General features: G+C 70.1%; 212 protein-coding genes, 4 pseudogenes and 1 riboswitch (2 of these 217 running past the window's edge). Of the genes and pseudogenes, 107 read left to right on the top strand and 109 right to left on the bottom strand.

Annotated elements, in window-relative coordinates; all coding sequences use genetic code 11:
• The 3 genes from ACWFRU_RS06210 to ACWFRU_RS06200 form a co-directional block, all read left to right on the top strand.
• Positions 1-1,741, top strand: the 3' portion of a protein-coding gene (locus ACWFRU_RS06210) for a xanthine dehydrogenase family protein molybdopterin-binding subunit (protein WP_453684922.1). It extends 395 nt beyond the left edge of the window; 1,741 of the gene's 2,136 nt are visible here — the last part of the coding sequence; its start codon lies off the left edge, out of view; it ends in the stop codon at positions 1,739-1,741.
• On the top strand, positions 1,734-2,891 hold the full coding sequence (locus ACWFRU_RS06205) for an XdhC family protein (RefSeq protein ID WP_453684921.1): 1,158 nt from the start codon (positions 1,734-1,736) through the stop codon (positions 2,889-2,891). Before ACWFRU_RS06210 ends, ACWFRU_RS06205 begins: the two co-directional genes overlap by 8 nt.
• A 211-nt stretch (positions 2,892-3,102) precedes the next feature.
• The gene (locus ACWFRU_RS06200) at positions 3,103-3,228 is read left to right on the top strand and encodes a hypothetical protein (protein WP_453684920.1); all 126 of its coding nucleotides are present in this window, start codon (positions 3,103-3,105) and stop codon (positions 3,226-3,228) included.
• A 49-nt stretch (positions 3,229-3,277) separates the two neighbouring features.
• Here ACWFRU_RS06200 and ACWFRU_RS06195 read toward each other — a convergent pair whose 3' ends face one another.
• The 3 genes from ACWFRU_RS06195 to ACWFRU_RS06185 all read right to left on the bottom strand — a co-directional run bounded on the left by ACWFRU_RS06195 (position 3,278) and on the right by ACWFRU_RS06185 (position 5,683).
• Positions 3,278-4,258, bottom strand: a complete 981-nt coding sequence (locus ACWFRU_RS06195) for an LLM class flavin-dependent oxidoreductase (RefSeq protein WP_453684919.1) — start codon at positions 4,256-4,258, stop codon at positions 3,278-3,280.
• Between the two features lie 133 nt (positions 4,259-4,391).
• Positions 4,392-5,156 carry a YqjF family protein gene (locus ACWFRU_RS06190; RefSeq protein ID WP_453684918.1) on the bottom strand — a complete coding sequence of 255 codons (765 nt, stop codon included), beginning with the start codon at positions 5,154-5,156 and terminating at the stop codon, positions 4,392-4,394.
• A gap of 128 nt (positions 5,157-5,284) precedes the next feature.
• The gene (locus ACWFRU_RS06185) at positions 5,285-5,683 is read right to left on the bottom strand and encodes a DUF5997 family protein (protein WP_453684917.1); all 399 of its coding nucleotides are present in this window, start codon (positions 5,681-5,683) and stop codon (positions 5,285-5,287) included.
• A 58-nt stretch (positions 5,684-5,741) separates the two neighbouring features.
• Between ACWFRU_RS06185 and ACWFRU_RS06180 the strand changes: the two genes are divergently transcribed.
• Positions 5,742-6,554, top strand: coding sequence for a LysR substrate-binding domain-containing protein (locus ACWFRU_RS06180; protein ID WP_453684916.1), 813 nt, complete (start codon positions 5,742-5,744; stop codon positions 6,552-6,554).
• Positions 6,555-6,579: 25 nt separating this feature from the next.
• Here the strand turns inward: ACWFRU_RS06180 and ACWFRU_RS06175 are convergent, their stop codons facing one another.
• The gene (locus ACWFRU_RS06175) at positions 6,580-7,599 is read right to left on the bottom strand and encodes a YdcF family protein (protein WP_453684915.1); all 1,020 of its coding nucleotides are present in this window, start codon (positions 7,597-7,599) and stop codon (positions 6,580-6,582) included.
• Positions 7,600-7,713: 114 nt separating this feature from the next.
• Between ACWFRU_RS06175 and ACWFRU_RS06170 the strand changes: the two genes are divergently transcribed.
• The 7 genes from ACWFRU_RS06170 to ACWFRU_RS06140 all read left to right on the top strand — a co-directional run bounded on the left by ACWFRU_RS06170 (position 7,714) and on the right by ACWFRU_RS06140 (position 15,682).
• Positions 7,714-7,938 (top strand): hypothetical protein, encoded by a 225-nt coding sequence (locus ACWFRU_RS06170; RefSeq protein ID WP_453684914.1) that lies wholly within the window; start codon positions 7,714-7,716, stop codon positions 7,936-7,938.
• Positions 7,939-8,041: 103 nt separating this feature from the next.
• Positions 8,042-8,350 carry a hypothetical protein gene (locus ACWFRU_RS06165; protein ID WP_453684913.1) on the top strand — a complete coding sequence of 103 codons (309 nt, stop codon included), beginning with the start codon at positions 8,042-8,044 and terminating at the stop codon, positions 8,348-8,350.
• Between the two features lie 485 nt (positions 8,351-8,835).
• Complete coding sequence (locus tag ACWFRU_RS06160) at positions 8,836-9,924, top strand: DUF1996 domain-containing protein (protein ID WP_453684912.1); 1,089 nt, start codon at positions 8,836-8,838, stop codon at positions 9,922-9,924.
• A 147-nt stretch (positions 9,925-10,071) separates the two neighbouring features.
• Complete coding sequence (locus ACWFRU_RS06155) at positions 10,072-11,826, top strand: discoidin domain-containing protein (RefSeq protein WP_453684911.1); 1,755 nt, start codon at positions 10,072-10,074, stop codon at positions 11,824-11,826.
• A gap of 12 nt (positions 11,827-11,838) precedes the next feature.
• Entirely contained in the window at positions 11,839-14,265 is a 2,427-nt protein-coding gene (locus ACWFRU_RS06150; protein WP_453684910.1) for a glycoside hydrolase family 3 C-terminal domain-containing protein, read from the top strand.
• Between the two features lie 75 nt (positions 14,266-14,340).
• Positions 14,341-15,381 (top strand): LacI family DNA-binding transcriptional regulator, encoded by a 1,041-nt coding sequence (locus ACWFRU_RS06145; RefSeq protein WP_453684909.1) that lies wholly within the window; start codon positions 14,341-14,343, stop codon positions 15,379-15,381.
• A gap of 112 nt (positions 15,382-15,493) precedes the next feature.
• On the top strand, positions 15,494-15,682 hold the full coding sequence (locus tag ACWFRU_RS06140) for an antitoxin (RefSeq protein WP_363205793.1): 189 nt from the start codon (positions 15,494-15,496) through the stop codon (positions 15,680-15,682).
• 138 nt (positions 15,683-15,820) lie between these two features.
• On the opposite strand, the gene ACWFRU_RS06135 is transcribed toward ACWFRU_RS06140, so the two are convergent.
• A complete protein-coding gene (locus ACWFRU_RS06135; protein ID WP_453684908.1) occupies positions 15,821-16,564 on the bottom strand; it encodes a metallophosphoesterase in 744 nt (247 codons plus the stop codon).
• 90 nt (positions 16,565-16,654) lie between these two features.
• Here ACWFRU_RS06135 and ACWFRU_RS06130 point away from each other — a divergent pair, with 90 nt between their 5' ends.
• Positions 16,655-17,296: a CGNR zinc finger domain-containing protein gene (locus ACWFRU_RS06130; RefSeq protein WP_453684907.1), complete on the top strand. Its 642-nt coding sequence runs from the start codon at positions 16,655-16,657 to the stop codon at positions 17,294-17,296.
• Here ACWFRU_RS06130 and thpR read toward each other — a convergent pair.
• The 3 genes from thpR to ACWFRU_RS06115 all read right to left on the bottom strand — a co-directional run bounded on the left by thpR (position 17,248) and on the right by ACWFRU_RS06115 (position 21,204).
• A complete protein-coding gene (gene thpR / locus ACWFRU_RS06125; RefSeq protein WP_453684906.1) occupies positions 17,248-17,838 on the bottom strand; it encodes an RNA 2',3'-cyclic phosphodiesterase in 591 nt (196 codons plus the stop codon). The genes ACWFRU_RS06130 and thpR overlap by 49 nt on opposite strands.
• A gap of 78 nt (positions 17,839-17,916) precedes the next feature.
• Complete coding sequence (locus tag ACWFRU_RS06120) at positions 17,917-20,082, bottom strand: hypothetical protein (RefSeq protein WP_453684905.1); 2,166 nt, start codon at positions 20,080-20,082, stop codon at positions 17,917-17,919.
• Between the two features lie 135 nt (positions 20,083-20,217).
• A complete protein-coding gene (locus ACWFRU_RS06115) occupies positions 20,218-21,204 on the bottom strand; it encodes a hypothetical protein (protein WP_453684904.1) in 987 nt (328 codons plus the stop codon).
• 342 nt (positions 21,205-21,546) lie between these two features.
• Between ACWFRU_RS06115 and ACWFRU_RS06110 the strand changes: the two genes are divergently transcribed.
• Positions 21,547-23,103 (top strand): hypothetical protein, encoded by a 1,557-nt coding sequence (locus tag ACWFRU_RS06110; RefSeq protein WP_453684903.1) that lies wholly within the window; start codon positions 21,547-21,549, stop codon positions 23,101-23,103.
• A 38-nt stretch (positions 23,104-23,141) separates the two neighbouring features.
• On the opposite strand, the gene ACWFRU_RS06105 is transcribed toward ACWFRU_RS06110, so the two are convergent.
• Positions 23,142-24,311 carry an acyltransferase family protein gene (locus ACWFRU_RS06105; RefSeq protein ID WP_453684902.1) on the bottom strand — a complete coding sequence of 390 codons (1,170 nt, stop codon included), beginning with the start codon at positions 24,309-24,311 and terminating at the stop codon, positions 23,142-23,144.
• A gap of 235 nt (positions 24,312-24,546) precedes the next feature.
• On the opposite strand from ACWFRU_RS06105, the gene ACWFRU_RS06100 reads away from it, so the two are divergent.
• Entirely contained in the window at positions 24,547-25,812 is a 1,266-nt protein-coding gene (locus ACWFRU_RS06100) for a glycosyltransferase family 4 protein (protein WP_453684901.1), read from the top strand.
• Between the two features lie 10 nt (positions 25,813-25,822).
• Here ACWFRU_RS06100 and ACWFRU_RS06095 read toward each other — a convergent pair whose 3' ends face one another.
• Positions 25,823-27,076 (bottom strand): MFS transporter, encoded by a 1,254-nt coding sequence (locus ACWFRU_RS06095; protein WP_453684900.1) that lies wholly within the window; start codon positions 27,074-27,076, stop codon positions 25,823-25,825.
• 123 nt (positions 27,077-27,199) lie between these two features.
• Here ACWFRU_RS06095 and ACWFRU_RS06090 point away from each other — a divergent pair, with 123 nt between their 5' ends.
• The gene (locus ACWFRU_RS06090; RefSeq protein ID WP_453684899.1) at positions 27,200-27,652 is read left to right on the top strand and encodes a winged helix-turn-helix transcriptional regulator; all 453 of its coding nucleotides are present in this window, start codon (positions 27,200-27,202) and stop codon (positions 27,650-27,652) included.
• Between the two features lie 27 nt (positions 27,653-27,679).
• Here ACWFRU_RS06090 and ACWFRU_RS06085 read toward each other — a convergent pair whose 3' ends face one another.
• The gene (locus ACWFRU_RS06085; RefSeq protein WP_453684898.1) at positions 27,680-28,333 is read right to left on the bottom strand and encodes a Type 1 glutamine amidotransferase-like domain-containing protein; all 654 of its coding nucleotides are present in this window, start codon (positions 28,331-28,333) and stop codon (positions 27,680-27,682) included.
• A gap of 125 nt (positions 28,334-28,458) precedes the next feature.
• Between ACWFRU_RS06085 and ACWFRU_RS06080 the strand changes: the two genes are divergently transcribed.
• Positions 28,459-29,010: a SigE family RNA polymerase sigma factor gene (locus ACWFRU_RS06080; RefSeq protein ID WP_453684897.1), complete on the top strand. Its 552-nt coding sequence runs from the start codon at positions 28,459-28,461 to the stop codon at positions 29,008-29,010.
• Positions 29,007-30,383 (top strand): outer membrane protein assembly factor BamB family protein, encoded by a 1,377-nt coding sequence (locus ACWFRU_RS06075; RefSeq protein WP_453684896.1) that lies wholly within the window; start codon positions 29,007-29,009, stop codon positions 30,381-30,383. Before ACWFRU_RS06080 ends, ACWFRU_RS06075 begins: the two co-directional genes overlap by 4 nt.
• Positions 30,384-30,471: 88 nt before the next feature.
• Here ACWFRU_RS06075 and ACWFRU_RS06070 read toward each other — a convergent pair whose 3' ends face one another.
• From ACWFRU_RS06070 to ACWFRU_RS06055, 4 genes are all read right to left on the bottom strand, one after another.
• On the bottom strand, positions 30,472-31,530 hold the full coding sequence (locus ACWFRU_RS06070; protein ID WP_453684895.1) for a VWA domain-containing protein: 1,059 nt from the start codon (positions 31,528-31,530) through the stop codon (positions 30,472-30,474).
• A gap of 97 nt (positions 31,531-31,627) precedes the next feature.
• Positions 31,628-32,818 (bottom strand): globin domain-containing protein, encoded by a 1,191-nt coding sequence (locus ACWFRU_RS06065; protein WP_453684894.1) that lies wholly within the window; start codon positions 32,816-32,818, stop codon positions 31,628-31,630.
• A gap of 102 nt (positions 32,819-32,920) precedes the next feature.
• Positions 32,921-33,364 carry an RrF2 family transcriptional regulator gene (locus tag ACWFRU_RS06060; protein WP_453684893.1) on the bottom strand — a complete coding sequence of 148 codons (444 nt, stop codon included), beginning with the start codon at positions 33,362-33,364 and terminating at the stop codon, positions 32,921-32,923.
• A gap of 87 nt (positions 33,365-33,451) precedes the next feature.
• Positions 33,452-34,315 carry an STAS domain-containing protein gene (locus ACWFRU_RS06055; protein WP_453684892.1) on the bottom strand — a complete coding sequence of 288 codons (864 nt, stop codon included), beginning with the start codon at positions 34,313-34,315 and terminating at the stop codon, positions 33,452-33,454.
• Positions 34,316-34,536: 221 nt separating this feature from the next.
• Here ACWFRU_RS06055 and ACWFRU_RS06050 point away from each other — a divergent pair, with 221 nt between their 5' ends.
• A complete protein-coding gene (locus ACWFRU_RS06050; RefSeq protein ID WP_453684891.1) occupies positions 34,537-35,070 on the top strand; it encodes a carboxymuconolactone decarboxylase family protein in 534 nt (177 codons plus the stop codon).
• Between the two features lie 30 nt (positions 35,071-35,100).
• Here the strand turns inward: ACWFRU_RS06050 and proP are convergent, their stop codons facing one another.
• Complete coding sequence (gene proP / locus ACWFRU_RS06045) at positions 35,101-36,645, bottom strand: glycine betaine/L-proline transporter ProP (protein ID WP_453684890.1); 1,545 nt, start codon at positions 36,643-36,645, stop codon at positions 35,101-35,103.
• 145 nt (positions 36,646-36,790) lie between these two features.
• The gene (locus ACWFRU_RS06040) at positions 36,791-38,644 is read right to left on the bottom strand and encodes a flavin-containing monooxygenase (protein WP_453684889.1); all 1,854 of its coding nucleotides are present in this window, start codon (positions 38,642-38,644) and stop codon (positions 36,791-36,793) included.
• Between the two features lie 177 nt (positions 38,645-38,821).
• Between ACWFRU_RS06040 and ACWFRU_RS06035 the strand changes: the two genes are divergently transcribed.
• Positions 38,822-39,889, top strand: a complete 1,068-nt coding sequence (locus ACWFRU_RS06035; RefSeq protein WP_453684888.1) for an SDR family NAD(P)-dependent oxidoreductase — start codon at positions 38,822-38,824, stop codon at positions 39,887-39,889.
• Between the two features lie 151 nt (positions 39,890-40,040).
• Positions 40,041-41,099: an SMP-30/gluconolactonase/LRE family protein gene (locus tag ACWFRU_RS06030; RefSeq protein ID WP_453684887.1), complete on the top strand. Its 1,059-nt coding sequence runs from the start codon at positions 40,041-40,043 to the stop codon at positions 41,097-41,099.
• Between the two features lie 3 nt (positions 41,100-41,102).
• Here the strand turns inward: ACWFRU_RS06030 and ACWFRU_RS06025 are convergent, their stop codons facing one another.
• Together ACWFRU_RS06025 and ACWFRU_RS06020 are read right to left on the bottom strand one after the other, a co-directional pair.
• Positions 41,103-41,729, bottom strand: coding sequence for a TetR/AcrR family transcriptional regulator (locus tag ACWFRU_RS06025; protein WP_453684886.1), 627 nt, complete (start codon positions 41,727-41,729; stop codon positions 41,103-41,105).
• Between the two features lie 83 nt (positions 41,730-41,812).
• On the bottom strand, positions 41,813-42,352 hold the full coding sequence (locus tag ACWFRU_RS06020) for a CGNR zinc finger domain-containing protein (protein WP_453684885.1): 540 nt from the start codon (positions 42,350-42,352) through the stop codon (positions 41,813-41,815).
• Positions 42,353-42,492: 140 nt separating this feature from the next.
• Between ACWFRU_RS06020 and ACWFRU_RS06015 the strand changes: the two genes are divergently transcribed.
• From ACWFRU_RS06015 to ACWFRU_RS06005, 3 genes and pseudogenes are all read left to right on the top strand, one after another.
• Positions 42,493-43,188, top strand: coding sequence for a haloacid dehalogenase type II (locus ACWFRU_RS06015; protein WP_453684884.1), 696 nt, complete (start codon positions 42,493-42,495; stop codon positions 43,186-43,188).
• A gap of 300 nt (positions 43,189-43,488) precedes the next feature.
• On the top strand, positions 43,489-44,607 hold the full coding sequence (locus ACWFRU_RS06010) for an ABC transporter substrate-binding protein (RefSeq protein ID WP_453684883.1): 1,119 nt from the start codon (positions 43,489-43,491) through the stop codon (positions 44,605-44,607).
• 66 nt (positions 44,608-44,673) lie between these two features.
• Positions 44,674-44,835: pseudogene (locus ACWFRU_RS06005) on the top strand (GNAT family N-acetyltransferase); the annotation flags it as partial.
• 25 nt (positions 44,836-44,860) lie between these two features.
• On the opposite strand, the gene ACWFRU_RS06000 reads toward ACWFRU_RS06005, so the two are convergent.
• On the bottom strand, positions 44,861-45,580 hold the full coding sequence (locus ACWFRU_RS06000) for an ABC transporter permease (RefSeq protein ID WP_453684882.1): 720 nt from the start codon (positions 45,578-45,580) through the stop codon (positions 44,861-44,863).
• Between the two features lie 61 nt (positions 45,581-45,641).
• Entirely contained in the window at positions 45,642-46,535 is an 894-nt protein-coding gene (locus ACWFRU_RS05995; RefSeq protein ID WP_453684881.1) for an ABC transporter ATP-binding protein, read from the bottom strand.
• A gap of 90 nt (positions 46,536-46,625) precedes the next feature.
• Here ACWFRU_RS05995 and ACWFRU_RS05990 point away from each other — a divergent pair, with 90 nt between their 5' ends.
• From ACWFRU_RS05990 to ACWFRU_RS05980, 3 genes are read left to right on the top strand one after another with little or no spacing between them, the layout of a single operon-like run.
• Positions 46,626-46,946: a hypothetical protein gene (locus tag ACWFRU_RS05990; RefSeq protein ID WP_453684880.1), complete on the top strand. Its 321-nt coding sequence runs from the start codon at positions 46,626-46,628 to the stop codon at positions 46,944-46,946.
• Positions 46,943-48,106, top strand: coding sequence for a sensor histidine kinase (locus tag ACWFRU_RS05985; RefSeq protein ID WP_453684879.1), 1,164 nt, complete (start codon positions 46,943-46,945; stop codon positions 48,104-48,106). The genes ACWFRU_RS05990 and ACWFRU_RS05985 overlap by 4 nt, the downstream gene beginning before the upstream one ends.
• Complete coding sequence (locus tag ACWFRU_RS05980; RefSeq protein ID WP_453684878.1) at positions 48,103-48,705, top strand: response regulator; 603 nt, start codon at positions 48,103-48,105, stop codon at positions 48,703-48,705. The genes ACWFRU_RS05985 and ACWFRU_RS05980 overlap by 4 nt, the downstream gene beginning before the upstream one ends.
• Before the next feature lie 30 nt (positions 48,706-48,735).
• Here ACWFRU_RS05980 and ACWFRU_RS05975 read toward each other — a convergent pair whose 3' ends face one another.
• Positions 48,736-50,424, bottom strand: a complete 1,689-nt coding sequence (locus ACWFRU_RS05975; protein WP_453684877.1) for an ABC-F family ATP-binding cassette domain-containing protein — start codon at positions 50,422-50,424, stop codon at positions 48,736-48,738.
• Positions 50,425-50,666: 242 nt separating this feature from the next.
• Between ACWFRU_RS05975 and ACWFRU_RS05970 the strand changes: the two genes are divergently transcribed.
• The gene (locus tag ACWFRU_RS05970) at positions 50,667-51,854 is read left to right on the top strand and encodes a hypothetical protein (RefSeq protein WP_453684876.1); all 1,188 of its coding nucleotides are present in this window, start codon (positions 50,667-50,669) and stop codon (positions 51,852-51,854) included.
• 14 nt (positions 51,855-51,868) lie between these two features.
• Here the strand turns inward: ACWFRU_RS05970 and ACWFRU_RS05965 are convergent, their stop codons facing one another.
• Positions 51,869-52,894, bottom strand: a complete 1,026-nt coding sequence (locus tag ACWFRU_RS05965; RefSeq protein ID WP_453684875.1) for a YncE family protein — start codon at positions 52,892-52,894, stop codon at positions 51,869-51,871.
• 105 nt (positions 52,895-52,999) lie between these two features.
• Between ACWFRU_RS05965 and ACWFRU_RS05960 the strand changes: the two genes are divergently transcribed.
• From ACWFRU_RS05960 to ACWFRU_RS05950, 3 genes are all read left to right on the top strand, one after another.
• Positions 53,000-54,247, top strand: coding sequence for a glycosyltransferase (locus ACWFRU_RS05960; RefSeq protein WP_453684874.1), 1,248 nt, complete (start codon positions 53,000-53,002; stop codon positions 54,245-54,247).
• A 69-nt stretch (positions 54,248-54,316) separates the two neighbouring features.
• Positions 54,317-54,712, top strand: coding sequence for a hypothetical protein (locus tag ACWFRU_RS05955; protein WP_453684873.1), 396 nt, complete (start codon positions 54,317-54,319; stop codon positions 54,710-54,712).
• Between the two features lie 30 nt (positions 54,713-54,742).
• Complete coding sequence (locus ACWFRU_RS05950; protein ID WP_453684872.1) at positions 54,743-54,880, top strand: hypothetical protein; 138 nt, start codon at positions 54,743-54,745, stop codon at positions 54,878-54,880.
• Between the two features lie 45 nt (positions 54,881-54,925).
• Here ACWFRU_RS05950 and ACWFRU_RS05945 read toward each other — a convergent pair whose 3' ends face one another.
• Positions 54,926-55,615 (bottom strand): DUF899 domain-containing protein, encoded by a 690-nt coding sequence (locus tag ACWFRU_RS05945; RefSeq protein ID WP_453684871.1) that lies wholly within the window; start codon positions 55,613-55,615, stop codon positions 54,926-54,928.
• Between the two features lie 183 nt (positions 55,616-55,798).
• On the opposite strand from ACWFRU_RS05945, the gene ACWFRU_RS05940 reads away from it, so the two are divergent.
• Genes ACWFRU_RS05940 through ACWFRU_RS05930 form a run of 3 tightly spaced genes read left to right on the top strand, consistent with a single transcriptional unit; the run spans position 55,799 to position 58,850 of the window.
• A complete protein-coding gene (locus tag ACWFRU_RS05940) occupies positions 55,799-57,052 on the top strand; it encodes an ABC transporter substrate-binding protein (RefSeq protein WP_453684870.1) in 1,254 nt (417 codons plus the stop codon).
• Positions 57,053-57,096: 44 nt separating this feature from the next.
• Entirely contained in the window at positions 57,097-58,002 is a 906-nt protein-coding gene (locus ACWFRU_RS05935; protein ID WP_453685275.1) for a carbohydrate ABC transporter permease, read from the top strand.
• Positions 57,999-58,850 carry a carbohydrate ABC transporter permease gene (locus ACWFRU_RS05930; RefSeq protein ID WP_453684869.1) on the top strand — a complete coding sequence of 284 codons (852 nt, stop codon included), beginning with the start codon at positions 57,999-58,001 and terminating at the stop codon, positions 58,848-58,850. Before ACWFRU_RS05935 ends, ACWFRU_RS05930 begins: the two co-directional genes overlap by 4 nt.
• A gap of 55 nt (positions 58,851-58,905) precedes the next feature.
• Here ACWFRU_RS05930 and ACWFRU_RS05925 read toward each other — a convergent pair whose 3' ends face one another.
• The 3 genes from ACWFRU_RS05925 to arsM form a co-directional block, all read right to left on the bottom strand.
• Positions 58,906-61,914 (bottom strand): family 16 glycoside hydrolase, encoded by a 3,009-nt coding sequence (locus tag ACWFRU_RS05925; protein WP_453685274.1) that lies wholly within the window; start codon positions 61,912-61,914, stop codon positions 58,906-58,908.
• A gap of 159 nt (positions 61,915-62,073) precedes the next feature.
• Positions 62,074-63,963 carry an ATP-binding cassette domain-containing protein gene (locus ACWFRU_RS05920; RefSeq protein WP_453684868.1) on the bottom strand — a complete coding sequence of 630 codons (1,890 nt, stop codon included), beginning with the start codon at positions 63,961-63,963 and terminating at the stop codon, positions 62,074-62,076.
• Positions 63,964-64,186: 223 nt separating this feature from the next.
• Positions 64,187-65,008, bottom strand: coding sequence for an arsenite methyltransferase (gene arsM, locus ACWFRU_RS05915; protein ID WP_453684867.1), 822 nt, complete (start codon positions 65,006-65,008; stop codon positions 64,187-64,189).
• A gap of 127 nt (positions 65,009-65,135) precedes the next feature.
• Between arsM and ACWFRU_RS05910 the strand changes: the two are divergent.
• Positions 65,136-65,375 (top strand): annotated as a pseudogene (locus tag ACWFRU_RS05910) (hypothetical protein); the annotation flags it as partial.
• Here the strand turns inward: ACWFRU_RS05910 and ACWFRU_RS05905 are convergent.
• A complete protein-coding gene (locus tag ACWFRU_RS05905; RefSeq protein ID WP_453684866.1) occupies positions 65,308-65,532 on the bottom strand; it encodes a hypothetical protein in 225 nt (74 codons plus the stop codon). The pseudogene ACWFRU_RS05910 and the gene ACWFRU_RS05905 overlap by 68 nt on opposite strands.
• A 39-nt stretch (positions 65,533-65,571) precedes the next feature.
• Positions 65,572-66,813, bottom strand: a complete 1,242-nt coding sequence (locus ACWFRU_RS05900; RefSeq protein WP_453684865.1) for a cytochrome P450 — start codon at positions 66,811-66,813, stop codon at positions 65,572-65,574.
• A gap of 426 nt (positions 66,814-67,239) precedes the next feature.
• Here ACWFRU_RS05900 and ACWFRU_RS05895 point away from each other — a divergent pair, with 426 nt between their 5' ends.
• The 3 genes from ACWFRU_RS05895 to ACWFRU_RS05885 all read left to right on the top strand — a co-directional run bounded on the left by ACWFRU_RS05895 (position 67,240) and on the right by ACWFRU_RS05885 (position 68,454).
• Positions 67,240-67,467: a DUF5133 domain-containing protein gene (locus ACWFRU_RS05895; protein ID WP_453684864.1), complete on the top strand. Its 228-nt coding sequence runs from the start codon at positions 67,240-67,242 to the stop codon at positions 67,465-67,467.
• Positions 67,468-67,584: 117 nt separating this feature from the next.
• The gene (locus tag ACWFRU_RS05890; RefSeq protein WP_451216907.1) at positions 67,585-67,911 is read left to right on the top strand and encodes a plasmid stabilization protein; all 327 of its coding nucleotides are present in this window, start codon (positions 67,585-67,587) and stop codon (positions 67,909-67,911) included.
• A 129-nt stretch (positions 67,912-68,040) separates the two neighbouring features.
• The gene (locus tag ACWFRU_RS05885) at positions 68,041-68,454 is read left to right on the top strand and encodes an SsgA family sporulation/cell division regulator (protein ID WP_453684863.1); all 414 of its coding nucleotides are present in this window, start codon (positions 68,041-68,043) and stop codon (positions 68,452-68,454) included.
• A gap of 24 nt (positions 68,455-68,478) precedes the next feature.
• On the opposite strand, the gene ACWFRU_RS05880 is transcribed toward ACWFRU_RS05885, so the two are convergent.
• Positions 68,479-68,706: a DUF5133 domain-containing protein gene (locus ACWFRU_RS05880; RefSeq protein WP_453684862.1), complete on the bottom strand. Its 228-nt coding sequence runs from the start codon at positions 68,704-68,706 to the stop codon at positions 68,479-68,481.
• A gap of 504 nt (positions 68,707-69,210) precedes the next feature.
• Between ACWFRU_RS05880 and ACWFRU_RS05875 the strand changes: the two genes are divergently transcribed.
• Positions 69,211-70,074 (top strand): SDR family oxidoreductase, encoded by an 864-nt coding sequence (locus tag ACWFRU_RS05875; RefSeq protein WP_453684861.1) that lies wholly within the window; start codon positions 69,211-69,213, stop codon positions 70,072-70,074.
• A gap of 32 nt (positions 70,075-70,106) precedes the next feature.
• On the opposite strand, the gene ACWFRU_RS05870 is transcribed toward ACWFRU_RS05875, so the two are convergent.
• Both ACWFRU_RS05870 and ACWFRU_RS05865 read right to left on the bottom strand, forming a co-directional pair.
• Complete coding sequence (locus ACWFRU_RS05870) at positions 70,107-71,684, bottom strand: phytoene desaturase family protein (protein WP_453684860.1); 1,578 nt, start codon at positions 71,682-71,684, stop codon at positions 70,107-70,109.
• A gap of 98 nt (positions 71,685-71,782) precedes the next feature.
• The gene (locus ACWFRU_RS05865) at positions 71,783-72,238 is read right to left on the bottom strand and encodes an SRPBCC family protein (RefSeq protein ID WP_453684859.1); all 456 of its coding nucleotides are present in this window, start codon (positions 72,236-72,238) and stop codon (positions 71,783-71,785) included.
• Positions 72,239-72,389: 151 nt separating this feature from the next.
• Between ACWFRU_RS05865 and ACWFRU_RS05860 the strand changes: the two genes are divergently transcribed.
• On the top strand, positions 72,390-73,715 hold the full coding sequence (locus ACWFRU_RS05860) for an APC family permease (protein WP_453684858.1): 1,326 nt from the start codon (positions 72,390-72,392) through the stop codon (positions 73,713-73,715).
• A 13-nt stretch (positions 73,716-73,728) separates the two neighbouring features.
• Here the strand turns inward: ACWFRU_RS05860 and ACWFRU_RS05855 are convergent, their stop codons facing one another.
• Positions 73,729-74,163, bottom strand: coding sequence for a DUF2267 domain-containing protein (locus ACWFRU_RS05855; RefSeq protein ID WP_453684857.1), 435 nt, complete (start codon positions 74,161-74,163; stop codon positions 73,729-73,731).
• Between the two features lie 163 nt (positions 74,164-74,326).
• On the bottom strand, positions 74,327-74,758 hold the full coding sequence (locus ACWFRU_RS05850) for an Hsp20/alpha crystallin family protein (protein WP_453684856.1): 432 nt from the start codon (positions 74,756-74,758) through the stop codon (positions 74,327-74,329).
• A 130-nt stretch (positions 74,759-74,888) separates the two neighbouring features.
• Between ACWFRU_RS05850 and ACWFRU_RS05845 the strand changes: the two genes are divergently transcribed.
• Both ACWFRU_RS05845 and ACWFRU_RS05840 read left to right on the top strand, forming a co-directional pair.
• Positions 74,889-75,542, top strand: coding sequence for a type III effector protein (locus ACWFRU_RS05845; RefSeq protein WP_453684855.1), 654 nt, complete (start codon positions 74,889-74,891; stop codon positions 75,540-75,542).
• 102 nt (positions 75,543-75,644) lie between these two features.
• A complete protein-coding gene (locus tag ACWFRU_RS05840) occupies positions 75,645-75,842 on the top strand; it encodes a hypothetical protein (protein WP_453684854.1) in 198 nt (65 codons plus the stop codon).
• Between the two features lie 119 nt (positions 75,843-75,961).
• Here the strand turns inward: ACWFRU_RS05840 and ACWFRU_RS05835 are convergent, their stop codons facing one another.
• Positions 75,962-76,246: a DUF4190 domain-containing protein gene (locus ACWFRU_RS05835; RefSeq protein WP_453684853.1), complete on the bottom strand. Its 285-nt coding sequence runs from the start codon at positions 76,244-76,246 to the stop codon at positions 75,962-75,964.
• A 263-nt stretch (positions 76,247-76,509) separates the two neighbouring features.
• Here ACWFRU_RS05835 and ACWFRU_RS05830 point away from each other — a divergent pair, with 263 nt between their 5' ends.
• The 3 genes from ACWFRU_RS05830 (at position 76,510) to ACWFRU_RS05820 (ending at position 79,473) form a co-directional block, all read left to right on the top strand.
• Positions 76,510-77,778, top strand: a complete 1,269-nt coding sequence (locus ACWFRU_RS05830; RefSeq protein ID WP_453684852.1) for a PAS domain-containing protein — start codon at positions 76,510-76,512, stop codon at positions 77,776-77,778.
• A gap of 198 nt (positions 77,779-77,976) precedes the next feature.
• Positions 77,977-78,636 carry an ANTAR domain-containing protein gene (locus ACWFRU_RS05825; RefSeq protein WP_453684851.1) on the top strand — a complete coding sequence of 220 codons (660 nt, stop codon included), beginning with the start codon at positions 77,977-77,979 and terminating at the stop codon, positions 78,634-78,636.
• Positions 78,637-78,714: 78 nt separating this feature from the next.
• Positions 78,715-79,473, top strand: coding sequence for an ANTAR domain-containing protein (locus ACWFRU_RS05820; RefSeq protein WP_453684850.1), 759 nt, complete (start codon positions 78,715-78,717; stop codon positions 79,471-79,473).
• Between the two features lie 202 nt (positions 79,474-79,675).
• Here the strand turns inward: ACWFRU_RS05820 and ACWFRU_RS05815 are convergent.
• The 5 genes and pseudogenes from ACWFRU_RS05815 to ACWFRU_RS05795 form a co-directional block, all read right to left on the bottom strand.
• Positions 79,676-80,176, bottom strand: a pseudogene (locus ACWFRU_RS05815) (GAF and ANTAR domain-containing protein); the annotation flags it as partial.
• A 76-nt stretch (positions 80,177-80,252) separates the two neighbouring features.
• Positions 80,253-80,486, bottom strand: a complete 234-nt coding sequence (locus ACWFRU_RS05810) for a hypothetical protein (protein ID WP_453684849.1) — start codon at positions 80,484-80,486, stop codon at positions 80,253-80,255.
• Between the two features lie 103 nt (positions 80,487-80,589).
• Positions 80,590-81,960 carry a mycothione reductase gene (locus ACWFRU_RS05805; RefSeq protein WP_453684848.1) on the bottom strand — a complete coding sequence of 457 codons (1,371 nt, stop codon included), beginning with the start codon at positions 81,958-81,960 and terminating at the stop codon, positions 80,590-80,592.
• A 78-nt stretch (positions 81,961-82,038) separates the two neighbouring features.
• On the bottom strand, positions 82,039-82,395 hold the full coding sequence (locus tag ACWFRU_RS05800; RefSeq protein ID WP_453684847.1) for a DUF3140 domain-containing protein: 357 nt from the start codon (positions 82,393-82,395) through the stop codon (positions 82,039-82,041).
• Complete coding sequence (locus ACWFRU_RS05795; RefSeq protein WP_453684846.1) at positions 82,392-82,619, bottom strand: DUF2945 domain-containing protein; 228 nt, start codon at positions 82,617-82,619, stop codon at positions 82,392-82,394. The genes ACWFRU_RS05800 and ACWFRU_RS05795 overlap by 4 nt, the downstream gene beginning before the upstream one ends.
• Before the next feature lie 99 nt (positions 82,620-82,718).
• Here ACWFRU_RS05795 and ACWFRU_RS05790 point away from each other — a divergent pair, with 99 nt between their 5' ends.
• Positions 82,719-84,020, top strand: coding sequence for an FAD-dependent oxidoreductase (locus ACWFRU_RS05790; protein WP_453684845.1), 1,302 nt, complete (start codon positions 82,719-82,721; stop codon positions 84,018-84,020).
• A 25-nt stretch (positions 84,021-84,045) separates the two neighbouring features.
• Here the strand turns inward: ACWFRU_RS05790 and ACWFRU_RS05785 are convergent, their stop codons facing one another.
• Entirely contained in the window at positions 84,046-85,596 is a 1,551-nt protein-coding gene (locus ACWFRU_RS05785; protein WP_453684844.1) for a cryptochrome/photolyase family protein, read from the bottom strand.
• A gap of 350 nt (positions 85,597-85,946) precedes the next feature.
• Between ACWFRU_RS05785 and ACWFRU_RS05780 the strand changes: the two genes are divergently transcribed.
• A complete protein-coding gene (locus ACWFRU_RS05780) occupies positions 85,947-88,943 on the top strand; it encodes a CARDB domain-containing protein (protein ID WP_453684843.1) in 2,997 nt (998 codons plus the stop codon).
• A gap of 53 nt (positions 88,944-88,996) precedes the next feature.
• Here the strand turns inward: ACWFRU_RS05780 and ACWFRU_RS05775 are convergent, their stop codons facing one another.
• Together ACWFRU_RS05775 and ACWFRU_RS05770 are read right to left on the bottom strand one after the other, a co-directional pair.
• Positions 88,997-89,890, bottom strand: coding sequence for a bifunctional helix-turn-helix transcriptional regulator/GNAT family N-acetyltransferase (locus ACWFRU_RS05775; RefSeq protein ID WP_453684842.1), 894 nt, complete (start codon positions 89,888-89,890; stop codon positions 88,997-88,999).
• A gap of 9 nt (positions 89,891-89,899) precedes the next feature.
• Positions 89,900-90,946 (bottom strand): sulfotransferase family protein, encoded by a 1,047-nt coding sequence (locus ACWFRU_RS05770; protein WP_453684841.1) that lies wholly within the window; start codon positions 90,944-90,946, stop codon positions 89,900-89,902.
• 200 nt (positions 90,947-91,146) lie between these two features.
• On the opposite strand from ACWFRU_RS05770, the gene ACWFRU_RS05765 reads away from it, so the two are divergent.
• Positions 91,147-91,944 (top strand): SAM-dependent methyltransferase, encoded by a 798-nt coding sequence (locus ACWFRU_RS05765; RefSeq protein WP_453684840.1) that lies wholly within the window; start codon positions 91,147-91,149, stop codon positions 91,942-91,944.
• 29 nt (positions 91,945-91,973) lie between these two features.
• Here the strand turns inward: ACWFRU_RS05765 and ACWFRU_RS05760 are convergent, their stop codons facing one another.
• Positions 91,974-92,504, bottom strand: a complete 531-nt coding sequence (locus tag ACWFRU_RS05760) for a transglycosylase SLT domain-containing protein (RefSeq protein ID WP_453684839.1) — start codon at positions 92,502-92,504, stop codon at positions 91,974-91,976.
• Positions 92,505-93,031: 527 nt separating this feature from the next.
• Here ACWFRU_RS05760 and ACWFRU_RS05755 point away from each other — a divergent pair.
• The 4 genes from ACWFRU_RS05755 (at position 93,032) to ACWFRU_RS05740 (ending at position 98,255) form a co-directional block, all read left to right on the top strand.
• Positions 93,032-94,861: a thiamine pyrophosphate-requiring protein gene (locus ACWFRU_RS05755; protein WP_453684838.1), complete on the top strand. Its 1,830-nt coding sequence runs from the start codon at positions 93,032-93,034 to the stop codon at positions 94,859-94,861.
• A 37-nt stretch (positions 94,862-94,898) separates the two neighbouring features.
• The gene (locus ACWFRU_RS05750; RefSeq protein WP_453684837.1) at positions 94,899-96,689 is read left to right on the top strand and encodes a glycoside hydrolase family 15 protein; all 1,791 of its coding nucleotides are present in this window, start codon (positions 94,899-94,901) and stop codon (positions 96,687-96,689) included.
• Positions 96,686-97,690: an SDR family oxidoreductase gene (locus tag ACWFRU_RS05745; RefSeq protein WP_453684836.1), complete on the top strand. Its 1,005-nt coding sequence runs from the start codon at positions 96,686-96,688 to the stop codon at positions 97,688-97,690. Before ACWFRU_RS05750 ends, ACWFRU_RS05745 begins: the two co-directional genes overlap by 4 nt.
• 112 nt (positions 97,691-97,802) lie before the next feature.
• Positions 97,803-98,255, top strand: coding sequence for an SRPBCC family protein (locus tag ACWFRU_RS05740; RefSeq protein WP_453684835.1), 453 nt, complete (start codon positions 97,803-97,805; stop codon positions 98,253-98,255).
• 85 nt (positions 98,256-98,340) lie between these two features.
• Here the strand turns inward: ACWFRU_RS05740 and ACWFRU_RS05735 are convergent, their stop codons facing one another.
• The 4 genes from ACWFRU_RS05735 to ACWFRU_RS05720 all read right to left on the bottom strand — a co-directional run bounded on the left by ACWFRU_RS05735 (position 98,341) and on the right by ACWFRU_RS05720 (position 101,044).
• Complete coding sequence (locus ACWFRU_RS05735) at positions 98,341-99,117, bottom strand: metallophosphoesterase family protein (protein WP_453684834.1); 777 nt, start codon at positions 99,115-99,117, stop codon at positions 98,341-98,343.
• Positions 99,114-99,368 carry a hypothetical protein gene (locus tag ACWFRU_RS05730; protein ID WP_453684833.1) on the bottom strand — a complete coding sequence of 85 codons (255 nt, stop codon included), beginning with the start codon at positions 99,366-99,368 and terminating at the stop codon, positions 99,114-99,116. Before ACWFRU_RS05730 ends, ACWFRU_RS05735 begins: the two co-directional genes overlap by 4 nt.
• Positions 99,365-100,030 carry a hypothetical protein gene (locus ACWFRU_RS05725; protein WP_453685273.1) on the bottom strand — a complete coding sequence of 222 codons (666 nt, stop codon included), beginning with the start codon at positions 100,028-100,030 and terminating at the stop codon, positions 99,365-99,367. The genes ACWFRU_RS05730 and ACWFRU_RS05725 overlap by 4 nt, the downstream gene beginning before the upstream one ends.
• A 204-nt stretch (positions 100,031-100,234) precedes the next feature.
• Positions 100,235-101,044 (bottom strand): SDR family oxidoreductase, encoded by an 810-nt coding sequence (locus tag ACWFRU_RS05720; protein ID WP_453684832.1) that lies wholly within the window; start codon positions 101,042-101,044, stop codon positions 100,235-100,237.
• 211 nt (positions 101,045-101,255) lie between these two features.
• On the opposite strand from ACWFRU_RS05720, the gene ACWFRU_RS05715 reads away from it, so the two are divergent.
• From ACWFRU_RS05715 to ACWFRU_RS05705, 3 genes are all read left to right on the top strand, one after another.
• The gene (locus ACWFRU_RS05715; protein WP_453684831.1) at positions 101,256-101,525 is read left to right on the top strand and encodes a DUF6480 family protein; all 270 of its coding nucleotides are present in this window, start codon (positions 101,256-101,258) and stop codon (positions 101,523-101,525) included.
• 16 nt (positions 101,526-101,541) lie between these two features.
• Positions 101,542-101,850 (top strand): hypothetical protein, encoded by a 309-nt coding sequence (locus ACWFRU_RS05710; protein ID WP_453684830.1) that lies wholly within the window; start codon positions 101,542-101,544, stop codon positions 101,848-101,850.
• A gap of 80 nt (positions 101,851-101,930) precedes the next feature.
• Positions 101,931-102,956, top strand: a complete 1,026-nt coding sequence (locus ACWFRU_RS05705; RefSeq protein WP_453684829.1) for a DNA topoisomerase IB — start codon at positions 101,931-101,933, stop codon at positions 102,954-102,956.
• A gap of 22 nt (positions 102,957-102,978) precedes the next feature.
• Here the strand turns inward: ACWFRU_RS05705 and ACWFRU_RS05700 are convergent, their stop codons facing one another.
• Both ACWFRU_RS05700 and ACWFRU_RS05695 read right to left on the bottom strand, forming a co-directional pair.
• The gene (locus tag ACWFRU_RS05700) at positions 102,979-103,167 is read right to left on the bottom strand and encodes a hypothetical protein (protein ID WP_453684828.1); all 189 of its coding nucleotides are present in this window, start codon (positions 103,165-103,167) and stop codon (positions 102,979-102,981) included.
• Between the two features lie 114 nt (positions 103,168-103,281).
• Complete coding sequence (locus ACWFRU_RS05695) at positions 103,282-103,740, bottom strand: hypothetical protein (protein ID WP_453684827.1); 459 nt, start codon at positions 103,738-103,740, stop codon at positions 103,282-103,284.
• 277 nt (positions 103,741-104,017) lie between these two features.
• Between ACWFRU_RS05695 and ACWFRU_RS05690 the strand changes: the two genes are divergently transcribed.
• Together ACWFRU_RS05690 and ACWFRU_RS05685 are read left to right on the top strand one after the other, a co-directional pair.
• Positions 104,018-105,094 carry an iron-containing redox enzyme family protein gene (locus ACWFRU_RS05690; RefSeq protein ID WP_453684826.1) on the top strand — a complete coding sequence of 359 codons (1,077 nt, stop codon included), beginning with the start codon at positions 104,018-104,020 and terminating at the stop codon, positions 105,092-105,094.
• Positions 105,095-105,098: 4 nt separating this feature from the next.
• A complete protein-coding gene (locus ACWFRU_RS05685) occupies positions 105,099-106,211 on the top strand; it encodes an FUSC family protein (protein WP_453685272.1) in 1,113 nt (370 codons plus the stop codon).
• A gap of 56 nt (positions 106,212-106,267) precedes the next feature.
• On the opposite strand, the gene ACWFRU_RS05680 is transcribed toward ACWFRU_RS05685, so the two are convergent.
• Positions 106,268-106,816, bottom strand: coding sequence for a DUF1062 domain-containing protein (locus ACWFRU_RS05680; protein WP_453684825.1), 549 nt, complete (start codon positions 106,814-106,816; stop codon positions 106,268-106,270).
• A gap of 273 nt (positions 106,817-107,089) precedes the next feature.
• On the opposite strand from ACWFRU_RS05680, the gene gvpO reads away from it, so the two are divergent.
• The 13 genes from gvpO (at position 107,090) to ACWFRU_RS05615 (ending at position 116,540) form a co-directional block, all read left to right on the top strand.
• Entirely contained in the window at positions 107,090-107,416 is a 327-nt protein-coding gene (gvpO, locus tag ACWFRU_RS05675) for a gas vesicle protein GvpO (RefSeq protein WP_453684824.1), read from the top strand.
• 39 nt (positions 107,417-107,455) lie between these two features.
• Complete coding sequence (gene gvpJ / locus ACWFRU_RS05670; RefSeq protein ID WP_453684823.1) at positions 107,456-107,959, top strand: gas vesicle protein GvpJ; 504 nt, start codon at positions 107,456-107,458, stop codon at positions 107,957-107,959.
• 2 nt (positions 107,960-107,961) lie between these two features.
• Positions 107,962-108,717 (top strand): GvpL/GvpF family gas vesicle protein, encoded by a 756-nt coding sequence (locus ACWFRU_RS05665; protein WP_453684822.1) that lies wholly within the window; start codon positions 107,962-107,964, stop codon positions 108,715-108,717.
• Between the two features lies 1 nt (position 108,718).
• The gene (locus ACWFRU_RS05660; protein WP_453684821.1) at positions 108,719-108,961 is read left to right on the top strand and encodes a gas vesicle protein GvpG; all 243 of its coding nucleotides are present in this window, start codon (positions 108,719-108,721) and stop codon (positions 108,959-108,961) included.
• A 43-nt stretch (positions 108,962-109,004) separates the two neighbouring features.
• Positions 109,005-110,135: a histone protein gene (locus ACWFRU_RS05655; protein ID WP_453684820.1), complete on the top strand. Its 1,131-nt coding sequence runs from the start codon at positions 109,005-109,007 to the stop codon at positions 110,133-110,135.
• Between the two features lie 6 nt (positions 110,136-110,141).
• Positions 110,142-111,194 (top strand): SRPBCC family protein, encoded by a 1,053-nt coding sequence (locus ACWFRU_RS05650; protein WP_453684819.1) that lies wholly within the window; start codon positions 110,142-110,144, stop codon positions 111,192-111,194.
• Positions 111,195-111,202: 8 nt separating this feature from the next.
• Positions 111,203-111,574, top strand: a complete 372-nt coding sequence (locus tag ACWFRU_RS05645; RefSeq protein WP_363205698.1) for a gas vesicle protein — start codon at positions 111,203-111,205, stop codon at positions 111,572-111,574.
• Positions 111,574-112,515, top strand: coding sequence for a GvpL/GvpF family gas vesicle protein (locus ACWFRU_RS05640; protein WP_453684818.1), 942 nt, complete (start codon positions 111,574-111,576; stop codon positions 112,513-112,515). The genes ACWFRU_RS05645 and ACWFRU_RS05640 overlap by 1 nt, the downstream gene beginning before the upstream one ends.
• Positions 112,512-112,766: a gas vesicle protein gene (locus tag ACWFRU_RS05635; RefSeq protein WP_453684817.1), complete on the top strand. Its 255-nt coding sequence runs from the start codon at positions 112,512-112,514 to the stop codon at positions 112,764-112,766. Before ACWFRU_RS05640 ends, ACWFRU_RS05635 begins: the two co-directional genes overlap by 4 nt.
• The gene (locus ACWFRU_RS05630; protein ID WP_451218405.1) at positions 112,763-113,044 is read left to right on the top strand and encodes a gas vesicle protein K; all 282 of its coding nucleotides are present in this window, start codon (positions 112,763-112,765) and stop codon (positions 113,042-113,044) included. The genes ACWFRU_RS05635 and ACWFRU_RS05630 overlap by 4 nt, the downstream gene beginning before the upstream one ends.
• 206 nt (positions 113,045-113,250) lie before the next feature.
• A complete protein-coding gene (locus tag ACWFRU_RS05625; RefSeq protein WP_453684816.1) occupies positions 113,251-114,435 on the top strand; it encodes an alcohol dehydrogenase catalytic domain-containing protein in 1,185 nt (394 codons plus the stop codon).
• Between the two features lie 58 nt (positions 114,436-114,493).
• On the top strand, positions 114,494-115,453 hold the full coding sequence (locus tag ACWFRU_RS05620) for a TIGR03557 family F420-dependent LLM class oxidoreductase (RefSeq protein ID WP_453684815.1): 960 nt from the start codon (positions 114,494-114,496) through the stop codon (positions 115,451-115,453).
• A gap of 175 nt (positions 115,454-115,628) precedes the next feature.
• On the top strand, positions 115,629-116,540 hold the full coding sequence (locus ACWFRU_RS05615) for an SDR family oxidoreductase (protein WP_453684814.1): 912 nt from the start codon (positions 115,629-115,631) through the stop codon (positions 116,538-116,540).
• 18 nt (positions 116,541-116,558) lie between these two features.
• Here the strand turns inward: ACWFRU_RS05615 and ACWFRU_RS05610 are convergent, their stop codons facing one another.
• Genes ACWFRU_RS05610 through ACWFRU_RS05600 form a run of 3 tightly spaced genes read right to left on the bottom strand, consistent with a single transcriptional unit; the run spans position 116,559 to position 118,146 of the window.
• On the bottom strand, positions 116,559-117,047 hold the full coding sequence (locus tag ACWFRU_RS05610; protein ID WP_453684813.1) for a hypothetical protein: 489 nt from the start codon (positions 117,045-117,047) through the stop codon (positions 116,559-116,561).
• A 55-nt stretch (positions 117,048-117,102) separates the two neighbouring features.
• Complete coding sequence (locus ACWFRU_RS05605) at positions 117,103-117,567, bottom strand: SRPBCC family protein (RefSeq protein WP_363205691.1); 465 nt, start codon at positions 117,565-117,567, stop codon at positions 117,103-117,105.
• Between the two features lie 57 nt (positions 117,568-117,624).
• Entirely contained in the window at positions 117,625-118,146 is a 522-nt protein-coding gene (locus ACWFRU_RS05600) for a L,D-transpeptidase family protein (protein WP_453684812.1), read from the bottom strand.
• A gap of 401 nt (positions 118,147-118,547) precedes the next feature.
• Here ACWFRU_RS05600 and ACWFRU_RS05595 point away from each other — a divergent pair, with 401 nt between their 5' ends.
• Positions 118,548-119,273 (top strand): class I SAM-dependent DNA methyltransferase, encoded by a 726-nt coding sequence (locus tag ACWFRU_RS05595; protein WP_453684811.1) that lies wholly within the window; start codon positions 118,548-118,550, stop codon positions 119,271-119,273.
• A 12-nt stretch (positions 119,274-119,285) separates the two neighbouring features.
• On the opposite strand, the gene ACWFRU_RS05590 is transcribed toward ACWFRU_RS05595, so the two are convergent.
• From ACWFRU_RS05590 to ACWFRU_RS05565, 6 genes are all read right to left on the bottom strand, one after another.
• Positions 119,286-119,834: a GNAT family N-acetyltransferase gene (locus ACWFRU_RS05590; protein WP_453684810.1), complete on the bottom strand. Its 549-nt coding sequence runs from the start codon at positions 119,832-119,834 to the stop codon at positions 119,286-119,288.
• Between the two features lie 76 nt (positions 119,835-119,910).
• Positions 119,911-121,020, bottom strand: coding sequence for a hypothetical protein (locus ACWFRU_RS05585; protein ID WP_453684809.1), 1,110 nt, complete (start codon positions 121,018-121,020; stop codon positions 119,911-119,913).
• Positions 121,021-121,022: 2 nt separating this feature from the next.
• The gene (locus ACWFRU_RS05580) at positions 121,023-122,183 is read right to left on the bottom strand and encodes a hypothetical protein (RefSeq protein WP_453684808.1); all 1,161 of its coding nucleotides are present in this window, start codon (positions 122,181-122,183) and stop codon (positions 121,023-121,025) included.
• A gap of 164 nt (positions 122,184-122,347) precedes the next feature.
• Positions 122,348-123,097 (bottom strand): LysM peptidoglycan-binding domain-containing protein, encoded by a 750-nt coding sequence (locus ACWFRU_RS05575; RefSeq protein WP_453684807.1) that lies wholly within the window; start codon positions 123,095-123,097, stop codon positions 122,348-122,350.
• 2 nt (positions 123,098-123,099) lie between these two features.
• Positions 123,100-123,256: riboswitch (cyclic di-AMP (ydaO/yuaA leader) on the bottom strand.
• Between the two features lie 377 nt (positions 123,257-123,633).
• On the bottom strand, positions 123,634-124,059 hold the full coding sequence (locus ACWFRU_RS05570) for a restriction endonuclease (RefSeq protein WP_453684806.1): 426 nt from the start codon (positions 124,057-124,059) through the stop codon (positions 123,634-123,636).
• Between the two features lie 453 nt (positions 124,060-124,512).
• The gene (locus tag ACWFRU_RS05565; RefSeq protein ID WP_453684805.1) at positions 124,513-125,808 is read right to left on the bottom strand and encodes a PAS domain S-box protein; all 1,296 of its coding nucleotides are present in this window, start codon (positions 125,806-125,808) and stop codon (positions 124,513-124,515) included.
• A 342-nt stretch (positions 125,809-126,150) separates the two neighbouring features.
• Between ACWFRU_RS05565 and ACWFRU_RS05560 the strand changes: the two genes are divergently transcribed.
• The 3 genes from ACWFRU_RS05560 to ACWFRU_RS05550 are packed head-to-tail and all read left to right on the top strand — an operon-like array spanning position 126,151 to position 130,885.
• Positions 126,151-127,506, top strand: a complete 1,356-nt coding sequence (locus ACWFRU_RS05560) for an ATP-grasp domain-containing protein (protein ID WP_453684804.1) — start codon at positions 126,151-126,153, stop codon at positions 127,504-127,506.
• The gene (locus ACWFRU_RS05555) at positions 127,503-129,527 is read left to right on the top strand and encodes a PEP/pyruvate-binding domain-containing protein (RefSeq protein WP_453684803.1); all 2,025 of its coding nucleotides are present in this window, start codon (positions 127,503-127,505) and stop codon (positions 129,525-129,527) included. The genes ACWFRU_RS05560 and ACWFRU_RS05555 overlap by 4 nt, the downstream gene beginning before the upstream one ends.
• A gap of 17 nt (positions 129,528-129,544) precedes the next feature.
• Positions 129,545-130,885, top strand: coding sequence for an MFS transporter (locus tag ACWFRU_RS05550; RefSeq protein WP_453684802.1), 1,341 nt, complete (start codon positions 129,545-129,547; stop codon positions 130,883-130,885).
• A 24-nt stretch (positions 130,886-130,909) separates the two neighbouring features.
• Here ACWFRU_RS05550 and ACWFRU_RS05545 read toward each other — a convergent pair whose 3' ends face one another.
• The 3 genes from ACWFRU_RS05545 to ACWFRU_RS05535 all read right to left on the bottom strand — a co-directional run bounded on the left by ACWFRU_RS05545 (position 130,910) and on the right by ACWFRU_RS05535 (position 133,536).
• A complete protein-coding gene (locus tag ACWFRU_RS05545) occupies positions 130,910-131,602 on the bottom strand; it encodes a hypothetical protein (protein WP_453684801.1) in 693 nt (230 codons plus the stop codon).
• 178 nt (positions 131,603-131,780) lie between these two features.
• The gene (locus ACWFRU_RS05540; protein WP_453684800.1) at positions 131,781-132,875 is read right to left on the bottom strand and encodes a sensor histidine kinase; all 1,095 of its coding nucleotides are present in this window, start codon (positions 132,873-132,875) and stop codon (positions 131,781-131,783) included.
• Positions 132,868-133,536: a response regulator transcription factor gene (locus ACWFRU_RS05535; RefSeq protein ID WP_453684799.1), complete on the bottom strand. Its 669-nt coding sequence runs from the start codon at positions 133,534-133,536 to the stop codon at positions 132,868-132,870. The genes ACWFRU_RS05540 and ACWFRU_RS05535 overlap by 8 nt, the downstream gene beginning before the upstream one ends.
• A 129-nt stretch (positions 133,537-133,665) precedes the next feature.
• Between ACWFRU_RS05535 and ACWFRU_RS05530 the strand changes: the two genes are divergently transcribed.
• The 3 genes from ACWFRU_RS05530 (at position 133,666) to ACWFRU_RS05520 (ending at position 136,734) form a co-directional block, all read left to right on the top strand.
• A complete protein-coding gene (locus ACWFRU_RS05530; RefSeq protein ID WP_453684798.1) occupies positions 133,666-134,301 on the top strand; it encodes a M15 family metallopeptidase in 636 nt (211 codons plus the stop codon).
• A 128-nt stretch (positions 134,302-134,429) separates the two neighbouring features.
• Positions 134,430-135,407 (top strand): endonuclease/exonuclease/phosphatase family protein, encoded by a 978-nt coding sequence (locus ACWFRU_RS05525; RefSeq protein WP_453685271.1) that lies wholly within the window; start codon positions 134,430-134,432, stop codon positions 135,405-135,407.
• Positions 135,408-135,942: 535 nt separating this feature from the next.
• Positions 135,943-136,734, top strand: a complete 792-nt coding sequence (locus ACWFRU_RS05520; RefSeq protein ID WP_453684797.1) for an ADP-ribosylation family protein — start codon at positions 135,943-135,945, stop codon at positions 136,732-136,734.
• A gap of 32 nt (positions 136,735-136,766) precedes the next feature.
• Here the strand turns inward: ACWFRU_RS05520 and ACWFRU_RS05515 are convergent, their stop codons facing one another.
• Positions 136,767-136,967 (bottom strand): hypothetical protein, encoded by a 201-nt coding sequence (locus ACWFRU_RS05515; RefSeq protein ID WP_453684796.1) that lies wholly within the window; start codon positions 136,965-136,967, stop codon positions 136,767-136,769.
• A 232-nt stretch (positions 136,968-137,199) separates the two neighbouring features.
• Between ACWFRU_RS05515 and ACWFRU_RS05510 the strand changes: the two genes are divergently transcribed.
• Both ACWFRU_RS05510 and ACWFRU_RS05505 read left to right on the top strand, forming a co-directional pair.
• Positions 137,200-138,069 (top strand): sigma-70 family RNA polymerase sigma factor, encoded by an 870-nt coding sequence (locus ACWFRU_RS05510; protein WP_453685270.1) that lies wholly within the window; start codon positions 137,200-137,202, stop codon positions 138,067-138,069.
• A gap of 108 nt (positions 138,070-138,177) precedes the next feature.
• Positions 138,178-139,071, top strand: a complete 894-nt coding sequence (locus tag ACWFRU_RS05505) for an NAD-dependent protein deacetylase (protein WP_453684795.1) — start codon at positions 138,178-138,180, stop codon at positions 139,069-139,071.
• 66 nt (positions 139,072-139,137) lie between these two features.
• On the opposite strand, the gene ACWFRU_RS05500 is transcribed toward ACWFRU_RS05505, so the two are convergent.
• Entirely contained in the window at positions 139,138-140,538 is a 1,401-nt protein-coding gene (locus ACWFRU_RS05500) for an ankyrin repeat domain-containing protein (RefSeq protein ID WP_453684794.1), read from the bottom strand.
• Between the two features lie 404 nt (positions 140,539-140,942).
• A complete protein-coding gene (locus ACWFRU_RS05495) occupies positions 140,943-141,581 on the bottom strand; it encodes an HAD family hydrolase (protein WP_453684793.1) in 639 nt (212 codons plus the stop codon).
• Between the two features lie 145 nt (positions 141,582-141,726).
• Here ACWFRU_RS05495 and ACWFRU_RS05490 point away from each other — a divergent pair, with 145 nt between their 5' ends.
• Positions 141,727-141,999, top strand: a complete 273-nt coding sequence (locus ACWFRU_RS05490) for a DUF3253 domain-containing protein (protein ID WP_453684792.1) — start codon at positions 141,727-141,729, stop codon at positions 141,997-141,999.
• Between the two features lie 83 nt (positions 142,000-142,082).
• Here the strand turns inward: ACWFRU_RS05490 and ACWFRU_RS05485 are convergent, their stop codons facing one another.
• Positions 142,083-142,919 (bottom strand): LysR family transcriptional regulator, encoded by an 837-nt coding sequence (locus ACWFRU_RS05485; protein WP_453684791.1) that lies wholly within the window; start codon positions 142,917-142,919, stop codon positions 142,083-142,085.
• A 78-nt stretch (positions 142,920-142,997) separates the two neighbouring features.
• Here ACWFRU_RS05485 and ACWFRU_RS05480 point away from each other — a divergent pair, with 78 nt between their 5' ends.
• Positions 142,998-144,269, top strand: coding sequence for an MFS transporter (locus ACWFRU_RS05480; RefSeq protein WP_453684790.1), 1,272 nt, complete (start codon positions 142,998-143,000; stop codon positions 144,267-144,269).
• Between the two features lie 77 nt (positions 144,270-144,346).
• Here ACWFRU_RS05480 and rph read toward each other — a convergent pair whose 3' ends face one another.
• On the bottom strand, positions 144,347-147,064 hold the full coding sequence (gene rph, locus ACWFRU_RS05475; RefSeq protein WP_453685269.1) for a rifamycin-inactivating phosphotransferase: 2,718 nt from the start codon (positions 147,062-147,064) through the stop codon (positions 144,347-144,349).
• Positions 147,065-147,478: 414 nt separating this feature from the next.
• Here rph and ACWFRU_RS05470 point away from each other — a divergent pair, with 414 nt between their 5' ends.
• The 6 genes from ACWFRU_RS05470 to ACWFRU_RS05445 all read left to right on the top strand — a co-directional run bounded on the left by ACWFRU_RS05470 (position 147,479) and on the right by ACWFRU_RS05445 (position 154,165).
• The gene (locus ACWFRU_RS05470) at positions 147,479-148,303 is read left to right on the top strand and encodes a PP2C family protein-serine/threonine phosphatase (protein WP_453684789.1); all 825 of its coding nucleotides are present in this window, start codon (positions 147,479-147,481) and stop codon (positions 148,301-148,303) included.
• A gap of 109 nt (positions 148,304-148,412) precedes the next feature.
• Positions 148,413-149,528 (top strand): MASE1 domain-containing protein, encoded by a 1,116-nt coding sequence (locus ACWFRU_RS05465; RefSeq protein ID WP_453684788.1) that lies wholly within the window; start codon positions 148,413-148,415, stop codon positions 149,526-149,528.
• Positions 149,529-149,573: 45 nt separating this feature from the next.
• Positions 149,574-150,131: a hypothetical protein gene (locus ACWFRU_RS05460; RefSeq protein WP_453684787.1), complete on the top strand. Its 558-nt coding sequence runs from the start codon at positions 149,574-149,576 to the stop codon at positions 150,129-150,131.
• 155 nt (positions 150,132-150,286) lie between these two features.
• On the top strand, positions 150,287-150,814 hold the full coding sequence (locus ACWFRU_RS05455; protein ID WP_453684786.1) for a hypothetical protein: 528 nt from the start codon (positions 150,287-150,289) through the stop codon (positions 150,812-150,814).
• A gap of 214 nt (positions 150,815-151,028) precedes the next feature.
• Complete coding sequence (locus ACWFRU_RS05450) at positions 151,029-153,593, top strand: DnaB-like helicase C-terminal domain-containing protein (RefSeq protein WP_453684785.1); 2,565 nt, start codon at positions 151,029-151,031, stop codon at positions 153,591-153,593.
• On the top strand, positions 153,593-154,165 hold the full coding sequence (locus tag ACWFRU_RS05445; protein WP_453684784.1) for a hypothetical protein: 573 nt from the start codon (positions 153,593-153,595) through the stop codon (positions 154,163-154,165). The genes ACWFRU_RS05450 and ACWFRU_RS05445 overlap by 1 nt, the downstream gene beginning before the upstream one ends.
• A 229-nt stretch (positions 154,166-154,394) precedes the next feature.
• Here ACWFRU_RS05445 and ACWFRU_RS05440 read toward each other — a convergent pair whose 3' ends face one another.
• Positions 154,395-154,664 carry a WhiB family transcriptional regulator gene (locus ACWFRU_RS05440; protein ID WP_453684783.1) on the bottom strand — a complete coding sequence of 90 codons (270 nt, stop codon included), beginning with the start codon at positions 154,662-154,664 and terminating at the stop codon, positions 154,395-154,397.
• Positions 154,665-154,894: 230 nt separating this feature from the next.
• Between ACWFRU_RS05440 and ACWFRU_RS05435 the strand changes: the two genes are divergently transcribed.
• Together ACWFRU_RS05435 and ACWFRU_RS05430 are read left to right on the top strand one after the other, a co-directional pair.
• Positions 154,895-155,881 carry an SDR family NAD(P)-dependent oxidoreductase gene (locus ACWFRU_RS05435; RefSeq protein ID WP_453684782.1) on the top strand — a complete coding sequence of 329 codons (987 nt, stop codon included), beginning with the start codon at positions 154,895-154,897 and terminating at the stop codon, positions 155,879-155,881.
• A 260-nt stretch (positions 155,882-156,141) separates the two neighbouring features.
• Positions 156,142-156,576, top strand: coding sequence for a peptidoglycan-binding domain-containing protein (locus ACWFRU_RS05430; protein ID WP_453684781.1), 435 nt, complete (start codon positions 156,142-156,144; stop codon positions 156,574-156,576).
• A gap of 78 nt (positions 156,577-156,654) precedes the next feature.
• On the opposite strand, the gene gdhA is transcribed toward ACWFRU_RS05430, so the two are convergent.
• The 3 genes from gdhA to ACWFRU_RS05415 all read right to left on the bottom strand — a co-directional run bounded on the left by gdhA (position 156,655) and on the right by ACWFRU_RS05415 (position 159,978).
• The gene (gene gdhA, locus ACWFRU_RS05425; protein ID WP_453684780.1) at positions 156,655-158,013 is read right to left on the bottom strand and encodes an NADP-specific glutamate dehydrogenase; all 1,359 of its coding nucleotides are present in this window, start codon (positions 158,011-158,013) and stop codon (positions 156,655-156,657) included.
• Positions 158,014-158,253: 240 nt separating this feature from the next.
• A complete protein-coding gene (locus ACWFRU_RS05420; protein WP_453684779.1) occupies positions 158,254-159,258 on the bottom strand; it encodes a MerR family transcriptional regulator in 1,005 nt (334 codons plus the stop codon).
• Between the two features lie 3 nt (positions 159,259-159,261).
• On the bottom strand, positions 159,262-159,978 hold the full coding sequence (locus tag ACWFRU_RS05415) for a HEAT repeat domain-containing protein (protein WP_453685268.1): 717 nt from the start codon (positions 159,976-159,978) through the stop codon (positions 159,262-159,264).
• A gap of 130 nt (positions 159,979-160,108) precedes the next feature.
• On the opposite strand from ACWFRU_RS05415, the gene ACWFRU_RS05410 reads away from it, so the two are divergent.
• Together ACWFRU_RS05410 and ACWFRU_RS05405 are read left to right on the top strand one after the other, a co-directional pair.
• Complete coding sequence (locus tag ACWFRU_RS05410) at positions 160,109-160,945, top strand: LLM class flavin-dependent oxidoreductase (RefSeq protein WP_453684778.1); 837 nt, start codon at positions 160,109-160,111, stop codon at positions 160,943-160,945.
• 158 nt (positions 160,946-161,103) lie between these two features.
• Complete coding sequence (locus tag ACWFRU_RS05405) at positions 161,104-161,583, top strand: nucleoside deaminase (protein ID WP_453685267.1); 480 nt, start codon at positions 161,104-161,106, stop codon at positions 161,581-161,583.
• Between the two features lie 114 nt (positions 161,584-161,697).
• On the opposite strand, the gene ACWFRU_RS05400 is transcribed toward ACWFRU_RS05405, so the two are convergent.
• The 8 genes and pseudogenes from ACWFRU_RS05400 to ACWFRU_RS05365 form a co-directional block, all read right to left on the bottom strand.
• Positions 161,698-162,150, bottom strand: a complete 453-nt coding sequence (locus tag ACWFRU_RS05400) for a cupin domain-containing protein (RefSeq protein WP_365825235.1) — start codon at positions 162,148-162,150, stop codon at positions 161,698-161,700.
• A gap of 81 nt (positions 162,151-162,231) precedes the next feature.
• A complete protein-coding gene (locus ACWFRU_RS05395) occupies positions 162,232-163,497 on the bottom strand; it encodes an MFS transporter (protein WP_453684777.1) in 1,266 nt (421 codons plus the stop codon).
• Positions 163,498-163,505: 8 nt separating this feature from the next.
• The gene (locus ACWFRU_RS05390) at positions 163,506-164,783 is read right to left on the bottom strand and encodes an ATP-grasp domain-containing protein (RefSeq protein ID WP_453684776.1); all 1,278 of its coding nucleotides are present in this window, start codon (positions 164,781-164,783) and stop codon (positions 163,506-163,508) included.
• Entirely contained in the window at positions 164,780-166,153 is a 1,374-nt protein-coding gene (locus ACWFRU_RS05385; RefSeq protein ID WP_453684775.1) for an ATP-grasp domain-containing protein, read from the bottom strand. The genes ACWFRU_RS05390 and ACWFRU_RS05385 overlap by 4 nt, the downstream gene beginning before the upstream one ends.
• Entirely contained in the window at positions 166,150-167,373 is a 1,224-nt protein-coding gene (locus tag ACWFRU_RS05380; RefSeq protein ID WP_453685266.1) for a pyridoxal-phosphate dependent enzyme, read from the bottom strand. The genes ACWFRU_RS05385 and ACWFRU_RS05380 overlap by 4 nt, the downstream gene beginning before the upstream one ends.
• A 114-nt stretch (positions 167,374-167,487) precedes the next feature.
• Positions 167,488-168,372, bottom strand: a pseudogene (locus tag ACWFRU_RS05375) (ATP-grasp domain-containing protein); the annotation flags it as partial.
• A 78-nt stretch (positions 168,373-168,450) separates the two neighbouring features.
• Positions 168,451-169,059 carry a serine O-acetyltransferase EpsC gene (gene epsC, locus ACWFRU_RS05370; RefSeq protein ID WP_453684774.1) on the bottom strand — a complete coding sequence of 203 codons (609 nt, stop codon included), beginning with the start codon at positions 169,057-169,059 and terminating at the stop codon, positions 168,451-168,453.
• Between the two features lie 14 nt (positions 169,060-169,073).
• Positions 169,074-173,153: an amino acid adenylation domain-containing protein gene (locus ACWFRU_RS05365; RefSeq protein ID WP_453684773.1), complete on the bottom strand. Its 4,080-nt coding sequence runs from the start codon at positions 173,151-173,153 to the stop codon at positions 169,074-169,076.
• Between the two features lie 990 nt (positions 173,154-174,143).
• On the opposite strand from ACWFRU_RS05365, the gene ACWFRU_RS05360 reads away from it, so the two are divergent.
• Positions 174,144-174,845, top strand: coding sequence for a phosphatase PAP2 family protein (locus ACWFRU_RS05360; RefSeq protein ID WP_453684772.1), 702 nt, complete (start codon positions 174,144-174,146; stop codon positions 174,843-174,845).
• Between the two features lie 27 nt (positions 174,846-174,872).
• On the opposite strand, the gene ACWFRU_RS05355 is transcribed toward ACWFRU_RS05360, so the two are convergent.
• The 22 genes from ACWFRU_RS05355 to ACWFRU_RS05250 form a co-directional block, all read right to left on the bottom strand.
• Positions 174,873-176,207 (bottom strand): glutamate-1-semialdehyde 2,1-aminomutase, encoded by a 1,335-nt coding sequence (locus ACWFRU_RS05355; RefSeq protein ID WP_453684771.1) that lies wholly within the window; start codon positions 176,205-176,207, stop codon positions 174,873-174,875.
• A 7-nt stretch (positions 176,208-176,214) separates the two neighbouring features.
• Positions 176,215-176,766 (bottom strand): dTDP-4-dehydrorhamnose 3,5-epimerase family protein, encoded by a 552-nt coding sequence (locus ACWFRU_RS05350; protein WP_453684770.1) that lies wholly within the window; start codon positions 176,764-176,766, stop codon positions 176,215-176,217.
• Entirely contained in the window at positions 176,763-177,989 is a 1,227-nt protein-coding gene (locus ACWFRU_RS05345; protein WP_453684769.1) for a polysaccharide pyruvyl transferase family protein, read from the bottom strand. Before ACWFRU_RS05345 ends, ACWFRU_RS05350 begins: the two co-directional genes overlap by 4 nt.
• Positions 177,986-178,933 carry a glycosyltransferase family 2 protein gene (locus tag ACWFRU_RS05340; protein WP_453684768.1) on the bottom strand — a complete coding sequence of 316 codons (948 nt, stop codon included), beginning with the start codon at positions 178,931-178,933 and terminating at the stop codon, positions 177,986-177,988. Before ACWFRU_RS05340 ends, ACWFRU_RS05345 begins: the two co-directional genes overlap by 4 nt.
• Positions 178,930-180,213: a hypothetical protein gene (locus ACWFRU_RS05335; protein WP_453684767.1), complete on the bottom strand. Its 1,284-nt coding sequence runs from the start codon at positions 180,211-180,213 to the stop codon at positions 178,930-178,932. Before ACWFRU_RS05335 ends, ACWFRU_RS05340 begins: the two co-directional genes overlap by 4 nt.
• 5 nt (positions 180,214-180,218) lie before the next feature.
• On the bottom strand, positions 180,219-181,496 hold the full coding sequence (locus ACWFRU_RS05330; protein WP_453684766.1) for a DUF4910 domain-containing protein: 1,278 nt from the start codon (positions 181,494-181,496) through the stop codon (positions 180,219-180,221).
• Positions 181,493-182,518, bottom strand: coding sequence for an NAD-dependent epimerase/dehydratase family protein (locus ACWFRU_RS05325; protein WP_453684765.1), 1,026 nt, complete (start codon positions 182,516-182,518; stop codon positions 181,493-181,495). Before ACWFRU_RS05325 ends, ACWFRU_RS05330 begins: the two co-directional genes overlap by 4 nt.
• 3 nt (positions 182,519-182,521) lie before the next feature.
• Positions 182,522-183,184, bottom strand: coding sequence for a PIG-L deacetylase family protein (locus ACWFRU_RS05320; protein WP_453684764.1), 663 nt, complete (start codon positions 183,182-183,184; stop codon positions 182,522-182,524).
• Positions 183,181-183,975, bottom strand: a complete 795-nt coding sequence (locus tag ACWFRU_RS05315; protein WP_453684763.1) for a glucose-1-phosphate cytidylyltransferase — start codon at positions 183,973-183,975, stop codon at positions 183,181-183,183. Before ACWFRU_RS05315 ends, ACWFRU_RS05320 begins: the two co-directional genes overlap by 4 nt.
• On the bottom strand, positions 183,972-185,228 hold the full coding sequence (locus tag ACWFRU_RS05310) for a class I SAM-dependent methyltransferase (protein ID WP_453684762.1): 1,257 nt from the start codon (positions 185,226-185,228) through the stop codon (positions 183,972-183,974). The genes ACWFRU_RS05315 and ACWFRU_RS05310 overlap by 4 nt, the downstream gene beginning before the upstream one ends.
• A complete protein-coding gene (locus tag ACWFRU_RS05305; RefSeq protein ID WP_453685265.1) occupies positions 185,229-186,464 on the bottom strand; it encodes a glycosyltransferase family 4 protein in 1,236 nt (411 codons plus the stop codon). It abuts the gene before it with no gap.
• Positions 186,465-186,466: 2 nt separating this feature from the next.
• A complete protein-coding gene (locus tag ACWFRU_RS05300) occupies positions 186,467-187,768 on the bottom strand; it encodes an O-antigen ligase domain-containing protein (RefSeq protein WP_453684761.1) in 1,302 nt (433 codons plus the stop codon).
• A 1-nt stretch (position 187,769) separates the two neighbouring features.
• The gene (locus ACWFRU_RS05295) at positions 187,770-189,296 is read right to left on the bottom strand and encodes a right-handed parallel beta-helix repeat-containing protein (RefSeq protein WP_453684760.1); all 1,527 of its coding nucleotides are present in this window, start codon (positions 189,294-189,296) and stop codon (positions 187,770-187,772) included.
• Between the two features lie 20 nt (positions 189,297-189,316).
• Positions 189,317-191,332 carry an alginate lyase family protein gene (locus ACWFRU_RS05290; RefSeq protein WP_453684759.1) on the bottom strand — a complete coding sequence of 672 codons (2,016 nt, stop codon included), beginning with the start codon at positions 191,330-191,332 and terminating at the stop codon, positions 189,317-189,319.
• Positions 191,332-193,536, bottom strand: coding sequence for a bi-domain-containing oxidoreductase (locus tag ACWFRU_RS05285; RefSeq protein WP_453684758.1), 2,205 nt, complete (start codon positions 193,534-193,536; stop codon positions 191,332-191,334). Before ACWFRU_RS05285 ends, ACWFRU_RS05290 begins: the two co-directional genes overlap by 1 nt.
• A gap of 32 nt (positions 193,537-193,568) precedes the next feature.
• Positions 193,569-195,497 (bottom strand): asparagine synthase (glutamine-hydrolyzing), encoded by a 1,929-nt coding sequence (gene asnB, locus ACWFRU_RS05280; protein ID WP_453684757.1) that lies wholly within the window; start codon positions 195,495-195,497, stop codon positions 193,569-193,571.
• A gap of 3 nt (positions 195,498-195,500) precedes the next feature.
• Positions 195,501-197,060: a Wzz/FepE/Etk N-terminal domain-containing protein gene (locus ACWFRU_RS05275; RefSeq protein ID WP_453684756.1), complete on the bottom strand. Its 1,560-nt coding sequence runs from the start codon at positions 197,058-197,060 to the stop codon at positions 195,501-195,503.
• A complete protein-coding gene (locus tag ACWFRU_RS05270; protein WP_453684755.1) occupies positions 197,057-198,430 on the bottom strand; it encodes a Wzz/FepE/Etk N-terminal domain-containing protein in 1,374 nt (457 codons plus the stop codon). Before ACWFRU_RS05270 ends, ACWFRU_RS05275 begins: the two co-directional genes overlap by 4 nt.
• On the bottom strand, positions 198,427-199,719 hold the full coding sequence (locus ACWFRU_RS05265) for a glycosyltransferase family 4 protein (protein ID WP_453684754.1): 1,293 nt from the start codon (positions 199,717-199,719) through the stop codon (positions 198,427-198,429). Before ACWFRU_RS05265 ends, ACWFRU_RS05270 begins: the two co-directional genes overlap by 4 nt.
• A complete protein-coding gene (locus ACWFRU_RS05260) occupies positions 199,709-201,025 on the bottom strand; it encodes a nucleotide sugar dehydrogenase (protein ID WP_453684753.1) in 1,317 nt (438 codons plus the stop codon). The genes ACWFRU_RS05265 and ACWFRU_RS05260 overlap by 11 nt, the downstream gene beginning before the upstream one ends.
• A 91-nt stretch (positions 201,026-201,116) precedes the next feature.
• The gene (locus ACWFRU_RS05255; protein ID WP_453685264.1) at positions 201,117-202,595 is read right to left on the bottom strand and encodes a sugar transferase; all 1,479 of its coding nucleotides are present in this window, start codon (positions 202,593-202,595) and stop codon (positions 201,117-201,119) included.
• 1,311 nt (positions 202,596-203,906) lie between these two features.
• Complete coding sequence (locus ACWFRU_RS05250; RefSeq protein WP_453684752.1) at positions 203,907-204,296, bottom strand: nucleotidyltransferase domain-containing protein; 390 nt, start codon at positions 204,294-204,296, stop codon at positions 203,907-203,909.
• Positions 204,297-204,430: 134 nt separating this feature from the next.
• On the opposite strand from ACWFRU_RS05250, the gene ACWFRU_RS05245 reads away from it, so the two are divergent.
• From ACWFRU_RS05245 to ACWFRU_RS05235, 3 genes are all read left to right on the top strand, one after another.
• Entirely contained in the window at positions 204,431-205,636 is a 1,206-nt protein-coding gene (locus ACWFRU_RS05245; protein WP_453684751.1) for a cytochrome P450 family protein, read from the top strand.
• A gap of 96 nt (positions 205,637-205,732) precedes the next feature.
• The gene (locus ACWFRU_RS05240; protein WP_453684750.1) at positions 205,733-205,936 is read left to right on the top strand and encodes a hypothetical protein; all 204 of its coding nucleotides are present in this window, start codon (positions 205,733-205,735) and stop codon (positions 205,934-205,936) included.
• 251 nt (positions 205,937-206,187) lie between these two features.
• On the top strand, positions 206,188-207,093 hold the full coding sequence (locus tag ACWFRU_RS05235) for a hypothetical protein (protein ID WP_453684749.1): 906 nt from the start codon (positions 206,188-206,190) through the stop codon (positions 207,091-207,093).
• A gap of 61 nt (positions 207,094-207,154) precedes the next feature.
• Here the strand turns inward: ACWFRU_RS05235 and ACWFRU_RS05230 are convergent, their stop codons facing one another.
• On the bottom strand, positions 207,155-207,781 hold the full coding sequence (locus tag ACWFRU_RS05230) for a GyrI-like domain-containing protein (protein WP_453684748.1): 627 nt from the start codon (positions 207,779-207,781) through the stop codon (positions 207,155-207,157).
• 104 nt (positions 207,782-207,885) lie between these two features.
• Positions 207,886-208,839, bottom strand: coding sequence for a YihY/virulence factor BrkB family protein (locus tag ACWFRU_RS05225; RefSeq protein WP_453684747.1), 954 nt, complete (start codon positions 208,837-208,839; stop codon positions 207,886-207,888).
• A 595-nt stretch (positions 208,840-209,434) separates the two neighbouring features.
• On the opposite strand from ACWFRU_RS05225, the gene ACWFRU_RS05220 reads away from it, so the two are divergent.
• The 3 genes from ACWFRU_RS05220 to ACWFRU_RS05210 all read left to right on the top strand — a co-directional run bounded on the left by ACWFRU_RS05220 (position 209,435) and on the right by ACWFRU_RS05210 (position 211,262).
• A complete protein-coding gene (locus ACWFRU_RS05220) occupies positions 209,435-209,827 on the top strand; it encodes a hypothetical protein (protein WP_453684746.1) in 393 nt (130 codons plus the stop codon).
• 304 nt (positions 209,828-210,131) lie between these two features.
• Positions 210,132-210,533, top strand: a complete 402-nt coding sequence (locus ACWFRU_RS05215) for a Fic family protein (RefSeq protein WP_453684745.1) — start codon at positions 210,132-210,134, stop codon at positions 210,531-210,533.
• A gap of 111 nt (positions 210,534-210,644) precedes the next feature.
• Positions 210,645-211,262, top strand: coding sequence for a class I SAM-dependent methyltransferase (locus tag ACWFRU_RS05210; RefSeq protein ID WP_453684744.1), 618 nt, complete (start codon positions 210,645-210,647; stop codon positions 211,260-211,262).
• Positions 211,263-211,296: 34 nt separating this feature from the next.
• Here ACWFRU_RS05210 and ACWFRU_RS05205 read toward each other — a convergent pair whose 3' ends face one another.
• Positions 211,297-211,647 carry an FxLYD domain-containing protein gene (locus ACWFRU_RS05205; protein ID WP_453684743.1) on the bottom strand — a complete coding sequence of 117 codons (351 nt, stop codon included), beginning with the start codon at positions 211,645-211,647 and terminating at the stop codon, positions 211,297-211,299.
• A gap of 221 nt (positions 211,648-211,868) precedes the next feature.
• Here ACWFRU_RS05205 and ACWFRU_RS05200 point away from each other — a divergent pair, with 221 nt between their 5' ends.
• Positions 211,869-212,291, top strand: coding sequence for a hypothetical protein (locus ACWFRU_RS05200; RefSeq protein ID WP_453684742.1), 423 nt, complete (start codon positions 211,869-211,871; stop codon positions 212,289-212,291).
• Here ACWFRU_RS05200 and ACWFRU_RS05195 read toward each other — a convergent pair.
• Positions 212,270-213,052, bottom strand: coding sequence for a helix-turn-helix domain-containing protein (locus ACWFRU_RS05195; RefSeq protein ID WP_453684741.1), 783 nt, complete (start codon positions 213,050-213,052; stop codon positions 212,270-212,272). The genes ACWFRU_RS05200 and ACWFRU_RS05195 overlap by 22 nt on opposite strands.
• 82 nt (positions 213,053-213,134) lie before the next feature.
• Here ACWFRU_RS05195 and ACWFRU_RS05190 point away from each other — a divergent pair, with 82 nt between their 5' ends.
• Positions 213,135-213,725 (top strand): SMI1/KNR4 family protein, encoded by a 591-nt coding sequence (locus ACWFRU_RS05190; protein ID WP_453684740.1) that lies wholly within the window; start codon positions 213,135-213,137, stop codon positions 213,723-213,725.
• A gap of 14 nt (positions 213,726-213,739) precedes the next feature.
• Here the strand turns inward: ACWFRU_RS05190 and ACWFRU_RS05185 are convergent, their stop codons facing one another.
• A complete protein-coding gene (locus tag ACWFRU_RS05185; RefSeq protein ID WP_453684739.1) occupies positions 213,740-214,684 on the bottom strand; it encodes a LysR family transcriptional regulator in 945 nt (314 codons plus the stop codon).
• A 114-nt stretch (positions 214,685-214,798) separates the two neighbouring features.
• Between ACWFRU_RS05185 and ACWFRU_RS05180 the strand changes: the two genes are divergently transcribed.
• The 4 genes from ACWFRU_RS05180 (at position 214,799) to ACWFRU_RS05165 (ending at position 219,157) form a co-directional block, all read left to right on the top strand.
• Positions 214,799-215,692: an NAD(P)H-binding protein gene (locus ACWFRU_RS05180; RefSeq protein WP_453684738.1), complete on the top strand. Its 894-nt coding sequence runs from the start codon at positions 214,799-214,801 to the stop codon at positions 215,690-215,692.
• 77 nt (positions 215,693-215,769) lie between these two features.
• Positions 215,770-216,135 carry a darcynin family protein gene (locus ACWFRU_RS05175; RefSeq protein WP_453684737.1) on the top strand — a complete coding sequence of 122 codons (366 nt, stop codon included), beginning with the start codon at positions 215,770-215,772 and terminating at the stop codon, positions 216,133-216,135.
• A gap of 139 nt (positions 216,136-216,274) precedes the next feature.
• Positions 216,275-217,750, top strand: coding sequence for an FG-GAP and VCBS repeat-containing protein (locus ACWFRU_RS05170; RefSeq protein WP_453684736.1), 1,476 nt, complete (start codon positions 216,275-216,277; stop codon positions 217,748-217,750).
• A 228-nt stretch (positions 217,751-217,978) separates the two neighbouring features.
• Positions 217,979-219,157: a serine hydrolase domain-containing protein gene (locus ACWFRU_RS05165; protein ID WP_453684735.1), complete on the top strand. Its 1,179-nt coding sequence runs from the start codon at positions 217,979-217,981 to the stop codon at positions 219,155-219,157.
• Between the two features lie 65 nt (positions 219,158-219,222).
• On the opposite strand, the gene ACWFRU_RS05160 is transcribed toward ACWFRU_RS05165, so the two are convergent.
• Entirely contained in the window at positions 219,223-220,191 is a 969-nt protein-coding gene (locus tag ACWFRU_RS05160; RefSeq protein WP_453684734.1) for a mechanosensitive ion channel family protein, read from the bottom strand.
• A gap of 197 nt (positions 220,192-220,388) precedes the next feature.
• Positions 220,389-221,201 carry a GntR family transcriptional regulator gene (locus ACWFRU_RS05155; RefSeq protein ID WP_453685263.1) on the bottom strand — a complete coding sequence of 271 codons (813 nt, stop codon included), beginning with the start codon at positions 221,199-221,201 and terminating at the stop codon, positions 220,389-220,391.
• 269 nt (positions 221,202-221,470) lie between these two features.
• Here ACWFRU_RS05155 and ACWFRU_RS05150 point away from each other — a divergent pair, with 269 nt between their 5' ends.
• The 4 genes from ACWFRU_RS05150 to ACWFRU_RS05135 form a co-directional block, all read left to right on the top strand.
• On the top strand, positions 221,471-222,739 hold the full coding sequence (locus tag ACWFRU_RS05150) for an extracellular solute-binding protein (protein WP_453684733.1): 1,269 nt from the start codon (positions 221,471-221,473) through the stop codon (positions 222,737-222,739).
• 151 nt (positions 222,740-222,890) lie between these two features.
• The gene (locus ACWFRU_RS05145; RefSeq protein ID WP_453685262.1) at positions 222,891-223,775 is read left to right on the top strand and encodes a carbohydrate ABC transporter permease; all 885 of its coding nucleotides are present in this window, start codon (positions 222,891-222,893) and stop codon (positions 223,773-223,775) included.
• Positions 223,772-224,608, top strand: a complete 837-nt coding sequence (locus tag ACWFRU_RS05140; RefSeq protein WP_453684732.1) for a carbohydrate ABC transporter permease — start codon at positions 223,772-223,774, stop codon at positions 224,606-224,608. Before ACWFRU_RS05145 ends, ACWFRU_RS05140 begins: the two co-directional genes overlap by 4 nt.
• Before the next feature lie 49 nt (positions 224,609-224,657).
• On the top strand, positions 224,658-226,183 hold the 5' portion of the coding sequence (locus tag ACWFRU_RS05135; protein WP_453684731.1) for a beta-N-acetylhexosaminidase. Its footprint extends 40 nt past the window's final position; 1,526 of the gene's 1,566 nt are visible here — the first part of the coding sequence; its start codon is at positions 224,658-224,660; the stop codon falls past the right edge of the window.

The following is a 226,183-nucleotide window of genomic DNA, read 5'->3' as shown; positions in this document are numbered from 1 at the left end:
GGCCTTGGTGGTGCGGTACGAGGAGGAGCCGCACGACGTCGCGTTCTCCGCCGAGCACCCCGGCACGTACACGCCCGACGGCGAGAACCACCTGGTGGAGAAGGGCGACCTGGAGGCCGAACTCGCCGCGTCCGCGCACGTCGTGGACGAGGAGTACACCACCCCCGAAGAGCACCACGGCTCGATGGAACCGCACGCGGCGATGGCGCGCTGGGACAACGGACGCCTCGAAGTCGTCGACTCCAACCAGGGCAGCACCTGGGTCGCGGACGAACTGGCCAAACTGTTCTCGCTCGACCCCGCATCGGTACGGGTACGGTCCGAGCACATCGGCGGCGCCTTCGGATCCAAGGGCGTACGCGTCCACCAGATCCTCGCCGTGATGGCGGCGACGCTGCTCGACCGCCCCGTCCGGGTCGTCCTCAGCCGTCGCCAGCTGTTCACGCTCACCGGCTACCGCAGCCCCACCGCCCAGCGCGTCCGGCTCGGCGCCGACGCCGACGGGCGGCTGCGCGCCGTCGACCACCAGGCGCACAGCCTCACGTCGACGGTCCACGAGTTCGTCGAGGGGAGCGCCGGGTTCGGGCGGCCGATGTACGCCGCCGACGCCCACCGCAGCGTCAACCGCGTGGTACGCCTCGACGTGCCCACGCCGACCTACATGCGCGCTCCCGGCGAGGCCCCGGGTTCGTTCGCCCTGGAGTCCGCGCTCGACGAACTCGCCGAGCGGTGCGGTGTGGACCCGATCGCGCTGCGCGCCCGCAACGAACCGGACGTGGGCCCCGTCTCCGGGCTGCCCTTCGCCAGCCGCAATCTGCTGTCCGCCTTCCAGGAGGGGGCCCGCAGGTTCGGCTGGGCCGACCGGGACCCGCGTCCCGGCGTCCGCCGCGAGGGGCGCTGGCTGCTCGGCACCGGCACCGCAGCCGCCACCTTCCCGGTAATCGTCGCGCCGTCCACCGCGGCCGCGACGGCGGAGGCCGACGGCACCTTCACGGTGCGGATCAACGCGGCGGACGTCGGGACGGGGGCGCGCACCGCGCTGACCCTGATCGCCGCGGAAGCCCTCGAAGTGCCCCAGGACCGCGTCCGGGTGCGCATCGGCGACAGCGACTTCGGTCCGGCGGCGATCTCCGGCGGCTCGATGGGCACCCGCTCCTGGGGCTGGGCCGTCAGGACAGCGGTGGCCGACCTGCGGGAGCAACTGGCCCTGGGCGGCGACATCCCGCCGCAGGGAATCACCGTCCGCTCCGACACCAGCGCGGCCGTCGGCGCCCTCGCGCAGAAGGAACGGCACTCCTTCGGCGCGCAGTTCGCGGAAGTCGCCGTCGACGTCACCACCGGTGAGGTACGGGTGCGGCGCATGCTCGGCATCTTCGCGGCGGGCCGGATCATCAACCCGCTGACCGCGCGCAGCCAGTTCGTCGGCGGCATGACCTGGGGCCTGTCCATGGCCCTGCACGAGGAGGCCCACCGCGACCAGGCGACGGGCGGCCACGTGGGCGCCGACTTCGCGGGCTACCACTTCGCCGCCAACGCCGACGTGCCGGTCATCGAGGCGGACTGGGTGGAGGACACGGACGCGGACGACCCGGTGGGCATCAAGGGCATCGGTGAGATCGGCATCGTGGGGGCCGCCGCGGCGATCGCCAACGCCGTCTGGCACGCGACCGGCGTACGCCACCGCCAACTGCCCATCCGCCCCGACCGCGTCCTGAACGCGGGAGGAGCCCCGGGTGCTTGACATCGCCGAAGCACTGAACCGCTGGGTCCAGGAGGGCCGGGACTTCGCCGTCGCCACCGTCGTGACGGTGGGCGGCAGCGCGCCGCGCCCGCCCGGCGCGGCCCTCGCCGTCGACAGCGAGGGCACGGTCATCGGTTCGGTCTCCGGCGGCTGTGTGGAGGGCGCGGTGTACGACCTGTGCGTGCAGGCCCTCCAGGACGGCGCGACCGTGCGCGAGCGGTTCGGCTACAGCGACGAGGACGCCTTCGCGGTCGGCCTCACCTGCGGCGGCGTGATCGAGGTCCTGGTCACGCCGCTCGACGCGGACGCGCCGGGCAGGCAGGTCTTCGCGGCGGCGCTCTCGGCCGCCGCCCGCGGCGACGCGGCGGCGCTCGCCCGTGTCGCCCGGGGTCCGGCCGGACTCCTCGGCAGGGTCGTGCTCGTCCACCCCGACGGCTCGTACGAAGGAGGCCTGGACGAACATCCCGACCTCGACCGTACGGTGGTGGGGGAGACCCGCGCGATGCTGGACGCGGGACGCACCGGCGAGTTCGACGTCTCGGAGAGCGGATCGCGCTGCGGGGAGCCGCTGACCCTGTTCGTCGAGTCGTGCGTGCCCCCGCCCCGCATGATCGTCTTCGGTGCGATCGACTTCGCCGCGGCCCTGGTGCGCACGGGCAAGTTCCTCGGCTACCACGTGACCGTGTGCGACGCGCGCCCAATCTTCGCCACGAAGGCCCGCTTCCCCGAGGCCGACGACATCGTCGTCGACTGGCCGCACCGCTACCTCCGGGACACCGCGACCGACGGCCGCACGGTCTTGTGCGTCCTCACCCATGACGCCAAGTTCGACATCCCGCTCCTCGAGGTGGCCCTGCGGCTTGAGGTCGCGTTCGTCGGCGCGATGGGCTCCCGCCGCACCCACGAGGACCGCAACACCCGGCTGCGCGAAGTCGGCGTCACCGAGGAGGAGTTGGCCCGCCTCCACTCGCCGATCGGCCTCGACCTCGGGGCCCGCACCCCGGAGGAGACCGCCCTGTCCATCGCCGCCGAGATCATCGCGGCGCGAAGGGGCGGGACGGGGGCTCCGCTGACCGGCTCGGCCACCCCGATCCACCACGACACGGACACCGAACGACGCAAGGAAGCCCCCGGCTTCCACGCCGCCTAGCAACCTCCCGGCAGTCGACCGGCAACCATCAAGCGCCGCAGCCGCGATCCGTCTGCGGCGCTTGGTCGTGCCCGCACTCGCGTGGTTCCTAACTCGCCGTGCCTGAGGGTACGTTGACGCTGTCTCTTCCTCGCGTTGGGGGGCGGGGCGCCAAGACCGACCGTTTCGAAGCGGTCGATCGGGTGCCCTGACCAAACCGAGAGGAGGAGATATGACCGAACGTCAGTCGTCCAAGCGGACAGAGGTGAGGCGGGAACTCGCCACACGCATCACGGCGGCCTTGATCGGCCGTGCCCTGTGGGCGGTGATCGTGGAGTTCTTCCGTCGCGATCTCTGAGGGCCTGAACAGCCCTGGACAGCGTTCAGCGGCGCCCCGTGGCAGCCCCCTATCCCCGGGGCGCCGTGCACAGTTCACGTACCAACGTGAACGACCGCACGCGATCGGTGAGGTCATAGACCGGCGTGACCAGCATCAGTTCGTCGGCGTCGGTGTTCTGCGCGATCCGCGCGAGCCGGGCGCCCACCGATGTCGGTGTGCCATGGGCTTGCTGCGCGGTGAACGCGGCCAGCGCGTCCTCTTCCCGGGAGCTGAAGCGGTGGGCAGCCGCGTCGGCCGGGCTGGGGAACGCCGTGTCGCTCTGCCCCTTGAGCAGACCTGCCTTCACGACCGACATGGGCCGGGCCAGCTCGTCGGCCCGCTCCTGGGTCTCGGCGCACACCACCTCGACGCACACCAGCACGCGCGGTGCCTCGCACCACGGGGAGGGACGGAACGCCTCGCGGTAGCGGCCGAGTGCCTCGACGGTGTGCTCGGGGCGGATGTGATGGGCGACCGCGATCGGCAGCCCCAGCTCGGCGGCCAGCGTCGCGCCCGCCCGGCTGGACGCGAGCAGCCAGGGTTCGGGCAGCTCCCCGAATCCGACCTCGGTGAGGAACTCCAGGATCGCCGCCACGTCCCTGGCGTACTCCTCGTCCGTGGCGGGCCCGGCGCCTCTGCGCAGGGCGCGGGCCGTCCCCTCGTGGAAGGTGCCGGGGCCGCGGCCGATGCCCAGGTCGATGCGGCCGGGATGCAGGGCCGCGAGCGTGGCGAACTGCTCGGCCACCATGAGCGGCGCGTGGTTGGGGGCGAGGACACCGCCCGAGCCGACCCGCAGTGCCGAGGTCGCAGCGGCGACCCGTGCCGTCATGATCGCCGGCGGGAACGTGCCGATGGCGGGGGAGTGGTGGTGCTCGGCGAACCACAGCCGGTGGTACCCGAGACGCTCGAGTTCCTTGGCCGCACCGTCGCAGGCGCGCAGGGCGTCCGAAGGCGAGGTGCCTGCCTCGACCATGGCGACATCCAACGCGGAGAGCGGCAAATCGATCATGCGCCCAGCATAGGACCGGGCGACATGCTCAGCCTCACCTTTTCGTTCCCCCGCCCTGACACTCCGTCACGGCGTCCATCAGTGAACTCGGTCTGAGGCAACGGAGGTTGTCGCCTCACCCCACATGCAGGCGTCAGGGAGTCGGAATGCCGCCGGGCCGCGCAGGCCGCCCGAAGCGGACCGGGACACCTGGGGAGTACAGCACGCTCACCGGGTCACCGACCGGCCGCGGCAGTCCCGCGGCCGCGATCAGGTCCTCGTCGCACTCGATCAGGTCGGCCCGGTGCAGCGGCCACCGGGGATGCACGTTCGGCAGGAACATCTGCCGCCCGAAGAACGTGTTGTGCATGCCCCAGCGGGCCGTCAGGAAGTGCTCGAAATCGGTGGGCTCCTCGACCCGCTCGCCCACCCGGACGGCGATACGGCTGTGCGCGCCCCGCGGCCCCGGCCAGCGCCGCGCACTGGTGTACGTGACGGTGTCGCCGCTGCGCCGGATGCTCATCCGCGACCACTGGTACGGCAGCCGGAAGGCGCCAATCGCGACCGCCACCGGAATCAGGCGGGAGGCGTCGAGAGAGCGGAAGACGACCCCGCGGCGGCCATGGGCGTCCACCGAGTAGAGGCGGACGTTGGTCTCGGGAAACGTGCCCAGGTACGGGATGCCCGGCAGCCGGAACCAGCCGACCCGGTGCATGCGGAACGCGACCAGACCCACGTAGGTCACCCCGTCGTGGAGATCGGGAACCGTACCGGCGGGCAGGAGCGGCGCCACATCCGCGGGGTCCACGGCCCAGTGCACGAAGGCAAGGTCCAGCCACGACTGCGTGAGCAGCGGGTTCTCGGCGGAGGCGGGCGGATCGGCGGTTATCGGTTCCGGCACTGCGGGTGTGAGGACCACGTCACCAGGATCGCAGGGGCCCCGGCGACGCCCGCCACGGGGTCGGGTACCGGGGCGGGGTGCCGCGAGCACGACGGAGCCCCCGGGCTGACCGCGTCAGTGTCCGGGGGCTCGGCGTCCGGGCGAGGTCAGGAACGCGACCTGCGCTCCTGCTCAGCGGCGTTCTTCTCCTTGATGCGTACCGTCTCCTTGCGGACCTCGGCCTGGGTGGCGCGCTCCTTCTGCAGCCACTCCGGGTTGTCGGTCTTGATCGCTTCGATCTGCTCCGTGGTGAGGGCCTCCGTGACCCCGCCACGCGCGAGACCGGCGATGGACACACCGAGCTTCGACGCGACGACCGGCCGGGGGTGCGGTCCGTTGCGCCGCAACTCCTGGAGCCACTCGGGCGGCTCGGTCTGCAGGGCGTTCAGCTCGGTGCGCGAGACGACACCCTCCTGGAACTCGGCGGGGGTGGCCTCGAGGTACACACCCAGCTTCTTCGCCGCGGTCGCGGGCTTCATGGTCTGGGTGGTCTGGTGCGACGTCATGCTCCCCAGGGTATCGAGCGTGTGAGCTACCGCCGACCACGACCGGTAACCTGGCGGAGTGACGGACTCGCAGGTGACCCCTTCTTTCAGGCTCGCGTACGTCCCGGGGGTGACACCCACCAAGTGGGTGCGGATCTGGAACGAGCGGCTGCCCGACGTGCCGCTGACCCTCGTGGCCGTGGACCCGGGCGAGGCTTTCGAGCTCCTGCGCGGCGGCGGCGCCGACGCCGGTTTCGTACGGCTCCCCGTCGACCGTACGGACCTCAGTGCGATCCCCCTCTACACCGAGACGACGGTCGTGGTGATCCCCAAGGACCACGTGATCGCGGTGGTCGATGAGGTGGCCCCCGAGGACCTGGCGGACGAGATCATTCTGCACCCCCTCGACGACACCCTCGCGTGGGAGAAGCTGCCCGGACAGCCGGCGAACGAGCGCCCCGCGACGACGGCGGACGCCATCGAGCTGGTGGCCGCGGGCATCGGCGTCCTCGTCGTCCCCCAGTCGCTCGCCCGTCTGCACCACCGCAAGGACCTCACCTACCGGCCGCTCACGGAAGCCCCCGAGTCGCGGGTCGCGCTGTCCTGGCCCGAGGACGCCACCACGGACCTGGTGGAGGACTTCATCGGGATCGTGCGAGGGCGCACCGTCAACAGCTCCCGCGGCCGCTCCCAGACCCCCGCGGCGGCGTCGGCATCGGACCAGTCGAAGCGCAAGAGCCCCGACAAGGGCACAGCCCGCCGGAAGCCGACGGCGGGCAAGCCCGCCGCCAAGTCGGGCAAGCCCACCGGAAAGTCGGGTAAGAACGCGCGCGGCGGCTCCGGCGGCGCGCCGAAGGCGGCCAAGCGGGGCAAGCCCCGCCGTCGCTCCTAGCCCCTGGCAAAAGGCGGCCGACGCGTCACCCGGCGCCGTTGCGATGGGCCCACCAGGCGAGCACCCCGCCGAGGACGAGCAGCAGGCAGATGGCCGCGTTGGTCCGCTTGTAGGCGACGAGGACGGCGGCGAACTCGCGGATCGTCGCGGTGGGCCAGAAGTACGCGGCCGTGGGTGAGCCCACCACCTGCCCGTTGATCCCGGTCCGCCGGGCGGTGAGGGCGGCACGGAAGGCGTGGTAGTTGTTCGTGACGATGACGCACCGGTAGTCCGGCTTCGCCTTCTCCATGATCGCCTTGCTGAACCGCAGATTCTCGTCGGTCGTGGTCGAGCGGTCCTCCCGCTCGATCAGGGCGGCGGGGAACCCGTGGGCGACGAGATCGTCGGCCATCGCGTGGGACTCCGGCAGATCCTCGTCCGGCCCCTGGCCCCCCGACGTGATGATCACCGGCGCATCGCCCCGCTCGGCCAGGCGCGCGTGCACCGACTGCGCCCGCCTGAGACGGCTGGCCAGCAGAGGCGGCACCGTGGACCCGCCGACCAGCCCCGAGCCGAGTACGACCACGAAGTCGGCCTTGCGGTGCACGCGCAGCCGCCCGTAGAGGAACGCGTAACAGACGAAGCAGAGGAACAGGAACGCGAGATAGGCGGCAAGGCCACCGGCCGCCGTTCCCACCCCGACCCACACCGGCGTCCGTACGACCACGGCCAGGACCACCAGCGCCACGACCGTCAGGATCGCCAACGCCGCCACCAGTGACAGCAGGTTGGTCGGACTCCTGCCTTCCTTGCGGACCATCTGCAGGCCGTTGGAGAACAAGAAGCACGTCAGCACGAGGATGCTCAGGGCGCCGAGCACCAGCAGCGCCCACGCCACGGCCTGACCCGACGCCGAGCCGGACCTGACCAGTTGGAACAGCCAGGCCGCGAGTGCGCAGAGCCCGGCGAGCCCCAGGATCACGGCATTGCTGAACTTCCTGCGCTCGCGCACCACGCGCACGCAGAAGACGAGGAAGAGGAGTGCCGCGGGGGCGTAGAGCAACATCCGCACAGCGTAGGCTCCGTCAACCTCCGTCCTGTACCGGAACCGGAGACGTCCGCTGTAGTGATCTCGGGGCCCAGGCCGTGCCCTTATGAGCGCGGGGGAGTTGACCCCGGTATGAAGAAGCGAAGCGTACTGGCCGTTGCCTCTCTCGCCGCCGGGGCTGTGATCGCCGCGATCAGCCCACCCCAGGGGGCGGACACCGCGGACGTGAGGGAGCCCGCCCGCGCCACGGGTGCCCTGGATGTGATCGACGGCCAGTGGGACGAGGAGGCCCCGCCGGTGCCCGGCGCCGGTTCCGGTGTGGTCGCCCCGGACATCTCCAGCACCCAGGGGCTCTGAAGCCCGACCGACGCGGGGCCGGGACGCAGGCGTCCCGGCCCCGCCGCTCATCACCTGCCCCGGACGCACGCAGGGGGCGCTCGCCCACCCTCGAAGGACCCACATGCCCCGTACTCGGCCCACCCACAAGAGCGTGGCGCGCCTCGCGACCGTGCTGGCACTGAGTTTGCTGACGCTCCCGATGCTCGGCGGCACGGCCACGGCCGGCGGCACTTGCTTCGCCACCCGCGCCGACGCCCCGATCTACGCCGGCGACAACCCGTGGACCGAGATCGTCGGCCACCTCGATCCCGGCACCCCGGTGAATGGAACCCGCCAGGGCGTGGACGCCCTGTGGCAGGTCTCGCGCACCGACAACGGCCAGAAGCTCGGCTACATGCGGCCCGCGGACCTCAGGTGCGACGGCGGCTGACGGCGACCGGCTGCGGCTGAGGGCTATTGGTGACGGGGTCCGACGCCGATCGTGGTAGCTGCGCGCCGTCGTAAGGAGAGCGCTCTCCCGAGCCGCATCCTCCTCCCCTCCGAAGGACGCGTCAACGCCTGCGCACGCACTCCTCGCCTTGCCGCCGGATGACGCTGTGTTGAGCCCGCAGCGGCTGCGGCTCGGTGTCGACGCGATCTCAACGCCCCCTGAACTGCGGGAAGTTATGCCGCCGAGTCGGATGCGACCGCGCGATGAGGCGCCTTCGTGCGGCAAATGCCCACCGCCGGACCGCTGTTGCGGGACTTCGATGACTTCTTCACTCTTGACACGTTCGCGTCACGGTGGGAACACTCCGGGAGAGCGCTCTCCCAGCCGGTACCGGTCAGGGCGCCAAGCCCGGCACCCGGGAGCGCACGGCCACGGCTCCCGGCAGGCCGGTCCCCACATCCCTCTCCACGTGGCAGGAGGTCTCCATGGCACGGAGATCGAGAACGATCTCAGGAGCGCTGATCGCGGGCGCCCTGATACTGAGCTCGCTCGGCATCGGCGGCATCGCGGTGAGCGCCGACCACGCGTCCGAGCCCCGGACGTCGAAGGCCGCGACAGCGCACGCGGGGCACCCCATGGCCGCGTCCACCCGCATGTCGGCGGAGGACGCCGACGAGGACGGGTACATCCCCGCGAAGCAGCCCGTGACCGGCGCCGAGCCCTCGGCGGCACAGCCGCCGCACCGCTACTTCCACGAGTTCCAGGCGCACTGTTCGGTGACGCACACCGCCCCCGACGACCCCATCGTCTATCCCGGGCAGCCCGGCAAGTCGCACGACCACACGTTCATGGGCAACACCACGACGAACGCGCACAGCACCACGGCGTCCCTGGACGCCGGTTCCACCAAGTGCCTCGCCCCCGGCGACAGGTCGGCGTACTGGATGCCCACCTTGTTCAACGGCGACCAAGAGGTGCGGCCCGTAGGGGACCAGACGATCTACTACAAGGCCGGGGTCACCGACTACACGAGTGTGCGGCCGTTCCCGAAGGGGCTGCGGTTCGTCGTCGGCAGTCCGATGCAGAGCGCGCAGGAATTCCGTGACCACCCTGGCTTCGTCGAGGGGTGGGAGTGCGGGGAGAGCTACTTCAACGTCGATTTCCCCAAGAACTGCCCCACGAGCCGTGACACGCAGCTCAACATCCGCTTCCAGGCGCCCAGTTGCTGGGACGGCAAGACGCTGGACGCCCCTGATCACCAGAGCCACATGTCCTACCCGGTGGTCAAGGCGGGCACCAACGACAACGTGTGCCCGACGAGCCACCCCGTCGCCCTGCCGATGATCGAGTTCAAGATGGCGTTCCCCGTCAACGGGGACATGTCGAAGGTCCGCCTGGCGAGCGGGACAGGCCACTCCTTCCACTACGACTTCTTCAACGCGTGGGACGACGCGACGCTGAAGGCGCTGGTGGACCACTGCATTGTCGGCGGTCTGCAGTGCGACCCGCGCGGCTACGACCAGACCCACCCCGAAGCGGGCGCGGCGCTCGACGAGAACTACGAGCTGCCGTGACCTCGGCCGGCGAAGGGCGGACTGGACCGTACTGGACCGACTCCCTTCCGCCCAGTCCGCCCTTCGCAGGCGCCGCCCCACTCCATACGCCATTTCGCACTCGAGTCCGCACCCTCCCCAGCCCCCCCCCTCGCCCAGGAGACCCCCATGCGTAGACCTGGTACCGCCCGCTCCCTCCGCGGCATCGTCGCGCCCGCCACCGCGGGCCTGCTCGTGACCGGCGCGCTCGCGCTTCCCGCCCAGACGGCGCACGCGGCCGGCAGCGTCGTGAAGGTGACCGGTTCGCAAGGCGACTGGCAGCTCACCGTCGACGGCTCGCCCTACCAGGTCAAGGGTTTGACCTGGGGGCCTTCCGTCGCTGACGCGGACAAGTACATGCCCGATCTGCGGTCCATGGGCGTCAACACCATCCGGACCTGGGGCACCGACGCCTCCAGCAAGCCGCTGTTCGACTCCGCTGCCGCCCATGGCCTCAAGGTCGTCGCGGGCTTCTGGCTGCAGCCCGGCGGGGGCCCGGGAAGCGGCGGCTGTGTCAACTACCTGACGGACACCGCGTACAAGAACCAGATGCTCGAGGAGTTCCCCAAGTGGGTGGGCACCTACAAGGACCACCCCGGCGTCCTGATGTGGAACGTGGGCAACGAGTCGGTGCTCGGCCTGCAGAACTGCTACGCCGGTGATGAGCTGGAGAAGCAGCGCAACGCGTACACCACCTTCGTCAACGACATCGCCAAGAAGATCCACGCGGTCGACCCCAATCACCCCGTCACGTCCACCGACGCCTGGACCGGGGCCTGGCCGTACTACAAGAAGAACGCCCCCGACCTCGACCTGTACGCCGTCAACGCCTACGACGCCACGTGTGACATCAAGTCGGACTGGGAGCAGGGCGGGTACGACAAGCCCTACATAGTCACCGAGTCGGGGCCCGCCGGTGAGTGGGAGGTCCCCGACGACGCCAACGGGGTCCCCGAGGAGCCCACCGACCGGGCGAAGGCCGCCGGTTACACCAAGGCCTGGGACTGCGTCACCGGCCACCGGGGCGTGGCACTCGGCGCCACCATGTTCCACTACGGCACGGAGTACGACTTCGGCGGCGTGTGGTTCAACCTGCTTCCCGCGGGCCAGAAGAGACTCTCGTACTACGCCGTGAAGAGGGCCTACAGGGGCAGCACGGCCGGTGACAACACCCCGCCGGTCATCACCGATCTGGCGGTCGACGGCGACGCGGGCAAGGTCGCGGCGGGCAGTCCGCTCACGCTCACGACAAAGGTCAGCGACCCCGACGGTGACGCGCTCTCTTACGAGGTGCTCGCCAACAGCATGTACGTGGACAAGAGCAAGGAACTCACCCCGCTGGCCGCCACGGACCAGGGGGCGGGCCGCCTGAAGGTGACCGCCCCGGACAAGCCCGGCGTGTGGAAGATCTACGTCAAGGTCAGCGACGGCAAGGGCAACGTCGGCATCGAGACACGGTCCGTGCGCGTGGTGGTGCCGCCGGTCGACGGCACGAACATCGCCCAGGGCAAGCCCGCGACCGCCTCGTCCTTCCAGCCGGGCAGCGGCGACTGCCCCTGCACCGCGGCCAACGCGGTCGACGGCAAGCAGAACACGCGGTGGGCCAGCGACTGGAGTGATCCGCAGTGGCTCCAGGTCGACCTGGGCTCCACCACCTCCTTCGAGCACATCCAGCTGAACTGGGAGACCTCGTACGCGAAGACGTACACGGTCCAGACCTCGGACGACGGGCAGAACTGGCGGACCGTGCACGAGGTGCGGGGCGGCAACGGCGGTGTCGACGACTTCGACGTGAACGGTTCGGGCCGCTACGTGCGGATCAACGGAACGGAGCGAGGCACCGGATACGGCTACTCGCTCTACGAGTTCGGCATCTACAAGTGAGGTGACGGCTCCATGACGCGCGACGAACTGCAGCGGCTCGTGGACAGGCTGGACCTGGAGCGCAAGGTGGGGCTGCTGACGGGAGCCACCGTGTGGCGCACCCGGGCCGAACCTGCCGTGGGGCTGCGGGAGATGGTCTTCTCGGACGGTCCGGCCGGGGTGCGGGGGGAGGAGTGGGACGAGCGCCGCCCGTCGCTGCTCCTGCCCTCCGCCTCCGCGCTGGGTGCGCTGTGGGACGAGCGGTTGGCCGGGGAACTCGGCGAACTGCTGGCCTTCGAGGCGCTGCGCAAGGGGGTGCACGCCGTCCTGGCGCCCACCTTGAACCTGCATCGCACACCGCTGGGCGGACGCCACTTCGAGTGCCTTTCCGAGGACCCGGAACTGGCCGCGCGGACCGGGGCCGCCCTGATCCGCGGCGTCCAGAGGCACGGGGTGGCCGCGACCGCCAAGCACTACGTGGCCAACGACTCGGAGACCGAGCGGCTCACCCTGGACGTACGGGTGGACGAGCGGACGTTGCGCGAGGTGTATCTGGTCCCGTTCGAAGCGGCCGTCCGAGCGGGTGTATGGCTCGTCATGAGCGCCTACAACGGTGTGAACGGCACGACGATGACCGCGAACGGGCTCTTGGCCGAACCGCTGAAAGGAGAGTGGGGATTCGACGGAGCCGTCGTCTCCGACTGGGGCGCCGTACGTCTGACGGAGCAGAGCGCGGTGGCGGGCCAGGACCTCGCGATGCCCGGTCCGGAAGGCCCGTGGGGCGCGGCACTGGTGGCGGCGGTCCGCAGCGGCAGCGTCCCTGAGCGGGCGATCGACGACAAGGTGTTGCGTCTGCTGATTCTGGCCGATCGCGTGGGCGCGCTCGGCGGCGGCCGCAGGCTTCCGCCGCGCGCCTGGCCCAGCGGCACCGCCCGCCGCCTGTTGCGCCGGGCCGTCGCGGCCGGCACCGTACTTCTGCGCAACGAGGACGTCCTGCCCTTGGACGCGTCCGCTCTGCGCAGTGTGGCGGTCGTCGGACGGCACGCCTGCGCACCGCGGCTCCAGGGTGAAGGCAGTGCCGGGGTCTTCCCGGCGGATGTCGTCACACCGCTGGACGGGATCCGGGCCCGGCTGCGGGGGCGGGCCCGGGTCCTGTACGCGCCCGGGCCTGACCTGGGCGGACAACCCAGGCCGCTGGACGCCGCGCGGTGCGAGAACCCCCGCACCGGGGAACCCGGCGTCCTGCTGCGGGTGCTGACCGCGGACGGGCGAGAGCTCTCCTCGGAACACCGCCTTTCCGGACGGCAGTTGGAGCCTCCACTGGCGCCGGAGGCTCACACCGTCGAGGTCAGCGCGCTGCTGCTCACGGGCGAGGAAGGCAAGTGGACGTTCGGCGTGGGCGGCTACGGGCGGATGAGTCTGATGGTGGACGGACAGGGCCTGGTGGAAGGGGAGTTCGCGCGGGACACCGAGGACCCCGCGGTCATTCATGTCGACCCTCCACGCCGACACGCCTCGGTATGGCTCCCCGCGGGCCATCGCGCGCATGTCGTGGCCCGCAGGCAACTGGCTCCCGACACCGGTCGCGCCCTCGTCGTGACGGCCGCGGAGCCCGAACCCGACCCCGAGCAGGCGCTGTCGGAAGCGGTGGACGCCGCGCGGACCGCGGATGTCGCCGTGGTCGTCGTCGGCACCACCGAGGGCAGCGAATCAGAGGGGCACGATCGCACCTCGCTCACCCTTCCCGGCCGTCAGGACGAACTGGTCGCGGCGATCGCCGCCGTGAATCCGCGCACCGTGGTCGTGGTCAACTCCGGCGGACCGGTGGAACTGCCCTGGCGGGAGCAGGCCGGGGCGGTGCTCCTGTCGTGGTTCCCCGGACAGGAAGCGGGGACCGGGCTCGCCGACGTCCTCTTCGGGCGGACCGAACCGGGCGGACGCCTGCCCACCACGTGGGGAGCCACGCTGGCGGACGCGCCGGTCCGCGAGACCTGGCCACGGGACGGCACCCTCGCCTATGCGGAAGGTCTGCACATCGGCTACCGGGCCTGGCTGCGGTCGGGCCGCGAACCTGCCTACTGGTTCGGCCACGGCCTGGGCTACACGACGTGGAGCTACGACCGCCTTCGGGCCGCGATCACGCACGAGGGGCCGGGAACAGCCCTGGCCGTCGAGGTGCGGTTGCGGAACACCGGCCAGTGTCCGGGCCGCGAAGTGGTGCAGGTCTACCTCGCGCGGCCGGACTCCGCCGTGGAACGCCCCGCGCGTTGGCTCGCGGGCTTCACGACGGTCCGGGCGGAGCCGGGGGAGACGGTGACGGCGTCCGTGGAGGTACCGGCCAGGATGCTGCGCCACTGGGACGTGGCAGAGCACCGGTGGCGGACCGAGCCGGGTGGCTGGCAAGTCCTCGCGGGCCGCAGCGCCGGAGATCTGCCCCTGACGGCGACGGTGCGCGGGTAGGGCTCCCGCTGTCGGGCGAGCGGGCAACGGGAGAGCGCTCTATGACGCCCGATGGCGGGGCGTTAGTGTTCCCGGATGGACAGACAGATGCCGACGCTGGAGGACGTGGCGCGCGAAGCGGGGGTCTCCCGCGCCACCGTCTCCCGGGTGGTCAACGGCGTGCGCAATGTGGCCCCCGCCATCCAGGACGTGGTCCGAGCGGCCATCGAGCGGACGGGCTACGCGCCCAACCGGGCCGCGCGCTCCCTGGTGACCCAGCGCGCGGGCACCATCGCCCTGGTCGTCTCGGGCGCCGGAGACCACACCGACACGGCGCAGAACGCGTTCGCCGCGCGGGTGTTCGCCGACCCCTTCTTCGGCCGTGCCGTCAGTGGGGTGGTGGGATTCCTGCGCCCGCGTGCCATGCATCCGGTGCTGATGTTCGCGGAGACGGAGGACTCCCGGCAGCAGGTTCTGACCTACTTGCGCCAGGGCAACGCGGACGGTGCCCTGGTCGTCTCGACGCATGCCCAGGACCCGCTGCCGGAGCTGCTCGCCGAAGCCGGGCTGCCCGCGGTGTTCTTCGCGCGCCCTTCGCTGCGGGCCCGCGTCACGTTCGTCGACTTCGCGCACCGGGACGGGGCGAGGCTGGCCGCCGAGCATCTGCTCCGTCGCGGCTGCCGACGGGTGGCGACGGTCTCGGGTCCGCTGGACATCCCGGCGGGCCGCGAGCGGCTCGCCGGGTTCCAGGACGGCATGGAGCGGGGCGGACAGCCCTACGTCCCCGTCGCCGAGGGTGGTTTCACCCTGGAGAGCGGGGCGGCGGCGATGCGTCGGCTGCTGGTCGAGCATCCGGACGTCGACGGGGTGTTCGCGGCGAACGACCTAATGGCGCAGGGTGTGTGCCAGGTCCTTAGGGAGCAGGGCAGGCAGGCGCCCACGGATGTGGCGGTGGTCGGCTTCGACGACTCCAGCGTGGCGGTCACCTGCACGCCCCCGCTGACCACGGTGCGCCAGCCGGTCGAGGAGATGGGCGCGGAGATGGGGCGGCTGCTGCAGGAACAGATCGAGGGCGTACGGACCGACCCCACCTCGGTGATCTTCGAGCCGGAACTCGTGGTGCGGGAGTCCGCCTAGCTCGTGGCGCGGCAGTCCGCCCAGCGGGGAGAGGCGCTGCGAGCCACCGGATGCGGATCATGCCGCGCGGTGTGAGCCTGGTTGTGGGGGCGACACAGAGAGGCGGCTGCCCATGTCAGTCATGGACAAGCTCAAGCAGATGCTCAAGGGGCACGAGGACCAGGCCGGGAAGGGCGTCGACAAGGCGGGTGATTTCGTCGACGACAAGACCCAGGGCAAGTACTCGAGCCAGGTCGACACGGCGCAGGAGAAGTTCCGGGACCAGCTCGGCAGGGACCAGGACCAGCCCCCGCAGTCGTAGGCGCCACGCGATTGTCAGTGCCCGCCGATAGCCTGGACTCTTCCATCCGCGCTGTGGCTGCAGCGCTGCCGCCCCGCCCCCGTGATGCAGGGGCGGGGCACTCGGCTTTCCGCATGCGTCGTCGGCGGCCTCGGCGGCTCACGGCAGCACGCGGTAGTGGGTGGTCAGGCGGCGGTCGTCGTCGAGGACGTGAAAGGCGAGGCCAGGGGGCTGTTCGCGGTCCGCGGGCTTGTCGCCTTCCCAGGGCAGGCGCAGCGTCCAGGTGATGGCGGGCCCGACGATCAGCGGGCGGGCGGCGAAGGTGCTCGCGGCCGCGGTGTGGGCGTGGCCGGTGAGGACGGCGACCACGTGGGGGTGGGCTTCGAGCAGTGCGGCCAGTTGTCCGGGCTGTCGCAGGCAGTGGGAGTCGGGCAGGGGGTGGTGGAGCGTGACCGGCGGTTGGTGGAAGGCGAGCAGCGCCGGGGTGCCGTTGGGGAGTGCGGCGAGGGTGGCGTCGATCCAGGCGAGCGTCTCCGCGTCGAGGAGCCCCTCGTCACGCCCGGGAATGGTGGAGTCGCACATCAGGATGGCTGTTCCGGCGATGTGATGGACCTGGTTGACAGGGCCGTCGTCGGGCGCCAGGCCGAGCAGCGCCTTGCGGTAGGCGGGGCGCGCGTCGTGATTGCCGGGGCAGGTGAGGACGGGGAAGGGGGCGGCCAGGATCTGGGCCGCTTCCTCGTACTCGGCCTCGTCACCGTGGTCGGCGATGTCGCCGGTGACCAGGAGGGCGTCGACGGGGTGGGGCAGGGCGCGCAGGTAGTCCATGACGTGCGTGGCGCGCCGGGTGGCCCGTTCGCTGCCGTCCAGGTGCAGGTCACTGATGTGGGCAAGCAACGCCGTCATCGCTCTGTCTCCTCATGCCTAACGGAAAATATGGATTAAGCGTTAGGGACAGTAGAGTGTTCCGGGCGATGTGATCAAGGGAGGCGACCTGTGGAACGCTGGCTGGCACTGGAGTTGGCGAGCACGATCCGTCATGACGGGGACGGCGGAGTCGCCGACGACCTGGCCACGGTCGACGGAGTCACCCGCTGGACGCGCGCTCAGGAGGGCCTCTTGCCCGCCCATGTGCGGGGCGGGGACCTGGCGGCGGACGAGGACATCAGGCAGGCGGTCACCGAACTTCGGCGTGCGGTACGGGCGTTGTTCGCGCGGGCGGTGAGCCCCGCGCCGCCCAGCCCGGCGGACGCCCACCATCTGATGCCCGCCGACAAGGCGCTGGCCCACCTGAACGCGGTCGCCGCCGGGCAGTTGGTCGCCCCCCAGCTGGAATGGCCCCACGAAGGAGCCCCCGCCGCCCGGCTGCTGACGGGGCAGAAGAACCCGCGCGTCGATCTGCCGGCAGCCCTGGCCCGCGCCGCCATCGACTTCCTGAGCGGCCCGCAGCGCGAGCAACTGCGTGCCTGTACGGCACCTCGGTGTGTGCGCTACTTCGTCAAGAGCCACGGCCGGCAGGAGTATTGCAAGGCCTCCTGCGGAAACCGGGCCCGCGCCGCCCGCCACTACCAGCGCCATCGCGCCGCGGATCAGGCGCGCGGGCCCTCGTCGAAGCTCCAGGCGCCGACATCCCGGTAGTGAATGGGACCGGGGCCGCGGCCGTAGTTGCTGGCGACCAGGTGCAGACGTTCGGCCTGCCAGAGGCGGCCGGTGAAATGGGCGAGCCCGGCGGCGGCCTCCGCCGCGCACGACGGCGTGTCCCGGCGGGCGCGGGCCAGGGTCAGATGGGGGCGGAAGGGCCGGCCCACATGAGGGACACCGATGTCGTCCACGACGGCCCGCGCCTCGTCGGCGAGCAGGTGCAGCTCTTCGAGATCTCCGTCGATCCCGCTCCACAGCACCCGCTCGTCGAAGTGCCCGCCACCGCGCAGTGCCAGGTTGAGGGGCTTGCGGGTGGCGGCGAGGCGCGCGAGCGGCGGACCCAGGAGCGGCACCATCGAGACGGGGACCTCGCCGAGGAACGCCAACGTGATGTGCCAGTCCTCGACGCGGTTCCACCGCATGCGCGGATGCGCCCGGTAGGCGGGGGCGAGGGCCCGTTCCAGTTCCTGCTTCGCGTCGTCGGGCGGTGCGAGAGCGATGAAGACACGGACGGTCGCGGGCGGGTTCTGTTCGTTCACGGAACCTTCGTACCGCATCCAGGCGGTCGGGCGACCGGCGCCCCCGCCCGCGACCCCAGTCCATGCCGCCGGGTCCGGTCAGGTGCCGGACTCCATGCTGATGCTCCGCCGCGTCTCCTCGGCCTGGCGGCGCACGGTGTCGACGACGTGTGGCCGGAACTTCGATTCGGCGTGGCTCACCAGATGGTCGAGCACACCGTTGGCCTGCTCGGTGTTGCCCTCCTTGGCGTGGGCCCGGGCCAGGCGGCGCATCACCATGTTCAGGGTGATGTTGTCGACGCCGTTGCCGTGCAGGGACGCCTCGACGACGGGTGACAGCAGACCGACGGCCTGCTCCGGGGCGGCGGGGCGCACCTTCAGGGCGCTCTTGTCCGGCGCCAGGTACTTGAAGTCCCTTTCCGCGTTGAGCCCTTCGACCATGCGGGCGTAGACGGCGAGCGGGTGCTTGTCGTAGTGCTGCACGACCTCCTGGAGGGCGTCGTTCCCGGCCTGGAGCGACGGCGAGTCGGATCCGCGAAGGGCGAGGAGCGTGCCCTGTTCCTCGCCCAGCATCAGCTCGCCGACCTGCTCGTCGGTCTCGTTGTAGGGGCTGCGGACGGTGGTGCGCAGCACCGGCGAGACGATGCGGGACCCGTCCGAGGCGATGTAGGCGGCGCGCAGCAGGTAGGTGCCCGGCTGCTCGAAGTAGTGCCCGTCCTGGCCGTACCCCACGTAGGCGCTCGCGTAGAGGGGCGCGCCGTCCGCGGTGAGGTGGGTCGTGGCGTCCGCCTCGACGCACCGGCGCATCAGCGGCCGGTAGAGCAGCGTGCGGCCCGAGGGCTGCCGGATCGCGATGTTGACCATGTCGTAGTCCGGGTGCAGGAATTCATGCGTGTCCCGTCCGCGCAGGTCGGTCGTGTCCAGCTTGAGCTCCACGACGACCGGTTCACCGAACCCGAAGTGCTTCTTGCCGCGCAGTTCGAGCCGGAGTCCGGAGTCGTCCACCACGGGCTGGTCGAACAGGTCCGGGTCGATGTCGGCCGCGCCCCTGCCGAAGGCGTTGGCGCCCATGATCACGTCACGGTAGTAGCCGTGCCGCAGATGCGTGATCTCGTTGGCGGTGAACTGGAAGGGGAAGGCCCGCCAGTACGCCTCCGTGCCGGTCGGAGCGCCGTTGCCGGGGTTGAAGTTCTGGGGGTAGTTCATCCACGACAGGTCCCCGAAGCCGTTGTTCGGACCGAGCGGCGCCGGGGGTGTGGCCAGGCCCTTCTGCCATGAGTGCAGCAGGTTGAAGGCATGGCCGAGCTCATGCACGTACGTACGCAACTGGGCGCGCACGGACTCGGGATCGGTGCCCTTGATGATGTCGTAGAAGACGGCGCAGCCCTGCCGCTGGAAGGTGTCGGCCGCGTCGAACATGATGCCGCGCACACCCGCGTTGCCCTCGTAACGACTGGCGACCAGCAGCCATACACGCCACTGCGGGATGTTCCGCCAGAGGCTGAAGTTGGTCTGCATCGCGGCGTGCAGCTCGGCGTTGTTCCAGCCGGCCGCGCTGTCGCCGAGGATGTTGGCCGCGCTGGAGACCAGCACGTCGATGCCCGCCTCGGCGTAGGCGCGCGGCACGGTGAGCTTCCTTGCCGGGCTGCCGGGCGGCCCGGGCAGTGAGCCGGTGTCGTAGGACACGAAGGGCACCTTGCCCGCGACGGAGTCCTGCTCCCACTGGACGGTGCGGAAGTACGGTGACCTGAACGCGCAGGTGTAGGCCGCGCCCACCTGCCCGGACGTCCGCAGGAACTGCACGGTGGCGGGGGCCTGCTGCTGGCCGACCCGTCGGCGCGCGATGGTCACCCGTACGACCGGGAAGCTGGTCGTCCCGGTGAACCGGCCCTGGCCGGTGATCACCACCCGGGTGGCCGTCCAGGTGACGGCCGGGGCGTGCACGACGAAGGAGCCCGCGTAACTGGTGGTGCTGCCACCGGAGTTGAAGAAGTCCCCGCTGACCTTGCGCAGCGTACGGGGGCCGTCGACGTCGACCCGCAGCTCCAGGATGCGGGTGCCGACGCTGCGGTAGCTGCCCCGGACGAGGAGGTACGCGGGTGTGGCGGCCTCGGAGGTGGCCTCGGGGCCGGCCTCAGAGATGGAGTCACCGGCGATGTCCTCCGACGGTTCGTCGACCCCGATGTCGGAGAGGTCGACGTCGTACAGTTCGGGCGTCACGGCTTCCGTTGTCTCGGCTGTGGGATCGCCAAAGGGTGTGGACATGGCGCTCACTCCTCCGACCTCTCGGGTGAGCTTTTGACGGACGGTTGAGGACGGTCCGGCCCATTCGGCCGGACCGTTCACGGGGGAGGACTTCAGCCCTCCGCGGATGCCCCGCTGAATTCCCCGCGAGCAGGGTCAGCGAATGACGAGCGCGTTGTGCGTCTGGAACAGACCGCACCATTCGTTGTAGGGCCGCCGGTCGCACGTGTACGGATTGGTGATGAGGCGACCGGAGTTGTCGGTGTTGCGGGCCGCGGTACCGCCCGGCTTATGGGCCCAGAGACCGCCGGGGTGCAGTCGGTACCAGTGGTAGTCCCGGATGTTGCCGGGGAAGGTGCCGGTGACGAGCGCCACCACATAGCGCAGCGATCCCGGAGGCTGGCAGTTGCCCCAGATCCGCAGACCGTCGCGCTGCGCCCCGGTGGAGACCTCGCCGCAGCGCACCGTGCGCGGAATGGTGTAGCCGTGCGCGCGGCCGGGCTGGGCGAAGGTGTTGGTGCGCCGGTTGACCGCGAAGTTGTAGCAGTTGTTGTAGGGCTGGGTGTCGGGGCGGTTCCAGAAGGCCGGGTTGAAGGGGGTCACGTCGTACGCGCAGGCCAGCGCGGCCCGGTGCACGAGGGTCTGTAACTGCTTCTCGACCTCCGCGGCGTCCGCCTCGGAGATGCCGCCCGACTCGGTGGGCTCGATGGTGGTGGCGCCGCCCGCGCCCTCCCGCGCGGTGCGCCGGATCTCCGCGCGGACCGACTCGCGGAAGTCCTCGGGGTAGCTCTCCTCGAGCGCTTCCGTGTCGCCTTCGCCCTCGGCCGGGCGCTGGTCGGTGCTCTCGCCGATCGGCATGGTCTCAAGCAGGCGCTCGGCGACATCGGCTCCGGTGTACGGGTCGCGGTCCCCGCCTCCCGCGATCTTGAACACGGCGGGCAGGCCCCCGGTGTCCAGGTCGTCGGTGATCTCCACCCGGATTCCACGGAACCCGAGTCCGGAGAACCCGTCGGAAACGTCGGCCACCGCCTCCTGATGGTGTGCCATGAGCTGGATCAGCTCGAGCACCTGTTCCTGGTCCTGGATTTCCCACGACGGATTGGCGCGCCCCGAGAAAATGTCCACAGTGATGCGCAGACCCATGATGTCCCCCCTTCGTTCCGGGCTCGACCGCACGGAACGCCCAGCCGCCCCTGTCGAAGATGTGCCGGGCCGTCCGGTGAATTGCCGCGGCCGCCGTGGGAAAGGGGCGCTGGGACATGGATGTCGTAGGGGACTTGTACTGCGGCGCTTTCGACCAGTCAATGGCGGTGGTGGCCGGTCCGCATGACCGGCGGGAGACCCTGCGCCGACGCGGTGTGACCGTGCACCGGGTTCCGCGTATTTCTCGTCGGGAGCGGTGCCGCCCGGGCCCGGCTCTGCTACGCAGGAAGAGGCCTCGCGCGGGGGCGCAGCCGGTGCGCCGCGGTGTGCCAAGGGGGAATCATGGCCGACTCCGTACGTCATCGGGAACCGCGGGTGCCCGTGTTCGACCCCAAGCTGAAGGTCGACGTCAGTGAGCAGTGGACGGGCACACCCCGGCACCGCCTGGTCGCCATAGGGGATTCGCTGACGCAGGGATTCCAGAGCGCGGCGGTCTTCAACACGTCCCTGTCGTATCCGGCGATCGTGGCCTACGAGCTGGGCTGCTTCCCCGACTTCCGCTTCCCCCAGTACGGGGGCTTCGGCGGACTGCCGTTCAACCTCGAGCTCTTCCTGCGTGATCTGGAGTCCCGCTTCGGACGGAACGTGGACTGGTGGGAGGCGCCGCTCGCACTGTTCCGGGCGCGCAACGTGATGGACCGGGTCGAGGACTACTGGGAGCGGGGCCCTGGACGGACCGTGCCTTCCACCTCGGCGATCATGCACAATCTCGCCGTGTTCGGGTGGGACCTGCGCGACGCCCTGTCCAAGTCGGCGGACGAGTGCCGCAAGCGGATCGGCACCCCGAAGGACGATCTGGTGAGCCAGATCGTGCAGAACGCCGGCGAGCGCGCCGCCCTGCGCGTGCTGCCCACCCAGCCCCGGGCGGCAGGGGCCCTGACCCAGCTGGGTGCGGCGGCCGAACTGGGCAAGGACACCGACGGCACGGGGGCGAAGCACGGCATCGAGACCCTGGTCGTCTTCCTGGGCGCGAACAACGCCCTGCGGGCGGTGACCGACCTGCGGGTGAAGTGGAGCGAGGACGCCGGCTTCGACGACCTGGACGACAAGCGGCGCTTCACGGTCTGGCAGCCGAAACACTTCAGGTCGGAACTGCACAAGGTGGCGATGGAAGTCTTGGACATCAAGGCGCGTCACGTCATCTGGTGCACGGTTCCGCACGTCACGATCGCGCCGATGGCGCGCGGTGTGGCGGGCAAGACCCAGCCGGGCTCGCGCTACTTCCCCTACTACACCCGCCCGTGGATCAAGGACCGGGACTTCGACGCGGGCAAGGACCCCAGCATCACCGGGGAAGAGGCGCATCAGGTCGACGACGCGATCGACTACTACAACGACGCGATCACCGCGATGGTCCGGGCTGCCCGGAAGAAGGGCAGGGACTGGTATCTCCTTGAGACCTGCGGCCTGCTGGACCGCCTCGCGTCGCGCCGGTTCGCCGAGGACCCGCAGGCCCGCCCGCCGTGGTGGCAGCCGTATCCTCTGCCGTCGGCGCTGCAGGCACTGTCGCCGCCGCCGAACTCCCACTTCCTTGCCGTCGAGGGTGATCGGCGCACGGACGGCGGCCTGTTCTCGCTCGACGGCGTGCACCCGACGACGGTCGGGTACGGGATTCTCGCCCAGGAGGTGATCAACGTGATGCGGCTGGCAGGGGTCCAGTTCTACCGGCCCGTCGGGGGCGCGAGCCGCCCGGACCCGGTGCTCGTCGACTTCGACCGGCTGATCCGCCACGACACACTGGTCAACCGCCCGCCGGCGAACCTGGGTTCGGCGCTGGGCGTCATGGGCTGGGCCGATGAGGCCCTGGATCTGTTCCGGCGGGTGTTCTCCCCGCTCTGACGACCGGCCGGCGCGGTCGCCAGCAGTCCTTGCGGTCGCTATCTGGGTGACACGACGGCCGGCTTGGGGGCAGGAGGGAGCGCGGCGGGCTTGGGCGGGTCCTCGCTGAGGTAGGCGCGACGCCAGCGGAGGAAGGGCCGTTCGATGCCGTTGAAGGTGACCACGGCCGCGGCCAGGGTGATGGGCAGGACCACCGCCGTCGCGGTGAGGAACGCGTCCACCACCGGGCGACCCGTCAGCTCGAACCACCAGCGGCGCGAGATGATCGCGGTGACGACCATGTAGTGGAGCAGGTAGACGGAGAAGCTCATCTCACCGACCTTGGCGATGCCTCGCGACACGAGCCCCGTCGAGGAGATGGTGGCCACATAGGTCAGCACCACCAGGGCCCACAGAACGCCTTCCACGTCGACCCAGAGCAGACGTGTGGCGTGCCGTTCGTGGAAGGCGTGGGTCTGGTTGAAGGCCCAGATGGCGCCCATGACCAGCGTCGTCGCGATCCCGACCTTCGGCAGCCCCTGGAAGCGCTTTTGGTGGTGCACGAAAAACCAGGCCGCGACCATGCCAAGCAGGAACTGGTCGATCCTGCCGGCGAGGCTGTAGTAGAGCATCGAGTTCACGCTGATGGCGCCGGTGGCCGAGGCCCACACCAGGCCGCGGATCACGGCGACGGCGGCCAGGAGTTTGAGCAGAGCCGCGGGACCGCGCTTGGTGAGGAGTCTGCTGAACAGGGGGAACAGCAGATAGAACTGCAACTCGACCGCGATGGCCCACCACATGCTCGACACGGCCCCCAGGCTGAGGGACCCGGGCAGATTGCCCAGACCGACCAGGGACTGGACCACGGCGAGCAGACTCGCACCCTGTTTGTGTGCACCGATGCCCAGAACGATCAACGCGATATAGAGCGGGAAGATCCGCAGCACCCGATTGCCCAGGAACCGGCCGTAGTGGACGTCCTTGCCGAGGGTGCCGATGGTGAAGATGAACCCGGAGAGCACCATGAAAAGGGCCACCCCGGAATGGCCTTCGAGCACCAGAGTCGCCAGCGGGTTCTCCGAATAGAGCCAGCCGTGCGCGTCTCCGTTCGGGGTCCCCCTGAGAAAGGGAGAGATCATGTGCGTGCCGTGGCAGAGGAGCACCAGCACGGCAGCGTAGGCACGCAAGTGATCCACGGACACGAGGTACTGCCGGTTGCTGCTGCGCATGAAGGGACGACATCAGCACCCGAGCGGCCGATTCGGTACATGCGCACGAGTCCCTCCATATTGCCCGATAATTTCACTCATCCGAGGGGGCCGCGGCGCTCTGCGCGCCTTTCGTGTCTCGCAACCTTCCATCGGCCCTGTCGTTGGGATGACGAGTGGCCCCGTCTGTGCGATTTCCGTTGTGCCGGGGCCTTGGCGACTCCTTCTGGAGTGCGGCTACGGGAGCCACGGCACCTTGCACATCTCATTCCTCATCCACAATTCCTTCGGTTTCGGCGGCACGATCCGCACCACCATCAATCTCGCCAACGCGCTGGTCGAGCAGCATGACGTGGAGATCGTGTCGGTCTACCGGCACAGGGACGCTCCCGTGTTCCCCGTACACCCCCGCATCCTGCTCCGGCACCTGGTGGACCTGAGGAAAGGGACACCGGGATACGAGGGCGATCTGCCCGAGGCCCAGAGATCCGCTGCCGTCTTTCCCCGCAGCGAGACGCAGTTTCCGTACTACAGCGCACTGACCGATCAGCGGATCGCCCGTCACCTGGGAACACTGACGAGCGATGTCGTCGTGGGAACGCGGCCGGGACTGAACGCACACATCTGTCTGCAGGCCAAACGGGGGCCGTTGCGTGTGGGCCAGGAACACCTGACCTTCAGCAACCACCCGCGGGCCCTGCGCATGACGTTGCGTCGGCTGTATCCGCGGCTGGACATGCTGACGACCACGACCATGGCGGACGCGGACATCTACCGGAAGAAGATGACGCTGCCGGGCGTGCGCGTCGAAGCATTCCCCAATCCCGTCCCGGCCCCGTCCGGAAACCCGCCGAACAGCAGGGACAAGGCAATTGTCGCTGCGGGCAGACTCGTTCCGCCCAAACGATACGACCTCCTCATCCGGGCATTCGACCAAGTCCGTACCGAACGCCCCGACTGGGTTCTGCGCATCTTCGGGCCAGGAATCGCGGGAGGTCACGGGACGCAACTCCAACGCCTCATCGAGGAATTGGACCTGGAGAAGCATGTTTCCCTCAGGGGTGCGGTCTCGCCCCTCGATCCCGAGTGGCTCAAGGCGGGCCTTGCCGCAAGCGCCTCGGACCACGAGTCGTTCGGCATGACCATCGTCGAGGCGATGCGGTGCGGTGTGCCCGTCGTCTCGACCGACTGTCCTCTGGGGCCGAGAGAGATCATCTCCGATGGGGTGGACGGGCGTCTCGTGGCCATGGGGGATGAGAAGGCCCTTGCGCGCAACCTCCTGGAACTCATCAACGACGATGAGCTCCGGCAGCGTATGGCCGAGGCGGCACAAGCCTCCTCGGCGCGATACGAGCCCGCGCTCATCGCGGACCGCTTCGCCGACACCTGCGCGCAACTGACGGGCCGTGGCTCCGCGAGCGGGCCGTTCAGAGCCGTCGTGCACCAGACCCGAGGGTCGGTGATCGGCGTGGCCTACGGCCTCAAGGACGCGGTGAAGCAGGGGCTGCAGAGGTTCCGCTGAGCCACACCGGTCAGCCGTTTGCGGGTTCGTGTCGCGTCAACGCCCACAGCGCGAGCCCGAGACAGCTGAACGCGGCGCCCAGCGCGCAGACGGCACCCCAGCCGGCCACCGTGTAGAGGGACGTCGCGGCGATGGCGCCGGTGGCGCTGCCGATCGAGTAGAAGACCATGTACCCGCCGATCAACCGGCTGCCCGCGTCCGGACGCAGCGCGTAGATCACGGTCTGGTTGGTGACATGCACCGCCTGCACGGCGAGGTCGAGAAGGACCACCCCGACGACCAGGGCCCAGAGTGAGTCACGGGTGAACGCCAGGGGCACCCACGAGACGGTGAGCAGCGCCAGGGCGATGCCGGTGGTCCGCCGGGAGAGTCCGCGGTCGTTCAGACGGCCCGCCGCGGTCGCGGCCACCGCGCCGACGGCACCGATGAGCCCCAGCGCCCCGATCGCACTGTGGGACAGGGAGTACGGGACCTCGCTGAGGGGGAGCGCGACGCTGCTCCACAGCGTGCTGAAGGCAGCGAAGATCAGCAGGCCGAACAGGGCCCGGAGCCGCAGCAGTCGTTCCCGTGCGAACAGGGTGATGGTCGAGCGCAGGAGCTCTCCGTAGCGCAGGGGTGGGGTGGACGGAGTGTCGCCGTCACGGGGCTGTACCCGGCCATGGGGCAGTACTTGGTACAGGATCAGGGCGAGCAGTGCGGTGAGCGTCGCTGACGCGAGGTAGACGGAGCGCCAGCCCGCGAGGTCGGCCATGAGCCCGGACGCGGTGCGGGCGAGCAGGATGCCGATGACGACGCCGCTGGTGACCAGGCCGACCACGCGTCCGCGCTCGGCGGGTGGGGCCAGTGATGCCGCGAAGGCGACCGACGTCTGTGTGACGACCGCGAGCAAACCCGTCGCGGCCATGCCCGCGAGCAGGATCGCCGCTGTGGGGGCGGTGGCCACCACCACCAACGCCACCACGAGGACGAGGAGTTGGGTGACGATGAGCCGTCTGCGGTCGGCGATGTCGCCCAGCGGCACGAGGAAGAAGAGTCCGAGGCCGTATCCGACGTGCGTGAGGGTGACGACGCTGCCGACGAGGGCCGGGCTCATGGCGAGATCGTGGCCCATGGTCACCAGGAGCGGCTGGGAGAAGTAGACGTTGGCCACCGAGGCCCCGCAGGCGACGGCGAAGAGGGTGACGACGCCACGGGTCAGGATGAACGTGGAACCGCCTTCCCTGCTTCGGGACCTGGGCCTGGTGCTGGACCTGCGGCCGGACATGGGTGCCCCCTTCGCGTACTGGTTGCATCTTGCTACCACTGGCGACGGCGAACGTAGCGCCTTTTGGTAGCATGTTGCAACCGCCGTGAATGTCGGCGAGAGTCAGTGAGGGGCGAGGGCGCCATGGTGACCAGGACGCGTTTCGACGACAGTGATTGCCCGGTCGCCCGGTCGGTGGACGCGATCGGCGACTGGTGGTCCCTGCTGATCGTGCGGGACGCCTTCGACGGAAGCCGGCGGTTCGGGGAGTTCCAGCGCAGCCTCGGAGTGGCGAAGAACATCCTCACCGCGCGTCTGCGGAGCCTGGTCGCGGGCGGCGTCCTGGAGTCCGTTCCCGCCTCGGACGGCAGTGCCTATCGCGAGTACGTGCTGACGCCGAAGGGCGAGGCACTCTTCCCCGTCATCGTGGCACTGCGGCAATGGGGCGAGCAGAACTTCTTCGACCCCGGTGAACCCCACTCACAGTTGGTCGACCGTCGGCAGGGGCGCGGCCTGCGCCCGCTGGAGGTCCTGTCCGCGGACGGACGACGGCTGAAGCCCGACGACACGATCGTCCACAAGGTCTCCGACCAGTAGCGCGTGACGGTTGTTCCGCCAGGCGTGTCAGATCACGCGTACGTCCACGCCGTCGATGACCAGGGCCTGGCCGTCGCGCAGCGTCCGATGGGCGACCCCGGCCGCCCGGTAGTTGGCCGCCACGACGCCACAGGCCTCCGTCTCGGGATGGCCCGGCGAGTCGACGTGGGGCACGACCGCGTGGTCAAGGAGCCCGAGACCGTCCCAGACCGCCGGGTCGCCGTACGTTCCGGGCACCACGTCCGGGTCGTCGCAGGCATCGAGTCCGCTCAGGCTGGGGGCGAGGACGCACGCGCCCGCGCTGTATCCGGCGTAGACCAAGGCGTCGCGTTCCAGGAGGGCGGTCACCGCGGCGTCCGCACCGCTGCGGGCCAGCGCGTAACGCAGCATGAACGAGTTGCCGCCCCGTACCCAGAGCGCCGGGAAGCGGCTCAGGGCGGCCTCGGCCTCGGCTTCGGGACGGTCGAAGAGATCCCGCAGGTCCAGTTCGCTCGGCCGTAGTCCCAACGATTCCAGCGCGGCGATCTCCCGCTCCACGCCGGCCTTGCGCGCATCCTCGGGCTGCCCGTCCACGGCGTTCGCGATCACGGCGATCTCAGGTCGCGCCCCGGCTCCCTCCAGAAGTCCGAGGAGCTGCTCAGGGTGGTCGCCCAGACGGAACGAGGAAAGGTACATGCGCATGACAGGACCCTAATCGGCGCTCCCCGGCCCGCACCAAGATTTTTGTGCACACATAATCTCGTCCGCCGAGGGATAGCGGGGGGCGGGCCATCGCGTCGTGATGGTTGCGAAGAAGGGGAGGGTCGATGGAGGCCTCAAGTCACGACGAGTTCCGGGAGTTCGTAGCGATGCGCTCCACCGCGCTGCTGCGGCTCGCGGTGCTGCTCACCGGTGGGGACCGGCATGCGGCGGAGGACCTGCTGCAGATTGCGCTGATGAAGGCCTACGGACGCTGGGCGCACATCGAGCAGCCCGAGGCGTATGTCCGCCAAGTCCTGTACCGCCAGCAGGTCAGCCGCTGGCGGCTGCGCAGACATCGCGCCGAGACGACGGTGCCCGTACTGCCCGAGTCCGGCGCTGAAGCCGGCCCCGAGTCGGACACCGAGCTGCGGATCGCGCTGTGGGCGGCACTGCGTCGGCTGACCAAGCGGCAGCGGGCCGTGGTCGTGCTGCGCTACTTCGAGGATCTGCCGGAGGGCGAGGTCGCGGCGCTGCTGAAATGCCCGGTCGGCACGGTGCGCAGTACCGCGCACCGCTCGCTCGCCAAACTCCGCGCGCTCGTCCCGGAGCTCGGGCCCGAAAGGCCCGTGGAACAGGCGCAGTCGCTCAGCTACACGCCGAAGGAGATGCAGGGATGACGACGGAGCGGGTGGAGGAGAAAGTCCGGGAGACGCTGCACGCGGTCGCCCTGGATCAGGTGCGCGCGCCCGGCGACCTGGTCGAGAAGGTGGAGCGACGGCGCAGTCGGCGCCGTTTCTCGCAGGTCGCGGGAGCGGCGGTGGCTGTCGCCGCGATCACCGTGGGGGCATTGTTCGGCTTCGGCGGCGCGGATGGCACCAACGACGAGCGTCCCGCACGGCCCGCGGTGTCACCGGAGGGCTGGAAGCCGTGGCACAAGGACGTGGCGGATGCCGCCGGGCGGGGCTGCCTGGTGGACGGTTCGGCGCTGTACTGCGCCGGGTTCAAGTACGACGCCGCCAAGTTCGACGCGAACACCGGCGAGCGGCAGTGGGCGGTCAAGGTCAAGCGTGAAGGCGACGGGATCGACCATCCGTTCGCCGTGCGCGACGGCGTGGTCTACGCCTACCGCAATCACACCACGAAGAACGAGCCGAGCGGCGACTACGCCGGTGGTACCGACCTGATGGCGGTGGACGCCGACAACGGCGACGTGCTGTGGACGGTCAAGATGCCGCAGGACGACCGCACCGACCAGGCCGCGATGCTCATCGACGGCGCGGTCCTCGCCAACACGCCGAATCTTCGTACGATGTCGGCCCTCGATCCGCGGACCGGCAAGGAGAAGTGGCGCCACACCTGGGACAAGGGTGTCGCTTGCCAACGTGCGGTGCTGGGCGGCGTACCCCACCTGGCGTGCGTGCCGGACGTCGAGAAGCCGGACGCGACCGACATCCTGCGACTCGATCCCGCCACCGGAGACGCCAAGAAGGTCGCCACGCTCCCCGGCGGGCAGCAGCTCATCGGCACCACCGGGGACCGCATGGTCCTGACCAAGGCGATCGACCCGTCAGCCGGCTTGGACTTCCCCGCCCACCGGGACCTGCGGCTGACCAGCATCAGCGGCTCCGGCCAGCAGATCTCGCACTCCTATCGGGTCAAGGGGCAGTTGGCCGCCCTGGACGTCGTCGGTGGCCGCCTGGTCACCATGGACTGGAAGGGCGAGGCCTCGGCCTATTCGCTGACCACGGGCAAGACTCTGTGGACGGCTCCGGGCGGCATCAAGCTGCCCGACAAGGACACCATGCGTGAGGTCGCCTCTCCCGTGGTGTCGATGGCACAGGGGGTCGTGTACTTCCTCGGCGAGGGCGGGGGTCTGTCCGGCCTCGATCTGAGCACGGGCGAGCAGGTCTGGCGTGGGAACGTGGACTTCGGCGAGCCGAAGCCGGGGCGCGACTTCTGGGGGTCGTCGCAACTCCTGCTCTACAAGGACGTGTTGGTCGCACGCAAGGCCGGCGAGATCGTCTCGCTGCTGCCGGGAGTCGGCCACTGACGTTCACCGAGGGCCGGGCCCGGGGCGTACTTCTCGCCCCGGGCCCGGCCCTCTTCGCTTTCGGATTTCAGCCTTCAGCTCTCGTCTTTCAGAGCATGATGAGCAGACGCGTCTTCGGCTTGAGTTTCCTGTTCACCGAACGGCTCTGTACGTAGACCTCCAGCTTGGGATTGTTCCCCGCCTTCACCGAGACCGTCCCCTGAATACCGGACCCGAAGAGAAGGCTGCGCGCCGCGTCTCCCGTATAGGCGCGATCGGTGTCCTTCTCGACCACGATGACTTCCTTGTTTGGCTGGACCTGAGCGCGGGCACCCAACTGGTAGTAGCAGGAGCCGCGTTCATAGGACACGCCCGGATGTGAGTCGACGAAGGGCCGGATCTCGACTTCCTTGTCGACCTTCAGCAGCCGGTACTTGTCGGCCGGAATGGGTTCGAGATTCGCCCGTACTTCGTCGATCGATATGTCCTGGCCGACGGCGAAGAGATTCTTCGTGCCGCGCACGCCCTTCTCGCGGGCCCGGAGGAAGCTGGTGGCTGCGGCGCGCACGGTGCCGATGGCCTCCTCGACGCCCTCCTGGGAGTCCGCGTCCCAGATGGCTATGTTCCCGGCCGGGAAGCCGTAGTTCTGCGCCGTCCGCTTGGCCAGCGAGTTCGGCACCAGGATGGCGGAGGTCCAGTGGCCCGGCAGTCCGCCCATCTTCGCCGCGATCTTGTCGAGCCAGGGACCGAGGATCTTCATGTCACCGTCGTGCCGCCTGTCGCCGCCGGAGGCGTTCTCCTCGCCGTCCGTCACCACGATCTGGAGGAAGCTGTGCTCGCCGTATTCCTCCCAGATGTGTCCCAGGTCGTCCAGAGATTTCAGCGAGGCCTCGATAAGTGCCGTAGCCCCATTGTTGACTTGGTAGAGACCCCGCATGGACGGGAGATGCTTCACATCCATGTCCCAGACGAGATTCTCCACCCGGTGGTCGAAGGAGTAGAGACTGATTCGGGTCTCGTGTCCGAGGCTGTCCGATTCGGCCTTCAAACCCGCCACGAACTCGTCCACCACGCGAATGAGTTGACTCTGATGAGGACGCATGGAACCCGAACAGTCCACTACCAGCGCGACGTGATTCACCTTGTGCTGAATCCTGTTGGCGGACATGTTTCTGCTCCTTCTCCGAGGGCTGCTTCCCGAGTGATTCCACTCTATGGGGAGGCACTGACAACGCCCCTTGAGGAACCGTCACCGGCCGTCGCCGCTAAGGCTTGGCGAGCCACAGATCGGGGCCGAACACCTCGTAGTGGATGTCGGCGGCGGCCACGCCCTTGTCGAGGAGCTGTCCCCGTACCGCGCGCATGAACGGCAGCGGGCCGCAGAGGTAGGCGCGGGTGCCGGGTTCCAGCGGTACGCCGGTGAGGTCGACGCGGCCGGTGTGATGGGCGGAGCCGGGCTCCTCGTACCAGAAGTGGCGTGTGGCGGAGGGGAGTTTGGCCGCCAGGGCCTCGTGGTCGGCGCGCAGTGCGTGGCTGTCGGGGGAGCGGTCGGCGTGCACGACCGTCACGGGGCCCGGGTGCCGCGAGGCCGCGAGTTCTTCCAGCATGGCCAGCATGGGCGTGCAGCCGATGCCCGCGGAGGCGAGCAGCAGGGGCGCGTCCCCCGGTTCCACGACGAGGTCGCCGTAGGGTGGCGAGACGTGCAGCAGGTCGCCAGGCCGGACGTGCGTGTGCAGGTGGTGGGAGACCTCACCGTCGGGGTCGCCGCCCTCGCCCGTGACCCGCTTGACCGCGATCGCGCGGGTCGTGGCGGAGGGCGCGCCGATGAGGCTGTACTGGCGTATCTGCCGTGCTCCGTCTGCCAGTCCTACCTGGACCGATACGTATTGCCCGGCACGGAAGGCGGGCGCCGAGCCGCCGTCGGCCGGACGCAGCAGGAACGAGGCGACGTCGGACGACTCCTCGGTGCGGTCCACCACCTCCCACGGCCGCCACACGTCCGCGTCGACCACGCCCCGCTCCGCGTACAGCCGGCGCTCGATCGCGATCAGCGCGTTGGCCATCAGCCAGTACACCTCGTCCCAGGCGGCGGCGACCTCGGGCGTCACCGCGTCGCCGAGCACCTCGGCGATGGCCTCGAACAGGTGCTGGTGCACGACCGGGTACTGGTCGGCGCGCACGCCCAGCGACGCGTGCTTGTGCGCGATCCGGCGCAGCATCACGTCGGGCCGGTCGTCCGGGTGCTCGACCAGGTAGGTGGCGAAGGCAGCGATGGAGCCCGCGAGCGCCTGGCGCTGTGTGCCGGCCGCCTGGTTGGCGCGGTTGAACAGGTCGCGCAGCAACTCGGGGTGGGCCGCGAACAGTTTCCCGTAGAAGCGCTCGGTGATGTCCTCGATGGCGGCGCCGACAACGGGGAGCGTGGCGCGAACGACGGTGGCCGAAGGCTTGGTGAGCATCGACGACTCCTTAATGTGCATATGAGATTCGTATTTCGAGGTGTGAAGAGGGTGCGGACGCCTGGCCGTTGTGCGGACGTCCGGCCTTCCGCGGTGCTGCGTTCAGTCGGCTCGGGGAGTGGGGGAGAGGGAGATCAGTAGCGGGCCGGTGGGTGCCTGGGTGAGGTCGCTGAGGGACAGGGGATCGAGCGAGGCGAAGAAGGCCTCCTGCGCCTGGCGCAGCGCGCCGCGCAGGCGGCACGCGGAACGCAACGGGCATGGCGTCGCCCCGTCGCAGTCCACGACATCCCCCGGCCCTTCGAGTTCCCGCACGAGCCCTCCGACGGAGGCCTCACGCCCCGCAGTGGTGAGGACGAGCCCGCCGCCCCGCCCGCGACGCGCTTCGACCAGCCCCATGTGCTGCAGCTTGGCGACGACCTTCGCGGTGTGCGTGTACGGCACGTCCATGGCGGCCGCGACCTCGCGCGTGGTGGGCAGTTCCCCCTCCTCGACGGCGAGGCGCATCAGCACGCGCAGGGCCAGATCCGTGAACCGTGTCAGCCGCATGACCGCACGCTATAAATGTTGCATCTGAAAGGCAAATTAAGAGAGCCGCTCAGCGCAGGAGGAGCCGCTCAGCATGCGGGGAACCACTCAGCACAGGAGGTGGGTGGCGCGGGCGAGGCCCTCCAGGGCGCGGTGCTGCTCGTCCGTCCACCGCGTCGGCCGCTCGTGGTGGGTGGACACCACCCCGATCAGCGTGCCGTCCCCGGAAGTGATCGGAACAGAAACGCACGCGCCGACGGATGCCTCCTCCAGCACCTCCAGTGCCGGGGTGCCGATGAAGAACGGGCAGGTGGCCACCTCGTCGACGACGACCGGTCTGCGGTCCTGCGCGGCCAGTCCGCACGCGGTCTCGCGGTCCGCCACCGTCTCGAAGTAGGACAGGAACGGGTGCTCGAAGCCCCGTTGGGCCACGATCCGCAGCAGGCCGCTCTCCGCCTCGTACAGCTGGGCGTTGCCCATCGGCGCGCCGGTGATCTCGAACGCCGCCGACAGCGCCGCGGACACCACGGACACCCGCAGGTTCCGTTCCCCTTCCGACAGGGGCGCGGTCGCCAGTTCCCGGACGATCCGCAGGCCTTCCGCGTCCCCGCTCAACTGCAGCGGGCGCAGGACGGCGCTGTGGGCGCGCTCCACCACCAGGCTGCCGCCCGCCGCGGTGGCCCGCAGCCGGGCGTCAAGCAGCAGGGCCACTCCGTCCGTCCCGCAGAACGTCACCCGGCTCAGGTCCAGCAGGACGCGGTCGGCGGGCTGTTCCATGGCGCGCCGCAGCTCACGGTCCAGGACCGGCACGGATGCCACGTCCAGCTCGCCGGCCACGCGGAGGGTGATCCGGCCGTCCGCCCTGGCGACGCCCACCCGTAGGTTCCGCGACGGCGGTGACCACTCCGTCCGCGTCTCACGCCCGAACCCGCTCTGTGTGCCCATGCCCGCGAAGCCGTTCCCCGTGCCCATGCCCGCCCACGTTAGGGCCGGGGCCGGACGGGCCGGGGGGACTTCGCCAGGCCGGTCTTCTATGGTGCCGATCCGGCCAGAAACGGGCAGCCTCGCCAATCCCTCACAGCACGGTTGTCACCTCAGGGTGAAGCCGCGTGCCGCGTCGGTCCCCTACGCTCCGGCGTGCGCGCGAGCTCGACGCCAGACGCGGCGCCTCGCCCTTCTCGAACGGAGCCGACATGGAGTATCCGGATCTCTCCGCACTGCCCGTCGAACTGCAGGAGGTCGTGACCTCGTACGGATCGCTCAACGTCTTCCGGATGCTGATGCACTCACCGTCACTCGCACCGGGCGTGCTGACGCTCGGTGACGCGGTCCTGCAACGCAACTCGCTGCCCGACACCTTGCGCGAACTCGCCGTCGTGCGGGTCGGCCGGGTCTGCGGAGCGGCCTACGAGGTGCACCACCACGAGAACATCTCGCGTCTCGTCGGCCTGGGGGAGGAGGCGATCAGCGCCGCCGAGACCGGTGCGACCGGGAAGCTCTCCGGCCCCGAGGCCGCGGTCCTGAACGCCACGGACCGGCTGCTCGCCCGGCACACCCTCGACGAGGCCACACGGGAGGAGCTGCTGAGCTTCCTGACGGTGAACCAGCTCGCGGACCTCGTCCTCACCGTGGGCTTCTACCAACTCATCTGCGGCTTCCTCAACACTTTCGAGGTCACGACCGAGGGCGAGCCCTCAGCGCCCTACGGCGAGGCGCCCCCGCGGTAGGGAGAGCGGAAAGCCGCCGCGCGCCCCACGTCAGTCCCCGCGCTTGCGGCCCTTCGGGGAGTCGCCACGGCCCCCGCGGGGGTGCCACAGCCGCAGCCATACGTCCCGTGCGTGACGCCCTGCCTCCGTACGGCTGCGCGCGACCATCTCGCGGGCCTCGTCGTGCGTCTCGACCATGGGTCCCGAGCCACGCAGCGGCCGGCCCGCTGTCTCGTGCAGGAAGAACGTCGCGACCAGACCGATCGCCCCCGCCACCATCAAGTAGAAGGCGGGTACGAGGGTGTTGCCCGTCTTCTCGACCAGGAAGGAGGCGAGCAGCGGGGTGGTGCCTCCGAAGAGGGACACGGAGATGTTGTAGGCGATCGACAGGGCTCCGTACCGCAGACGCGTGGGGAACAGGGCGGGCAGGGTCGCGGCGGCGGTGCCGGCGAAACAGACCAGGAGCAGGCCGAGGATGGCGCAGCCGAACGCGGGCAGGAGGATGCCGCCTTCCCGGATCAGCAGGAAGGCCGGAACGGCGAGCGCGATCAGGGCGATGCTGCCGCCCATGAACATCGGGCGTCTGCCCCACCGGTCGGAACTGCGTCCCACGGTGGTGATGGCGAGCGCCACGAGCAGCATGGTCCCGAGCACCAGCAACTGGGCCGTCGTGTCGCTCTCGCCCAGCGTCACCGTCATGAACGTGGGCAGATACGACGTCACCATGTAGTTCGTGACGTTGTAGAGCAGCACGAGGCCCATGCAGATCAGCACCGCCTGCCAGTGGCGGGTGAAGATCTCCTTGAGGCGTCCCTTGCCGGACTGGCGTGCCTGCTCGACGGGATCGTCCTCGCTCCCCTTGGGGCCCGCCTCGCGCTCGGCCGCGGCGCCGGCCGCCTCCTGCTGGAAGGCGGGCGTCTCCTCCAGCTTCAGCCGCATGTAGAAGCCGATGAGGCCGAGCGGCCCGGCGATGAAGAAGGGGATGCGCCAGCCCCAGCTCTCCAGGCCGTCCGTCCCGAGGGTCAGCGTGAGGACGGTGACCAGGCCCGAGCCCAGGGAGTAGCCCACGAAGGTGCCGAAGTCGAGCCAGCTGCCGAGGAAGCCGCGGCGCTGATCGGGCGCGTACTCGGCGATGTAGGTGGTGGCACCCGCGTACTCGCCGCCCGTGGAGAAGCCCTGCACCAGGCGGCACAGGAGCAGCAGCAGCGGGGCGGCGAATCCGATGGAGGCGTACGAGGGCAGCAGACCGACCGCGAAGGTGCTCGCGGCCATCATGATCATGGTTGCCGCGAGCACCTTCTGCCGGCCGATGCGGTCACCCAGCGGCCCGAACACGAGACCGCCCAAGGGGCGGACGAGGAAGGCCGCGGCGAAGGTGGCGAACGTGGCGACGACCTGCGCCCCGGGCGAACTGGAAGGAAAGAAGACTTTGCCGATCGTGCCCGCCAAATAGGCGTAGACGCCGAAGTCGAACCACTCCATGGTGTTGCCGAGCGCGGCCGCCGTCACCGCGCGCCGCACCTTGGGGCGGTCCGAGACCATCACGTCCTCGGCGCTGAGCGTCTTCTTCCTGCGGCGCAGCAGCGTGCGCGCCATGCGGTCGGTCTCCGACCGTGAGGTACGCGTCGATTCCGTGTCCGGTCCCCGGGGCCGCCGGGATTTTCGGTGCGGCAGGCCTTTCGCCATGAAGCTTTTCTCCTCTTGCCTGAGAAAAAGCCGTGTCGCCGCAAAATTAGGCTGATCAAGAGGGACCGGCAAATTGTCGGACCGAGGTGGCCGCCCTGGCCCGGAGCGCCTCGCCCATGTTCTCCTCGCGCCAGCGGCGCAGCAGTTCATGGAAGGCGACGGCGCCGTGCGGGTAGGCCGTGGGGCCGTTCGGGCGCCCGCGGCCCTCGCCGTTGTAGTAGCCGGGGGTGCACTCGGCGTGGAACCACGCGTGGTCGGGGGCGCCCTGCCCGCAGACGTCGACCCAGGCGTCCTCGACCTCGGGGGTGGGCTCAATGAGGGCGCCCTTCTCCTCCGCGGCGGCCACCAGGGCTGCGGCGTGCACGGCCTGCTCGTCCAGGATGTGCGTGAAGTTCACGCTGCTGGCGTTCTGCAGTGAGCCCATCCGGATCAAGTTCGGGAAGCCGTTGCTGGTGAAACCGTGCAACGTGCGCGGGCCCCGCTGCTTCCACGTGTCCATGAGCCGTACGCCGTCGCGGCCGGTCACCGGCAGCTTTCCCGAGGTGATGCCGGAGAGGCCCACGGAGAACCCGGTGGCGAACACCAGGCAGTCGACCTCGTACTCCACGCCGCCCACGACGACCCCGCGCTCGGTCATGCGCTCGATGCCGTGGGTGTCGGCGGTGTCCACCAGGGTGACGTTGGCGCGGTTGAACGCGGGAAGGTACTTGTCGGAGAAAGTGGGGCGCTTGCACGCGTACCGGTACCAGGGCGTGAGGGCCGCGGCGGTGGCGGCGTCGGTGACCTCGGCGGCCACGCGGGCCCGGATCTGGTTCATCGTGGCGTGGTCGGCGAGCTCGTAGGCGGCCTCGAAGTCCGGCTCACCGTGGCGGCGGAAGCTGGGCAGGAGCTTTTCGAGCAGCCCGGCCGACGCCGTCCAGCGGTCGGCGACCAGGTCCTGTTCGGCCTCCTCGCCGGAGCAGATCCGCAGGAAGTTCTCGCGGCGCTCCTCGGCCCAGCCGGGCCGGTCCGCGCCGACCTCTTGCGGTGTCATGCGCCGCTGGCCGCGTACGTCGACGGCGGAGGGGGTGCGCTGGAAGACGTACAGGTGTCCGGCGTCCTCGGCCAGCATCGGGATGACCTGCACGCCCGTGGCGCCGGTGCCGACGACGCCGACCCTCTTGCCCGCCAGGCCGTGCAGGCCGCCCTCGGGAGTGCCGCCGGTGTACCCGTAATCCCAGCGCGAGGTGTGGAAGGTGTGGCCCCGGTAGTCCTCGATGCCGGGGATGCCCGGCAGTTTGGGCTCCGAGAGCGTGCCGGTAGAGGTGATGACGTAGGTGGCCCGGAACGCGTCGCCCCGGTCGGTGCCGACCACCCACTGCTCGGCTTCCTGATCCCACGTCAGGTCGGTGACTGCGGTGGAGAACAGCGCGTGGTCGTACAGGTCGAACTGCTCGGCGACACGCACCGCGTGACGGCGGATCTCCTCGCCGGGGGCGTACTTGAACTCGGGCACGTACCCGGTCTCGTCGAGGAGTGGCAGGTACACGTGGGACTCGATGTCGCAGTGGATTCCGGGGTAGCGGTTCCAGTACCAGGTGCCGCCGAAGTCGCCGCCCTTCTCGATGACACGCACCTTCGCCACGCCCTGCCGACGCAGTCGCGCGCCCGCCAGGATGCCGCCGAACCCGCCACCGACGATCGCCACGTCCACCGTGTCGCGCAGGGGCTCGCGCTGCTTGACGCCGTCGGTGTACGGGTCGGCGGCGAAGTAGCCGAACTCCGCCTCCGTGGAACGGTATTGGCCCGTTCCTTCGGGGCGTACGCGGCGTTCCCGCTCGGCGCGGTAGCGCTCGCGCAGGGCGGCGATCTCCTGCGGGGTGGGCTCCTGCGGGGTGGGCTGCTGGGGGGTGTGCAGTGGCAGGGGCATGGTGCCAGGTCCTCTCGTGGGGGGAGGTGCGTCGGGCGCCGTGGGGGCGAAATCAGTGCCCTCGCCGGGGCGCCCCGAGCGGTCACAGGTACCGTAACCCAGGAACCGGACAGTGTTGTCCGGTTGGGGTCGATCCCGCCACGGCCGGCCCGTGCGCCACGACATGAAAGGCCTGCGATGCACAAGCCCACCCCCGCCTCCCCGCTCCGCGACTGGCTGGCGGAACCCACCGCCGGACAGATCCTGCGCGGCTTCCTGGCCTCCCAGGGACAGAGCGAGGAAGCCCTCGCACCCGCCCTCGCCCTGCCGTTGGAGCAGCTCGTGCGGATGTCCGCGGGCAAGTTCCCCGCGGAACTCGTGGACACGCTGGTCACCGCCGCCGAGACCGGACGGATTCCCGACGGCGTACCGACCGCTCCGGCGGCCGACGCCCCCGAGAACACGGTCACGGAACCTGCCCCGGGCGTCGAGATCGGCGCCCCCGAGTCATGGACCGAGCAGGTCACGCCCGGACGCTTCGCAGGCCAGCACGTCATCGTCACCGGAGCCGCCTCCGGCATCGGCCGTGCCGTCGCCTCCCGCATCGTGCGCGAGGGCGGCCGCGTGATCGCCGTCGACATCTCCGCCGACGGCCTGGCGGCCCTGGCCGCCGACTTGGGCGAGGCGCTCGTGCCCGTCACGGCGGACATCACCGAAGCCGCGTCCGCCGAGACGCTCGTGGCCGCCGCGGACGGCCGCGTGGACGCCCTGGCGAACGTGGCGGGCGTGATGGACGACGACGCCGCCGTGCACGAGGTCGACGACACCACCTGGGAACGCGTGATGCGCATCAACGTCGAGGGCCCGATGCGCCTGATGCGCGCCGTCGTGCCCGGCATGCTCGCCGTGGGCGGCGGCCGGATCGTCAACGTCGTCTCCGAGGCGGCCCTGCGCGGCTCGGCGGCCGGCGCCGCGTACACGACCTCGAAGCACGCGCTGGTCGGTCTGACGAGGTCGTCGGCCTACCAGTACGCGGGAACGGGCGTACAGATCAACGCGGTTGCCCCCGGCGCGGTGGCCACCGGCATCGCGATGCCCGCCCCCGCCCCGTTCGGCTCGGCCCGTACGGCGAAGATGCGCGTCGCCATCCCGCGCCTGGCCATGGCCGACGAGCTGGCCGCCTCGATCACGTTCCTGCTCAGCAAGGACGCGGTGAACATCAACGGCGCCATCCTGCCCTCGGATGGCGGCTGGTCGGCCGCTTGAGCACCGGCCGCGCAGCGCCTGCCGCACCTGCCGAAGCCCGGCCCCACGTACCGGCACCACGGCAGGTCCCTGGCCTCACGGCTGTCAGCACGTCTCCTGCACATCATCACGTCCGGCCCACCCGGACGACGAGAAGGAGCACCCCCACCGCATGACCACCCACCCCACACCCCGCCACCGCCCCCGCGCCGCCTTGGCTGCTCTGGCCGCCGGCGGCCTGCTCGTCCTGGCCGGATGCGGCACCCAGACCTCCGGCACCCAGACCTCCGGCACCCCGGCCTCGCGCCCCGCCTCGTCCGGCGAGGGCAGGACCATCCGCGCCACCCAGGTCGCGCACGTGACCGACCCTCACCAGGCCACCGGCAGGACCCTCCTGGAGGGCCCGCTCCTGCGGGAGAACGGCGACCTGTACGTCGTGGACGTCACCGCGCCCGCAGGTGCACCCAAGGTCATCTCCGTCGACCTGGCCACCGGAAAGCACCAGGGCGTCTACACCGACAAGAGAGGCGCCTACACCTCCGCGCAGATCAGCCCGTACGACGGCCGCCTCTATCTCACCGACTACACCGGGTCCGTGGTCAGCACCGAGCCGGACGGCTCGGACCCGCGCACGTTCTTCTCCGGTGAGGTCGACGGCTCGGCCATGAACCTCGACGACATCGCCTTCGACGACGAGGGCAACCTGTACGTCAGCGACCTGCACGGCATGAAGCCGGGCAAGGCCGAAGGACGCATCGTGCGCATCGACCGCGACGGCGAGAAGGCCGCCGTCCTGGCCGACGGCCTCGCCCACCCCAACGGGGTGATGTTCGACCCCGGGCTGCGCGGCCTGTGGATCAGCGAACTCGCCGAGAACACCATCTCCTACCTGCTGCTCGACGCCGACAAGACCACCGTGACCTCGCAGCACGAGGCCGTGCACGTTGACGGCGGTGTGGCCCAGACCGACTCCATAGCCGTGGACGCCGAGGGCAACCTCTACCAGGCGCTGCACGGTCGGCCTGCCATGGCCGTCTTCAGTCCGGACGGCGAACGGCTGGCCACCGTCGAAGTCCCGGCCAAGGCTGCCGAGGGGCTGGAGTCGGCGACCAACGTCGCCATCACACCGGGCGGCAGGAAGGCCTACATGACCGTGAGCGGGCCCGACGGCGGATACGTCTACCGGTTCACCGCGCTCGCCGACGGCATCCGCCAGTCCAACGGCGGCTGACGCTCACCTCTCCGCGTCGGTCTCCACGGACCGCAGCGGCCCCACGTCGACGCCGAGCAGGCGCCAGGCAGCAAGCGCGCGGCGCTCCCGCTCGGCCGGGGTGGGGCCGGTCACGGCCCCGGAGACCATCGCGACGGCGAGCATGGCGTCGTCGGCGGACAGCCGGTGCCCGGCGGGCAGGCACCGGGACAGGACGCCGTGGACGCGCCCCGCAAGCGCCTGTGCCTGCTCGCCGTCGCCCCGGGCGCCGCGGATGCGCAGCAGGTCCACGAACGCCGTCGAGCGGGTCAGGTGCCAGGTGACCACCCCCAGGACGCTCGCCGGGCTCGCGTCGGGCTCGTCCGCGGCCTGCTCGATCTGCCGGACGTTCTCGTCCAGGACGGCCGAGGCCAGCGCGCCCCGGTCGGCGAAATGCCGGTAGAGGCTGCCCTGTCCCACTCCGGCGCGGCGCGCGACGGCGGACAGCGGCGCGTCGAGGCCTTGCTCGGCGAACACCTCGCGGGCGGCGACGATCAGGGCGGCGCGATTGCGTGCCGCCACCCGCCGCCCCTGGTTGGCCGGACGGCTCGCGCCGGCCGCGCTGTCGCGGGCGGCCGTCCGCGCGCCGTGGGGTGGGGAGGGGTTCGTCACGCTGGAAGGGTAGTACGACCCCTCTGTCCGGCTTCGCAGCTCAGGCCCTCTGCGGCCAGCCGTGAGCCCGTGGTGGTCGTGCTTCACGGGGCGCTGTGCTTGCGGGCCCGGTAGGCGGCGGCCTTGACGCGATTGCCGCAGGCCTGCATGCCGCACCACGTACGACGCGTGCCGCGGGAGCGGTCGAGATACAGGCGGGTGCAGCTCGGGCGACCGCACTCCTTGAGGCAGGTGTGGGGATCGGCGAGCAGGGTGATGGCGCGCCGGGCGACGTGGGCGAGGGCGGAGGCGACATCTCCCGTCCGGCGGATACCCGCGTCGCCGAGGCGGAGAGCCGGGGGCGGTGCGGCGGCGACGTCGTTGAGGATGTCCAGACCGGCCGGCTCGTAACGGCGGCCGTGCATGCGGTCGAGGGCGAGCCGATGCACGGCCTCGCGGAGTCGCAGGGCGCTGGTGAGGTCCGTGGCGTCGGCGTTGACCTGATCCGGGAGCTCGTCGCAGGCGCATACCCACTGTTGGAGGTCCTCGGGCGTGGTCAGGAGGTCGCGGGGCTCGTCGCGGCGGGACTCCACGGTGGCGACCAGGTCCAGGGCGGGATTGCCGCTCACGAAGGCGAAATGCACGTCACCATCTTGACCGGTGACGCGGGGCGAGGCAAGACTCGTCACCTGTTAAGCCGGTGACGCCGGGGCGGGGTCCGCAGGGTTCTCGCCGCGCCCAACTGCTGTGAAGACACGCCCAACTGCTGTGAACAGGAGAGCGGATGCCAGGAGCCGACGATGTCGAGGTGATCGTCTTCGACGTGCTGGGGACGATGGTGGACGAGCCCGGAGGGCTGCGGAGGGCCCTGCACGAGGCGCTGCCCGCCTCCGCCGAGGGGGCGTCCGTGGAACGTCTGCTCGCGATCTGGCAGGAGCACGTCGAGCGTGAGCAGCGGCGCATCGGGGAGGGGGCGCGGTCGTACGCGAACAGTGAGGTCATCGACCGGGAAGCGGCCGAGCGCGTGGCCGAGTACGCCGGGCTGAGCGACCCGGTGGCCATCGGACGGCTGGCCGGGGCATCGCGACGGCTGAAGCCGTGGCCGGATGCCGTGGCCGGGCTCGCGCGGCTCGCGGGGCGGTTTCCGGTGCTGGGCCTGTCGCATGCCAGTCGGGGAACGCTGCTGCGATTGAACGCGTACGCGGGGCTGCGCTGGCATCAGGCGCTGTCCGGCGAGGAGGTGCGGGCCTACAAGCCCGCACCGGAGGTCTACCGGCTCGCGATCGAGGCGGCGGGGTGTCCTGCCGAGCGGGTGCTGATGGTCGCCGCGCATGCGTGGGATCTGCGAGGGGCCCAGGCGGCGGGGATGCGGACGGCCTATGTGCGGCGGCCGGTGGGCGACCCGCCGCGAAGCTCCGACAGTTTCGACCGGCAGGTGGAGAGCCTGGAGGAGCTGGCGGCCGCGCTGAAGGTGACGTAGTGGGGGAGGGGGAGGACAGCAGAAAGCCCCGGACTTCGTGCTGAAGTCCGGGGCTTCGTCTTGAGCGCTGGGCAGGCCTTGCACCTGCATTTCCCCGCAGGAAGCGGGGCGTCTTTCCTTGGACGACCAACGCCGGGCCCGCTGCCGGGAGTTCTCCGGCCGCAGGCTCAAGATCAACCATAACGTATGAGAGGGGGAGACGAAAATCGGTTGCCCGTCGACGAGGCCGGCGGATGCACTGTCCGGCATGATCACCGAGCCCCGGTCGAATCGGTCGAGCCACACAGGAGGCGCCCGCGCATGAGTACGTCACCATCACCGGTCGAAGTGGACCCGGCTGACGGACCGTCCGTTCGGATCGGCGCTCTCGTCCCGCTGAGCCGGCCCGGCTGGGCCGAGGCGGGCCGACACCTGCTCGCCGGACTTGAGCTGGCCGTCCGAGAGGTCAATGACGCGGGCGGAATCCTCGGAAAGCCGCTCGACCTGCTGGTCAGGGACACCGCTGCCGATCCGCTCAAAGCCGCGGCGGCCGTGGACGAACTGGCCGCCCTGGGCGTGACCGCCGTGGTGGGGGAGTACCACAGCGTCGTGGCTCGCGCCGCTGCCGTCCGGGCCGACACGCTCGGCCTGCCGTACCTCTGCTCGTCGGCGGTTCTCGACGCGCTCACCGATGAGCCGACGCGATGGGTCGCGCGCCTGTCGCCACCGCAGTCCCGGGGGTGGCGCGTCTACGCGGACTTCCTGCTCGGCGCGGGCCACAGCCGCATCGCCGTGGCGACCCAGCCGAGTGTCTACTGGGCGTCGGGGACACGCATCCTGCGTGATCACCTGGCTCCACGCGGCGGCACCGTCATCGAACTCGACATGGGCGCGCTCACCCCCGAGGCCGTGTGCGAGGCGCTCGTCGACCAGGAAGCGACCGCGCTCCTTCTGCTGGTCGGCCACCCGGAGCCGGCCGTACCGATCGTCAAGGCCGTCCGCCGCGACCACCGTCTCGCGGACCTTCAACTCGGTGCCCCGGCCGGGCAGCCGGAGTTCGCCGCATGGGCGGAACTGCTGGGCGACGACGGTGCGGCGATCCCGTTCCTTCGCTACCTACCTGAGCGCCTCAGCCCGCTCGGCGCACGAGTCGAGACGGCCCTTCGTGAGCGGCTGGACGAAGCACCCTCCTTCGTCGCCTACGAGGGATACGACACTGTCGCCGTGCTGGCCGAAGTCCTGCGCTCCCAGGGCGCGGACCGGGCCCGCGTCGCCGAATCCTGGCCGCGCGTCGCGGTCGAGGGAACCCGCGGGCAGATCCAGTTCTCCCGTACGCCGGGCATCAGTGTCTGGCAGTGGACCCGGACGCCGATCCAGGTGGTCGCCCGCGACCCGGCGGAACCGGGCCGCTTTCGGATTCTGCACGCCGACACAGCGTGACACGTTCATCGCGCCCGTCGGTCGAAATCGAGGTGCTGGCAGTTGGCCCGGTGATGCGTCATCGGCGGCACGGCGATCTGCGTCGCCGGGGCCGCCGCACTCCAGGAGATGGGCTCGTCCAGTGCGCTGGTCTGCACGCCGAGCTCGAACGTCGGAGCCGTCGCCACCTACCGGGCAGCCAAGTTCCAGCAACTGGCCGAAATGCGGGACCGGTTGCGCGAGGCTTAGCCGCGGCGGTGACTCCCAGGGTCGGTCACCGGCGCGGTTCCCAGCGGAAGAGTCGGGAGGCCAGGGCGGCGGAGACGATGACCCAGCTGAGGGTGGGAAGGAGCAGCGGCAGGGACTCGGCCAAGGGCACGCCGCCGTTCCAGGCGTTGAGGACGAGTTCGGTGGCCGAGCCGCCGGGGAGCAGCCGCTTGAGCAGGGTCAGCTCCTCGGTCCCGGTGATGGCCACCCAGTTGGCGACGGCGATGGCGCCCAGGCTGATGGGCAGCGTCGTCACCTGGGCATGCTCGGGGGAGTTGGTCAGGCCCGCGGTGGCCAGCCCCAGGGCGAGCATCATGAGCACGGTCGAGAGCACCGCGACCGCGAGGAGGAGCGCGTTGTCCGGCGCGCCGGCGACAGCGGCCAGCACGGCGAGGATCGCGCCCACCTGGATCAGCGCGAGGACGGTGACCGGAAGCACCAGTCCCGTGAGAATGCCGGCGTCGCTCGCGGGGGTGGAGCGCAGCCGCTTGAGAAAGAGGGTCTGCCGGCGCGAGGCGAGCGTGGTCACCGTGGAGGCGTAGAGGCCGAAGGCGGAGACGGTGAACATCACCACCGCCGCGATGTATCCGAGGCTGCGCAGGTCCGCGAAGGTCTCGTGTTTGTAGACGAAGAACACGCAGACGGCCACGGGGATGAGGAAGCTGTTGAGCAGGACCAACCGGTTCCGGAAGATCTGGGTGAGCTCGCTCAGAGCGATGGAAAGCATCGTGAGGGTCCTCTTCTGGGGAGGTTCCGGGGTGGTTTCAGTGGAGGGGGAACGGGGCGGACTACCGGCTCTGTGGCGTGCCGATGGCGCGGAAGACGTCGTCGAGCCGCGTCGGCCCGGCCTGAAGTTCGCGCAGCTCCACCGCGTTGGCGTGCGCCCAGCCCAGCAGGATGTGCAGATCCTTCTGCAGGCCGAAGGTCTCGACGAGCACCTTCCCGTCGCTCTCGCGCGTGGCCCGCAAAGGCAGTGCCGGTGCGGTGGGCGGAAGGAAGAAGCTGATGGCGGCGGGCAGCGTCCGCGTCAGCTCGGCGACGGTCCCTTCCTGGTGGAAGGCGCCCTGGTGCATGAGTCCGATGCGGTCGGCGCGCTGCTGGGCCTCCTCCAGGTAGTGCGTGGTGAGCACGATGGTGGATCCGTCCTCGCGCAGCTTGTCCACGGCGTCCCACAGGGCGTCACGGGACTGGATGTCCAGTCCGGTGGTCGGCTCGTCCAGGAAGATCAGCTCAGGGCTTCCGTACACGGCGGTCGCGAAGTCGAGACGCCGCTTCTCGCCCCCGGAGAGCTGGGAGACCTTGGTGCCGGCCTTGTGTGTCAGGTCGACGATGCTCAGGACGCGCTCGACCCGGTCCTCGCGCTGCGAGAGGCTGCCGATCAGCCGGATCGATTCCTGCACCGTCAGATCCGGGGTGAAGCCGCTGTCCTGCAGCATGATGCCCATCCTGGGCCGCACGGAGCGCCGGTCGAGCGGACTCTGTCCGAACACGCGTACCGAGCCCGAGGTCGCCGTACGGTGGCCTTCGATGGTCTCCAGGGTCGAGGTCTTGCCGGCTCCGTTGGTGCCGAGCAGCGCGTAGAGCTCCCCCTTGTTCACCTGGAAGGACAGGTCCTTCACGGCGTGGAAGTCGCCGTAGCTGAGGTTGAGACGGTCAACGTCGATCACTGGTGTCGAGGTCATGCATCCATCTCAGCCCGCCGTACGCGGGCCCGGCAGGGGCGTGGTGTCACCACCGAGCCATGACATTTCTCGGGGCACACCCATGACGCGGTGTCACTGGTGCCGCTCGCGGGGCGGGACGAATACTGCGGGCGGACGCTGCTGATCGACCCCGGAGACCCGCCCATGGAAACCAGGCCCCCGCACCCCGCGCTGACGGCCCTCACGACCGTCTTCCCCCTGGTCAGCGCGACGCTCGCCCTCTCCTGCCCCGGCGTGAGCCCCTATCCTGACGCCATGCAGCCGTGGTCCCGGAACAGTCAGTGGCCGATGCGGACGGCCACGGCCGCCATGTCGCCGCTCGCCGTGGCGAGCGTCCTGGTGGCCCGCGGGCACAGCCTGCCTACCCCGCTCGTGGGCCACGGCCGGTGAGGCCAGCCCTCCGGGCCGCACGGACGGAGCCCGAGCACGCCCGAACCACGCAGGGACGGCTGCGCAACGTCAACCTCACGATGTTCATCCCGCCGCTCGCCGTCGTGGGCGCGGTCCTGGTGGCGGTCGATGCCCGGTCCTGGGGGGAGGCCGTCGTCCTGAGTCTGGGGGTGGTGGCGGGCCTGCTGGTCGTGGAGCGGTGGACGGCGGGCGACACCTCCCGCGTCGTGCTCCCCTGCCTGATCGTCACCGCTGCCGTGTGGGTGCTCGGGGTGCTGGTGACCGACAGCCGCACGGCTTGCTACGGCATCACGATCGTGGCCCCCTACTTCATCTCTCAACTGCCCCGCCATCGAGGCGGGGCGACGCTGGGTCTTGCCGCGTTCATCGCGGGGGTGGGCGCGACGAGGCTCCTCGAAGCGCCGGTCGACGTCTCCCGCGTACTGATCCTCTTCGTCCTCCTGCCCACGGGCATCACGGTGGCGGCGACCGCCCTCATGTTCGTCAACCAGCGCTTCTACCGGGTCATCGAGCAGTCCCGGGAACGCGACGCGGAGCTGGCCGTCATCCGGGAACGCGTCCGGTTCGCCAGCGATCTGCACGACATCCAGGGCCACACCCTGCATGTGGTGAAACTGAAGATCACGCTGGCCGAGAAGCTGCTGCACAGCGACATCGCGCGCGTGCAGGAAGAACTGCGCGAGGTGCACGCCCTGGTCAGCGACACCATCACCCAGACCAAGGAACTCGCCTACGCGCAACGGCGGCTCAACCTGTCCGTGGAGCTGGAGAACGCGAAGAACCTCTTCGAGGCCGCGGGCATCCGCGTGCGCGTCAACCGTGAGGGGGACGTGGACGAGAGAGTCAACGGGCTGCTCGGCCAGGTGCTCCGCGAGACGACAACCAACATCCTGCGCCACGCGGACGCCACACGGGTGCGGATCACTCTCTCCGCGTCGGGTATCACCATCGTCAACGACGGGGCACCACAAGGCCCCCTCCCGAAGCTTGGCGGACTGGCCACCCTCAAGGAACGAGTGGGCGACAACGGAGGCGAACTGACGGTGGAACAGAAGGACGGGCGCTTCGTCACCGCTGCCGCGTTCCCCCGCCCCGGATCAGCGACACCGCCCTTCGCGGCGCGGGAGGACGAACGATGACCACCGTGGTGCTCGCCGACGACGAGGCCCTGCTCCGCAAGGCGCTCGCGGCACTGCTGCCGCTCGAGGGCGACATCACCGTGCTCGCCGAGGCGCACGACGGCACGTCGGCGATCGAGGCCACTCTGCGCCACCGGCCCGACGTGCTCGTCGTCGACCTGGAGATGCCCGGCGTGGACGGCCTCGGCGCCGTCGCCGAGATCCGCCGCGCACAGCCGGACCAGGTGATCCTCATGCTGACCCGCCATGCCAGGCCCGGGGTGCTGCGCAAGGCGCTGAAACTGGGCGTCCAGGGCTTCGTCAGCAAGTCGGCGGAGCCCGCGCACATCACCTCGGTCATCGCCACCCTGCACGAGGGCAAACGCTGGATCGACCCGGACGTCTCCGCGCTCGCCGTCGTCGACGACTGCCCCCTCACCGACCGGGAGATCGATGTACTGCGGGTGACCGGTGAGGGGTACTCCGTCGCTGACATCGCCGTCCGCCTCAGCCTCGCGCAAGGCACCGTACGCAATTACCTCTCGAACGCCATGCAGAAGACCCAGACACGAACCCGGCACGAAGCGGCGCGTTACGCGCGGGAACACGACTGGCTCTAGCGGCGCACGGAGGGGCCGGGCCCGGCCGCGTCAGACTTCGGCGCCCGGCGGTTTGCCCACCTCCAGACGCGGCCAGTGCGCGAGGTCCCGCAGCAGCTGCCGGTCGTGCGTCGCGACGACCACGGTGGCACTCGTGGCGCGCAGCGCGTCGGTCAACTCGTCGACCAGCGTCGCCGACAGGTGGTTGGTCGGCTCGTCGAGCAGAATCAGCCCGGGGCGGCCGGCCAGCGCGAGCGCCAGGTCGAGGCGCCGTTGCTGGCCCTGAGACATGCGCCCGACCGGCGTGCGCAGCGCGTCGGCGTCCAGCAGCCCGAGCGCCCGGAGCGGGACGGCGTCGGCGTCGCGGAGTGCCCCACCGGCCACCAGCCGTCCTATGTGACGGGCGTGCACCTCGTGAGCGGTGAGTCCGGGGTCCTGCTGGGCCGTCTCCTGGGTGACCCGGACGATCCGGGCGCCCTTGGCCGTCCGCAGGTGACCGCGCGTGGGCGCGAGGGAACCGGAGAGCACCGCGAGCAGCGTGGACTTCCCGGCGCCGTTGGGCCCGGTGACAAGGAGCCGGTCGCCGCCGTCGAGAGTCAGGTCGACCGGCTCGTCAAGGCGCCCCGCGACCGCGACGCCGTGCGCCCGCAGCTGCGGGGCGCCCGGCCGGACACCCAGGTCCGGCCACCGCAGCGTCGGCGGGGGTTGCGGCACATCGATCCGGTGCGCCTCCAAGGCGTCCTGCTGCCGCTTGAGGGCCTGTACGACGCCGGGGGCGCGGGACTGGCGCTGGTGCTTGCCGGTCCCCTTGTCGGGCCGCCAGCCCGTGGAGAGCCGGTCGCGGGCCGCCGAGACGGCGTCGTGCAGCCGCCGGTGTTCGGCCTGCTGCTCCTCGTGGTCCTGCTCCCAGCGCTCACGGTCGCGGCACCGGGCGTGCTGCCAGGCCTCGTAGCCGCCGGCGTAGAGGCGGGGCTTGCCGTCACGGGACGGGTCGAGGTCCAGGAAGCGGTTCGCGACATCGCGGAGCAGCGCCCGGTCGTGGCTGACGACAGCGAGGCCGCCGTCGTGCTCGCGCAGTCTGCGGGTCAGGAAGTCCAGGCCGCCCGCGTCGAGGTGGTTGGTGGGCTCGTCGAGCAGCAGGATGTCGTGCCGCGCGCCGAGCAGGCACGCGAGACGGACCCGGTAACGCTGCCCGACCGACAGCGTCGACAGGAGACGGTCGCGGTCGGCGCAGGCGTTCAGCGCCTCCAGGGCGACGTCGACACGGCGTTCGGCGTCCCATGCGTCGAGCCGGGTGGCGGCGTCGAGCGCGGCGGCATAGCGGTCGTCGGCGGAGGCGTCGCCCTCGGTCATGGCGAGCGTCGCCTCGTCCAGTGCGGCAAGGGCCGCGAGCGAGGCGGCCAGCGCCTGGGTGGTCAGGGTGCCGACGGTCTCCTCGTCGCCCACGGACAGCTCCTGGCGGGCCAGGCCGATCGTCCCGGCCCGGTGCACGGTGCCCTCATCGGGCGCGATCAGACCGGCGAGGACGTGCAGCAGCGTCGTCTTGCCCCGGCCGTTCTCGCCCACGACGGCGATACGCGAGCGCGCGGAGAGCGTGACCGAGACGTCGTCCAGGACACGCCGCGATCCACGGGTGACGGTGAGGCCCTGGGCGCGGACGTGCGCACTGCCGCCCGCTTCGACGGGCTGGGACACGGCTTCGGGGAAGTGGGGGGTACGGGGGAAAGGGGAGAGGTTCAACAGATGCTCCGCAGCTCGCAGTGGAGCCGGGCAGCAAGAAGCGGCCGCCCGGCGGGAACCGGAACGGCGGCGAACTCAAGAGGGAGAAGGCGCCGCCGTCAGCGGGCGGAGCGGACCTTCTGCGACCAGATACCTCGTGCCATAACGATCAGATTAGCAGCACCGCCGATCCGGCCGCCGGGCGTGCGGACGCGGCCACCCGGCGTGCACCATGCCGAAGTACGCTGCGCCGGGGGAGGGACATGAACGTCAACGCGCGCATGATCAAGGTCAACATCACGCTGATCGCGCTGCTGCTCCTCTTCGTGGCCGTGGTCGCGATACGCGCGGCGAGCGACTCCGATACGCGGTGGACGTACGACAAGGTCTTCGACGCCGCGGGCGCAGGACATCTCTCCGATGTGACGGCGACGGCCGGTGACGACATCTGGGTGGCGGGCAACGCCACCCGCGGCGTCAGCGTCTCCGGCGACGACGCGGCGGACGACGGTTTCCTCCTGCACTACGACGGCGAGAACTGGCAGCGCCGCCCGATGCCGTCGGCGTTCGGTGACAGCGTCTACGAGGCACGCTTCGACGCGGTGGACTCCGGCGGATTCCTCCTGACGGCGAGCCTGAAGAACCTGAACGCGCCGAGGACGGCCCACTGGAACGGCACCCGCTGGACTGCCCTGCCCGAACTCCCCGACGGCCGCCGGGCCACCGACGTGAGGGCGTTCGCCGCGGACGACATCTGGATCCTGGGCGGCGAAGGCACGGCACATCACTGGAACGGCACGCGCTGGACGGTCACGCCCCTCCCCGTCACCGCCGTCGCGCTGGACGGAGTCGCGCCCGACGACCTGTGGGCGGTCGGCCATCAGAACGTCGACGAAACCAGCACGAGAGGCCCTGAACTCACGCAGCCCGCCGCCGCACACTGGGACGGCCGAGCCTGGAAGCCCGTACGCATGCCGGACTACCACTTCCCGGCTCCTTCACCACCCGAGGCGCAGGCCCTGCTCACCGACGTCGTCGCGCGAGCCGGGGACGACGTCCGCGTCTACGGCGAGCACACCTTCAACCACGGCGAGCAGCATCCCGAGCCCGCCGACGCGGACATCCGCCTCCGCTGGGACGGAATCCGCTGGCGCAAACTGCCCGACGCCGAGGGGCCGTGCGCCGACCGGGGCCGCGCGATCCGTGACGGCGCGCGCGGCAAGGTGTTCGGTGCCGGCCACTACCTCACCGCCGACGGCGACTGCACCGGGATCGCCCGGGCAGATCTGCCGAGCACGGACGGAATCAGGTCCAATTCCGAGCAGTCACTACGACTCGACGCCATCACGGCGGTCCCCGGCACCGACAAGATCCTCGGCATCGGCTCAGTCGCTGTCTCCCAGGGCTCCGACTCCCTGAGCAGGTCAGTGATCGTCAGTCTGAAACGCTGAAGCCGGTGGTCGGTTCAGGAAGAGGCAGGCAGCAGCGCTGAGGCGTCCGGTTCCAAGCGGGTGGCGAAACCGTTCACGACGGCGAACCGGTCCAGGTCGACGACGGCGATCCGGTTGGTGCCCAAGAGGGACACGTACGCGAGCGGTTTGCTCGGGTGGAGTGTCACCGCCGACGGGGTCCCGTCGAGGTCGAGGGAGCGGATCCGCCGCAGGTCGGTGCTCCAGACGGTGAGGGTGTTGGCGACGATGTCCGTCACCAACAGCCGTTCGTCGTCGAGCGTGTAGACCCGCAAGGGGTCGCCGCCCGTCTTCCTGGTCCGTCGCACCTTCATGGTGCGGGCGTCTATCGCGACCAGTGAGGAGCTCTTGCGGGCTCCGACGAACAGCGTCTTCTCGTCCCGGCTCAGACAGCTGCTCTCGGGCAGTTGGCCGGGTGTGACCAGGACGGGCGGGACGGAGGCGTCGTGCGGGCGCACGAGGGTCACCGTGTGGGACAACAGCCCGGTGACGTAAGCGCGTTCGCCGTCACGGCTGAGTGAGAACAAGTGGGTCTTCACCCCGTGGGTGGGCACCGCCCTGGTGGGCGCGAGGTCGGTGGACGGCTCGTCGAAGCCGAGCAGGACCGCCTTCTCCTCGCTCAGTGCGTACAGCCGGTCATGACGGTCGATGCCCATGCCGTGGATACGACGGAAGGGGCGGGTGTCGATCGTCCGCGCCAGGGACCTCTCGGCCAGATCGATGACGAAGACGGCGGCACCGCCCTCGCCGACGGTGGACGCCATGCGCACTCCGTAGTGCCCGACGTAGGCGAAGCGTCCGCGCGAGTCGACGACCATCTCGTGCGGGTAGTCGGGCAGTCCGACGGTCTCCTGACGCTGCCCGGAGTCGGCATCGTAGAAACTGACCGCGTGGCCGCTTTTCTCCACCACCATCAGTACGTCGGCTCTCGCCGCACGGGAGGCGCCCGAGGCGGGCGTGGAGAGCCCGCTCGCCAACGTCCCGGCCCCCATCGCCTTGATCACTGTCCGACGCGTCGTCACAGTCCCACACTCCGATCTCTCGACACTCAGCCGATCTCGACAGTCAGCCGATCGTGCACGTCTGTCGCGCCCGGCGTGATGCCTCCGGTCTGACATCCTGACGCGGTGCGCGTACTGATCGTGACCGCGGGAAGCTGGGGCGATGTCGCCCCCTACACCGGACTTGGCGTGCGGCTGCGCACGGCGGGCCACGAGGTGGTCCTGGCCACCCACGAGCGCTTCGAACAGGCGGTGACCGCCCACGGACTCGGCTATCGGCCGCTGCCCGTCGACCCACGGCAGGAACTGGCGTCGCAGGTGGGCCAGGGCCTGGCCAGAGCGGTCAGCCCACCCGTGGCCATGGCGCGGTTGATGCGTATGGCACGGGCGTTCATGCCCCGGCTGACGGCCGGTGTCGCGGACGCCGTGCGCGAGGGCACCGACGTGGTGCTGAGTTCCACGGTCACGGACCCCATGTGCGCGGCGCTCGGCGAGGCGCTGCGCCTGCCGAGCATGGGGGTCTACCTTCAGCCGGTCCACCCCACGGGCGCCTTCCCGCCGCTCATCACCGGAGCCCGTTCCTTCGGGCCGCGCGGCAACCGGCTGGCCTCCCAGGCACTGTGGCTCGGCAGCGACCCGATCTTCGCCCCCGCGGTCAGCGCCCTGCGCCGCGAACTGGGCCTGCCGCGCCGGAGGTTCAGTGGTCCGCTGAGTCTGCCCCGCGGGCGTACCGTCCTGCACGGCTTCAGTCCACGGATCGTCCCCCGCCCCACGGACTGGCCGTCGGGCCACGAGGTGGGCGGCTACTGGTGGCCGCAGACCCCGCCCGGCTGGGAGCCGGAGCCGCGACTGCTTGACTTCCTCGACGCGGGCCCACCGCCGGTGTTCGCGGGCTTCGGCAGCTTCGTCACCGCCGATGCCGAGCGGCTGAGCTCCTTGCTGGCCGACGCCCTGCGCCGTGCGAAGGTACGCGGCATCATCCAGGCAGGCTGGAGCGGTCTGCACGCCGAGAACGACGACCTGATCACCGTGCGGGAGGTCCCGCACGCGTGGCTGTTTCCCCGGACGGCCGCGGTCATCCATCACGCCGGCGCGGGCACCACCGCGGCCGGCCTGCGCGCCGGGGTTCCTTCCGTCCCCGTCCCCGTCCAGTTGGATCAGCACTTCTGGGCCACCCGCCTGCACACACTGGGCCTCGCGCCGCGTCCGCTGCGCTTCCAGCGCCTGACCGCGGAACGTCTCACGCAGGCGATCACCACGGCCGTCCACAGCCCCGCCCTGCGCGCCCGCGCCCGTGAAACGGCCACGGCCATCGCCCGCGAGGACGGCACCCGCCAGGTCCTGGAGGCCATCGAGCGAGTCTCTCGGCGGTGAGGCGCTGAAGCCGTCGCGGATACGGAATCGGCTACTCCCGTGTGGCGGGGGCAACCGGGGTCCATGACTATGGCGCGATCTCTTCCCGACAGCGCGACCGAGTGGTGGATTCTCCTCGGCGCTTTGGCCCTCTACGCCCTGGGGCGGTGGTTCTTCGCGTGGCGTCAGGCCCAGTTGGAGGGGCGAAGACGTCCCGCGCGGGCCGCGCTGGACGAGCTGGGCGAGGACGATGACGACAAGATGACCCCCATGAGGGCCGCGGCCGGGGGCTACGACTCCTGGCGGCAGTTCATTGGATTCATGGTGGCCGGGGTGGTGATCGCCATGATCGCCGGTCTTACGGAAGGTGCCCTGCGCGTCGCGCTGCTCTGGTTCGTTTCCCCGCTGCTGGTGATCGCCCTCGCCTACATGGACTTCCGGCAAGCCCGAAAGGCACGCGCGAAGAAGACCCCCTCCCGTGCCTGACACCGTATGGCTCGGGGGTACGCTCATCGCATGATCATCCCGTTCATTCTCGGCATCACCGTCCTCGCCACCGTCGGCGCCGTGGGCATCTGGGTGTGCCTGGAGTTCTGCAAGGCGTGCCGCGAGCGCAGGAGCGTGCCCGCCGGGGCTGCCGCCGACGGGCAGTAGCCCCGGCTGCGGACCGGGTGCCACGCGGGACGGGGCGCGAGGCCGCTACGACGCCCCCGTGCCGTAGCGCGCCGCGATGTCCTCGGAGCCGGCCCACCGGCTGTAGGTGGGGGACTGGGGCCAGCCGTCCGGCGAGTCCTGCCACTCCTCCTGCCGCCCGTACGGCAGCAGGTCGATCAGCGCGAACGTGTGGCTGAGCTGCTCCGTGCCCCGGCCGCTGGTGTGCCAGGTGCGGTAGACGGTCTCGCCGTCACGCAGGAAGACGTTGACCGCGAAGCCCCCGCCGGGCGGCGCGCCCACGTCGGTGCCGAACGGGCTGTTCGCGGTGGAGTACCAGGTCATCTTGTTGCCGACCCGCCGCTTGTAGGCCAGGGCCTCGTCGATCGGGCCCTGCGTGACGACGACGAACCTGGCGTCGTGTTCCTCCAGGAACTCCAGCCGGGTGAACTGCGAGGTGAACCCCGTGCAGCCGGGGCACTGCCACTTCTCGCCCGGGAACCACATGTGGTTGTAGACGATCAGCTGAGCCTTGCCGTCGAAGAGGTCGGCCAGCCGGACCGGCCCCTCCTCGCCGTCAAGGGTGTAGTCGGGCAGCTCGACCATCGGCATCCGGCGACGCTGTGCGGCGATCGCGTCCAGCTCCCGGGTCGCGGCCTTCTCCCGTACGCGCAGATCGTCGAGGTGCCGCTGCCAGGTCTCGGCATCGACGACGGGCGGCAGTGCTTTGCGGGTCATGAGTGCCTCCGGAACGCGAACGCGGTGTGCCTGTATAGACCGCGCGCGGGCACGGAACTCATCGCTTCCGGCGATGCTGTCCGATCATCCCGTCCTGGCGGGGAGGCCCCCTGTCGTAATCCGCCCGCATGGTTGATCGTTGGGCCTTTGGAATCAGCCGCACGCCGGACAGGGGGAAATTTCATGACCATCAGCCGCAGGGGACTGCTCGGGGCGGGCGCGGCGGTCGGGCTGCTGAGCGCATGTGGCTCCAACACCGGCCGCGATGACGGTGGTTCGGGTGACGGGCCGAAGCTGTCGCAGTGGTATCACCAGTACGGCGAACAGGGCACCGAGCAGGCCGTCAAGAAGTACGCCACTGACTACAAGAAGGCGAACGTCACCGTCCAGTGGCGGCCCGGCAACTACGACGAACAGACCGCGGCCGCACTCCTCACGGACTCCGGACCCGACGTCTTCGAGGTCAACGGGCCCTCCCTCGACCAGATCCAGGGCAAGCAGGTCGCCGATCTCACCGAGTTGTTCGACGGTGTCAAGGACGACTTCAATCCGGCCGTTCTCGCCCCGAAGACGTACGACGGCAAGATCTGGGGCATCCCCCAGGTCATCGACATGCAGATGCTCTACTACCGCAAGAGCCTGCTCGCCGACGCCGGGGTCCGCCCGCCGACGACCCTCGACGAACTCGTGGACGCCGCGAAGAAGCTCACCTCGAAGAAGACGAAGGGGCTCTTCCTGGGCAACGACGGAGGCGCCGGCGTCCTGGGCGGCACGCCCCTGTACGCGGCCGGCCTCGAACTCGTCACCGCCGACGGCGAGGTCGGCTTCGACGACCCGGCCGCCGCCCGCGCCCTCGGCAAGATCCACCGGCTGTACGCCGACGAGTCACTGCTCCTGGGCGCGCCCGCCGACTGGTCCGACCCCTCGGCGTTCGTCCAGGGACTGACCGCCATGCAGTGGTCGGGTCTGTGGGCGCTGCCCGCGGTGCAGAAGGAACTCGGCGACGACGTCGGCGTCCTGCCGTTCCCGAAGGACGGAGCCGGGGGCAGGCCCGCGGTGCCGGTCGGCGCGTACGCCGCCGCGGTCAGCACCCGCAGCAAGCACCAGAAGGCCGGCAAGGACTTCCTCAAGTGGCTGTGGATCGACAGCACCGACCGTCAGGAGGACTTCGCCCTCTCGTACGGGTTCCACATCCCGGCCCGTATGTCCCTCGCGAAGAAGGCCGAGAAGCTCAGCAAGGGCGCGGCGGCCGACGCCGTCCGCTTCACCACGGACCACGGCCATGCCGAACCCCTCCTGTGGACCCCGGCCGCCAGGAGCGCCTACCAGGACGCCCTCAGCCGCATCATCAAGGACGGCGCGAACCCGGAGAACGAACTCAAGAAGGTCGTACGGAAGGTGTCCGCCGAGCTCGACCGGGTGAAGGCGAAGTCGTGACCACGACAGCCCCGCGCGCACAACAGGCGACCGGGCGACGGAAGGTGTGGGGCCACCAGAACCGCACCCTCTGGTTCTGGGTCTTCGTCGGGCCCTTCCTGCTCGGCCTCGGCGTCTTCACGTACATCCCGCTCGGCTGGAGCGTCTACCTCAGCTTCTTCGACGCCCACAACACCGTCACCCCGAGCGACTTCGTCGGCCTCGGCAACTACACGGAGATGCTGCGCAACGAGGCGTTCACCGACAGCCTGTGGACCTTCCTCGTCTTCTCGCTCTTCATCGTGCCCGCGACGTACGCGCTCTCCCTCGCCCTGGCCCTCATGGTCCACCGCCAGCGCCGCGCCCAGGCATTCTTCCGCTCGGTCTTCTTCCTGCCCGCGGCCTGCTCCTACGTCGTGGCCGCGCTCATCTGGAAGATGTCGATCTTCAACGGGGTCCGGTTCGGTCTTGCCAACACCGTCCTCGGCTGGTTCGGCGTCGACCAGATCGCCTGGCTCTCGACCACCGACCCGCCCTGGTACTGGGCCGTCATCGTCACCGTGCGGCTCTGGCTCCAGGCGGGTTTCTACATGGTGCTCTTCCTCGCGGGCCTGCAGCGGATCAGCCCCACCCTCTACGAGGCTGCGGCCGTGGACGGGGCGCGGCCCGGCTGGCAGGTCTTCCGGCACATCACGTTCCCGCAGCTGCGCGCCACGTCCGTGGCCGTCGTGCTGCTGCTCGTCATCAACGCCTTCCAGGCGTTCGACGAGTTCTACAACCTGCTCTCGGACTCCCGCGGCTACCCGCCCTACGCCAGACCCCCGCTCGTCTACCTCTACTACACGGCCCTCGGGCAGGGGCAGAACCTCGGCCTCGGCAGCGCGGGCGCCGTCCTGCTCGCCCTGATCATCGCAGTGGTGACGGTGGGGCAGGCGAAGTGGTTCGGGCTCGGCAGAAAGGAGGCGGAATGAGAGACCACCTGAGAGATGACGCGCGGGTCAGGGCGGGCCGCGCGCTGCGGCTCTCACTCCTGATCGCCCTCGCGCTCCTGTTCCTGATCCCCTTCTACCTCCTCGTGCGCAACGGGCTCTCGTCCGAGAGCGACATCACTTCGCCCGAGTGGACCTTCTTCCCCTCCACCCTGCGCTGGGGGAACGTCAAGGAGCTCTTCGACGACACCTCGGTGCCGTTCGCGCGCTCCCTGCTCAACTCCTCGCTCATCGCCGTCGCGACGACCGCCGGCACGCTGCTGCTCGCCTCGCTGGCCGGTTACGGCCTGGCCCGCATCCCCTACCGCCACGCGAACAAGGTGTTCTACGCGATCCTGGGCACCCTGATGGTCCCGGCGTCCGTGACCTTCGTGCCGAGCTTCGTCCTGGTCTCGACGCTCGGCTGGGTCTCGACGCTGCGCGGCCTGATCATCCCGACGCTGTTCTCGGCATTCGCCTGCTTCATCTTCCGGCAGTACTTCCTGGGATTCCCCAGGGAGTTGGAGGATGCGGCGCGAGTCGATGGGCTCGGCTACTGGCGCACCTACTGGAGGGTGGTCGTGCCCAACTCGCGGCCCGTCTTCGCCGCCGTGGGCACCATCGTCTTCATCGGTGCCTGGAACTCTTTTTTGTGGCCGCTGGTCATCGGCCAGGACCGCGACGCGTGGACGGTGCAGGTGGCCCTGTCGTCGTTCACCACGTCACAGGTGGTCCGGCTGCACGAGCTGTTCGTCGCGGCGGCCGTGTCGATCGTGCCGCTCCTCGTGGTCTTCCTGTTCTTCCAGCGGTGGATCGTGGCGGGAGTCGAGCGGTCGGGCATCGACGAGTGAGTGAGCCCTGCCGGCAGCCAGGGGGCCGCCGGCAGGGCTCGGTCAGCACATCCGGTCAGGACAGGGGCTCCACCCACACGTCGCGGAAGCGGACCTTGTTGCCGTGGTCCTGGAGGCGTATCGCACCCGCCGCCGCCGACTCCGGGTCACCCGCGCCCGTCGGGCCGTCGATCGCCACGTCGTCGTGGACCTTCTTGCCGTTCCACACCACCGTGACCCGGGCGTCCGACGTCTTCTTGCCGTCCGCGTCGAAACGGGCGGCACGGAAGGTGATGTCGTACGTCTGCCAGGTCTCCGGTGCCTTCGAGGCGTTGAGGTCGGCGGCCTTCTTCTGGTAGATCGCCGCCGCCTCGTTGTTCGCGAGCTTCTCCACGCCGTACGAGTCCAGGATCTGCACCTCGTACCGTTCCTGGAGGTACACCCCGCTGTTGCCGCGGTCCTGCCCGGTGACGTCGTCCGGCAGTTTCGGCACACGGAACTCGACATGCAGCTTGAAGTCGCCGAAGTGCTGCTTGGTGCGCAGATCCCCGCAGCAGACCTCCATGGACTTCTCGGCGGTGTGCGGCCACTCGGCGCTGCGCCCGTCGGTGTGCTGCCAGGCCGACGAGATGCTGCCGCCCGAGAAGAGGTCGATCCGGGCCCCGGGACGGCGCACGTCCAGCGCGTCGAGATTGACGTGCCCGGTGTCCCCGGCCCCCACCGAATACGTGATGGTGTTGCGGCCCTTGCGGAGTTCGAGCTTCTCCGTCTTGGTGGACCAGCGGTTCCACTGGCCCGTCGACGGCAGGCTCGTCTGCTTGGCCGCGCCGTCGTTGACGCCGACACTGATCGTCTTGGTGCCGGTGAAGGGGTGCGGGCCGTTGGCGTACCGCAGCCCGACGTCGTAGCTGCCCTTCTTGTCCACGTGTACGTCGAAGCTGGCCTTGGCGCCCTGCTCGCCGAAACCGTCGACGAAGCCCGCGCCGGTGAAGCCGCTGTGCTCGGTGTCGGTGCCCGCGCCGCCGGACAGGCGCGCCGATTCGGCGTCGTACGTGGTGACCGGTTCGGCCGGGCCCGGCTTGGCGTTGAGGGTGTACCAGGCCTCGGTGGACCAGAGCTGCTCGCCCGAGGACGAGGAGAACGGGCGCGGGGAGCGCACGTGGACGACACGGTCGGCCTTGAGCCCCGGGATGGTGAGCTTGACCTTGCGCCGGTCGTCGGAGAGCTTCGCCGACGTGACCGGCAGCGACTCCTCGTCGACCTTGGGGCCGCCGTAGGCCGGGGTCGGGGCGTAACGCCACTGCTCGACGGAGTACGCGCCCTTGGTCAGCTTGGCCGCGGTCTCTTCCGACAGGGGCTTGGTGTAGGTGAGTTCGAAGCCGTCGGGCGTGGCGCGCATGGTCTTCATGTCGAAGGCCGTCTTGCCGTTCGGCGTCAGCTTCTGCAGGCCGAAGCGGAGCTTGCCCGCCTGGCCCCAGTTCCCGTCGGCGCCCAGGCCGCCGGTGTAGAGGGCACCGTCGGGCCCTTCGCTGATCCGGGTGATGCCGGACTCCAGGCCTTGGGTGTGGCGGAACACGGCGCCCTGGTACTCGCCCTTGACCTTCTCCAGGTCGGCGCGCTGCAGTCCGCCGTAGGTCACGTCGCCGAAGACCATCTGTCCGGCGAAGGGGCCCTTCTTCAACTGCATGGGCGTGCTGGGGGAGTTGGCGATCTCGTTCTGCGGCAGCCACAGCGCCGGCTTGGTGACCGGCTGGTCGTCGAAGGGGCCTTCCGGGTTCATGTAGTGGTTGAAGAAGCGGTCCTGTTTGACGTGCACCAGTTTGGACGCCGGGAGCCAGCCGCCTTGGTTGTCGGCGACGAAGAGGTCTCCGGAGGGTCCGCGTCCGATGCCGTTCGGGGTGCGCAGACCTCCGGCGATGTAACTGACCGTGCCCGTCTTCTTGTTGACCTTGATGGTCGTGCCGCGGTTCTTGGCGGGCTGCGGGTCGGTGGTCGCGCCGCCGTAGTCGATGGCGACGGAAAGATTCAGATAGAAGTCGCCCTTGTCGTAGAGCAGGCCGAAGGCGAACTCGTGGAAGTTCCCGCCGTAGGGCCATTCGGCGATCTTCTTCTTGTCGTCGGCGACGTCGTCGCCGTCGGTGTCGTTCAACTCGGTCAGCTGGTGCTTCTCCGACACGTACAGCTTGCCGTCGACGTACTTGATGCCCATCGGCTCCTTGAGCCCGTCGGCGACCTTCTTGTACGTGACCTTGTCGGGCCCGGTGTCACCGGTGACGTTGTCGAGCAGGTACACCTCGCCCTTCGTTTCGGTGCTGCCGCCCCACGTGGAGATCGCGAGCCGCCCGTCGGGCAGCCAGTCCATGGCCGACACCTGCGGCTCGAAGCCCTTGGGGCGCAGGTCCGTCAGCTTGTACCCGGGGTTGACCTCGGTGAGCGGAAGGCCGTCGCCGGGGGTGTCGAGCGCTCCCTCACACTCTTTGCGGCCGGGCGCGGTGACGCGGACGACGTCGGCGTCCGTGCTGAGCACCGAGTTCGGCACGACCTTGAACTCGTCGGCCCCCGGCGGCTTCCACTGCAGGGTGACCTGCTGTTCGCCGTCCGCGTCGAAGTGGTCGATGCGCAGCGGCTGATGGCCGGCGTTCAGCGTGATCTCGCCGTCCTTGGGCTCGGCGCCGTGCTTTCCGTCGTGGTCGATGACCTGCTGGTCGCCGAGGAAGAGGCGCGAGCCGTCGTCACTGATCAACCGGAAGCTGTACGCGCCCGCCTCGGGCACGTTGAGGTTGCCGATGATCTGCGAGACGAAGTTGTTGCTGAACCCGAAGCCCTCGGTGGACGTCCAGTCGGCCGTCGGGATCAGCTTGTCGACGTTCGGGGTCTGGGCGGGCTTGAGGTCGCACAGCTTGTTGAGCGGCGACTGGATGTCGAACACCCGCAGGGTGACGCCGGGTTCCTGCGGCGGCAGGTCGGCGAACGGCCGCGGATCGTCCTCGGCGCCCGCGGCGGGCGCCACCAGCCCGCCGCAGAGCATCGCCGTGAGCAGCAGACCGGTGGATCTTCGAGCCCGGCGGCGGGTGGTGCCGGACATCGGCTCGGGGTGTGGCTTCACTCTTCCTCCTGCGTGGTTCCTACGGGGGGTACGCAGATCTGTGCGGCAAAGCGACGCTCAGCGTAGAGACGGTGCCGGAGCGCGTCCATACTTTGTCCACAGAAAGGAAAAACTGGGGGCGGGAAGACGGCACCCTCGTCAGCGGTCCTTGGCCAGTGCGACGAGATCCGCGAACAGGCCACCGGCGCCCACGAGTTCGTCGTACGTGCCCTGTTCGATCACCCGGCCCTCGTCCATCACGAGGACGCGGTCGGCGAGCCGGGTGTTCTCGAGCTGATGGGTGACGACGATCGTCATGCGCTCCGCCGCGATCTGCTTGATCTCCGTGAAGACTGCGTGCTCGCCTCGCGCGTCCATCTGTGAGGTCGGCTCGTCCAGGATCAACAGCGGTGTCCGCCGGTAGAGCGCGCGGCCGCACACGAGCCGCTGCCACTGGCCGCCGGAGAGTTCGGCGCCGCCCCACAACTCCTTGGCGAGCAAGGTGTCGAGCTGCCGCGGCAGCGCCTCGATCGCCTCGCGCATCCCCACGGCGTCGACGACGTCCCACACCGGCCCGTCGTCGTACGTCCTCGGCTGGCCGAGGGTGATGTTCTCGCGGGCGCGCAGGGGCCAGCAGGCGAAATTCTGCGGGACGAGCGCGGTGCGCTGCCACACGGAGTCGGGATCGGCCCGGGCGAGGTCGACGCCGTCCCACAGGACGCGGCCCTTGTCGGCGAGGAGGATGCCGGTGAAGAGCTTGGCCAGGGTCGACTTGCCCGAGCCGTTCTCCCCGACGACGGCCAGGATCTCGCCGCGCCGCAGCGTGAGCGACACGCCCGCGACGGCCGGTTCCTCCTTGCCGGGGTAGCGGTACACGACCTCGTCGAGGCGGATCTCGTCCACGCGCTCGGGGAGGGTCAACTCCCCGCGTTTGGGGGCCCGTTCCCCCGCCATGTCGAGGAATGCCCGCATGTCGGCCAGGTAGAGCGACGTGTGGAACATCGCGGCGCCGTGGATGACGGACTGGGAGAGCGCGGCGAGGGTGGTCTGGACGGCGACCACCGCCGTCGCCGCCACGGGCAGCGCGACCCGGCCGGTGGTGGCCAGCCAGGCGAGAGTGGCCCACGTGCCCAGCAGGAAGAGCCCGCCGAGCGCGCTGGTGACCAGGACGATGCGCAGCATCCGCGGGGCCGCGGTCAGGGTGCGCCGGTCGATCCGGTCGGACAGGGCGCGGTACCAGTAGATGAGGTAGCCGGTCATGCCGTTGGCGCGGACCTCGTCGCCGTGGCGGGAGTACGTCGCCCACCAGCGCATCATCGAGCGGACGTTCCTGTCACCGACGTTGAGGTAGTGGGTCTCGTAGGTGACGCGCGCCGACAGCACGGCCCCGGCGCCGGCGGGGAGCACGGCCAGCAGGAGCAGGGGCAGCATCAGGGGATGCAATGCCGTGATCACTCCGCTCGCGGCGATCATCCGGATCAGGGCCGACATGAACCGCTGGGCGTCCTGCACCATCATCCGGGTCCGGGTGACCCCGACCTCGGCGGCCTCCTGCCGGTCGGCGAATCCGTCCTCGCCGTAGGCGGACGACTCCACGCGGCACACGGCGGCCACGAGGGCGACATCCGCTTCGGTCATCAGCAGGGGCGTGATCCGCCCGTCCGCGTACGAGGAGAGGGCGCTGCTGACGCGGCCGACCGCGGCGGCCGTCGTGACGACGATCAGGGCGGGCAGTGCCGCGTGCAGGCGTTCGGACACGGTGCCCGTGCCGAGGAGGTGGGTCATGGCTTGCGCGGTGCAGGCGAGGACGACGGCGGCCGCCACGCCGGTGAGGAGCTGGCAGGCGAGGAGCAGTACGACGCCGAGCCTGTCCACGGACCACGCCATCCGCGCGGTGTGCCCGAGCACGGAGGGAAGCCGCCTGCACATGGCGGCGAACGTAGCCTCGGCCAGCGGGTTCTTGCCGTGCTTCCCTCCGAAGGTGAGCGTGGCGGGTGGGGGAGGGGGAGGCGTCTTGGCGTATTCGGTCGAGGTGTCGTTCACAGTCACCTGCGTCCCTCCATGGGATGCGTGCCGCACCTGGATGGCTCGGCGGTGCTGGGACTAACGACAGGGTGACGGAATCGAACGCGCTCGATTCAGGACGGGTTGGAGCCCGTCCGTGGCAAGGGGTCGCGCCCATGGAGGGCGTGCTGGTGCGGTCGCGGGGCGGCGCCGGTTGGCCGAATCGCCGATGTCCGGCCGCGGGCGCTCAAGTCTGCCCGTGCGCCGGTCAGTTGCAGCAGCCCGCCGCCTCGGTGCCGTGGCCGGGATCGTCGCCGACCGCACGCTCGGTGGCGGGCGCGGTGGCGGGCTTTGTCGCACGGACGACGGCGGAGTGCATCCCGTCGGCGACGGCGTGGGTGGGGGTGATCTCGACGGCGGTGAATCCGGCGGCCTCGAGGCCGCGGCGGTATTCGGTGAAGGAAAGCGCGCCGGCGATGCAGCCGACGTAGTCGCCGCGTTCGGCGCGCTGGGTGGGGGTGAGGGTGTCGTCGGCGACGACGTCGGAGATGCCGATGCGGCCGCCGGGGGCCAGGACGCGGAAGGCCTCGGCGAACACGGCGGGTTTGTCGGTGGACAGGTTGACCACGCAGTTGGAGATCACGACGTCGATGGTGTGCGCGGGCAGCGGGATGGCCTCGATGCTGCCCTTGAGGAACTCGACGTTGGTGGCCCCTGCCTTCTTCTGGTTCTCGAGCGCGAGGGCGAGCATCTCCTCGGTCATGTCCAGGCCGTAGGCCCGTCCGGTGGGGCCGACGCGCCGGGCGGAGAGCAGGACGTCGATGCCGCCGCCCGACCCGAGGTCGAGGACGCGCTCGCCGGCGCGGAGATCGGCGACGGCGGTGGGGTTTCCGCAGCCGAGCGAGGCGGCGACGGCCTCGGCGGGAAGCCCCTCGCGCTCGCCCTCGGCGTAGAGGCCGGAGCCGAAGGTGGCGTCGACCTCGATCGCCGAAGGCCCGCAACAGGCCGTACCCCCCGCGGTGACCTGGACGGCGGCCGCGGCATAGCGGCGACGGACGGTTTCGCGCAGGTCGGTGGCGTCCTCGCTCATGGTGGCTCCTCGATCAGGGGGCCCGGTGAGCCCCGGAGCGGGTTGCATTGATGTTTCTCAATGCAACAGTGTGCCGTGAATCGAAGACTGTCAACATAGAAGGATGTCGAAACACGGGCAGGTCGCTCAAGTAGCTGAGCAGGCCGGTCTCATCGCCTCGGAGCGCCCTGGGACATGGGTGTACTACCGGCTGCTGCCCGCGGCGACGGAGCGGCTCGTCCAAGCACGGACACGTCCGTCCTCCTGCCTCTCATGGGGCAGGAGGACGGACGTGGTGATCAGGGCGCTCGTCCGCTGCCTCAGCGGTCGTGCTTCCCGCGGCCGTCACCGCGCTGGACGTCATCCTGCGCGGAGGGGTTGGGGGTGAGCGCGTCCGCCGCCTCGCCGTCCTTCTTGCGGTCACGTTCCTCACCGGGGACACGGGTCTCCGCGTCCCCGGCCTCGTCGAAGACTTCCTCGGCGGCCGTCTCCGCGTGCTGCGGCTTCTGGTCCTTGTCGTGCTCGTTGCCGTGCTTGTGGTTCATGCCGGGCCTCCGTCCAGCTCGTTCGGGGCAGTGCGCGGGTCAGCGCGCCGCGGTGAGGACGAAGCCGCTGCGGGGCTTCGTCGGCATCCGGTTCAGCGGGATGCGCAGGTCCTGATCGGGCACGTCGTACTCAAGTCGCGCGAGACGGGGGAGCAGGGTGCTCAGCACCGCCAAGGTGATGTCCTCGCCCGGGCAGCGGTGCCCCTCCGCGGCATCCCCGCCGCCCTGCGGGACGAGCTCGTCGCGACCGGGCTCACGGCCCACGAAGCGGTCGGGATCGAACATGTAGGGGTCGTGCCACAGCTCCGGATCGTGGTTCTGTCCGTAGAGGTCGAGGAGGACGAGGGAGCCCTCCGGGATCGGCTCGCCGTGCCACTCCAGGTCGTGGGGGGCCAGTCCCGCGACGAACGGCGCGAACGGATAGAAGCGCCGCAGTTCGTGGGCGAACGCGCGGGCATACCCCTCACGGTCCTGGGCCAGCCGCTCGCGCAGCGCCGGATTCCGGTGCAGCGCGTGGGCGCCGAACACGGTGTACCAGGTGACGGCGACGGTGGGACGGATGACGTTGAGGATCTCGACGGCGGCGGTCCGCGGATCGAGCAGTTCGCCGTCCGCGTCGCGGTGCGTGGCGACCGACCGCACCACGGACTCCGACCGCGCGTCGTCCGCCGCCGAGCCGCCCTCTTGCGCCCGCATCTCCTCGACCAGCTCGGCCAGCCGCTCCTCCTGGCGGTTCCGCGCGCGCCGGGCCCGCCAGTGCCGGGGGCCGGCGGTCGCGAAACCGTCGACCATGGCCACCAGATCCTGCGCGGTGCGGCGTGCCTCGTCCTCCGGATAGTCCGCCAGAGGCACGCCCGCCCACCGGCACACGGCACGCGTGATCAGGACACTCACCTCGTCGAACAGCGTCACCCGCGGTCGGTGTGTCCACTCCTTGCTCGCCCGCTCCCACTCCTCGGCGACCTGTTCCGCCAGACGGGCTACTCCCGAGGCGTCCTTGAGGAGCGAGACGAAAAGTCCCTTGCGTGTGCGGTGCTCCGTCCCGTCCAGGGTGTGCACCGCGCCTTTGCCGAACAGGGTGCTCAGGACCGGTTCGGGCAGGGCGGTCCGCCGCCGTACGTGATTCTCGTCGTAGAAGAACGTGACGGCGGCCGGCCCCCGCAGCGCGATGGCGGGTTTGCCCAGCAGGCGGGTGCGGACGGGCCCGGGCCCCTTGCGGCGGCTCAGATCGGGAAGCCATGCGTACCCCTGCGAGAGGAGTGGCAGGGTGCTGTCCGGCATCAGATTCCTCCTGGATGACTTTCCGCTCGGCGTGGCCCGGCTTCAGCCAGCCTCTGCCGCTCAGGGCGCGCACACCACCGGAGCGACGCCGAACGCTGCGCGATCACGGAGGCGGGTGCCCTGGCGGACCACGTTCATGCGTTCCACACGTCACTCCGGCGCGGGCCTTTGGTCCTGATAGACGATGCGATTTCGGGGCACAGGAGTAGAGCTCGGCCAGGGAGGCCGTACCGACCGGAGGGGGTCAACTCGTGCGAACGATCAGGCGGATGAGGCGCGTGCTGTACGGGGCCGTGTGCCTGCCCAGGGGAATGGGGCGGAGTTCCGAAGGTCTGTGAATACCGGCCGTCCGCGCGGGCACCATGTGTCGGCCGACGGCAATGCAGCGCATTTACCGAGAACCGCATTCATCGAAAGGAGCACCCCGTGCTCAGGCCCCACCCCACGTTCCTGCAGTCCCTGCTCGAAACGTACGCCTCGCTCCGGCATCTGCAGGCCAGGGAGGACTCGGCCGAGGTCCGGCGGCAGCTGGACGACGTCTCGTACACCTTGTGCGTCTCCACCGGAACGCGGACCCCCGAGACGGCCGTCGCCGCGGCACGCGCCCAACTCGCGGGAGTGCATTCGCAGGACGACGCCCGCTTGTCCGCCTGAGTCGCACATGATTGACCGGGCGCGGCGTGGATACCGGTGTGAGACTGGGAAATGCCCGAAAGGCGGCCACAGCGAGCACACGCAGTGACCGGGGCCATCAAGAAAGGCGAGGTCAGCATGCCGGCTGGATCCAGCAACAAGCGCGAGCGCCAGTACGAACACATCAAGGAGAGCGCCGAGGACCGCGGCGCCTCCAAGGGCAGGGCCAAGGAGATCGCGGCCCGCACGGTCAACAAGGAGCGAGCCCGCTCCGGCGAGTCGAAGACCGCCAGCAAGACGTCGACGAAGGACCCCAAGTCGGCGTCCCAGCGCGGCGGGGAACGTTCGCACAGCGGATCGCAGGGCCCCACCAAAGACCAGCTCTACGAAGAGGCCAAGAAGAAGAACGTCGACGGCCGCTCGTCGATGAACAAGCAGCAGCTGAAGAAGGCCCTCGGACGTTGAGTGACCACGCGCCCACGGCGGTCTCCACCGCCGTGGGCGCCGCCCGTCCGCCGTCAGCTTTCGACGAATGTGTCACCCGGACAGCTGTCGCCGTGCATGCATGAGCGAGTGCCGGGAACCCCGTGTTCCATGGAATCCAGCCTCACCTGCCCCATCCGGTCTCATCTGTGCGTCGATGCCCTTGACTTCGTGCTCGAAGCCGAGCTGGTCCTCACGTACACCACGAAGGACCCGCTGGCCGTGACCCTCGCCTTCCCGCCGCCCGCGGCCGGGCAGGCACCGACGACCTGGGTGTTCTCCAGGAACCTGCTGGCGATGGGGCTGCACGCCCCGGCGGGCGAGGGCGACGTCGTGGTCCGGCCCACGGGGCGTCACCGGGTGCTCGTGACCCTGACGTCCCCGAGCGGGCGAGTCCGTGGCGAACTGGAGCGGGCGCCGGTCGAGGCGTTCATCCACGAGTCGTACGCCCTGCTGCCCGCCCCCGAGGAGAGCGCCGCACTGGACCTGGACGAGCTGGTCACAGCTCTCCTCGCGACATCCTGAGCGAGCGCACTGCCCCGTTGGCCCTCACACGGGCTGCGGGGCGTCCGGTTCGCCCTCGGCCATGGCCATCTGCGAGCGGGCGGCCGCGAGTGCCGACGCCACCTCACGGGTGCCGGTGGACACACAGAGGGTGTACGCGATGTCCTCCAGCCTCCTGCGGGCTTCGGAGGCTCCGTTGCGCGCATGCAGCGCGCTCAGCGCGTCGTACTGCTTCACCAGGTCGCGCAGTACTCTCGGGTCGGCCTTCAGCACGGCAGGTCTCCTTCGCTCTCAGCGGTCTTCATGCCCTCGACAGGCAGTGACGCGGGGGTACTTGGCCGCCCTTCACACACGCGTGCGCGCACCACGGCGGGCGGAGAGTGGGCGAGGTGGCCACCGGCGCACACCTGTCCACAACCACGGTGCGCGAGCCGGGACAGGCCGACGGACGCCGGAGTTTCTGCCCGGGCTCGATTTCATCGCCGAGGTCGACGAAATCCCCGCCGAGGCGGGGTTCGTGTGGATGGCGGCTGAGGAAGAACAAAACCTGCTCCGTGGAAGCAGGGCTTTTGGGCGCGGCTGCTTCCTGACCTCAAGGTCAGTGTGCCCACGAGAAAGCGCCGGACGCCACCCGGAGCTGTGACGTGGGCCGCACGCGCCCGGGGTTTGCGCCCGCCGACGCCTGGTATGCGGCCCTCGGCGCCGCCTGCCACCATGACCGTGTGCGTCCTGGCGGGTGGAGCACCCGTCGCTGCCGTCCCACCCGGAGGAGTTCTCGTGACCGACCGGAAGCACGTCCTGCGCGGTCGCACAGCTGTCGTGACCGGCGCCGCGCGCGGTGTGGGAGAAGCCGTGGCCAGAGAGCTCGCCGCCAGGGGAGCCACGCTGGCCCTGCTCGGCCTGGAGGAGGAGTCACTCGCCCGAGTGGCCCAGCAACTGCCCACGCCGTCGCGGCACTGGCACGTGGATGTCACCGACGACGCGGCGATGGCGCGCGTGGCCGGCGAGGTACGCGCGCTTCAGGGCCCCGCATCGGTGGTCGTCGCCAACGCGGGAGTCGCCGAGGGCGGGCCGTTCGTGGACTCCGACCCCGCCAGTTGGCGACGCGTCATCGACGTCAATCTCGTGGGCAGCGCGAACACCGCCCGGGCCTTCCTGCCCCAACTGCTCGACAGCCGCGGCTACTTCCTGCAGGTCGCCTCGCTCGCCTCCATCGGCGCGTCGCCGCTGATGAGCGCCTACTGCGCCTCCAAGGCGGGCGTGGAGTCGCTCAGCCAGTCGCTGCGCGCGGAACTCGCCCCGCGGGGCGTCGGGGTGGGGGCCGCCTATCTTGGCTGGACCGACACGGACATGATCCGTGACGCCGACCAGCACGCCGTGCTGCGTGAACTGCGAGCGCACATGCCGCCGCCGGCCCGCAAGATCTATGCCCGGGGGCATGTGGCCCGGTGTCTGGCGGATGCCGTCGAACGCCGGTCGGCCACCGTGTACGTGCCGGGCTGGCTCCGGGCAGTGCAGGCGGTGCGGGCGGGCCTGCCGCCCCTCGTCGCCCGGTACTCGCGCCAGGAGTTGATGCGCTCGGAGTTCTCCTCCACGGGCTTGCTCGGGCCCGGCGGGCGTGCGGCGGAGACCGCCGACTGAGCAGGGCCCGGCGGCCCTTACTTGAACCGGGGTCAGCTCCGGCGGAAGCGGCGGTCGATCCGGCCCCGCAGCGCGGCGCGGGCGGCGTTGGCGCCGGGGGCTCCGTGGACGCCGCCGCCGGGGTGGGCGGCGGCCGAGGCGAGGTAGAGGCCCTTGACCGGAGTCTCCGGGCGGCCCGTGCCCGGCGTGGGCCGGAACACCAGCTGCTGGTGGGCGGATGCCGTGCCGCCGTTGATCGCGCCCCCGTGCAGATTGGCGTCCATGGCCTGGAGGGTGGTCGGGGCCAGGAGACGCCGGGACCTGATGCGGGAGCGGAAGCCCGGCGCCCAGCGCTCCACCTCGTTCTCCATGCGGTCCGCCATCGCCTCCTGTTCCCGCCGGTCCCAGGAGCCGGTCAGGCCGTCCTCGCCCGCGTCGCCCTTGATCCGCTGCGGGACGTGGGTGTAGGCCCAGGCCGACTCGGTGCCGGCCGGTGAGCGCGTGGCGTCGGCGGTGGTCATCTGGCCGAACAGGATGAAGGGCCGGTCGGGCACCTGCCCCATGGCGATCTGCGCGGCGAACCGGGTCAGCCCGTCGACACCGTCGGCCAGGTGCACCGTTCCCGCCGTCGCCGCCTCCGGTGCCGTCCAGGGCACCGGGCCGTTCAGTGCCCAGTCGACCTTGTAGGTCGCGAAGTCCCACTGGAAGCGGCGCAGGTCCCCGAGCAGCCGCCCCGGCAGATGGCGTTCGTCGACCAGTTCGCCGAAGAGCGCCGGAGCGGACACGTCGGCGAGAACCGCGCGGGACGCCGGCACGTTCTCGCCTCCGGCGGTGCGCACACCGACGGCGCGACCGCCCCGTACGACAACCTCCCGTACGCGCTCCCCGCACCGGACCACGCCTCCGAACCGCTCAAGGCGCCGCACCAGGGCCCCGGTGAGCGCGCCCGCCCCGCCGACCGGAACGGGAAAACCGTAGGTCTGGCCGAGCATGGACATCAGCCAGCCGAAGCCTCCGCTGCCGGCCGCCTCCGGGCCCAGGTCCGCGTGCAGCGCGTTGCCCGCGAGCAGCAGCCGGCCGCCCTCACCGCGGAACTCCTCCTCGCCCAGGCGCCGTACCGGCAGCACCATCGTCCGGGCCATCCGCAGGCCCCCGGCGCCCCGCAGCTTCGCGGCGAGCCGGACCCCGTGCCGTACGGGCGGAAACGGGGTGAACAGAGCCCCGAGGACGTCGGGACCCACGCGGTTCCAGGTGGCGCAGAGGTTGAGCCAGGAGGCCCCGTCGCCCGGCGCGAACGCGTCGAGGCCGGCCGCTGTCTCCGCGGCACCGCGCGCGAGGACGGCGCACCGGCCGTCGGGCAGGGGGTGTGCCAGGACGCGGGGGGCGTGGCTCCACGAGAGGCCCTCCTGCTGGAGCTGCAGGTCGGCGAGGATCGGGGAGGCCGCGGCCAGCGGATAAAAGGCGCTGAAGAGGTCGTTCACGTAGTCGGGATGGACACCGCGGTCACTGCGGACGGCGCCGCCCGGCTCGTCCTGTTCCTCGAGGACCTCCACGCTCCATCCGGCGTCGGCGAGCAGATTCGCCGCGACGAGACCGTTGGGCCCCGCGCCGATGATCACCGCGTCCGGCATGCCTGACTCCTGACGTCCGCCCGGGCCCGTCGGACCCGGCGGGTCGATCGATCGTGAGTGGGGCCGCGAGCCCCTCGGCCAACCTGCTCGACCGGCTCTCAGGCCGATGCGTACGCGCGCTTCGAGAATTTCTCCACGACGTCCGCCAGTCGGGCGAGCATGGCGCGGTGCCGCAGTTGGATCAGCGCGTCCACGGCCACGTTGTGGAGCATCCCGCCGGGTCCGGTCAGCGGGTGCTCGTCGACGATGACCAGGGCGTACTCACCCCAGGGGCGTACGTCGACGGCGATGCGCGCGGCGCCGAGCCATCCGCTGTCGGCCTCCAGCTCAAGGATGCGGGGCTCTTCGCACCGCCGGACGGTCGTGGTTCCCGACAGCGTCCGCCAGCCCACCTTCACGGTGTACGTGATGCTGGAGCCCACCTCGGGCCAGTGGCCCTCCTTGGGCTCCGAGCGGGCCGTGCCCACCACCCACTCGCCGTAACGTGACCCGTCCGCGAGCACCGCCCAGACGTCTGCCACGGACCGCTTGATCAATCGGTGTCGTACGGCCATTCGGCTCTCCAGCCCTCGTCGGATGCGGCAGCCTGCGTCGGATGCGGCGGCATCCCGGTACCCGGCCCGTCCGTTGTCATTCCTTTTCACCCTCGCAGGCGTTCGAGGGGTTCGCCGCCTGCCGGACGCCGAACCGGGTACATGTGTGCGCGTGAAATCTCCCCGCACCATTCCGGCGGCGTCCGACACGACGACTCCGCTCAAGAAAGCACTGACCACCCCCCTGCTCTACTTCTTCATCCTTGGAGACGTCCTCGGCGCGGGCGTGTACGTCCTGGTGGGTCAGGTCGCGGCCGACGCGGGCGGCGCCGTGTGGGTGCCCCTCGTCGTGGCGCTGTGTCTGGCGCTCCTGACGGCCGCCTCGTACGCCGAACTCGCCACGAAATACCCCCGGGCGGGCGGCGCCTCGCACTACGCGACCCTTGCCTATGGACCCTTCGCCGGATTCCTCGCCGGTTTTTGCATGCTGGCCGCCGGGATCGTGTCGGTCGGTGCGCTGGCCCGCGGTTTCGCCGGTGACTACCTGGCGGAGTTCGTCACCCTTCCGGTGGCGCTCGTCGCGGTCGTGTTCCTGGCCGCGCTCGCCCTGCTGAACGCGCGGGGGATCAGCGAGTCGACGCGGGCCAACGTCGTGGCCACCGTCATCGAGGTCAGCGGGCTGCTGCTCGTGATCGGGCTCGGCGTGTGGATCGTGCTGCGCGGTGACGGTGACGTCGGGCGCCTCACCGACCTGGGGACACCGGAACACGGGCCGGTGGCGGCGGTCCTGAGCGGGGCGGTGCTTGCCTACTACTCGTTCGTCGGCTTCGAGACCTCCGTCAACGTGGCAGAGGAGACCCGTGATCCGCGCCGCTCCTATCCGCGGGCCCTCTTCGGCGCGCTGATCACCGCGGGCGCGGTCTACGCCCTGGTCGGTGCCGCCGCGGCGGCCGCCGTGCCGACCACGACGCTCGTCGAGTCCAGCGGGCCGCTCCTCGAAGTCGTGCGGGAGGCCGGCGGCGTCCCCACGGAGCTGTTCAGCGCCATCGCCCTGGTCGCCGTCGCCAACGGCGCCCTGCTCACCGGCATCATGTCCTCGCGCCTCGCCTACGGCATGGCACGTGACCGGCTGCTGCCGGGCTTTCTCACCAAGGTGCTGCCCGGCAGGCGTACGCCGTGGGCGGCGATCGCAGCGACCACCGCCCTCTCGCTCCTGCTCGCGCTGACCGGAGACGTGTCGACGCTCGCCTCGACCCTGGTCCTCCTCCTGCTGGTGGTCTTCTTCCTGGTCAACACGGCGGCTCTGGTGCTGCGTCGCGATGCCGCCCCGCGGGACCACTTCCGGGCCCCGACGATCCTGCCGGTGCTCGGCGCGGCGTCCTGCGTCCTGCTCGCGACGCAGATCGAGCGCGAGGTGTGGCTGCGGGGCGGCGCCGTCCTGCTGGTGGGCGTGGTGCTGGGCGCCGTCACCGCCCTGCGCCGACGCCGACAGCCCTGAACCCGCGCGACGCCTACGCCGCCTGGATCAGCTCGGCCCGGCCGAACAGGAGCGCGTGGCCGGAGGGGAGCTGGGCCAGGATGCGGGTCAGCAGATCGGGGCCCGCCAGAGCGGCGACGGCGGCCAGGACGGCGCCGGTGTCCCAGCGCGTGGTGGCGAGGCTCGCGCCGGACCGGGTGGCGAGGTCCTTGACCAGGCCCCAGCCGGTGAGGGGCTCGGGGTCGGGAATCTGCGCGGTGAGGACGAGTGCGGCCTCCACGGGGAGGCGGGCGGCGAGCTCGACGCGTTCGTCCCCGGTCAGCTGCCTGCCGAGTCCGCCGAGGACCAGCCGGACGGCTTCCTCGGCCCGCTCCCGGGTGGGGTACGCGCCTTCGTAGCGGACCTTCTCCAGCATCTGCTGGTAGGTCATCGCGGGGAAGGGCCGGGTGGCTTCAGGTCGTTCGAACATTGCTGGGTGCGCGCCTTTCTCGTCGCGGAGGTCGTGTCGCGGGTGCCGGGCAGCTGGACGGCACCCGCGGGTGGGTCTTGGGGGGCTTCGCCCCGTCGGGCGCGGAGGACGCAGTCAGCGGGGGAGACGCCGGTCCTCCGCGCCACGCGTGCGCGGCGGCTGCTCAGCCGCTGATCTGCCGGTGGGACGCGTCGTTCCCGATGGAGATCTTGCGGGGCTTGGCGCGCTCGGCGATCGGAATGCGCAGGGTCAGGACACCCGCGTCGTAGTCCGCCTTGATGCGCTCGGTGTCCAGGGTGTCAGCCAGCACGATCTGGCGGGAGAACACGCCCAGCGGCCGCTCGGACAGTTCCATCTGGACGTTCTCGGACTTGGCGACCGGACGGCGCTCGGCCTTGACGGTCAGCATGTTGCGTTCCACGTCGATGTCGATCGCCTCGGCGCTCACGCCGGGCAGATCGAAGGCCACCACGTACTCGTCGCCCTCGCGATAGGCGTCCATGGCCATCGCGGAAGGCCGTGACCATGTGCCGGGGCCGACCAGCTGCTGAGCGATGCGGTCGAGCTCGCGGAAGGGGTCGGTGCGCATCAACATCGCGAAACACCTCCTGAAGGTCCGGGCAGTACCTGCCAATGCGCTTCACCTGCAATCGGTTGTAGCATGTCGTCCAATGGATGACAAGTTGCATGTCGTCCACCCGATGACAACGCTGAAGGAGGCCCCCATGGCAGCGACCGGCCCGCCGGAACCACCTCACGCCCATGCCCACAACCCGGCATCCTTCCTGGCCGCGGCCGCCGCCCTGGAAGCCATCAGCGACGCCGTGCAGGAGGCCCAGGAGGCCGACACCGACGTGCTGCCCACCGGCCGCACCAACCCCGAACAGGCCCTCGCCTCACTGCTGTTGCTGCGCGAGGTCCGTGAACAGCTCGCCGGGTGGGAAGCCGGCCTGATCGAGACCGCCCGTCACGCCGGAGCGAGCTGGGCCGACCTCGCCCACCCCCTCGGGGTCGCCAGCCGCCAGGCCGCCGAACGCCGCTACCTGCGCCAGCGCCCCGGCCCGACCGGCAGCACCGGCGAGCAACGCGTCCAGGCCACCCGCCGGCGCCGCGCCGCCGACCGCTCCCGCACGGCCTGGGCCCGTACCAATGCCGGCGCCCTGCGCCGCCTCGCGGGCCAGGTCATGTCGCTCACCGGCCTACCGCCGCAAGCCCAGGTCCCGATCGGGCAGTTGGACGCGGCGCTCGCGCACGACGACCCCGCGGCGCTGATCGACCCCCTGAACACGGCCCGCCCCTACCTGGCACGCACGCACCCCGAGGTCGTCGCCCAGCTCGACGCCCTCACCGGACACCTCGACGAGAACAGCCCCGGCTGACCGGTGACGCGCGTGCCGTCGCCGGGGTTTGCGGGGGCGACGGGGCTGAGAGACCGTTGACGTAGGACTTCCTCAAAAAAGCTCAAAAGGCGAGGAGTAGGAATGTCGAATCCACAGCAACCCGAGGTGCGGCGCAGCGGAAAAGGTGCCGCCACTCCCCAGGAGACCGGGGAGAAAAGGGCATCGGAGCCCCGGACCGCGCAGGGCAAGGGCGGCGCGGCGCACGGAACCGACCGGGGCGCCAAGGGCGGAGGAAAGGGTGGCGGCACACCGCCGGAACAGGCGCCCGACCACCCGTGAGCAGGAGCACCTCGACGCTCCCCACGCGTGACGCGCGCAAAAGGCCGGAGGGAATGCGCGTGCTGCGCATTCCCTCCGGCCGCCATGATGTGGGTGGAACAGCTCGCGGATTCCGGTCATCAACCGCCGACGTACCAGGTGAATCCGCCGGATGCGGCGACAGCGATCAGCACGATGAACAGAATGACGTCGATGATGCCCAGAATGATGGCCGCCTTCGCCATGCCTCCGCCGCCCCTGAACGTCTTCTGGCGCAGCGCGACCGCACCGAAGATGATCGCGAGCGGCCCGAGGATGAAGCTGAGGAAGAACACACCGACGATGCCGCAGACAAGTCCGGCTATCGCAAGGCCGTTCGTCCGGGAGCCGGAAGAAGCTGCTGACGGATTGCCGTAAGCCGACATGGCCACACTCCTTGGAGATCGCATTCCAGCATTGCGTGACGAGAAGCCGAGTGCCCCAAAACCCGGTTCATAGTCAGCGCTGCGAACACTTGGTTGACGATTCACCCGGTGTGCGGTGCCGGACACGCACAACGCGCACAACGCGCCCGTCCAGACCAACTCGCCCCCGCCAGGCGCTGTTTCCTCTCATTCGGCTTGTCCGCGCCTCGCCCCGGGTGTGTCCTAGGGGATGAACAGTTGCCCGGCCCGTGAGGGGAGCGACCGTGCACGAGATATTGCGGGCCACGTCCGGCAGCCCGCTGTTCGAGGTGACTGCGGCTCCTTATGTGGTGCTCGACACGGAACTGTGCATTCAGGGCGTCAATCCGGCCTACCTGCGTGCCACCGGCCGCTCGCGCGACGAGCTCATGGGCGTCTTCCCGTTCGACGCCTTCCCGGACAACCTCGAGGACGCCGACGCGACCGGCGTACTCAACCTCGGCTCCTCGCTGGAACGGGTCCTGCGCCGAGCGGCACCCCACGACATGGGCGTCCAGCGCTACGACATCCCCCGCTCCGACGCTCCGGGCGTGTTCCGCCGCAAGACGTGGAGCCCGGTCAACCCCCCGCTGTCCGACGTCGAGGGGGACATCGTCGGCGTACTGCACCATGTCGAGGACATCACCGTGGTGGACAACATCCTTCGCCGCGCCCGCGGGGCCGGTCCACCGGACGTCACGCTGCGGCCGGCCGCCGTCCTGCGCCGCGCCATGCTCGCCGCGGCCCACTACGAACGCGCCTCCGCGCCCCTGAACGGCGCCCGGGCGAACTCGGGAAACCAGGCGCGCGGCAGCGACGCGCGACGGGACGCACTGTGGCACCGGATCGTCCACGCGGCCCGCCAGGACCGGCGCCCCGGGGGCTGTGCCAACGCCGTATGCTCCACCGCGGTGGAGGAGTTACCGGAGATCGACGCCGCCGCGATCACCGTGCACGGTTCAGGCCTGTTGCCGCAGCACCTCGCCGTCAGTTCGCCGCTGGCGCGGCGCGCCGAGGAGATCCAGTGGGTCACCGGCGAGGGGCCGTCACTGACCGCGTACGAGACCGGCGAGCCCGCCCTCATGGCGTGCACGGACCGGGACGGCCCCGCCTGGCCCTTCTTCTCCGATGCCGCGCGCGGCATCGGCGTTTCGGGGGCCTTCGCCTTCCCACTCCGTACCGCCGCCGCGACCCTCGGCACCCTCACCCTCTACGGCGCCCGCCGGGCCGGTCGCCCGGCGCAACTGCCCGCCGCCGCACAGACGTTCGCCGACATGGCCACCGCCGTGCTGCTCGCCGACATGGACAGCGAGATCGTCGAACAGGTCAGGGCCACCGCCGACGCGGACGACATCAACATCACCATCGGCATCCTCTCGGCGGTGCACGGCGTCAGCACGCACGAAACCGGCCTGTGGCTGCGCGCCGCGGCAAGCGCGACGGGCCGCCCCCTCGCCGCCTTCGCCCGCGAAATCATGGCCCGCCACGGCCACAAACCGGACGGCGGGCACTGAACTCCCTTCGGGACGGGCACGCTTGTTCACAGCGCTTCGTTACCCCTCCGGTGGGTGGTTGCGCCAAAGCGATGTGGAGCCCGATGCCCCGCTCTACGGTGGACACGTGGGTCGGGCTCGCCCCCGATGCGTGGCGGCGGGGGCGATCAGAGGGGTGAGGGAGGGCTGTGCGTGGACAGGGGAGCGACTGTCGAGGACTTGCTGGGCAGCCTGGATTCGCTGGTGGACGAGGAGGAGCGAAAGGTGTGGGCCGTGGCCTGCGCGCATGCTTTGGGGCTCGATGGCGTTGCGGTCTCGCTGGGGGAGGAGCTGGTCTGGTTCAGCGACTGCACGAGTGCGCGACTGGAGGACATGCAGTTCGTCCTCGGCCAAGGCCCCGGGCTGTTCTTCCTGGGAGATGCCGGGGTGCTCGAGCTGCCTGACCTCGACCGCCTGACCGCCAGCCAGTGGCCTCATTTCGTCATCGAGGCAAAGGAGTTGGGTGTCGCCGCGGTTTTCGTGTGGCCCGTCCACGTCGGAGCGGCACGCGTCGGGACGCTGACCGGATATCGCCGCTCGGCGGGGCCCCTGGCCAGTCGGCAGGTGGCCGAGGGCTGGCTGGTGGCCGATTCGCTGGCCGGACACCTGCTGGGGCGCTGGCCGGGCACACCAACCGGGGAAGAAGGGGCCGGCCTCGGGAGCGCGGGGGCGGTGGATCTGCACCGGGCCGAAGTGCACCAGGCCACGGGGGTGCTGAGCGTGAGACTCGACGTTCCGCTGGCCGAGGCCCTGGCCAGACTGCGGGCCCAGGCCTTCTCCTCCGGCCGGTCCTTGACGGACACCGCCCGAACCATTCTCGAACAAGAACTTCCGCCGTGACTTGGAAAAGCCCGGGGCCCACACGGCTCCGGGCAGGCCCACGAAGGGCCCACGGAAACCAGGAGAAAGCGAAGGAGCATGAGCAGGGAGCAGCACATCGCGCGTACGTTTGTGGAGCTGGCCGACACCCTGGTGGGGGACTTCGACGTCATCGACTTCCTCCAGCAGATGACCGTCCGCTGCCAAGAACTCCTCGACATCACCGATGCCGCGGTCTTCCTCGCCCACTCCGGCGCCCGCCTCCACAGCCCGGCACCGTGCGACCCGGCCCCCGGGCTGAAGCGCGTGCTGGAGGTGGCCGTGGACGAGGGCCCGGCCCTGGAGGCCTACCGCACAGCCCGCCCGATCGCCCCCGAGAACGCCGCCGAGGCGGCGACACGCTGGCCACGGTTCACCGAACAGGTACTCCAGGCCGGCTATGCGCTGCCCACCGTCGTGCCCATGCGGCTGCGCAAGGACAGCATCGGCTGCCTGATGCTTCTGCACACCGGCGAACGGTCCCTGACGGTCGACGACCTGTCGCTCGCCCAGACCCTCGCCGACGCGGCCACCATCGGCCTGCTGCACGCCCGCACCCTCCGCCAGCAGGAGACCGTCAACGCACAACTGCACACCGCTCTGCACAGCCGCATCCTCATCGAACAGGCGAAGGGCATCCTGGCCGCCCGCCGGAACATCCCGCTCGACCAGGCGTTCGCAGCCATCCGGCACTACGCACGTGGCCATCGGATCCTGCTCAGCAAGGTCGCGCAGGACGTCATCGACGGCGGACTCGTTCCGCCCGATCCGCCCGCGCCCCGCGGGCAGACGGCTCGCCGGGAGGCGGCAGGCGAGTAGCCGCCCGGGATGCCGGAAGCGCTGTGGCCTGTTCTGGCGGCCGGTGGTGCCGTGCGTTCCGAGCAGCCGTATCGCGGGCGGGTAGACCTCGCAGTACTGGGGACCCGTTGACGCAGGCCGGGTCAGTGGCGCTTCCCATGGGAGCTGACCCGGGCAGGCTCCCCTGTTTCAGACCGCGAGCCGGGCGGAGCCGCCCTCAACTTCACAACAAGCCGCCGTGCTCGCAGACCTGTCGGGCGACCTCACGCAGCTCGACGTTGTTCTCCTGCGCGTAGCGGTGCAGCACGTCGAAGGCCGGTTCCTCGGTGAGGTGACGGCTGCCCACGATGATGCCCGTGGCCTCGCCGATGACGTGGCGGGTGGCCAGGGCTTGGCCCATCTGCGCGTGCGTGCGAGCACTCGAGAAGGTGACCGCGGCGTGGGAGGCAAGGAGCCAGCCCGGCAGCTCACTGGCCTCGGTGAAAGAGCCGCGCCGACGTGAGTAGAGGTTCAGCGTGCCGAACTCCTCGTCCTGGGTGAACAGCAAGAACCCCATTATGCTGCCCGCGCCGAGGGCACGGGCCTGTGGCGCGTGGTTCGACCAGCGCGGCTGTTCCTGGGTGAAGTCCACGATGCGGAACACGCGCTCGCCCTCCTTTCGGCGGGCGGCGTCGAAGCACGGTCCTTCGCCCAGGCGCTGCTGCAGCGCGTCGCCGTCGACGACGCGGGGCGGCGGGCGGCCTCGGCGCGGGGGGTGCCGGGTGGTGCGTGGACCAGGTCCACGCACCAGGCGTCCGGCGTCACCAGTTGTAGACGATGTCACCGTTGCTGTTGACCATCTTGAACGTTCCGTCCCCTTGGTCGATCACGCATCCGAAGCCGCCGTCCCCCGTCTCTCCGCAGAAGGTGTCGGCGCCGGCGGGGCCCGCCATGGCGATGCCGCCGCCGACGAGGAGGCCGGTGGCCGCGAGGGCGACGGCGAGCCTCTTGGCCCGCCTGCGGCCCGGTGGCGTGGAGGTGCTGTTCTGCTCCATGACTACTCCCTGCTTTCGTTGGGCTGTCGATCGCAGGGAGTTCGTAGTGGCCACCCGGCCGGATTGCCCCGGGTTCAGGATGTCCCGGTCCTACGTGTGCGCCCTACTGGTCGAGGTCGCGCAAGGCGTTCTCGACGACCTCGGTCAACGCGGGGTGAATCCACAGCGGTTGTTCCGCGACGTCGCGTGCCGTCAGGCCGAAGCGCATGGCGAGGACGAGCGGCTGCACGAGGGTGGCGGCCTGGTCCCCGAGGATGTGGGCTCCGAGCAGGCGGCCGGAACCGCGTTCGGCCAGGACCTTGCAGAAGCCGGTGGTGTCCTCCAGGGCCCAGCCGTACGCCACGTCCTCGTAGCGGTGCGTGCCGCTCGCGTAGTCGAGACCTTGCTCACGGGCCTCTTGTTCGGTGAGCCCCACCTGGGCGATCTGCGGGGACGTGAACACGGCCGACGGCACCACGTCGTAGGACATCGACCGCGGGCGGCCGGGGTGCAGGAGGTTGTGGGCGACCACGGTGGCCTGGCGGTTGGCGACGTGCTTCAACGGGGGGCCGCCGCCCGCGATGTCACCCAGCGCCCAGACGCCGGAGGCGCTGGTACGCAGCTGTGCGTCGACGGTGATCAGTCCCGTGTCGTCGCACTCGACGCCGGCCTGCTCGACGTCGAGGTGGTCGCTGTTGGGGCGACGCCCGACCGCGACGAGCAGGGTGTCCGCCTCGATGACCGTCTTGTCGTCGAGCGTCAGCCGCAGCTTGCCCGGTTCACCGGCCACCTCGTTCAGTTCGCGCCCGAGCCGCAGATCCCACTGGCCGTCCACGAGATCGGTGTAGACGCGGGAGATCTCTTCGTCCTGCGGCATCAGGAGCCGCTCCTGCTGCTCGACCACGGTGACGGCGGTCCCGGCCGAGTGGAACACGTGGGCCAGCTCCGCCGCGATGTAACCGCCCCCGAGGATGACCATCCGCTCGGGCAGCTGATCCAGCCGCATCACGGTGTCGGAGGTCTCGAAGGGCAGTCCGGAGTCGGCGACCACCGGCGGCACCACGGGGCGCCCGCCCCCGACGATCACCATCCGGTCCGCCGTGACCCGCTCGCTCCCGCCCTCGCTCTCCACGAGCAGCTCACGCTCCCCGGTGAACCGCGCGTGCCCGCGGTGGACCGTCACGAAATCCTCGTCCCGGCGGCCCTGCTCCCCATCGCGCGATGCGGCGTCGAGCCGTCCGAAGACACGCTCCTGCACCGCGGGCCAGTCGACACCCTCCAGCGTGGCCCGGATGTTGTGACGCTCGCTCTCCCGCACATGACGGGCCACGTCCGCGGTCAACGCGAGCATCTTGCTGGGAATGCACCCCGCGTTCAGGCAGGTGCCCCCGAAGGGCCCTTCCGCGACGACGGCGACATCCAGGTGGGCGAAACGGTCGTCGATGAGTGAGTTGCCCGTGCCCGCTCCGACAACGACAAGATCATGATGCGGCATGAGAGATATGTAGCCGCCCGCCGTGTATTCACACCTGCGCGACGTGCGTCGCGTCGGTGTCCGGCCGGGTGGAGGCCGTCAGGACCCGGAGCCCGCCTTCTTGGGATCGTGGCCCCAGTTCATGAGGGAGTAGCGCCAAGGGGTCTCGGTGGTGTCGCCCTTCGGGCGTTGCTTCATGTGCCGGTGCACGTAGCCGACGACCTTGCGCATGTGCGTGACGTCGCTGTCGGTCAGGTCGGCCTTTTTGGTGCGCAGCAGTTTGACGATGCGGCGGCCCGAGGCGTGGCCCACGCTTTCCGATGAACCGTCGGACTGGCCCACGCTGTGGGAATCCTCTGTCTTGAGCCACTTCTCGAGTTCGCCCGCGGTCATGTTCACCGCCTCGTCGAACTGCTTCAAGGTCTCCTCGCGGTCCCCTTCAGCTGCCTTGGTCATGACGACTTGCGCTTCTTGTGCAGCGACTCCGGCTTGTGGACCGCTCGCCGGCCGGACTTCTCGCTCTCCACCTCGTACTGCGGTTCGTCCTTGGACGCGTCGACGGTGCGGCCGGCGGTCTCGGTCCGCCCCGTGATCCTCTTCTTCACGGTGCCGGGGACGGTCTGCCCGTGGCTGCTCCAGGTGACCTCGTCGCCTTTGCGCAGCTTCTTGTCCTTGGCCATGGGGCGTGTTCCTTCCGATCGTCGGCACGACGAGTCCCATGATGGAGCGGAACACCACAGGGGGCATTTCGGGAGCATGTGGCCACCGAGGGTGGGCAGATGCCTGGGGCGCGGACAGCGAAGCGGTACTGGCAGACGAAGGAGAGCCGGATGGCGAAGGTTCATGACCGCGGGCCAGCGGACGTCGTGGTCGTCGGTGCGGGTCTCGCCGGTCTCGCCTGCGCCCTGGACCTGTGCCGCGCGGGGCGGCGGGTGACCTTGCTGGAGGCGTCCGACGGGCCGGGCGGCCGGATGCGGACGGACCGGCAGGACGGGTTCCTGCTGGATCGCGGGTTCCAGGTGTTCAACACCGCGTACCCGCAGGTGAAGCGGCGCGTGTATCCGAAGAGTCTTCGGCTGCGGACTTTCACCCCGGGCCTCCTCGCGCACACCCCAAAGGGGCCGGTCCGTCTCGTCGATCCGACCAGGCAGCCCGGTGCGGCGGGGTCCCTGCTGCCCGGACGGGCCCTCGCGTCCCGGGACCTGGCCGCGATGGCGGCGCTCACCGCCCGCGACGCCGTACTGCCCGTCACGCTGCTCAAACGGCGTCCGGACCGCTCCACCGCGGCCGCTCTGTCCCGGGCGGGCCTTTCGGACGCGGCAGTGGACCACATCCTGCGCCCGTTCCTCTCCGGAGTCTTCCTGGAGGACCGCCTGGAGACCTCCGCCCGTTTCTTCCACCTGGTGTGGCGGAGCATGGTCCGGGGATCGCTGTGTCTGCCCGCCGAGGGCATCGGTGCGGTGCCCGCGCAACTGGCCGGGAACCTGCCCCCCGACGTCCTGCGCCTGGAGACGCCCGTCGCCGAGATCACCGGCGCGGGCGTGCTTCTGGCGGACGGCGGTGAGGTGCCGGCGGCGAGCGTCGTGGTCGCCGCGGATGCCGCGACGGCAGCCCGCCTGCTGCCGGGCCTGTCCGTGCCGGACGGGCGCACGGTCACGACCTACTACCACGCGTCCGACAGCACGCCGCTGCGAGAACCGACGCTGGTGGTCGACAGCACCGGGACCGTGCTGAACACCTGCGTGCTCAGCGAGGTGGCGCGAACCTACGCACCACCCGGCACCGCGCTGATCTCCACCTCGGTGCTCGGCGCGGACGGGCCGGGCGCGGCCGACGCCGTGCTCCGCCGCCTGGCCGAGCTGTACGGCACCGACACCAGCGGCTGGCAGCAGGTGGCCGTGCGCACCGTGGCCGGAGCGCTGCCCGCGATGCTGCCGCCCTGGCCGCTCAGCCGCACCACCCGCCACGGTCCGGGGAGGTATGTGTGCGGGGATCACCGGGCCACGGGTTCGGTGCAGGGTGCGCTGGCGTCGGGCACGCGCGCCGCGCGGGAGGTGCTGGCCGACTCGGCGCGTCGCTGATGCCGCCGCCGGCGGCCATTGCGCCTCAGGGGGCTTCGTCCCCCACGCGCGCCTGTTGCGCCAGCAGCTCGTCCAGATCCGCGAGCCGGTCAAGGCCGCGTACGGCCCTGACCATGCGGGCGTTCCTCTCCAGGGCCGTGCGATGCCGGTGGAGGAAGGCCCAGTAGCCGCCGCTGTAGGGGCACGCGTCATCGCCGGTGCGGCGTTTGGGGTCGTACGCGCACGGGCCGCACAGGTCGCTCATCCGGTTCACGTAGGCGCCGCCGGAGGTGTAGGGCTTGGTCGTCATGCGCCCGCCGTCGGCGAACTGCGACATGCCCACCACGTTCGGGACCATCACCCAGTCGTAGGCGTCGACGAAGCACCGGTGGAACCAGTCCGTGACGGCGGCGGGATCCCAGCCGCGCTGGAGCGCGTGGCTGCCGAGCACCATCAGCCGGGGAATGTGGTGGGTCCACCCGGTCGCGCGCACCTGGCGCAGGACGGTCGACAGGCACCGGGCCTGCACCGCGTCGGCGTCGAGTTCGGCGAACCAGTCGGGTACGGGAGCGTGGTGCCGCAGGGCGTTGCGGTGGCGGTAGTCCCGCTCGAAGTACCAGTAGAGGTGCCATACGTACTCCCGCCATCCCGCGATCTGCCGTACGAAGCCCTCGACGCTGTTGATCGGCGCCTGGCCCGACCGCCAGGCGGCTTCCGCGCGCTGCACGCATTCGTCCGGGTCGAGGAGCCCGAGGTTGAGGGGAGCGGAGAGCAGGCTGTGGCTCATCACCGGATCGGCGGTGAGGATCGCGTCCTCGTGCGCACCGAAGGTGGGCAGCCGGTGTTCGATGAACCGGTCGAGTGCGGCGAGCGCCTCGCGGCGGGTGGCGGGGAAGTGGCGCGGCGCGTCCTCACCCACGAAGGAGACGTCGCCCGCGCGTTCCCAGCGGTCCAGGTCCTCGCGTACCTCGGCGTCGATGTCGTCTTCTTGCGGGCGGTAGGGGGAGGGCAGTTCCAGCGTCGCCGCGCCTTTGGGCGGCGCTTCCCTGTTGTCGGTGTCGAAGTTCCAGTGCCCGCCCGCGGGTTCGTCGCCGTTCATCAGGATGTGGCCGCCGCGCCGGACCCAGCGGTAGAAGTCCTCCTGGCGCAGCCGGGTCGAGCCGTGCCCCTTGGCCCAGGCGGCGAAGTCGTCGTTCGGCACGAGGAAGCCCCGTGCGGGCAGCACCCGTACGCCGGGGAGCGAGGAGACGAAGTCCAGGGCGGCGTGGGAGGTGGGGTGATGCACGGTGAGGGCCCCGACGACATCAGCTTCGCGCAGGCCCTGGCGGTAGGTCTCGGCCTTGACATACCGCACGCGATCGCCCAGCTCGGCGGCCCGGTGACGCATGGCGGACAGCACCAGGTGGGCCTTGGCACGGTGGAACCTCCGCCTGCGCAGGACGGAGCGGGCCTCGATCATCAGCAGGGGAGCGTCGCGCCGCGGTCCCGTCGTACCGGGTTGGGTGAAGTGGGGTCCGAGCTGATCCCCGAAGAGCCAGTGGGTCGTGGGGGTGGGTGCCCCACTGCTGTCGTCGGTGTCGTCGGCCTTGTGGGACATCTGTCCTCGCACTGATCGGGCGCACTGTTCGGGTTTCGCACACTATGTGCCGCGTGGGCTGCGGGCGTGGTGCCGCGCCCCGGGTTCGGGCGTCCTCCTTGGCGGTGGTGCCGGTAGGGGCCGGTTCACGGACAGTTCGCTGGATCCCACGCTCCATCTACTGCTCTCGCGATTCTGTCGAATATTTGCAATCCATGCCACGCATCTTGCGTTCTTGCTGGGGTGGCGGTTGAGTGCTGGCGTCGCCGCCACACCCCCCACCCGAAAGGTGCGCCACAACTGTGGGTCGGTATGCCGTGAAAGTCGCAATGTCATGAACGCGTCATCACCATGCACCGAGAGGAACATCCATGAGATGGAGACAGCGGAGCCGACGGACCATCGGCGTCTGGCTCACCGCCGCACTGCTGGGAGCCGGGATGCTGCCCGTCGCCGCCCACGCGGTGCCGACGGCGCCGTCGGCACCCGAGGCGGCCACGAATCTGGCGCTGAAGAAGCCGATCGAGGCGTCCACGTCCACCCAGAACTACTACGCTCCCAACGCCAACGACGGCAGCACGAGCAGCTATTGGGAATCCAGCGGCCATCCGTCGACGCTGACCGTGCAGCTCGGCGCCGACGCGGAGCTCGACTCGGTCGTCCTCAAGCTCAACCCGGACGCGGCGTGGGCGACCCGTAAGCAGAACATCGAGGTGCTCGGCCGCACGCAGTCCGCCACCGACTTCAGCACGGTGAAGGCCAGGGCCGACTACACCTTCGACCCCGCCGGAAACCGCAACAGTGTGACCATCCCGGTCTCCGGGCGCTATGCCGAGGTCCGGCTGAAGATCTACTCCAACAGTTCCGGATACGGGGGCCAGGTCGCGGAGTTCGAGGTCAACGGCACCCCGGCGCCCAACCCCGACCTGACCATCGCCGACCTGAGCTGGCGGCCCGCGCAGCCCAGCGAGAGCGATGCCATCACGGTCGACGCCACCGTGCGCAACACCGGTTCGGCTGCCTCGGCCGCCACCACTGTCGACGTCAGTCTGGGCGGGACGGTCGCGGGCAACGCCAGGGTCGGCGCGCTGGGCGCCGGGGAGTCGGCCACGGTCCCGGTCGGCATCGGCAAGCGGGCGCAGGGCAGTTACACCGTGTCCGCGGTGGTGGACCCCGGCGACACCGTCCCCGAGCAGGACAACGACAACAACAGCCGCACCGCCGATCCGAAGCTGACCGTCGGCCAGAGCCCCGGCCCCGACCTGGAGGTCACCGGCATCACGTCGAACCCGGCCAACCCCGCGGTCGGCGCCGACGTCACCTTCGCGGCGAAGGTGCACAACCGCGGGACCAGCGCCGTGAGCGCCGGATCGGTGACCCGCCTGACCGTCGGCGACAAGACGCTGAACGGCACCACGCCCGCCATCGCCGCGGGCGACAGCGCCACCGTCGACCTCTCGGGCACCTGGACCGCCACCAGCGGCGGCGCCACACTCACCGCGACCGCCGACGCCACCGATGTCGTGGACGAGACCAACGAGGACAACAACGTCTTCGCACGCTCCATCGTGGTCGGGCGCGGCGCGGCGAGCCCGTACGTCGAATACGAGGCGGAGGACGGCAAATACAACGGCACGCTCCTCGAAGCGGACGCCGAGCGCACCTTCGGCCACACCAACTTCGCCACGGAGTCCTCGGGCCGCAAGTCGGTGCGCCTCAACTCGACCGGCCAATATGTAGAGTTCACCTCCACCAGCGCCACCAACTCCATCGTCGTACGCAACTCCATCCCCGACGCGCCGGGCGGCGGCGGCCAGGAGAAGACGCTGAGCCTCTACGCCGACGGCAAGTTCGTCCAGAAGCTGACCCTCTCCTCCAAGCACAGCTGGCTGTACGGGAACACGGACCAGCCCGAGGGCCTGACCAACACCCCCGGCGGCGACGCGCGCCGGCTCTTCGACGAGTCGCACGCCCTGCTCGCGCAGACCTACCCCCAGGGCACCAAGTTCCGCCTGCAGCGCGACGCCGGTGACGACGCCGCGTACTACACGATCGACCTGATCGATCTGGAGCAGGTGGCACCGGCGGCGAGCAAGCCCGCCTCGTGCAAGTCGATCACCGAGTACGGGGCCGTCCCCAACGACGGAATCGACGACGCGAACGCGATCCAGAAGGCGGTGACCGCCGACCAGAACGGGGAGATCGACTGCGTGTGGATCCCGGCGGGCCAGTGGCGCCAGGAGAAGAAGATCCTCACCGATGACCCGCTGAACCGGGGTCAGTTCAACCAGGTCGGCATCAAGGACGTGACGATCCGCGGCGCCGGCATGTGGCACGCGCAGCTGTACTCGCTGATCCCGCCGCAGGACGCGGGCGGCATCAACCACCCGCACGAGGGCAACTTCGGCTTCGACATCGACGACAACACCAAGATCTCCGACATCGCCATCTTCGGCTCCGGCACCATCCGGGGCGGCGACGGCAACGCCGAGGGCGGTGTCGGTCTCAACGGCCGCTTCGGCAAGAACACCAAGATCGCGAACGTGTGGATCGAGCACGCCAACGTCGGCGCCTGGGTCGGCCGCGACTACAGCAACATCCCCGAGCTGTGGGGACCCGGCGACGGCCTCGAATTCAGCGGGATGCGCATCCGCAACACCTACGCCGACGGCATCAACTTCACCAACGGGACCCGCAACTCGTCCGTCTTCAACTCCTCGTTCCGCAACACCGGTGACGACGCGCTCGCCGTGTGGGCCAGCAAGTACGTCAAGGACACGTCGGTCGACGTCGGCCACGACAACGTGTTCCGCAACAACACGGTGCAGCTCCCGTGGCGGGCCAACGGCATCGCGGTGTACGGCGGTTACGGCAACAAGATCGAGAACAACCTGGTGTACGACACCATGAACTACCCCGGCATCATGCTCGCGACCGATCACGACCCGATCCCCTTCACCGGGCAGACACTGATCGCGAACAACGGGCTCTACCGCACCGGCGGGGCGTTCTGGAACGAGGACCAGGAGTTCGGCGCCATCACGCTGTTCGCGCAGGGCCCGAGCATCCCGGGTGTCACGATCCGCGACACCGACATCCATGACTCGACGTACGACGGGATCCAGTTCAAGACGGGCGGAGGTGCCATGCCGGACGTGAAGATCAGCAACGTGACGATCTCCAAGTCCAACAACGGCTCCGGCATCCTCGCCATGGGCGGCGCGCGTGGCAGCGCGACGCTCAGCAACGTGAAGATCAGCGACTCACGGGACGGGGACATCCTGATCGAGCCCGGCTCACAGTTCGTGATCAACGGCGCGAACGCGCGCCTCGACCCCGACATACCGGGGACCCGGCAGGGGCTGTAGTGCCCCGGTGGCGGCGGCGCGGTGGCGTGATCCGAGCAGTCCACCGCCCGCCGTCACGGGGTGAGCCGTTTCTCGAACCAGTGGTGGGCGTAGGGCTCGTCGTTGAAGGCGGGCACCTCCGTGTAGCCGCTGGTGCGGTAGAGGCGGGTGGCGGCTTCCAGGGCTTTGTTGGTGTCGAGCCGTACGCGATCGCTGCCGTGCCGGGCTGCGCGTTCCTCCAGTTCGGACAGGAGCCGCCGAGCCAGGCCGAGGCCGCGTGTGCGGGGGCCGACCCACAGTCGCTTGATCTCGGCGGGTGCTCCGGGCGGCAGCTTGAGCCCCGCGCAGCCCACCGGTTCGCCGTGCAGCCGGGCGACGAGGAACAGGCCGCGTGGGGCGCGCAGTTCGCCCGGGTCGGGCAGCAGGCTGGTGCCGGGGTCGAAGCCCTCGTCGAAGAGCTCCTGCAGTTCCGCGGCGTAGGACCGCAGGCAGTGGGTGGCGTCCGGGTGGTCGGGATCGAGTACTTCCAGGGAGACCACCGAGGCCGTCAGAAGCCGCTCGACCTCGGCCATGGCCGAGGTCAGCCGGTCCCGCTGCCGGGTGTCGAGCGGGGCGAGGAGCGAGGCGGCGAGCGCGTCGCTGCGCTCGCCGAGCACAGCGCGCTCCGCCCGTCCGGTCTCGGTCAGCCGCACGGTGCGTACCCGCCGGTCGCGGGGATGGGGCTCGACCACGATCAATCCGTCGCGCTCAAGGGCGCGCAGCAACCGGCTCGCATAGCCGGAGTCGAGACCGAGCCGGTCCCGCACGCTGCGGACGTCGTGCGCCGTCTCCTCGCCGCCGAGCTCCCAGAGCAGCCGGGCCTGCCCGTAGGGGCGTGTGCCGCCGAGATAGTGATCGTGCAGCACTCCCACGCGCTCGGCCACGGTCCGGTTGAAGCGTCGCACCTGCTCCACTTGTTGGTTCCGCATTCTCTGACTCTAGTCAGAGAATGCGGAACCGGCCATGTCCAGTGCCCGGCGTCCCGGAGCGCAGCTCTCCTTGAGGTCGTCGAGTTCGGCGGCCGTCAGCTGCTTCTCGGCGGAGCCGCGGCGGCTGGTGTCGAGCTGGGTGCACGCCTCGTCCAGCCACGGGCGGGAGGGCTCGACCCCGACGAACGCGGCGAGACGGGTGAGTTCCTCCCGCGGGGCATCCAGGAGATCTTCGTAGGCGAGAGTCATGCGCTGCCCGGCGGGCAGGCCGTCGAGGAACCGTGTGCCCTGGATGACGAGTTCGGACCACAGGGCGCCGAACCGGCGCAGGGGGAAGTCGCGGTCCTGTACGAGGGCGGGGTCGAACTGTTCGCCGAGCAGGGGCGCCAGGTCGGGCGGCAGTGAGCGCACCTGCTCCTCGGTCAGGTCGCCGAAGTCCTCCACGCCCGTCCGTTCTCTGATCTCGCGGATCAAGGTGATCACGCGGTACCCGGGGTGGCGGCTCATGGACAGGGCGCAGTCGGGCCCGTCCCGGAAGAGGTGCACGAACTTGGCGTAGGGAAAGGCGGCGCGCAGTTTTGGCGCCCAGCCCGTCGAGTAGCCGGAACGCTCCACGACGGCGCTGCGCCCAAACCGCTCGCCGAGCAACTCGAAGAGCACCTCGTGGTGTTGCGCTGCGGGTCGCACGGGCCAGTCGACGACCGCCGCGTGGATCTCGTCGAGCAGGCCGTCGGGGTCGTCGGTGAGGTGCGGCAGCACCATGAGGGAGAGGGCGGGGATGCCGGTGCTGTGCGCCGTGTAACGCCCGGGACGGCGTGTGTAGAGGAACTCGGGCATGAGGACGCCGCTGCGGAGCATGTTCGCGAAGTAGGGGGTGGGCCGGAAGAGGGCCTCCCAGAACTGAGCGCCCGAGACCTGGTCTTCGGGGAAGGCCGCGTCACCGACGGAGGCCATGTATTCGTTGAGGCTCAGTACGTCGGGGTGGGCGTTGAGGATGCGTGACAGCGCGGTGGAGCCGCTGCGGCCGGTGCCGATGACGAAGGTCAGACTGCGCAAAGTCGCTCTCCGGGGCCGGGGTGAGAAGTCCGGGACTGTCTGCACCTCAGCACACCCACGGCGAGGGCGCCAGGAGGCAGTCGGTACGGCGACTTCGCCGCGCCGGGCACCAACTCACTTTGACTATCGGGCCGTTGGCGTAGCAGATTGCGTTCCGCTGTCCTTGCTTCCCACCCTGACCAGTTGAGAGAGGCGCCCTGATGAGCAGTGAACCGGCGGACATCCACAAGATCGACACCTCCCTTCCGCACAGCGCGCGTGTGTGGAACTACTGGCTGGGAGGCAAGGACCACTACGAATCCGACCAGCGGGCCGGTGACGCCTACAAGGAGAAGTTCCCCCTGATCGTCCCGATGGCGCAGGAGTCACGCGACGTGCTGCGTCGCTCGGTGACCTGGATGGCGCGGCAGGGCATCAAGCAGTTTCTCGACGTGGGCGCCGGACTGCCCACGGCCAACAACACCCACGAGATCGCCCAGCGCATAGCGAGAGACAGCCGGGTGGTGTACGTGGACCACGACCCGATCGTCCTGATGCACGTCGACACGCTTCTGCGGAGCACGCCTGAAGGCGCCACGGATTATGTGCTGGCAGACATGCGCGACACCGAGACGATTCTCAAGGGCGCGGCGAGAACACTCGACATGTCTCAGCCGATCGGCCTTGTGATCAATGATGTGCTGGGCCATATAGACCCCTGGGAAGACGTGCTGACTCTGGTGCGCGGCCTGGTGGCGGGACTTCCGTCCGGCAGTTATGCCTCGCTGAGTCACTCCGACGCCGACGACGAACTGCACCGCAGCGTGCAGGAGGAGTACAACAACTCCGGCGCGATTCCCTATGTTCTCCGCAGCCCGGAGCAGACGGTCTCACTCTTCGACGGTCTTGAACTGGTCGAACCCGGCTTCGTTCCGTGGCCGAAGTGGAAGCCGGACGCGGTCATGCCGGGGTCGTTGACCATCCGGGCCGGATGGGTCGGCGTGGCACGAGTGCCGTAAGCCCTTCGCGGTCACGAGAGGCGCGTGGCTCAGTAGGCGGAGTCGACGTTGTCGATCGAGCCGTACTTGTCGGCGGCGTAGTTCGCGGCCGCGGTGATGTTGGCGACCGGGTCGGTCAGGTTATGGGGCGTGCCCTTGACGTGGTACGCGTCGAAGGTGGGCTGGATCACCTGGAGGAGGCCCTTGGAGGGGGTGCCGTTCTGCGCGTTCACGTCCCAGCCGTTCTGGGCGTTCGGGTCACCGGCGGACTCGCGCATGATGTTGCGGTGCAGACCCTCGTAGGAGCCGGGGATGCCCTTGGACTTCATGATGTCCAGGGACTCCTTGATCCAGCCGTCGAGGTTGTCGGCGTACGACTTGTCGCCGGCCTTCGCCTTCGCGGCGGCGGCGGGCGCCTTGGCCGCGGCGGTGTGCGGCTCGGCGGCCTGGGCGGGCGAGGGGGCGACGGTGAGCAGCGCGGCCGCGGCTCCGGCGGTGGCGAGGCCCGTGACGGAGAACGAGCGCATGCGGGCGATGCGGGCGATGCGGGCGGTGCTGACTCGGGCGGTGCTGGTGCGCATGGGCATACGGGAGTGAACCTTTTCCATGGGGGACGTGGGGCGGGGCCGGTGCGTTCGGAATGGCGAGGTGTTCGCGCTGTTCGAGTTCCGGCCCTGCGACGTCGTCCATGGTTAGCGGCGAGGGGAAAGCGGCGCAAGGATGTGACGTACTACCCGGCTACGTAGCAGTTTTCGAAATGAGTGCGGCCGACGAAATTCCACGGCCCCGGGAACGGCCGGACATCTACTACCGCCCTTAGCGTGTGATGTGGCCCCTATGGGCGGGCTCACAAGCAAGGGCCGAGTATGCCCGGTCGTTCCGCTTCTATTCCTGCCTGGCCCGTTGAATTTGTGCGCAGGGCATCTTTCGATCCCCTTTCGCAGTCGAATGCCGGGACCCGGCCGCTGCCACTCGTGGCCTTTGACAGGGCCGATCGGGGCAGTGGCCCGAAATCCGACACGTGAACCCGATGACTTCGGGTACCGGGCTCTTGCGTCCGGTTCGTCCCGGTCCTCACCCTCCCGTATCTCCGAAAGGAATCAACGCCATGGCGACCAAGGTCTCCGACCACGTTCTGCAGCGCCTGCGCGAGTGGGACGTCGACCACGTCTTCTCCTACGCCGGCGACGGGATCAACGGCCTCCTCGCCGCGTGGGGCCGCGCGGACAACAACCCGAAGTTCGTGCAGGCCCGGCACGAGGAGATGGCCGCGTTCCAAGCGGTGGGGTACGCCAAGTTCTCCGGAAAGGTCGGCGTCTGTGCCGCCACCTCGGGCCCCGGAGCCATCCACCTGCTGAACGGCCTGTACGACGCGAAGCTGGATCACGTACCCGTGGTCGCCATCGTGGGGCAGACCAACCGCAGCGCGATGGGCGGCTCCTACCAGCAGGAGGTGGATCTGCTCAGCCTCTACAAGGACGTGGCGTCCGACTTCTGCGAGATGGTGACGGTCCCCGAGCAGCTGCCCAACGTGATCGACCGGGCCATGCGCACGGCATACGCCAAACGGACGGTCACCGCGGTGATCATCCCGGCGGACGTCCAGGAGCTGGAGTACACGCCCCCGACGCACGCGTTCAAGATGGTCCCCTCCAGCCTCGGGCTGAGCAGCTACGCCCCGGCCCCGGCAGCAGAGGACGTGGAGCGGGCCGCCGAGGTGCTCAACGCCGGGGAGAAGGTCGCCATCCTGGTCGGCCAGGGCGCCCGCGGCGCCCGCGCCGAGGTCGAGCGGCTCGCGGACCTGCTGGGCGCCGGAGTGGCCAAGGCACTGCTGGGCAAGGACGCCTTCCCCGACGATCTGCCGTACGTGACCGGCTCCATCGGCCTGCTGGGCACGCGGCCCTCGTACGAGATGATGCAGGACTGCGACACCCTCCTGGTGATCGGCTCCAGCTTCCCGTACAGCCAGTTCCTGCCGGAGTTCGACCAGGCCCGCGCGGTGCAGATCGACATCGACCCGTTCATGATCGGTCTGCGGTATCCGTTCGAGGTCAACCTCGTCGGGGACGCGCGCGCGACCCTCGAAGCCCTCATCCCGCGCCTGAAGCGCAAGAAGCACGGCGCCTGGCGCAAGAAGATCGAGAAGGACACCGCCCGGTGGTGGGAGGTCATGCAGCGGCGCGCCGCGGTAGAGGCCGACCCGGTCAACCCCGAGTACGTCGTGCACGCCCTGGACGCCCTGCTGCCCAGCGACGTGATGCTCGCCGCCGACTCCGGCTCGGCCGCGAACTGGTACGCGCGCCACCTGCGCCTGCGCCGCGAGATGCGCGGCTCGCTGTCCGGCACGCTCGCCACGATGGGCCCCGGCGTGCCGTACGTCATCGGCGCCAAGTTCGCCCATCCCGACCGGCCCGCGATCGCCATCGTCGGGGACGGCGCGATGCAGATGAACGGCCTGGCCGAACTCATCACCGTCGCCAAGTACTGGCAGGAGTGGCAGGACCCGCGGCTGATCGTCGCCGTCCTGAACAACCAGGACCTCAACCAGGTCACCTGGGAGATGCGCGCCATGTCGGGCGCTCCGCAGTTCCTGCCCTCGCAGGCGCTGCCCGACGTCCCGTACGCCGACTTCGCCCGCACGATCGGCCTCGACGGCGTACGCGTGGAGAAGCCGGGCGACGTGGAGGCGGCGTGGCACCGGGCCCTGGGTGCCGACCGGCCGTTCGTCATCGACTTCCGGACCGACCCCGCCGTCCCCCCGATCCCTCCGCACGCCACCCTCGACCAGATCGAGGCGGCGGCCCTGTCGATCCTCAAGGGCGACAGCGACCGGACCGCCGTGGTGCGCCAGGGGTTCAAGGCCAAGGTGCAGGAAATGCTGCCCGGCCGCCGCAAGGAGTCCGATCCCCACGGCGAGCAGGGGCCGCGGGACAAGTGACCTGACGCGCAGCGGACGCCGATGCCGAGGGAGGCGCATGACCCGCCCGCACCAGCCGCACGACGACCTGCCCCCGCCGCACGTACTGCGTGAGTACGCGCTGCTCGCCGACGGTGAACGCGGCGCGCTGGTCGGTCCCGAGGGCGACATCGTCTGGATGTGCGCACCGCGCTGGGACTCCGGAGCAGTGTTCTCCGCCCTCATCGGCGGCGCGGGCCACTACACCGTCGCCCCACGCGAGCGCTTCGTCTGGGGCGGCTACTACGAGGACGGCACCCTGATCTGGCGCAGCCACTGGGTGACCTCCACCGGCGTCATCGAATGCCGTGAGGCGCTCGCCTTCCCCGGCGACAGAAGATGCGCCGTCCTGCTGCGCAGAATCACCGCCGTCGAGGGCGAGGCGCGCGTCACCGTACGCCTCGAACCACACGCCGACTTCGGGGAAAGCCCGCCCCGGCACGTGCACCGCGCGGAGTCGGGCGTATGGACCGGACACGGCGGCGGACTGCGCTGGCGCTGGACGGGCGGCGGCGCGGCCCGCCCGGTGCGCGCCGGTCTGCGCACGACGGGTCTGGCAGCCGACCTCGTGCTGCCGCCCGGAGGCCACCACGACCTGGTCCTCGAACTCTCCGACACGGAACTCGGCCCCCTCGTCGACGCGGACCGGGCGTGGAACGCCACGGAGGACGCCTGGAAGCGTGCGGTGCCCACGCTGCCCGCCTCGCTGGCACCCGAGGACGCCCGGCACTCCCTCGTCGTGCTGCGCGGCCTCACCAGCTCGACGGGCGGCATGGTCGGGGCGGCCACGACCAGCCTCCCCGAGCGGGCCGGGGCGGGACGCAACTACGACTACCGGTACGTGTGGATCCGCGACCAGTGCTACGCGGGGCAGGCCGCCGCCGTCGCCGGTCACCATGGCCTGACCGATGACGCCGTACGGTACGTCTCTGCGCGCCTGCTCGCCGACGGACCCCGCATGGCGCCCGCCTACACCGTCACCGGCGACCCCGTCCCGGACCAGAAGTGCCTGGAGCTCCCCGGCTATCCGGGAGGCCAGGACCTGACCGGCAACTGGGTCAATCAGCAGTTCCAGCTCGACGCGTTCGGCGAGGCGCTGCTGCTGTTCGCCGCCGCGGCCAGGGCGGGCCGGCTCGACGGCGACGGCCGAAGCGCGGCGGACCTCGCGGCCGACACCATCGCCCGGCGCCGCCGTGAACCGGACGCGGGAATCTGGGAGCTGCACGACCGCGTCTGGACCCACAGCCGCCTCATCTGCGCCGCGGGGCTGCGCTCCATGGCCCCGTACGCGGCACCGGCCCGCGCCGCCCGGTGGGCCTCGCTCGCCGACACCCTGCTCGCCGAGACATCCGCGACCAGCACCCATCCCACCGGACGCTGGCAGCGCGCCACCGACGACCCAGGACTCGACGGGGCGCTGCTCATCCCGCCGATCCGCGGAGCGCTGCCCGCCGCCGACCCGAGAACGGTGCGCACCCTCGACGCCTACCGCGCGCACCTGACCCGCGACTACTACGCCTACCGCTTCCGCCACGACGAACGGCCCCTCGAAGAAGCCGAGGGCGCCTTCCTGCTGTGCGGCTACGTCATGGCGCTCGCCGAACACCAGCAGGGACACCAGGCGGAGGCCCTGCGCTGGTTCGAACGCAACCGGGCCGCCTGCGGGCCGCCCGGCCTCTTCACGGAGGAGTACGACATCAGCCAGCGACAGCTCCGCGGCAACGTGCCGCAGGCCTTCGTGCACGCCCTGATGCTCGAATCCTCCATCCGCCTGGCCACAGCACCCGGATCGGAAGGTAAGCCGACATGACCAAGACCGTTGTCATCACCGGAGCGAGCGCGGGGATCGGCCGGGCCACCGCCCGCGCGTTCGGGGCGCGCGGCGACGACGTCGTCCTGATCGCCCGGGGCCGGGCCGGACTCGACGCGGCGGCCCGCGAGGTGGAGGAAGCGGGCGGGCGCGCGCTCGTCGTGCCCACGGACGTCGCCGACCACCGGGCGGTCGAGGCGGCCGCCGAAGCGGCCGTGGCGGCCTTCGGCCGCATCGACGTCTGGGTCAACGCCGGGTTCACCTCGGTCTTCGCGCCCTTCACCGACATCACGGCGGAGGAGTACGAACGCGTCACGCAGGTGACCTACCTGGGTTTCGTCAACGGCACCCGGGCCGCGCTGGCCCATATGACGCCCCGTGACACCGGCACCATCGTGCAGGTCGGATCGGCGCTCGGCGCACGGTCCATCCCCCTGCAGTCCGCCTACTGCGGGGCCAAGCACGCCATCAACGGGTTCACTTCATCCGTACGCACCGAACTCATGCACCAGGGCAGCGGCGTTCGGATCACCGTGGTCCAGATGCCCGCCGTCAACACCCCCCAGTTCTCCTGGGTGCTCTCCCGGCTGCCCCGCCGACCGCAGCCGGTGCCGCCGATCTACCAGCCCGAAGTCGCCGCGGACGCCGTCGTGCAGGCCGCCGACCACCCCGGGCGCAAGCAGTACTTCGTGGGGGCCAGTACGGCGGCGACCCTCGTCGCCAACAAGTTCGCGCCGGGGCTGCTCGACCGCTACCTCGCCCGCACCGGTTTCGACTCCCAGCAGACCGACGAGGCCGAGGGCCCGGACCGCGGGTACAACCTGTGGAACCCGGTGGACGACGACACCGACCACGGGGCGCATGGATCGTTCGACCAGGGTTCCCGCCGACGCGACCCGCAACTGTGGGCTTCCCGGCATCCGGCGCTCGCGGCCGTCGCGGCGGCGGGCGCCGCGGGCGGGGCGATGGCGCTCGGCGCGCGACGCCGGGGAAGGCGCTGAGAGAGACGGGTGTGACGGCGGGCGTCTCGGGCACCCGGGTGGGGAGAAAGTGCCGCATCGCCCGGCCCCAGCGCACAAGGGGCCGGGCGAGCAACGAGGAAAGGTGTCATCTGTGTCGCGAGTCGAAGAGTCCATCGCGGTCAATGTGCCGGTCCGCACGGCCTACAACCAGTGGACCCAGTTCGAGACGTTCCCCCAGTTCATGGAAGGCGTGGAGCGGATCGAGCAGCGCACCGACGAACTCACCCACTGGGTGACGAAGATCGACGGTGTGGAGCGGGAGTTCGACGCCACGATCACCGAGCAGATCCCGGACGAGCGCGTGGCGTGGACCACGGTGAAGGGACAGGCCAAGCAGGCCGGCGTCGTCACCTTTCACCGCCTGGACGACACACGCACCAAGGTCATGCTGCAGATGGACTACGCCCCCGAAGGCCTGGCCGAGACGGTCGGCGACAAGCTCGGCTTCGTCAAGCGGCAGGTCGCCGGTGACCTGGGCCGGTTCAAGCAGTTCATCGAGCAGCGCGGCGGCGTCGAGACCGGCGCCTGGCGAGGCGAGGTCTGACCCCGCCCAAGCCAAGGCTGAAAAGCACAAGACTGAGGCCCGGACCACGTGGTCCGGGCCTCAGTCGTCGTCCTGGAGGGTGCGCTCAGCCGGACCGCTCGGACGAAGCCGCGGCGGCCGCGGTCTGTGCCGAACTTCCGTGCCCCGGCAGGTGGTACACGTTGAACGCCTTGCGGATGACCGGCTGCGCGACATTGCGTACCGGTACGCCGCCACTGGTCATGCCGTGCTCGGTGCCCGCATGCGCGTGGCCGTGGACGGCCAGATCCGCGCCCGCCTCGTCGACCGCCTCGGCCAGGAGGTAACTGCCAAGGAACGGGAAGATCTCCAGGGGTTCACCCGCCAGGGTGTCCGCCACCGGCGCGAAGTGCATGAGCGCGACCCGGGCATCGCAGTCCTGCTCCGCCAGTTCGTGCAACGAGGTCCGCAGTCCGTCGGCACAGCGGCGGGTGTAGCGGATGAACTCCTTCATCAGCGGTTCACCGAACTCGCTGCCGCTGCGGCCGATGAAGCCGCCGCCGAAGCCCTTGGTGCCCGCCACCCCCACACGTTTGCCGTCCACCTCGACGACCGTGCCCTGCCCCTCGAGCACCTGGACGCCCGCATCGCGCAGGATGGCGGTGACCTCGTCGGGCCGCTCGTCGTGATGGTCGTGGTTGCCGAGCACCGCGACGACCGGCACCGGCAGACCGGTGACCTCCCGGGCCACCACACGAGCCTCCTCCGGCGTGCCGTGACGGGTGAGGTCCCCCGCGAGGAGCAGCAGGTCCGCACAGTCGGGGAGGGTCTCGAAGGCGGGCCGGAGGACGCCCTGGCTGTCGAGGCCCATATGGATGTCCCCCACGGCTGCGACGCGGATCATGCGAGCTCCTCGGGGTGGTCGGGGGCCGATGATTCGGCCACCACGATGTCGAAGTGGACCGTCAGGCCGTCCAGCTCCTCGTGCACGGTGCGCCGCAGTTCGTCGCGGCAGTGCGTCGTGGGCACGGTTCCGGCGACCATCACGGACGGTCCGCGGGTCTCGATGCGGATGCCCAGTTCGCCCAGCTCCTCGGCGGCGAGCCGCTCCTTGAGGTGGGCGATGCGATAGTCGGCGTGTGCCTGGTCGTTCATCGGTCTCCTCCTTGCGGTGCGATTCCGTCCGGTGACTGACCTTGCGGTGCGATGACCTGAAGGCGCTCCAGCAGGTACAGGAAGGCCGCCGGCATCGGAGCGTCCCCGCAGTCACGGCGGACTTCCTCCCAGTCGATCTTTTCGCGCAGTTGCCGCGCGATCGGCAGGACGGCGCCGAAGTCGCAGTGATGCTCGGAGAAGGCGGCGAGCAGGGCCCGCACCAGGTCCGTCGGCGCGAGGACCGGCATCTGCACGGAGTCCACCGGCAGCTCCGAGGCCCGTCCCAGGAGCTCGGCGGTCACCGGCTGGTGGGCCAGCTCGAAGATGAGGTCGATGTCCTGCCCCAGGCACTTGGCCTTGAGCAGCCAGTCCTCCGGCGGCGCGTACACCGTGAGGCCGGCGTCGGTCAGGGTCGCCGCGACCGCGTCGGCGTCCTCCGGCTTGATGCAGAAGTCGGCGTCGTGCTGGAGGTTCCCGGTCCCGCCGTGCGCGTGTACGGCGACGCTGCCGGCGAGGGCGAAGTCGTGACCGCCCCTCTTGAGCACGGCGCCGACCTGCTTGGCCGCCTCGAGGATGGCCTGATTGAGGTCAGGGGGCAGTTCCTCGGCGGGGGAGTCGTGGTGTGTTCTCACCCCGATGGGCTCTCCCGCCGACGACGGCACGGTGACCGGCTTCTGCCGGTCGTCGGTGAGGGGGCCTGGGGTGGCGTCTTCAGCGTTCCGCGTCACCTGCTGCTCCGTTTCCGGACACCGGCTGCTGCACTGATCGCGCAGCTCGGCAGTCTCCGACGATCTCCGATCCAGGCACATCCGATACCCGGTCCGCCGATTTCTATCCGGCCGCCCGCTTTGCCCTCTGCCGGCATCTCAGGGCCGCCGCCACTCATCGCTGCGCAGGTGCGAACCGGCCTGGGGGCCCATCCGCACCATGCCGCCGTCGGCGACCCAGGACGCGCCGGTCACGTACGAGGAGTCGGGCCCCGCCAGGAACGCGATGACGGCGGCGATCTCCCGGGCGTCACCGGGTCGGCCGAGCGGGATGCCGGGGCGGTCCACGTCGTGCACGTCCGTGTCCTCCTGCCCGGTCATCGGGGTGGCGATCTCGCCGGGGGCGACGGAGTTGACGGTGATGCCGTGCTCCGCGAGTTCCAGGGCCATCACCTGGGTCAGCAGCCCGAGCCCGCCCTTGGCGGCGCAGTAGGGGGCCGCGCCCACGCGGGGCTGGTGCTCGTGCACCGAGGTCACGTTGACGATCCGGCCAGCATCGCCCTGCCGGATCATGCGGCGTGCGGCGATCTGGCCGCACAGGAACGGGCCGACGAGGTCGACGTCGAGGACACGTACGACGTCCTCGTGCCGCAGGTCCAGGAAGGGCGTGCGGGTGCCGGTGCCGGCGTTGTTGACCAGGACGTCGATCCGGCCGAGCCGCTCCGCGAGCTCGTCGACCACGTGCGCGGCATCCGGCAGCCGGGACAGGTCCATCTGGGCGACAGCCGCGCGCCGACCGTGCCCGCGTACCTCGTCGGCCGTCCTCTCGGCGCCTTCCTGATCGCTGTGCCAGGTGATCCCGACGTCCATCCCGGCCTCGGCGAGACGGACGGCCGTGGCCCGGCCGATGCCGGAGTCGGCACCGGTGACGACGGCCGCTCTGCTGGTGGCGGCGGTGCGCTCGGTCATGCAACCTCCTCGTGTGCCGGGTCCCGGCCGGTGGACGGACCGTGGGCGCGCCGGCTCGGGTCGTCGGACGGATCACCGGGCGCCCTGCGTCCAGGTTCGGTCATGCACGCTTCCGGGTCTCCTCGAGAACGCCGGGCAACCATCGTGCGGGGGTCCCAGATCGGCGGCCGTGGAGAGGTGAGGGCCGGAACGGCGTGGGAACTTGGATCACATGACTTCACCCCACCAGTCGGACCCGGACCCGGACCCCCGCTTCCCGGACCCGAATCCCGACCCCAGCAAGGCCACAGGCCTGGAACCCGGCGGAAGCGTGCCGCCGGGGGAGACCCCGCCCGCCGAGAGCAGCATGTCGGGAGCAGGGCCCGAAGAGACGCACAATCCCTCCAAGGGCTGGTCGAAGGGCCCACTGGCCCTGATCATCGGCCTCGTCGTGCTGGTCGCGGCGTTCTTCCTCGTCTACGCGCTGGTCCTGCTGCTGTGAACAGGGACCGGTGACCATGGGCAGGCGGACGCAGTACGCGGTGGCGGCCTCCGGGCAGTGGCTGGACGAGGAGGAGGGGCGCAGACGCCTCCCCGCCGGAGAGGCGCACGCCTGGCAGCAGGGCCGCAACGAGACCGTCTGCGGGCTCTCCCTCAGCCGGTCGCGGCTCACGCGTTTCCCGCACGTGCCCTGGTCCGACGCCATTCCCGAGTCCGGCGGCGCGGCCGACCGGGTCCAGCGACTGTGCCCGCGATGCGCTTCCGTCGCCGGGCGCGCGGGGGCCGGGGCCCGGCCCCCGTGGCGCAGGGACAATCCCCGGCCGTGAGTGCACGGTGTCGGACGGCGCACTGCGCCAAACGCTTTAATCCAGGGTCTGACGCCGCGTTTTGAGGGCACTCCTGGGTCATGCGCGAGAAGCGGCGGCTGAGGACGAGCCAGGTCGACGGGCCGGGGATCTCCCGCGTCCGTTCGGGACGTGGGTTCCGCTACAAGGACGCTTCGGGACGCCCCGTCACCGACCCCGAGGAGAAGGAGCGCCTGCGGCGGCTCGTGATCCCGCCGGCCTGGCAGGACGTCTGGATCTGCCCCTGGCCCAACGGGCACCTGCAGGCCGTCGGCACCGATGCCGCGGGCAGACGCCAGTACCTGTACCACCCGCGGTTCCGGGAGCGGCAGGAGACGGCGAAGCACGACCACGTGCTGGAGGTCGCCCGCGCGCTTCCCGAGGTGCGCGCGCACGTGACGGAGGACCTCGGCCGGCGCGGTCTGTGCCGCGAACGTGTCCTCGCCTGCTCCGTCCGCCTGCTGGACCTCGGCTTCTTCCGCGTCGGCAACGAGTCCTATCGGCGCGACAACGGCACGTACGGACTGACCACCCTGCTCAAGGAGCACGCCTCATGCCGGGGCGGTGAGGTCTGCCTCACGTATCCGGCGAAGTACTCCAAGACACAGACGCGCGCGCTCGTCGATCCGCCCGCCTGCAAGGTGCTGCGCGCCCTGCTGCGCCGCAGCGGCGGGGGCCAACGGCTGTTCGCCTACTGGCAGGGCGGGGCCTGGCACGAGCTGAACGCCCCCGAACTCAACGACTACCTGCGCGACCGCGCGGGCAAGGACATCACCGCGAAGGACTTCCGCACCTGGCACGCGACCGTCCTCGCCGCGGTCGCCCTCGCGGTGTCCGCCCGCGTCGCCGACGAGTCCCGTACCGCACGCAAGAGCGCCGTCACCCGTGCCGTCCGCGAGGTCAGCGCGTACCTGGGCAACACGCCCGCGGTGTGCCGCGCCTCGTACATCAACCCGCGCGTCATCGAACTCTTCGACGAAGGCCGCACGATCGCCGACGCGCTGGAGCAACTGGGCGACGGCGCGGAGTTCGGCCACCCCGCGACGCAGGGGGCCATCGAGGAGGCGGTACTGCGGCTGCTGAAGTGACGTCGTGTCGTGCTGGTGCGCGTCAGGAGTCGGGGTGCGCGGCGTCCTTGAGTTTCCAGCCGTGGCCGGTGCAGCCCGCCGGCGGCGGCGGGAAGCGGTGACCGTGCACGTCGGTGCTGTAGCCGTGATGCTGCTGGCAGTCGCACTCGTAGATACCCGAGTCAGGGACGATCTCACCTGGCTTGTAGACCTGCTTCTCGCTGTTGCTCATAGGTCCGGTGTAAGGCCGCGCCCGCCCTCCTCGCGACCCGGGTACGCCGGATGGGGCCCTCGCTGACGACAGAGCGTCACCGCGTTGCGTGAGGAGCCCGGACAGGAAGCGGTATCAGGAGTCCCCGTGGTCCCGTCGTGTCTGTGAGGCGACCATTTCCTGCTCCACCGCGAGCTGCTGGCGCTCGTCGCTCGCCGCCGCGCGGCGCAGCGCGGCGGCACTGCGCTCCAGCCGTTGCCGACTGGCGTCCAACAACCCATGAGCACGGCCGATCTCCTCGTACGCGCGCTGCCGCAGGCCGGCGGTGAACTCCCCCACAGCACGGGCCCGCTCGTCGAGCTGGCTCTCCCATTCCGCGAGCTTGACCTCGCGCTCGTCCGCGGCGGCCTCACGGGCGTCCGCGGCGGCCTCGCGCTCGTCCGCCAGCAGCTTCCGCTCGTCCGCGAGGCGTTCGCGCTCCTCGGCAAGCCGTTCGCGCTCACGGATGACGTCCGTGTATCCCATGTCATCGGCCGTGCCCTGGAGCATGCCGTTGACCGAGCCGTGCTCATCACTCGCCCGAAAAGCCCTCACGCAGTCAGTGTGGCCCCCGCCCGGCATGAACGGGACCTGCCGCCGGGCTTCAAGTGCGTATCACGTGAGTTTTTGACGGCCGAGCGCCCCTGGCCGGCGAGCGCGAGAGCGGCCAACATGCCGCCACCCGGGCGCGCGTGGCCGATGTCCGGGGTGACATGCGCAGGTGTGGATCGCGATCACTGGGGCACCCAGCCCGGGCGCACAGGAAACAGACACCGCCGGGTGAAGCCGGGGACGACGACACACACGCCACGACGGAGGAGAACCCATCGCCATGAGCCCGCTCACCGAGTCCCGCCGAGGCAGTCCCGGGCTCCCGGCTCCCCGCGGCGAGCTGTCCGACGACGTACTCGCCGCACTCCAGCGCAACGAGCCCGCCTGCCTCCCGCCGGACCGGGCCCGGCACGCCGACCCCTACGGGGACGATCTCCAGCTCGCGCTCTACGTCCTGTACGAACTGCACTACCAGGGGTTCAAGGGCGTCGGCGACGACCGGGAGTGGGACCCCGGACTGCTGACCCTGCGGCACGTACTCGAACAACGGTTCCTCACCGCGCTGCAGGCCGACGTGCCGCCGCACCACGATCCCGAACAGGCCCTGGACGCCCTGCAGTTGGAGCCCGCGGGCCATGACGGATCGAGCCTCAGTCACTATCTGCACCGTGACGGCGAGCTGTGGCAGCTCAGGGAGTACGCGGCGCTGCGCTCCCTGTACCACCTCAAGGAGGCCGACCCGCACGCCTGGGTGATCCCCCGGCTGCACGGCAGGGCCAAGGCCGCGATGGTGGCCATCGAGTACGACGAGTTCGGGGCCGGGCGCGCCGAGGACATCCACGCGCGGCTCTTCGCCGACCTCATGGAAGACCTCTCGCTGGAGACGGCCTACGGCCACTACCTCGACGCGGCCCCGGCCGAGGCACTCGCCACCGTCAACCTGATGTCCCTGTTCGGGCTGCACCGAGCCCACCGCGGGGCGCTGGTCGGGCACTTCGCCGCGGTCGAGGTGACCTCACCGCCCGGTTCACGCCGCCTGGCCGCCGCGCTGCGCCGGACCGGGGCGGGACCCGCGGCGCAGCGGTTCTACGACGAGCACGTGGAAGCCGACGCGGTGCACGAGCAGGTGGTGCGCCGGGAGGTCGTCGGCGGCCTCCTGGCCGCCGAACCCGCCCTCGCGCCCGACGTCGCCTTCGGCCTGCACGCGACGGGCTTCCTCGAGGACCGCCTCGCCGGCCGCCTCCTGGACTCCTGGCGCCTGGGGCACAGCGTGCTGCGCCCCTCGCTGACCGAAACGGTGAGCATCCCGGCGATGCGCACCGCACCGGCAGAGCACGCCCGACGGGCAAGGGGGTAGCGCCATCATCCGCTGGCCGTCACTGAACCGGGAGGCCTCAGCCCTATGGCGCGCGGCCCGAAGAGCGGTCACGGAGGCGGGCCCCGAGCGCGACCTGGCCGTCCAGTCGCTCAAGGCCGCGGGCGCCGCCCTGATCGCATGGGCCGTCGCCGGATGGTGGTGGGACGCGCCGATGGCCCTGATGGCGCCCTGGACGGCACTGTTCCTCGTACAGAACACGATCTACCGCTCACTGCGCTCGGGTGTGCAGCAGTTCACCGTGGTCATCGCCGGCACGCTGATCGCGGCGGGCGCCGGGGCACTCCTGGACAACACCATGCTGGCGATGGCCGTCGCCCTGCCCCTGACGGTACTGCTCGGCAACTACGCCCGCTTCGGCACCCAGGGCGTCTACGCCCCCACCGCGGCGCTCTTCGTCCTCGGCTACGGGTCGTACAGCGGCGTGGAGATCGGACACCGGCTTCTGGAGACGCTGCTCGGCGCGGTCATCGGCATCGGCGTGAACGCCTTGGTGCTGCCACCGGTCCACCAGCGCAGCGTCCAGCATCTGCGTGGCCGCCTGCCCCGGGACTGCGCCGAGTTGCTGGACGACGCCGCGCGGGGCGTGCGGGAGACGTACGACAAGGCGCGGGCCGACGCGTGGTACTCCCGCGCGCAGAGCCTCACGGACATGGTCACGGATCTCCGCACGGCCCGCCGCTGGTCGGACGAGAGCTACCGCTTCAACCCCTTCCGCCGCATGCGCCGCGCCGTGCCCCAAGTGCACTCCTCGGAATGGGACTTCGCCTGGGACCGGCTCACCGAACACGTGCGGATCACGATGCGTACGCTGAGCGAGGACGCCCGGGACCTGAGCGAGCGCCCGCGGCTGCCGGCCGACGTCCCGGAGATCCTTTCCTCCTTTTTGGCGGCGGCAGCCGACGTCTGCGCGTGCGACGACCGCGGCTCCTCGGCGCTGGACGCCGCACGTGAGGCACATGGGCGCCTCACCTCGCTGCTCGCGGACACCACACATGAAGAAGCGACGCCCGTGCTCGGCGGAGTCGTCGCCGACACACAGCGGCTTCTGCACGACCTGGAGACGGTGACGGGTCCGCTGGAGGCCCGGGCGAGGTGACGGGCACGGGGACCTGACCGGCGGATCGCGGGTCAGGCCCCCGGCTTTGAGGGGACCTAGCGCTTGAGCATGAAGGCGAAATCGCCGGACAGCTTGCCGCTCAGCCGTACGGCCGAGACGACCTTCCCCTCGGCGATCAGCCTGCCGACCGCGGCCCGTGAAAGACCGCAGCCTTCAGCGATCAGGCGCACCGGCCGCACCGGTATCCGCGCCGCGAAGCGGACCGAGACGTCTATCACCTCGCGGTCCAGGTGATCCGAACCGCCGGTGTCGAGGCGCCAGGCGTCGTCCCAGTCGAGGGCGATGCGATTGCGGCGCAGCACGACCGGGTCCTGGAGCAGCTCGGCCGCCAGGCCGCGGTCGTTGGCGTGCATCCGGTCAAGCAGCTCAGGTCGTACGGAGCGCACCCGCACCCGCTCCAGGACCGTGAGCTTCGCCGTGTCCCCGCAGGTGCCGCAGAGCACGAGGAGCCAGGCGTCGAGGATTTTGTGGTGGGCGTTGACGCGAAATTTGCCGTCGGTCCGGAAACGATCGGACGCGCACGCGTGACAGCGGCGCAGAACGGTCGGCAGGCAGGTGGGCATGACCACCCAGTTGGTGAGCACAGAAGTACACCGGTTTCAGTGAGAAGTCCGCAGCAAAAAGGAGCGCGGCGCACAGGTGCGTCGCGCGACGATTCAGCGCTCGGGAGGACTCACGCGGTGTACAACGGCACGTCCTTTCCTGGACGACTCGGTTCGGCAGCACCATAGGCGCGCTCTGCGGCGCCGTACCACTGATTTCTGGGCGCCCTCGCAGAGGCCGCCCCTTGGCTGCCGCGGCACCTGTTCGGACTATCAGCCCGTGCCGTCGAGGACGGGGCGTTCAAGAGTGGTCGCATGACCGAGCGCTCACGACGCACCCAGGCCGCCCCCCGCCGGTCGGCGCAGCGCGCCGACGAGCACGGCGCTCCGGACCTGCGGAAACTGGTCGGCGAGGCATGCCGGACGCTGACCGAACTCATCGGTCACCGCGCCGAAGGCGTGTCGGCCGTCTGCCCGACCGAGAGCGACGGCTGGCGCGTCAGCGTGGATGTGCTGGAGGTGGCGCGCATTCCCGACACCACCAGTCTCCTGGCCACCTACGAGGTGGATCTGGACGCGCACGGACGCCTGACGCAGTACCGCAGAGTCCGCCGCTACCGACGCGGCTGGGCGGACAGCTGAGGCGCACCTTCTGCGCCGTCGAGAGGAGCAGGCCCTTTCATGACCACCACCTACAGCGAGGACGTCGTTCCCTGCGCACCCCGTGCGGGCACGTTGTACGACGTCCTGGAACTCATACTCGACCGCGGCATGGTCATCGACGTCTTCGTGCGGGTCTCTCTCGTCGGCATCGAGATCCTGAAGATCGACGCGAGAATCGTCATCGCGTCCGTCGACACCTACCTCCGCTTCGCCGAGGCATGCAACCGCCTCGACCTCGAACACGACTCCCGCAGCAAGACCGTCCCGGAGCTCTTCGGCGGCGGCGCGGCCGCCGTGGGCAAGGCCGGTGCACGGAAGGCCGCCCGGTCCGTCGGCGACAAGGTCAAGGACACCCTGGGCCTGGACTCGGGCTCCGACGACGACGAAGACGAAGACGACGAGCGCGAGGCGAGCCGCCCGCGCCGCAGTGCACCCTCGCGCTCCTCCTCCCGTACCCGCTCCACATCCCGCTCCGGACAGCGCCCCCGCGCACGGCGCCGTGACGAAGACGAAGAGGACTGACCGTGCCGACACCCCCCGGCCCGCCCGGCCTGTACGTGTACGCCATCACCGCCCCCGAGCACGCCGCACACGCACGGGGCTGCCGTGCCGTCGGTGACGAGAACGCCGCCGTCTCAATGCTGGAACAGAACGGCCTCGCCGCCGTCGTGAGCCGGGTGACGGGGCGTCCGCGTGCACGGCGGCGTGACCTCAGCGCCCATCAGGACGTGCTCGCCGAACTCGCCCGGCGGGGTCCCGTCCTGCCCATGCGCTTCGGGGTGATCGCCCCCGACGAGGAGACCGTCCTCGCCGGTCTCGACTCCGCCCGTGAGGCCCATCTCGCCGCGCTGACACGGCTGGAGGGCAAGTCCGAGTGGAACCTCAAGGGCGAGGCCGTGCCCGAGGCGCTGCCCGACGTGCTGCGTGAGGACGCGGGCCTGCGCGCGCTGCGTGAGACGACACGGCGGCGTCCGGGGTACGAGGCGAACGTGCGCCTAGGTGAAGCCGTCGCCGGAGCGCTGCAGCGCCGGGCGGAGCAGGCCGCCGCCGATGTGCTGGCCGAGTTGCGCCCGCTGGCGGCGGAGACACGTGCGGGACGCGAGAGCGCCGGAGGGGCCATGAACGTGTCCTTCCTGGTGCCGCGGAGCGCCGAGACCGCCTTCCGCAAGGCGGTCGATCTGCTCGCCACCCGGTACCGGGGACGGATCACGCTGACTCTCACGGGCCCCTTGCCCTGTTACAGCTTCGTGAGCGCCGAAGCCGTACCCGTGGGCGCGTGACATGGGACTGATCAGCGGCATCCTGCTGCTCCCGCTGGCACCGATCCGCGGTGTGGGCTGGGTCGCGGACCGGCTGATCGAGGCGGCGGAGACCGAGCTGTACTCACCGGACGCGGTCCGGGCCCGGCTCGCCGCCCTCAACGAAGCCCTGGACCAGGGCGACATCGATCTCGACCAGTTCGAACGCGAAGAAGAGCACCTGCTCGACCTCTTGGAACGTCGTCCTTACCGCCCGACCTCCTGACGTTGTGCGCGGCGGCGTCGGCCTCGACTCACGGGAATTCCTGATGAATGAATGCAACCGAATCGCTCTTGGCGCAGCCGTAGCCGGGGGATATCTCCTGGGCCGCACCAAGAAGGCCAAACTCGCCTTCGCCGTGGGCTCCTATCTCGCGGGTCGCAAGTTCGGCCTCTCACCGCAGGAATTGCTCCGGCAGGGTGCCCAACGATTGCGTGAGACACCGCAGTTCGCCGACCTCAGCGAACAGGTGCGAGGCGAGCTGATGGACGCGGGGCGCGCCGCGATGTCCGCCGCGGCCGGCCGTCAGATGTCCTCCCTCACGGACAGACTCGCCGAACGCACACAGGCCCTGAGGTCGTCGCGGGACGAGGACGCGTACGACGACGAGCCGGGTGACGAGCGGGACGAGGACTGGGACGACCAGGACGCGCGATACGACGACGAGGCCGACGACGTAGAAGACGAAGACGAAGACGAGGAAGCGGACGAGGACGACTACGCGGAAGGTGACGACGAGGAAGGTGACGGCGAGGAGGGCGGGGACGAGCCGTCGGCGCCTTCTCGCAGCCGGACCTCGCGCCGTCGCCGTAGCACCGCCGGCCGTGACGACCACGAACGCCGACGTCCGAGCCGCGACACGGAACGCCGATCGACGCCGCGCCGCAGAGGGGGGCGGGAACGCTCCGTCCCCCGGTCGGGAGCGAAGAAGTCCCAGGGCAAGAAGTCCGCGATAGCGCGTACCGAACGCGAAGGGTCCAGGCGCGGTAAGGACGGTTCGGAACCTCCGGCGGCGAAGAAGGCCTCCCCTCGCAAGAAGTCGGCGGCGAAGAAGGCTCCGCCCGCGAAGAAGGCTGCCCCCGCCAAGAAGTCCGCCGCGAAGAAGTCCGCCCCTGCGAAGAAGACCACCGCGAAGAAGACGGCCACCGCCAAGAAGACCACGGCGAAGAAGACGGCGAAGTCCACTCCCGCAAAGAAGACAGCGGCGAAGAAGTCCGCGACTAAGAAGTCGACGGCGGCAACGAAGTCAACGGCGAAGAAGACGGCCGCGAAGAAGTCGACGGCGAAGAAGTCCGCGGCGAAGAAGTCGGCGGCGAAGAAGACGACAGCGAAGAAGACCGGTGCCGCCAAGAGGTCCAGCGGCAGAGCGACGACGTCGCGTTCGAGGCAGAGGAGCTGACCGGCCATGGCCGAACGGAAGAAGAGCGCCGGCAGCGGCGATGGGTCGGGCATGGACCGGCTGCGCGATGGGTTCAGCGACTTTCTCGATGCCCAGGCACAGAACCTGACGGACAAGTTGGGTGACGCGGTCAGTGGCCTCACCGACAAACTGCAGGACGTCGCCGACAACGGCGGGTCCCTCCCCAAGATGGGAGCCCGGATGTTGCAGGGCGACTCGCCCGCGAAAGCCGTCGTGGCGGAGAAGGCCAAGGACATCAAGGACAGCGTCGTCGGCAAGGCGAAGGACCTGTTCTCCTCCGGAGGCGGCGGGGGAGGGGCGGGCGACACGAAGGTCACCAACATCGTGGAGGTGATCGACATCGGTGTCCCGCTGCGGACGGTCTACGACCAGTGGACCCAGTACGAGGAGTTCAGCGGCTTCACCAAAGGTGTCCGCAGCGTCTCGATGTCCGACGACGACGTGAGCTCGGACTGGAAGGTGAAGGTCGGCCCGTCCAGCAGGAGTTGGAAGGCGACGGTCCAGGAACAAGTGCCCGACGACCGGATCGTCTGGTCCTCGGAGGGGAGCAAGGGCAGCACCCGTGGAGCCGTCAGTTTCCACGAGCTCGCCCCGACGCTCACTCGCATCGTCGTGATCGTCGAGTACTACCCCGCCGGCTTCTTCGAGAAGACCGGCAATCTGTGGCGTGCTCAGGGCCGCCGCCTGCGGCTCGACCTCAAGCACTTCGCCCGCTACGTGACGCTCAACGCGGACGAGGAGGTGGAGGGCTGGCGCGGCGAGATCCGGGACGGCGAGGTCGTCCGCACCCACGAGGAGGGCTTGGAGGACGAAGAATACGACGACGAGGGCCAGGACAGCGACGCCGAGTCGGAGTACGACGACGACCGGGACCAGGACGAGGACCAGGACGCGGAGGACGAGGAGTACGACCAGGACGCGGAGGAGGACGAGCCGGAGGACCGGGATGAGGACGACGAGGACATCGAAGAGGACGAGGAAGACGAGGAAGACGGGGGCGCCCGACGACCCCGCGCTCGATCCGCCCGAAGGCGGTGACCGGCTCCATGGACGACCTCGACACCTGGCGCTCGTCCCCGTCACCTCAGGGATCGGACCTGGGCCGCCCCGCCGACGGGAGCCTCGCCGACATTCTCGAACGGGTGCTGGACAAGGGCATCGTCATCGCCGGCGACATCAAGATCGACCTGCTCGATATCGAGTTGCTCACCATCCGGCTCAGGCTGTTCATCGCCTCCGTGGACACCGCGCGCAAGGCCGGCATCGACTGGTGGGAGACCGATCCGGCCCTGTCGTCGAGCGCTGCCCGCGACGACCTCCGCGAGGAGAACCGGCGGTTGCGCGCCCAGTTGGAAGAGCTCGCTCCCGCCGACGACGGACCACGGCGACCGGAACGGATGAAGGAGAAACCCCACTGATGGCAACAGCGCCCGCCCCCGCGCACGCCGTGTGTGTGTTCGCCGTCCGACGAGGCCGAGGACCGGATCTGCCGCCGGACCTGTCGGGCCACGCAGGCGGCGGCCCCCTGCGTCTGGTCCCGGCCGGTGCTCTGTGGGCCGTGGTCCAGGACGTTCCGGCCGACGACTACTCCGAAAAGGCACTGCGCGAGAGGCTTTCCGAACCGGAGACGCTGGAGCGCTGCGTGCGGGACCACCACGCGGTGGTGACCGCGTTCGCCGCGCGGGGCGGGGCGATCCCGCTGCCGTTGGCCACGCTGTACCACTCCGAGGAACGGTGCCGGGCTGCCTTGGTGGCGGACGTACCGCGCTTCGAGCGGACTCTGGAACGGATCACGGGGCGGAACGAGTGGGCGGTGAAGGTCAATCTGCTCGCAGGCCGGAAACCCGATCCGCAGACCCCGCAGGCCTCGCAGACCCCGCAAGAATCCCCAGCGCGCGACGAGGCGCCCGCGCCCAGCGGACGCGCCTATCTGGCCCGGTTGCGCGAGCGAGGCCAGGAACGCGACGACCGCCGTCAACGCGCTCTGGACGCGGCCGAGTTGCTCGACCGTGCCGTCCTCTCGATCGCGGGCGCGACAGTGCGCCGCCGGCCGCACGGCGCCGAGATCGTCGGACGTGACCGTACCCAGATCCTGAACGCCGCCTATCTGGTCCCCGAGCGGAGTGGCCCGGAGTTCAACGCGCTGCTCGACCGGCTGCGCGCCGCGTCCGAGTTCGAGGGGTGCGAGGTGGAGGTCACCGGCCCGTGGGTGCCCTACTCGTTCGTGGACGCGGCCTCCCTCGCCGATACGGGCGACCGACCGCACCGCGGAGTACGCGACGCAGACAACGGAGTACGCGACGCAGACAACGGAGTGCACAACGTAGACGACGGAGAACACGTCGGGAGCCGCACATGAGCCCGAGCCCGAGTCCGAGCCCGCACACCGCCCCCCAACCGGTCGCCTGGCAGGGCCCGGACAGTGGGGCGCCCATCGGGGTCCCACTCGTCGACCTCCTCGACCGGGTGCTGGCCACCGGGGTCGTCGTCAGCGGCGACCTCGTCATCGCCATCGCGGAGGTGCCCCTCGTACGCATCTCGCTGCACGCGCTGCTGGCGTCCGTGAGCGAGCGAGTCCCCGCGCCCTGGGCGGACGGGGGGCCACTATGAGCGCGACCGCCCGAGTGGATCTCGACCCCGACGCGGTCGGCCGCGACCTGGCCTCCCTCGTCCTGACCGTCGTCGAACTCCTCCGCCAGCTCATGGAGCGCCAAGCCGTGCGCCGGTTCGACGCGGGCGACCTCACCGACGAACAAGAGGAACGGGTCGGGACCGCGCTCATGCTCCTCGACGAACGCATGACCGACCTCTGTGAGCGGCACGGACTGCGTCGTGAGGACCTCAACCTCGACCTGGGCCCGCTCGGCTCCCTGCTGCCGCATGACTGACGTGATGACTGACGCCATGGCCGGTGGTGACCGCCTTGCGCGGAAGGAGGACCAAAGTCATGCATTACTCGCCGATTCCCAGGTACCCGAGGTGATGATCACCGGCCGAGGGCTTCCTGTGGCGGGACGGACAACAGTGTGTCCAGCCTGGTACCGGGGCCCACGGTAAGAAGCAGCACGCCACCGACCTTAGGAGGCGCGTAAGAATGCGCGCACTGACATGGCACGGCAAGCGCGACGTACGCGTCGAGGAGGTCCCCGACCCCCGCATCGAGAAGCCCGACGACATCATCGTCCAGGTGACCTCGACGGGGATCTGCGGTTCTGACCTCCATCTCTACGAAGTACTCGGACCGTTCCTCGACCCGGGTGACATCCTCGGGCACGAGACCATGGGCGTGGTCGCCGAGACCGGGCCCGACGTCACCGGCGTGGCGGTCGGGGACCGCGTGGTGATCCCCTTCAACGTGTCCTGCGGCGCCTGCTGGATGTGCGACCGGGGGCTGCACTCGCAGTGCGAGACGAGCCAGGTCACGTCCATGGGCAGCGGTGCCTCCCTCTTCGGGTACACCAAGCTCTACGGTCAAGTCCCCGGCGGCCAGGCCGAGTTGCTGCGGGTGCCCTTCGGGAACAAGCTGCCCATCAAGGTGCCCGACGGGCCGCCCGACGACCGGTTCGTTTATCTCTCCGACGTCCTGCCCACCGCGTGGCAGGCGGTCGAGTACGCCGACATCCCCCCCGGCGGCAGCGTCACCGTCCTCGGCCTGGGCCCCATCGGCGACATGGCCGCCCGCATCGCGCGACTGCGTGGCGCGGAACTCGTGATCGGCGTCGACCTGGTCGACGCGCGCCTCGAACGGGCCCGGCGCCGCGGCGTGACCGTCCTGGACCTGCGCGAGCACGAGAAGGACCTGGGCGACGCCGTGCGCGACCTCACGCAGGGCCGGGGCACGGACGCGGTCATCGACGCGGTCGGCCTCGAAGCGCACGGCGCGCCCGTCGCGCAGGCCGCGCAGTGGGCCACCGGCCACCTGCCCGACAAGCTGGCCCGCCCGATGATGCAGAAGGTCGGCATCGACCGCATGAGCGCCCTGTTCGCGGGCATCGACATCGTCCGGCGCGGCGGCACGCTCTCCATCAGTGGCGTCTACGGCGGTGCGGCGAGCCCCATGCCGCTCCTGAAGATGTTCGACAAGCAGCTGCAGGTGCGTATGGGGCAGGCCAACGTCTGGCGGTGGATCGACGACATCCGCCCCCACCTCACCGACGACGACCCCCTGGGCGTGGACGGCTTCGCCACGCATCACCTGCCGCTGCGGGACGCGCCGACGGCGTACGCGACCTTCCAGGCCAAGGAAGACGGCATGATCAAGACGCTCCTGAAGCCCTGACCGGTCCTGCACGGCCCCGGCCCCGCCCAGCCGGGGCCGCGCACCCTAGGAGTACGCGATGACGCGCTACGGATACTTCCTTGCTTGCGAGGAGTTCTCGCCGGCGGAGTTGCTCGAACAGGCCAGGGCCGCCGAACAAGCCGGCTTCGAATGCCTGGCCATCTCCGACCACTTCCACCCGTGGACCGATGAACAGGGCAACAGCCCGTTCGTCTGGACGATGATCGGCGCTCTCGCCCAGGTGACCTCACTGCCCGTCACCACGTTCGTGACCTGCCCCACCGTCCGGATGCACCCGGCGCTGAACGCCCAGGCCGCCGCCACGGCGGGTGTGATCACCGACAATCGGTTCCGGTTCGGCGTGGGCAGCGGGGAGGCGCTCAACGAGCACATCCTCGGCGACGCGTGGCCGGCCGTGGACGTACGCCTGGAGATGCTCGAGGAAGCGGTGCAAGTCATCCGCGACCTGCTGACCGGCGAGCAGGTCACCCACCGGGGCCGCCACTACACCGTGGAGAACGCCCGTCTCTACACCACCCCGAGCGAACCCGTCCCGATCTACGTCTCGGGGTTCGGCCCCAAGGCCGCGGCGCTGGCCGGGCGCATCGGGGACGGCTTCGTCACGATGACGCCGGACGAGGAACTGATCAGTCGGTTCCGCAGTGCGGGCGGCGGTCAGAAACCGGTGCTCGGAGGGCTCAAGGTCTGCTGGGGCACTGACCGGGACCAGGCCGTCAAGACCGTGCACCGCAAGTGGCCGACCCAGTTCCTTCCGGGTGAGCTCGGTCAAGTGCTGCCCGACCCGGCCCACTTCGAGCAGGCCTCGACCCTCGTCACGGAGGAGACCGTCGCCGACCAGGTGGTCTGCGGAGACGACCTGGACGAGCACGTCTCCGCCGTCTCCGCGTACACCGAGGCCGGCTTCGACGAGGTCTACGTAGGCCAGATCGGACCCGAACAACAGGGCTTCTTCGACTTCTACCGCACCAAGGTCCTGCCCCGGCTGCACGAGGCCTGAGAACAGCCGCCCACACCGTTGGCTCCAGCGGCATGGCGCCCGCGCGCACGAAGGGATATGCCCCGGTTCCCGTGGCTCGTGGCACACGGCACGAATAGGACCGGGTTGTTTCACGTCTCTTGATCCGGACACACGACCCCGAGCACCCGCTTGATCGATGAGGAGGCTCGGTCCCATGACCACGCACCAGAACCACGCGATCTCGTCCGCCCAGGAAGCGGCCGAGCCCGTCCCGCCGTACGCGTTCGAGCGTCAGTCCCGCCCCGGCCTGGAAAGCCGGATGAGCACCCGCCCCCGCTACATGGCGCCGAAGTACCGCGGATCGGGGAAGCTGGACGGCAAGGCGGCCCTGGTCACCGGGGGAGACTCGGGCATCGGACGAGCCGTGTCCGTCCTCTATGCCCGCGAAGGCGCGGACGTCGCCATCGTCTATCTGCCGGAGGAGCAGGAGGACGCCGAGGAGACGCGCAAGGCGGTGGAGGCGGAGGGCCGTACGTGCCTGCTCCTGCCCGGCGATCTCTGCGAGCCCGCCTTCTGCCGTGAGGTGGTCGAGGCGACGGTGAAGGCATTCGGCGGCCTCAACGTGCTCGTCAGCAACGCCGCCAGGCTCAACAGCCAGAACGACCTCGACGACCTGAACTTCGAGGACTTCGACAAGGCCTTCAAGACCAACGTGTACGCCTACTTCCACCTCGTGCAGGCGGCGCTGCCCCACCTGGGGCACGGGGACGCCGTCATCGCGACGGCGTCCGAGGAAGGTCTGAAGGGGAGCGACATGATGATGGACTACGCCGCGTCGAAGGCGGCTCAGATCATCTTCACGAAGTCCATCGCCTCGCACCTCGCACGACGCGGGGTGCGCGCCAACGTCGTGGCCCCCGGCCCCACTTGGACCGTCCTCAACGTCGCGGGCCAGCGCTTCCCCGACGACTACCTGGAGAACCTCGGCAGTTCGGACCCCATGGGCCGGGTCGCGCAGCCGGAGGAGCTGGCACCCGCGTACGTCTATCTCGCCTCGGATGCCGACTCGAGCTTCACCGTGGGTGAGGTGATCGCCGTGACGGGCGGGATGACGGACAGCCGCTGACGGCGGCCGCGATGGTCGTCAGCACTTGTCGTCGACGAGTTCGGCGAAGTCCTCGGTGCTCATGGCCCGGCTGTCGGCCCAGACCTGGCCCGGCCGAAGGGAGGCGAGGTCGTCGGCGGTGAAGTAGACGTGCGCCTGGTAGCTGCTGGATTTCCGGAAGCTCAGCGAGTAGGTGCGGCCGGGCAGCAGTCCCTGTGGGCCGTAGGGCCGCGCGTGCCATCTGGGTGGCGGGGAGAAGAGGGGGAAGGCGACGCGTCCCTTGTTCTTCGCCTCCTCGTTCCCCCACCCGCTGTCCTTCTCGTCGGCCGTGGCTTCGCCTTCCTCAGGGGCCCAGCTTCTCAGGTGCACGCCCGAGATGGTCTCGCCCTCCTCGCACGGCCGCAGGTCGACCACGGGCTGCCCGTCGTCCCCGTTGCGCACCGCTATGAGCGGCAGGTCAGCGGGGGTGCACCCACTCACCACGACCAGACCCAAGGTCAGGCACGCCGCCCCACACATACGTCTCATGCAGACTCCCCCTCGGATCCACGCAACGACCTGGCTCAGGCCACGGCGGCGCTCGTCACTGTTCCACGTTGCGCGCCAGGATTCCGAGGGTCGCGCGAAGGCCGGCCTCGGGGATGACCGGGAAGATGTTCGCCTCCCGGTACCGTTCCTCGATCTCGCTCCAGTCGTAGTACGAGGTCACCAGCGTGCCGCCCTCGCGGGCCTCGAGCCGGTAGCCGTACAGATGGCGGATCGGAGGCTGTATCTGGCCGGAGATGGTCCATTCGATCAGAGCGTCCTGCTCGAAACGCGTGATGATCACCGTGACGTCGTACTTGCCCAAGGGGTAGTCGTTCAGCGCCTCGCGGTCCATGTGCACGACGAATTCGTCACCGGCCCCGCGGACGGGCTTCCCCTCGGCGGACTGCAGCATTCCCGAACTGTCGATCGCCACGTGTCCCGCGGGCTCACACAGCAACGCGAAGATCTTCTCCGGGGAGGCGGCCACCTGACGCTGCACTTCGAAACGCTCTGTCGTCATGCGGGTCACCCTCGCACGATCATGTGACCCAGGACCAGCGGAAGTCGATGACTGGATTCAACGGGCGACTGACTCCACGTCACCCATCGCGATCACCGGTTTCATGCCGGGGTCGAGCCATTTCACCAGCTCGGTCATCTCCTTGCGCGGCAGTGCCACGCAGGCCTGGGTCGGCCCGCCGTGGTCCATGTGGATGAAGATTCCTCCACCGCGCTCGGCCCCCAGGGGGCGTACGAGGTCCCTGGGCGGGGAGCCGGGCTGGCGGTTGTAATTGATGGCCACCACGTGGTCGAAGGCCCCCCTGAGGGACTGGCCCAGGAAGCCGACGCCGTCCTCGTCGTACACGGGGGACTGGTCGTAGGGCAGCTTGGAACCCGGGTCGGGCAGGAGCCCGCCGGCATCACTCAGCCCGAACACCCCTACCGGAGTGCTCCGGTCGCTCGCGGTGTGGTGCTCGGTCCAGCCGCGTTGGCCGTTGCGGGCCGGCCACGGCTCGAAGACCCTGCGCCACCCGCCCCTGTCGTCACGTTCGAACAGATGAACCGTCGAGTAGCTGGAGTCGGGTGCGTCCCCCGACACGAGGACCACCTGCCTGGCACCCCGACGGTCCACGGCCTTTTGCATGTCCGGCCCGAGCTGGGGGATGGCCGTGGCCCGTTCCGGCGGCGGGATTTTGCCGTAAGCGTTGTGCGGCGGCGCATGACGCCCCGACCGGCCGTCGGCCGGAGCTCTTTCGTCGCTGCATCCGCCGAGAGAAACCGTGCAGATGAGCAAGGGGAGAATCAGTCGGGGCAGCGTGGTTTTGAGCACCCTCGCATTATCAGTCAATTCCAATATTTCGCCCGGAAGCGAAAGGCGTGTCGGGCCCGGCATCACACAACTGATGGCCGGTCACGCCGCTGCCAGCCTCTGCCCGCTGCCCCCACGCGCAACGAGACGCGCACTTCCAGGGCCGAGGAGCCGTCGGTACGGTGCCGCGCGTGACCAACTCCTATGACGCGCTCGCGCCGCACTACGACCTCATCATGACCTCCGGGTATTACGACTACGTCGCCTATGCGAGGGAATTGCGGGCACTCATCGGCGACCGCAGGGATGTTCTGGAACTCGGCGTAGGCACAGGACTGGTGTGTGATCAATTGCTTGCGACAGGGCCAGCCGGCATGCGGATCACCGGCATTGACCACACCGAGAAAATGCTCACCCAGGCTCGGAACAGACTCGGGGACCGGGTGACGCTGGTCGAGACGGACATCCGCCACAGCGTGCCGGAATCGAGATTCGACGTCGCCTACTCCGTCGGCGGCATCTGGTACTGCCTCCGCGACGGCGACGACATCACCCTGGGCAGCCACCTGGTGGAGCAGAGCGACAACATCAAGGGTCTGGAGAATCTCGCAACCGCGCTCCGTCCGGGGGGACTTCTGATCCTGTCGGTTCAGGACGCACATCACGCCTTCCGGCGGACGTTGCCCGGGGGGCTTGTCTACGCGCAAGAGACCCGGGCGGAAGGAGGGGGCCGGTTCACCAAGGACTACTACGTGCTGCGCGAGACCACCGTGGTGGCGCATCAACGCTCGGGTTACCGCGTCTTCGGTGCGGCCGACGCCGACCGGCTCATGGAGCAGTGCGGTTTCCGTCGTCAGTCTGGGGGCGACGAGCAGTTCTGTCAGTACGTGCAGTACGTCAGGTACGTAAGGGTGTAGGGCAGGAGCAGATTAGACCCGGGGAAGTGAAGGGTCGGGGTTCCAGGGGGATGGGGCTGTGATGGACCAGCGTTCGTGGTCGCGCCAGGCTCCGTCGATATAGAGATAGGCGGGGGAGAGGCCCTCGTAACGGAAGCCGAGTCGCTGAACCAGGGCCAAGGACGCCTGGTTGGCCGGTTGAATGTTGGCCTCCAACCGGTGGAGCCGCAGGTCGTCGAAGGCGTGCCGCAGGGCGACCGTGAGACCTTCAGTCATGTAACCGCGCCCCGCGGACGGGGCGAAGGCCGCGTAGCCCAGTGACGCGCCTTGGTAGCGGCCCCGGATGATCGAGTTGATGTTCACCATCCCGGCCGCCGCGCCGGTCTCCTGAACGCGGATCAGGAAACCCTGGGTGGTGCCGTCACTGAAGCGGCGCGTCCAGTCCTGGAACTCCGCCGCGTTCGTGGGCAGTTGTATCCACGGCGAGTGGAGCTCGGTGCTGGCCCGCACGAGCGCGCAGAACTCATCCTGGTCGGCGAGGGTGAGCGGGCACAGTTCGACGCGTGACGGCTTGTTGGGCATGGGCCCATGCTAGGACCTCCCACAGAGAAGTGGATCAGTGGATCACCAAGGTGATCCACCCCTCCATACAGCCTCCTCAGCCGAAGCGTTGAATGCGCGGAGCGAAGGTGTTCTCGGGTCCGGCGGCGCGGCCGACCGACCACACCGTCGACGTACCCGGCACGGGCGCAAGCTGCAGCGTCCGGGAGTCGCCCTCCCCGGCCACCGCCGGTTCGCTGTACTCGGCGAACGACTGGCCGTCCCAGGACAGGAAATCCGGCCCGGGCACCAGTGGCGGGTAGCTGCCGGGCGGACCGTACTTCTGCGAGTTGGCCACCGAGACCCAGCCCAGCTTGCCGTTCGCGGCGGGAGCGAACGAACTGATCGAACCGAAGTTGGTGGGTACGGCCACCCGGCTCCACCCGTTCCCGTCCCAGCGCATCAGCAGCGGCGGAATCGGTTTGCCCACCGGGCCACCGACGAACCCGGCCGTGCCGCCCGCCCATACCTCGGTCGGCGAGACCGCGAGCACACTGCCCACGGCCGACCTCGGGAACCCGTCCACGATCGTCTGCTGCCACTCCTTGCCGTCCCAATGCGAGACGGCGGCGCCGGAGTTGGTGGCGCCCGCGGCCCAGATGTCGTCGGCCGCCACCACGTGCATGCCGTAGACGGCTCCCGGCGGCACCGGCATGTCCTGCCAGCCGCTTCCCTCCCGCCGCAGCAAGACCTGCGCGCCGTCCCGCGATCCGATCAGCCAGGTCTCCCCGCCGCCGGTGACGACCTTGGTCAGCAGGACACCGCGGGGCGGCCGGCTCTCGCGCCAGGCGGTGCCGTCGTAACGCAGCAGGCGGGCGCCGCCCGCCGAGTCACGGCCGACCGCCCAGATCGCGCTCGGAGAGGTCGCGGCGATGGACAGCAGATCTCCTTGCCAACTGACCTTGGGAAGACTCTGGCGCTGCCACGCGGTTCCGTCCCAGCGCAGCATCAGCGGAAAGCCCGGGGCCTCGCGGCCGACGGCGTCGGAGCCCACGGCCCACGCCCGGTCGGGGCCGAACGCCACGGCCTCGTTCAGCCCGGCCTGCGGGCGTATCCCCGCCGGGACCGGGACGTGCTGCCAGGCAGCGGGCTCCGCCGCGGCCGAGCTCATGACGGTGATGACGGTCATCGCGACGGCGAGAACCGCGACGAGAAGTCGGCGCACCATGGTCAGCCTCCCAGCCGCTCGCTCATCAGGTTCGGTTTCGAGCCGTAGATCTCGGCGGTCCCGAAGGACAGCAGCGAGGACCCGGCCTTCGTCAGGACACGCGGTTTCACGTCGATCGCGTTCGTGCGCTCAGGGCCGTAGGAGAAGGTGGTGCGGGAGCCGTCGACCCGCGCGTACTTCGACTGGAACGCGCGGTCGCTGCGCACCGGCAGCCACAAGGCGCCGTCCGGGCCGCGCACCATGCCCTCGGTGTAGGTGTCGCCCAAGGGCGGGTAGGTGGTGCGCCAGGTGTGGCCGTTCCAGGTCATGAGGTAGGTGCGGGGCACGCCGTCGGTGTACTGGCTGCCGCCGATCGTGACGCGGCCGGACGGTTCGACCAGCATCGTGTGGATGTTGCTGTTCGGCGGCAGCGGCACCTTCGCGTCCCGCCAGGCGGTGCCGTTCCAGCGCAGGACGGTCGTCCCGTTGGTGGTGTCCCCCCAGGCCCAGGCGTCGGTGGCCGTGCGCGCGGTGATCCCCATCAGGTACAGCACGCCCTCGGGGGTGGACTGTGTGGTCCAGCCGGAGCCGTCGTAGTGCAGGACCTTCAGCCCGGTGTCGTCCTCACCGACCACCCACGCGGCACCGGGCACGGCGGCGAAGTCCTGGTAGACCCACATGGTCTGCGGCAGAGGGACCGTGCTCCACTCTCCCGACCCATCCGATCCTTCCGCCGACCGGCGCAGGATCTCGCCCGCTCCGTCGCGGTTGTGCATGATCCATGTTTCCTTGCCGACGAACTGCACCTCGCCGAGCCAGCCCGACGCCTCGGCGCCGGGGAAGCTCCTGTCCCGGCTCCACGCCGCGCCGTCCCACCGGTACAGCATCGGCCGCACCCAGTCGGTGGTGTGCTCGTTCCCGGTGGCCCAGGCCTCGCCCGGGCCGCGGGCGGCGAGGTCGGACACGGTCACGGGCGGTGCGGCCGCGGGCACCGGCAGCGCCGACCAGCTCGGCGTCACGCCCGGCCTGTCGGCCTCGGCGGAGGGCACGGCCACGGCCGGGGATACGACCGCGACAGGTGATACGGCGGCGGTGCACGCGATGACAAGGCCGATGATGGCCGCACGGAGACCATGGTGACCACGGAGACCAGTGCGACCACTGAGACGACGGAGACCGTTCATGAGACCCCCCAGGAACGCGAAGGTCGCTCACCTTATGGGCATGCACCCGTCGGTGAATAGACGGGTGCATGCCAATTCGAGGGCCCCTTCCGGGAGGTTCCGACAGCCCTGAGCCCCGGCACGCGGTGCGTGCCGGGGCTCAGGGTGGTGGAGGCCGGTATTCCCTAGTAGGGGCCGTTCACGTTGTCGATCGAGCCGTACCGGTCGGCCGCGTAGTTGCAGGCGGCGGTGATGTTGGCGACCGGGTCGTAGCTGTCCAGCGAGGTGCCGGGCACGTGGTAGGCGTCGAAGGTCGGGCCGATGACCTGCAGGAGCCCCTTGGACGGGGTGCCCGCGGCGGCGTTGACGTCCCAGTTGTTGATGGCCAGCGGGTTGCCGGAGGACTCGCGCATGACGTTGCGGTGGATGCCCTCGTAGGTGCCGGGGATGCCGTGCTGGGCCATGACGTCGAGCGACTCCTTGATCCAGCCGTCGAGGTTGTTGGCGTACGTCTTCTTCGCCGGGGCGACGGCGGGCTTGGCCGCGCTCGAGCGCTCGGAGCGGTCGGCCCGCTGGTCGGACGCCTTGGAGGCGGCCGCGTCGTCCGCCGGGGCCTTCTGCCCGATGGTGATCTTGAGGCCGGGGTGGATCAGCTTCGGGTCGGCACCCAGAACGCTGCGGTTGTCCTCGTACAGCTTCTTCCAGCCGCCGCTGACCGAGTGCTCTCGGGCGATCTTGGCGAGAGAGTCGCCCGCCGCGACGACGTAGGTCTTGGGGGCGGCGGCGGGCTTGGCGGCCGCGGCGGGCTGCGCCGCACTGGCGGCGGTCGCGCCGATCACCGGGAGGACGAGCACGGCGCCGCCCGTGCCTGCCGCGGCGATGCCCCGGCTGAGCGCGGTGGACTTGGGGCGGCGGTGCTTACCCTTTGCAGGCATGACGAATTCCTCTCCGTCGCCTACGAGGTGAGCTGTCGGGTTCGGACGGGAGATGTCCGGTCGCACTGTGAATGCGACTTCACCCCTAGCCGTTCCGGAATCCGGATCGGCGGCTTACCTGGGTCCCCCGCTCCTGCCGTGCGTAAGTGAGTGAGTACGGGAAGGGTTTCCGGACAGCGGCAGGATTCGGCGTTCCATCCGGATTGACGGTGACGTTAGGCGAGAATGCCCGGACAGAACAAGGCCGGAATTCACTCGGGGAATGCGCGAGGCCCATTCTCGGAGTCCGCTGCCCGCGCCCTCATTGATCAAATAGCCTCAACTTTGTTTGCGGGAAACGAAAATGCGCCGAGCGGCCCTTGAGGCCCCGATCTGCGGGTGTGACTCATTCCACTGCAGCGCAAGGCCAAGTGGGGTCAGAAGTTGCCTTATTCGCAAAAGCGGACATAATGCGATCCCTATTTTTCATGTCAAAACGGGCATCGCTTTCGGTGGGACCCGGTGCTGACGCCTCATGGCGAACCTGATATAGGGGCTCAGTTCGTGGGCATAAAGCGAGGCGGGGGCGGGATATTGGGCAGCAATTCCCACAACGGCCGTGCTCCTGCCGCCCAGTTGGCGAGCGTGGCGCGGTCCACCAGGTGCATGTGCAGCTGCCGGGCCAGGGGAGCGCACCGCTGGGAGAAGCGTCCGTTGGTCACCATTACCACGATGTCCGCGCCGTGGAGCTGGCGGGCCGTCCCGTTGACGCGCTGCAGGTCGGGTGTGCCGACCGGCGAACCCTGTGCTCCGTTCCTGCGGTGCTTGCACTGAATGACCCACCTGCGGCCCATCGGGTCGGTGGCGACCACGTCCGCCCCGTTGTCACCCGTGCCGCCCGTCTGCCGGGCGTCCATACAGCCGTCGCGGCGCATCAAGTCGCGTACCGCGTACTCGAACTCGCGGTGATGCAATGCGTCCAACCGTGACATCGCATAGCGCAGTTGCCGGCGCCTGACGTCGGCCCACAATGCCCGTTGGCGTCGATGATGCAAGAGCCCAAGGCCCGCCGACGCGGCCGCGACGGCGAAAGCGATCAGTAACCACCAGTGCACGAGAAGCCAGTTGACAATAGGGGCAACCAGTGTGAGCGCCACGGCGGCACCGGCAAGAAGCGCCACAAGTCGCGCTTGTTGCCGCTGCTGCCTTTTGGTCGGGCGTCGCCGGCGCCGTCGCGCAGGCGACCGCCGCGTCATTGCCGACCGCCATGGAGTGAAAAGAGCCTGACAAATGACATGAACGGCCCCCCCATTGTCGACGGACTTCTCGTCCGACCTTCCATGCTGGCAGCCGCCACTGGCCATCGGAAAAGATTTGTTCACGTCAGATGCCGGGCAATTTCGCGGCGTTGGCTCCCGGATCTCGGATTCCGTCCGTCAGACGGAGCTGAGCGGATGGGCCGCCGTCGCCGAACGCGGGGGCCAGGCGCGCGGGGCGAGGATGCCGAGGACGTACGCCCGGGCGACCAGGGCGGGGCGCGTGGTGGCGTCCAGAAGTTGCCGCAGGCGGCTCAGGTGGTAGTCGACCGTCTGCCGGGACAGCCGCAGCGAGGCGGCGATGTCACTGTTGCTGCTGCCCTCCGCCAGGAGGGAGAGGATGCGGATCTGCGCGGCGGTGAGCGAGGGATGGGCCTCGTGGGCCAGGCTCTGATGCGTGACGACAGCCCAGACGTGCCGGGCATGGGCAGCCGAATGGCCGACCGTCGTCAGGTGGAGCTGCGCACGGCGTTGCCGCCCCCGGGCGTCGACGAGCACGGCGGACGTCTCCACCCGTCTGGTGCGGCGGGCTATCAGACCGTTCCATCTGCGGTGCAGCCGATCGAGGTCGGGGGCGGGGGCGGGGGCGAGCAGCGTGTGCGCGCGACGGCCCACCAAGTCGGGAAGGCCGAGGTGAAAGAGTTCGGCGGCCGCCGAACTCGCCTCGATCACCCGCCCGTTGGCCGAGAGCAGCGCGCAGGGCAGTCCGCTGTGGTCGCGCAGCGCCTGCAGGTTCTCCTCCGCCTCCTGGCGCTGGACCATGGCGCGGAGGTGGTCGGTGATGTCCACGTAGATCCCGGCTACGCAGGTCTCCGCGTCCTCCCGCACGGGGAAGCGGTGCCCGGCTGCCTGGCCGACGCTGCCGTCCGGGCGGCGATAGCCGAGGGTGTGCCGCACCGGAGTGCCCCGGCTGAGGATCTCCTGGTCCAGGGCGCGGAACTGGGCGGCCTCGGCGGGGGCGTCGAAGTCTTCGATGTATCTGCCGGTGAGTTCCCTCGGCGTGGTGCCGTAGAGGTGCGCGTAGGCATGGTTGGCCCACAGGTAGCGTCCCGCGCGGTCCCGGATGAAGGCGGCGGCCGGGGCAAGGTCGACGAGGTCGGCGAAGGCGGCGTACCGGTGTGGTGCGTGCGCGTCGACCTCCACCGCGAGACCGCGCGTACGGCTGTGGGCGCGCGACTCGTCCAGGGGCCAGCTCACGTCGAAGGTGCGTCCGTCGAACTGCGCCTGCCAGCTGACCTCCTCCGGTGGATGCCCCGGGGCCGAGAGTTCCTCGTGCATGCGCTCCAGGAAGCGCTGCGCTGTCCCGGTGTCGGCGAAGGCGCCGCCTCCCCTCTCCAGGACCTGCCACGGCTGGTCCACCTCCCACCAGAACGCGGGCAGGTGTTCAAGCAGTGCCTTGAGATTGGAGTCGTTCACAGCGGTATCTCCGTCCGTATTCCACTGGTTGACGCACAGTCACAAAGCGATGCGTATCCCGTGTCGATCTCGCGCATGCTCGGTTTCTCGGCCGAATCGGGCGGGACGAGGGCCGCCCGGACGCCGCGTGCGACCGCGGCACTCAGGCATTTGCCTGAACGGCAGACGTCCCCGTCGGCGCTTCGGCCGTCTGTCGCCTGGTCCCCTTGAGTGTGCGGGTGAACACGCCCCGCAACGTACGTCCCGGTGGCCCCGCGTGTTCTACGCGCGTCACCGATCCGTACGACGTCATGCCTCAACCGGACGAATGGAGAGGGAACTTCAGTGAGCAAGGTGCTGTTAGTGCATGCCAAGGGTGGCCCGCCGCTCGGTCACGTCCTCACACGGACGGCCGCCAGGGCGGAAGTGCACCTGCTGGCGCTCAGCGCACTGCCTCCCGCCGTGTCGGAGACGGCCGAGCGGCTGTGCGCCTCCGTCGTGACGCCCGCCGACGCGCGCAGCGCCGACCTGGTGTCCCTGATCGTCTCGCGGGCCGAAGCCGTGGGCGCGCACGCGGTGCTCACCTTCTCCGAGTACGCGGTCGTGGCCGTCGCCGAGGCCTGCCGGGCGCTGGGTCTGGCGGGGGCGGGCAGCGCCGCCGCGCTGGCACGCGACAAGCGGCTGATGCGTCGCACCTGGCACGAACACGGCCTGCCGCAACCGGAGTTCCGTCCGGTCGCCACCGAGTCGGATCTGCACCAAGCGGCCCGCGACCTGCCCTTCCCGCTCCTCCTCAAGGCGGCCTGGAGCGCGGGATCCACCGCGCACCAGATCATCCGCTCCCCGCACGAGGCATCCGCCGCGTGGCGCCGGTCACGCGAAGTGATGGCCGAATCCGCTCAGTTGGGATACGCGGAACTCCATGTGGCCGAGGCTGAGGCGGACTTCGTCGTCGAGCAGATCGTGAGCGGCACCGCTTCGGACTGGTTCGACGAGCCCGGCTGGGGTGACTACGTCAGCGTCGAGGGCGTGGTGGCGGACGGCGTGTTCCGCCCGATCTGCCTCAGCGGCCGTATGCCCACCGTCGAGCCGTTCACCGAGCGCGCGGGCATCACGCCCGCCCTGCTGTCCCAGGACGCCCAGGACCGGATCGTGGCCCTCGCCCGAGCGTCCGTCGACGCTCTCGGACTGCGTGACTGCGGTACCCACACCGAGATCAAGCTCGGTGCGGACGGCCGCATGTGGCTGATCGAGACGGCCGCCCGGTTCGGCGGCGCGATGACGGTGCCGCAGATCGAGGAGGTCTTCGGGCTCGACCTCGTGGGCATGCTCGTCGACCACCTTCTTGGCCGCCCGGTCGAGTGGCCCCGGCACGCCCTCACTCCCGCACAGGCGAACGGCGCCGCGGGCTCCCTCGTCGTCCTCGCGGTCGACTCCAAGGGCGAGGCCTGGCAGGACCGCAAGGTCTGGGACTTCACCGCCGTCGCGGCGGACGTGCCCCTGAGCCACGGCAGCGAACTGTCGGTGGTCGCCGAGAGCTCGCTCACCGACGGCACCCTCGTGCCGGTGTACGACCCGGCCGCGGGCGCCAACACCATGGCGGCGCTGTGCCTGCTGTCCGCCACCGACCCGCGGACGGTCCTGCGGGACTTCGAGACCCTGGTGGACGCCCTGCCCCGGGTCCTGCCCGCCGCGCAGCCCGAGGAGGTCGTCCGATGACCGCCCAGATGTTCACCGGCCCCGCCGAGCCGGCCACGGACCGCACGGTCATCGGCGAGAACCTCTCCCTGCCGCTCTTCCGCACGCTCTCGGGCGTCCTGGCCGGCCACCCCTACCTCAAGGTCGTCGTCGACCGCGCCGAGAACACCTGGCACCTGCTCGACACGACCGCGCACCCCTTCCACGTCAACTACATCGCCACCCGCGTCCTGGGCATGGAACTCGAAGCGCTGGACGCCGAGTTGGACGCCTTCAACGCCTCCGTCTACATGGACCCCGAGCGCCGTTTCCTGCTCGGCGTGCTGTCCCTGCACACCGAGCAGGAAACGGACGGCCGCGAACGCACCTTCCTCGTCCTGGAGACGACCGAGGCCGACACCATGCACGGCGAACTGCTCGCCCACTTCTACGAGTTCGTGCGTGAACGCGTCGACGGCAGGCTCCCGGTACTCCTCAAGCCCGCCAACCACGGCCAGGAGGAGGAACTCGCGGCGATCAGTGAACAGCGCGTACCCCGCATCCTGAGCCACGAGCTCTTCGGCTCCCGCACCCGCACTCCGCTCAACCCCGGCGAGGCCACCGGGCGACTGCGGTACTTCCGTACGCACGAGGAGTACGCGGCGGCGGAGGCAGGTCTCGGCTGGGCGGACATCGTGGCCATGCCCTGCCTGCCGGACGACGTGCCCCGGGTGGCGGGATTCCTCAACACCGCGCCGATCACCCCGCTTTCGCACACCAATGTGCTTGCCTCCGGCTGGGGCATACCCAACGCGATCGTGCGCGACCTGCGACAGCTCGTCGACAAGGACCAGCTCGACGGCGCGTGGGTCCGCTACCGCGTGCGCGAGGACGAGATCCTCCTGGAGCGGCTCGATCACGAGCCGGCCCTGCGGGCACCGGCCTGGCACCAGCAGCGCATACGCCTCCAGCCGCCCCTGCTCGAAGACGCCCCCGTCCTCGCCCTGCACCGGCTCCGCAGCGCGGACCGCGACCGCTACGGCACCAAAGCGGCCAACCTCGGCGAACTGCACCACGTACTCGACAGCCGCACGGCCGACCTGACCGCCTTCTACGGCCGGCCCCGCCCGCCGCGCGAAAGCCTCTACGCGCACCTCGGGGCGCGGCTGGGCCTCAGCACACCCTCCACGGCCGAACTCCACACGGCGGCGGCCGACTTCGTGGCCACCACCGTCGACGCCCCGGAAGGAGTCGCGCTCCCCTTCGCGCTCCAGCAGCATTTCCTGGCCTCCTCGCCCGCCCTCCAACAGGGCATCGGCAAGCTCAAGATGGCACTCGAACTCGACGCCACCGACGTCCTGGACTCGCTCTGCCTGCAACTCCAGCACTTGATCCGCAACACACCCGTCCCCGAGTCGGTCACCCGGCAGATCGACCAGGCATTCACCGCCATCGCGGCCACACACCGACGCCTGGTGGTGCGCTCCTCGTCCAACGCCGAGGACCTGCCCGGCTTCTCCGCGGCAGGCGTCTACGACTCCGTCACCACCGTCCACTCCACCGGCGAACTCCTGGACGCCGTACGCCAGGTGTGGGCCTCGCTGGTGTCACCGCGCAGCGTGCGACTGCGGCACGAGGTCGGCATCTCCCTGGACGACACCTACATGGGCGTGATCATCCAGGAGTACGAGCCCGCCTCCCTCGGCGGCGTCCTGGTGACCTGCAACCCGACCCGCCGCGAGGACTTCCGCAACGTCTACCTCAACTGCTCGCCCGGCTCCCCGGAACAGGTGGTCGACGGCTCGGTCCTGCCGCAGCAGTACCTCTACAACACCGTGGAGGGCGGCGGCCGCACCGTCGCCCTGGGCTCCTGGGACGAGCCCCTGCCCGCGGCCACCCGCGCCCGGCTCGCCGACCTGTCGCTGACCGGACGCCTCCTGCAGTCCCACTTCAGCGGCTCGCACTTCGGCGGCTCCGACGTGGACAAGCCGCTGGACATCGAGTGGCTGATGACCGAGCGGGGCGACTTCCGGCTGGTCCAGATCCGCCCGTACGCGCTGTGAAGGCGCCCACCCACAGGGTGCGAGCCACCGGCCTGACGGACACCGCGCGCCGCATCATCCGGCTCAACTACGGCTTCCAGCTGCTGTTCAACCTGCTGTGGTGGATGCCCGTCTTCTACGCCTACCAGAAGGCCGCCGGGCTCACGGACGCGCAGATCTTCGGCATCCAGAGCATCTACTACGTGGCCTTCTGCCTCTTCGAGATCCCGACCGGCCTGATCGCCGACCGGATCGGCACCCGCAACTGCCTGCGGGCCGGCGCGGTGGTCATGACGGCGGCGAACCTGGCTCCGGTGCTCAGCGCCTCGTACACCGGCTTCCTCGTCCATTTCCTCGCCATCGCCGCGGGCCGCTCGCTCACCTCGGGTGCGGCGAGCGCCTATCTGTACGACGGGCTGCGCGCCGAAGGCTGCGACGAGCACTACCTGAAGGCGGAGGGCACCGCTCGGGCCCTGGGACTCGCGGCCAAGGTCGGGTGCTGGCCGCTGGTCGGACCCTTGATGTCCGTCGCCCACGCGGCTCCGTACGTGCTCAGTGCCGCCAGCGCGGCGGGTTCCCTCGCCTGCGCGATCGCCCTGCCCCGGCTCGCGGGAGCGGGCGACCGGGCAGGCAAGGCGGACACCTCCGCCGGAGGACGCAGGGGCGGGGCGTTCCTGCGGGACGCGGGCTCCGCGCTGCGCTGCGTCGCCTCCTCGCGGTGGCTGGCCATGGTGATGGTGCAGGGCGTGGCGGTGTTCACGCTGTCCCGTATCTGCCAGGTCAATCTCTTCCAGCCGATCCTGCTCGACCACGGCATCGCCGAGGCCTCGCACGGGGGAGTGCTGGCCGCGATGACGGTCGCCGAGGCGGTGGCCTCGGCCCGCCCCCAGTGGCTGAGCCGACGCCTCACACCGGTCGCCTGGGTCTCGATCCTCAGCCTCGTGCTCGCGGGCACCCTGGCGGCCATGACGCTCGGCGGGCCGTGGGCGGTGGTCGCGCTGCTCTGCCTGTTCGCCGCCGCGACCGGCTTCGCGTACCCGGTGCAGCGCAAACTGGTGAACGACGCGGTGCCCGCGCACGCCCCGCGCGCCACGCTGCTGTCGGTCGAGAGCATCGTGGACCGCGCGGTGTGCGCCCTGGCCGCGGTCGCCGCGGGTGCCTATCTCTCGGCCGGGCACTTGGACGCCCTGCTGTGGCACAGCGCGTTGGCGACAGCCGTCTTGCTCGGAGCCTTCCAACTGCTGTTGCGCAGTGGGGTGGTGAAGCGGTCAGGGCTCCAGGCCACGGCGGACGCCAACGAGGGCAAGCGCAACCCATCCGCCCGCGCGGCTCCTGGCGCCTCCGGAGGGGGGCGCCGCGGGCGGCGGGCCGACGAGTAGCAGCAGCCTGCCTGGGACCTGGGGTCAGCGGGGCCGGTGGCCGAGGAGTTCGATCAGCCCGACGGGAAGGTACGCGGGTCGGTGAGGCCGGTCTACCTGGTACGGGACGTAGCCGAGCGAGGCTGCGACATCGACCTCCTCGGCGGTCTCGGCCTGATAGACGACCCGACAGTGGCCCGCGGAGGCCTTCGCGCGCTGCCAGAGCACGGGGGCAGGCTTGCGTTCCGCCTCCGTGCGGGGAGTGAGGACGCGGTCGCCGAAGTCCTCCCACGCGAAGGGCGCGGAGCCCCGCCAGGTGGCGTCGACCTCCTTCTTCAGCCTGGCGGCACGCTCGGCATCGGTCGCGCCCCAGGAGGGCGGAACGTTGGTGATCAGGCCGATCCTGATGTGCCGTTCGCGCAGCGCACGCAGATAGGAGGCCGCCCCGGGCCGATAGCTGGTGCTGCCGTCGTCGGCGGTGTGCACGAGGGTCTCGCCCAGGTCGAAGTACACGACAGGGCAGGCGCGTTGCGCTCCCGCGCGGGCGGCGGCGGAGGCCATCGCCGTACCGCCGCTCGCGTCCCGGTGCACGGCGGCGCTCGCCGTCGTCGCCGTCATCGCTGTCACGCACAGCACGGTCGACGTCAGCGCCGCGCCGAGCGCGAGGCTCGCGCGGAGGGAGCCCTGTAAGGCGGATTTTTTCATGATGTCGTCGTCGCCCTTCTTCTGGCACACCACGAGGGGTATGCGACTGTCCCGTACATGACATGCCGATGCCGCCGGTAGTGCCCCGGCGGCGCCAACAAGACCGGCGGCTCACACGTCGTTCCGCCGATCTATCGCGCTCTACCCCCGAACACCACGCGCCACTCGGACCGGTCGGCCGCAACGTGATCAGGCCGCGCCCGGCGACCTCCTAGGCGTCCATGTCCGGTGGCGTCGCGGGAAGTTCCACAGTGATGCGCAGCCCGCCGCCGGGGCGTGGCGCGAGGGTGAGGGTGCCGTTGTGTGCGTGGGTGATGGTCTCGACGATGGCCAGACCGAGGCCGACGCCTGCGTGGCCGGTGTGAATGCGCTCGGTGCCGCGCTGGAAGGGTTCGGTGAGTGTGGCGACCAGGTGGGGAGTCAATTTCTCGCCGGTGTTCTCGACTGTGAGCGTCACGGTGCCGGGGCGGGTGCTGGTGGTAACCCAGACCATGCCCTGTTCGGACAGGTTGTGGACGATCGCGTTGTGCACGAGGTTCATGGTCAGTTGCAGCAGGAGCGCGGGCGATCCGGTCGTGGGGGTGACGTCGCCGCGGGTCTCGATGGTGACGCCGTTCCGTTCCGCGAGGGGGAGCAGTGTTTCGGTGGCTTCTTCCGCCATAAGGGACAGGTCGACCTGTTCTCGGGTGAAGGACCGCTGCCGGGCTCGGCTGAGCAGGAGCAAGGCTTCAGTGAGGTCGATCGCTCGCGTATTGACGGCTTGGAGGCGGTCAAGGACTTCGCCCTTGTCCTGTGACGGATCGGTGCGGGCCACGTCGAGAAGTGACTTCGAGATGGCCAGTGGCGTGCGTAGTTCGTGCGAGGCGTTGGCCGCGAACCTCTGCTGCTCGGCGACATGTGCTTCGAGCCGTTCGAGCATCGCGTCGAAGGCGTCGGCGAGTTCGCGGAACTCGTCCTGGCTGCCGGGCAGTTGGATGCGGTGCGAGAGCGATCCTGTCGCGGCGGTGCGGGTGGCGTCCGTGATACGGGTCAGAGGGGCGAGCATCCGGCCGGCGAGGACCCATCCTCCGAGGAGGCCGAACACCAGGAGGAACACCATGACCGCGGCCGCGATGGGAGCGAACCCGCGCACGAAGGTGGTGCCCGGAGTCGCTCTCCATGACCCCTCTTCGTTGGTCTGCAACCACCCCTCCCGCAGAAGCCACCAGCCCACGGCGGCGAGCAGCAAGGCACCGGCGACCATGAGGAACCCGGCGTAGCTGAGGGTGAGCTTGAGGCGGACGCTGAGGCCGGGAGATCTATCCACCGTCGACTCCGATGCGATAGCCGACGCCGGGCACGGTGGCGATGATCCAGGGTTCGCCGAGGCGCTTGCGCAGCGCCGAGATGGTGATGCGGACGGCGTTGGTGAACGGGTCGGCGTTCTCGTCCCACGCGCGCTCCAGGAGTTTCTCGGCGCTGACGACACCTCCCTCGGCGGCGATGAGCACCTCGAGTACGGCGAACTGCTTGCGGGTCAGCGCGATGTAACGGCCGTCCCGGTAGACCTCGCGTCGGAACGGATCAAGCCGCAGCCCCGCGATCTCACGGACCGGAGGCCGGCTGTGGGCACGTCTGCGGTCGAGCGCCCGGAGCCGGAGGACGAGTTCCCGCAGTTCGAACGGCTTGGTGACGTAGTCGTCGGCGCCGAGTTCGAACCCGGACGCCTTGTCGTCAAGACGGTCGGCGGCGGTGAGCATGAGGATCGGCATCCCGCTGCCGGAGGCGACGATGCGCGCGGCGATCTCATCACCGGAAGGCCCGGGGATGTCGCGGTCGAGTACGGCGATGTCGTAGGTGTTGATGCTCAGCAGTTCCAGGGCGGAGTCGCCGTCGCCCGCGATGTCGGCCGCGATGGCTTCCAGGCGTAGGCCATCGCGAATGGCTTCCGCCATGTAGGGCTCGTCCTCGACGATCAACACGCGCATGTTCTCGATGCTACGAGCGGGTGCATATCGTCGGCGTATCGAAAACCGCATACGGGCCGGCAACCTGCTGGTGCCTTGACTGGCGGCATGACTCGAACCCCGCCATCAGCAGGTACACTGCCCCGCCGGATGCCTCGCCGGACGCGCCGGCGCTTTGCCGTCGGTCTGCTCTGCGTGCTCGGCCTGCTCGGCCTGGCAGTCGTCATAGCGGCGATCACCGCGGCCTTCGACGGGCGATTACTCAAGCCTTCGTCCTCCTCGGCCGCCTCACCCCTGAACTCCTTCGGCAGCGATCCCGATCGTGAGGCGCTCGGGAAGGATGACGGAGTAGTTCCCGACGGCGTGACGGTCTTCGAGGACGCGATTCCGGCCGTGACCCGCCTCGATCCGGAGCTGCTCAAGGCCCTGCGCCAGGCCGCGTCGGACGCGGCGGACGACGGAGTCGAGGTCTACGTCAACAGCGGCTGGCGCTCCGCGGACTACCAGAATCACCTTCTTCGGGAGGCGGTCGCCGAGTACGGGTCCGAGGACGAGGCAGCCCGATGGGTGGCCACCGCGGCGACGTCTCCCCACGTGTCAGGGGACGCGGCCGACCTCGGCCGCTCCGATGCCACGAAGTGGCTTGCCGAGCATGGCTCCGCGTACGGGCTGTGCCAGATCTACAAGAACGAACCGTGGCACTACGAACTACGCCCCGAAGCGGTCGATCAGGGTTGCCCGCGTACGTATGCCGACCCCACTGAGGACCCGAGGATGCAGCAGTGAGCGTGAGCGAGCGAGGACAGAGCATCGTGCAGGCCGACGCAGAGGAGGAGACGAGCCAGGCCGGCGACCAGAGAGACCAGAGCGATCAGGGCGACCAGGGCGACCGGGGCGACCGGTGCGATCAGCGAGTGTCGGCCGGGCCGGGGCCCTGGAGGCGTGGCCTGGTGCTCACTGCCCTGGCCTTGCTCCTTGGTCTGTTCATGCTGCTGCACGCACAGATCACGGACTACGGGGGCTTCGGCAGCCTGGTGGAGACCTTCCTGCCGTGGTTCGGCCTGCTTGTCCCGGTGCTGTTGGCCGGGGCGCTGTGGCGACGCTCCGCTTCCGCGGTGGTCGCGCTGCTGGTGCCGGTCACGGTGTGGCTGCACCTCTTCGGCGGGCTCCTCACCGACAAGTCCCACCCCCGCAGCGACCTCACCGTGGCCAGCCACAACGTCGGGGCCGACAACTCCGACCCGTCCGGCACCGGCCGCGCCCTGGCCGCCTCCGAGGCGGACGTACTGGCGCTGGAGGAGATCAGTGCTCAGGCGAAGCCGCTGTACGAGAAGAGCCTGGCGAAGACGTATCCGCATCATGTGGTGAGGGGGACCGTCGGCCTGTGGAGCAAGCTGCCGCTGTCCGACACCCGGCCGGTCGACACCGCGATGGACTACGGACCGCTGGCGGACACCAAGCCGGCCGACGTCAAGATGGCCGACAACCGGGCGTTGCGCGCCACGGTGGCCACGGAACAGGGGCCGCTGGCGGTGTATGTGGCCCACCTGGGTTCCGTACGCGTGGTTCCCAAGGGTGGCTTCACGACGGATGACCGGGATCGCGGCGCGAAGGCGCTCGCCGAGGCCGTCGCCGCCGAGCGGAACGAGCGGGTGGTGCTGCTCGGTGACCTGAACGGCACCACCGACGACCGCGCGCTGGCCGGCCTCACCTCGCAGCTGCGCTCGGCGCAGACTGAGGCCGGTGACGGCCTCGGTTTCAGTTGGCCGGCGTCGTTCCCGGTGGCGCGGATCGACCAGATCCTGGTCCGGGGTGTGGAGCCGGAGAGTGCGTGGGTGCTGCCGGAAACGGGGAGCGACCACCTGCCGGTGGCGGCTGGCATCAGTTGGTGACTGACGCGAGCGCGGTTGCCTGCTCTGTGATGGAAGGGGAGGCCCTTCGACCTCCCCAGGCGTAACAGCCCTCCCCTTCCAGCCTCCGCCGGGTGCCCCACCGCGCGGGATCCATGCGCGGCCGTGGCGGTCATTGCCCGGGCCTGTGTGTCAGAGGCATCCGCTGGCTTGCGGATCATGGGAAATTCAGGAGAACTTTCCTCCACGCTCTTGGCCGTGCTGGGGCTGCCGGGTGCGACCTGACCAGGGTGGGGTCAGCAGCGCGGGAGGTCGCCGTGTCGACCGTGCCCGGGGTTTCGATAACCTCGCCTTTCAGTGTAGTGATTCGGCGTGCGCACGCCACAACTTGGGGGACCTTCCGATGAGCGGCAACTCGCAGAATGCGGCAGCGCGAGCCGCCGTCGAAGCGCGCGTCCTGCGGGACTGGGGCCTGGAACTGCCTGAGTCAATCTTCCGGTTCTGGCGGTTTCTTGGGTCACTTGGTCCGGTCGAAGAGCGCGCGCTGGCGGATCTGGGGGTCAGTCCGTTCGGCATCATGGATCTGTTCGGCGAACCTGAGCGGATGCCGGTCGGGGACATCGACGTACGCGTGCACGGCCGCTACTACCGGGACCCGCCCGAATTCCTGACCTTCATGCACGGCGGCACGGACGGTCTGCACTACGGCCTGTGGTTCGACGACGGCCGTACCTGCAGCACGGTTGCCTCCTACTACAACAACGACGGCGGCGGGATCGACACCACCGCGAGCACGCCGCTGGAGGCGGTACGTGCCCTCCTCGAACGATTCTGGCGTGACCTCCAGGACGACGAACGGGACGAAGAGGCGGACGTGCGAAGCGGTCAACTGGCCCTGCTGCGCGATGCGTTGACCGCAGTGGAAACAGGGGACCGACCTGAAGTCGGCCTCGCCTACTCCTCGAAATACGACAGGGCCACCGGACCCGTGGACCCGCACAGGATCACCACGCTGGACGGTGCGGGCGGGCTCGCTTCAGGCGCCTCCACCCTGGACCGCCCGGGGCACCGCGGCGTCGACGAGTACAAGTTCGCGACCTACATGTACGACCTGTTCGACGATGCCGCCGCCTTGCGGGCGAACGTGGAGGATGCCCGCCGCCGTTGCGCGCAGGGCGACCCCACGGAGGCGCTGCTCCTGGGCCGCGACCTGCACTGGGCGTCGGCGGGCGACACGGACCGCGAGGCCCTCGCGCACGAACTCCTCGTACTCGCCTACCGTGCGCTGGACCGCCCCGCGCTGAGGGCCATCGCGGAGGCGCACCACCGGCACCGCTCCCTCCCGCAGGTGGACGTACTGGAAGGGTGATCCGCAGGGCTGGGGCGAGGAGCCATGTCCCGTCAGAGCGCGACCCGCAGCGGGCGAGCGTTCGCACGGCCGTAGGCGAGAACCTGCGCGAGGACCTCGCGGAACTGTGCGATGTCTTCGGCAGGGGCCTCGATGGCTGCTTCGATCTCGCAGTCACTCAGCCTCAACGCCGGCAGCGAGTCCGGGGCCAGAGACACACGGAAGACGTCGTCGGTCAGTTCAACCGCCCGCACGCACCCGTATGCCGGCCTCGATGAAGTCGCCGTCCGGGTCTATCTCTGCGCCGGCTTCACGCGCGACGAAACGGTAGGTCATGACGCTGTTTCTAGCAGGCCGGCCCTACATCGGTTACCTGTGCCCGTTCGGGCCCGTCATCACCTACGACGGAGCAGCTCTGAGGAAGGTAACGACATGTGCGGCACCAGCCCGACGGACCCGACCGACCCGATAGACGCGACGGACCCGATGGACCAGGCGGACCCGATGGCCGTGGCCTTCGAATCCCAGCGCGACCGGCTGCGCGCGGTCGCCCACCGCATGCTCGGATCGCACGCCGACGCCGAGGACGCCGTCCAGGAGGCGTGGCTGCGGCTCTCCCGCCAGGATGCGGCGGCCATCGACAACCTCGCCGGCTGGTTGACGACGGTGGTCGGCCGGATCAGCCTGGACATCCTGCGATCGCGCCGGTCCCGCCCCGAGGCGCCCTACGGCGACCAGCCCCCCGAGCTCGTGGTGACGCTCGACAACGGTGTGGTCCCCGAGGAAGACGCGATGCTCGCGGACTCGGTCGGGCTCGCGCTCCTCGTCGTACTCGAGTCGCTCCGGCCGAACGAACGGCTGGCTTTTGTGCTGCACGACCTGTTCGCGGTGCCCTTCGACGAGATCGGCCAGATCCTCGGCAAGTCGACCGACGCTACCAAGATGCTCGCCAGCCGCGCCCGCAGAAAGGTGCGGTCGACCGAGCGGCCGACGGGCGTCGAGCAAGGACAGCGCGAGGTGGTCAAGGCGTTCTTGGCAGCGGCCCGGCTCGGTGAGTTCGACGAGCTGCTGCGCCTGCTCGACCCCGACGTACGACTGACCGTCGACACCCCCGACGGTGTGGCTGTCGTCCTCGGCGCCTCCAAGGTGGCCGCAGGCGCGAAGCTGGCCGCCGGAGCGGCCGCGGTGGGGCACGCGGCGATCGTCAATGGTTCACCCGGCGTCATTTCCTGGCACGAGGACGGCACCCCGTTGTCGGTCCTCGCGTTCACCGTCGTCGATGGCCGGATCACCGAGATGACAGCCGTGGTCGACCCGGTCAAGCTCGCGCGGATGGACCTGCCGGCCCCGGTGTGAGCCCGGGTCTGCACGCCGGGCGGCCTGCCCCCTCTCGACCTGCGCCCGCCCCCCCCTCCGGTACGCGTGACCGCGGCGCTCGCGCGTCAAGAACGTAAGCTGGCAGGCATGCGGATGCGACCCACGTTGACCTGGGAGCCCACTGGCGGTCTGCTCCCGGCCTCGAGCGACCTCACCGCTGTCGTCGAGGCGGTGCGCGCGGGCAAGGTCGTGGTGCTGAGCGGTGCGGGGCTCTCCACGGAGTCGGGCATCCCCGACTACCGCGGCGCGAACGGTTCCCTGCGTCGGCACACGCCCATGACCTATCAGGAGTTCATCGGCGCCGAGCAGGCGCGCCGGCGGTACTGGGCGCGCAGTCAGCTGGGGTGGCGGGCGATGACGCGGGCCCGCCCCAACGCCGGTCACCGTGCCGTGACCGCGCTGAGCGAGGCAGGCTTCGTCACCGGCGTGATCACACAGAACGTCGACGGGCTGCAGCAGTCGGCCGGGGCCCACAACGTCATCGAGCTGCACGGAAGCCTGAGCCGGGTGATCTGCCTGACCTGCGGGCGAGGCAGCACCCGAGCGGAGCTCGACCAACGGCTGAGGGAGGCCAACCCGGGGTTCGAGGCCGCCGCCGAGCGCTACCGTGCCGCGCGGGTCAATCCGGACGGCGACGTGGAGCTGCCGGACGAGGCGGTACGGGAATTCCGGGTGGTGGCGTGTGCGGGCTGCGGCGACGGGGTGCTCAAGCCGGACGTGGTCTTCTTCGGTGAGAACGTCCCCCCGGCGCGGGTCGCGGACTGTCGCCGCCTGGTCGACGAGGCCGCCGTCCTGCTCGTACTCGGTTCCTCTCTCACCGTCATGTCCGGCCTGCGTTTCGTGCGCCAGGCGGCGGAGTCCGGCACGCCGGTCCTGATCGTCAACCAGGGCCCGACCCGAGGCGACCGCTGGGCGACCCAGCGCGTCGACCTGCCGCTGGGGGAGGCGCTGGCGACTCTGGTGGCGAAGGTGTGTCCCTGAGGGTGAGGCGGGCGGGCCGGCCGGGCACTTCGGCTGATGCGTCTGAGGGAGCGGCCGGCCCTCTTCTCAGCGGCGAAGCCGTGAAGGCAACTCCACCCAGCGGCGCGGCGAGCGACGGTCCACGGCCTTCTGGGCGTTGCTGAAGCGCAGACCGGCTGCCGCGGCGGCGTAGGCGAGGGTGTTGGCGTCATGCGGGAACGCGTGCCGCCGCTGCCAGAAGCGGAAGTGCCAGTGGGCCGCTGGATCCGACTTGCCTGGCGGCAGGCCGATCTCCTCATGCGCCACGACTTCGCCGTTCCGGGCCAACGTCCCGAAGGTGCCGCCCTTGGGGTTGAAGTAGATGCCGTACGCGTCGGTGCCCGCGGATATCGCCTGCAGAACGGTGTTGTCGCTCGGCATGTATCCCTCTTGGGTGATCACGCAGCCGCCCGGTGTGCCGACCACGCTGGTCACTCCCACGTAGCGGAGGGTCGCGTCGTGGTCCGCCAGGTCGAAGGGGGCGTGCTCAAGGTCTGCCGTCGGGCATCGCGTGGGGTCAGCGCCGAGGCGGAGGATCAGTTCTTCCTCACTCAGCCCCCGCACGAAGCAGAGGCCGAGCCCCTCGGTCCACAGTTCCTGCTCGCCGCAGGCGGCGATGAGTGCGTCCGCCTCCCGGAAAGCGGCGGCTTCGTCGGCGGGCAGCTCCTCTCTCCCGGGCAGTTCCGCGACGAGTGGCGCGAGCGATGTGGTCAGCAGGAGGCGGCCCGGCGACCAGGGACCCGTCTGCGGTGTCCATACGTCGGCCCCAGCGGCGATCAACGCACGGACATTGGCCTCGTTCACGGTGCAGGCCGCGTACCACAGAGGGGTGTGCTCGTGGTCGTCGCGTGCGTCGGCTTCCGCGCCGTGGGACAGGAGCGCGGTGACCGCGTCGGCCGCCTCGTGCTCTGTTGCGAGGTGCAGAGGAGTCGCACCTTGGACGTGTGCGTCGGGCGGCGAGCCCCCTTGCAGGCGGGCCTGGATCACCGCCGTGTTTCCCCAGTCCCCGTAAGCCATTCGTTCCCAGTCGGGCCTCGGCAGGTAGCGCAGCCGTTCTTCCTCCTGATGGCGCAGCATCGTGCGCTGGCGTCGTGTCAGCGGCGGAGCCAGGAAGGCGGGCGGTCCGTCGATCTCGAACGTCGCGAAGGTCTCCGGTTGCTGCGCCGGATCCGGTGCTTCGAGGTCTGGCCAGATGTCGAGAGCCCTCGCCGACGCGGCGACCAATGCAGCGGCATCGATCGAGGTACGCGTCTCCTCGATGCCCTCGTCCGGCCACTCGACGACCAACTGCGCCTCGCCTGGCGGGGGCAGGTCCGGAAGATACAGATCGAGGTCGGTCTTGAAGAGGGAGCGGCGGGACTTGTGCAGCCCGGTGTCCAGCCAGATCAGCCCGGCGGCCTGATCCGTGACAGCCGTGCTCTTGCGCCCGTCCGGCCTTGTCCACTCCACAGGGCGCTCCACCCTGGCGTCCAGTGAGGTCACCCGGCGCCCGTCACAGAACAACAGGCCGACCCGGAGCCCGGACTGTCGCCCTCCCTCGGTGTTGGACCATCTGGCCTTGCGGAAGACCGAAAGATGCAAGGTCGCCGAGTGTGGCCACAGCGACCATCCCGTCATCACCACCCGGGCTTGCGCCCCGGAACCGACCACCGCCAACTGCGAGTGCAGCACTGGCGCGAACCACTCGGTGGGCGGTGCGGAGCGTGCCGCGTCACTTCCCGGCGGACACAGCCGGACCAATGCGGTCCGCTCTGCGGCCGGTTCCTCCGGTAACACCAGATCATCGAAGAATCCCATGTGCCGATCGTGGCAGAGCGGTCTGACATCGCCCGGCGCCGAAGCCGGGGTACGGGTCAGATGGGCGAGGCACTTTGTCGCGCTCGGGAACCGGCATCAAGATGAGCTGCGATGCGAGCGATCGTCCGGGTGTTGTCCTCGAACAGATGCCCCTGCATGCCCAGCGCCTCGGCGGCTTCGACGTTGACTGCGACATCGTCGATGAACAGACAGTTCTCCGGGAGCACACCCAAGGCGGTGCATGCGGTCTCGAAAGCTCTCGGGTCAGGCTTGGCGATGCCGATCTCGTGCGAGTAGACGATCTTTTCCACCAGGTCGTCGAAGTGGTACAGCGACGTCTCCCGCACTCGGGCGCCGACGAAGCTGTTGCTGAGGATGCCCAGTCGGCATTTTCCCCGCAACGCCCGTACGTAGGAGATGAGTTCGTCATTCGGCGTCCCCAGGTACTCCGCCCAGAGGTCGGCCATGAAAGCCGTTACTTGAGGTGCCGTGAGACCCAGGCGCGCAGCTACCTGCTCGTGCACTTCACGTTCGCTGATGCTCCCGAGGCTTCCGGCGTGCCACACGTCGTGCATCCGCTCATGCACCGTGCCCAGCGGGAACCCCCACTGTTCTTCCCACCGTTGGACCCACCCCGTTTGTGGCGTGAGCTCCAGCACGCCACCGATGTCGAGAATGACGCAGGTCTCGCTCATACGGCCCCCCTCTTCTTCGTTCCGTCTGAGAGCGGACCCAGCATCCCCTGATCGGCCGCCATGAGAAAAACCGCGCCCGACGACCTGCGGATCTGTGCGGTGGCCGATGCCCGGATTTCGTCGGCGGCGGTGTCACACTGGCGCCGTGAGTGACAAGGAACGGCGGACCGAGCAGCGCCTGGAGCGAGTCATCGTGGAGTTGCTCGACGGGCGTGCGGTGGATGCGACCATCTGTCCGTCCGATGCCGCGCGGGCGGTGTACGACGGGGACGACGACGGCTGGCGTGAGCTCATGGAACCGGCCCGCCGCGCGGCCCGGCGTCTGGTGACGGCCGGCGAGGTGGAGATCACCCAGGGCGGCCGGCCCGTCGATCCGGAGAAGGCCCGCGGCCCGATCCGTATCCGCCGCGTTCGCTGACTTGGGCGCTCCACGCGGGGTGCTCTGGGCAGGGCCGGCCGGGGATGTCCGGCGAAGAGCTGACGCAGGGGCCACGGCTGTTCTCAGAGCGTGCGTCGCAGCGCCGTCTCCACCGCGTCGATCAGTGGATCGCCCTCCGTCCGCGGGTGTCGCGCGAGGCCGAGTTCGATGTCCGGCAGCGTGGGCAGAGCGGTCGTGTCGTGGCCGACCATGCCCGGTTCGACGTTCGTTGGCATCAGTGCGGCGACCCCGAGCCCGGCCCGTACCGCGGCGAGCACGCCGACCAGGCTGTTGCTCTCGAAGGCCACCCGCCAGGGCCTGCCGGCCCGTTCCAGGGTCTCCAGGACCGTCGTACGCCAGGTGCACGTGCCCGAGAACAGCACCACGGGCAGGGGATCGGCGGTCACGTCCACGCCTTGGCCGATCGCCCAGACCAGCGGGCGGCGAACCGTCCAGCGCGGCGACGCGGGAACCACCGGCACCTCGTCCAGCACGAGTTGTACGCGGCCCGCCTCGTAGGCCTCCCGCATCTCGGCGGTGGAGAAACTCAGCACCTCCAGCCTCGCACCGGGGTGCAGCCGGGCGAGGTCGGCGAGCGCTTGGGGAAGCTGCGCCGCGGCGAGGTCTTCGAGTAGCCCGACGCCGCAACGGCCGGTCAGCGCGCGGCCGGTCTCGGTGAGTGCCTGGGCGCTGAGCGAGAGGATGCGTTCGGCGTACGGCAGGAGCTCCTCGCCCGCCCGGGTCAGCGAGACACCGGACGGCGACCGGTAGAGCAGCGGGCGGCCGACGGCGCTCTCGAGCTTGCGAACCTGCTGGCTGAGTCCGGGCTGGGTCTTGCCCAGCGTGGTCGCGGCGCGGCTGATGCTGCCCGCCCGGACGACGGTGACGAATGACCGCAGCAACGCGGTCTCAAGGTCCATGGCCATAAATAATTACTATGGCATCCCCAGCGAAATAACCCCTACCTATGTCTTGAACCAAGGCCTAGCGTCTCTCGAGTGACCGGATACCGACAGATACTCGCCGTGCCAGGGATGGCATCACTGCTGGGTATCTCCCTGCTCGCGCGTGCCGCGATCACGGCTGACGTGATGGCGCTGACGATGTACGTCGTGCTCGGTCTGGACATGAGCTACGCGGCGGCCGGTGGTGTCGCGGCCGCGCTGACCACCGGACTGGCGCTCGGCGGGCCGCTCCTCGGCCGCATGATCGACCGGCGGGGCCTGCGCGCGGTGCTGCTGGCAACCGTCGTGGTCCAGGTCGTGTTCTGGCTGAGCGTGCCGATCCTGCCGTACGGGGCCCTGCTGGGCGCCGCCTTCGTGGCGGGGCTGCTGATGGTGCCGGCCCAGCCGGTGACCAGGCAGGCGATCGCCGCGATGACGACGGCAAAACAGCGCCGCCCCGCCTTCGCGCTGGAATCGGTGCAGGGCGAACTGTCGTACATCGCGGGCCCGCCAATCGTGATCCTCTGCGCGGCGAAGATGTCCCCGGAGGTGGTGGCCTGGGGTGTCGGCGCCGCGATCGTGGTGGGGGGAGTGGGCATCGCCCTTCTCGACCCGCCGTTGCGGACCAAGGACGAGGCGGGCGCCGCCGCGGTCGCACGTCCGCGCCGCCGGGAGTGGCTCGGCCCGGGCATGATCGCCATGCTCATGATGGCGTTCGGCACCACGATGCTGCTCAGCGGCACCGACCTGGCCATCGTCGCCACCCTCAAGGAATCCGGCCAGGTCTCCTGGGCCGCCGTGGTCGTGGCCACGTACGGCGCGGCCTCCGTCGTCGGCGGGCTGGTGTACGGAGTGCTGTCCCGGCCAGTGCCGACCTGGCTGCTGCTCGGTCTGCTCGGCCTTGCCATCATTCCGGCGGGGCTGGCCCGCGATTGGCCCTGGTTGTGCGTGGCCGTCGCCCTTTCGGGGCTGCTCGTGGCGCCGACTCTTTCCACGGTGGCCGACGCGGTGATGAGACTCGCGCCGGTCGGTGTACGTGGTGAGGCGACGGGCCTGCAATCCTCGGCGCTGAGTGCGGGGTTCGCGCTCGGAACGCCGATCGTCGGGGTCGCGATCGACGCCTCCGTGCCGGGTGGCGGCTTCGTGGCGGCGGGACTGGCCGGCCTCGCCGCCGCCCTGGCCGGGTATCTGCTGTCCCGCGGCTCACGTGCCACCCGAACGCGGCCTGGGTGCAACGGACTTGGGCTCACGGAGGTACGGGGCCTCGATTCGCTCCCAGCGCACCCGCCCCCTCCGCACGAGACCGGTACCCGGCCCGGCGCGTGAGATCGGGCCGGGGCGCGCACCGCCTCTCGTCGATTCAGTTCGGTTCAGTTCGGTTCAGGTCGCTTCGGTGGAATCGGTCAGGGCAGGATCTCGATGTACCCGTCGGTTCCGTGGACGCGGATGCGCTGCCCGTCACGGATCAGGCGGGTCGCCTGCTCCACGCCCACGACGGCCGGCAAGCCGTACTCACGGGCGATCACCGCGCCATGGGTCATCAGGCCGCCCACCTCCGTCACCAGGCCCGCGATTCCGACGAACAGCGGGGACCAACTGGGGTCCGTGAAGGACGTGACCAGGATGTCGCCCGCCTCGAGATCGGCCTGCGACATGTCGAGGATGACGCGGGCCCGTCCCTCGACGGTCCCCACGGAAACCGGCAGCCCGACCAGAGCGCCGGCCGGCACGTCGTCACGCCGGTACGCCCCGGTGAGGGCCTCGCCGTCCGACGTGAGCACCCGCGGCGGGGTGAGCGCCTGGTACGACCGGAACGCCTCTTTGCGCCTCGGGATGAGCTGCTCATCCAGCTGCTTCGAGCGCACGACCTCGTGCAGTTCTTGGAACGTGAGGTAGAAGATGTCCTCCTTCTCGGGCAGCACGCCTGCGCGCACGAGGCGTTCCGCTTCGTCGAGGAGGGCCTTCTTGTAGACGAAGTAGCGGCAGATGATGCCGTACTTGGGATACTCCCGGTACCCGATGTAGGTTCTGACCCGGTCGATCATCGCCTTGGTCTCGTCGGCCTTCCGCTCCCCGTTCGGCAGGGCCCGCAAGCGCGACAGCACTTCCTGTTCCTTCTTCTGCGCCTTCTGCCGCCCTTGCTCGAAGCGCCGCTCGGCGGCGCCCGGTTCGAAGTTCCTGACGTTGTCGAGGATCACGGGCACGAGCGTGGTGGGGCACTCGCTCCAACGTGGCCTGGTGATGTCGATCTCGCCGACGCAGCGCATGCCGTACCGGTCGAGGTAGGCCTGGATGGCGTCGCGCGCCTCGGTTCCGCCCGCGAGCTTCGGCAGCTTGTCCAGGAAGCCTTCGTCCTGGACACCCTCGCCCTGGACGCCCTGGACGCCCTGGACGCCCTGGACGCCCTGAAGGAAGGCCACCACCTCCGGGTGCGGGCGGATCACGTCCGCGACGTCGAGCAGCGCCAGCCCCATCTCCGACGTGATGTTGTCGGGGGCGGACAGCGTGAGGGTGTCAGCCGCGTTCTTCTCGCCCAGCCACTCCTGCAGCTTGTCGTTGAGCCACCAGGTGGCCTCCATCCCCGCCATGATCGCCTGCGAGCTCAAGGGGTCACCGAGGACGCGCTTGTGTTCCTCGAAGGCCTCCAGGAGGAAGTCGAACAGAGCAGGTCCGGTCTTCGTCCGGATGTCGCGCTGCAGGGCGGCGACGGACGCCTCGCTGCGCTCGATCAGCTCGGTGACGACGGCGGGGTCGGTCGCGATCGGAGCGGCGGGCGCCGCGCCGGCCGGTGGTCCGGCAGGGGCCGCGTCCGCGGGCAACGGGGTCTTCGGAGGTGACGGAACCTCCGCGAACGGCGGGACGAGGTCGTCGCGCGCGATGACGGTCTCCAGAGCGTCCCTGACCAGCGGATCACCTTTCCCGATGAGGTCAAGGAGTGCGGCGCGGCTCGCGGGCGAGGCCAGGCGTCCGGTGACGTCGACGTACAGCCTCCCGCCTGCCTCGTGCATCGGAACCATGGCCGTCAGCTGCCACATGGAGTACCCGAGGGGCTTCATGGCGTCGGTCATCATCTGCTGGTGGCCGACGGAGACGTAGACGTGATTGTCCTGGTCATCGGCCTCGGGGATGGGGAAGAGGGTGGTGATCGGCCGGCTCTGAACGATCTGGAAGCCCCTGCCTGCACCCTCGCCTTCACTCTCACTGTTCCCATCACCGCCACCGTCGCCGGCATCGGACAGACACCATTCGATGTCCTGAGGGCTGCCGAAGTGCGCCTCGATCCGCCGTCCGATCCGCACGAGCTCCACGACCTGGCCGTCCGTCAGCGCAGGCTGCTCCTGCCGCTGTGAGTCGACGGTCACTTCTTGTGTGCCGCCGGTGGGCAGGGCCTGCACGGCGCGTTGTTTGGCGGCGATAGTCCTGGTAACGACCTCGCCGTGGCGCACCTTGAAGATGTCGGGGTTCACCAGGCCGGAGACCAGGGCTTCGCCGAGTCCGAAGCCCGCGTCGACCGTGGCGACCTTCCGGTCGCCCGTGACGGGGTCGGCCGTGAACAGGATCCCGGACGCGTGGGGGAAGACCATCTGCTGCACGACCACGGCCATGTGGACCGTACGGTGGTCGATGCCGTTGCGCCGGCGGTAGGTGACGGCCCGCTCGGTGAACAGCGAGGCCCAGCAACGGCTGACGTGCTGAAGGATCGCCGACGGGCCCACGACGTTCAGGTACGTGTCCTGCTGGCCCGCGAAGGAGGCCGTGGGCAGATCCTCTGCCGTCGCGCTGGACCGGACGGCGTATGCGGCGTGCTCGCCGCTCCGGGTGAGGGCGTGGGTGATCGACGTCGCGAGATCGGCCGGGAGGGGAGTTTCCTCGATGATCCGGCGGATCTCCGCGCTGAGCGTGCGGATCTCTTCCCTGTCGTCGGGGCTGACGCGCGCCAGCCGGTCGAGCCGCTCGTCGAGCGACTGCGCTTGCGCCACGGTCCGCCGGAAGGCGTGCGTCGTCACGCAGAAGCCACGCGGCACGCGGATGCCTTCGATCCGCGACAGCTCGCCCAGGTGTGCGGCCTTGCCACCGACGACCGCGACCTGCGTCTCGTCGATCTCGTGCAGATCCAACATGTACTCCACGTCCTGCACGTACTCCACGTCCTGCACGTCCTGCACGTACTGCTCACTCACTGCGTTACCTCCGAGGCAGCCGCGCTGCGTTGTACTGGGTGGGACTGGTTCGACGTGGCGTCGGCGGATGATTCTGCGCCGTGACCGGGGCCTTGTGGCAAGCCCCCCACTGGGCTATATGTTGAGAGTGGCAAGGAGAGATCTCTCCTTGCCTTTGTTTTTTCCGCCGCACCCGCCTTCCGCCGCACCCGCCTTCTGCCGCACCCGCGACCGGCTCGGCCCGCCTGTGGAGGCCCGACAGGGTGCGTGCGCCGTCATCTCCGGGCAAAGTTGATGGCGAGGTTGTGCCAGTGGTGCACGAGGCGAAAGACAGCTGAACTGACGCGAGGTGCTCTCGCGGAACCGGGGCGATCGATGTTCCGTACGCAGGCGGCCGACGACGGCGACGAGCTGCTTGCCAGGCTCGGGGCCCTGACTGCCCGTGCCCGGGAGCTCGCGGAGATGCAGCGCTCCCGTGTCGAGCTGGCGGTGGCCCTGCAGCGAGGCATGCTCCCGCACGACCTTCCGGAGCCTCCGGGGGTCCGGCTGGCCGTGGGCTACATGCCCGCCAACCACGGGCTCAACGTCGGGGGAGACTGGTACGACGCCTTCACCATGCCCGACGGCCGTATCGGGCTGTCCATCGGAGACGTGCAGGGGCACAACATCCAGGCCGCCGCGTTCATGGGGCAGGTCCGTGTGGGTCTGCGGGCGCTGGCCTCCGTCACGGGCGACCCGGGGGAGCTGCTCAGCCGTACCAACGACCTCCTCATCTCCCTGGGCGCGGACCTCTTCGCCACGTGTACCTTTCTGCGCCTCGATCCGGCGACCGGCGTCCTGGAGTGCGCTCGGGCCGGGCACATCCCCCACATCTGGGCCACGGCCGACGGCCGGTCCGGCGTCGACGAAGGAGAGTGCGGGCCTCCGCTCGGCGTGCTCGAAGGCGCCGAGTACCCGGTGGTGTGCCACCGGCTCACCACGGACGGCGTCGTCGTGCTGCTGACCGACGGAGTGGTGGAGGGGCCGTCGCTGAGCCTCGACGAGGGCCTGCGGCGAGTGATGCGACTCGCCGAGATCACGACCGCTGCCGGGCTTGGCATCAATGCGCTCGTCGGCGGTGTGATGCGGCTGGCGGACACGGTGGGGCATGAGGACGATGCCGCCGTGCTGGTCGTGGGCCATGACGGCGGGGCGCTGTAGCGGCGGTGGCTGGTGTCGGACGTACATGACGACTACGTACGCGACGGGACGGGGAAGGAACGCGACGGAACGCGATGGGACGCGACGGGACCCGGTCAGGGGCCTCCACATGGCCGAAGTCGTCCACTCGGTGTCTGATGGCTCTGTGTTGGTGACTCGGCGGTTCCGGCGGTTCCGGCTGTCCCTGGAGGTAGTACTCAAAACACTGGCCGTGGCCGCCTGCTACTACGTGGCCGGGCGTCTGGGCCTGCACGGTCGGCTCACCGTCGAGGGAGTGATCGTCACACCCATTTGGCCGCCGACCGGAGTCGCCGTCGCCGCGCTGCTCGTCTACGGCGTGTCGATCTGGCCAGGGCTCGCCGTGGGTTCCTTCCTCGTGATCGCGTCCCTCACCACCCCCCAGCTCACCACGCTCGTCACCGTGGCGGGCAACACCATCGGCCCGCTTTGCGCCTACTTGATGCTGCGCCGGGTCGGTTTCCGGGTCGGGATCTCACGGCTGCGTGACGGCCTGTCCTTGGTCTTCCTCGGCGGGCTCGGCGCCATGCTGATCAGCGCCACGGCGGGGGTCGGGCTGCAGGTGCTGACCGGTGGGCTGGAGACGGGGGAGTTCTGGTCGGTGTGGCTGGCCTGGTGGGTCGGTGATGCGATGGGCGTCCTGCTCGTCACTCCGCTCCTGCTCGTGCTGGTGGGCGCCGCTGGGCCGCTGCGGCTGAGGCGGTGGAAGGAGATGCTGTGCCTGGGCCTCGCGACCCTGGTCGTCGTACCCCTGGCAGTGCTCGGCGACCTGAGCCTGCTCTTCCTCGTCTTCCCGCTGCTCATCTGGGTGGCGTTGCGCTTCCAGCTGGCCGGAAGCATTCCGTGCGCGCTGTTCGCGTCCGTGCTGACGACTTTCGAGGCGAACAAACAGCAGGGTGCCTTCCAGGGCCTGACCGCAGTCGAGGTCATGACCAAACTGCAGGCGTTCAACGGCGCCACTGCGCTGACGGCGCTCTTGCTGTCCGCCATGGTCGCTGAACAGCGCGCCACCCGACGGTCGGTGAAGAGCGCCTGCGGGGAACTCGCGGAGGTCCTGGAGCATCTGGCGGCGGGAGAGACCCCGCCTGAACTGTCCCCTCGGCACGTAGCCGCGCTCCAACCCGAGGACGGGACGACGCCGACGACCGAAAGCCTCGGTGGCCGGGATGCGTCGCCAACGCACGGCCGCGGAGATCCGGGCGGGTAGTAGGCCCAATCCCACGTGCCTACATGACCAGGTCTGTTCCGAGTCATGGCGACCGCTGAGAGCCTCGCCGAGCCCGAGCCTGCGGCCGTGACGTCGTACGGTGACCCTGTGGGCAACGTGTTCGGTGGCGCTACGAAGAGCCTCTGCCTGTCCAACGGTGGGACAGAGGTGTTCGTCAACGTGCTGATGCTGGCGGTGTCCGATCTCGCCGATGACGAGTGGGACTACCGCTTCGCTTCCCTCTTGTCGCTGCAGGATCAGAACGTGATGGGGCGTGGAGCTGTCGGATTCGACCTGCGAGACATCGCATGGGGCACCACGGAACGCGAACGTGTCAGGTCGAAGGATTTCGTGGTGCGCGCCACCGCACTCGCGCTGAGCGGCCATCGCTGGAGCGAGCTGGATTACGAGCCACCCTTCGCCTGTGACTACCTGCGTCAGTTCAAGGCCATGGTCGAGTCCTTCGAGCCGACCGAAGAAGTTCGTGGTGCCGGTGGCTTCCCGGAAGTGGACGAACGTGCGGTGGCTTCCTGCGCACTGCACCGAGTTCTCAGCGCCCTCCCGTACTGGGAGGGCTGCTTCCTCTGCACCCAGCCACCCTAGAGATTCCGGAGCGGGACGCGGCGGATGGCTTGCTGGGCCCGCTGCCCGGTCACCCGCACGGACAGCGGGCCCAGCGTCGTCCTTCGGGGCGACAGCGTCGGCAGGGGCCGGTTTCGATCTAGGGTGGTGGGTCGGCGCCTGGGATGATCTCCGGCATGGTCGACTCTGCCCTCTGGATTTCCTCGTTGACCGCCGGCACCGCAGTCATGGCCAGCTGGGTCACCAGCAGAGGGACCGCCAGGGCCGCGCAGATCCAGGCGGCCACCGCCGAGCGGATGCAGCGCTCCGTGCACGTCAGTGAGGTGCGAAGGGCCGCCTATGTGCGCCTCATCGAACAGGCGCACAAGATGGCCGAGTTGTACTGGGCGGTGTCCGACATTCACGCGGCCGGCGGCACCCGTGCCGAGCAGGTGCCCGCGCTGAAGGAGATACGCGTCGGCCTTCGGGAGGCGTACAGCAGGCTCCGTCACTGCATATGGGTGATCAGCCTTGAAGGACCGGACGACGTCGCCGAGGCCGCGGAGACGCTGAGGCTCGCGACCAGGCCCCCTTATCGCGCACTCGATGAGGCGATCACGGACAACCCCGACGCCCTCGCGGCCTTCGACCAGTACTACGACCCCTTCTGGCAGTCCCTCCTGGCCTTCGTCGCGACCGCCCGCGTCGCGGTGCACAACCTGTAGCACCGGGAGCACCGCGAGCACCTGTATTACCTGTAGCGCCGGTCGTACCAGCACGCGCATAAGGGTGACTTGAAGCGTGAAGAGTGGTGGGGCTGGAGTGGGGAGTGGTGGGTTGTCGTTAGGGTGGGGGTGAGTTGAGAGAGGCTGTGGGATGGACCAGGCGGACCAGGCGGACCAAGCGCCCGAGAGTGAACGCGCCCCGGGGATCCGGAATGTGACCGAGGCCCGTGAGGAGCTGCACGCCCTGGTGAAGCTTGCCGAGGGGCAGGACGCCAGGTCGACGCTGATCGGCAATCGCGGTGTCCGTGCGGTGCTTGCCCCCTTGGACCGTTTCCCCGCCGCTCGGCGCCCGGAGAGCAACGGCCTTGCCAGCCACGCCCTGGGCTCGGCGCAGAAGGAGCTCGGCGAACTCGTCGCGCTGGCGGCGGGCGGGCAGCCTCAGGTGCTGCGCCGCTATGCCACCCCCGTCGCGGTCCTGCTGCCCGTGGACGGTCCCATCAGCAGCACCCCATCCCATGTGGCCGCCTCTGACGCGGTCCTGGCAGGAGGCGCGGTGAACACCCAGCCCACAGCACGCCGCAGGCTTGCCACGCTCGGCGACGCAATCGGCGATGTCCTTACCTCCGCCTCCGTGCCGGGCCTCTCGTTCGGCCTCGCAGGTCTGGACGACGCCACCGGTGGACTGCACCCGGGGCGCCTGGTCCTGGTGGCCGCTCCACCGCAGGCCGGCGGCAGCCTCGTCGGTCTCGCCGCGGCCCGTCACACCGCACTCGTACAGGGCGGCCGTGTCCTGTACGCGGCATCGGGACCCAGCAGTGCCGACATCACGCGCCGCGTCATCGCCGCCGAAGCCGGTGGCGACTACGCACGCCTCAAGCGAGGCACCCTCACCCCCCACGAGCAGGACGTCGCCGACCGGTTGCGGCACGCACCGCTGCTCATCGATGACGGCACCGACCTGAGCGCGCAGGCCATCGCGGAAACCGCGCCGCTGGCCGACGACCTGGCCCTCGTCGTGGTCGATCGCCTGCAGCGGGCCCCCAACCCGCGTCTGCCGCTGTCGGGAGAGCACCTCCCGCAGGCCGTCCAGGTCTTGGGCGAGATGGCCCGCACCCTTGATGTGCCGGTTCTGGTGGTCGTGGACACCGATGAGCCGGCCATCGTGAATCTGCTCGACGCGGACGTCATCCTCACCCTCACCCCGGGGCCGTCCCTGACGGCCGTGACGGTCGCCGAACGGGATCTGGGCATCATCGGCCGCGCCCATCTGCGGCCCGACCTCATCCACGCCCGATTCCTGGACGCCGGCCCCGCGGCCTCTGCTCCCGCCGCCGGAGCCCCGGCCGCTGCACCCTCCGACGCCCAGGAGGAAAGGGGACTCCACACCGAGCGTGAACTGGCCGATGCCGGGCTCCCCTTCACATCCGGCGCCCTCAAGGGCCTGCCCGCCGAGGCCACCCGCCTGCTCGCAGCGCTGCGCACGGCCGTGGCCGAGGGGGATGCGGGCGCCCTCGCGGAACTGCGCGGTCCGCTGCGTGACCTGGCCGCCGCCGATCCGTCGTACCCGGACACCGCCCAGGGCCGACGGCTGGCCGACGCCCTGCACGCCTACATCAGCACGGTGCCCGGCTCGGCCACCCACACCACCACGGCGCCCGGTTCCGCCGCTGAAACCACGGCAGCGGTGGAGCCCACTGGTGGCGAACCGCCCCAGGCGGATGCCGAGCGAACGGCCGAGACGCTCACCGAATCCCCGGCCGAACAAGCCGACGAGGTCGATGAAGACGCCGACGACCTGGCGCCGGGGGACGAGGAGGATGAGCCCGAGGGCGTCGTGTTCCCCGCGCTGGTGATCCTCAAGGACGCGGTCGCCCGATCGAAGATGCACCCGATCCAAGTCATCCGTACCGAGGAACGCGACCGTGGTCCCTGGCCCCTGATCAGCGAGGACATGGACGGCGAGCCGCGCTGGGTGCACCCCGAGGTCACCAGCGAACGTGTCGCCCACATCAACGCGAACGGCAGGCGTGTCAGGCGCGACCAGCTCCTGGTGCCCGACTCGTTCGGCGACGGCGTGATGTGCCTGATCGACCGCAACGGCTCCTACCCCTCCGCCTGTTCGGCCGTCCCGCTGGCCCCGAACAAGCTCCTGCACACCGGCCCTCTCGAGGCGTTCGACAAGACCCAGGCCGGCATCTACCTCATCGACATCCCCCAGTGGGACCACCCCGCCATGCCCCACCCCCTGGGGCGGGTCGTCGAAAGCGCCGACGAGCACGGCCGTGTATGGGTCACCACCCCGCACATCAGGCAGCTCGAACGCCTCATCCGCGAGGGCCACATCGACACCCCGCTGACGTTCCACGACTCCTGGACCGGCAAGGCCAACGAATCGCTCTTCAAGCCCTTCTACACGGCTGCCCGCGCAGCACGTGCGGAGCTGGTCCAGGACGGCGGCGAGCCCTACAAGGAGTACAAGACGCGGCTGTCGATCGCGCTGCGTCTGCTGTGGCCCAAACGAGAGGAACAGCGTTCGCCGTTCTGGCGCCCCGACTGGCGCATGAGCATGGTCGCCGAGGCGTCCGTACGCCACTGGATCACGGCCTTCAAGGCGGTCCAGGAAGGCCACCGGCTCATCGCCCTGCGCAACGTCGACGCGGCGGTCTTCTTCATGCCCGACGCCACGCCTCCCACCCCCTACCGGGTGGGGACCGGCTTCGGCGAAGTGAAGGCAAAGTTCGTCCGGCGCGGCGAGATCATCCCCGAGGGTGAGGACTGATGGCCGGTCCCACCGGGCACGGTCCTTCACTGGGCGGCGCCCTGGGTGACCTGCTGCGCGCTCAGGTCACCCCGCGCCACCGCCTCTCCTCCTACACCGCCCGGCACTGGCACGCCCAGCTCAGCCACCTCACCAAGACCCGCCGCGGCTACCAGATCCTGGAGGACGCCGGACTGCACGTCACGACCAAGACCCTCGTCAACTGGCTGTCCGACCCTGAGTACAGCGTCCGCCGCAGCTATCGCGACGTGATCCACACCGCCTACGAGAACGCCGCCATCGTCCCCGCCGAACCGATCCCCGCGCGGGTCAAGAACGGCCGGTTCGAGATCAGCGGCACGGTCAAGACCGGTGCCGACGAACGCGTGCGCGGCACCAGGCGGGCCGCGCCCCTGCGGATCGACGGGCGCCGGGGGCACTGGGACGACATCGAGACGCTCTGGGCGGCGGGCGAGCTCACCGACGAGGCGTTCGAGGATCACTTCATCGACGACGTCATCGTCGAGGACATCGGCGAGGGTACCGACGGGTGGGACTTTCCCGGAGCCTCGTACGCCGTTGAACTTCGGTGAGGCCTGCGTTCAGGTGAGGGCCCGCCCCCCGGCCACGTCAGCACGCCATCGCGGCAAGGCAGAGCACCGGTGGGGGGCCCCTCTCAACCAGGTGCCGTCCCTGAACAGGCGATGTCCACGTGACCGGCCTACGTTGAAAGCCCAGGGCCCCGCCGCATCAGAACCGTCAGAGGGGCTCCCCGGAAGGAGAGGCCGTCGTGGCTGGTCTGGCGCCGTCGCCGCCCGCGGGTCAGGTTCTGGCCGGAGTCCTGCGGCGGGCGGCGGCCCTGGTCGCCCCGCGTCGGCGCCTCGACCGTTCGTCCTCTCCCATTCCGCCCCACACACCTGAGGCCTGCCCCGTCTCCAGTGCCCAGTTCCGGCACCGGTCGAGGACCGGGCAGCGATGACACACCCGCTTCGCGGCGAGCAGGTCCTCCTCGGCGGGGCCCGACGTGCCGACCGGGAAGAACATCTCGGGGTCTTCGTCAGCACAGGCGGCTTGCCGCCACCACAGTTCCATGACGCCTCCTTGCGGCGCCGGATCAAGACCGCGCCGCCAGATCGGTTGTCCCGTGTTCACGCTCAACTCAAGGCCGGGTTCCCTGGGCACACCGGGCGAAACAGAGGGCACTCGGGTAACGCCCAGCACGCCAGAAGAAGGGTCCCGCCCGCCACGGGCATCGAAGCGTCCCGACCGGGGAACCCGGCGACGGCCCAGACGCCATCCGAGGAAGGGAGCGCCGAGCGCTCATGGCACACACCACGAAGGAATCCCTGGCCGGGCAGACCGCGCTCGTCACCGGAGGGTCGCGGGGACTTGGTCTGCTGATGGCCGACCAACTGGCTGCCCGCGGCTGCACGGTGATCATCGCTGCCCGTGACGCCGATGAGCTCGCGGCCGCCCAGAAGAAGCTGCTCCACCGCCGGCCCGACGTCGCTGTGCACACCTCGGTCTGCGACGTACGTGACCAGGAGGCGGTGCACGCCATGTTCCGGGCCGCCCACGACACCTGCGGCGGGCCGGACATCGTCATCGCCAATGCCGGCATCATCCAGGTGGCACCACTGGAGGCCATCGGCGCCAAGGAGTTCAGGGACGCCATGGACACGATGTACATGGGGGCCGTGCACACCTGCCTCGAAGCGCTCCCGTATCTCAGGCAGAGCGAGCGGGGAGGGCGGCTGGGCGTCATCTCCTCGGTGGGCGGGCTCATGGGTGTGCCCCACCTCCTGCCCTACGCCGGTGCCAAAGCCGCCGCGGGTGTACTGGCGGAGGGCCTGCACGCCGAAGCCGCCGCGAGCGGTGTCAGCGTCACCGCGGTGTATCCGGGGCTGATGCGGACCGGGTCGCACCTCCAGGCCGAGTTCGGCGGCGCACGCGGCAAGGAGTACGGCTGGTTCTCCACGGCGGCGGGTGCTCCGCTGGTGTCGATGAACGCGCAACGCGCTGCCGAACGCATCGTCAAGGCCGTCGTCCGGCGCCGTACGCGGCTGGTCCTGACGCCGCTGGCTCGTGCGGCCGACCTGGCCCACGGTCTGGCGCCCGCCGCGACGACACGCCTCAACGGCGTGGTGGCGCGTCTGTTGCCGCAGGCCCCCTCCGGCTCCGGACGTCCGCGGCTGCGTCGCGGCGCCGAGGTCGACCCGCCGAAGGGAGCGGTCAGCGGCCGCTTCCAGACATGGGGGAGCGCCCTGAACGAACGTGCCGCCGACGCCTACAACGAGCGCGAGAACTGACCCACCGGCGGTCCGGTCAGCACCCTGGACAACGCCCGGGGTAACGCCAAACGCCCCGGACCGCTTCGGATACCACCAAGGTTTACCGCGTTACCTCCCTGGTTGGACGACTTGGCCCCGCCCGTGCCAGATGCTGATCCCGGTCGACGATGCGTGCCCATGCGCGCCGACCAAGGGAAAGCATCAACCGCATGCCGCCGAGCCGGCCCGTACCGAGCCGTTCGGCCGACCACGCCATCACACACGGGGGTAACAACGCCATGTCCGTCTGCGCACCCATCCGGCGCATCACCGCCGCCGGCCTCGGCTCGGCCCTCCTCGCGTCAGGGCTCCTGGCCGCGACAGCCGCCCCGGCGCACGCCGCCACCCCGATCTGCACCAAGACCGTGACCAAGTCGAACGGGGGCTTCTCGGGTCCGGTGGCCGCGGCTTCCAACGGCTCCCTCAACTGCCAGTTGGGCCCGGGCAACAGCAGCTCCGCGGTCAAGGCGCTCCAGAACTCCCTGTGGCGCTGCGGCACGAAGAGCCCCGGCGCCATCGACGGGGTCTACGGCCCCGCCACCAAGGCGTCTGTCGCCCATCTCCAGCGGGCCAGGGGCGTCTCACCCGCGGACGGTCTCTACGGCCCGAAGACGCGCAAGGTCTTCACCTGGCTCATCAAGGGCCCCCAGGGCGCGGTCTGCTCCAACTTCTGATCCGCACCGGACAGCGAGCAGGGTGCCCCATCGCAACCGGTGGGGCGCCCTGCTCCTCGTCGGCTTCGGGACTCCGGTTCAGATCACGCCCTGGGCCAGCATCGCGTCCGCGACCCGCTCGAAGCCCGCGATGTTGGCGCCCGTCACGTAGTTGCCGGGGGCGTCGTAGCGCTCGGCGGTCTCGTGGCAGGTGGTGTGGATGTCGTTCATGATCTGCGTCAGCTCCTCCTCGACCCGTGCCGCCGGCCATGACGTACGGGCGTGGTTCTGGGCCATCTCCAGGGCGCTGACCGCGACACCGCCCGCGTTGGCGGCCTTGCCGGGGCCGAAGGCGACACCGGCCTGCTGGAAGAGGCGTACCGCGTCGGGGGTCGTCGGCATGTTGGCGCCCTCCGAGACCGCCTTCACGCCGTTGCGGATCAGGGCGGCCGCGTCGTCGGCGTCCAGCTCGTTCTGCGTGGCCGACGGCAGCGCGACGTCGGCCGGGACCTCCCAGACCCGCCCGCCCGGAACGAAGCGGGCCGAGGCGCCCCGGCGTTCGGCGTAGGCGTCGACCCGGCCGCGCTCGACCTCCTTGATCTGCTTGAGGAGGTCGAGGTCGATGCCCTTCTCGTCGACCACATACCCGGACGAGTCCGAGCAGGTCACGGCATTGGCACCGAGGGCGGCCAGCTTCTCGATGGTGTAGATGGCGACGTTGCCGGAGCCGGAGACCACGGCCGTGCGGCCCTCCAGGTCCTCGCCGCGCTGGCGGAGCATCGCCGCCGCGAAGAGGACGTTGCCGTAACCGGTGGCCTCGGGACGGATAAGCGAGCCGCCCCAGCCCTGGCCCTTGCCGGTGAGGACGCCGGCCTCCCAGCGGTTGGTGATGCGCCGGTACTGACCGAACAGATAGCCGATCTCCCGGCCGCCGACGCCGATGTCACCCGCGGGCACGTCCGTGTGCTCGCCGATGTGCCGGTGCAGCTCCGTCATGAACGACTGGCAGAAGCGCATGACCTCCGCGTCGCTGCGGCCGTGCGGCTGGAAGTCGCTGCCGCCCTTGCCGCCGCCGATGCCGAGGCCGGTCAGCGCGTTCTTGAAGATCTGCTCGAAGCCCAGGAACTTGATGACGCCGAGGTTCACCGACGGGTGGAAGCGCAGGCCGCCCTTGTACGGGCCGAGCGCGCTGTTGAACTCCACCCGGAAACCACGGTTGACGTGGACGCGCCCCCGGTCGTCCTGCCACGGCACCCGGAACAGGACCTGCCGCTCCGGCTCGCACAGCCGCTCGATCAGGCCGGGCTCGGCGTACTCGGGACGGGCTGCGATGACCGGCGCCAGTGTCTCCAGGACCTCGTGTACGGCCTGGATGAACTCCGGCTGGGCCGGGTTGCGGTGCTCGATCTCGCTGAGCAGCTGCGCGAGCGTGGTCTTCGTCTCGGATCGCGTGGTCAAGGGAGCCCTTTCCTGGCACGGCTGACACCGGGGATCCGTCACGGGGCACGGCGCACTGGCGGCGCACTCCGGTACAGCCCGGTCGGGACGCTCGGCGCCGTTGCCGTGCGCGTGACACTCATGTATTACGCGCATGTAAACACACTGACCAGCATCCGGGTCCAGGGTGCGACCAAAATGCGAGATCAAGCGTGGTGCTCGGACCCTCCCGCGAGAGCGACCCCCATACGATCCGATCGGTCACCGCGCCTCGCGCAGCCGGAGCAGGTAGGTCGCCGTCACCGCCACGGCGCGGTCCTCGTCGTCGGCGAGCTCGACGAGGGCGCGCGATGTCGTCGGGCCCGGAATGCCTGCCATCGCCTGGGTCAGCCGGCCGCGTGCGGGCGCGCCAGTGGTGGCCTCGGCGAGGCGGTCGACCAGCCCGGTCGCGATCTGATCCGCCCGTGCGGTGTCGCTCGCCAGCACGCTCAGCGCGTCGGCCGCGTCGGTGTCGTTCCTGCCGTCCACGATCATGTCGATGAGCGTGGGGACCGCAGCGGCCACCCCCCGCGCTCCGAGCGCCAGAGCCGCATGCCCGCGGACCACGTTGTCAGGGCTGGCAAGGGCCTGTCGCAGCAGCGCCGCGGCCTGGTCGCCGGGCATCTCGGCGAGCGACTGGACGGCACGTTCCCGCACGGCGGCCACCGGTGAGTCGAGGCCCTCCGCCAGCAGTGCCACACCGTCCTCGCCCGATCGTGCCAGCGCCCACCGAAGGGCCCCGGCGACGTTCGGATCCGTCTCGCTGAGTGCCGCCTCGACCAAAGCCTCCACCGGCACCGGAACCTCCTCGTCCGAGGAGAGCGCCGCACGCTGGCGTGCGCTTGCGCTCTTCGAGCCCAGTGCTTGGAGCAGCGCCACGACCTGAAGGACATCCTCCCAGTCGGCGGGGTCCGCGGCATCGATCCGGCGCAGCCGTGTGAGCAACTCGGTCTCGGCCGCGATGCGTTCGCGTGTCTGCAGGACGAGGTCTCCGACGAGCGCCGAGGGCGTGAAGCCTGGCTCGTCGAGCGCGCGCCCGATCTCCCGCAGCGAGAGCCCCAGCGACCGCAGGCTCTCGACATGGAAGATCCGCCGGATGTCCTGCCCGGAGTACTCCCGATAGCCGGAGCCGGTACGGCCGGAAGGCCGCACCAGACCGAGCGACTCGTAATGCCGCAGCATGCGGGCACTGACCCCGGACCGTCGCGCCACCTCACCGATCAACACGCTTCATTGTCCCTCCGGCCGGTCGCCGCCGAGGGCCACCACGCGCTTCGCCTCCTCGATCGCGAACTCGAACCCCGTGTCCGGGTCACGCAGCAGCCGTGTCGTGGCGAGGGCGTGCGTCCGCGTGCGGGGGTCCGCGGCCCTCGCCGCGATGTGCAGGGCCGGCTCAATCACTTCCCCCAGCGCCACCAGGGCCCGACTGAGGCTCAGCTGCGTCTCCCGCTCACCGCGCCCGAGTTGCGTCGCGAGGACCGTGGCCAACGCGGACTCCTCGCCGTCCGGTACGAGGATGACCGCGGCCCGCCAGGCGCTGCGCGCCACCTCCGCCTCGGGGTCGGACAGCAGGGCCTCCGTGATCGCCGGCCACGCCCGCCGGTCCCCGATCTTCGACAGCGTGTGCAGCGTCTGACTCCGGGCCTGGGCCCGCTCCGAACGGAGCTCGCGGAGCAGCTCGGGCAGCGTCAGCGAGACGGGATGGCGGGTGAGCGCCCAGGTCAGCATGTCCCGGACGAAGAATTCGGGCTCGATCGCGCAGCGCTCGACGAGCTTGGCGACGAAGCGCGGGTCCGGCGCCGTGCCGACCGCCAGAGCGGCTCGCAACCGTACCGACGAGCGGCCGTCCTCCAGCCCTTGCAGCGCTCGTAGCGCCTCCGTGCCGAGTGCCTCCGTGCCGAGTGCCTCCGTGTCGAGCGCCTCGGTGTCCTGTCCCGTGACCGTCATCGAGATCACCTCCTCGCCGGTCAGTGAAGACCTTGCCACCGTGTCAAGGTCAAACAGGGACACACGACCGTGGCCCGACCGGCAGGCGCGGCAGGCACGTTGAAGGACGCCCGTTGCTAGGCTGACGCCCATGCGGATTGGCGTGAACGTCCCCAATTTCGGGCCCGGAGCGAATCCCGATCACCTGGCCCGCTGGGCCGAGACCGTGGAGGGCCTCGGCTTCGATCTGCTGATGATGTCCGATCACGTGGCGATCACGCCGGACGTGGCCGAGCAGTATCCCGCGCCTTTCTACGAGCCGTTCACCACGCTCGCCTGGATGGCGGGGATCACGAGCGGGATCAAGCTGGGCACGACCGTCCTCATCACCCCCTACCGGCATCCCCTGCTGGTCGCCCGCATGGCTGCCAACCTGCACCAACTCAGCGGTGGCCGACTGGTGTTGGGCGTCGGGGTCGGCTGGGCCCGGGGGGAGTTCGAGGCGCTCGGCGTGCCCTTCGAGCGGCGTGGCGCGCTGACCGACGAACATCTGCGCACGCTGCGCGCCGCGTGGGAGAACGACGCCGACTACCGCTGCGGGCAGATTCCGCTCTGGATCGGCGGCAACAGCGACGCGGGCATGCGCCGGGCCGTGCGTTTCGGGGCTCCCTGGCATCCGCTGGGGTTCACGATGCCCTGGTTCCGGGAGGCGCTGCCACGGCTGAAGGGGATCGCCGCCCGGCTCGGCCGGCCCGTGCCGGGTCTGGCGCCGAGGATTCGGCTCAACCTCACGGAGCAACCGGTCGACCACCCCGATCGCCGCGCCGGGGAAGGCACCCTCGAGCAGTTCCTCGAGGACGTGGAGGAACTGCGTCTGGCCGGCGCCGACAGCATCCTGCTCGACCCGTACCACGGCGATCCGAACGAGACCCTGCGGCCCGAGGAGGCCTGGCAGGCTCTGGCTGTCGTGGCCGAACACCGGACCTAGCAGAATCCCTCCGGCGACTGCGTCGAGACGACGGCTCAAGAAGACCGACGGACTCAAGAAGACCGACGGACAGAGAGGGAGCAGCAGTGGCATCTCATGATCACGACCTTGGCGGAACCGAGGCCGCTCAGGCCGCCACCACCGTCACCCCGGCCGACCTGCCCCATCTGCGTCGCTGCATCGAACTGGCGGCGGAGGCGCTCGACGCCGGTGACTGGCCGTTCGGGTCCGTGCTCGTCGACGCGAGCGGCAAGGTCAGGGCCGAGGACCGCAACCGCGAGTCCACGACCAAGGACCCGACGGCGCACCCGGAGATCGCGCTCGCCCGCTGGGCCGCGGTCCATCTGACCCCCGAGGAGCGGGCCACGGCGACCGTCTACACCTCGGGAGAACACTGCCCGATGTGCGCGGCCGCGCATGGGTGGGTCGGCCTTGGCCGCATCGTCTACGCGAGTTCGTCCCGGCAGGCCCGGGAATGGAAGGCCGAGTGGGGCGTGCCCGTCACCTCGCCTCTGAGCCCGCTGAGCATCCAGGACGTCGTACCCGGCCTGGAAGTGGCCGGCCCGGTGCCAGAACTGGCCGACCAGGTGCGCGAGTTGCAGTGGCGCTTCCGTAAGGGCGAGAACGCGGACGGCTGAGGACGGAGGGCATCAGTAACGGGGCCCGGCAGCGTGGTGCGCTGCCGGGCCCCGGCCTTGGTCCCGTGCGTTCGCGGATCGGTCCCCGCGACATCGTGCTGCGCAGCACTGGCGTCAGACCATGAACTGGTCGTACTTCGCCATGTGTTCGCGCAGTTCCTCCATGCTGGGGTTGCGTCCGTTGGCCGTCAGACGGCCAAGGCCGCGGAAGTAGTCCTCGCGGTCGTAGATCGGGTAGAACATGATCAGCAGGGTGGCGTCCTCGGTGCCCCGGTTCGTGAAGCCGTGCGGCTCACCCTTGGGGACGTAGGCGAACGCGCCCGGCTCACCGACCACCTTGCGGTCGCCGATGGTGAACTCGATCTCGCCCTTGACCACGTAGAACATCTCGGTGGACTGCTTGTGGATGTGCGGGGACGCGCCCTTGGCCTCCGGGGCCATGTGATGCTCGAAGAAGCCGAACTCGCCGTTGGAGTCGGGTGTGGTGAGCTTCAGATACGTCCTCTTCGTGTCCCGGATGTCGACGTATTCGCCTTCACCAGCGGGGACGTACAGCGGAACGGACATTTTTCCTCCAGGGTGATGTTCGAGGTGCGAGTGGTTGAGCCGAGTTGTCGAGCCGCGCACCGGGCCGGTGCGCGGGGGTGATCACGTGGCCTCGGCCAGGGCCGGGTCCTGCCGCGGCGGGCGGTTCGCCTGGGCCTGCGCCCAGCGGCCGATGACCGGCGCCGCCAGGCCACAGGCGGCGAACAGTGCGGCCAGGACGATCCACCCGGTGGTGCCGGTGGTGATGACCAGGCCGATCAGGAGCGGTGCCGCGATCTGCTGGACGGCCACGCCGAGCCAGAAGACCGACAGGTAGACGCCCTCCTGCCCGGGCGCCGCGAGCAGATACGACCCGCCCCAGCCCCCGGCGGACTGGAACAGCTCGCCCGCGGTCAGCGCGACCATGGCGAGCAGCAGCACGCCGACGGCCACGACGACAGGCGGCTTCGGTGCCGCGACGAGCAGCAGGCAGCACGCCGCGAGAGCCAGGCCGGCCCGCACCAGCGCCCGTGCCGAACCGGTGATGGTCTCGGTGCCCCGGCTGGCGCGTACCTGCAGGGTGACGGCCAGCACGGTGTTGACCGCCACCAGGGGCGAGATCACCGCGGCGGGTACCTCGGTGTGCTCGACGATCCACAGGGGGATGCCGATGCTCAGCAAGGTCATGTGCATGGTGAGGACCGCGTTGATCCCGGTGAACGACAGGAACGGTTTGTCGCGCAGCGCGTCGACGGAGAAGCGGCGCCGCAGGCTCTTCGCAGGTGTGCTGAGCAGCGGCAACCGGTGGGCCAGGGAGGCGAGTACGGCGAACGAGACGGCGTTGAGCAACAGGATCGCTCCGTAGCCGGCCCGGGTGTCGATCAACAGGCCGACACCACCGAGCAGGGCGCCGACGGTGAAGCCGACGTTGCGCAGGGACCGCAGCACCGCGACCACCCTGACCCGGTCGTCGGTCGCCGTCACCTGCCCGACCAGGGCCTGTTCCATGGGGGCCGCCGCCTTGTCGGCCAGGCCGAGCAGGCACACCACCGCCAGGAACTGCCACAGGTTCTGGACGAAGGGGTAGAGCACGAAGCAGGCGCAGCGCCACAGGCTCACCCCGACCAGTACCTTCTTCGGGCCGATCCGGTCGGCCAGGATGCCGATCGGTACCGCCGTGCCAAGCGCGATCGCGGCGGACAGGGTCAGGCCGAGGCTGAGTTCGCCCACCGACAGACCGACGGACCGGGTGATGAACGGCACGGAGACGGCCAGGAAGGCGCCCGTGCCGACGGCGTCGATCATCGCCATCACGGACAGGCGGAGGCCGACCGGCCCGCCGGGGACGGACCTCGGCCATCCGCGGACGCGCTGCCAGAGAACAGACATCTGCTTCCTCACTGTGTGGTGATGCGGACGACGGCGTCGGCGGTGAGGACCCGTCGCCGCGCGGTCTCCGCGTCCGGCCCGGTCGCGATGACGTGTCCGGCGCGATCCCAGGAGGACGCCCACGGCTTGACCTTCTGGCCTGCCTCGACGTCGACCTCCACGGCCCGGACACCGGGCAGGACCCGCGCCGCCTCCGCCCCCGCGACCGCCGTGACGGTGCCCGGCGCGGCGGCCAGGAACCGGATCGCCGAGGTCTGTCGCGCGGTCAGGGGGAGGACGACCGTACGGCCGGCCAGCAGGTCGATGAGGGCCAGCCTGATCCGTGTGCCGTAGGCCAGGTCGTTCAGGTCGATCAAATAGTCGCCGGGGCAGCGTCCCGCGCATTCCACCAGCGCCGGACCGGAATCGGTCAGGATCCACTCGGCGTGCAGGATGCCGGTGCGGTAGCCGGTCGCCGCGATGAGCGCACGCATGGCCGTCTCGAACGCGGCCTGCGTGTCGTGGTCGAGCGGGGCGGGCAGCAGGTGACCGAGTTCCACCGGGTACGGACCGGGGATCACTGTCTTGGCCGTGACGTTGTGGAAGATGATCTCGCCCTGCCGGACCAGCGCCTCGACGCTGTACTCGGGCCCGCGCAGGCGTTCCTCGGCCAGGAAGCGCCAGGTCAGGCTCCGGTCGGGCACCTGCTCGTACTCGGCGGCGGACGAGGTGCGCTCCCAGGCCCGCGCCGCGCTGGTCGCGTCGACCGCGTCGAGGAGCTGTACGCCCACGCTGGCCTGCCGGTTGGCCGGCTTGAGCACCACGGGGCCGTCGCCGGCGAAGTCGAGGATGTCGGCGGGGCCGTGCACTTCGCGCCAGCGCGGGCCGCGGACGCCGCCGGCGTCGCAGACCTCACGCAGCCGGACCTTGTCGCGCAGGGCTTGCGCGGCCTGTTCGGTCGCGCCCGGCAGGCCGAGCTTCTCGGCAAGGGCCGCTGCCGCGGGCACCGCGTACTCCAGGCCGGGCACGACCGCGGCCACCGGCCGCTCGGCCTCCAGAGTGGCCGCCAGATCGAGGGCCCCGGAGGACTGCTGGTAGTGCGCCGGGATGATGCGGTCCAGGCAGCCGAAGCGTGCCGCCGCGTCGCCCAGCTCGCGCTTGCGGATGATGTCGGGTTCTTCGAGGACCACGACGGACCCGTCGGGCACACTCCCGTCGATGGCGCGTAAATAGGCCGCGTTGTAGCCGACGAACACCACCTGCGCGTCGGCGTCGTGGGTGGTCATGGCCACCTTCTGCTCGGTCATGACGACCTCCTGGCCGTTGATGTGGGGCGCTGCACGGTCGGTGCCTTTCTGCGGTAGGGGGGACTGGTGACTGACGGTGTACGCAGGGGCGCCGGCGCCTCTCCGGTCCGGCCGTCCGCTCGTACGGGCCTTCCGTCGATGACGAGCTCGATGGCGGCGAGCACCTCCGCGCACCGGCTTTGGGCCTGCTCGGGTGTGGCGCCGGAGACGATGACGTGCCCCTGGCGGCCCTTGGAGTCGCGGACCTCCGTCACGGTGTCGCCGGGACGCAGCCGCAGGGTCAACTCGTCGACGTACGGCAGCCTTCGGACCTGCTCCAGGCCGCGGATCACGTCGACGCGGCCGGGCGGGAAGGTGAAGAACCGCACGGCTGCCGTCGCCGTCGGCTCCGGCACGTCGACCGGTGCGCCCGCGAGGGACGCGAAGATCGCCTGCTCGATGTCCAGGCCGCCGGCCAGTTCGACGAGCCTCGGGATGCGGTCGCCGCCGAGGCGGGCCTGCGACTCGACGATGCGCGGGCCGCGCGGCGTCCAGATCACCTCGGTGTGCGCGGGGCCGAAGCGGTAGCCGCACACGGTGAGGAAGCGGACGGTCAGTTCTTCGATGGCCTGCGCGCGGGCCGGTGGCAGCGGAGCCGGATGGACGTGCCCCACCTCCACGAACAGCGGCGGTGCGCCCAGCAGCTTCTCGGTGATGCCGACGACGTGGTGCCTGCCGTCCTGGCTCAGCGTCTCCACGCTGTACTCGGGGCCGCGCAGGTACTCCTCGACGAGGAAGGGACCTTCATAGCCGTACGCGTCGACGAGCTTCGTCCAGGCCGCCTGGTCCCGCGCCTCCTGCCACAGGAAAACGCCGCGGCTGCCGGCGAGTGCGGCCGGCTTGACGACGGCCGGACGGCCGATCCGCTCGACGGCGGCCGGTACGTCCTGCCGGGTCGGCGCCGACTCGAAGGCCACCGGGGACAGTTCGTGCCGCGCCAGCAGATCCCGCATCGCGTGCTTGTCGGCGAGGCAGCGGATCGCCGCGGCCGGATTGACCTCGGCGCGCAGGTCCTCGGCCACCTCATGGGCGGTGACCATCGTTTCCTCCCCGCCGATGTGGTAGATCAGCGGGACGTGGTGCTGTCGGGCCACCTCGCGGATGGTGTGCCGCAGCAGCACCGGGTCCTGGAAGTCGGTCGTCACGAACAGGTCCGCCAGGGCGTGCACGTCGTCGAGGTACTCCGGCGTCTGCAGCCGCGGATCCCAGATCGCGCCGACCCAGAAGCCCGCGGCCTGTGCCTTGCGCACGAACTGGCGGTAGGGCATCACCAGTAGCAGGCGCGGCCGGTCGTCGGTGGGCGGGCCCTCCGCGGGCAGGGGCGCCGTCATCGCGCACCGCCCGGTGCCTGCGCGCTCTCGCGGCCGAGCAGGCTCAGATAGCGCTCGCCGGTGTCGGGCAGGAGCGTCACGATGCGCCGGCCCCGGTAGTGCGGGCGGGCGGCCAGGACGCCGGACGCGTGGACGACCGCGCCGCCCGAGATTCCGGCCGGCAGACCGGCGTGCAGGGCGAGCCGCCGGGTGGTGTCCATGGCATCCGCGTCGGACACCGTGATCACCTCGTCGATGAGGCTCTGTTGTGTCGTCGGCGCGATGAAGCCGCCGTTGAAGCCCGGGATGCCGTGCGTGCCGGGCTTGCCGCCGGACAGCAGCGGCGAGCCCGCCGGCTCCACCGCCACGATCCGCACCGCGGGGTGACATTGGCGCAGATAACGCCCCGCGCCACTGAGCGTACCGCCGGTTCCGACGCCGCAGACGAGCACGTCGATCCGCCCGCCGGCGTCGTTCCAGATCTCAGGTCCGGTCGTCTCGTAGTGCGCCCGTGTGTTGTCCGGGTTGTCGTGCTGGCGGCAGAACCACGACCCAGGAGTCTGCCGGTGCAGTTCCTCCGCCTTGTCGACCGCCGCCTGATAGCCGCCGGTGTGCGGGGTGCGCACCACGTCGGCGCCGAGCGAGCGCAGCATGGCCACGCGTTCGGGGGTCGCGTTGTCGGGCAGCACGATCACGCAGCGGTAGCCGCGGCCCGCCGCCAGCGCGGCCAGCGAGATTCCGGTGTTTCCGGAGGTCGCCTCGATGACGGTGCCGGTGCCCGGGACGAGCAGCCCTTGCTTCTCGGCGCCGCGCAGCATCGACAGGGCGGCCCGGTCCTTGCTGCTCGACCAGGGGTTGAACAGCTCCAGCTTCGCCAGGACCTCGGCATCGGATGGGGCGCCGTCCACGATCCGCTCCATCGGCAGCCGCAGCAGCGGTGTGTTGCCGATCAGGTCGGCCAGGGAGTCGGCGACCGGACGCCGGGTGACCGGCTCGGTGCGGATGCCGATCTCCTGGGCGGCGGCCTCGGCGGTGCGCGCCGCCAGCTCGGCGGTCTCGGCCACCACCAGCACATGGCCGGCGCGATCGCCGTTGCGGCGCAGCTCCCGCACCACGGAGCCCGGGGTGGGCTTGACGACGACTTCCTCGACGCCGGGCAGCGCGGCGGCGCGCTGCCGTCCGGTGACCGACACCACCCGGCCCGGTTGCGCGGTCAGATAGCGGATGGCGGCGCCGCCCACCGGCCGCCGGGGCACAACCGGAGCCGGCAGCGGCTGGCCGAGGTACTGGCGGGCCACCAGCTCCAGGGACTTGATGCCAAGGGCCCGGTCGACCAGATAGGTGATCTTTCCGCCGGCGGGCCTGGGGTTGATCTCGATGAGCTTGGGTCCCGACGCGGTCAGCTTGACCTCGACATGTGCCATGCCCAGGTCGAATCCGACGGTGCGCAGCGCCTGCACGGCCAGATCACCGCAGGCACGCACGAGCGTCCGGGGCAGGCGTGAGGGGAAGGTGTGGGCCAGCTCGACGAAGTAGCCGAGGCCGACGACCGACTTGTCGGTCACCCCGAACACCTCGTAGCGGTCGCCGTCGGCGAGGACCTCGACGCTGACTTCGGGGCCGCTCAGATACTCCTCGACCATCAGCTCGTGATACCGGGCCTGGCCGCGGGTGTTCTCCGCGCGGGACTGGATCAGGGCCACGTGCTCGGCGGCCTGATCCGCGGTTTCCACGAGGCGGACGTCGGCGCTGCTGGTCTCGTCGGCCGGCTTCACCACACAGGGAAGGCCGACCTCCGCCGCGGCCTTCGCCGCCTCGGCGGGCGTGCCCACCGTGCGGAACTCCGGTATGGCAACGCCGAGTTCGGCGCAGCGGCGGCGCATCAGCGCCTTGTTGCGGGCGGTGGCGACGCCGTCGACGCTGACGGTGGGCAGCCCCAGGTGGACGGCCACCTCGGCGGCCACGACCACGTCGTACTCGGCCAGGGTGAGGAACGCGTCGAAGGGGTGCTCGGCCGCTGCCTCGTGGACATGCGGCAGAAGCTCCTCAAAGATGTTCGTCTCGCACTGGACGATGTCGTCGACGTAGCGGTCGAAGTAGGCCGGACCGCCCGGGACTTCGAGATAGCGGTCCAGGTCGCGGGTGAAGAAGGTGACGCGGCAGTCGAGTTCCTTGATGATCTGCAGGCCCTCGAAGCCGGAACCGGAGAGATTGCTCTCCAGGACTCCGACGTGAATCATGTGTGCCTCCGTTGGCATTCCGGCGCGCGGCCGGTCGATACGGCGAGTTGTGGGCGGACTGCGGTGGGGGAGCGGTCGTCACCAGCACCCGGCGGTGGCCAGGGTGCGCAGCAACTGCTCCGAGGCCGCGCGCTCCGCGGCCGACAGCGGTACGACGACTCCGGCCGCGGGAGCCGTCACGCGGGCCCGGGGCGGCACATCGCCGAGGACCAGCGAACCGGCGCCGATCAGCGCGTCGGCGCCGACGGTGACGGGGCCGAGCACGATCGCGTTGGTGCCGAGCACCACCCGGTCGCCGACGACCGGGTGGCGTCGAGCGCCGGGCTCGCGCCGCTCGTCCCGCCACCAGCCGACCGCGCCCAGGGTGACCTGGTGGAAGATCGTGACGTCGTCACCGATCTCGGCGGTCTCCCCGATGACGACGGCGGCCCCGTGGTCGATGAACACGCGCCGGCCCAGGCGCGCTCCCGGGTGGATCTCGATCCCGCCGGTCACCGACCGCGCCAAGTAGGCCAGGGCGCGGGCGAGTTGACGGTGGCCGCGGGTGTAGAGGACATGTGCCGCCCGGTGGGCCCACAGGGCCGGCAGGGCGGGGTGCAGCAGTGCCTCGGCGCGTGTGTGGATCGACGGGTCCCTGGCCACGATCATGGCGAGGTCCTGCCGTATCCGGGTGAGTGTCCTGCGCATGGGGTCCCCCCGCCTCAGTAGTTCGGACTTTTGACGAGATGGCCGGGGTCCTCGACGATCTCCGGGATGTAGACCCGCTCGTTCCACACGTCCTGGGCCACGGGTTCGAGGGCGATGGAGACGACGTCCTCGTCGACCGCGAAGGCGGTCCTGACCGCGCTGGTGATCGCGTCCACCAGGGCCGAGATCTGGGCTTCTTCGAGGTTGTCCGGGAAATGCTTGATGTTGACGTGGGGCACTTGGATGACCTTCCTGGTGAGTCGTGCGTCCCGGACGGCGGCGACGAGTTCGTCCACCCCGCCGGCCCGCAGCAGTGCGTAGTGGTCGGCCCGCAGCCGACTGACCCTGGGAGGCGTGCTCGCCAGTGCGGGGTCGCGGTCGATGAAGGAGTCCTGGTCGCCCGCGGCCCGCAGGACCGTGACCGGAGCCGAGAGCCGGTGCCCGGTCACGTCATGGGGGGCGTACTCGAACAGGAACGTCGTGCGCACCACGTCGACGATCCGGCGCACCAGGTCGCGGTCCAGGTGCTCGAAGCGGTCGCAGACGCAGGCGATGAAGGATTCCTCGTCGTGGGTCGACGCCAGGCAGTGGGCGACGGCCGCCGGTTCGAGGTTCGCGGCGAACACGGAGTAGAGGATCGAGACGAAGACGGGGTCGGTGAACCCGACGGTCGGCTCGGCGGGTGCTCCCGCGCGGGCTTCCACGGGCGGTTTGCCGGGTGCCAGGAGGATCACCTCGTCGACCCGCTCCCCGGCCTGCTCCAGCTCTCGGGCCACCGCGAAGGCCACCCGCGATCCGAAGGAGTAGCCCCACAGGGTGTAGGGGCCGGTCGGCTGCGCCCGCCGGATCAGTTCGATGTCCTTGGCGACCATCTCCTCGAACGTCGGGTACGCGCTCTCGCCCGGGTTGATGCCGTGGGCCTGGACGCCGAGGAACGGCCGCTCGAGCCCCAGCCGGCCTGCCAGCAGCCGCAGGCTCATCGGGTAACCGCCGAGACCGGGCCAGCAGAAGACCGGCCGGCCGCCGTCCGCGCCACGCAGCCGCACCAGACGCGAGAGCGCGGTGTCCGGCGCGCGGTCGACCAGCCGGGCGAGACCCGCGATGGTCGGCGCGTCGAAGAGGACCTGGAGCGGCAGCGAGCTGCCCAGTTCCCGGTTGATCCGGCCGACCAGATTGACCGCGGTCAGCGAATGACCCCCGACGGCGAAGAAGTTGTCCCGGATCGAGACCCTCTCCTGGCGCAGCACCGCGCACCACAGCGCGGCGATCGCCTCCTCGGTGGGCGTGCGCGGCAGGACGACCGGCGCGTCGGCGTCGTCGACGGCGGCCTTGTCCTGCTCCCGCAGGGCCTGGTGGTCGATCTTGCCGTTGGGGGTGAGCGGGAAGGAGTCAAGGACGGTGACCCGGTTGGGCACCATGTACGGCGGCAGTAACTCCGCGAGGTTGTCCTTGATGATCTCGGCGGGCCCCCGCATATGGACGGAGTCCTCCTTCATGCCCTCGCTGAGCCGCTGCTCGGCGCTGATCCGGCCGCCGACGGCGAAGTAGGAGGCCCTGTCCGGGCAGGAGGCCCCGTCCTGACCAGAGCACAGGAGGTCCGCGATGCGCCGGGCCGACGCGAGGGGGTTGCCGGTCTCCGAGCTGTAGCCGGAGGACATCAGGCCCAGACCGAGGTCGTTCATCTGCAGGCGCTGCAGCTCCCGGCCGAGGTCGGCGTAGCGCTGCCACGGCGCGGGCGCGCTGCCGATCACGCTGATCCCGAAGCTCGACCGTGCGTAGACCTCCTGGTTGATGGCGATGACGTCCTGCTTGCGGATCAGGCCGTCGGACACCCGCACCAGGTCCCCGTCCTCGTACCGGTACTGGCCCTCGGCCAGATCGGCGACGCGTCCGGGATGCGCCTGTACGTACAGCTCGACCGGGGTCGGCACGGCCGGGGCGGCGGCCGTCTCCACCTCGTACGTGCCCAGGTAGAGGTCCTCGTCCGGGCAGCGCAGGACACCCTTGAGGCCGGGCTCGTCCGCGCGGGCGTTCACGCGGAGCCCGTAGTCGGGGAGCACGTGGTCGAAGAGGCCCACCATGTGACCTGATTCGAATTGCAGGACTTCCTGGATGTTGTTCTGGTAGACCGGCTCGATGGCCGACCGGCGTCCGACGAAGTGGAGGCGCAGCCTGGGCCTGCCGCCGGGAGCGGGCGCGATCAGCGTGAGCCGGTGGTGCACCGGGTGGTAGTAGTAGTGGCCCGACTCCAGGCCGGCGATGCCGGACAGCTCCAGGTAGAGCTGGGTGGCGTACAGGGAGCCGGGTGAGGCGTAGCCGTACTTGGGCAGCAGCCGCTCGGCGCTGGAAAACTGGCCGAAGTGGCGCAGCAGCGAGCCGAGTTCGGGCAGGGTGAGGGTGGCCGGGTCGCGCGGTGATGCCGGTCGGTCCGCCGGGCGGGCGAGCAGGGCCAGGATGTCGTCACGGGTGACGGGGCCGCCCTCGTAGAACCGGTAGGTCTTGCGGGCGAACACCGTGCGCCGCTGCCGGGCCGTCGGTGTCCGTCCGGGGAGCTCGACGACGGGCAGGCCCTCGTCCTGACGGGTGCCCAGGTTGCCCAGCTGCGCCTTGAGCTGGAGCTTGCTCTGCTTGGACTGGTGGTGGGCGCCGTGGTTGCCCTGGTCCATCAGGGCGGCCCGGTCGGGGTCGAGCTCGACGAAGGCCACGAGGTTGGCGCCGGTCCGCGCGTCGTCACGGACCAGTACGACGGCGGACTTGACCCAGTCGTGCTTCTCGACGGACACCTTGATCTCGTCCAGCTCGACCCGGAAACCGCGCAGCTTGACCTGGCTGTCGGTGCGACCGAGGAACTGTACGGTGCCGTCGTCGTTCCACCGGGCCAGGTCGCCGGTGCGGTAGAGGCGGGTGGCGCGGGAATCGCCGGTGTCCGGATCGGTGAACGAACCGGTGACGAACCGTTCGGCGGTCAGCTCCGGGTTGTTCAGATAGCCCCGGGCCAACTGCCGCCCTGCTATGTAGAGTTCACCGGACTTGGCGGCGGCGACCGGACGGCGGGCCGTGTCGAGGATGTGGAAGGTCATGCCGCGCACCGGCCGGCCGATGGAGACGTGGTCCGGGCCCTCCTGTACGGCTTCCCGGTCCACGCGGTGGGACGAGGCGTTGATGGTGCACTCGCTCGGGCCGTACAGGTTGATCAGTTCGCAGCCGGGCAGCGCGTCGAGCAGCTCGGTGGCCAGGTTCTTGGTGAGCGCCTCACCGCCGCTGAACACCTGGGTGAGCGAGGTGCACTGGGACAGCCGGCCGGTGTCGGCGAGTGCCTGCAACAGGGTCGGTACTCCCTGGAGGGTGGTCACCCCGTTCGCCAGGATCAGGTCGATGAGCCCTCCGGGGTCGGCGTACACCCCCGGTTCGCTCATCACCACACCCGCGCCGCAGGCCGGTGCGAGGATCTCCCACTGGGCCGCGTCGAAACTCAGCGGTGTCTTCTGCAGCACCGTCCTGGTCCGGTCAAGGCCCTGCTCGTCGGCCAGCCAGCGCATCTGATGGGCGATGCTGTGGTGCTCGATCCCGATGCCCTTCGGGTTGCCCGTGCTGCCGGAGGTGTAGATGACGTACGCGAGGTCGTCGTCCCGTACCGGCTCGGTGGCCGGTTTCTCTGTCTCCGTCGCAGGGTGGGATCGTGCCTGGGTGAGGGTGACGATCTTCGTGCCGGGCGGTGTCATGGCGGCCAGCCGGGAGGCCAGGGACTCATCCGTCAGGATGACCTTGGTCCGTGAGTCCGTGACCATGTAGCGCACGCGATCGTCCGGATACTCGGGCGACAGCGGCAGATAGGCCGCCCCCGCGCGAAGGACGCCCCAGACGCTCACCATGAGGTCGACGGAAGGCTGCATGAAGATGCCGACCGGTTCATCCGCCGCCGCACCGAGGTGCCGCAGGCGCTCCGCCAAGTCGCCGCTCTGTTGATGCAGTTGTCGAAAAGTCAGTCTCTCCGCGCCGCAGGAGACGGCGATCCTGTCGGGCTGGGCGGCCATGGCCGCGCGCAGCATGTCTGGCAGGGACAATTCCTTGGGCCCCGTGGGGTTCGTCATCATTCTCTGACCTGGAATCCGTTAACTTTTTGGGGGTGCGTCATTGGAAAGGCTTCGCCGAGATGCGCGTAAGCCGGGTCGGAAAGCGTCATGCCGAAGTGGCAGCCGGAATCGACCGTCGGCTGTTGACCGTCGTGCGAAAGCAGCCAGGGAGGGCTGGAAAGAAGCAAGGCGCGACGAAAGGCGGCTCGGTGCGCGTGTTTCGTCTCACCCGGAAAGCGCTCAGGCGCGCACGCAGTGCATGCCGGAGGGAAGGATTCGCGACTGCGCGCGGTTCCCCGTCAGCGCTCAGAAGGCCTCAGCAGCGTTGGACCATGAGCTGAGTGACCTCAAGAAGTTCCTCGAACATACCTTTACACTCTCCCCGTTTTGACCGGTCGGTCTGGGATCAAGCGGTAGGGGCCAAAGGTCCGAACCTGCATTTCTGATCCTGGCCGGTCATCTCTTGCTGAGCGCTCACACTAATGACTGAGAACACCCCTTGTAAAACATTAACTTTGTTACAGAGCGGGGGAGTTGGCCGGACAGTGCGAGTCGCGAGAGGTCGATCAGCGTCCGGTTTTCCTCGCGCCGAGGACTCGCGGGCACGCGCTCAGGCGAAACGAGTCGGCGGCTTTACAGATGTCAGCTTCCGGCAACCGGAGCCCAGTTGGCCGATAATGGCGGTTGACCTGACGCATGGTGTCGTGCGCTCCGGTCACTTTGCACTCAGTACGCACATCGAGCGCAATTCTTCCGGACAAGGCCGCGATTAGGTGATGCCCGAAGCCATCTGATCGAGCCAGCCCGAATCACGTACTGAGCCGGGGTAATCCAGGTATTGATTCCGCCCGAACCAGGTATTGGGCACCTCACACTCCGGGTGTCGCCAATGTCGCTGTGGAGCGGCCGGGTTGTTGGTTAGGGTGCCGCTGGACGGGGATTCGGAGACAACGGGGGGCTCGCATTGGATCGCCTGGGCAAAAGAGCGGAACTCTGCGTCGGCGGGCGCGGGTGACCGGCCGGCCGACGCCCACGGTGCCGGCCCCCGCGGTGCTGCCCCCCGCGCTGCGCGTGTGGCTCGGGCTCATCGCGTTTCTCGCCGCGTCGACTGTCGTCGCGGTCGGGGTTCTGTACGCGGGGCACAGCGAGCCCGGCAAGGTGGACAGGTGGTTCGTCGAGCCGACGGCCGACAGCGTGCGACCGCCGTTGCGGTATGTCGCCCTGGTCATCGATTTCCTGGCGGAGCCCATCGGCGCGGCCATGGTCATCATCGCCGCCGTGGCGGGATGCCTGCTGCTTCGGCTGCCTCGCGGGGCGGTCCTCGTCGTGGCCGGTGTCGGCCTGACCGTCGTGACGACGACACTGATCAAACCTCTGGTGGGGCGCAGCATCCACGGCGCCGACAACCTGTCCTATCCCAGCGGGCACACCGCCTTCATCACCGCGCTCGCCCTCGTGGTGGCGCTGCTCGCGACCGGCAGACTTGGTCTCGGCAGGACGGCGGGAGCCCTGCTGATGCTCGCCGCGACGGTGGTCGCCGGAGCCGCCATGGGCTGGGCGCAGGTCGCGCTGAGCGCGCACTACGCGACCGACGTCCTCGGCGGCTGGTGCACCGCCCTTGCGGTGATTCCGCCGACGGCATGGCTGGTCGACCGGTCAGCCGACTCGCTGGCCGACCGGTCGGCCGACGCCGAGCGGCGCGAACACCGCTGACATGACGTCAGGCCATGGCGGACCACGTCACGCCAGGCGGCGGAACACGGGCTTCACCGGTCGGCCCGCGAGCCAGGGAGTGGGGTCGCCGGAGTCAAGTGCCTTGCGGTAGACGGCACATGCCTGGGCCACCACCTCGACGGTGCGATCGATGTCGGCGTCGCTGAGCGCGCTGCTCACCACGAACGACGGGGCGAGCACCCCGCCCGCGAGGAGCCGGCGCAGGAAGAGGGTGCGGTAGGGCTGCGACGGCTGCCGGTTCTCGTCGAGGGTGGCGAACACCAGGTTGCTGGCCCGGCCCCGGACGACGACATGGTCGCCGACGCCCATGCCCGCCGCGGCCTCGCGTACCCCGGCGGCCAACCGCTCGCCAAGGGCGTGCAGTTGAGCGGTAACACCCTCCTCGGCGTAGGTGGTCTGCACGGCCATCGCGGCGGCCAGCGCATGTGTTTCCGCGCCGTGCGTGGTGGACAGCAAGAACACCCGCTCGTCGGAGTGGCGCAGCCCGCCCCGCTCCATCAGCTCGCGGCGCCCCGCAAGGGCGGAGACGGCGAACCCGTTGCCCAGCGCCTTGCCGAACGTGGACAGATCGGGGACGACGCCGTACAGACCCTGGGCGCCCGCCTCGGACCAGCGGAAACCGGTGATCATCTCGTCGAAGATCAGCACGCAGCCGTGCCGGTCGGCGAGCGCGCGAAGGCCTTCCAGGTACCCGGGCGGCGGCTCGGCGTGGCCCGCCGGTTCGAGGATCAGGCAGGCGACGTCGTCCTGGTACCGGGTGAGCAGTTCCTCCGTGGCGGCCAAGTCCCCATAAGGGAACGACACGGTGAGCTCGGTGGTCGCCGCCGGGATGCCGGCGGACATCGGCGTGGTCCCGATGAACCAGTCGTCGACGGAGAAGAACGGATGGTCGCCGCAGATGGCCACCCGCCGGCGCCCGGTGGCGGCGCGGGCCAGGCGCACCGCGGCGGTGGTGGCGTCGGAGCCGTTCTTCGCGAACTTCACCATCTCGGCCGTCGGCACCGTGGCCAGGAAGCGTTCCGCGGCATCGAGCTCCACGACGGACGGCCGGACGAAGTTGCTGCCCCGGTCGAGTTCGCGCCGCACCGCCTCGACGACGCGCGGGTGGGCGTGGCCGAGGCTGACCGACCGCAGACCGGAGCCGTACTCGATGTAGCGGTTGCCGTCGATGTCCCACACATGGGCGCCCTGGCCGTGGCTGATGACCGGGGCGAGGTTCTCGGGGTACTGGTCGTCGCCCTTGGCGTAGGTGTGCGCGCCGCCCGGGATCAGCGCGTGCAGCCGCTCGTTCGCCGTCCGCGACCGGGGCAGGTCGAACTCTTCCGCGTCGTGTGTGCTCACGCCGGCTTCACCCTTCCTTCTGCTTCAGGACCTCGGCGAGGCTCGGCGCCTCCCGGTCCCTCGACGACATCGACGTGGGCGGCAGCGGCCACGGAATGGCGAGCTCCGGGTCGTCGAAGGCGATCGTGACGTCCTCGGCCGGATCGTGCGGGCGGTCGATCCGGTACGAGGTGTCGGCGGTCTCGGTCAGCGCCTGGAAGCCGTGCGCGCAGCCCGCGGGGATGTAGAGGGTCACCTGTGTCTCGCCGGACAGCTCGAAGAAGGCCCGGTTGCGGTACGTCGGGGAGTCCGTCCGCAGGTCCACGACGACGTCGAAGATCTGCCCGTACGAGCACCGCACCAGCTTGGCCTCGCCGGCGCCGGAGCGCAGATGCATCCCGCGCAGCACGCCACGGACCGAGCGGGACAGGCTGTCCTGGATGAAGGCGTCCGGGTCGAGGCCCACCGAGCGGACCACGTCGGCGTCGAAGGTGCGGCAGAAGAAGCCGCGTTCGTCGGCGTACGGCGTCGGCTCGAACAGGTACGCGCCGTGGATCTCCGGGACTTCGGTCGCCTTCATATGGCCTTCCGCATGGTGTGGTCGTTCGTCGGGAACAGGGCCGAGGAGAGGGCGGTGAACTGGTCCTCCAGGCGCCGGGCGGCGAGCAGATTCTGCTCGGTGAGGGCCCGCCGTACCCCGGCCGCTTCCTGCTCCAGCGCCCGGAACTGCTCGAGCAGCCGTACGGCGTCCACCTCGCGGGCCGGGTGGCAGTAAGCGCCGAGCCCCATCCGGGCCATGAGCGCGTCACTCTTCGCCGAGTAACTGACCGCGAGGGTCGGGGCGCCGACCTTCAGCGCGCAGATCAGGTTGTGGTACCGGGCCGCCACCACGGTGTCGGCAGCCGCCATCTCCTTCATCAGGTCGTCGAGCGAGGCCGTCTCGGCCTCGCTGACCAGCGGCGAGTCCACCGCGTCGAGGATCGCGGCGGCCACCGGCCGGTCGAGGTCGTCGCCGGTGACCAACCGCACCCGCCTGCCGTCCTCGACCAGCGCGCGCACGAACGCGGTCGTCCCGTCCAGGTAGCGCCGGTGGATCTCGTCGGCCCTGGCGCGCTCGTCGTTGCTGCCGTGGAAGTCCATGACGCCGACGCAGACCGTTCCGGGCGGCGCCGAGGGAGTGCTCGCCGACGGCGCCGGCAGGGCGAACACAAGGTCTTCGTAGACCTTGTCGGACGTGGTGTCCACGCCCATCTCCCGCATCGCGGCACGGGACTGGTCATCTCGGTACGACCGGTATGCGGCAAGCCGTGCCGACCAGCGCACCAGGGCCCGGGTCGGCCGGTTGCCGATCCTTCCGGCGCCGACGCTGACCAGCGCGACCCGGGTGCCGAAAAGGCGGCCGGTCGCGCAGAGCAGGAACAACGAGTAGGGGAAGCCCCACGGCCGCAACGGCAGCGTGGTCTCCAGGACGCCCGTACCGGGCACGATCACCACGTCGTGCCGGCGCACCCAGCCCGCGGTGCGGACGACGTCGACGAGTTTGCCGAGCCCCTTGCCCGCGATCGCGCTCGCACGTGACGCGGTCCGGTATTCCCCGCGGTACCAGTTCAACCGCGTCGCGGGAATCCGGTACCGGGCCGAGACGTCCTCGGGTCCGCCGCACAGCGCGTCCACGACCGCCTCCGGATGCTCGGCGCGCAGGTACCCGAGCACCGCTTCGAGCGACCCGTTGTTGCCGACGTTTCCGGAGCCGAGCAGACCGAACACCCCGACACGCACCGGGGTTTCGTCGCTTGCCGTCACACCTGCCTCCCTTCACGGCCGGCGACCAGGGCGTCGACGGAGACGGTGACCAGGGCCGGATCGACCGGGGCGCGGTCCTCGACCCGCTCACCGGTGCCGGGCCGGGTGCGGCTGGTCATCCACGCGGCCAGGTGCCGGTAGCAGGCGCGCCGGTCGGCCGCGGACAGCGGTGCCCGCTGGATCGCAGAGACGAAGCCCCAGACGTACTCGGCGAGGAGCCGGGGCGTCGGGTGCAGCGGGCCGGCCCGGCGCGGGTCCAGGTTGACGCACCGGGACCGCTTGGACGGGTTCGCCCGCTCGGCGCGGGTGGGGTGGTCGCGGCGGAAGTACAGCAGCTCCGGCACCTGGTGGAAGGGCCCGTGCAGGGCGATCTCGGCGACGAAGGTGCGGTCCGCGTGGTGGTAGCTGTCGTGCGGCTTCACCCGGCGCAGCACGTCGGCCCGCATCACACCGTAGAAGTCGTCGCCGCCGGGCTCGAAGAGCATGCTGCGGAAGCGCTCCGGCGCGCGCGGCGAGTCGGTGGCCAGCGTGTACTCGTACGGGACCGTCACCTTGCCGTCGCCGTCGATGACGGCCTGATCGGCGTGCGCGAGGACGACATCCGGGCGCTCGTCGAGCGCCTCGACGCAGCGCCGCAGCAGATCCCGTGCGTACAGGTCGTCGTGTGAGGCCCACTTGAACAGCTCGCCGTGGCACTGGGTGAAGACGTAGTTGTGGTTCGGCGCGGCGCCGATGTTCTTCAACAGCCGGATGTACCGGATGCGCGAGTCCCGCGCGGCGTACTCGCGGCAGATGGCCTGTGTCTTGTCGGTCGAGGCGTTGTCGGTGATGACCAGCTCGAAGTCCTCGTAGGTCTGGCCGAGCAGGGCGTCGAGCGATTCGGCGAGATACTCCTCGCCGTTGTAGACGGGCAGGCCGATGCTCAACCTGGGATGGGCGGTCATTGCGTCCTCACTTCGGGAATGGGGTTCGTGCGGCGCTCGCGCAGAGCGGAGCGCAGTTGCTGCCACCACACGGCGGAGCTGCAGGCGGCCGCGGCGGCGACGCCCCAGGCCGAGCCGGCCGTACCGGCCAGGAACGCGCCGCCGAGCCCGCCGCAGACGTAGAAGGTGGAGGCGAACAGCTGGCAGCGCAGGCTGCGCCGGGCCGCGGCTAGCGCGCGCAGGCCGGCCGCCGCGCCGGTGCCGAGGCCGGCGCCCGCGACGCCGAGCGTCACCGGCACGATGATCGCCGAAGCGGAGCTCCAGACGTCACCGAGAATGAGCTCGCCGAGCCGGTCCGGCATCAGGAGCAGCACCGAGCCCCAGAGCAGCGCGCCGACGGCCTGTCCGACGCCGAGGTAGAGGCAGAACCTGCCGAGCCGGTGCGGGGCCTGTCGCAGCATCCGCGCCGCCTCCGCGACGGTGACCAGCGTCAGCCCCATCAGTACGGCGAGGAACGGCCCGAGCAAAAGTTCGGCGCCCCGGATCACGCCCACCGCGCTGACCGCGACGATCGCGCCGAGCCCGTACGCCCGCAGTTGGCTCGCGCCGCTGACGCCGACGTTCTCGATCAGGTACCGGTAGCTGAGGTCGCGGTGCTCGTGGAGCCACTCACGCGCCCCGGTGAGCCGGGGCCGGATGCCGGACTGGAAGCAGCCGTACACCGCGGCCACCGTGGCGGACGCGCCCCAGGCGAGCACGAACGCGGTCACCGTGCCCACGCGGGCCGCCACCAGCATGGCCGGCACGAGCGCGACGCCCCACACGACGTCGTTCACGAACGCCTTGCGGCCGTTGCCGGCGGCGAAGAACGAATACCGCCAGGCGTCCTGCACAAGGAGCCCCGGCAACATGACGCCGAGGCCGGCGAACGCGGGCCCCACCTGGCCGCCGAGCGCGAGCCCGACCACCAGGCACAGCGCGCCGATGACGACACCGACGCCGAGCGCGGTCCCCGAGGACCGGGCCACCGCCCCGCGCCAGGACGTGTCCGACACACCGCTGAAGCGCACCACGAGCGGGTCGGTGGCAAGGCCGCGCGAGACGCTGAGGACCACTCCGTAGGTCACCCAGGCCAGGCTGAACACGCCGAACGCGGTCAGGCCGAGCGAGCGGGCCACGTAGATCCCCACCGCGAAGTTGGACAGGCTGGAGGCCGCCTGGTCGGCCAGGCCCCAGGACAGCCGGCCGAGGATGGCCCGCTTGGCGGTGGGCCGGGCCGTCTTCTCCTCCCCGGTGGTCATCGGCGTCACGCTTTGATCAGCCCGGCGGCGTGCAGGGCGTCGGCCGCGACGGCGACGGCGTCGAACGCAAGGCCGGACCGCTCGGCGACGTCGAGCAGACTGTGCTGGCCGTCGGAGAGGTTGAGCACCCAGAGCATGGCCATCTGCGTCTGCTTGGTGTCACTGCGTCCGCCGAGCGCGTCGTACAGCCCGCGCCGGCCCAACTGAGGTTCGCCGTACGGGCTGAGATTCAGATAGCGCCGGTTGCGGTCGAGGACGGCGAATGCCTCGCGGCAGACGGCCAGGGTGTCCGCCATCGCCGCCGGGGAGACGAAGTCCGGGTTGTCCGCCGAGGTGTGGTACTCCGGGTATCCGGCGTACGGGGTCCTGCTGAGCGAGCCCACGCCGAGGTTGAACCCGGGGGAGCAGTACTGCCGCTCGTCGTAGCCGTAGGGAGTGAACTCGGTGACGCTGTGCGGGCGTTCGGACGTCCGCAGCACGTGCCGCAGCACCCGGTCGATCTCGGCGTCGCCACGCCTGCTCTGTTTGTAGGTGAGCCGGCCCGAGTCACCGGCACAGGCCAGCACCAGGCCGTGCTTGACCTGCTCCACCCGCTCCTTGTTGCGGGCCAGCCAGGTGATGGCCCCCACGGTTCCGGGCGCGAAGATGAACCGGTAGGTGTAGTGCGGGGTGGTCTCCGCGAGCGCCCTGGCCAGGAACGTCGCCACCGCGATCCCGGCCAGGTTGTCGTTGGCCAGCGACGGGTGACAGACGTGACAGGAGACGATCACCTCGTCGGGCACCTGTCCGGGGACCACGTGCTCGGCGTAGGTGAGGTGCCCGTCCGCGAGCGTGGAGTCGACGCACACCTCGTACTCGCCGTCCGGCAGCGCGTCCAGGGTCTCCTGGGCCAGGCAGAAACCCCATTCCGGCTTGTAGTAACTGGTGCGGTAGGGCACCCAGCTCGGGTGCTCCGGCAGGGTGTGCAGGTGTTCGCGCAGCTCGGCCAGCGGCATGGTCGTCGCGGGCACCGGCACGCTGTAGCCGAGCACATGCAGGCTGGACGCGGCGAAGTCGACGACCCGGTTGCCGGCGCTGTCGGCGATGTACGCGTCCCGGATGTTCCACTCCTGCGGCACCGTCCAGTCGAGCACCTGGGTCCCGGTCGGCACCTCGTGCACCTGCAGCGGGATGTACTCGCCGACGATGTCCAGGGTGGCGCGCACACCGTCGCCGGTGATGCTCCGGCAGAGCGGGTACAACCGCTCCACCAGAGCGTGCATCTCCTCGCCGGCCTGGGTCATCGGCGCCACCGCAGGGTGTCGTCGACGGTGCCTGCCTCGGATGCCGCGCTCAGCACGGCGAGGCGGGTGAAGCGCCGCTCGAAGTCCTCCTTGGTCAGGCCGAACTTGCGGTAGGCGTCGGCGAGTTCGAGCGCGCCCTGCTTCACGGTCCACTCGCAGTCGAAGCCGGGAATCGCGGCGCGGAACCGGGAGAAGTCCACCCGGTAGGAGCGCGGGTCGGCGCCGTTCTCGCCGGTGATGCGCACCTTCGCGCCGGACACCGCCTCGGCGACCTGCTCGGCGATCTCGGCGACCGTGACGTTGTTGACCTCGCTGCCGATGTTGAACGCCCGGTCGTGCACCGCTTCCCGGGGCGCGTCCAGCGCGGCCGTGAAGGCCCGCGCGATGTCGGCGGCATGCACCAGCGGGCGCCAGGGAGTGCCGTCGGACAGCACGAGCACCTCGCCGGACAGGAGCGCGTGGCCCACCAGGTTGTTCAGCACGATGTCGGCGCGCAGCCTGGGGGAGTAGCCGAAGGCGGTGGCGTTGCGCATGAACACCGGGCTGAAGTCGCCGTCGGCCAGCGCGTGCAGGTCGTCCTCCACCCGCACCTTGGACTCCGCGTACGGCGTCACCGGCCGCAGCGGGGCGTCCTCGCCCACCAGGTCGCCGCCGCCCGCGGCGCCGTACACCGAGCAGGTGGACGCGTACAGGAAGCGCCGCACCCCGGCCTCGCGGGCCAGCCGCGCCAGGTGCACGGACGCGTGGTGGTTGATGTCGTAGGTGAGCTGCGGCGCAAGGGATCCCAGCGGGTCGTTGGAGAGCGCGGCCAGGTGGATCACGGCGTCCACCCCGGCCACGTGTTCGGACGTGACGTCGCGCAGGTCCACCCGGTGGCCCTGCGGGTCGGCGGGCGGCGGGCCGAGCACGCAGTCGGCGAACAGACCGGCGTCAAGGCCGACGACTTCGTGTCCGGCGGCCGTGAGCACCGGGGCCATCACGGTGCCCAAGTAGCCCTGGTGTCCGGTGAGCAGTACGCGCAAGGTTCATTCCCCCAGGTCGGAAGTGCTGAGATCGAGCGTGAGCTTGGTGACGGCGAACGCCTCGGCGTACCGCGCGTGGCATTCGATGCCCCGGATGCGTGCGAGACCGAGGAAGGCCTCCCGGTCGTACCAGGGCCGGTGCCGCTGCGAGGGGTAGTGCTCCTGCAGCAGCCGCACCTTTTGTTCGGCGATCTCCGGCGAGAGCGGCTGGTACGCCGTCATGCGGCCGAGGTCGCCGTCCCACTTGACGATCTCGTAGGACAGCACGAGATGGTCGCGGAACGCGGTCGTCATGAGCTGGGCCAGACCGCGGTGGTCCTGATGCGCGTCGTCGGTGCGTGGCGCCAGGACGAGATCCGGCTCGGTCCGCTCACGCAGTTCCTCGACGGCCGCCTTGGCCTCGTCCCACTGCGCGGGCAGCCGGCCGTCCGCCAGCTTGAGCACGGTCAGGCGCAGATCGGCGCCCGGACAGAACGCGGCGAGCGCGTCCTGCTCCTCCTGCTCCCGCTCGCTGCCACCCCCGGTGAGCACCAGCGCGTCCACGCGGACACCCGGCCGCGCCTGGCACAGCGCGAGCAGCGTGCCGCCCGCACCGATGGCGATGTCGTCGCAGTGCGCGCCCACCGCGACGATCCGGTCCAGGCGCCCGGACCCGAGCCGGATCACGCGACCACCCCGGCGCGGTCCCGCTCCCACACGGCCCACGGCCGGTCGCCCCGGGCGTAGGCGTCGTCGAGGGCGGCCCGCTCCTTGACGGTGTCGGTCGGCTTCCAGAAGCCGCGGTGCTGGTGCGCGACAAGGCGTCCCTGCTTGGCCAGTTGGGCGCATCCGTCGGCGACCAGGTCGCCGTTCTCCGGTATGTGGTCGAAGACCTCCTGGCGCAGCACGAAGTAGCCGCCGTTCTCCCACATCGGCAGTTCGCTCACCGGGGTGATGCCCCCCACCAGGCCGTCCGCGCCCAGCTCCACGCAGTGGAAGGAGGACTGCGGCGGCACCACCATCATCGACGCGCCCGCGTCACGCCGCGCGAACCGGTCGATCATCTCCGGCAGCGGGGCGTCGGTGAGCACGTCGGCGTAGTTGGCGAGGAACATCTCGTCGCCGTTCAGGTGGTGGCGCACCCGGCGCAGCCGCTCGCCGATCGGGGACTCGATGCCGGTCTGCGCGAACGTGATCGTCCAGTCCGAGATGTCGGTGGAGAGCAGCTCGGTGCGTCCACCCCGCAGCACGAAGTCGTTGGACGTCGTCTCTTCGTAGTTGAGGAAGAAGTTCTTGATGTGGTGGGCGCCGTATCCCAGGCACAGGATGAACTCCGTGTGCCCGAAGTGCGCGTAGTAGCGCATGACATGCCAGATCAGCGGCCGAGGGCCGACCATGGCCATCGGCTTGGGCACGTCGTCGTCGGCGCCGTTGCGCATGCGCATCCCATAACCGCCGCAGAACAGTACGACCTTCATGCTGTGCCCCCCGAGGTGCCCTCGACAATGCTCAGTTCCGGAATGGGAAAGACAAGGCGGCCGCCCCAGTCGTGCACGTAGGACAGCTGCTCGACCAGCTCGGCCCGCAGGTTCCACGGAAGGACGAGGACGTAGTCGGGCTTGTCGGCGGCTATCTGCTCGGGCGGCAGGATCGGGACACGGGTGCCCGGGGTGTACCTGCCGTGCTTGTACGGGTTGCGGTCGACCGTGTACGCGAGCAGGTCGGGCCGGATGCCGCAGTGGTTGAGCAGGGTGTTGCCCTTGCCCGGGGCGCCGTAGCCGACGACCGTCTTGCCGTCCTCGGCCGCCGTGATGAGGAACTTCAGGAGATCCCGGCGCACCTTGGCCACCCGGGCGGAGAACTCCGTGTACCCGGAGAGGTCCTGCAGACCGGCGGCCTTCTCCCGGTCGAGGACCTCGGCCACCTGCTGGGACGGCTCACCGGCCACCTCGGTGGGCCGGGCCCACAGCCGGATGGAGCCGCCGTGCGTGGGCAGCAACTCGACGTCCACCAGGGCGAGTCCGCCGCTGGCCAGCGCGCGGATCGCGGACGCGACCGTGTAGTACTGGAAGTGCTCGTGGTAGATCGTGTCGTACTGGTTCTCCTCGATCAGGGTCAGCAGGTGCTGCACCTCGATGGAGACCCAGCCGTCGTCGGCGACCAGGGCGCGCAGGCCCTTGGTGAAGCCGACCACGTCGGGGATGTGCGCGTACACGTTGTTGGCCACGACCAGGTCCGCCGGGCCGTGTTCGGCGCGGACGGCCGCGCCGGTCTCCGGGCTGAGGAACTCCGTGAGTGTGGGCACACCCGCGTCGCGCGCCGCGGCGCCGACGTTCACCGACGGCTCGATGCCCAGGCAGCGGATCCCCCGGTCCACCACGTGCTTCAGCAGGTACCCGTCGTTGCTCGCGACCTCGACCACGAAGGCGTCGGAGCCTTCGGCGTCGAGCCCCACACGCCGTAGGGCGTCGGCGACGAACGTACGTGCGTGCTCCACCCAGGAGGTCGAGAAGGACGAGAAGTACGCGTACTCGCTGAACGTGTCCTCCGGCGTGATCAGCGGAGGGATCTGCGCGAGCCAGCAGTCGGTGCAGACCCGCAGATGCAGCGGATACGCCGGTTCAGCTTGTTCCAACTGTTCCGCGGCGAGAAAACTCTCGCACGGCGGAGTCGCCCCCAAGTCGACGACGCTTGCCATCGCGTCCGAGCCGCAGAGTCGGCATCGAGACATCTACTTCCCCCCATTTCTGCTCGCGGCGGTGCCCCCGCCGCGAGTCAGTGCTGACCGCCCCGCGATCGCGGTGCGGTACCCCTCCACCAGGCGTTCGAGACCGACGGCCGGGCTGAAACCCTGCTCGTAACGGTGTCGGCCCGCCTGGCCCATCTCCTGGTTTTGCGCCGGATCGGCCGTGATCCGGCGCAGACACGACGCGAGTGAGCCGGCCTCACCGGGCCGGTGAAGCAGCCCGGTCACCCCGTCGTCGACGAGTTCGACGAACGCGCCGTGCCCGGCGGCGACCATCGGGACCCCCGCCGCCATCGCCTCCACGACCACCAGGCCGAACGCCTCGAGCCACGTCGAGGGAGCCACCACGGCCACCGACCGTGCGATGGCCTGCCGGCACTGCTCCGGGTCGTACAGGCCGACGTAGCGCACGTCGTCGCGGCCCGCCGCCCAAGCGGTCACCTCGGCCTCGAGCGGCCCCGTGCCGGCGATGACGAGCGGCACGCCCACCCCGCCGGCCGCGGCGATCTCGTCCCACGCGGCCATGAGCAGGCGTACGCCCTTGGTCTCCGCGAGGCGGCCGAGATAGAGCAGGTGCTCCCCGGGCCCCGAGCGGCGGGCGTCCGGGTCCGGCACGAAGTTGTGCTTCACCGCGAGCCGCTCGGCCGGCATACCGGCCCGCACCAGGACGTCGCGCTGCGCCGCGGAGATGCAGAAGAACCGGTCCACGCCGGACCACCAGCGCCGCCGGTTGACGACGAGGCTGACCGCGAGCGGCACCGTCGCAAGGCGGGAGTCGCGGTAGCAGCCGTGCCGGACGGCGGGCAGCGGCGTCCCACCCACGCACTCGGTGCACGGCCGACCGCCTCGCTGCAGTGTGCCGGGCGGGCAGATCTGGGTGTAGTTGTGCAGCGTGGCCACGACGGGCACGTCGGCGTCGGCGCAGGCGGCGATGACCGCGGGCGACAGGAGCGGGAAGACGTTGTGCACATGCACCACGTCGGGGCGTGCGGCGCGAAGGCGGGCGGCGAGCTCCGTGCGGACCGACGGGTTCCACGGCACGAGCAGCGGCACCGCGGCCTTGGCGGGCAGGGACTTGGCTCCGATGGAGTCGCTGCGCCGCTCGAACACCTCCACCCGGTGGCCTGCCGCGCGCAGCAGGGCCGTCTCCTGGTCGACGACGTTGTTCTCGCCGCTCGGCTGGGCCGAGGAATAGCGGTTGTGCACCACGAGGACGTGCATGCTCACAGTCGCCTCCGATCCTGGGCCCAGCGGGGGATACGTCGTCGGGGGACCGCGGGCTTCGCGACGGGTGCGGCCGGGGCGGGTGTCGCGAGGAGCGAGGCGGCCAGGGCCAGATGCAGCAGGTACGGCGAGGCGTCGCCGAGACCGGCCTCGGTGTACGACGCGATCGCGCAGTAGCTGATCAGGAAGATCGCGCAGGCCCGCGCCAGCGACGGCGGCCGCAGCAACGCGACGCCGAAGAGGATGATGAGAAGCGCCGCCACGAGGGTGACGCCAATCCAGCCCTGCTCGTGGTAGACGGCCAGCCAGCTGTTGTCGATGGGCAGCCCGCCGAACGACTTGTCGCCCAGGCCCATGCCGAACAGCTTCTCCGCCGTCGTCCGCGGTGCGTCGAGGAGGGCGTCCCAGACCTTGGCCCGCCCGGTCAGGCTGGTGAGGTACTCCTGGCTCTGGCCGCGCAGGAACCACGCCCGCAGCAGGGGAGCGAAACCCACCGCGGCCACCGCGGTGACGACCATCGCCCAGGTGAAGAACCGGCGGGCTGCGGCGCTGGTCAGGACGAGCGAACCGATCGCCAGCGCGAGCCCGATGAGCATGCCGAGCGTGGCCGTCCTGGTGTGCGTCAGTGCGAGCAGGACGAGCGAGGGCACGATGATGACCGCCGCGCTGACCCGGTCGGTGCGTCGTCCGAGGAGGAGCAGCACGGTGAGCCCGATGATCACGGCGGCGTACTGGCCGATCTGTGGCGGCGTGAGCGGCCACAACGCTCCGACGAGCCGCCCGCCGTAGACGTCGGGCATGGCCGCGCCCGGTGAGATGACCGCGCCGGCGACGACCGTCCCGAGCACCGCGAAGTAGATGCGGATGTGGTGCCGGACGAACGTCTCGCTGCCGTCCCACCAGCGGCTCAGCAGCCACAGCGTGCCGATGAAGAGAGCGAAGCGGGTGCAGCGGAACAGTGCGCCGAACCCGGACACCAGTTGCAGGCTGGAGATCACGCTCGGCACGAGCAGCAGGGTGAGCAGCAGCAGGAAGGCGCTGGCGTGGATGCGCAACCGCGGATTGAGCGCGAGCGCCAGCGCGAACGCCAGGACCAGCGCGCCCATGGTGACCAGTTGGATGAGGGAACGGGGCAGCGGGATGATGGTCTCCGCCCCGGCGGAGCCGAGCGTGTTGAGGATCAGCAGTCCCCAGACGGTCCCGACGAGCTTGGGCGTGGCCGAGCGCGGTGCGAGGCCGGGCCGCGCGCCGGCCGTGTCCGTCTCGCCCGGCAGCCCGTCACGCCGCAGGTCCTGGCTCATCTCAATCACCGTCCCGTACGCGTACACGGAGGGTGCTGCTCACGTCCTGCTCGTACGGCGTGTTCTGCCACTGCCCGAAGTCGAGCACCTGGCTCGGGTCGTGGGCGACGAACTTCCACGGCCCGATGTAGACGTTGTCGTGCCAGCGGTTGCCCTGCTTGTGGGTGATCGCGTCGGCCACCCGGTCGCCCTTGTACGGCGACCACTTCGGATAGGTGCCGTAGTTGGCGAGGACCGCCATGCGGTCGCACATCGTCGTGCACTTGACGACGGACTTGTTCAGCACGAACCGGTTGGTGTGGATGTTTACCCGCTGGGTCTTCCACCGGCAGTCGGCGTAGAGCGGCTTGGTGGCGATCTTCGGCTGCGCGCAGCGGTCGGTGTTCTTCTCCAGCAGCGTGCAGTCACCGGACGAGGTGTTGGCGGGGCTGTTGCAGAACCGGTCGGCGTTCTCCCACAGGGTGATGCCGGACCAGTTGTCCTCCATCAGGTTCCGGTAGACCTCGATCTTGTCCGTGCGGGCCCGGACCCGTGGTTCGCCGCCGGACTCGGACAGGTAGAGGGTCGCGAAGGGGAACTTGTCGCCGCCGGAGGCCTCTCTGCGGCCCTCGACCCAGTTGTTGCGCCGCATGGTGTTCTTCCGGATGACCGCGTTGTAGCTGGTCTCGTAGATCAGTGCGGCACCGTCGTTGGCCTCGAGGACGTTGTTCTCGATGCGGAAGTCGTTGTTGTTGGTGTCCGCCCACAGACCGGTTCCGCGGTTGTCGTGCACCCAGTTGCCACGGATGTCGGCGCCGTCGACGGCCCAGAACTTGACGCCCCCGGTGCAGCCGCAGCCCTCCCGCCGCTTCTCCCAGTCGCCGGTGTTGTTGCCCACGATCTCGTTGCCCTCCACCACCAGGTCGCGGAGGGGGCCGGTGCCCTTGTAGGCGTTCATGCCGTACTGCCCGTTCTCGCGCAGGCAGTTGGCGCGGACCTGTTGCCGGGCACCGGCCATCAGACCGGCGCCGGAGTTGTACTGGATCCGCGCGTGCTCGATCACCCACCCGTCGGCCGAGTCGTGGTTGACCACGCCCTGGTCGTGCGGCGCGACGAAACCCTGCACGGTCAGGTGGCGGATGGTGACGTCACGGGCGTCGCCGCCGAACGCGTACTGGTTCTTCTTCCGGCCATCGAGCACCGCGCCCGGCGCGCCGAGGTAGCGGTTGCCCTTCTTGGGGATGACCTGGGCGTGGCGGTCCGGTTCGAGCGTGTGCTTGCCCGGCCGAAGCCAGAACGTGGTGCCGGCGGGGCTGCTCTTGGTCTTCGCCGCCAGGTCGTTGAGCACCTTGGGGTCGACCGTCACCGCGCCCGCCGGTGCCTTCGTGGGCCCGGCCGGGGGCTTGTCGCACACCCGGGCCACGGCTCGGGCCCCGGACTTGGCCGCCTCGGAGGTCGGCTCCGCCCGGTCGTCCGGCGAGCTGTCGCAGCCGGCCGTCACCAGCACGGCCAGCGCCGCCGCCGGTAACGCCCAGTTCCGCCACTTCATCCCCACTGCCCTCCAGCCCCCTAGCCCCGGAACCTGAGCACGGTCGTGAACCCCTGTGTGCCGTCGGCGAAGCCGGTGCCGATCAGTGTCGTGGCGGGTTCCTTGCGCCCGAATCCGGCGGAGTACCAGCCAAGCGGCGGGTCGCTCTCACCGTGATGCGCGCGCCATGACAGTTGCTCGGGCAGGTCGAGCACCGCGAAGCGGTCCTCGCCCTCCCGGGACCAGGTCAGCACCGCCCAGTTCCCCACCAGGTCAGCGGCGATCGACGGACCGAGGTGGAAGGCCAGCCGTACGGCAGAGCGGCGCGGGCCGCGCACTTCGTCGACCACCCGCAGCTCCAGGTTCGCGGCGGTCAGCTCCACCCGGCGGCGATGTGTGGTGCGCCCGTATCCGTCGTGCTCGGCACTCCAGCGGGTCACACCCTTGTCGGAGGTGTCCGTGACGTCCGCGGCCAGGACGCGGGTGCGGGCGTGCCGGGTCCAGAGGAACGGGCCGCCGGAGACGGACTGGTCGGCGCCGTCCACCTGCAGGGTGTTGTGGCCGAGGGTCGAGCGGAAGTACTGCCGCCATTCGGGCTGCCCGTGGTAGCAGAACGTGCCAGGGTCGGCGAGCACGTCGACCCCGTCGTGGCGGACCTCCACGGACAGCGCGTCCGCGTGGGCGTGCGCGGCGATCGACAGGAAGCCGTGCGGGCCACCGTCGCAGCGGCACCAGATCTGCTCCGGGCCACGCAGGATGGTCATGCCCGCGTCGGCGAAATGGCCGGGCCTGCGCGCGGGCCGGGACACGGCCGGTGAGCCTGCCTCCTTCGGGCCTCCCTCCTTCGCACTTCCCCCCTTTGAGCTCCCGTCCTTCGCGTACGGCCGGATCAGCGCGGCGAGCAGCGGGGTGCGCACATCGCTGCCGCTCACCGTCGGCCACCACGGGAGGCGTCCGAACACGGCGCCCCCGGTGGCGAGCAGCGAGGCCCAGCGGTCGGTGCCCGCGCCGTCCACGACCAGACCGTGCCCGTCGTCCGCGTCACCCTGGCGAGGCGGCCGCAGCCGGTTGTCCACGATCGCCGCGAGCGCGTCGGTCATCCGCAGCAGCACCAGACGGACGGTCGCGGGGACCGGCACACAGGCGGCGTCCGCCTCGGCCACCGCGGCCAGGCCGAGTTCGAGGACAAGGCCGTGATACTCGGTGGCCAGCTCGCGGTTGAGGCCGGAGTGGTAGGTGTTGGAGCGCAGGTGTCGCTCCAGCGAGCGGAGCGCGTCGTCCCGCCACCGCGCCGAGGAGGGGAACCAGTCGAAGGCGCAGGCCGCGGCGAACTGCCCGGCGGCCTCGGCGATGATGTGGTTGTTCGCCGACGACCCGCGGCTGGGGAAGGCGGCGAGCCAGCGCTGGTGGTGCCAGATCTGGTTCAAGGCCACCGGGTTGCCCTCGAAGAGACCGGCCGCCCCCGGCCACCCGTCGAGCAGCCTGCGCACCCACACCCAGGAGAGCAGCCGGATGCCCAGCTCGATGCCGCTGATCCAGTGCACGCCGCGCAGCGGCGGGTTGGCCGCCCACCACGACCGCAGGTGCTCGGCCACGCGCTCGGCGTACCGCTCGTCCCCGGTGACCGCGTAGGCGGCGGCCAGCACGGTGAGGTACTGATGCCGGGACAGCTCCCAGATCTGCTTGATGTCGCCGACCGCGTCTTCGTTGCGGTACGGCACGTCGAAGGCATAACCCCACGGAGCCCGGCGCCCGGTCTTCGGGTCGTACCACCAGTCGGGGTCGGCCAGGTCGTCGCGGACCACGCCGAAGTACTCGACATGCCCCGCCATCAGCCGGTCCGCCTCGGCGACGAGACGTTTCGCGGCGTCCGGCGGCACGGCCCCGACCGTCCCCGCGGGCAGCACCGCGGTGAACCGGGCGCCGGTCACGCTCGGACAGGCCGGGCGCGCCGAACGCCACCGCCGCCTGCGCACCGTGTCGCCCACCCGGCCGCCGACCTCCCGCGGCCCCATCCGGGAGAGCCGCCGCAGGTACCAGCCCGCACTCGTGGTCATCACGCCCTCGCCAACATCACCGGCGCGCCGCCGGCCAGACCTGCCGGCACGGCCAGGGTGGCGGCCGTGGTGGCGACAAGGGACTCCAGCGGCACCGGCATCGGCCCGCCGGACCGCACCGCCTTGACGAACGAGGCCAGTTGGGCTTCCTGGCCCTTGTCCCGGGCCTTGGGCAGCCGCGAACTCACCCACCGCTTGCGCCCGGCTGCGCCGTCGAAGTACACCGAGGCACGCACGAAGTCGTCCAGCCGCAGCGCCCTCCCGTCGGCGACCAGGTCCAGCGTCTCCTTGGGGAAACCGGACGGGCCGGTGGTGACGTAGCTGATGGTGGCGGTGGACCCGTCGGGGTAGCGCAGCACGACCTGCAGGTCGTCGTTGCCGGACGAGGCGACCGTGTAGACCGATTCCGGGTCGGCCCCGAGTAGCCAGCTCGTCGTGTCGATGAAGTGTCCGCCCTCGCCGATGAACCGCGAGCCCTCGGTGCCCTGTTGGAGGTACCAACTGCCGTGCCCGAGGCGGCCCGCGTTGACCAGGTAGCGCAGGTTCGCCGGACCGGTCCGGGCGCCGAACCGCTTCTTCGCCTCCTGCAGCAGCGGCGCGAAGCGCCGGTTGAAGCCCACCTGCAGCCGGTCGTTGCCGGACTCCTCCACCGCCGCGAGTACCCCGGCCAGCTCGTCCTCGGTGAGCGCCAGCGGCTTCTCCACGAACACGGCCTTGCCGGCCAGCAGCGCCTTACGGGTCAGTTCGGCGTGCGAACTGTGCCGGGTGACCACGAAGACCGCGTCGATGGACGTGTCCCCGAGCACCGCGTCGAGATCGGTGGTCGCCTCGGCGAAGCCGAACTTCCGCTGCGCGTTGGCGCCGGACAGCGCCGTTGTGGTGACGACGGTCGACAGCCGTACGCCGTCGCGCTGGGCCAGGTGCGGCAGCAGCATCGACGTCGCGTAGTTGCCCGCGCCGACGAAGGCGAGGCGCACCGGAGTCGTGGCGGCACGGCCCGGGGCGGACACGCGGCCGCCGGTCCGCTGCACCGCGGGCACGGCCACCGTCGGGGCCACCGCCTCCGCCGTGGGTTGTGTGCCGCCGGGATAGCGGAACAGCACGGCCACGGCCTTCAGGTCGCCGTCCTTCAGGCTCTGGTACGTCTCGACGGCGTCATCGAAGTCGGCTATGTGGGAGATCAGGGGCTCCACGTCGACGCGGCCGCGGGCGACGAGATCCAGGAAGCACGCCAGGTTGCGGCGCTCGGTCCAGCGGACGTAGCCGATCGGGTAGTCGCGCCCCTCCAGCTCGTACTCCGGGTCATAGCGCCCGGGGCCGTAGGAGCGGGAGAACCGGACGTCGAGCTCCTTCTCGTAGTACGCGTTCCACGGCAGGTCCAGGCGGCACTTGCCGATGTCGACGACCCGGCCACGGTCCCGGCAGAGCCGGGCGGCCAGCTCGACGGGCTGATTGCTGGAGCCGCCGGCGGCCAGGTACACCTGGTCCACGCCGTGCCCGCCGGTCAGCTCGGCGACGGCGGTCTCCACGGCCGTGGAGGACGGATCGCCGCAGGCCGCGGCCCCCACGCGCTCGGCCAGTTCGCAGCGCGCCGGGTCGGGGTCGACGCCGACGACGCGGACCCCCGACGCGGTGAGGAGCTGCACCACGAGCTGTCCGATGAGACCGAGACCGATGACCAGGGCCACTTCGCCGAGCTGCGGCTCGCCCTGGCGGACCCCCTGCATCGCGATGGAACCGACGGTGCCGAAGGCCGCGTGCCGCGGCGCGAGGCCGTCGGGCACCGGGGTGTAGAGGTTCCTCGGCACCCAGTTCAGCTCGGCGTGCAGCGCGTGCTCGTTGCCGGCGCAGGCGACGAGGTCGCCGACCTTCACGTCGTCGATCCCGACGCCGACCTGCTCGACCACCCCGCACAGCGAGTAGCCCAGCGGCGTGTAGGAGTCCAGCTTGCCCATCACCTTGCGGTAGGTGGCGGGCACCCCGTTGGTGGCCACGCTCTGCATGACCTTGGCCACCTGGTCCGGCCGGGAGCGGGCCTTGCCCACCATCGACATGCCGGCCTCGGACACCTTCATGAGCTCGGTCCCGGTGGAGATCAGCGAGTAGGCGCTCCGCACCAGCACGCCGCCGGGCTTGCACCCCGGCACCGGCACGTCGAGCAGCGCCAGTTCGCCACTCTTGTAGTTCTGAACGACCTGTTTCACCCGAGCTCCTCTTATTTCTGCGTTCAACGCCGTCAGGCCGCTTGGCTCTGGCCGGAGCCAGAGGTCGCGCCGCGATACCAGTACTCGAGGGTCAGCACATGCCACAGATGCTTGGAGAAGTCCCGCTGCCCCGCGGCGTCCTCGGCGACCATCCGCGCCAGCGCGTCGCGCCGCAGGAGACCGGAGTTGACGAGCACACCGTCGTGCACCACCTCGCGCACCAGCGGGGCCAGATCCCGGCTCATCCAGGCGCGCAGCGGCGCGCTGAACAGGCCCTTGGGCCGGTACACGATCTCCCTGGGGAGGACGGAGGTGGCCGCCTCCTTGAGGACGGCCTTGCCCTGCCGGCCGACGATCTTGCGATCACCGGGCACGGCGAACGCCGCCTTGACCACCTCGACGTCCACGTACGGCACCCGTACCTCGGTCGAGGCGGCCATGCTCGACCGGTCGGTGTAGGCGAGGTTCAGGCCCGGCAGGAACATCCGGGCGTCACCCAGGCACATGCGATTGACGAAATCGTCCAGGTCGTTGTCCTGGTAGATGTCCGCGTGCTCGGTCACCACGTCCTCGACCGTCCCGGCCAGGTCCGGGTCGACCAGGGCGAGCAACTCGTCCTGGTCGTACATGGTGTAGCTGCGCCGGAAGGCGGTCTCCTCCGGCAGGTCGGCGAAGGACAGGAACCGTTTGGCGAAGCGCACCGACCGGTAGCCCCGGCGGGCCGTGGCGACCGGCATCCGGTCCACGGCCGCGGACAGGCCGCGCCGCAGGGGCCGCGGGACGCGCTGGTAGCGCACCGCGAGCAGGTTGGCCAGGTGCTTGCGGTAACCGGCGAACAGCTCGTCGGCGCCCATCCCCGAGAGCATCACCTTGACCCCGGCCTCCCGGGCGGCCGAGCAGATCAGGAAGGTGTTGATCGCCGCGGGGTCGCCGATCGGCTCGTCCAGGTGGTAGGTCATCTGCGGCAGCAGGTCGAGCACGTTCGGGGCGATCTCGATCTCGTGCAGGTCCACGCCGAACTGCTCGGCCACCTGCCGGGCATAGCGCAGATCGTCGGGCATCGCCTCGAACTTGGCGTCCTCGGCGCGGAACCCGATCGTGTACGCGGAGATCCCTGGCCGGTCGCGGGCCGCGAGCGCGGTCAGGTAGCTGGAGTCGAGGCCGCCGGAGAGGAAGGTCGCCACGGGTACGTCGGAGAGCAGGTGACGCCGGGTCGACTCCTCGACGATGGCGGCCAGGTCGGGCCGCTCACCGCTGCGGGCCAGCTCCCGGCCCTCGGCGGCGACGTCCTTCAGATGCCAGTACCGGCCGCGCTCCACCCGGCCGTCGGGCCGGACCCGCAGCCAGCTCCCCGGGGGCAGCTTCTCCGCCTCGCGGAACGCGCAGCGCGAGTCCGGAACCCAGTAGTACAGCAGGGACGCCACCAGCGCCGCCGGGTCCACCTCGAGGGACCCGCCGGTCACGGCGGCGAGCGCCTTGAGCTCGGAGGCGAACACCAGGCCCTCGCCGCGCCGGAGCAGGAACAGCGGCTTGATGCCGAGCTGGTCGCGGGCGAGCACCAGTTCACCGGTGCGCTCGTCGAAGATCCCGAACGCGAACATGCCGCGTAACCGGGGCAGGCAGTCCGTGCCCCAGCGCCGCCAGGCCTCCAGCAGCACCTCGGTGTCGGAGGTACCGCGGAAGCGCACTCCGGCGGCCGTCAACTCGGCCCGCAGTTCAGGCGCGTTGTACAGCTCGCCGTTGTAGGTGAGGGACAGGCCGTCCGAGACCATCGGCTGGGCGCCGGTCTCGGACAGGTCGATGATGGCCAACCGGCGGTGCCCGAGGTGCACTTCGCCGTCACCGACGGGGTGGCTGTAGCGGCCGGCCCCGTCCGGACCGCGGTGGGCGAGGGTCTCGGTGAGGCGGTCGGCCACGACCTTCCCGCCCGGCCACCGGTATGTGCCTGCGATGCCACACATGTATTACCGCGCCTCCTGGTCGCTGTCCGGAACTCGTACTGCCCACGACGGCCGCTCCGTCAGCTGCCGGCCTTCCCCCACTGCCTCGACGGCGTGGGAGGAACCCCCGGCGTTCTGCCGGGCGAGGCGTTCGTTGTGGCCGCGCAGCGCGGTGCGCCGGCCGTCCCACAGGGTGCCGTCGGTCCGGTCCCGCGGATCGGGGTCGATCAGCACCACACCGATCACCGGAATGAGCAGGTCCGCGAGCTGCCGCGCCACGGTGTGCAGCCATGCGGTGCTGCCGTGCCCGGCACGCACGACGAGCACGGTCTGGGAACCGAGGTCCTGCAGGCCGGTCCAGGCGGTGCCGGGCGCGACCGAGCCGACGCCGACCTTGCGCATCTGATGCGGCACGTCCGCGGCACGGTCGCCGCTGACGATGGCCGGGCCTCCCGGCTCCTGACCGCGGGCGGCGCGCTGCAGGGCCGGCAGACCGTCGATGATCACCACGGGGCCGTCGGACGCCAGTGCCCCCGCGAGGTCCAGGGCGATCACGCTCGTGGTGTGCGCACAGCCCAGTTCGAGGAGCGACACCGATTCCCCGGTGTCACGCACGGTGCGGGCCAGGGTCGATATGAGCCGTTCGCGTGCCGCTCGGGTCCGTCGGAGCTGCCACAGTTTGACGGGCCGACGGTGCACGCGGCGCAGCTCGGCGATGACCGAGGCCCCCAGGTTCGCCGCGATCTCCCGGCGCAGGACCGGACGGTCCGCCACCACGGAACCGACCGCGGCCACCGCGAGCCCGAGGACGAGCCCGAGAGCGAGCCCGATCCCGGCGTTGGTGACAGCGGCCAGGGGCACGGAGTGCTGCACCACGCGCGCGTCGTCCACGATCTGCGTGCCGGCGATGATCCGGGGTGTGCCCACGCGCGCGTCCTCGGCGCGCTGGTCGAAGTCGGCGATCCGGGAGGTGAGCTCGGCCCGGCGGGCGAAGAGCGACTCCATGCTCGCCGACGACTCCGGATCGGTCTCCGGTGTCCTGTCCCCGATCGACTCGTTGACCCGGGCCAGTTCCTTCCGCATTCGGTCGCGCTGGTCGCGCAGGGCCTTGGACTCCGCCTTCGCGGTCTCCTGCATCCGCCGCACATGATCAGCGATGAACGCGTCCGCCAACGCCTTGGCCCGGGCCACCGCTTCCGCGTCGCTGTCACCCGTCACATCGATCTGCAGCAGGTTGTTGGTGACGCCGGTGCCCCGGTAGTCCCGCAAGAAGTCTTCCGGCTTCACCGAGGACTTGAGGGACTTCAGGGCCTTGTCGGCGATCCGGGTGGTCTGCAGCACCTCTACGTCGGTGCGGATCAGCGTGCCGGTGTCGTTCGGCTGATCGTCCTGATGCGCGACGAGCACCTTGGCCATGGCGGCGGGCGGCGGCGGTCGCAGCACGGCTAGGGCCGCGCCGATCAGCAGCCCGATCAGGGCCAGGGAGCACCAGAGGCGGCGGCGCCTGCGCACCGACACCACCAACGCCTGCAGGTTCAGCAGCGGAGCGGCCGGCGACGACTCCGATGTCGTGTTCGTCGTCATGCCGAACCTCCCGTCGCCTGGCCGCGAGCGGCGAGCGCCGGAACGGCCTGCTCCGGAGGATGTCCGGCCGACCGCGTGGGACGGGTCCGGACCGTACCGGCGACGACGACGCCGACGACCTCATGCCTGCCGTCCGCACACGCCTCGGCGATGCCGGTGAGCTCACTCGCGGTCCAACTGCCCGCGCTGAGGACGACCAGGGCTCCGGACTCGGTGTCCCGGTCCGGCACCGTCGGCCGGGCCACCGACACTTCCACCAGCCGCAGCTGCGGATCGCTCTTGGCCTCGGCGACGAGCTGCGCGGCGGCCCGGCGGCCGATCTCGTCGCCGTCCGGGACGACCACCAACAGCCGTCGCGAGCCGGGCACCTGGATGCGGATGCGCGCGCACACCCGCCGATAGCGAAGCTGTCTGCCTGTCTCGTCGCCGGATGCCACCGGGGCCGGCATGTCCCATCGGGTGTCGAGGCCGAGGACACGGCGGGCCCAGGCCCACGGGCCATGGCCGCCGCTCGGCCGGTGCGCCGCCCGGTCACCGGGTACATCGACGGTGCCGATCAGCGTCGAGCGCAGTGCCGCGGCGATCTCCGATTCGGTGCGCAGCCGCCGGTTCGACCGTGCCGCGGTGAGGTGGGCGATGACCGAAACCAGCAGGAACAGCAGTGCCCCGCCGACCATGAGCTGCGTTCTCGTCGGCGGCGCCTCGCCGGTCGGCAGGGCCGCGGGGCCCATGACGACCAGACCTGCCTTGCCGGTCGCCGGATCGGCCTCCTCCAGCTTCTGCATGGCCTCCTCCAACGAGCTGCGCAGCTTCTCGAGCGAGGTGCGGGCCTGCACGCTCTCCACGGTCTGTCCCGGATCGGCCGCCTTGGCCAGTTCGGTGATGCGGCGGTTGGTCTCCTCGACCTTCTTCCGCAGCGCCTCGGGCCGTGAGGCCCTGGCCGGGTCGGTGCTGCCGCCCGCGACGCGCGTGGCGAAGGTGACGAATTCCTTGGCGACCTGGTCGGCCAGCTCCTGTGCGCGCTCCGGGGTCTCGGCCGTACCCGAGATCTTGATGATGTTCCCCTCGGCGGCCTTGGCGCTCACCTGGTCGATGAGCTCGGCGCCGTCGCCGCCCGTCCAGTCGAGCGTGTCGGCCACCCGGTCGACCACCGACGAACTGGTCGCGACGTTCACCTGGGTCACCAGCTCGCGTTCTTCCCACGCCCCCGGCAGCAGTACCGACGCCGACGCCGTGTAACGCGGCGGGAAGACCACCACCGAGGTGCCGTAGCCGACGAGTGCGCCCAGCACGGCGACGACGGCGAGCAGTCGCCAACGCGCACGGAAGATCCGCCCGATCGTGACCAGACGTATCGTGTCATCGCTCAACGTCGCCGCCTCCTCCCCATCCTGCTCGGGGCGCCACCGACACGGGTGCGGTCGAGGCAGGCGGCTGCGTAGGCGGCGAGCAGCGATCTCTGGGAGTTCTGCCAGGAAAGTTCTCCGCCGACCCGCTCCTGGCCGAGCTTGCCCATCCGGGCGCGCTTCTCCGGATCGTCGAGCAACGCCGCGATGTGCTCGGCGAATCGGGCCTCGTCGTTGGCGGGCGCGTAGACGGCGGCGTCGCCGGCGGAGACGCGCGCCTCCTTGAGGTCGAAGGAGACGATCGGCTTGCCCATCGCCATGTACTCCATGACCTTGTTCATGGTCGACACGTCGTTGAGCGGATTACGCGGGTCGGGGGAGAGGCACACGTCCGCGGTGGACAGATGGCGCACCAGCTCGGCGTCCGGTATGCGCCCGGTGAACTGCACCTGCTCGGAGAGCCCGAGCCGTCGGGACAGCTCCACCATCGCGTCGAAGGCGTCGCCCGCGCCGACGAACACCGCGTGCCAGTCGGTGCGCCCGAGGTCGTCGCGCAGCTTCGCCAAGGACCGCAGGGCGTAGTCGACGCCGTCCTGCGGGCCCATGACGCCCAGGTAGCACAGCAGATACTGCTTGCCGCGCTTCAACTCCGGGTCGGGCGGCACCGGTTGGAACCGCTCGATCACGGGCGCGCTGCGCACCACGAAGACGTCCTCGGGCCGCTTGCCGCCGCGGCGTATCGCGACCTCGCGGTAGCTCTCGTTCGTGGCGAGGACGATGTCCGCGGCCCGGTAGGTGATCCGCTCCAGGGCGCACACGGCGCGGTAGAGCAGGTCTTCGCCGCGGTCGAACCGGGAGAGGTACAGCTCGGGCACCAGGTCGTGCTGGTCGAAGATGAACCGCGCGCCGAGCCGCTTGAGCCGCAGCGCGGGCAGGAACAGCAGGTCGGGCGGGTTGCAGGCGTGGACCACGTGGACCGGGCCGACCTTGCGGGCAAGGCGGGCCGTGTGCCACAACGCCGATCCGTACTCCCGCAGATAGCCGGCGGGACCACCGGTGGCCGCGCGCAACGGGTAGCGGTGGATCCGCACCCCGTCGATCTCCGCCTCCGGCTCGGTGTCCCGCTTTTCCCCCCGCGGGCAGATGACGTGCACCTTCCAGCCCGCGTCGCGCAGCGTCGTGCATTCCTGCCACACCCGCCGGTCGAACGGCACCGACAGGTTCTCCACCAGGATCAGCGCCCGACGGCCCGTCCTGTCGCCGCCGGTCGTGTCGCCAGAAGCTGTGTCACCAAAAGCTGTGTTACCAAGCAAGGCCTATGTACCCCGGTTCTGTCCGGCGCGCGTTGGCGTCGGGAAGGCGGATGAGATCGACGATCACCGGTCCGTCGCCGTGGGGCAGCGCCGAGAGAACGTCCGGGTCCTTGGTTCCGACCAGGCACACTTCCGCGTGCTCGAGCACCTCGTCGACGGAGTCGGCCATCAGTTGTGCGAGGTGCGGCAGCCGGGTCTCGATGTACTCGCGGTTCGCGCCGATGAGCCGGGAGAGGCTCACGTTGGCGTCGTAGATCCGCAAGGAGTACCCCTTGCCGTGGAGTCTCTCCGCCAGCTCGACGAGCGGGCTCTCGCGCAGGTCGTCGGTGCCGGGCTTGAAGGAAAGACCGAACAACCCCACTTGGCGCTTGCCGGTGCGCTCGACCAGCTCCACCGCGCGCTGCAGATGGTCGGAGTTGGAGGGCAGTACGTGGGACAGGATCGGCACCGACACATCGGCCCGCTGCGCGGCGTGGACCAGGCTGCGCAGGTCCTTGGGCAGGCAGGAGCCGCCGAAGGCGAAACCGGGCCGCAGATAGGCCGGGCTGATGTTCAGCTTCCGGTCGGCCAGGAACACGTCCATCACCTGGTGTGAGTCCACCCCGAGCGCCTGGCACACCGCTCCGAGCTCGTTCGCGAAGCCGATCTTGAGGCCGTGGAACGCGTTGTCCGCGTACTTGATGGCCTCGGCCGTCGGGACCGGCACCCGGAACACCTCGCCGGGCAGCCCGTCGTACAGCGCCGCCACCACGTCACCGCTGGCCGCGTCGAGTTCCCCGATGACGGTCTTGGGCGGATCGAAGAAGTCCCGCACGCTCGTGCCCTCACGCAGGAACTCCGGGTTGACCGCGACCCCGACGTCCACCCCGGCCGTGCCGCCGACGTACTTCTCCAGGATCGGCACCAGCAGATTCAGGCAGGTGCCGGGGAGCATGGTGCTGCGGAAGACGACGGTGTGCCGCCCGCCCCGCTCGGCCAGGGCGGCGCCGATCTGCTCGGTGACCCGCTCCAAGTACGTGGTGCACAGGCTGCCGTTGGGCTCCGAGGGCGTACCCACGCAGACCAGCGACACATCGCTGCCCATGATGGCTTCGCGGACGTCGGTGGTGGCGCGCAACGCTCCGCTCCGCACGGCCTCGGCGACGAGGTCGCCGATCCGCTCCTCGACCACCGGGGCCTTGCCGTCGTTGACCAGGTCGACCTTCACCTGGTTGACGTCCACCCCGATGACCTCGTGACCCATGCCCGCCAGGCACGCGGCCGACACACAGCCCACATAGCCGAGCCCTAAGACGCTGACCCTCATATTCCGTTCCTCCCCCCAGGCAGGGCCTTTCGGCCCGCCTTCCGTGCGCCGGCCGGACCACGGTCCCCGCGCGTCAATCGCATGAGTCGCATCAGTAGGCCCCTTGCCCCCGCAACACCGCCCGCAGGGTCTTCCACAAGATCACTGTGTCCAGGGCGAGCGACCAGTCCTCCACGTACCGCAGGTCGAGGCGGACCGCCTCCTCCCACGGCAGGTCGCTGCGTCCGCTGATCTGCCACAGGCCGGTGAGCCCCGGCTTGACGAGCAGCCGGCGCCGGATGTCCGGGCCGTACGCGGCGGACTCCTCCGGCAGCGGAGGCCGCGGACCCACGAGTGACATCGAGCCGGTGAGCACGTTGAAGAGCTGCGGGAGCTCGTCGAGCGAGTACCGGCGCAGCACCGTTCCCACGCGGGTCACCCGCGGATCCCGGCGCAGCTTGAACAACAGCCCCGCGCCCTCGTTGCGGTCGGCCAGTTCGGCGCGTGCCCGGTCGGCCCCGACGACCATGGTGCGGAACTTGAAGATGGTGAACTCCTGGCCGTCCTTGCCGACCCTGCGCTGCCGGTACAGCGCCCCGCCCCGGCTGTCCATCAGCACGAGCAGCCCGACGAGCACCATCAGCGGCGCGAACAGCAGCAGCAGAATGGCCGCGCCCAACCGGTCCACGATCCCTTTGACCACCCGGCGTCCGCCGGTGAAGGTCGGCATGCTGACCCGGAGCAGTGGTATCCCGAGCACCGCGTCGACATGCAGCCGTGGACCTGCCACTTCCATCAGTACGGGGGCCACGACCATCTCGGCGTCGCTGCCCTCGAGGTTCCAGGCCAGGCGTTGCAGTCCGTCCGGTGACCAGTGCGGGTCCGGTGTGACGGCGACGACGCGGTAGCCGTCACGACGGACGTGGCCGGCGACGTCCGAGAGCCGCCCGACGACCGGTACGCCGTCCAGATGGTCGCCGTCGAGTCCGTAACCGTCCGGCGTGCACACCGCCTCGACCCGCCAGCCCAGGTGCGGGAACTTCCGGGTCCGGGCGATCAGGTCGCGTACGGTGGCCGGGCTCCCGGCAGCGAGCACCGGGCGCAGACACCGTCCTTCTTTACGGTGTGCGTGCAGCCAGAGGCGCAGCAGATATCGCTCGGTCATGATGACGAGCGCGATCGCCGGGATCGCGACGAATATCCAGAGCTTGATGTTGCGCGAGGTGAGCGCGATCCCGCCGAGCGACAGCACGACGGCCGCCGTGAACAGCGAGCGTCCGAGCCGGCGGAACTCCTCCGCGCCCTGTCCGAGCACGGCGGGAGCCCACGACCTGCTCGCCGCGAGCGCTCCCAGCACAAGGAGCTCCGTGCCGAAGGCGAGGATGCGCCATTTCTCGTGCCAGTTGGCGGCGTCCCGGGCCCCGAAGAAGCCGCCGATCGCCGCCACCACGAAGGCGGTGACCACGGCGTCGCTGGTGATCACGGCACGGCGGTAGCGCTGTTCCCAGTCAATCGGTGGTCGGCTGATTGCCCCGTTCCCCGGACGCCCGTGCGCCGGTGGAAACGGGCTGACTAATTCCCCCTGTTGCACAGACCCCCCCAGGTCGCCAGTGGGCTCGACGTGTTCGCTCCACACGGTTCCTCCCCCCGGGAGGCGCCCCCGCCCCCCGCACTGTGTCCTCCCCTCGGGAGGCCCCCGCCCCCCGCGTCACGCCACGCTGTTCCTCCCCCCGAGACGCCCTCGCCCCCAGCGAATGACATCCCGGTTATTGCAGCGTCACTTGAGCACCCCACCCAAGCGGCAGCGGACTTGCATGCGCTGCCAGACCCTCGACGCGCGCAAAAGCCCGTCGAAACCCCGGGTGTTCCCCACACCCCGGGCTTCTTCCGGGCACCACGAATTGATCACCCCCAAGCCTGGCGCCGGGTACGCAAACTGCTGGTCGTCCGTGGCGCCGGACTTATAGATCATCTTTTGTCGCCTCGTGTCCGCATGTGAAGCACGGTCAATCTAGACCATTGGCGCCGGTCTGAAGAGGGGATGTGTGTAATTTGTGGTCAACCTTTGAAGCTTGTTCAACTCACCGGTGATCACCGAGGGTCCTTTGGTATGACGCAGATGCCCGGTGACCTGCGCGAACAGCGCTTTTCGAGCCCGCTGGAAGCGTCAACTCCACGCCCTGCAGGGCCTGTTGGCTCAAGACCGCCGTCGCCGGAGCCTCGTCCTCCGCGATGATCGAGTAGAGGGGCCGGGATCTTGCGCGGTGGTGGATCCGCGCCCGGCGCCCTTGGGGCTGCAGCGGTCGTCGACGTAGTGGGCGGGGGTCGCGGCGGGGCGGCTGAATTCGTGGGTGAGTGCGCCACGCGGGTGAAGCCGCGACCGCACATCGAATTGAGTCTCGACCTCAGGTTTAGGGTGAGGCTGGGCCCTCATGCGCTCTCGGCGGGACCCATATCAGGACCCGCCACATGGCCGATTCCAGCCGGAGAAACCGAAGGGCCTGCCCCCACGCCGACGATGAATACGCGATATGGCCTTCCCCTCTCAAGGGGCCCGCGTGTTCGAAGAATTCGAGACAAACCAGATCGATGCCGCCGAGCCTTCCGTCTCCGCCCGGTTCGAAGGCCATGGCCCGCCGACGGTACTGCTGCACGGACACCCCGCATGCCGACGCCGTGTCACCGCACCGCTCACCCGGCCGGGCCGCTTCGCGGTGTGTCCGGATCTGAGGGGTGCGACTCGTCCGGGGGTGCGCTTCACGGAGGATCACACCGGCTCAGGGAGCGCGCCGCACAGGCCGGTCCGCGACAGCGTCGACGGCAGCTCAGGGGCGCCAGGGTTGGGAGTAGCCCTCTCGTAGTGGCCCGCCGAACAGGTCGAGAGCCTGTCTCACCGCGGCGGTCAACGGGAGGGGATCGGCGTGCTCGGCCACTGCGAGATGGCCGTCCAGCAGGGCTTTGCCCAGCGCGGGGTCGGCGCTGAGCTGTCGGGCGGCAGGCCTTGGTCATAGACGAACAGGACGGTCCCGCGACGCCGGGCCCGATCCCAGGCGAAGAACTCCGGTATGTCGGCGAGGGCGTTGAGAAACAACTCGACTGTCCGGCCCTCGTGGCGAATCACCTCCCGTCGGCTGATGTCCGAGTCCGGAAGCAGCACGGCCACATCCAGGTCGCTGGCCGCCGTCGCGCGCCCTTGAGCGGCGGAGCCTCCGAGCAAGGCGCCCACGGTGCGGGGAAAAAGTTCGGTGACCACGCGGAGAGCCTGGGCTTTCGCGGCTTCTTGACCATCCATGGCCGTTCATCGTGCCAGGTGACGGACGTGCGGTATCGACGACCCTGAACCGGGGAGGTGTCCCCGCTTCGTGTTACGGTCGCCCGTGCCAGGTAAGCGGGGAGTCATCCCCACTTCTTTTTCGGGAGCCGTCGATGCGTACGCAACATCCCACCCTCCGACTCGCCGACCTCACCGAGGACTTCACGGCCGATCCCTACTCCGCCTTCTCCGCACTGCGCTCCCGCGGGCCCGTCCACCACGTGCGGTTCCCCACCGGGGACGAGTCATGGCTGGTGGTCGGGCATGAGGAAGTGCGTGCCGCGTTCGCGGACCCCCGGTTCCGCAACGACGTACGGCACTCCGCCGACTTCGAGGACGACGGGCTGTACGCCGTGGGCCGCAACATGCTTCAGGTCGACCCGCCCGACCACACTCGGCTGCGGACGCTGGTTGCCCGCGAGTTCACCGCCCGACGCGTCCAGGCGCTGCGGCCCCGCGTCCAGGAGGCCGCCGACGCGCTCCTGGACGCCGTGGCCGCCGACGGCCGCGCCGACCTTGTGGCCGCGTACGCCTACCCGCTGCCGCTCACCATCATCTGTGAGCTGCTCGGCGTGCCGGACGCCGACCGGGCCGCCTTTCGCGCGTGGTCCACTAAGGTCGTCGCCCTCGACGACGCGGAGCAGTCCGCCCTCGCCTCGCAGGAGATGGCGGTCTACCTCGCGGGCCTCGCGGAGGAGAAGCGGCGCCTGCCGGACGCGGCGGAGAGCGATCTGCTGCACGCGCTGGTCCGTTCCCACGACGGGGACGGAGCCGACCGGCTCACGCCGGAGGAACTGCTCGGCATGGCCTTCCTCCTGCTGGTCGCAGGGCACGAGACCACCGTCAACCTCATCTCCAACGCCGTCCACCTGCTGCTCCGGCACCCCGGGCAACTCGCGGCCCTCCGCGCCGACCCCGAGTTGCTCACCGGCGCGGTGGAGGAGACGCTCCGCTTCGAGTCGCCCGCGCCGGCCGGCGCCTATCGCTACACGGCCGAACCCGTCACCCTCGGCGGCACCCACATACCGGCGGGCGCCCGAGTCGTACTCTCCATCGCCGCCGCGAACCGCGACCCCGCGCGCTTCCCGGACCCCGAACGGTTCGACATCCACCGCGACCCGGCCACGACCCGCGCCCACCTCGCCTTCGGTCACGGGCTGCACCACTGCCTGGGCGCCCCGCTGGCCCGCCTGGAGGCGACCCTGGCCCTGCGCACCCTCCTCGACCGCTTCCCCCGCCTGGCCTTCGACGGCGACGGCACCCCGCAGTGGAGGACCAGCCTCATGCGGAGCCTGCGCGAGGTGCCGGTGCGCTGGTAGACACCGGGCCCTCTACGACGGCAGCAGAGACGACGTTTTCCCCTGAGTTGCCCGGATGTGCGCATCCTGGTGGCCCTCGTGATCGTTCAAATGGGCATGAAGAACACGAAGCGCGTCGTTGTCGCCCTGTCCGCTGCCGCTGCTGCTTTCGCCGTGGCCGCACCCGCACCCGCCCACGCCGACGAGAGCCCCCACGGGGGCAGCATCAACCTCCCCGACGACCCCCGTCAGGTCGTCGACGGAGTGCGTACGGGTCTTGAGGTGGCGTCCATGGGCTTGGAGGCGGCCCAGGCCCGATGAGCCGTTGAGCTCCTGCGAGCTGAGCCAGGGGGCCGCCCGTTGCCGGGTGGGCCCCCTTCTGGCTTTTCGGCCGCGGTGCGCATGCGCCGTCGTCCGGTGGGCCCGCCCGCCGGGGGAGGGGAGCGGTACAGCGGCAGCAAGAGGGCCAGTAAGGTAGCGATCTTCGGGCGGCTCAGCCCCCGGAGTCCCAGAGGCGACCGCTTATGAATCCGCGCCGCATACCTGCCCGTTCCAGTGCCGCGACACGTCACGTGTGGCAGCTTCCGTTCGCTGATGCCGTCCGGGGACTCCGGGCCCTGTGGTGGAGCGTCGGGCCTGCCGGTGAGCTCGCGATCCTGCTGGTCCACCGACGTCACCTTGAGCGCGGCCGCTACCCCAAGGGCTGGCTCGGGCTACGGTCGTCGCCCCCGTTCAGCGGTGAGTTGCTCACCATCACGGGCTCGGGGGAGCAGCGGACCCCGGTGAAGGACATCGCGATGCGTCCCAGCCACCTCGCCCTCCTCCCCGGCTCCCGATTCCTGCTGGTGAGCGGCCGTACGTTCCTGAACGAGGCCGAGAGCCTCTGGAAGCCCAACGCCGTGGTGTTCTCCCCGTCCGGCACACCTGAAGCCGAGTTCTGCGTCGGCGACGACATCCCCGCTCTCGTCACCGACGCCCACGGAGGCATCTGGACGGCTTACGGAGACGAGGGCATCTACGGCGGCCACCCCGAGTCCGGTGCGGGCCTTGCGGGTTGGGACACCCAGGGGCAGGCGTCCTGGACCCCGAAAGGACGACTGCCCGACCATCCGCTGGAAGGCTGCACCGCCGCGACCGAGAACGAACGGGTATGGCTCGTCTGGTACTCCGGCGGCAGCAGAGGCGGCACGTTCCTGACACGCATCACCCCGTCCACGGGCGACGTCGTCAGCTACCCCAGCCCCGTCCGCGCCCCGGACGGATTCGCGGTCCGGGGCAACCGGGCGGTCCTCACTCGCCGGGACCACAACAAGCGCTCCGTGGAACTCACCCGCGCCGAGCTGGTCGGCGGCACCTGGACAGTCACCGGCCGGGACCACATCCGGGTCCCGGGCCGGGTCGTGCTGCGCTGCGGCCAAGGCCGCGACGGCTTCCTCTGGCTCCGCGCGGGCGACACCTGGTTGCGCATAGAAGCGTGAGGGGGAGGGTGGGGAATGAGGGCCGGCCCGGCACGTCGACGTCGCTGGGTCGCAGGGGCGCTCAGTCGCCCCGCGCTTCCACGGGTTGCCGCAGGATCGTCTTGAGCTTGCTGGGGTCGGTCTTGCGCGGGTCGCTGAGGTAGATCTCGTGGTGCAGCCCCGTCTCGCGCAGGTTGTTGGCCGGCAGGTACTCCTGGTGCAGCCTGGTCAGGATCGGGGTCTCGTCGTCGTACGAGCCGATGTGCAGGACCTGGGCGCTGGTGCCCTCGCGCAAGGTCTCCCACCGGACCTCCTCGATGGCGGGAAGTTTCTTCTTGGAGAAGGCGGCGCGCTTGGCATCGTCGATCATGTCGCCGGTTATCCAGTCGGGGACGTTGATGAGCAGCCTCCAGCGCCAGTTGTCCTTGCGCCTGGCCAGGAAGTCGTCCATGTCGTCCGCCCACCACAGTCCTTCGAGCGGGCCCACGACGAAGTCCTTGCCGAGGTCGCCCTTGCTCGCGAACTTGACGGTGTAGGCGACCGGGTAGAGCGCCTCGACCGCGCGAGGGTACGCGGCGCTGGTGTTCGGGTCGCCGTGCCCGTCGATGGCGAGGTAGCGCAGCTCGGGGATGTCGAGGAGCTCCCAGTCCGTGTTCTTGGGCGCATAGCACCGCTTGAGCTCGCGCTTGACGTCGTACTTGGCGGTCATGCCGGGGTGCCTTCCTGGTGAGGGACGGTCCAGACAAGCACAAGCCCAGGCCCACGCGAACGAGAATGCGAACGAGCACGAGAAGTGCCACGGAAATCGCCGGATCAGACTCCCGGGTCCGCTTCGACGGGGCCTGGTTGCAGGGCACGGGCGGCCTCGAGCTGTGCGGCGAAGGCCAGGCCCAGGAACAGGGCGATCGAGGTCAGGTAGGCCCAGAGCAGCAAGGACATGAAGGCGCTGAGCGGACCGTAGACGGTGTCGAAGGAACCGCTGATCGAGAGGTACAGGCTCAGCAGACCGGTCAGAGCTGTCCACAGGAGAAGGTAGACCGCCGCGCCGAACGCCAGCCACGTATAGCCGGGTTGGCGCCGCCGCGGCGCAAGCCTGAAGATGATGCTCGCCGCCACGAGCGCCAGCACGAAGCCCAACGGCCAGCGCGCCGCCCCGAACAGGGTGGTCACCCAGGACCCGGCACCGAAGACCGACACCGCCGCGGCCGCCAGGTCACGGCCCGCCACCATGACGACGAAGCCAAGCCCCAGAGGCAGGCCCGCGGTCAGCGCCATGATCAGGCCGCGCAGGTACTTGCGGTGGAAGGGCCGGTCGCGCTCGTTGCCATAGATGCGGTTGGCGCCGCGTTCTATCTGGCACATCGCTGTGGTGACGTTGCTCAGGGAGAAAACGAGCCCGAACCAGAGCGCGACCTGCGTGCCACTGTCCGCGGTACGGCGGCTGCGGGCCAGCGCCTCGTCGACGACGTCAGCGCTCGGCCCCTGTGCCAAACGCTGGATGACGACCTCGGCGAACCGGCCGATGCCCTGCGTGTGCAGCACGCTCGACAGGCCGACGAAGACGATCGCGAGCGGGACGACCGCGAGGACCGTCTGCAGCGCAAGGGCCCGGGAGTGGCTGAACCCGTCGGCGTAGCGGAACCGCACGAAGGCATCGTGCAGCAGCCGCCAGCCTCCGTAGTGACGCAGCGCCACGAAGGCCTCGTCGCCGGAGAGCTCATCACCCTCCATGTCCCGCGTCTGAGGAACCGTCGTCGCCGTGCCCATGCCCCGCCCCGTTCGTTCGCTGTACGTCGTCGGCAGGAGGTTCCTGCGCACCAGTGCCCGGTGCCCAGGCGCCGACGCCGTAATCCGGTATCGCCGCGAGCCGCGAGCCGCGAGCCGCAGGCATGGCCGCGTGTGCACCGGGACCAGCGACAGAGGGTACTTTGCCGTGTCGGTCGGCTGCGGGGCAGTGCCGGTCGGGTGTGGGGCCATGACGGTCCGCTGTGGTGCCGGGAACTCGCGTGACAGCGTGGTGAGCCCTTGGCACGATGGCCCCTCGCCATGACCGACTGACCTCCGGAGGAACGCCACGGCCACCAACGACGAACTCGCCCCGGCCAGACTGCCGTGGTCTGCCGCCGACCCTGACCTGAACGCCTTCGCGTGGAGCGACGAAGAGCATGCCGAGCTCGTCGACGCGATCGCCTCGATGGTGCCTCCCGCCGACGCCGGGTGGGAGGCGAGGCACCGGTTCGTCGATGAGGTCACGGAGCTTGTGACTGCCCGGTACGGCCGTTGGGCGTGTGGATGGCACTGGGCGCTGGGTGAGGGCGGTGGCGGCGGAGTGGTCGCCAGTTGGTGCTGTGCCTCTCATTCCGTGGGTGAACCTGCTGCCACGGCTGCCAAGGTGGTGGCCTCGCTGCTGGAGTGGCGCGACTGGCTCGAGGAACTCGCGGAAAGATTCGCGCAGTTGGCGCCGCCCGTCGCCGAGGACCGAAGCTGGCATCTGGACCGGGCTGCCACCCGCCTGGTGACGGTGGTCGTCGACCGCACGGGCGCCGAATGCGGTTGGTACGGGCTCTGCCACACGGTCCTGACATGGTTCCTGACGTCCACCGGCATGCGGCCCGAGCCCGCGAGAGCAGCCGTGGAGAGGGCGATCGGCGGACGCTTCGAGAGCTGGACACAACCGTCGTCCGTCCTGGTCGATGCCGTGGGGGAGGATCTTGCCGTGGGCCTGACCGGAGACCGGCCTTATCGTGACTGCTGACGCCCTGGCTGCCTGGAGCAGAGTGCGAGACCAGGTGGACTGGACCTCGCCGACCGGCGAGGCACCTGCGCCTGTCGCGATGCCCGCACCCGTAGACACCCCTGCGCCCGTAGTCACGCCTGCGCCTGTACTCGCGGCGACCGTGGACGGTCTGGCGACCTGGTGCGCCGCACAGAGCCGCCCCACCGACCCGGCTCGCGGCGACCGCCTGCTTGCGGCACTGGCCCGATCGCGCGCGGACGCATCACACGGACACGCTCTCAGTTGTGCGCTTCTGGCCCGATGGCAGCGCGTTGTCCTTGGCGTGCCGCAGGTTGCCTTCCGGCAAGGCGATGCCTACGCCAAGGGCGGCCGGGAACGCTACGCACTGACCCCGGGCACCCAGACGGACTTCGAGCGCTGCCTGCGCGAGAGCAGTGACAGGACCGTGCCCCTGGCTTCCCGCGCGGCCCGGGCCTACCTGGACGTGGCGTTCTTCCACCCTTTCCCCGACGGCAACGCCCGCCTCGCCATGCTCACCCTCGGCCACGTACTGGAACGCGAAGGAGTCCGGCTGGATCAGACCGGCCCCTTGCAGACCACCCGCTACGCGGACGACGCGGACGGCGCAGCGGACCTGGCTGCCTTGGTGGGCATCCTCATCCGAGCCACCCATCGCCGCGCGACAGGGACGAAGAGAAGGGCGGCTGCGGCGGTGATCTGTTGAGGTTGCGATCTGTGGCGGGGGTGATCAGTTGCCGCGCCATGACTCCGGTCGGGGCCGCGTGAAGCGCGTCCCCATGCTGCTCACCTGGCCCATGCGTCTACCCTGTTCGTCATGAGCCGTTGGGAAGAGCTGACTGGTGGGACGTCCGGAGAGGACTATGCCGCCCGGTTCGCGGCCCTGGCCGGCAGCGGCAAGGACATGCACGGCGAGGCAGGGGTGTGTGCCGCGCTGGTGCCCGCCGGGGCGCGGGTGCTGGATGCCGGGTGCGGTACCGGCCGGGTCATGATCCGGTTGGCGGAGCTCGGGTACGACTGCGTCGGGGTCGATCTGGACGCCTCGATGCTGGCCGTGGCGCGCAGGCAGGCGCCGGAACTGCCCTGGGTTCAGGCCGACCTGGCCACGTTCGACCCGGCCGAGCTTCAGGTGGGGGCGGGCTTCGACCTTGTGGTCGCCGCCGGCAACATCTTCCCCCTCCTTGCCACCGGGACCGAGGCCACAGTGGTCAACCGCCTGGCCGCGACCTTGCGCCCGGGCGGCCTCCTGGTCGCCGGTTTCGGCCTGGACAAGGCCCACCTGCCGGTAGCGCCCAGCATCACCCTGCCCGAGTACGACGCCTACTGCGCCGCGGCCCACCTCACCCTCGTCAACCGCTTCGCGACGTGGGACGCCCACCCCTACGAGGGCGGCGGCTATGCCGTCAGTATCCATAGGCGCAGCGCGGCTGAATGATTCGCGGGGTTGTGCGTGGGTGTCGGCGGCTTCTTTACGGCGACGCGTAACGGGTGACATCGGTGACCCGGCACGTCACCGTTCCCGTTGCTTCTCGCGTGCCGGTGGCCGTCTCGTTCGCCACGCGATCGGGAGCCAAGTTGCTGGTCGCGGCGAAGCCCTCGGAGATGCGCTCGCCCTTCGCGTCGAGGAACTCGACGTCGACCCAATAGTTCGACACCTTCGAACTGTGATTGGTGATCCGAATTTCAGCTGACGGCCAACGCGCCGCGTTCAGCAGAGCGCATCCGCACCCACCCCTCCGAGGCGGCGGCCGCTGCCCCCACGACGATCGACCGGGTGACGAACCCCAGCCCTGCGGTGGTGGCGGGTTCTGCGTGGGCATTCGGACCCCAGGTGGCGCGTGGAGCTGATGCCTCAATCATCCCGCTGTGACCCGGTCGTCGCATGTCGGTATTCGTGCGCCGCGATGAGTGTGGGGTGTCCGTGTCCGTCGGTGGCATTCGCCTGGTGTGCCAGGCGGGTCATTCCCGGCAGGGAATTGTCGGTCGAGGCCCGGCATCGCAGGATCTGGTCCGAAGTGACCTGTCCTGCAAGGAGTTTCAGATGACCGAGATCGACCCGCAGTACCTGGCCGACCGCTACATCACGCAATGGACGCTGTCCGACGCCGCCGAACGGCGCGCGGTCATCGAGCGGCTGTGGGCCGAGGACGGCACGCACATCCTCCACCCGCCCGCGGAGATCAGGGAGATCGCCGCCGAACTCGGCTTCGACAACACGACGTTGGTGGCCCAGGGGTACGACGCCATCGAGGCCCGAGTGGCGCGAAGCCACGAACGGTTCGTCGAGAAGCAGGGACTCATCTTCCGCTCCCGCAACGACGCCGTACGCCTCCAAGATGTGGTCAAGTTCCGCTGGGAGACGGTGTCCGCCGAGAACGACGACGTGGTGGGCGGCGGCCTGGAAGTCCTCGTGCTCGACGACGACGGGCGGATCAAGACCGACTACATGTTCCCCGGGGCCTGATCCGCGGCAGCGAAGACGCCCAGTGACCCGGCGGCCGCCGAGAGGGCCTCGGCTGTCGCCGCGTCGGCCGGCAGGAACGCCTCCAGCTTCAGCTCGGCGAGGGTGACGTCGAGGGCGGTCGCGAAGGTGGTCACGGTCGTCATCAGGCGCAGCTCACCGTACGAGGACCGCATACGGAGCGGAACCGCGAAACCGAGTGTCCCGTCGGACGGAGCCAGCGGCGGAACGTAACCACTGAGCTCGGCACGCAGCTCTTCCAGGTGGCCGAGGCGGGCCAGGATGTGGCGCGCCCATTCGGCGAGATTGCGGATGCGGGGAGCGAGTCCCTGGGGGTGCAGCGCCAGTCGGTAGACGTTCTTGCCGGGGCCGAGCAGCTCGGGATCGGCCCCCTCGGTGATCAGGTCGAACGCGCTGTTCGCGGCGACCAGGTCTCCACCACGGTCCACGACCAGCGCCGGATACGGCAGATGCCCACGGAGGATGTGATCGATCGCGGTGCGCACGGGAGCCAGTGCCGGGTTGTCGAGTGCGCTCTCGGGGTAGACGGGTGCGTACCCCGCGGCCAGCAGCAGTTCGTTGCGCTCACGCAGGGGCAGTTGCAGCGACTCGGCCAGGCGCACGACCATGTTGCGGCCGGGGGAGGACCTCCCCGATTCGATGAAGCTGAGATGCCGCTGCGTGGTGCCCGCCCGAAGCGCCAGCTCGAGTTGGCTGAGATGACGGCGGGTGCGCCGCTCGCGAAGTACCTGAGGGAAGTCCACGGACCCGTTGTAACCGTGGCGGTGGTCACCGGGCCATTCCCCGGAGGGAATTGCCGCCGCGCGGCGCTTCTAGGATCACTCCATGAATGAACCGCCCCTCTCCGAGGCCGAGATAGCCGAGGCCGAGCGCGAGCTGGGTGTGCTCCTCCCCGAGGAGTACCGCACCTACCTTCGCGAAGTCAGCGCGGGCGGAGCGCTGGCCGGGCTGACGCGGACCGACCGCGGCTGGTGGTGGGCCGGGAACGACGAAGAGCGGCGCGCACTCCTGGCCGTGCCGTTTCCCCATCCCGACTCCTACGTCGAGGCCGACGACGAGTTGATGGATCGCGAACCGCGGGCCGAGGCCTTCGCGACCGAGAGCGCGTACCGGAGTGCCTGGCGCCTCTGGGACGACGAGGTGGGCAGATTCGAGGACTGGAAGACGGCGGGCGCCATCGAACTACAGGAACACGGCTGTGGATTCTCCACCCTGCTGGCGCTGACCGGCCCGCTGGCAGGCACGGTGTGGTGGGACGGGCGGGCGACGTGCGAAAGGAGCGTCCCGCTCTCCCTCGATCACGTCGGCGGCGCCGCACCGATCCGTTTCGGGCAGTGGCTGCAACATGGCTCGTGGGCCCTGCTGCCACCGGACTGGGGCCCGCCGCATCCCTCGAACCCGGTGATCGGCCGATGAAGTGCGCGGAGCCGTCAGGCAGTTGAGCCTTCCGGTGCCTGAAGTGTGCGGCGTACGGCGTCGCGGAGCCAGCGGTGGGCTCCGTCGGCGGCCTGGCGGGGGTGCCAGGCCATGCCGATGGTCAGGGGCGGCAGGGGCAGCGGAATGTCGAGGAGGTGCAGGCCGAGGGCGGTGGCGTCGGCGGTGAGGGGCGAACCGGCCGCGCCGGGGAGCGCCGCGGGGACCAGGCAGACGACGTCACTGCGGGCGGCAAGGGCCATCGCGGCCAGGTGACCGGGAAGGACGACCGTGACCCGCCGGCGGAGGTCGTGTGTGGCCAGGGCGGTGTCGAGGGGGCCCGTGAACCGGCCGCGGCGGCTGACCGCGACATGGTCGGCGGCGGCGAGGCGGGCCGGGGTCAGGGGCTCCTCGGTCAAGGGGTGGCCGGGCCGGACGGCCGCCACCATCCGCAGGGTGAGCAACTTTTCGACCTGGGTCTCGGGATCGACGTGGTCGATGGAGCCGACCTCCAGATCGATCCGGCCATCGCGCAGGGCCGGCCCGGCCTCCCACTCCTCGGCCATGAACCGCAAGGAGATCCCAGGCGCCTCCTGCCGGGTCAGTCGCAGCAGGCCGAAGGCCAGTGCCGAGCCGACCAGATCGGAGGCCTGCAGAGTGAAGGTGCTGCGCAAGGTGGCGGGGTCGACCGCCGTGCCGGGGGAGAGCAGCGCGCCCAGGCTGCGTACGACCACGGCGGCCTCGTCCCGCAGGGCCAGGGCGCGCGGAGTGGGAACCATGCTCTGCCCGGCCCGGACCAGCAGCGGGTCCTGGAGGATGCGGCGCAGGCGGGCCAGGGTGCGGCTCATGGCTGCCGGGGAGGTGTGCAGGCGTGCGGCGGCGCGCGTGACGCTCTGCTCGCTCAGCAAGGCGTCGAGCGCGACAGCGAGATTCGCGTCGATGACCGGATCAGGGCTGTTCACCAGGATAATTCCATTTCAGGCAATGATTGCGTGCCAAGGTTCCCATTGTGGCATCACCGCGATCCTCAGCAGGATGAGGGACGTACCGATCCGGCACGACCCACCGAGGTTTTCATGATCGTCATCACTGCTCCCACGGGGAACATCGGCCGCCACCTGCTGCCCCAGCTCGTCCGCGACGCCCCCACCCACGGCGAGGAACTGCGCGTGATCGCACGCGATCCGGCCCGACTCCTCGACGAGGTACGCGACCACGTCGAGGTGGTCGTCGGTTCGCACGGCGATCCCGAGGTCGTCGACCGGGCCTTCGAGGGCGCGGACGCCGTCTTCTGGCTCGTTCCCCCGGACGCTTCTCTGCCTCCGGCCGACGCCTACCTCGGCTTCACGCGCCCCGCAGCGAAGGCGCTCGCCGCCCACGGCGTCGCGCACGTCGTCGGCGTCTCCGCGCTCGGCCGGGGCACTCCGCTCGCCGACCGGGCCGGGCTCGTCACCGCATCCCTCGCCATGGACGACCTCATCGCGACAACCGGCGCCGCCTACCGGGCCCTGGCCAACCCTTCCTTCTTCGAGAACCTCCTGGAGGAGGCCGACTCGATCCGCGAGAAGGGCCTCTTCACGGATGCCGCCGACGCCGACCGCAAGGCCCCCTACGTCGCCGTCGCCGACATCGCCGCAGTCGCGGCACGCCTGCTCCTCGACCGCTCCTGGACCGGCACCGGCGACGTCCCGGTTCTCGGGCCCCAAGACCTTTCCCCCAACGACCTGGCCCGCATCATGAGCGAGCAGCTGGGCCACCCCGTGCGCTACGAGCGCCAGTCGCTGCAAGATCTGCGCACCACTCTCGTCGGCTACGGCCTCGACGCAGCGTTCGTACAGGGCATCGCCGACATGAAGCAGGCCAAGGACGACGGCCTCGACGCGGGCGTCACCCGCACCGCGGACACCGCGTCACCCACCACCTTCGAGCAGTGGTGCGCCCAGACCCTCAAGCCGGCCGTCCTGGCCTGACCCAGGCCCGACCACCGCACCACCGAATGGGTGGCCCCCACCACATCACCATCACACGCCAGTCGAAAGGATCCCTCATGCCCACCAAGGACGCCGAAGCAGCGGTGACCGCCTTCATCCTCGTCAAGACCACCCCCGAATGGCTCGCCGTGACCGTCCAGGAACGGGTGAACGCCTTCGCCACCGAAGTCGTTCCCGTGATCGAGGCCAGGACCACCGGCGTCCGCTCACGTTTCTACGACACCGAGTTCTACTCGGCCCGAGTCACCGACGTCTGGGTGTGGGAAGCGGACAGTCATCATGACTACCAGCTCCTCATCGACGCACTGCGGGAAACCCCCTTCTGGGAGCGCTACTTCGAGGTCGTGGACCTGCTCGTCGGCGCCGAGAACGGCTATGCCCGCACCTACGGCCTCGATCCCGTGGCGACCATCACCACCTGAGGCATTCTCGGCCCGCGCCGCCTCCTCCGCCCGTTCAGGTGCCGTTCTCCGCACAACCATCCGCGGTTTCCATGAGTCTCGAAGGTGAATCACATCTGCGCGCACGTGTCTCTACGTCGCTCGCGCTCAAGGAGGAACCGTGGGCATCCGCCGACCTGCCATATCGACCGCCGTGGCCGCCGCCCTGATCGGATCGCTCGGCGTGCCGATCGTCGCGGGCAGCGCCTTCGCGGAGGACGGCGCCGCGACCGTGCGCGAGGACTTCGACGGTGACGGCTACCAGGACGTGGCCGTCGCAGCCCCCGGTGCGAAGGTCGGCGGCCATGCCCGGGCCGGTCACATCACCGTCAGCTACGGTTCGGCGCGGGGTCTCGACCCCGCCCGCACCACGGTCATCACCCAGGACACCGCCGGTGTGCCCGGCGCCTCGGGCGACAACCACGTCTTCGGCCACGCGATGATCTCCCGGGACCTGGACGGCGACGGCCTGACCGACCTGGCGGTGGTCGCCCGCGACTACCGGCCGGATGAGAACGTCAACGGCTCGGTGAGCGTGCTGTGGGGCCGGGAGACCGGTGTCTCCGGTGAGGGCGCCGTCCGTATCGGCGCACCGGCGGACGCCGAGGTCGGCGACGACCTCACCGCGGGCGATTTCGACGCCGACGGGCACGCGGATCTGTTCATGCGAAACGGCACGGACTACGACTACCACGACGTGCTCTACGGCCCCTTCACCCGGAGCGGCGCCCCCGCCCGCGACCAGCAGGTCAAGGTCTACAGCACCGACAACTCCATCAACTCGACAGCCACAGGCGACTTCAACGGCGACGGCATCGAGGACCTCGCGACCTTCTACGTCTACGAGAACCACGCCGAGGGCGGCAAGCTGTGGCTCGGCACCAAGACCGGCCTGTCCACCGTCCCGCAACGCCTGAACTCTTCCGCCGGCACGGCCGTCGCCGACTTCGACCACGACGGCTACGCCGACCTCGCCACCCGGATCTTCCCCAACGGCGACACGGAGGGCACCGAGGAGGACCCCGGCACCGTCAAGATTTACTACGGTTCGCCGGCCGGCCCGAGCCAGACCCGCACGCAGACGATCACCCAGAGCACGGCGGGCGTCCCCGGGGCGAGCGAGAAGGGCGACCAGTTCGGCGGACGGCTGGCCACCGGCGACGTGAACGCCGACGGCTACCCCGACCTGGCCGTGGGGGTGCCGGGCGAGGCGATCGGTTCGAAGGCCAAGGCGGGCGCCGTGGTGCTGCTCAAGGGCGGCAAGAACGGGCTGACCGGCACGGGCGCGCAGGCGTTCCACCAGGACACGGAGGGGGTGCCGGGCGTCGCGGAGCCCGGCGACCTGTTCGGCGGGTCGCTGCGCGTACTCGACATGACGGGCGAGGGCAAGGCGGACCTGGTGACCGGGGCGCCGGGCGAGAACCTGGGCAGCGTCGTCAACGGCGGTGCGGTGTGGCTGCTGCGCGGTGCCGCCTCAGGGGCGACGGCCTCGCAGTCGGTCGCGTACAACCCGGTGGACATCGGTGCACCGGCGGCGCAGGCGTTGTTCGGCGCGAACCTGAGCAACGACAACGGCTCGGGAACGGTGATCCCTTAAGGCGTGTGCCGGTGGCATCCGTGTCACTCATTGAGATGCAGTACGGCCGCGTCACGTAGGACTTTGGGCAGCCGTTTGTTTCTGTTCATCCTGTTATGGGATGAACAGAAGGTGCCCTGGTGGGGAGCACGTTGGTGCTGGAACACCTGTGGGCCCAGAAGACCAGCTGCCCTTTCGGTAACTGGTCGCTCTGACGTCCCGCCGCGCTTATGCCTCAGGAGTTCTTCCGTGCCAGCTCCCAGCTTTCCGCAGGTCCAGGTCCGCCTGCCCCTGGTCGCTCTCCTGGCCGCTGCCTGCGCGGCGGGTCTGGTGCAGGCCCCGGCCCACGCCGCGAATGTGTCCTCGGGCGACGACCGCGCGCTGCAACGTCAGTTGCGGGAACTGACCACCGCGCCCGGCGGACCGCCCGGAGCGATCGCCGTCCTCAAGCGCGGGCATCGTACCGAGGTCCTCCGGGCCGGGGTCGCCAAAGTCGGCACCGACCGCCCGATCAGGGCCACCGACCACATGCGCATCGCCAGTACGGCCAAGGCGTACAGCGGAGCCGTCGCCCTCCACCTCGTCGACTGCGGGAAGCTGCGCCTGAACGACACCATCGGCAAGGTGCTTCCCCGGCTGCCGCGCGCATGGCACCGCGTCACGCTGCGCCAGCTCCTGAACCACACCAGCGGCCTGCCGGACTTCAGCGCGAACCCCAGGTTCCTGGACCTGGTGATCGAGAACCCGCGCCGTCACTTCGACTCCCGCAGGCTGCTGGACTTCGTGGCCCATGAACCGTTGGTGTTCCGCCCCGGGGCCCGTTACACCTACTCCAACTCCGACAACATCGCCGTGGCGCTGATGGCGGAGGCGGTGACGGACCGCCCCTACGAGGAACTGCTCGCCGAGTTCGTGTACCGCCCGCTGGGACTGCGCGGCACGAGCCTGCCGCAGGGCTACCGGATGCCCAGGCCGTACATGCACGGCTATGACGTCACCCCGCCGAACCCGCCCGAGGACCTCAGTGAGGTACTGAGTGCGTCAGGCGTGTGGGCGTCGGGCGGGATCATCTCCACGCCGAAGGACATGACGGCGTTCATCCGCGGCTACGCGGGCGGAAAGCTGATCTCCGACCGGACGCGCCGACAGCAGCTGAAGTGGGTGAACGGCGCGTCCGAACCCGCGGGCCCCGGCAAGAACAAGGCCGGCCTGGGCCTCTTCCGGTACGCCACCCGCTGTGGTGTGGTGTACGGCCACACGGGCAACTTCCCCGGCTACACGCAACTGATCGCAGCCTCCCCGAACGGCAAACAGTCGCTGACCCTCTCCCTCACCACGCAGATCAACAAGACGAACAAGCCTGAACTCCTGAAGCAACTGCGGTCCGTGGAGGAGAACTTGGTCTGCGCACTGTTGCGCAAGCGGTAGACGGTAGGCGGTAGGCACTCGGCGGCAGACGGGAGGCGGACACAGCACCACCTGCCGCAGCTCGGTCAGTTGGCCGCTGATGTCCTGCTGCCTGTGGTGACCGTGATGTCGTTGTCCGTACGCATCCACACGGTGCGCTGGGGGTAGGGGATGTCGATTCCCGCTTCGTCCAGGGCCTCCTTGACGCGACGGCGCAGCTCGCGGGTGACGGCCCACTGCTGGAGGGGGAGGGTCTTGACGGCCACGCGGACCATGATGCCGTCCGCGTCCAGGGACTGAACTCCCCAGACTGCGGGGTCCTCCAGCAGAACCGAGGCGAACTGGGCCTCTTGGCGCATGGCGCGACCGGTACGTTCCAAGGCGCTGTAGACGGTGTCGAGATTGGACTCGTACGCCACCGAGACGTCCAGGACGGCGCGGGCCCACTCCTGGCTGTCGTTGCGCACGCGAAGGATCTCGCCGTTGCGGATGTGCCACAGGCCGCCGTTGAGATCGCGGATCTGGGTGAGCCGCAGGCCGACGTGCTCCACCTCGCCGACGGCTTCCCCGAGGTCTACGGAGTCGCCGACGCCGTATTGGTCCTCGAGCATGATGAGCATGCCGGACAGGTAGTCCGCGACGAGGCTCTGTGCGCCGAAGCCGATGGCCAGGCCCACCACGCCGGCGCTGGCGAGCAGCGGCCCGAGGGCGATGCCGATCTGATCGAGGAGCATGGCCACGGCCATGACGCCGACCACGACGGTGACGATGCTGCTGAGCACCGAGCCGATGGTGCGGGCGCGCTGCTCCCGGCGCTCGTTGGCCCGGCTGCGGTCGCGGTGCAGCACGGCCGGGCCGCGGCTGGTGCGGCGAGGCTGGTTCTGCTCCTCGGACGGCTGCAGGATGCGCTGCACGACGCGGGTGATGGCCTTCTTGGCCAGACCCCGGACGATCATCGCGCCCACGATGATGAGCGCGATGCGCAGCGGGACGCCTATCAAGGTGTCGGCGTGGTCCCGAAGCCAGCCCGGGGCCGACATCGCTTGGTGTGACACGGGATTCTGCTCCACTCGGTCGACTTGCAAGATCGCAGCGGGGACCGTAGCGACCGTTGTTGATGCCGGTCAAAGGGTGTGCAGAGCGTGTGTGAGGAGCGTGCCTCGGGCATGGAGAGGCGCGCCCCCGCGTTTGGCTGGGGGCGATGGGAGCACGCTTTCCGGCGGACTGACCGGCGCCGACGCGGGTGCCCGGTTCAGCGGGCCTGTACGTCGCCGTGCGCCGAGGAGGCGACCGTGTCCCGGTGGGCGAAGTCGCCCGGTGGGATGCCGGGGTGGTGGCTGGGCGTCTGTTCCGGCGCGGTCGTGGCCGGGCCGAGGGTGAGCCGGGAGACGATGCGGTAGCGGTCGCCTCGGTAGAGCGAGTGGACGTACTCCACCGGGCAGCCGGAATGGTCCGAGGTGAGCCGCTCGACCAGCAGGGCGGGGGACAGCTCGGGCACTTCGAGCACCTCGGCCTCGGCCCGGGTCACCACCGTCGGCTCGATGGTCTGGGTCGCTTCGCGGACGTGAACGTCATGGTGTTCGCTCAGGTGCTCGTACAGGTCGCCGCTCTCCAGTTCCTGCGCGGAGAGGCCGGGCACCAGGTCGGCGCGGATGTGAAGGTGCTCGATGGCCATCGGGGCGCCGTCGACGAGGCGCAGCCGGGCCACGTACACGATCCGGGCGGCGGGGGAGAGGCGCAGCTTGCGGCCGACGCGGGCGCCGGCCTGGATGGTGGTGAACTCCAGGAGGCGGCTGGACCAGGCGCCCCCCGCGCGCGGCACCTTGAGCCCGTGCGCGGGCGAGATCAGTTCCTGGGTGATCTTCTCCGGCGCGACGAACATGCCGCGTCCGTGTTCGCGGACCAGGACGCCCGCCGCGACCAGTTCGTCGACGGCCGCGCGCAGGGTGGGGCGCGAGACACCCAGGTCCGCGCAGAGCGCGCGTTCGGAGGGGATGGGATCGCCGGGGCGCTGTGACTCGATGAGTTGCAGGAGGTGGTCACGGACCCGCTCCCGTTTGAGCACCGCTCCTGAGGAGCGCCGTCCGACCCCTGCCCTCGCCGTCCCGCCCGCGTCGTTCGCGTCGGTGGTCACCGTCCGTCCGCCCCCTCTTGCCGTACGACCAGCTGTCTTACCAGTTGACCACGAAAGCGTGGAGATCGACAACCAAACCATTAACTCCCGTACGTGCGGCGGGGGTTGACGCGGACATTGGTCTATGCCAGCTTTCTCCCTCACCAGAGGTCACCTGACCAGCTAGATACTGGTCAGGTCCGGCACCCCAGAGGTGAACCGTGAAGTTCCGTTTCCTTGCCGGTGTGTCCGCGCTCGCCGCGGTCGCCGGGCTCAGCGCCTGCTCGTCCGGCTCCGGTGACGGGGATTCGGCCGGCGGCGGGAAGACAGCGATCGATGTCTGGCTGATGCGCGACAGTGTCTCGGCCGCCTTCCAGAAGGACTTCGAGAAGGGCTTCGAAGCCGCGCACCCGGACATCGACGTACGCATCCAGATCCAGGAGTGGGACGGCATCGGCGAGAAGGTCACTGCCGCGCTGGCCAGCAACGACGCCCCCGATGTGATCGAGACGGGCAACACCCAGGTCGCCCAGTTCGCGCAGAGCGGCGGCCTGAAGGACTTGAGCGACAAGGTCGACGACCTCGGTGGCGACGCCTGGCTCAAGGGGCTCGCCGAACCGGGGGCCTGGGAGGGCAAGCAGTACGGCATCCCGTACTACGCGGCGAACCGTGTCGTCATCTACCGCAAGGACCTCTTCGAGAAGGCAGGTATCGACGCCGCCGCCATCAAGACCCGCGACCAGTGGGTGGCCGCGACGAAGAAGCTCAACAAGGGCTCCCAGCAGGGCATCTACCTGCCGGGCCAGAACTGGTATGCCTACGCCGGCTTCGTCTGGGACGAGGGCGGTGACCTCGCCACCGAGTCGGGCGGCACCTGGAAGGGCACGCTGGACAGCCCCGAGGCGCTGCGCGCGATGGCCTTCTACGAGAAGCTGCAGGCCCTCGGCAAGGGACCCAAGGACTCCGACGAGGCACAGCCGCCGCAGGCCGAGGTGATGGCCAAGGGCCAGGTCGCGCAGGTCATCAGCACGCCGGGCGGAGCCAACGTCGTCGCCCAGAACAACCCCGAACTCAAGGACGAGCTCGGCTTCTTCCCGATCCCGGGCAAGACGGCCGACACCCCGGGCGCGGTCTTCACCGGCGGCTCCGACCTGGTGATCCCGACGGTGTCGCAGCACCACGACGCCGCGTACACCTTCGTCAAGGAGCTGACCGGCGACAAGTGGCAGAAGAAGCTCGCCGTCGCCATGAGCTACGTCCCCAACAAGACCACGCTCGCCGGCGCGGTCGCCGACGATCCGGGCGCCTCCGCCATGGCGGTCGGAGCGGCCGTCGGCCACGCGACGCCCAACACCCCGGGCTGGGCGGCCGTCGAGGCCAAGAACCCCATCAAGGACTACCTGACCGCCGTCCTCACCGGCGGCGATCCGAAGAAGAAGGCCGCCGAGGCGTCCGACGCCATCACCAACGCCATGAAGTCCGGCTCCTGACCGGCCACTTGACCTCCTCGCATCAAAACCCCGCACCAGAGCCCAGCACCACGAACCACACCGAGAGGAGTGCGCCGTGACGATCGTCCGCGACCCGGTGGTGTCCCGACCGCCTCGGCGTCCGCCCGTCACCACCACCCGCCGCTCGACGATGGCCGGCATCTGGCCGTACCTGCTCGTGGCGCCCACGGTCCTCGGGATGCTGTACCTGCTCGTCTACCCGCTGGCGCGGGCCGTCCTGATCTCCTTCCAGGACTTCGGGCTGCGTCAACTCATCATGGGAGAGGCGCACTTCACCGGCCTCGACAACTACACGGAACTGCTGTCCGACCCGCGGTTCTGGGCCGTGGTGCGCCGCACCTTCCTCTTCATGGCCGTCAACGTCGCACTGATCATGGTTCTGTCGACGCTCGTGGCGCTGATGGTCGAGCGGCTCGGGCGCTTCGGCCGCACGGCCGTGCTCAGCGCCCTCGTCCTCACCTGGGCGATGCCCGTGGTCGCGGCGACCACCGTGTTCCAGTGGCTCTTCCACTCCGAGTTCGGGATCGTCAACCACGCGCTCACCGGCCTCGGCTTCAGCTCCTTCGACGGCTATCCCTGGCTGGCCCACGGGCCGGCGGCGTTCGCCATCCTCGTCACCCTGGTCGTGTGGCAGTCGGTGCCGTTCGCCGCGATCACCCTGTACTCGGCGCTGACCACCGTGCCCGCCGAGCTCTACGAGGCCGCGCGCATCGACGGCGCATCCGGATTCCGCATCTTCCACTCCGTCACCCTGCCGATCGTGCGACCGATCTTCATGCTCGTGCTCTCCCTCGAAGTCATCTGGACGTTCAAGGCGTTCGTGCAGATCTGGGTGATGACCCGCGGCGGCCCCGGCGACGCCACGACGATCCTGCCGGTCTACGCCGTGCAGACCGCACTGGCCCAGCAGCGCTACGACCTCGGATCGGCTGCGTCGATGCTGACCGTGCTGCTCATGTCCGGCGTCCTTGTCGCCTACTTCCGCCAGATGTTCCGACAGGAGAACGAGCTGTGACGACCTCGCGCGCACTGCGCCGCCTGCCGCTCAACATCGCCGCCACCGTGACGGTCGTCGTCTGCCTCTTCCCCGTCTACTGGATGGTCACCACCGCCTTCAAACCGTCCCGCGACATCCAGTCCGACAGCCCCCAACTACTGCCGCAGAGCTGGACGTTCGACCACTTCCGACGGGCCGTCGACGCGGACGGATTCGCCCTGTTCTGGCGCAACAGCGTGCTCGTCACCCTGGCCGCCGTCGCCCTGGCCCTGATCGTCGCGCTCGGTGCCTCGTTCGCGGTGGCCCGGATGCGCTGGCACGGGCGCCGCCAGTTCATGCTCATGGTGTTCATCGCGCAGATGGCGCCGTGGGAGTCCCTGATCATCCCCGTCTACATCATCTCCCGGGACACCGGGATGCTCGACCGACTGCCCACGCTGACCCTCATCTACTTCATGATGACGCTGCCTTTCACCGTCGTCGTGCTGCGCGGCTTCATCGCCACCATCCCGGCGGAACTGGAGGAGTCGGCCCAGGTCGACGGCTGCACCCGGTTCGGCGCGTTCCGGCATGTGGCGTTCCCGCTGCTCGCGCCGGGACTGATGGCGACGTCGCTGTTCGGCTACATCACGGCGTGGAACGAGTTCGCCTACGCCAACTTCCTGATCATCAAGCAGCAGGACCACCGAACCCTGCCGGTGTGGCTGTCCTCGTTCCACAACACCTTCGGCACCGACTGGGGCGCCACCATGGCCGCCTCCACCCTGTTCGCGCTGCCCGCGCTGGCGATCTTCCTGCTGCTGCAGCGACACGTGACATCCGGGTTCGCCTCCGGCGCCGTCAAGGGCTGACCCGCACCGCACCTGTCCCGCACCCCCAGGCCCGCACCGGAGGTCCGCCGTGCCCGCGTCCCGCCCCACGCTCGTGCCCGCTCCCACCCAACTGACGCTCCGGCCAGGCCACTTCACACTCGGCGCGGCGACCACCCTCCGTGTCACACCGGGCGCCGAACCCGCCGCCGCCCTGCTGCGCACCCTCATCGCACCCGCCACCGGCCTCCCGCTCCCCGCCGCCCCCGACGGGCCTTTCGTCCTCGCCCACGATCCAGGGTTGAGCGGACTCGGCGCGGAAGGCTACGGCCTGACGGTCTCGCCCGACGCCGTGCTGCTGCGAGCCGCCCACCCCACCGGCCTGCTGCGCGGCATCCAGACGATCCGGCAACTGCTCCCCGTCGAGGCCCTGTCCGGCCGCGCCCGCCCAGGCGTGCCCTGGCGTCTTCCCTGCGTCGAGATCACCGACGTACCACGGCGCGTCTGGCGCGGCTTCATGCTCGACGCGGCACGCCACTTCCAGCCCGTGTCGTTCCTGCGCCGCTACGTCGATCTGCTGGCCCTGCACAAGCTGAACGTGCTGCACCTGCACCTCACCGACGACCAGGGCTGGCGCCTGCCGGTCGCCGACTATCCGCTGCTGACCGAGGTGGGCGCGCGGCGCGCACAGTCCATGATGGGACCCGACGGATCCGACATCTTCGACGGCACCCCGCACGAAGGGGCGTACACGGAAAGGGAGTTGCGCGACCTGGTCGCCTACGCCGCCGAGCGGGGTGTCAGCATCGTGCCCGAGGTGGAGATGCCCGGACACACCCGCGCGGCTCTGGCCGCCTACCCCGAACTCGGCAACGTCCCGGGCCGCCGACTCGACGTGTGGACCCGCTGGGGAGTGTGCGACACGGTCCTGGGCGTCCACGAACCCGTCCTCGACTTCTGCCGCACCGTCCTCGACACCGCCCTGGACATCTTCCCCTCCCCGCACATACACGTCGGCGGCGACGAATGCCCCACCATCGAGTGGGCCACCAGCCCCGCCGCACGCGAACGCATCAAAGCCGAAGGCCTGTCGGGGCCGGGCGAGTTGCGCGGCTGGTTCCTCGGCCGGATCGGCGCCCACCTCCTGCAGCGCGGGCGCATCCCGACGGCGTGGGCCGAGACAGGGGAGGGCCTGCCGCCCGAGTTCACCGTCATGACCTGGCGCGACCCCGAGCACACCCGCGTCGCCCTCAAACGCGGACACACCGTGGTCAGCAGCCACTACAGCGCCACCTACCTCGACTACGCCCAGACCACATCCCCGGACGAACCACCCGCCCAGCCCGGAGCCGTGGTCGACCTACGCACCGTCCACGACCACGACCCGCCCGACGACGCCACAGCGGGCGGCGAACTACTCGGCGTACAGGCCCAGTTGTGGACCGAACTCGCCCCCACCGCCGACCACGTCGACTACCTGGCCTTTCCCCGGCTCGCCGCGCTCGCCGACCGAGCCTGGCACGGCGCCTCGCCCTGGCCCTCGGCACGCGCACGCCTGATCGCCCACGGCGCCAGGCTCGCCGCGCTCGGCGTGCGGCACGGACCGTTCGACCCGCA

Source organism: Streptomyces sp. NPDC055099 (genome assembly GCF_053607685.1).
This window is presented reverse-complemented; position numbering and strand designations above follow the sequence as displayed.

Coding starts and splice junctions, on each gene's coding strand:
- ACWFRU_RS06200 (WP_453684920.1), top strand. CDS start 3,103: ATGACCGAACGTCAGTCGTCCAAGCGGACAGAGGTGAGGCGGGAACTC.
- ACWFRU_RS06195 (WP_453684919.1), bottom strand. CDS start 4,258: ATGATCGATTTGCCGCTCTCCGCGTTGGATGTCGCCATGGTCGAGGCA.
- ACWFRU_RS06185 (WP_453684917.1), bottom strand. CDS start 5,683: ATGACGTCGCACCAGACCACCCAGACCATGAAGCCCGCGACCGCGGCG.
- ACWFRU_RS06175 (WP_453684915.1), bottom strand. CDS start 7,599: ATGTTGCTCTACGCCCCCGCGGCACTCCTCTTCCTCGTCTTCTGCGTG.
- ACWFRU_RS06170 (WP_453684914.1), top strand. CDS start 7,714: ATGAAGAAGCGAAGCGTACTGGCCGTTGCCTCTCTCGCCGCCGGGGCT.
- ACWFRU_RS06165 (WP_453684913.1), top strand. CDS start 8,042: ATGCCCCGTACTCGGCCCACCCACAAGAGCGTGGCGCGCCTCGCGACC.
- ACWFRU_RS06160 (WP_453684912.1), top strand. CDS start 8,836: ATGGCACGGAGATCGAGAACGATCTCAGGAGCGCTGATCGCGGGCGCC.
- ACWFRU_RS06155 (WP_453684911.1), top strand. CDS start 10,072: ATGCGTAGACCTGGTACCGCCCGCTCCCTCCGCGGCATCGTCGCGCCC.
- ACWFRU_RS06150 (WP_453684910.1), top strand. CDS start 11,839: ATGACGCGCGACGAACTGCAGCGGCTCGTGGACAGGCTGGACCTGGAG.
- ACWFRU_RS06145 (WP_453684909.1), top strand. CDS start 14,341: ATGGACAGACAGATGCCGACGCTGGAGGACGTGGCGCGCGAAGCGGGG.
- ACWFRU_RS06140 (WP_363205793.1), top strand. CDS start 15,494: ATGTCAGTCATGGACAAGCTCAAGCAGATGCTCAAGGGGCACGAGGAC.
- ACWFRU_RS06135 (WP_453684908.1), bottom strand. CDS start 16,564: ATGACGGCGTTGCTTGCCCACATCAGTGACCTGCACCTGGACGGCAGC.
- ACWFRU_RS06120 (WP_453684905.1), bottom strand. CDS start 20,082: ATGTCCACACCCTTTGGCGATCCCACAGCCGAGACAACGGAAGCCGTG.
- ACWFRU_RS06115 (WP_453684904.1), bottom strand. CDS start 21,204: ATGGGTCTGCGCATCACTGTGGACATTTTCTCGGGGCGCGCCAATCCG.
- ACWFRU_RS06110 (WP_453684903.1), top strand. CDS start 21,547: ATGGCCGACTCCGTACGTCATCGGGAACCGCGGGTGCCCGTGTTCGAC.
- ACWFRU_RS06105 (WP_453684902.1), bottom strand. CDS start 24,311: ATGCGCAGCAGCAACCGGCAGTACCTCGTGTCCGTGGATCACTTGCGT.
- ACWFRU_RS06095 (WP_453684900.1), bottom strand. CDS start 27,076: ATGTCCGGCCGCAGGTCCAGCACCAGGCCCAGGTCCCGAAGCAGGGAA.
- ACWFRU_RS06090 (WP_453684899.1), top strand. CDS start 27,200: ATGGTGACCAGGACGCGTTTCGACGACAGTGATTGCCCGGTCGCCCGG.
- ACWFRU_RS06085 (WP_453684898.1), bottom strand. CDS start 28,333: ATGCGCATGTACCTTTCCTCGTTCCGTCTGGGCGACCACCCTGAGCAG.
- ACWFRU_RS06080 (WP_453684897.1), top strand. CDS start 28,459: ATGGAGGCCTCAAGTCACGACGAGTTCCGGGAGTTCGTAGCGATGCGC.
- ACWFRU_RS06075 (WP_453684896.1), top strand. CDS start 29,007: ATGACGACGGAGCGGGTGGAGGAGAAAGTCCGGGAGACGCTGCACGCG.
- ACWFRU_RS06070 (WP_453684895.1), bottom strand. CDS start 31,530: ATGTCCGCCAACAGGATTCAGCACAAGGTGAATCACGTCGCGCTGGTA.
- ACWFRU_RS06065 (WP_453684894.1), bottom strand. CDS start 32,818: ATGCTCACCAAGCCTTCGGCCACCGTCGTTCGCGCCACGCTCCCCGTT.
- ACWFRU_RS06060 (WP_453684893.1), bottom strand. CDS start 33,364: ATGCGGCTGACACGGTTCACGGATCTGGCCCTGCGCGTGCTGATGCGC.
- ACWFRU_RS06055 (WP_453684892.1), bottom strand. CDS start 34,315: ATGGGCACGGGGAACGGCTTCGCGGGCATGGGCACACAGAGCGGGTTC.
- ACWFRU_RS06050 (WP_453684891.1), top strand. CDS start 34,537: ATGGAGTATCCGGATCTCTCCGCACTGCCCGTCGAACTGCAGGAGGTC.
- proP (WP_453684890.1), bottom strand. CDS start 36,645: ATGGCGCGCACGCTGCTGCGCCGCAGGAAGAAGACGCTCAGCGCCGAG.
- ACWFRU_RS06040 (WP_453684889.1), bottom strand. CDS start 38,644: ATGCCCCTGCCACTGCACACCCCCCAGCAGCCCACCCCGCAGGAGCCC.
- ACWFRU_RS06035 (WP_453684888.1), top strand. CDS start 38,822: ATGCACAAGCCCACCCCCGCCTCCCCGCTCCGCGACTGGCTGGCGGAA.
- ACWFRU_RS06030 (WP_453684887.1), top strand. CDS start 40,041: ATGACCACCCACCCCACACCCCGCCACCGCCCCCGCGCCGCCTTGGCT.
- ACWFRU_RS06015 (WP_453684884.1), top strand. CDS start 42,493: ATGCCAGGAGCCGACGATGTCGAGGTGATCGTCTTCGACGTGCTGGGG.
- ACWFRU_RS06010 (WP_453684883.1), top strand. CDS start 43,489: ATGAGTACGTCACCATCACCGGTCGAAGTGGACCCGGCTGACGGACCG.
- ACWFRU_RS06000 (WP_453684882.1), bottom strand. CDS start 45,580: ATGCTTTCCATCGCTCTGAGCGAGCTCACCCAGATCTTCCGGAACCGG.
- ACWFRU_RS05995 (WP_453684881.1), bottom strand. CDS start 46,535: ATGACCTCGACACCAGTGATCGACGTTGACCGTCTCAACCTCAGCTAC.
- ACWFRU_RS05980 (WP_453684878.1), top strand. CDS start 48,103: ATGACCACCGTGGTGCTCGCCGACGACGAGGCCCTGCTCCGCAAGGCG.
- ACWFRU_RS05970 (WP_453684876.1), top strand. CDS start 50,667: ATGAACGTCAACGCGCGCATGATCAAGGTCAACATCACGCTGATCGCG.
- ACWFRU_RS05955 (WP_453684873.1), top strand. CDS start 54,317: ATGGCGCGATCTCTTCCCGACAGCGCGACCGAGTGGTGGATTCTCCTC.
- ACWFRU_RS05950 (WP_453684872.1), top strand. CDS start 54,743: ATGATCATCCCGTTCATTCTCGGCATCACCGTCCTCGCCACCGTCGGC.
- ACWFRU_RS05945 (WP_453684871.1), bottom strand. CDS start 55,615: ATGACCCGCAAAGCACTGCCGCCCGTCGTCGATGCCGAGACCTGGCAG.
- ACWFRU_RS05940 (WP_453684870.1), top strand. CDS start 55,799: ATGACCATCAGCCGCAGGGGACTGCTCGGGGCGGGCGCGGCGGTCGGG.
- ACWFRU_RS05930 (WP_453684869.1), top strand. CDS start 57,999: ATGAGAGACCACCTGAGAGATGACGCGCGGGTCAGGGCGGGCCGCGCG.
- ACWFRU_RS05925 (WP_453685274.1), bottom strand. CDS start 61,914: ATGTCCGGCACCACCCGCCGCCGGGCTCGAAGATCCACCGGTCTGCTG.
- arsM (WP_453684867.1), bottom strand. CDS start 65,008: ATGAGCGAGGACGCCACCGACCTGCGCGAAACCGTCCGTCGCCGCTAT.
- ACWFRU_RS05905 (WP_453684866.1), bottom strand. CDS start 65,532: ATGAACCACAAGCACGGCAACGAGCACGACAAGGACCAGAAGCCGCAG.
- ACWFRU_RS05900 (WP_453684865.1), bottom strand. CDS start 66,813: ATGCCGGACAGCACCCTGCCACTCCTCTCGCAGGGGTACGCATGGCTT.
- ACWFRU_RS05890 (WP_451216907.1), top strand. CDS start 67,585: ATGCCGGCTGGATCCAGCAACAAGCGCGAGCGCCAGTACGAACACATC.
- ACWFRU_RS05885 (WP_453684863.1), top strand. CDS start 68,041: ATGGAATCCAGCCTCACCTGCCCCATCCGGTCTCATCTGTGCGTCGAT.
- ACWFRU_RS05870 (WP_453684860.1), bottom strand. CDS start 71,684: ATGCCGGACGCGGTGATCATCGGCGCGGGGCCCAACGGTCTCGTCGCG.
- ACWFRU_RS05865 (WP_453684859.1), bottom strand. CDS start 72,238: ATGGCCGTACGACACCGATTGATCAAGCGGTCCGTGGCAGACGTCTGG.
- ACWFRU_RS05855 (WP_453684857.1), bottom strand. CDS start 74,163: ATGTTCGAACGACCTGAAGCCACCCGGCCCTTCCCCGCGATGACCTAC.
- ACWFRU_RS05850 (WP_453684856.1), bottom strand. CDS start 74,758: ATGTTGATGCGCACCGACCCCTTCCGCGAGCTCGACCGCATCGCTCAG.
- ACWFRU_RS05845 (WP_453684855.1), top strand. CDS start 74,889: ATGGCAGCGACCGGCCCGCCGGAACCACCTCACGCCCATGCCCACAAC.
- ACWFRU_RS05840 (WP_453684854.1), top strand. CDS start 75,645: ATGTCGAATCCACAGCAACCCGAGGTGCGGCGCAGCGGAAAAGGTGCC.
- ACWFRU_RS05835 (WP_453684853.1), bottom strand. CDS start 76,246: ATGTCGGCTTACGGCAATCCGTCAGCAGCTTCTTCCGGCTCCCGGACG.
- ACWFRU_RS05820 (WP_453684850.1), top strand. CDS start 78,715: ATGAGCAGGGAGCAGCACATCGCGCGTACGTTTGTGGAGCTGGCCGAC.
- ACWFRU_RS05810 (WP_453684849.1), bottom strand. CDS start 80,486: ATGGAGCAGAACAGCACCTCCACGCCACCGGGCCGCAGGCGGGCCAAG.
- ACWFRU_RS05805 (WP_453684848.1), bottom strand. CDS start 81,960: ATGCCGCATCATGATCTTGTCGTTGTCGGAGCGGGCACGGGCAACTCA.
- ACWFRU_RS05800 (WP_453684847.1), bottom strand. CDS start 82,395: ATGACCAAGGCAGCTGAAGGGGACCGCGAGGAGACCTTGAAGCAGTTC.
- ACWFRU_RS05795 (WP_453684846.1), bottom strand. CDS start 82,619: ATGGCCAAGGACAAGAAGCTGCGCAAAGGCGACGAGGTCACCTGGAGC.
- ACWFRU_RS05790 (WP_453684845.1), top strand. CDS start 82,719: ATGCCTGGGGCGCGGACAGCGAAGCGGTACTGGCAGACGAAGGAGAGC.
- ACWFRU_RS05785 (WP_453684844.1), bottom strand. CDS start 85,596: ATGTCCCACAAGGCCGACGACACCGACGACAGCAGTGGGGCACCCACC.
- ACWFRU_RS05780 (WP_453684843.1), top strand. CDS start 85,947: ATGAGATGGAGACAGCGGAGCCGACGGACCATCGGCGTCTGGCTCACC.
- ACWFRU_RS05775 (WP_453684842.1), bottom strand. CDS start 89,890: ATGCGGAACCAACAAGTGGAGCAGGTGCGACGCTTCAACCGGACCGTG.
- ACWFRU_RS05765 (WP_453684840.1), top strand. CDS start 91,147: ATGAGCAGTGAACCGGCGGACATCCACAAGATCGACACCTCCCTTCCG.
- ACWFRU_RS05760 (WP_453684839.1), bottom strand. CDS start 92,504: ATGCGCACCAGCACCGCCCGAGTCAGCACCGCCCGCATCGCCCGCATC.
- ACWFRU_RS05755 (WP_453684838.1), top strand. CDS start 93,032: ATGGCGACCAAGGTCTCCGACCACGTTCTGCAGCGCCTGCGCGAGTGG.
- ACWFRU_RS05750 (WP_453684837.1), top strand. CDS start 94,899: ATGACCCGCCCGCACCAGCCGCACGACGACCTGCCCCCGCCGCACGTA.
- ACWFRU_RS05745 (WP_453684836.1), top strand. CDS start 96,686: ATGACCAAGACCGTTGTCATCACCGGAGCGAGCGCGGGGATCGGCCGG.
- ACWFRU_RS05735 (WP_453684834.1), bottom strand. CDS start 99,117: ATGATCCGCGTCGCAGCCGTGGGGGACATCCATATGGGCCTCGACAGC.
- ACWFRU_RS05730 (WP_453684833.1), bottom strand. CDS start 99,368: ATGAACGACCAGGCACACGCCGACTATCGCATCGCCCACCTCAAGGAG.
- ACWFRU_RS05720 (WP_453684832.1), bottom strand. CDS start 101,044: ATGACCGAGCGCACCGCCGCCACCAGCAGAGCGGCCGTCGTCACCGGT.
- ACWFRU_RS05715 (WP_453684831.1), top strand. CDS start 101,256: ATGACTTCACCCCACCAGTCGGACCCGGACCCGGACCCCCGCTTCCCG.
- ACWFRU_RS05710 (WP_453684830.1), top strand. CDS start 101,542: ATGGGCAGGCGGACGCAGTACGCGGTGGCGGCCTCCGGGCAGTGGCTG.
- ACWFRU_RS05705 (WP_453684829.1), top strand. CDS start 101,931: ATGCGCGAGAAGCGGCGGCTGAGGACGAGCCAGGTCGACGGGCCGGGG.
- ACWFRU_RS05700 (WP_453684828.1), bottom strand. CDS start 103,167: ATGAGCAACAGCGAGAAGCAGGTCTACAAGCCAGGTGAGATCGTCCCT.
- ACWFRU_RS05690 (WP_453684826.1), top strand. CDS start 104,018: ATGAGCCCGCTCACCGAGTCCCGCCGAGGCAGTCCCGGGCTCCCGGCT.
- gvpO (WP_453684824.1), top strand. CDS start 107,090: ATGACCGAGCGCTCACGACGCACCCAGGCCGCCCCCCGCCGGTCGGCG.
- gvpJ (WP_453684823.1), top strand. CDS start 107,456: ATGACCACCACCTACAGCGAGGACGTCGTTCCCTGCGCACCCCGTGCG.
- ACWFRU_RS05660 (WP_453684821.1), top strand. CDS start 108,719: ATGGGACTGATCAGCGGCATCCTGCTGCTCCCGCTGGCACCGATCCGC.
- ACWFRU_RS05655 (WP_453684820.1), top strand. CDS start 109,005: ATGAATGAATGCAACCGAATCGCTCTTGGCGCAGCCGTAGCCGGGGGA.
- ACWFRU_RS05650 (WP_453684819.1), top strand. CDS start 110,142: ATGGCCGAACGGAAGAAGAGCGCCGGCAGCGGCGATGGGTCGGGCATG.
- ACWFRU_RS05645 (WP_363205698.1), top strand. CDS start 111,203: ATGGACGACCTCGACACCTGGCGCTCGTCCCCGTCACCTCAGGGATCG.
- ACWFRU_RS05640 (WP_453684818.1), top strand. CDS start 111,574: ATGGCAACAGCGCCCGCCCCCGCGCACGCCGTGTGTGTGTTCGCCGTC.
- ACWFRU_RS05635 (WP_453684817.1), top strand. CDS start 112,512: ATGAGCCCGAGCCCGAGTCCGAGCCCGCACACCGCCCCCCAACCGGTC.
- ACWFRU_RS05630 (WP_451218405.1), top strand. CDS start 112,763: ATGAGCGCGACCGCCCGAGTGGATCTCGACCCCGACGCGGTCGGCCGC.
- ACWFRU_RS05625 (WP_453684816.1), top strand. CDS start 113,251: ATGCGCGCACTGACATGGCACGGCAAGCGCGACGTACGCGTCGAGGAG.
- ACWFRU_RS05620 (WP_453684815.1), top strand. CDS start 114,494: ATGACGCGCTACGGATACTTCCTTGCTTGCGAGGAGTTCTCGCCGGCG.
- ACWFRU_RS05615 (WP_453684814.1), top strand. CDS start 115,629: ATGACCACGCACCAGAACCACGCGATCTCGTCCGCCCAGGAAGCGGCC.
- ACWFRU_RS05610 (WP_453684813.1), bottom strand. CDS start 117,047: ATGAGACGTATGTGTGGGGCGGCGTGCCTGACCTTGGGTCTGGTCGTG.
- ACWFRU_RS05605 (WP_363205691.1), bottom strand. CDS start 117,567: ATGACGACAGAGCGTTTCGAAGTGCAGCGTCAGGTGGCCGCCTCCCCG.
- ACWFRU_RS05590 (WP_453684810.1), bottom strand. CDS start 119,834: ATGCCCAACAAGCCGTCACGCGTCGAACTGTGCCCGCTCACCCTCGCC.
- ACWFRU_RS05585 (WP_453684809.1), bottom strand. CDS start 121,020: ATGGTGCGCCGACTTCTCGTCGCGGTTCTCGCCGTCGCGATGACCGTC.
- ACWFRU_RS05580 (WP_453684808.1), bottom strand. CDS start 122,183: ATGAACGGTCTCCGTCGTCTCAGTGGTCGCACTGGTCTCCGTGGTCAC.
- ACWFRU_RS05575 (WP_453684807.1), bottom strand. CDS start 123,097: ATGCCTGCAAAGGGTAAGCACCGCCGCCCCAAGTCCACCGCGCTCAGC.
- ACWFRU_RS05555 (WP_453684803.1), top strand. CDS start 127,503: ATGACCGCCCAGATGTTCACCGGCCCCGCCGAGCCGGCCACGGACCGC.
- ACWFRU_RS05535 (WP_453684799.1), bottom strand. CDS start 133,536: ATGCGCGTGTTGATCGTCGAGGACGAGCCCTACATGGCGGAAGCCATT.
- ACWFRU_RS05530 (WP_453684798.1), top strand. CDS start 133,666: ATGCCTCGCCGGACGCGCCGGCGCTTTGCCGTCGGTCTGCTCTGCGTG.
- ACWFRU_RS05520 (WP_453684797.1), top strand. CDS start 135,943: ATGGATCTGTTCGGCGAACCTGAGCGGATGCCGGTCGGGGACATCGAC.
- ACWFRU_RS05510 (WP_453685270.1), top strand. CDS start 137,200: ATGGACCAGGCGGACCCGATGGCCGTGGCCTTCGAATCCCAGCGCGAC.
- ACWFRU_RS05505 (WP_453684795.1), top strand. CDS start 138,178: ATGCGGATGCGACCCACGTTGACCTGGGAGCCCACTGGCGGTCTGCTC.
- ACWFRU_RS05495 (WP_453684793.1), bottom strand. CDS start 141,581: ATGAGCGAGACCTGCGTCATTCTCGACATCGGTGGCGTGCTGGAGCTC.
- ACWFRU_RS05485 (WP_453684791.1), bottom strand. CDS start 142,919: ATGGACCTTGAGACCGCGTTGCTGCGGTCATTCGTCACCGTCGTCCGG.
- rph (WP_453685269.1), bottom strand. CDS start 147,064: ATGTTGGATCTGCACGAGATCGACGAGACGCAGGTCGCGGTCGTCGGT.
- ACWFRU_RS05470 (WP_453684789.1), top strand. CDS start 147,479: ATGTTCCGTACGCAGGCGGCCGACGACGGCGACGAGCTGCTTGCCAGG.
- ACWFRU_RS05465 (WP_453684788.1), top strand. CDS start 148,413: ATGGCCGAAGTCGTCCACTCGGTGTCTGATGGCTCTGTGTTGGTGACT.
- ACWFRU_RS05460 (WP_453684787.1), top strand. CDS start 149,574: ATGGCGACCGCTGAGAGCCTCGCCGAGCCCGAGCCTGCGGCCGTGACG.
- ACWFRU_RS05455 (WP_453684786.1), top strand. CDS start 150,287: ATGGTCGACTCTGCCCTCTGGATTTCCTCGTTGACCGCCGGCACCGCA.
- ACWFRU_RS05445 (WP_453684784.1), top strand. CDS start 153,593: ATGGCCGGTCCCACCGGGCACGGTCCTTCACTGGGCGGCGCCCTGGGT.
- ACWFRU_RS05440 (WP_453684783.1), bottom strand. CDS start 154,664: ATGGAACTGTGGTGGCGGCAAGCCGCCTGTGCTGACGAAGACCCCGAG.
- ACWFRU_RS05435 (WP_453684782.1), top strand. CDS start 154,895: ATGGCACACACCACGAAGGAATCCCTGGCCGGGCAGACCGCGCTCGTC.
- ACWFRU_RS05430 (WP_453684781.1), top strand. CDS start 156,142: ATGTCCGTCTGCGCACCCATCCGGCGCATCACCGCCGCCGGCCTCGGC.
- ACWFRU_RS05415 (WP_453685268.1), bottom strand. CDS start 159,978: ATGACGGTCACGGGACAGGACACCGAGGCGCTCGACACGGAGGCACTC.
- ACWFRU_RS05410 (WP_453684778.1), top strand. CDS start 160,109: ATGCGGATTGGCGTGAACGTCCCCAATTTCGGGCCCGGAGCGAATCCC.
- ACWFRU_RS05400 (WP_365825235.1), bottom strand. CDS start 162,150: ATGTCCGTTCCGCTGTACGTCCCCGCTGGTGAAGGCGAATACGTCGAC.
- ACWFRU_RS05395 (WP_453684777.1), bottom strand. CDS start 163,497: ATGTCTGTTCTCTGGCAGCGCGTCCGCGGATGGCCGAGGTCCGTCCCC.
- ACWFRU_RS05390 (WP_453684776.1), bottom strand. CDS start 164,783: ATGACCGAGCAGAAGGTGGCCATGACCACCCACGACGCCGACGCGCAG.
- ACWFRU_RS05385 (WP_453684775.1), bottom strand. CDS start 166,153: ATGACGGCGCCCCTGCCCGCGGAGGGCCCGCCCACCGACGACCGGCCG.
- epsC (WP_453684774.1), bottom strand. CDS start 169,059: ATGCGCAGGACACTCACCCGGATACGGCAGGACCTCGCCATGATCGTG.
- ACWFRU_RS05365 (WP_453684773.1), bottom strand. CDS start 173,153: ATGATGACGAACCCCACGGGGCCCAAGGAATTGTCCCTGCCAGACATG.
- ACWFRU_RS05350 (WP_453684770.1), bottom strand. CDS start 176,766: ATGAAGGCGACCGAAGTCCCGGAGATCCACGGCGCGTACCTGTTCGAG.
- ACWFRU_RS05340 (WP_453684768.1), bottom strand. CDS start 178,933: ATGACCGCCCATCCCAGGTTGAGCATCGGCCTGCCCGTCTACAACGGC.
- ACWFRU_RS05335 (WP_453684767.1), bottom strand. CDS start 180,213: ATGACCACCGGGGAGGAGAAGACGGCCCGGCCCACCGCCAAGCGGGCC.
- ACWFRU_RS05330 (WP_453684766.1), bottom strand. CDS start 181,496: ATGACCCAGGCCGGCGAGGAGATGCACGCTCTGGTGGAGCGGTTGTAC.
- ACWFRU_RS05315 (WP_453684763.1), bottom strand. CDS start 183,975: ATGAAGGTCGTACTGTTCTGCGGCGGTTATGGGATGCGCATGCGCAAC.
- ACWFRU_RS05310 (WP_453684762.1), bottom strand. CDS start 185,228: ATGTCTCGATGCCGACTCTGCGGCTCGGACGCGATGGCAAGCGTCGTC.
- ACWFRU_RS05305 (WP_453685265.1), bottom strand. CDS start 186,464: ATGCACGTCCTCGTGGTGCACAACCGCTATTCCTCGGCCCAGCCGAGC.
- ACWFRU_RS05300 (WP_453684761.1), bottom strand. CDS start 187,768: ATGAGCCAGGACCTGCGGCGTGACGGGCTGCCGGGCGAGACGGACACG.
- ACWFRU_RS05295 (WP_453684760.1), bottom strand. CDS start 189,296: ATGAAGTGGCGGAACTGGGCGTTACCGGCGGCGGCGCTGGCCGTGCTG.
- ACWFRU_RS05290 (WP_453684759.1), bottom strand. CDS start 191,332: ATGACCACGAGTGCGGGCTGGTACCTGCGGCGGCTCTCCCGGATGGGG.
- asnB (WP_453684757.1), bottom strand. CDS start 195,497: ATGTGTGGCATCGCAGGCACATACCGGTGGCCGGGCGGGAAGGTCGTG.
- ACWFRU_RS05275 (WP_453684756.1), bottom strand. CDS start 197,060: ATGACGACGAACACGACATCGGAGTCGTCGCCGGCCGCTCCGCTGCTG.
- ACWFRU_RS05260 (WP_453684753.1), bottom strand. CDS start 201,025: ATGAGGGTCAGCGTCTTAGGGCTCGGCTATGTGGGCTGTGTGTCGGCC.
- ACWFRU_RS05250 (WP_453684752.1), bottom strand. CDS start 204,296: ATGGATGGTCAAGAAGCCGCGAAAGCCCAGGCTCTCCGCGTGGTCACC.
- ACWFRU_RS05245 (WP_453684751.1), top strand. CDS start 204,431: ATGCGTACGCAACATCCCACCCTCCGACTCGCCGACCTCACCGAGGAC.
- ACWFRU_RS05240 (WP_453684750.1), top strand. CDS start 205,733: ATGAAGAACACGAAGCGCGTCGTTGTCGCCCTGTCCGCTGCCGCTGCT.
- ACWFRU_RS05230 (WP_453684748.1), bottom strand. CDS start 207,781: ATGACCGCCAAGTACGACGTCAAGCGCGAGCTCAAGCGGTGCTATGCG.
- ACWFRU_RS05225 (WP_453684747.1), bottom strand. CDS start 208,839: ATGGGCACGGCGACGACGGTTCCTCAGACGCGGGACATGGAGGGTGAT.
- ACWFRU_RS05210 (WP_453684744.1), top strand. CDS start 210,645: ATGAGCCGTTGGGAAGAGCTGACTGGTGGGACGTCCGGAGAGGACTAT.
- ACWFRU_RS05205 (WP_453684743.1), bottom strand. CDS start 211,647: ATGCCCACGCAGAACCCGCCACCACCGCAGGGCTGGGGTTCGTCACCC.
- ACWFRU_RS05200 (WP_453684742.1), top strand. CDS start 211,869: ATGACCGAGATCGACCCGCAGTACCTGGCCGACCGCTACATCACGCAA.
- ACWFRU_RS05190 (WP_453684740.1), top strand. CDS start 213,135: ATGAATGAACCGCCCCTCTCCGAGGCCGAGATAGCCGAGGCCGAGCGC.
- ACWFRU_RS05180 (WP_453684738.1), top strand. CDS start 214,799: ATGATCGTCATCACTGCTCCCACGGGGAACATCGGCCGCCACCTGCTG.
- ACWFRU_RS05175 (WP_453684737.1), top strand. CDS start 215,770: ATGCCCACCAAGGACGCCGAAGCAGCGGTGACCGCCTTCATCCTCGTC.
- ACWFRU_RS05145 (WP_453685262.1), top strand. CDS start 222,891: ATGGCCGGCATCTGGCCGTACCTGCTCGTGGCGCCCACGGTCCTCGGG.